We start from the raw sequence: 227882 nt of genomic DNA on the forward strand, positions 1-227882 counted from the left end.
ACTGCCGCAAAGGCTATGGCGCTTAACGGAAAGAAGATGGTAGAAGAGTCGTTCACAACAGATATAATGTGCGGAAAGATGTTCGAACTTTATTCTTCACTTCTTAAGGAGAAGATATGATACGCCCTGTTCCTGTGCTCATGTACCACCACATAAACCCTCACAAGGGTGATATGGTCACTATAAGGCCTGAAGTATTTGAAGAACAGATGAAGCATTTGAAGAAACGCGGCTGCAGGACTTTAAAGGCCGGAGAACTGGGATCTTATATCAATGGGAACCTGGTACCGGACAACAAATCAGTTGTGGTCACTTTTGACGACGGCTGGCTTGATAATTACATTTACGCCTTCCCTGTCCTGAAAAAATATAAGCTCAACGCGATCGTCTTTATCATCACAGACCGGACCGAGAACGCTTCAGCAAATTCAGAAAGCATCAGCGCGGCTGTCCCGACCCATGATGGATCAAAAAAACTGATATCGAACGGAGAAGCAGGCAGGGTGGTACTTGACTGGAAGCTGATCAAAGAGATGTATGAAAGCGGTCTGATCGAGTTCTACTCCCATACAAAAAGCCACAGAAGGTGCGCCGAGCTTTCCGAAGCAGAGCTGGCAGAAGAGCTGAAAGGTTCTAAAGAGATCATGGAGAGCAGGCTGCAGATGCCGTGCCCGTACCTCTGCTGGCCTTACGGCAGTTACAATGAAACATCCGTTAAGATTGCGAAAGAAGCGGGCTACGAGGCCCTCTTTACAGTTGACCACGGCGTGGCAAGGCCCGGAGATGACCCGTTTCTGATCAAGCGGATAAATGTCAGGGATAATATACTTTGGTTCAAAAAGATGATCTTCACTTACACAAGCCCGGCCTTTTCCAAATTATATCTTAAGATCAGGAAGAGATGAGACTCAGTTTAGCCGACGGCCTGCTCTTCGTAACAATGAAACTCCTCAAGGCGCTTGACAGGAGAGAGTCCGGCATTGAAGACCTGGATACTGATGCAATAAAAAATATTCTCGTCGTCTCCTCAACCGCGATAGGCGACACTCTTCTCTCAACACCGGCGATAAAAGCGGTTAGAGCGCGCTATCCAAAAGCAAAGATCATTGCGCACCTCAACATTGCCAATATGAAGCTCTTTCAGAACAATCCGCATATCAACGGCATCATCCCGTATTACGGGGGGTATAAAAAGTTCTTCAAAACCATCAGGGCATTTCGTAAAGAGGATCTTGACCTTGCGCTTATCTTTCACGGAAATGAGCCGCAGGCTACGCCTATGGCTTATCTCTCGGGAGCAAGGTTCATCATCAAACTTCCAAACACCAGCGAATACAGATTTCTCCTCTCAAACAGCAAAGAGATCACGCGCCCGGAGGCCTTCGGCCACGGGGTAGAACAGAGGCTGAAAGTTGCAGAGCTGGCAGGCTGCGTCATCACCGATAAAAAGATGACCCTGCCGATATTAAATGACGGAGATACATTTATCAAAAAGTTTCTGCGGGACAACTCCATTAATGATGCAGATACACTGATAGGGTTCCAGCCCGGCGCCTCGACCATAAGCAGGATGTGGTTTGCAGAGAGGTTTATTGAATTGGGCAAAAGGCTTATCAAGTCACACCCTGAACTGAAGATAGCAATAACAGGTTCTCCAAAAGAATATGCCCTCTGCAGGAAGATCGCTGACGCCATAGGTGAGAATGTTGTTGTATCTTCAGGCCGAATACCTTTAAAATACCTGCCATCACTTGTTGAATGCATGAAACTGCTTGTAACGGGAGATACGGGGATAATGCACCTTGCGGCGGCAGTTGAGACCCCTGTTATCGCCCTGTTTGCCGTATCAGACCCGGAGAGGTCAGGCCCTTATTACGGCCTTGATAAACATATTGTCATCAGAAAAGAGAGGACCTGCGATCCATGTATCAGTAAAAAATGCAGGTACCAGAAGTGCATGGAGAATATCAGCGTGGATGAAGTATATGATGCCGTTTTGGGCATAGTTGACAGACACAAGGCAAAAGAGTCCTGATCATTCCGGAGAATATGGGCCTGAAGAAATATAAAAATATCAACCGCTTTTTAATTGACAACAGGATAAAACGGTTCGAAATGGATATTGAGAACGGAAAGACCGTGCTTGATGTGGGGGCGGGAAGCGGCCATTACAGAAAGTTTTTCCCGAACAACAGATATATAACCATCGATATAGGCCTTGAGCAGGAGAGCAATGAGGGGATTGATATAGTGGCTGACATACTCAATATGCCGATCGATGACTCATCTATAGATTATATGATGTGTATTGAGGTAATAGAGCATGTTAAAGACGGCAACCTTCTTCTTAAAGAGATGAACAGGGTGTTGAAGAAGAACGGGAGGCTGCTTATCACAAGCCCGCTCTGCTTTGGAGAGCACCTCGATCCTCATGACTACTACCGGTACACGCAGTACTCTATGAAAGAGCTGCTTGAGAAGAACGGATTCATCGTGCTTGAGACAGAAAAAAGAGGAGGCTGTTTCACGCTCATCGCCTACCTTCTCGGGCGTATCCCGGATCAGATAGAGAAGGGGCATGCCCTCCCTGCGCCGCTGAGAAAGCCGTTGATGCGGCTGTTAAGATGGCCTTTCACATATATGCTGGCCCCTGTATTTCTGAAGCTTGACCGGCTGGACAGCAACAAGAACTTTACGTTAGGGTACTTTTTTGAGGCTCAGAAGAACTGAATAATTATCGGAATATTAGAAAAAAGGAGAACAATTTGTCTTCAAAAATATGGCTGGACGCGCCGACCAAGGACAGTTCGGAAGAATATATCCTGAAGTATTTAAAATATAATCACAACAGGATACACATCCTGTACGCTTATAATTTATTAAAGGCAATGAAATTAGGCCCGGACAGTGTGATAGCGGAACTGGGGTGTAACGGCCATCTATCATTGAACTTATTTAAAAAACTCGGTTTAACAAAGATCATTGCCGCAGACTTTGACAAATCCGTTCTGGATGAGATAAGGCATTATACTCAATGGCCTGACAGGATATACAATATTGATTTCAACGACCCTCTCCCGTTAAAAGATGAGAGCGTGGACCTTGTAAATACGCTGGAGGTTGTTGAACATATTGTCAGGGCTGAGGCTTATTTAAAAGAGATACACCGCGCTTTAAAAAAAGGCGGGCACTTATTGATATCTACGCCCAATCACGCGTTCTATATAAGCCGCTGGAGGGCGTTAAAAGGGGACAGGCTTGGAACAGAAGGAACTCATTACCGTTTTTTCACCAAGGAGCATTTTGAGGAGATACTGAATGACAGCGGATTTGAGATCGTAAAAAGGAATTCGGAGGGACATATCCCTTTTGTCGATATAGAGCCCTGGCGCACGATCTTTAAAAGGAAGAGGATACATCACCATATCCCTGAATTCCTGGAATCGTTATTTGCAATTCATTTTGTCTGGCTGTGCAAGAAAATATAGGCTATTTATAAAGAAGAACCTCTTATGAAGATACTTGTCATCGGGCCTTATAAATGGAACAGCCTGGAATACTCCACGGGATTTAACAGCCTGGTCGCCGGGCTTCACAAAACAGGCGCGGATTTTGACTATTTCCCCGATATACTTAAACAACGCCACGACTTTACGCCTGAATATATTCACAGCTCCGGTTACGACAGGATCTCCTATCCCGAATATTCGGATATGGTAAAAAAACTGAGGTCGGGTGAATACGGCATGATCATCACAACGGTCTGTTATGTTGACTACAACGGGGGGAAGCACGGGGCCTTATCAAAGATATCAAGGAGGCTGAAATATTCACTGGCTTCAAACAAGTACAGGATGGGCGGCACAATAGTCAGCGACTGGATCCATGCCGGGATCAAACTGCCGCCGGTAATCGTCTTTGACGACAAGGACAACCAGTGCATATGGCCGGTAGATTTCGACCTGCTTGAAAATTGCAGTTTATACTTTAAAAGAGAGCTGCCGTTTGACAGATTTTTAAGTTTAATATTCTTCTTTTTAAGACTTGAGGACCGGAAGAAACTGGAGTTGGCCCGAAAACTAAGGCCCGTATGGCTCTCTTACAACAGCAGCGCTATAGCCTTATGGACCGACATTGATGACGTCAGGCCATATGAAGAGCGTGATATAGATATCTCACATTTATGCGGTTTATATTCAAGCTACAGCAGAATAAAGATATTGCCTCTCCTGGATAAGTTATCTGAAACGTATAATATTGCAACCACAAAAGATGGGAAATTGAGCAAGGCGGAATACTTTGAAAAGATAAAGAGGTCTAAGATATCATTGAGCCTTGAAGGCCGGGGATGGGACTGCAACAGGCATTACGAACTTATGTTATGCAGAACACTTCTTTTTGTGACCCGTCCCTCCATAGAGCTTGCGTTCAACCTTATAGACGGCGAGAATTGTGTCTTTATAGATAATGATCTGGGGAATTTCGAGAAGCTTGCAAAATACTACCTTGATAACCCTTTATTAAGCGCCCGGATCGCGCATAACGGATATGAACTTGCGAAGAACAGGCTTGGAAGTGAAAAGCTCGCCGAATATGTGATCAACGCATCAATGGGTTCCATTAAATAACATGCCTATAAAAAAGATCCTTATCCTCGATACAGGCAAAGAATGGGGAGGCGGGATAAACAGCCTTATCGAGCTTCTCAGGAGAGCTGACAGGGAGAAATATCATTTCACCGCACTGTTTTATTACAACTTCAACAAAGGCGGTGATTCCGATATAAAGAGAGAGATCGAAAAGCTCGGAATAGAATTCATCCTGCTGAGGCAAAAAAAACAGGCGGGTCCGGTAAAGCTTCTCAAGGAGATCATAAAGGCTCTCTTCTTTTTTAATAAAAAGCTCAGAAAAAATCTTGTCTTCCGCATTGACTACCTTTGCCGGATCAGGGAAAATGCCGGAAGGATAGCGGGTATATTAAAAGAGATGAGGGCTGACCTGCTCTATTTGAATAATCAGCCGTCATCCAACCTTGAAGGCATCATCGCCTCAAGGATCAGCGGCATACCGGCGCTGCAGCACAGCCGTATTGAAACAACATTGAATGCCTTTGAGATAAAAGCCGCAAATGAACAGCTCGCGAAAATCATATGCGTTTCCGGAGGAGTCAGGGATTCCTTCATAGAGCAGGGAGTTGCCCCTTCAAAATGTACGGTTGTATATAATGGAATAGACATTTCGTTAAGTCCCCGGGTATCGCCGGGGGAGGTCAGGAGAAGCTGTAATATCAGCGATGATGACATCCTGATAGGGACGGTCAGTTCGCTGATCAGAAGAAAGCGGCTGAACAGCCTGATAAAAGCTTTATCAATCGCGTCAGGCAAAACAGATAAGGCTGTGAAATGCATGATAGTCGGCGAGGGGCCTGAAAAAAATAATCTGCTCAAGCTTGTGAAGAAAAAAGGGATGGAAGATAAAATTATCTTTACAGGCTTCCAATCCGATGCTCTTTCTTATATTAACTCTATGGACATATTTGCCATGACCTCGGAAAAAGAAGGATTCCCGAGGGTCCTTCTTGAAGCGATGCTCATGAATAAGCCGGCCGCTGCCTTTGACGCAGCCGGAGTATCAGAGCTTGTTGTTGACGGAGAGACGGGTTATCTGATACCCTCTGGAAACATTTCATCGTTCAGCAAGTCCCTCTCCAAGCTTATAGAGGACCGCGATATGAGGATCCGGTATGGGGAAAAAGGCAGAGAGCGTATAATTGATAATTTCTCAATCGACCGCTATATAAACGGCGTAGAGAATGTATTTGATGAGATCATGAGAGCAGGAGATAACGTATAACATGCAGCCTGAAAGCCCGATCCAATGGAGTGAGATAAAGAAGAAGAGAGAAGAGATAAAAGCGCTTTACCCTTCCATTAACAGGATACCTCTCATCTACAGCACAAAAAAAGCGTTGCTTGCCGGCCTGCTTTCAGAGATCAAGGGGAAGATACTGGATATAGGCGCCGGAGACAGGTTTATAAACGATATATGTTCGAAACTGCCTGACAATATCATTTATAAGAGCATGGATACCGACAGGAGCAGGCATCACGATTATTACTCCATGAGCGATATCAGCGACAGCTTCAATGCGCTTCTTCTTCTGGACATAATAGAACATCTGCCCCTGAACGAAGGCATAAGCCTGCTTCAAAAATGTTTCAGCCTGCTCCAGCCGGAAGGCAGGATAATAATCACACTCCCGAATAATTATCACCCGACAGCATTTAACGGCGACTGCACTCACATAACATCATACAGGTGCCATGACCTTGGTGGGATCCTGTCAGCGCAGGGATTTAAAGACATCAAAATATTCAGGGTGTCTGCCAGGAAAAAGTTTAAACACAGACTGACAGCCCTGCTGTACAGCCCTGTCATGAAGCTGCTGGATATTGACTTCGCAACCGGAATATTAATTACCGGTATTAAGCCGTGATGAAGATCCTGATAGCAACTCCTGATTTTCCTTTATGGGACGGCGGAATAGCAACTGTTGCATATGAAGTCGCAAAGGGGCTGCACAATTTAGGGCACAAGGTCGATGTCATGGCCCCGCGGCAGTCTGAAGGTGATATTGATTTTGACAGCACACTCCCCTTCAGGGTTCACCGGATAAAGAACATCAAATCGCATTATCTGAAAATGTATTACCACATCTTTAAAATGGACCGGCTTGTCAAGAGATACGGATACGATATGGTCATGGCGCAGTCCTGGTATCCTTCAGGCATTGCTGCAAGCCATATTGCCGGGAAATACAAGATCAATACCACCGTGACCGTGCACGGCAATGAAATACTGGATCTGCGATATTCATCATCATTCTGGCAGAAGAGGATGAAGAAGGTTTTTGAGACTGCGAAGATCATATTCTGCGTCAGTGAATTCACCTCTCAAAAGCTGGCCGGCCGAACATGGAGTTCACCTGAGATCAGCCGGAAGGCCAGGGTCATCTATAACGGAGTTGATTTTAATTATTTCACCCCTTCAGAACCTGATACGGAACTCATTGAGAGATACAAACTGCAGGGCGCTAAAATAATCCTGACATTGGCAAGACTGGTGGAGAGAAAGGGGCATGACATGGTTATCAATGCCCTGCCGATGATAAAGAAAAGCATCCCGCAGGCCAAGTATGTCATATGCGGCAAAGGGAAGTATGAAGAGAACTTAAAGCAGCTTGCGGAGAAACTCGGGCTTGCCGATGATGTCATCTTTGCCGGATTTGTCCCCAATGAATCAAGGAATAAATATTACAATATGTGCGGCCTCTATGTAATGCCGAGCAGAGAGATATTGGAAAAAGGCGATATTGAAGGTTTTGGAATTACATATCTTGAGGCAAATGCCTGCGGGAAACCTGTAATAGGCAGCAATAAAGGCGGGGCCTCAGAGGCTATAATAGACGGCGAAACCGGTTTTCTCGTTGATGCGTCAGACAGCAATGATATTGCCCAAAAGTGCATAGCGCTTTTATCTGATGATCCTCTGTCAAAGAAGATAGGGATGAACGGCAGAAAGCGGATCATTGAGGAGTTTAACTGGGATTATATATGCCGCCGGATAGAAAGGTATTGCAATGAGCCAAATAATAAATAGAGAGAATAATAACAAACTGACCTGCCGTTTTTGCGGCAAAGAGGGGCTTTCAGGCATTTATTATCTGGATGATACTGAAATATCAAAGTGCGATCACTGCGGCTTTATTCAGATCGGCAAGACACACCTGCTCGATGACCTGAAGGTGCATTACACCGGAAACATTAATATCGCAGCCGTTTTTCAATCTGAATTCGAGCGAAGCAAAATACTGAGGGCTTCAAGGTTCAGGGCTGACTATATTCAAAAATATACCGGCCTCAGGTCAGGAAAAGTATTGGAGGTCGGGTCAGCGGAGGGAGACTTTCTGCATGAATTGAAATCCAGAAACTTCGACGTGACCGGTATCGAACCATCGTCAGGCGGCGCGATGAAGAGCAGGGAAAAAGGCGTAACGGTCATTAACGATTTACTGGAGAACAGCGACCTGCCTGATATGCACTTTGATATCGCGTGTATGTTCCAGGTGATAGAACATTTTGAGAAGCCTAAAGAAGTTTTAAGATTATTGCACTCCAAAATAAAGAAAGGCGGATACCTTGTAATGGAAACGCCTGACATATATTCCGCAGGTTCCAAATTTGAGAAGAGCCCTCATAAATTATTCAACAAGGAGCATGTCTCTTACTTTTCTCCTGAGAGTTTAAACGCCTGCCTTGAGAATTTAGGTTTCAAAAAGATAATTGTAAGGCACTATGACTATGACGGCTTCAGGATGCCCTTTATGAAGAGCATCAAGAAGATCCTGAAATCAACACTGAATCCTGACCTTGAGGGGCCGCTGCAGAAGATACTGAAGAAAGAAATTGATATTCACTATAAGTCAAAAGATAAAACCGGTAACGTCTATTCATCCGCTCACAAAAAAGATAAGTCAGATTCTTTAAAGGATTTTAAAAAGAGCCTGACCGCCCCGCTTGATATCACCTTCGGGCATCTGGCATATCAATTGGACTTGGGCGCAAGTTTCTTCTGGATCGGGCAGAAGCATTAAGATCTGAAATATGACGGCTGACATCATTAAGAAAATCCTCTTCATCAGGCGCGATAACATAGGCACGGAGCGTGTGAGAGTGAAATACTATAATCGGGAAAAAACGGCTTAGCATCATTCAGAGAAAGCCCGGATAAAATTTGAGAGTTAACCCGACTTGTTATAGAATAGGAACTATGAACTTTAATGAAATAGAAAATAATTTAATCTCAATACTCAAGAAATACGATGTCCGCAAGATTGGCATTTTCGGCTCATATGCAAGAGGCGAGGCAAAGCCAACAAGCGATATAGATGTACTCGTTGAGTTTACAACCAGAAGGTCGCTTTTGGATATGGTCGGCATTGAGCAGGAACTGACTGAGGAGCTTGGCATAAAAGTGGACATGTTGACTGAAGGGGCCATCAGCCCGTACCTGGTGGACAGGATCAAGAAAGAGCTTGTGGTGATCTACGGATGACAGCAGAAATATTGAATAATGCCAACTCATGACATCATAGACAACCGCAATGATATTCCCCTTCATCGCATCGGTCGTTGTGCTTCACAGAGAGGTTGCTAAATGAAAAGGATATAAGATGAAGAAAAAAGTAAATTATGCAACTAAACTAAATTTCCTCAAATTAGCAAGCCTTTATTCTATATTAATAGGAAGTTTAGGTGCTGGTATTGGTGGTTATATATCTGTAATAGAAGATAACTTTTTGTATGCAGGGTTAGGGAGCGCAATAGGCGGCGTTATTGGATGGACAGTTGCTTTTATCTGCTATAAACATTCCATTCTGGTTCCTAATAAGCCAGAATTGATTGAAAGTAGAATAACTTTTTTTATAGGAGTTGCAGGTATTTTTATAGCATTAATTTGTCTTGCAGGTTTTATTTTCATAAGAGATATCAGATTGCTAATTGGTATAGTTTTTTTTGGTTCAATCGGAATATATCTTTTTTATATCTCGAAAAGATTACATTCAGGAGATCATTTTAAGAAACTTGAAGAAGCAAGCAACAATGAGAAAACCAATAAAGATTATTATGCCTAACCACATTAAGAAAATCCTCTTTATCAGACGCGATAACATTGGCGATCTGATTTGCACAACACCTGCAATCCATGCCGCAAGAGAGAAGTATCCTGATGCGAAGATCGGCATACTGGTGAATACATATAACGCCGATGCGGTACGGAACAACCCTGACATTGATGAAGTCTATGTGTATGAAAAGGCAAAACACGTGCCTGACAAAAATAAACTCGCTGTATGGTGGAGCAACCTTCAGGTGATCCGCGGAATAAGGAAAGAAGGGTACGATGCCGCCATAGGCTGCGGCTCATATTCACCGAGGCTTGAGAGATACACCGGCTTTACAGGCGCAAAGACAAAGATTGGATATATAAAAGAAGGGACAAGATCTAAACGATACAACAAACCTCTTGTTGATTCAGGCGGACATCTCCATGAAGTTGAAAAAACCTTTGCTCTCCTTAAACCGATAGGCATTGATCGTGATCCTTCAAGCATGAGCATCTTCCCTGATCCGTCAGAGATCGAGAGGGCAAAGGAATTCATTGATAACTCCGCCATGATAAAAGGCGCGCCGCTCATTGCATTTCATATCAGCAGCAGAAGGCCTGAGAACCGGTGGCCTGTTGAAAAATTCATCGAGCTTGGGAATCTCATCAATCATGAATGCGGCGCAAGTGCCATGCTCCTCTGGTCGCCCGGAAGCGAAAAGAATGTCTATCACCCGGGTGATGATGAAAAGGCTGAAGAGATAATCAGGAAGATGTCTCCCGCGCCTGTCGCTTACAGAACAACAAAGCTTAAGGAACTGATAGCCGCGCTGAATTTGGCAGACATGGTCGTCTGCTGCGACGGCGGGGCTATGCATATAGCAGCTGCGTTAGGGAAGCCTGTGGTCACCATGTGGGGATCAACAAACGCGGAGAGATGGAGACCGTGGGGTGTGAAGCATGTGCTTCTCAGAGGGAGTGACAAAAAGGCGGAGAACGTCAGCGTTGAAGATGTATTTAACGGAGTTAAGGAGTTATTGGCGCAAAGTAAAACTAATGTTTAAAAAACTCTCTTGCTTTACTTTCGACAAACTCACGGTACTCATTTAAAAACCTTTCGACACTGAAGCGTTCAGAGTTTTTTCTTATCTCATCTGGATCGAATATTTTTTCATTAGCCTCAAACATTTTAACCGCATCTATCAATGCTTCGGGAGTCTGTTCATGAAAGAAGATGCCGGTGGGATGAACTCCTTTATCTGTAAGTGGACTAACCGTCTCAACAGCGCCGCCTTTGCCATACGCTATCACAGGAGTGCCGCATGCCTGCGCCTCAACCGGGACTATGCCGAAATCCTCTTCTGCTGCAAAGACAAACGCCTTAGCCTTGCGCATGTACTCATTCAAGATATCGGACCTCTGATATCCCAACAGCTTTACATTGCCCTTTGCCTTTAACCTGACCTTTTCAAAGTCAGGCCCGTCGCCTATGACAACAAGCTCTTTGCCCATCTCGGAAAATGCCTCAACTATCAGGTCCATCTTTTTATAAGGCACCATCCTTGATGCAGTCAGGTAGAAACCTTCTCTTTCATAACCGACATGAAAAGCATCAACATCAACAGGCGGATATATGACATCCGCATCTCTGCCGTAGTTCCTCTTTATTCTATCTTTGATGTAATGAGAGTTGGCGATAAAATGATCAACGTTCTTTGCAGTTGCATAATCCCATTCTCTTATGCGTTTTAAAATCTTCTTTACCAGAGCGCCCTTTATCCCCTTATCCAGCTTGGACTCTTTAAGATACTGCTCCTGCAGATCCCAGGCATATCTCATCGGTGTGTGGCAGTAACATATATGAAGCTGGTTAGGCTTTTTACGCACGCCCTTTGCAACGGCATGAGAGCTGGAGAGTATCAGCTCATACTCAGACAGGTCGAACCGTTCAATCGCACAAGGCATGAGCGGCAGGTAGTTGCGGTATTTATTCTTTGCCATCGGCAGGTGCTGGATGAATGATGTCTGCGCCTTTTTACCTGATAAAAATACTCTGTCTTCTTCAGGAAGAAAATCTACCAAACTGAAGAGGTCCGCATCAGGGTAGAGTTTCAATACCTGCTCCAGCAGCCTCTCAGAACCGGCATATGTAACAAGCCAGTCATGTATAACGGCTGTCCTGAGTTTCATAAAATCACCTCTGCGACTATCTTCTCTATATCCCTTGAAAAATTATCAAGGTTAAATCTTTCTTCAGATGCCTTTCTGCAATTCTTTTTCAGCTTACTTAGCAGAGGAGGATCATTCAAAATATGCAGTATCTTTTCAGCAAGATCTTTTTCATCATTGGCGCGGAAGACAAAACCCGTCCTGCCGTCTTCGATAAGCTCAGGAGTTCCGCCGGCATCCGAACCGATCACAGGGACACCGCAGGCAAACGCCTCAAGCGCAATCATCGGACAGGCTTCAGATTTTGATGATATGACCAGAAGGTCAAGGCTGTTCAGGATCTCCGGAATGTCGGAACGATGCCCCGTAAAAACAATATTATCATTGAGGCCGAGTTCATCAACAAGGCCTTTCAGCTTGCCGGCATATTCCCTCATATGTTCCTGATGCGACCCGACAACCATGAGCTTCACAGGAATTCTATCCTTTATCAGCGCAACCGCCCTGAATAAAGTATCATGCCCCTTTATTGGAATGAGGTCAGCTATGATACCTATCTTCTTTTCCTCACTGCTTCTACCATCGATCATGGGGAAGACATGAAACTTTGCAGTATCAACGCCGTTATAAACAACATCTGTTTTATCCATCAGAGCGCTGTATTGAGCTTTTGCTGCTTTGGATACCGCGATCATTCTTTTCACAGAGCTGAACTTCCCGAAGAACTCCACCATTGATACGGCCTTTCTGTCTGAAAGGATATTGTGTATATGCCAAATGACCGGAACCCCTGCGATATTCCCTATGATCGCGCTCCACGGGAAGAGCCTTGTGCTGTTGACATAGAGCAGGCCTGCGCCTTTGATAATTTTATAAGACCTCAATAAAGCCGCAGGAGTGTAACGGATAAATCTAAAAACATCTCCTGCCCCTTTTTTACCAAGCTGATATGTGCCAAGTTCCAAGTAATGCACCTTGATCTTCTGCTGCTCAAGTGAATCTGAGAGAGCGCCTTTTGACGGCACGATGAATTCAAGTTCGAATCTCTCTTTAAGCTGCGCGGCAATATTTAACGCGGCCCTCTGGCCTCCCGCGATATTCGGAAGGCTCTCCCAGATAATTATCTTCCTTTTCTTCATTATCAGGCCAGATCAGACAAAGGGTTTTTTTTGTAAAGCCTGTGAAGAGGTTTAAATACAATGCGGTAAGGGAAGAACATTAAAAAATATAGAACGAAACAATAGATGCTGTCAAAGATAAAATGGCTGATCCTCTTGCGCGCATTTTTATTATCGCCGTCTTCCCAGTCAAGAAGCGATGCCTGAATATGCCTTCTTCTCTCCATGAACTTCAGCGCTTCAGGATATTGCTTCTCAAAATCAGGGATACTCTTTTTCAATGATTCGATATTCAGGCCTATCTCATCAGCCGCGAGCCTCCTCCCCTTTCTGGATGTCACGCTCCCGCTGTGGACGCGGTACTTCGCAAGCGGTTTATCAATATAATCGACCTTCCATTTGTAGCTTATACGCAGGTACGCGTCATAATCACCGGATAAAGTGAGGCGGCTGTCGAAAAAGATCTCAGGGTCTTCAATGGCATCCCTCTTTATCATCACCGTCTGTGTATTGATAAAATTGCTAAAAAGCAGTTTATCGAAGATCTTTCCCCTGACAGGCGTCACAACATCAAAAAGCCTCTTTTCCCTGCCTTTTTCATTGAAGAGGATACAGTCGCTGTAGACAAGCCCTACCTCTTTATCATTTTCAAAGAGAGAGAGTTGCTCCTCAAGCTTTTCAGGCAGCCACATATCATCACAGTCAAGAAAGGCTATGTACCTTCCGCGCGCCTCTTTAAGCGCGAGATTCCTCGCGGCATAAAGCGGAACAGTTTCCTCTCCTCTAAAATATCTCAATCCTTCGCCGTAGCTTTTTGCTATATCAGCGCTGTTGTCGGTCGAGGCGTTGTCCCAGAATATTATCTCCCAGCCCTTGCAGGTCTGGGCGTAAACGCTCTCGATCGCTTCACGAAGGTATTTCGAAGAGTTATAGCAGTTCATTATTACGCTTACCGCAGGCGATGATTCAGAAGTGTCAGGAGTTGACATGGCTATGATTTTTTGTCGTCATTCCCGCTTTGTCGGGAATCTTACAGAAAATAAAGAAAGATTCCGGGCAAGCCGGAATGACAGCATTCAGTTATTTATTTACCGGGTTCAAAGTCGTAAGGAATTCTTTTATCAGTAAGCGGAATATTGACAGACTCTTCAGGGTCATGGGGCAGGTCAGTGCAGTTGGCTATAAGAGACGGAGATTCGCCCAAAGGCATAAAGGCGTACCATAGCAACGGCGGCAGGCGCAAAAGCTGATAATTGTCCACGCCTATCTCTGTCTCCTGTATGTTGCCTCTGGTAGGTGAAGCATCCCTGTCGTCATAAATAACGAACTTGACGTTTCCTGAAGGAACCGCGAAGTGCTGTGTCATCCTGAGATGCTTCTTCCATCCCTTGATATGGCCGGGATTGACGGTTGAAAAATAGACCTCTCCGAACTTTTGGAACAGGCTGTCATCAGACCTCAGCATATGCATCACGCTGCCTCTCTCATCAGAGAAGGCCTTCAGCGGTTTAATCAGCACGCCGTCGATCATGACTATTTCCTTCTTATCCACGGGGCATTCAGTTCCATGCCTTTTTTCATGTAAAAATCTATCTGCGAAGATGCGTGATCAAAGATATCATCTTTTTTGCCGTAGTAGCGTTTGTACCATTGCGCTGTTAATCCGACAACTTCATCAAAGGTGAGTATCGCATGCCAGCCGAGCCTCTTCAGCGCCTTGTCGCATGAAAGCTTCAGAAGCTGTGACTCTTTTATCTTCCCCCTGCTGCTTATGTGCTCCCATTTGGCATCTCCCCATGAATCTGCCAATGCATTGACCAGCTCGCCCACGGATTTTATGACCTTGCTTTCAGGGCCGAAGTTAAATGCTTCACCGGCAAGCTCATCAGGGCCGGTAATCAAACCTGCGCCTAACCAGAGATAGCCGCTCAAAGGCTCCAGAACATGCTGCCACGGCCTTGTCGCCTCAGGGTTTCTGCATGCCGCCTTTTCGCCGGTGCTCCATGCCCTGACGCAGTCAGGTATTATCCGGTCCTTTGCCCAGTCGCCGCCGCCAACAACATTTCCTGCCCTTGCAGTGGCGATCTTTGCCGAGCCTTTGGAATTAAAACAGGATTTAATATATGCATTGCAGGCTATCTCGGCGCATGCCTTTGACGCGCTGTAAGGGTCGTCTCCGCCGAGGATATCATTCTCGCGGTAGCCCCACTCCCACTCAAGATTTTTGTAGCACTTGTCGCTTGTGATGATCACCGATGCCTTCACGGATCCCGTGTCTCTGATGCATTCAAGCACATTGACGGTTCCGCCTAAGTTGGTGTCAAAGGTCTCCTTCGGCTCATTAAATGACTTGCGCACAATAGCCTGCGCGGCAAGGTGAAAGACTATCTGCGGTTTAAAATCTTTGAATACTTTTTTCAACTCTCCGATATTGCGGATATCGCCCTCATAGTGCCTTATCTTCCCGCGCAATCCTGTCACTTCAAAATTACACGGCTCAGACGGAAGGTATAAAGAAAATCCCGCGACATCAGCACCGAGCTTCAAAAGCCATTGGCTCAGCCATGAACCTTTGAATCCGGTGTGGCCTGTGACCAGTACCCTTTTGCCTTTGTAAACGCCGTTGAACGCCTCAATATCTTTAAGCCGTTTTTTCATGATCATCTCCAAAGCTTCCACGGCGGGCTGCCCGCATCCCATAGCCCGTTAAGGTAATCCCGCTCCCTTGCAGTGTCCATACACTGCCAGAAGCCTTCATGTTTATGCACCTTGAGCTCGCCTTCAGACGCGAGCTTCTGAAGCGGCCCGAACTCAAAGTCGCAGCCTTCATCAGGGGTCAGATAGCTGAATATCTTTTTATTGAACATGAAAAATCCGCCGTTTATGATCCCGGTGCTTAACTGCGGCTTCTCTTCAAAACGGGTCACGGTCTCTCCGTCAATCACCATCTCGCCGAAACGTGAAGGCGGGTGCACGCCTGTGACCGTGCCTGTCTTCCCGTGCTTTGAATGGAACTTCTCAAGCTTCTTTATGTCAACCGCGCTTACGCCGTCGCCGTATGTCAGATGAAAATCCCTGCTCTTTATATATTTCTCAAGCCTCTTTATTCTGCCTCCCTTTAAAGTCTCAAGCCCTGTGTCTATAAATGTGATCTCCCAGCGGGACTCGTCGCTCGCCCCGTGTATCTGAGGAGATTTTTCCGGCCTCATCTCAAGCGTAAAATCGCTTGACAGGACGCGGTAATTATAAAAATAATTTTTTATGTAATCGCCTTTATAGCCCAGCGCCAGTATGAAGCGGTTGCAGCCGTAATGAGAGTAATGCTTCATGATGTGCCACAATACAGGCTTGCCGCCGATCTCCACCATAGGCTTGGGTTTTGAAACGGTCTCCTCGCTTAAACGCGTGCCTTTGCCCCCGCATAATATCACAACATCATTCATCGTTCACCTCTGTAATATTCTATTGTTTTCTTCAGGCCGTGCTCAATGCCGGTCCGGGGCGACCAGCCCAATATCTTTTTCGCCAGGCTGATGTCAGCGTACAATTCCATATTCTCGCCTTCCCTGTACGGATAAGCTCCCCATAAGGGCTTCCCTCCGCCGGCGGATATCATCACTTTCTCCACTATCTCTCTGATCGAAACAGGCGTGCCTGAGGAGATGTTGATAATATGCCCATTTGCATCCGGAGTCAACGCCGCTGTTGTTATCGCGTCAGCCACGTCATCGATATAGCAGAAGTCCCTCAACTGCCTGCCCTCGGATGTCCTGAACTCTTCATTATTGAGGCATGCCTTTATTATCTGCGGGAGAAACCTCTTCTCATCCTGGCCCGGCCCGTACACAAGGAAAAACCTCAGAACCGCTCCGGGAAACCCTTCGGTATCAGAGAGCATCTGTATGAAATGAGACGCCGCTGTCTTTGCCGCGGAATACGGCGAGATCGGCCTTTCCCTCATCTCCTCGCGCTGAGGCGCGGGCGCGCCGCCGTATTCGTCACTGCTCCCTATCTGGACAAACCCCTTGAGGCTCTCCCTGTCAAGACAGTCGATCAGGTTCATGAGCCCTGTAAAATGCGTTTCGATCAGCCTTCTTCCGCCTTTAAAATAATGGGTATGGTCGATATAACCGCTCAGGTTAAATACATATTCGAAAGATCTGTTATCAAGAGCCCACTGCAGCTCCTTCTTGTCTGAAACATCGGCACGGATATATTCAACATTCGTGGCTGATAATTCTTTATCTCCTTCGTCAATGCATGTGACAAGAGGCGTATGCTTAAGGCATCTTTGCGCGAGATGCCCTCCTATGAAACCTGTGCCGCCTGTTATCAGAATCCTGTCAGTGCTTTTGAAGTTATTCATGTTCAAATAATCTCCTATAGGTAATAACAGGGTTGTTCAGGCCAAGCCTGTTTCTCATCTCATCAGGATCAACCTGACGCCCTGCGATCCCACCGAGGGCCTTGGACGATACATCCATGTGATCCAATTTCTGAACGCCCTCTATACCGTCGATGTCAATGTACTCAAGGTAGTCCGGATGCGTCAGCTGTATCACAGGCCGGCCCATGATAAGCGCCTCTTCCAGGACCGTTGTGCTCATGCCTATGACCGCTGAAGCATTCTCTATATCATCCCTAAGAGATGTCTCCTTTGATACGATTATAATACCTTTTTCACGGCTTGAGTGTATCCAGCTTTTTGAGCTGCGGCTCAGGTCTGCAAAAGGATGCAGCCTCAACCTGAGCGGAAGATCTTCATTGGAAGCAGCGGCAATCTTTTGAAGCGCGGCAATCAGGACATCGTTGTCAAACCTCGCAAGCGCGCCGACGAAGAGAAAGTATCCGCCTCTTTTATCACTTAGGGAAACATTTTTCCAGTGCGCATACCGCGCGCTGCATCCCAAATAAAAAGAGGTGTTTTTGTAATATTGCTTCAGGATGTCAGATACTCGTTTGCTGTATACGTACATCACATCGGGAAGCTTCAGCCCGCTTTCAAGCTCATCCGGAAGGCAGAAGTACCACCTCTTGCCCCGGCTGAAGGCAGCGTGCTGTATCGTGTACCCTTTGCAATTATATCTTGCCGCCACTCTCCACACAACCCTTGAGTAAAAATGCATCTCATGTATGCAGCCGATCTTTTTTATTTTATGCTTTTCAACTATTTTTGATAAAGCCTCTTCAAGATAGTAATCATGCAGCCACTGAAGGCTCAAGGCCCATTCAAGCCACTTCAGAAGCAGCAGGCTCTTTTCAAGCCTTCCTCCCTTGATCTCCAAAAACGCCGACATGCCGCTCTTTATCAGGATAAACGACATAGCCATCTTCTCTGTCATCGGCAATTCATTGACATCTACGGGATTCTTCCCGCAATCCTTCTTCGGCCCGAAGACGAATAACGCGTCATCTGCTTCAGTTTCAACATATGGTGTTTTATATTTACCGTCAGGAGTTTCCGAACCGCACATGGATGTGATGACCAGGATCGATTCTTCTATCGTTCCGTAGATGGCATAGCCGAATGATCTCGGGCTTATCAAAAGTTTCACAATGCCCTTTATAAAAGCCGCACCTGATGAGGCGATCGATCCGGCAAAGAGCCTGAGGCTGTGCCTTTTTCTGTAGCCCGGATGCCATAACATGCAGAGGTCAGGGCTCCGCGCGCTCAAGGGAGAGGCGAAGATAGGGGCTGCCAGTTTTTCCGGCGCTGAACGTACAGCAGCGGCAATAAACCGGGCGGAAAGTTGTTCAAAGGAGAAGTCCGGCATTTTATGTAGTTACAAATTAAGGCGAGAATGTTTCAGTTTTGGAATCTTCAACAGGCAGGCTTTTTAAAACACCTGCCGGATTCCCGCCTGCGATAACATTGGACGGCAGATCCTTCACGACCACGCTGCCTGCGGCTACTATGGAATTATCTCCTATGGTAACGCCTTTCAAGATAAGGACGTTCATTCCTATCCAGACATTTTTGCCTATCCTGACCTCTTTGTCATTCTCATAACCCATATTGAGCGCCCTGTTATGAGGCGGCCACGCGGCATGAAAATCCGAATCAACTATTATCACGTTCGGGGCGATTATCGTGCCGTCGCCTATTTCGACAAGGGTGCTCCTGCATGTTACGGATGTGCCTATCAGTGCCACATTGTTTCCTATTGCTATCCTTGAGTTTCTGTATGCCTGGAGTTTACATTTTGAATAGAGCGCTATTCCCGAGCGCACAGTGTCGGAAACTATCCACGCGTTGTCGCCGATGCTTATGATACTCTCAGGGCTCTTTGAAATAATTATACGCCCCCAGCATTTCAGATTTTCCCCGTATGTGAAGCCGCGGTAAAGCAGCCTGTAAAAAACAAAAGAAAAAAAACCTCTCCATTGAGGGATCAAATATATAAATACCTTTTCATAGAGTATCCCGGGAAGCTGCCCTTTGAAAAGATATTTTGTAAACTTATTTATAAATGCGGTCATGATCCATCCTGTTTGAGAGCGAGGATGACATTGCACGGCGCCAGGGGCTTAAAACCGGAAGGCCCTGCAAGATACCCTGCCGCATTCCTCAGCATCCTTTTTATGGTTCCTGACAGGCCATAATATCCATGGTACAGAAGCTCGGAATAAAAAGATTTGAATCCCGCCAGCTGAAGCTCCGCCTTTATCAGTTCCACTGAATAGTTCCTTACATGCCCCATCTTGTTCACAAAGCTTCCGCACTTCCCGCAGACAAAGGTATTGTTCTTAAGGTCCTCAAGAGGCACGCTGACTATCAGCACGCCGTCGTCTTTTAATAATCTCCGCGCCTCGTTAAGAAAATCAAAGACCCTGCTCGGGACAATATGCTCAAGCACTTCAAGCACAAGTATATAATCATACTTTTCATTAAGCTTATCTACGGTAACATTTAAAAACTTCTGGCCCGGATATTTAGCCGAAAGCCTTTTTATGACCTCAGCTGAAAAATCTATGCCTGTATAATCCGCAGCCTTATTCTCTTTAAGAAGCATAGGAAGAATTTCTCCCCATCCGACACCGATGTCCAGTATCTTTTTATCAGCGTCAATAAGTCTTGCCGCCTTCTCCAGCCTCTTTATGCGAACCTCGGGAACGCTCTCCATCCCGCTCAGGCTGTCCCATTTCTCAGAGGTGCTTATGTCGCCAAGTTCGGGATAATCCCCTGAGTATGTCTGCCTCAGATCTTCAAGCTTCATTGAGGCCGCAAGCTCCCGGCGGTAAATATCAGCGGCAAAGACATCTCTCTCTTTAGTTATCATATCCGGGCTATAAAACGTCAGTATAAGTTGTGGAGACCTTCTTGACCCTCTCCTTTATATCGAACTTTGAGTTATATACCATCACGTCAGACTTGTCCGCGTTCCTCTGGTCGCAGTCCTCGCAGATAAGGCCGCTATTTTTGAAATTGCCTGATGTGTGGCACTTTACAATCTTCTTAAACATCGGTGATCTGAATATATCTTTAAGTGATTGCGTCTTAAGGTCGCCCAGCAGCAGCTCGCCGTTAAAATCAAAACAGCACATATTCACGGTTCCGTCAACCTGAACCTGAAGCGGGGTATTGAACGGGCGGCCGCATGTCTTGAGCTTCTTCTTCTGCACATTCCTGTAGCCTCTTCCGCCGGCCCAATTATGCGGGCGCCATACCTCCAGCAGGTCAGCCTTACCAGACCAGTAGCCTATCCATTGCTCTGTCTCAGAATCATTGATCCCTTCAACAACATTATATGTAAGCAGAAGCTGTGTTGATCTCTTCATCTTTGAGATCTTTGTGAGGTTCTTCTTTATTTTCTCAAAAGTCCCGGCGGCAAGCACCCTGTGCACCTTTTTATATGACTCAGGCGTATCTCCGTAAAGGCTCACCCTTATGGAATCCAGGCCGTGTTCTTCAAGCTCCTTAAACTTATCGACCGTGAGAAAAAAGGCATTCGTGAGCATAAGCACGGTAAAGTTCTTGTTTTTGGCATATTCGATCTTTTTGCCGAGGGACTTATCCAGGAGAGGCTCTCCCATGCCGGGAAAGGTCAATGTGTCATACTGGCCTGACTCTTTTCTTATTTTGTCAAAGAGATCCTTAAAGAGCTTCAGGCTCATCGTCTCTTTCTTTCTCGTAAGCTTTTCTCTGGGGCAGATGATGCAGTTATAGTTGCACCTCGTTGATACTTCGACCCTTATCTCATTGCTCTTGGGTATCATTTGTTTATGTCCTTCCCTTTCTGATTTAATGCGTCGCTGAAAGCATGTATCATTCTCTCAGCATAGTCATTTATTGTAAACCCTTTTTGAACATGCAACATTGCTGCCTGTCCCATCTCTCTGCATGCTACATGATTATTATACATATATAATATCTTCTCCTTTAAAGCTTCCGCATCCCCCGCCTGTATAATAAAACCCTCCCTGCCGTGCTGAAAGATATCCTCTGCACCTGTATTTTCTGTTGCTATTACCGGCAGGCCGCACGCCATCGCCTCCACGATCACTTTGGCAAGCCCCTCCTCAAGCGACGGCATGACAAAGACAGAACCCTGAGAATAATATTTATACAGTTCATTCTTTTTAATAAATGTGATGGATTTGAAATGCCCCTCATACTGCGCCAACAGAGGTTTAATATCATTCAGCACACCGCCTATGAGGCAGAGTTCAGCATTCTTCATCTGCAACTCCCTGAATGCCTTCAGCAGATAGTGAGTCCCTTTTTTTATGCATGACAGCCCGCAGTAAACAACCCTGAAGACGTCATCCTCTTTTTTTACCTGCCTGAAATTTTCCATCCTTATACCCGAAGGAACAACAAAGAGCTTATCGGCAGAGATGCCTCTTTCTGTAAATGTCCTGCCGGCAAATGATGACCTTACTGTAATATGATCAGCCTCTTCATACTCCTTCAGCCCCTTCTCAACAATGGCGGAAGGATTAAAGCTGTATCTTATCCCGAGCCTGTCATATTCTTCTTCCAGTATCCGGCTCTGGTTCAGTATATGCGTATTCGTAGTGTCAAGCATCGTTGCCATACCCGATGCCTTTGCCTTCCTTATGGTGTGAAGGGCTATCATGCTCTCAGCCATTACGATGTCTGAAGCCCTGCCGATCTCGCCAGCAACCCACTCATCTAAATATTCATTCAGAAAAAATGATCTCGGGCTTTTAAACGCAAAACCAACGCTGCTTCTTGCCTTGCGCAAAAGAGAATAAGAGAGATTTGTCCTTACCTTCTCTATGGCAATATCCTGTTCATCCTCCTGCCTGCCGAATATATTTGCAAGATACGGATGCTTGCGGCTGTAAATAGGAATGAAGATGGTATCAAGCAGCCCTCTTGAGTCAAGCTCACCCGCGAGTTCTATGACGCGGTGCGTTCCTCCTGTGGATGATATTGTTATCTTCATTAAAAAGGCCTGATATAAATTAAAGTGCTATGCCGGTGAAGTTTTGAAGAGTATCCCTGATACCTTTGCAATCGATGCCTTTGTCAATATCTTTGCCCTCATGCCCACCAGAACGAATAGGACTATATAAATCAATTTTGCCGCGTAGAAATAAAGACGGCCATGTCCAATTTCCCTGAAATACAAAATAGTCAGCATCGCTGAGATTATAAGCGCGTACATCGATATGATCGTCTTCCATTCATATTGTATCCTGTAGAGTTTCTGCCCTATATATGTAAACATGAAATTCATTGCTGAAAGGCTTGCCATTGCTGAAAAACCTGCGCCCGCCAGGCCGTATCGTGGTATTAAAAATATATTCAGGACTATATTGATAATAGTTGAAACTACAGTCACCGGAAATATCAAAAACGGCTTTTTGCTGTACTCATACTGCACTCCGACGCTTTTGCCGAATGTCTGCGTGGCAAGCCCGGCGGCAAGAATGACTATTATGTTGATCGCCCCGTAGTAGGATGGCGGCGCGATTATGTAGATCACTTCCTCTGCAAATAATATCACCAGCAGGAGCGGCATCAGCACCATAAAGGAGAAAACAGAAAAGAGCCTGCCGACATCTGATGATGCCTTATCTCCTTTATCAAATACCTCTTTGTATATAACGGGCCGGAAGGCCATGCCTGCATTGCTCATTAAAACATCAATGGCATTTGTGATAGTCTGGCCGATGCTGTATACACCGGCCACAGACATCGAGAGCATGGCGTTAAGCATGTATTTGTCAAAGAACCTGTTTATGAAGCCTGTGAAGGATTTCGGCAGGACCTGGAGGCCGTATTTTATATTCTCAACAAGCAGCTTTCTGCTGAACCCCGGCTTCACACTTCTGTTGAAATGAAATGCCATGGCAAGGTTTGATATCAAAGAGCCGGCAAAAGAGCCGTATATCATCCCCATATAGGACATCTTGAAATACCAGACCAGAATGAGGCTCAGGAGAACACTGGTCAGTACCTGCAAAAACACGAATGCCGAATGAAGCGCAGCTTTTTCCATATTCTGATAAAGCAGGAGATAAAGCTGGTTAACCTGCCCGAGGTATGCTGTTAAGTAGGAGATGAATACGGCCGATCCGTAAACAGCAGCTCCGGTCACAAGGACTGAGATAAAGTCTTTAGCGAAATAGACCGCTGCCGTTGAAGCAACGAACATTGTGAGAAGGTAAAGCTGTGCCGAAAAATAAAGCATATTCAGTTTTACTTCATCTTTGCGATACTCAAAATAATATCTTGGAACGGAAGACGGAACCCCTGCCGTGACAACGGCAACAGCGATAGTCGGAAAGGCAAGCGCCAATACTATGACCCCGAAATCATCCGGCGACAATAGCCTTGTGAGTATCGGCAATGTCAGGAGATTCAGCCCGTATCCGACGAATTTAGGCAGAACGTAGATGAATATGTTTTTGATCTGTTTCTCTGATAATGACATGGCGCGGAGAATGGCCCGGATTACCTGTAAGCGTAAACAATAAGGCTGTAGGGTTTGTTCCTGTAAAGATGATAAGGCGGTTTTTGCGCGGCATGGATAATGTACCTGAATCCCTCTCCTTTTAATAATGCAAGCAGGCCCGCAAGGTCGTTTTCCGGATTTCCCTTGTCGTAATGATACTCGATGACCATCTCTTTGACGGATCCGATCTTTGATCTGTCCGCAAGTTCTCTGAGCGCCGCTGTCTCGGTTCCCTCTATGTCCATCTTCAGAAGATCAACCTCACCGTTTATGTATTCGGAAAGCAGAACCGAAGCAACCGTCTCCTCCTTGATCCTTTTGCCTTTTTCATGCAGCCTGGTTGTAAGGCTCATTCCTGTTGTTGTTGTCTTATCAAGGTCAGAATAAAAGACAGATTCTCCCTCTGAATTATTCAGTGCCGCATTGATCAGTGTCACATCTTCAGCCAGTCCGTTTCTTTCGACATTATCCTTAAGCAGTTCAAATGTTTCAGCATGCGGTTCGAATGCTATGATCTTAGAACCGGGATAATACTTTTTAAAGAATAGGACAGACAACCCGAAATTGCTGCCGCAGTCAATTATCAAAGGGGTTTTGTTCGACGTCTCAAACGCATACTCTTTGTGAATAAATATCTCATTGAAGAGCCCCCAGAATGTCTCGTAATCGTGAAACCTGACCGTGTAACCGTGAAATCTTTCGCTCTTTATCCTGATTCCCGGAACCACGCAAAGAATGAGCATCTTCATGGCCAGGCGTAATGATAGAAAGAACATTGTGAGCTTGTTGAGAGCGCCGCGTTCATTTCTCAGTATGGCTGTTACATTCCTGGCAGATGCGAATAATATCTCAGAGGTTCTCATCTTCTGCTCTTTATCACCCTCGCCGGCACACCGGCAGCGACAGCGTACTCAGGCACATCCCTTGTAACGACCGCGCCGCTTCCGATGACAGCTCCCTTGTGAATTGTCACGCCGTCAAGTATCCTGGCTCCTGCGCCGATCCATACATCATCTTTTATCTCGATCCCCTTGTACGTTTCGCCCTGGTCACATATAAATCTGTCTGTATGCTGATAATTATGCGTTGCCGGAATGATTACAACATGAGCGGCTATCCTGACCCCGCTGCCTATCCTCAGGCCGCCGTGGCCGTAAAGGATGCTGAAGGGATTGACAGAACAGTTGTCGCCTATGGTGATATCGCCTCCGTACGTCATTATCATTGCATAATCATGAACGGAACAGTTATCGCCTATCCTGATCGTCCCGCCATTGACAGTCCTGAGTACGCTGCGTCGGGAGATGCGGCAGCCGGAGCCTTTAATGATCTTTCCCTTTAAACGGTCTATGAGCGGTTTCAAAAGCTGCGACTCAGAAATCGGTTTTAATAAAGATTTCATGTTCAGATCCATTTCACCGTCCCGGAATATATTTTATCTGTGCAGCGGTACAACACTCTCTCCGCCCCATTCATCGGCATATTCATTATTCGCGTAAGCTATAGCTTCATCCCCTGTCTTCCCGTTATCAAACGCGTTTACAAGGCGGCCGATGTACTGCCCTATCCTGTAAGACGCGTTGCCGTCCCTGAACGGGTCTTTGTCTTTCACCCATGCTGAAAGATCGCCGAATCCCGGCATGCTCGCAGGGTCTTTGCGATACCGGCCGATAGCTGAGAAGAGTTCATCAATATCGTCAAATACTGCTTTCCCTTTACCCCAATCATAGATAGAGTTTGAATAGAGCTTTTCAAGATCAAGAATAACCGTCCTTGTGCCTGAAAGATATGATTCAAGTGCGGTTGTCCCGCCCACCAAAGACCCTACGCAGAGGTCCGCTGCCATGGCATTTTCAGCAGGATAGCTCTCTGTCTGGGGATGGCCGCTTATGAGCCTGGCCCTTCCGGTCTCAACAGCCTTATCCATTAATCCGCTTATCTCAGGCATCCTGTTAAACAGCGTATATGGAAACTTCGGCGCGCAGATCAGGCCAAGCGTCCTGTCGCCTATCACCAGTTCAAGCAGCCTCCTGTATATGTAAGCGCTCCTCTTGTTTGGAATGAGGCTCATCCTGTCATCAGAGGAGTTCTCATCAAAGAATGTGATTATGAAATCCGCGCCTTTATCAAGGAGCTTTTTACGCTGCGATAAGGCATCCTCTTTCACTTCCTTCATGGCGTAGTCGGTAACGTAACCGCTGTATACAATATTACGGATCACTGAATTGCCCTCATTATAGATCGCCCTGTATTCAGGCCCGAACAAAAAGTAGACATCTGAATATATACTCTGAAAAACAGACGGGCGGTGAAAGTTGGAGTATTGATAAGTGACGGCCACCCCTCCGCAATCTTTGAGCGCCAGCGCAGCCGGGATGCCTGACTGCGATGACACGCTGGAGTTTATATGTATCTTCACTTTGTTGGCCCTGAAGAGATCATGCCAGTATGAATATTTATAAATGAAATAGCCCATTTTATTCAGATAAAAGAGAGGAATTATTTCCATCCTTGCCAATGCATGAAGATACGAAGCGATAAGTGATCTTGTCAGATGATTTATATTTTTTTTGGCTTCGGGCGTTGAAGACCAGACTGATGCCTCTTTTGATGTTGCCGCCTCTTTTGAAAGGCTGATAAATTTCAGCCCCTCTTTCTTTAAACTGTCCACTATATCCTGCGTAGCAGGCAAATGCGTCTTCTCAAAATATGTAAGCACCCTCTCATGAGGAATATCCGATCTCAGCATCCAGAAGAACTCGCTTCTCCTTTTCAGGTCAAATACCACCTGCCTGCCTGTATATGATGAAGCTATAAGCATTGATTTTTTCTCTGCCCTCTTTATTCCCTGTCTCGCCGGCCGGGCTTTATTAGGTTTAAAGACCTTAAGTAAAACACTCAGCTTTTTTACCGCTGTATCAAGATATTTTTTTTGAAGCGGAAAACTTATTGACCTGTATGCCCCTGTATTCAGCCCGAATCCGGCAGCATAATCCTGAAGATAACCGGACCACAGGTTTTTTTTAAGCAGAAAGGTCGCTCTGCCCGCTTCGCTTAATGCGCTTCCTGAATGGCTAAGCGCCATATTTATAAATATCGCCGTCTCCATTATTTCTTCAGCTATTATTTTTTTAAAGAAGAGCGTGACCGCCTCACGGTCGAACTGCTTCTCAAATCCACTGATTATCCTGTTACTGTCAAGCTCTTTTCTGCCGATACTTTCACATATCTCAGTGATCTCGCCAAGTATGCCCATGTATCTGCTGCCGCCGTCCTCGTCCCTGACATCAGCCAGGGGAAAGTCCATCTTTTCAGGCTCTGATCTCAAGAGCCCTATCTTTGTTAATACTGAGGCGATGGCTGCCGTGCGCGGAAACGCGTTAAAATAAAATACCCTTGAATATCTTTCCTTATGCATCAGGACGGAAAGCAGAGAAAACGGGGAGAGACATTCGATATAAACGATACTCACGATATTGAAATATTATCCGGATATCACTTCTTCAGCAGGCCCATGATATCACAGTCAAGATACTCGCCGTTTAAATAAAAATACTCTTTAAATTTCCCTTCAGGCTTAAAACCCGCCTTCTCAAACGCTCGCCTTGAAGCCTCATTCCCCTCAATTACCCCGGCATACAATTTCCTGAGATTCAGCTTATTGAAGGCATGCCCGGCTACAAGATTTATGGCCTCAGTAGCATACCCTTTGCCCTGTGAGCCCTCTTCCGCAACGATGACGCCGACCTTTGCGTGCCTGCTTCTCCAGTCGATACTGTTAATTGTAATATTGCCGATATGTTTCGACCCCTTCTTCAGAAAAATACCAAGGAGCATCCCGGTCTTGCTGCTGTTATAACTGCTGATGTAGTCTTTAAGCCCTTCGGGAGTGGAAGGGAATTTCCCGCTCTCCATAAAGACGGTGTTCTTCTGGCTGTTGATCCATGAAGCATATTTGTCAAGGTTGCCTTCCTGCGACAGCGGCCCGAGATAAATACTTTTGCCCTCTAAAAATATCGAATTCATCTTCTTCAATCCTCCCTAAATGATTTGCCTGATGACCTGAAACGCTTCGGCAGAGCCAAGACCTGCAACGGTGCCCCATCTCTTTGCATACAGTTCTATCGCCTCAACAGACCTCGGGTGCGGAAACGCCCTTGATTCAGTCTCATATTCTCTGAACGCCTTTATTTTTTTGGCAAGGGCCTTTGAAATATCTACAAAATGATTCGGCATGAAATAACTGTCAGAAGATGGGGCGCTCCATTCAGTTGAAGAGGGAACCTCAAACGAATATATCGCCCTTGCGCGCTCGCCTGCCATAGGCCTGAAAGCTGTCATGACAGCCCTGAATGTTATGCAGTGGTCATAATTCAGATCGCCCTTATGGTGAGTGAATACGATATCGGGATCTGTCTCTTTCTTTATGAGTTCTATCGTCTTGACAATATCCAGAAGCGCCACAGTATCAAATCTGTTATCAGGAAGATCAAATGAGAAGGTCTTTTTGACGCCCAGGATTTTGCCTGCTTTTCTTAACTGTTTCTTCAGATCAGCAATATCTTTCTCTCTCTTAGCCCTCATCCTCCTGCTGTCCCTTGAAGTGACCCCCTCGCCGAGTATCAAAGTGTAGACGCTGTTGCCTTCCGCCGCAAGCCTTGCCATTGTGCCGCCGCACCCGAGTACCTCGTCATCAGGATGCGCCGCAACTATCAGGATATTCTTCATTTAATTATATCTCCCCTTGATAAGATCTTCTTTTGTCATGTTGCCTTCCATGAGTATCTCAAGGCTTTTTCCGCCACAGTTAAATAGCAGGTCTAAAATGGAAAGATGAGAGATGAAATCCCCGTTGACCTGCGGGTAGGAAGGGTGCTTGTATTCCTGGAATACCGGTTTTACTCCTGCAAGCTCAAAAGCCTTTTCATCGGCATAATCCCTGCCGAGCTCCCCGAAGATATAGACATCCGCATTGAGCTTCTTACACATATCAAGAACAAGGCCGCTTTTAACTCCCTCAAAATTATATTGAGAGGCATCCCGGAAATCAACCTTGATACCGAGAATGTCAAGAAAAAATTTGAGCATATATTCGTTTAAGTCAGTAAGATTCTCCCATTCGCGATTGTAGACATCTTCAAAAAAAGAAGCATACCTGTCAAAATGCGGAGCGTTAGAGTAGTTGAGTTGAATTGACTTCCAGTGTTTTCTCCGCCAGGGCTCACTATTATTTATCCTGATATCTTTTATAGTCTTCTCCCTGTGCCCTGCTTTGAGCACCGGCACGGTGAGCCAGATAGGGCCGCTCCGGGTCTTTATCCTGTTGCGGTTATTCCAATCCTTCGGAAGGTACTGGACCTGATTGAAGGACACAAAAGCGTCAGCAAGCGCGATCTTATGGAATAACCCGAGCCATGGAAGGTATACAGGCTGATGAGCGGTCAGTATCAATCTCCTACTCCAGCACGGCAAAGGAACGCGTTGTGTCAAATGTGCAGCGTTCAAGCCTCAGGTTATTGATCCCTATCCCATCCATGACAGCCTGTGTCTCGCCCGGCCAGTCAGGATGCCCCACTTCGTCAAAGGCTATGACAGCGCCCTTCGGCATCCTCGGGAGAAAATGTTTTAAGGCAACCTTTGTCGCCTCATACAGATCAAAATCCAGATAAAGAAGCGAGACGACCAGGCTCGGATCCTTCTTGATATACTTCGGTATCGTCTTCATGACATCGCCCTTAACAAGCTCGACCTTATTTATGTGCCCCAGAAACCTGTTCCTGTCATAAAGCCCGATGCATTTCTCCAGCTCCTTGTAACTGTCAACAGCCATGCCTCCGACATGCGAGTGGCCTGATGAACTCCCGCTGTCTTTTGAGGAGAGATGCGGGAAGCCTGCAAATGTGTCAAATCCTATTATCTTTCTGGTATAGTTGACCTCTTCAAAGATAGCGCTGAACTGGGCAAAGGACATCAAGCCGCCTCCGAACGCGACGCCGCATTCAACAATTGAACCATGCACATTGACCACCCTCTTGAAGAGTTCATACTTGTAGAGGAATGTCGCAAGGTCCTGACGCGGAACATACATGCTGAAGTTCATGAGCTTTTCAATATCAGTGAGGCCGCTCTCAGAATATCCTTTTTCCAGGTCATCGATAAATGACCTCTCCTTTTCATTCCTTTTCTCAAAACCCAATCTGTAGCCTTTTTTATCCTTTCCCATAAAGTCCTCCATTATTCAGATAACTTACTCTATATAAAAATATAAGACCTGCTTAACCATGCTCCAGAAATTTCCTGATCTCATCTGCGGCACGAACCGCCCCCTGTCCGTCAAACATCCTTCCTGCCCTCTGAGCCATAGTGTTTCGAAGGCTGCTGTCATCGGCCAATCTCTTGATAGATGATTCCAGCTTATTGTCAAACGAGGCATCATCACTATAGTTCAATCCAAGTATGATGCCCTTCTTATCAAGTTCGTTAACATTTCTATACTGGTTCTCCCAGAGGCTTATCCCTATGACAGGCTTTTTCAATGTCGCCAGTTCATAAAGCGTAAATCCTCCCGCTGAGATCGCCATATCACATTTTTTCATGAAGGGATAAAGGTCGTTACTGCCGCGTATAAGTTCTACATCTTTCTCTATACTGCCTGCAACATCTTCTATCTCTTTCACATTCTCATAATAAGGGCCGATTATCACTGTGATGCTGAAATCACCCGGCAGTTCATCAAGCATCCTCATGCTTCTCTCTGAAAGCCGGTAATGGTCGATACCGCCCATGGTGATAAGAACATTGCGGACATCCGTGTTTTCCTCATAAGCTGAAGGTTCCCGAAACGGCCTGCTGAGGATGCAGTAATTGATCCCGAGCAGTTTATGCGGGGCTTCATACTTCAGCTCCTCCGCGCCGAGCCCGCCGTTAATGACCATATCACATGGCAGCGGACGGTCTGCGAGGTCATCCATGCATATGACCTTAAAGTTCTTTTTTGAAAATGTATCAAGGTATTTCGCATCTACGGAATAGGAGTCAAAGATAACAGAGTCCAGATCATTTTCCCGCATGAAGCTCAGGGTCTTGTCCGCGTCATCGCCTGTATTTATCGGTGTATTAATAAAACCTGACTCAAAAGTAAAGCTGCTTAATAACTCTTTCGCGCTATTATCATCAAGCGAAAGAAAGACCGGCTCCACGCCTTTTATCCTGAGCCCCTCGGCAAGCGAGATGCAGCGTTTGAGGTGCCCAAGCGCAATATCAGGACTCGCGTCCGTCCTGATAAGTATGCGCTGCCCCACTCCTTAATAATCCCCTTTGTAAAGATAAATGGTGAAGTCGTGCGGCATATAATCATGCCTCAGCACCGCCTTTCTGCTCAGGGTCAGACAAAAATCCATCATCTCTCCTGGGTCAGCATAGTATTCTTCATCTTCAAAAAAATCTGCCTTCCTGCTCAGAATATTAAATGCAGCGCCTGTCCTACATAAAGAGAACATCGACTTAACCGTCTCTTTTACAAAAGCCTCATGGCCTTCGATCTTTCTGTTGAAGATGCCTGATGCAAATACAAAGTCATAGAGCGGTTCAGAAATACTTATCTCGTTTATGTTCTGCACCTTAAAGTTAATATCAGGATGGCTGCGTTGAGCCTCAGTTATCATTGAGGGGGTTATGTCAACTCCCGAATAATCAAGAGTCTTATACCTCGTCTTTAACCATGTATAAAGATCGCCGAGGCCGCAGCCTACATCAAGAATCTTTTTACCTTCAAGGTCAGCTATCTGTGAAAAGACAAGGAATCTCTTCTCCTGCGACTCCCTGCTTCCCCACGCGACAGAGCGTATATCATTGCCGTGCCGGGCTACATTGCCTTTATAAAAATCAATAAGATCCTTAAACATATCGCTCAGCTTTCCATCCCCGGCTCATAGCGCATTGCGATATGCCCGGAAGGAGTTTTTGTGTAATCCTTCAGTTCGGTGAAACCTGCTTTGGAAAAGGCAGATATGCTTGCTCTGTTGTTTTCCTTTATAAAAGCTATGAAGCTTCTGTGGGCATCTTCCTTAAGCATCAATTTTACGCACTCCGTTAATGAGGCCACACCAATTCCTTTTCCCGTGTACCCGTCGATTAGATAGATCGTAACAATATATGCATCTTCTTCTTTAGCGAACCTGACCTGGCCCATAGGAGTGTTGTCAGAGCTGATAATAAAAAGGCGTATCTTATCGTCCTTTAATACCCTCTCAAACCATGCGCAGTGCTCATCCCATGTCACCTCTCTGCCGCTGCTTCCCAGTTTGACAAGAGAAGGGGTATTTCTCCATTGGAATATCATGCTCCTGTCATCATCCCTGACCGGCCTTACAGACACATTGCCAACCGCATTACCCATGATCATCAGCTGTTTAATTTCCTGTAGTAGTCCATGGTTCTCTTTATGCCTTCCTCAGTCCCGATAGCCGCCTTCCATCCAAGCAGTTTCTCAGCCTTGCCCGAGTCTGTAAAAAACCTGCCGAGTTCGCCCACCCTCTCAGGCTTATTCAGGAACTCTATTTTTTTACCGAGGCAATGCTGAAAGTTATCAAAGACCGTGTTGACCGACACGCCTGCACCGCGCCCGATATTAAAGGTCTCCCTGTCTCCAGCTTCAAGCGTTTTGAGAGTGACATCCACAACATCGTCAATATAAATATAATCCCTCAGATGGTTCCCGTTGCCGAAGATCACAAGCGGCTCGCCTTTCAGAACCTTGTCTGTATAAATCGCGATAACCCCGACCTCGCCGAATATAGGCTGCCTCGGGCCGTAAACATTTGCATATCTGAGGATGGAGTAGTTCAGGCCATAGTTGTCGGAAAAGTATCTGACATAATCTTCCGCGCATTTTTTTACAATGCCGTAGGAATAAACTGGTTGAAGCTCGTCAGTTTCAGCGGCAGGAAGTTTTGAAGGTTTGCCGTATACAGCGACAGAGGATGCGTAAATAAATTTCAAGACCTTGAACTCTGCGCTGCATTTTAATAGATTGATAGTGCTTATTATGCTGCTGTGTACATCGTTATATGGGTCTTCCAGCATTACGTTCAGGTTTATCTTTGCAGCCTCGTGAATTACATGATCTATGCGGTGTTTCTCAAATACAGGCCTGAGAGCATCAAGGTCCTTGATGTCCAGATCATAAAATATCGCGGCAGGATTAAGGTTCTCTTTCTTGCCGGTGCTCAGGTCGTCCGCTACAATAACTTCATTGCCCGAAGCTATCAGCCTGTCCACGATATGAGAACCTATGAAACCCGCGCCGCCTGTTACAAGTACGCACTTACCCATTTAGTTCCATCTCCGGAAAATATCACTCAAGATGAGAATCCTTTACCGGATCCCCGCGCTTCAGGCTCACTTTAAAGGTCTTGCCGATATACTTATCAATATCCTTTGGAAGCAGGCCGAATGCCGGCTTGCGTATCGCTATGCTCTCCCTTGTCATCTTGTCGCCTATCGCAAGATCCCTGTCAGCAACGATCCCCACCCTGAACTCGTCTCTGTGCTCCATCTCGCTTTCAGAAGGAACCAGTGCGTCATTGCCCATCCTCATCTCGGCAAAACGCACCTCACGCACAAGTTCTTTAAGCTCATCAGGCGTGCTGCTGAAGCGGTGGTCAGGCCCCGGCAGTTCTCTATCAAGCGTAAAGTGTTTCTCTATTATGCAGGCACCAAGTGTGGCCGCCTGAACCGCGGCAGCCCATCCTTCAGTATGATCGGAAAAACCCACAGGCACGTTGTATGTGTCTTTAAGCGCTGCTATCTTTCTGAGGTTAACATCCTTCTCTTTTGTGGGATAGCTGCTAACGCAGTGCAAAAGAGTTGCGGGGCTCTTCCCCCCTTCCCTTACCGCGGAAAGGGCATTGGAGATATCTTCGCCGGTTGCCATGCCGGTAGAAATTATGACCATGGCTCCCGTGCTTCCCATATATCTTAAAAGCGGAAGATGAGTGATGTAATCAGAGCCGTTCTTTAACGCCTCAACGCCGTTCCTTATTAAATCATCAACCCCGTTCTCAGAGGTCGGGGTTGACATGAAGACGATGCCGAGATCATCACAAAGCCTTTTAAGCGGAGCTATCCACTCATTCCTGAATTCGCTGCGTTTGCATATCTCCCATAATGGTTCCGTTATCTCTTTGCCCCGGCTGACGTATGTGTACTGAATGCTCCTGTCCGTGAGAAAATCCTCGGTCAGAAAATTCTGGAACTTGACCGAATCAGCCCCTGATTCCGCCGCCGCCCTTATCGATCTCTCAGCAAGTTCATAAGAGCCGTTATGGTTGAGGCCTACCTCGGCAATAATGAAGGCCGGAGAACCGGCGCCTATCGTATGATCTTTCAGCTTAATGGAATTCATCATGCAAATCTTTTAAAACCTGTCTGGCAGACAGGGCCTTTAAGATATTTCCGCGGATCTCCTTCTTTTATTGCCGCGGAAATAAATTTGAAGGCTTCGCCAACAGCCTCAAGATACTTTCTGACCGACACTTCATCATGCGCATATGACGCATAAAAAGATGTCGCAGCGAGAAACCCTTTCTCAAGCATAAGCTGTGTAAAGAGAGTAGTTAAGGCCTGAGGCTCTTTATATCTGAAGGAGAAGCTGCTCAGCGGGTATATGCCGGCTATATCTATATCAAGCCCGTTCATTTCCGCGGCAAGCCTCCATCCATCCTGGATCATCCTGCCTGTATCAGATAAATGTTTCAGGACATTCTTCTCTCTTATCTTTTTAATGGTCGCAAGAGATGCCGCAGGCCCGACCCTGTCGGTCCAGTATGTGCTGCTTATAAAGGTATCCTCCGCGACATTCATAACATCTCTCCTTCCTATGACCGCTGCCATGGGAAAACCGTTGCTCATCGCCTTGCCGAATACCGCCATGTCAGGCTCTATCCCGAAGAGAAGATGCGCCCCCCCCTCTGTCAGCCTCCATCCGGCTGTTATCTCGTCAAAGATAAAGATGATCTCAAGCTCTCTTGTAATGCTTCGTATTATCTCCAGAAACCCCTTCTCAGGCTGGTAGTTCCGGATAGGCTCCATTACTACAGCCCCGATACTTTCTCTGTGCTCTTCAATTAATTTAAGAAAACCATCCCTGTCATTATAGTTGAAAGGATATGCCGTCCCCTTAAGCCCTTTTGGTACGCCCAGATGGCTGAGTCCCGGCATCAGGTGGCCTCCAAGCGAATCCATGTCAGAAAGATTTGCCGCGAGATACCAGTCATGCCATCCGTGATAGCCGCAAAACAGCACTTTGTCCCTGCCGGTCTTTGCCCTGGCTATCCTGACAGCTACAGAGACCGCCTCTCCGCCTGACCTTGTGAACCTTGCCATATCCGCCCATGGATGCAGCCCGCACAGAACCTCTGCAAGCTCCACCTCTTCAGGAGGATTTAACGAAGACATATTCCCGCGGTCCACAACATCCTTTACAGCTTTATTGACATCATCATCCGCGTATCCGAGGATGCAGGTGCCGACAGACATGTGCCCCATATCCAGATACCTGTTGCCGTCAAGGTCGATCACCTCGCAGCCTTTTGCCGAGTCAAAATAGGCGGGCCACAGTTCAGGCAGGGTCTTCTCCGGTTTTTTTGATAGAAGCTGAGACCCTCCCGGGATCAGCTTTTGAGCCTTTTTATATAAATCCTGTCCCTTACCCATCAGCTCTCCTTTTCTTTAAAAATAGGGCATCTTCCATCAGTGATTTCTGATAGCCCTCATTGCGTTGGTGTTTAGTATTCCAGGTCTTGAGCTCCGGCCTGCTCTCCAGAAGCGAAAGTATGTCATCAGTAGTGAAGGCAGGATTTCCCCTATAAAGTGCTTCATAGATCATTGCGGCCAGCTCAAAGTCGGCAGGTTCATCAACTGTCCACCGCAGCATCGAAAGGTCAACATCATTTTTTACGCTCCCGACCTTGAACCGCTGCGGCTGTTGATGTATAAAAGGGGTCACATGTTCCCTTTCCGAGGGAAGGATCGCTTCCTTCCACGCCTGGGCCATGCAGGCAAAGCGAAAGACCTCCACATCGAGCCCGTCAGGATAGGTCGGTTCCACCGCATTGCTTGTATAATCATATCCTCCGAGAAGATGAAATTCAATTACGCGGTCGATCACCTGCGGGTCGGCAAGAGGACAGTCTGCAGTAAGCCGTACGATATGTTCAGGTTGATATGGCTGAGCGGCAAAATAGAACCTGTCAAGCACATCATTGAGGCTGCCGCGAAAGCAATTGATATCATTCTCCCTGCATACCTGTTCCAGCACATCATCACTGGGGTCGGTGCTTGTTGCGACGATAAGCGTATTGATCATTGACGAGCGGTCTAACCGCTCGATCTGGCGCAGCAGCATCGGCTTGCCGAGGATAGGCATAAGCACCTTACCCGGCAGTCTTGTGGATGATACCCTCGCTTGCAGGATCGCTAAAATATCGTCCTGTTTCATGTTGTCCTCCATTTTGAAGGGTTAACGATCGATTCATCGTTTATGGCAAATCCGCTGAAGAGTGCAGGAGAAGATGGCTTCCATTGGGAGCATATCTCCTCTAACTGCCGGTGCGTGTTCACCCCGCAAAGAACGACATCCACTTCATCCAGCCCTGCCGCAAAGCCGAGAGCTCCCTGAACCGCTGTCAATCCCTGCTGCTTCAGGTGCGCGTGATATTGTGATAAATGTGTTTTGATCGAATTAAAATAAGAAGGCAGTCTTTCAGGCTCCATCAATAGCAGGCCCTGCAGAAAGACCGACCTGGCATGGATCTCGATACCTGCTTTTTTAAGCCTTGCAAGATGCCCGCTCAGCAGCAGGCGCTGATCCAGAACATTCAGCGGGACCTGGATGATATCGATATGGAATATATCCAGGATACTGTCGATCTCTTCGCTGCGATAGGCCGATACGCCTATCTTTTGAACATATCCCTGCCGTTTCAGTTCCTGCATCTTTTTGATCAGGATCATCCCTCCCGGTGACAGTATGTCACCGGCATTATGGGCGAGCAGGCCGTACACCGAGCTGACCTTCATATTTTTCAAAGAACGATAGAGTGTCTGCTCAAGAAGCAGCGCCGAATCCTGAGTTACCTCTGAACCTGAAAAGACAGGGGTCTTTGTAACGATAGAAAAATTGTAGTCCTCAGGCATCGCGTCTCCCAGAACCTCTTCGCTGTTGCCATAGAGAGCTGCTGTATCCAGGTAATGTATCCCTGCCCGTTGCGCAACAGCCAGTATCTTCCTTACCTCATCAGGATCTGTCTTTCCGGCAGGATTGGATATCCCGTAATCCATACCGAACTGAACAGTGCCCAAGCCGAGCTTCACTGGCCGGCCTTCTTGATCGTGTCGATGATACAGCCCTGAACATTCTTAACATCATCATCCGTCATCGCCGGATATATCGGGATTGAAAGGCATTTGCTGTAATATGCTTCGGCATTCGGGCAATCGCCCCATCCGGTCTTGAAATTCTTCCTGTAATAAGGCTGTGTGTGCACCGGTATATAGTGAACCTGTGTATTCATCCCTTTCTTCTTCAGTTCAGTCATAAACTTCGCCCTGTCCGTGCCGAACCTCTCCCAATCCAACAGAAGGATATAAAGATGAAAGTTGCTGTCGCAGTCAGAGGACTCATAAGGAGTTTGAATATTTTCGATCCTGCCAAAGAATTCATTGTACATGCTGACTATCTCGCGCCTGCGCTTTGCAAACCGGTTCAGCTTCTTCATCTGCGATATTCCGAGGGCGCACTGTATGTCTGTTATACGGTAGTTGTATCCGAGGTCAAGCTGCTCGTAATACCACGGGTTGGCCGCTTCGGATAATCTTCCTTCAATATGCTGAAATGCGTCTTCCCTGTTTACAAAATCTCCGGGGATATTCGTTATGCCGTGATTCCTGAGCCTTCTCAGTTTCCTGTAAAGTTCTTCATCATTTGTCAGCACAGCGCCGCCCTCGCCGGTCGTAATGTGCTTTACAGGATGAAAGCTCATCACGGTCATGTCTGAGAAGGCGCATGAGCCGGCCGCCTTGCCTTTATAATAAGAGCCCTGTGCCTGAGATGCGTCTTCGATAACAAAAATCTTCTTATTGAATTCCCTGCCCTTCTCTTTTGCCAGATCATAAACAGTCTCCATGTCAGCGCTCTGGCCCGCAAAGTCCACAGGTATTATTATCTTCGTGCGTTCCGTTATCTTCTTCTCTATCTCAGAAACAGATATATTGTATGTTTGAGGGTCGATGTCGGCAAAGACAGGCGTTGAGCCGCAGTATGCCGCGCAATTGGCTGAAGCTACAAAAGTGATTGGCGAGGTTATGACTTCATCCCCTTTGCCTGAGCCTGCTGCAAGGCAGGCGATGTGTAGCGCGGAGGTTCCTGAATTAACTGCTACTGCGTATTTTGCACCGCAGCTTTCGGTGAGCGCCTTTTCAAACTCATCTATCTTCGGCCCCTGCGTGATAAGATCTGAACGCAGGACATCGGCAACCGCCTGTATATCTTCTTCATCTATCCACTGTCTGCCGTAGGTGTAATTCATAAGAAAATTATTCTTATATCAGTTTCTTCAGGTCTTCCACGGAGAGCCACTTGTCATTGGTATTGCTTGCGTACCTGAAATTATCTTTAACAGGCTTGCCGCCGTTTGATTTATGGCTGTCGCCTGACCACCAGTTGAACTCCGGCTCGACAATATAGAAATCATCAAATTCCAGCGTATGCCTGGCATCGTCTTCAGTTATCATGACCTCGTGTATCTTTTCGCCCGGCCTTATCCCGACTATCTCGTGTTTGCATTCAGGGGCTATGGCGCCGGCAAGGTCCATTATATTCATGCTCGGTATCTTGGGGACAAAGAGCTCGCCGCCCACGGTCATTGAAAGGCATTGAAGGACAAAATCAACACCCTGCTCAAGTGTTATCCAGAAGCGTGTCATCTCAGTATCGGTGATCGGTATTAAACCTGTCTTCTTTGCATCTTTAAAGAACGGGATAACGCTTCCCCTGCTGCCCACGACATTGCCGTATCTTACGACAGAGAACCTTGTGCCGTGAGCTCCTGAATATGAATTCCCTGCGATAAAGAGTTTATCCGAGCAGAGCTTTGTCGCGCCGTAAAGATTGATCGGGTTCGCCGCCTTGTCAGTGCTCAGCGCCACAACCTTCTTCACCTCTCTGTCTATGGCTGCGTTGATGATGTTCTCCGCGCCGAGGACATTTGTCTTTATAACCTCAAAAGGATTTCTCTCCGCTGCCGGGACCTGTTTCAGCGCTGCCGCGTGAATGACATAATCCACCTTATCAAACGCCCTGTAAAGCCTGTCTTTGTCCCTTACATCTCCGAGAAAATACCTCATGCAAGGATATTCCTTCTCAGAAAAGACCTGCGCCATCTCAAACTGCTTCAGCTCATCACGGCTTAAGATAATAAGCCTGTCCGGCTTGTATCTCTTAAGTATTACCTCTGTGCACTTCTTCCCGAATGAGCCTGTTCCGCCTGTGATCAATATCGATTTTCCGTTTAACATATCATTCTCCCGTTATTATTAATATCCTTTTATACCCGTAAATATTAATTTATTTCCCTCTTTTTTACACTGCTCCGCCCTTTCAGTTACACCTGCCTGCCGTCAGGCAGGTTTCTGCAACCTAGAGGGTGAAAAAGTTAAGAATTAATAATTAAGAGTTGAGAGTTGAATTTATTAATTCTCAACTTACAACTTTCAACTCTTAACTTTACTTATATTCTCTCTACATCAGAGGCGTTTATACTGAGCGCAACGCCCTGAGTGAGTACATCAACAGAAAGAACGAGCATATGCCTGCCCGCCTTCTGGACAAGCATCCCTTCAACACCGCGCATCGGCCCGTGCATTATCCTGACCCTCTGCCCTTCCTTCAGATACGGGTAGGGGTCAAGAGGTTCATTGCTCTCCACAGCCTTTATCAGCGATGTGATCTGCTCATCAGGCACAGGCACAGGCTCTCCAGGCGCACCGCTTAAGAGATTGACTGCGCCGTTTATCTTCAGGACATTAAGTATGTCCTTCGTCCTTTTTGGTATATGGACAAAGAGATATCCCGGAAAGAGCGGAAATGAGACCATCTTCTTCCTGTCCTTCCATCTTCTTAACTTCTCAACAGTCGGAAGAAACGCCTCTACCCCTTTCATCGTAAGCCTCTCCAGCACATGAAACTCATGCCTTGACCTTACATTCACCGCAAACCACTGCGGCTCTATCGCATCTATATTTTCCATTTATACTCCGGCATTAAATATAAAGTCATCTAATCAACCACCCCAGCAACCACGACATTTCTGGGCAAGGTATCAAGGCTGTCATTCCGGCTTGTCCGGAATCCTTCTTCTTTATATCCCCTCTAAAAAGAGGGGAAGGGGTGTGTTTTATTTGAACATCCCCCTGTATCCCCCTTTTCTAAGGGGGAATAAAAACGATTCCCGACAAGCGGGAATGACGATTATTACCATCTCAACAAATATATTTATATTCAGCAAAGTATTTACAGCGTATAGACTTTGGACATATCAGCGCCAAGTGCTTTTATCTCTTTTATAGCTTCTTCACTCTTTAAAGATGTGACAAGTATGACATCATACTCGAGATTCCTGAAATCCTCATACGAATAAACATCATGTCCGAAAAAGGCCTTCTCAGCCCTTTCTTTGTCAATCACGCCAACGAGATTCAGCGGCAATCCGCGCAGAGAGATATACGCCAGCTCCGCAACCTCGCCGTCGCCCCAGATCAGGATATTCTTCACCCCGGCTGTGATCATCTGCTGATATGTCTCATCGATCTTCTTGCGCGCTGATTTGAAATAATTGACCGACTGGTGCATATAGTCATAGGTGAGGCCGACACGGAGTTTAAGTCCCGCTGGAGTCAGGACATACTTCACCCTGTTCATGGGGCCCTTTGTGATCTTGATATGCCCCTTCTTCACGAGCCGCTTTACATACGCGTTAACAAGGCCAAGCGCGATATTGAGCCTGCTTGAGAGGGTGCGCTGGGTGACAACAGATTCCTGGCTTATCTCATCCAGAATTCTTAGGGTAATCTCATTGTCCTTGCTGTTATCAAGACTGTTCACACTATGAACATACTAAGTTTGAGAAGATTTGTCAAGGGTAACGGCTTTATTTTTATGAATAATCGCTAATGAACGTTCATGGGATGAACTGTATGGGATTGTGGGGATTGCAGATGACAAGATAATAGGAAGCGATAAATCAAACGATTTATCCCTTGAAACTTCTGCTATTTTATCGTAATATTAGTTACCGTAACGATAGTTACGATAATTTGACAGTCAGGTTTGAACTATGAGATTTTATAATCGCAAACAGGAAATACAGGAGCTTACCACGCTCTACGATCAGACAAAAGACTCCGCGCGCATGGCGGTGATTACCGGCAGAAGGCGTGTCGGCAAGACCATGCTTGCTTTGGAATTTGCCGGCCAGCATAAATTTATCTACCTGTTTGTCTCCAGGAAGGCAGAACACCTGCTTTGCATGGAATACATTGATGAGATCAAGAAACATTTTACCCTTCCGGTGCTTGGTGATATAAAACATTTTAAGGATGTAGTTGCTCTGCTTCTTGAGCTTTCAAAACAGGAGCAGTTTATTGTGATCATTGATGAATTTCAGGAGTTCTATAATGTGAATCCTGCAGTATATTCCGAGATTCAGCGTCTATGGGATTTGAATAAATCAAAATGCAGAATGAATCTCATCTGTATCGGATCTGTATATTCTTTGATGCATAAAATATTTGAAGAGTCAAAAGAGCCTTTATTCGGGAGAGCGGACAGGATACTCTTCCTTAAGCCCTTTACCATAAAGGATACCTATAGAGTGCTGTCAGATCACGGCGCTGATGATATGAAGTCTTTGTTTGACTGTTATGTATTTACAGGAGGGATGCCGAAATATCTGGAGATGCTGACATCAAATTCAGCATTATCCTACGAAGATATACTTAACTTTATACTTGCCTCTAATTCTCCCTTTATAAACGAGGGTAGAAACCTGCTTATAGAAGAGTTCGGGAAGGAGTACGGGACATATTTTTCGATACTTGAACTTATATCCATAGGCAAGACGGCACGGACAGAGATAGAATCTGTATTGGAGATACACGCAGGGGCTTATCTGGCAAGACTGGAGAATGACTATGCGCTTATCTCAAGGCATAAACCTGTCGGCGCCAAGCCTGCTTCACGATTACAGAAATACAAAATAACTGACAATTTTCTTAACTTCTGGTTCCGGTTTATTTTTCGCAACCGGTCTGCGGCTGAGACAGAAAACTTTTCTTATATCAAAGAAATCATCAACAGGGATTATTCGAGTTATTCCGGACGGATGCTTGAAAATTTTTTTCATCAGCTTTTTGCCGAGACAGGAAACTATAATGTGATAGGCTCATATTGGGAGAAGGGAAATCAAAATGAAATCGATCTTGTTGCGATCAATGACCTGAAGAAGGAGATCACCTTGGCCGATATCAAGCTCGACAGAAAAAGGATAAATCTTAACGCGCTGAAAGAAAGAGCGCAAGGATTGCTCAACACGTATCCCGAATACAAAGTTAAATGGCTTGGACTGAGCTTGGGAGATGTTAAAGATTATCTATAGCAACTGTATACGAGGTGGTCTTGCCATAGTGTGGGGATGTTAGCAGATTTATTTGCATGGTTGCAAGCCTATCTTCTGTATGGCAGGTGCTGTTTTATTGGTGGCAACAGGTTGTCAAGTCAGCCCCCGGTTAATATCTACTGATCCCTTTTTTGAAATAAACCGTTGGCACTTCTACTGCTTCTCCATTTCTTTTTAATCCATCCAGATTCATTTCAAATTCTTCTTCAACAGAAGGGGACGGATAATCGAAGAAAAGCAGAAAACAATTATTCTCACTAATAGGTATTGATCCGCTTAAAGGTGGTGCTGAGCGAAGATATTCTAAATCCCATCTCGTATACGAGCATGTAAATCCCTTTGGTTTTAGTACCGTGCCATCGCCAAGCTTAACTATAACATCAGAATGATTGAAGCTAAACTCAGAGTTGTTTTTTGAGAAGAAATCCACTGTTACAAGAAATAAGCCTATATTTTCCATATGATTGAACGATTGGATTCTTATTTTCATGTCTTTACTTGTCAGAAAATCTACCATTGGCAAGCATCCTTCGTAACCGCATTCTTCTACCATGGTCCAATTAGGATTAAAATTAATTATTGGTCTACTAATTATATGATCCCGCCGAATACAGCCTGAAAGCATAGCAATGAAAAGCAAAACTAATATGAGACGTATAGACTTAACTATTGACATCTACCACGCCCCTTCACGCCTAAAGACAACCCTCAACGTCTTAAAGAGGATAACTATATCAAGCCAGAGGTTCCAGTTCCTTACATACCACGAATCAAGCGCGATCCTGTAATCATAGCTCGTCCCGCTCCTGCCGCTGACCTGCCAGAGCCCGGTAACCCCCGGCGGCACGCCGAAGCAGAGCTCGGCCTTATCCTTGTAATAGTCATCTATCTCAATCTTTGTCACCGGCCTCGGCCCTACAAGGCTCATGTCGCCCTTGAGAACATTGAATATCTGCGGGAGTTCATCAAGTGATGTCCTTCGCAGGAAGTCGCCGATATGAGTCACCCTCGGGTCGTTCCTGAGCTTGAAGTTCTCATCCCATTCCTTCCTTGCCTGCGGGTCTGACGCAAGCATCTTCTTGAGCCTCGCCTCCGCGTCATGATGCATGGTTCTGAACTTGTAGCACCTGAACGCCCTGCCATCCTTGCCTATCCTCTCCTGCGAGTATATCGCAGGGCCCTTTGATGTCAGCCTGATGATGATGGAGAGCATGAGCATCGGAATGGCAAGGATAATAAATGCCATGAGGCTGATAATAATATCAAAGCTCTTTTTAATGAATATGTTTGCCGGCCTCGCAAGGTTGTTCTTTACCTCAAGGCCGATGACCTGTTCCTGAAAGAAGTTCTGCAGCTCTGTTCCCAGAACCGCGACGCCGAAAAGGTCAGGGATAAGAAGAATGTTCTGCACCTTATACTGAAGGTTATTGATTATCCTGATAAGCTTCTCCCTGTGACAGCCCGGCATAGCGATCACGATATCGTGAATGTCATACCTGTCAATATATTTTTCAACATCATCTATGCTTCCGAAGACTTTAAGCCCCTCGACCATGCTCCCGATCTTTGCAGGTTCATCATCAATAAACCCGACAACCTCGACGCCGAGATTTTTATCCCTGTGTAACGCCTTCAGTATCAGCCTTCCTGTTTCACCTGCGCCCAGGATGAGCGCCCTGCTCCTGAGCAATCCGGTATTTACCAGTATCTTCTTTGCATTGAGCCTGATAAGCGGAAGAAGCGGCAGCGAGATGATTCCCATTACTACTATCACAGTTCTTGATACCGCCTCGCCGACCTTGCCTAAAAAGAGGATACTGAACACGGCTATCGTCGCAAAGAAGACCGCTTTCCAGAGTATCTTTATCTCATCCCAGAACGGAAGCCGTTTTGTGTAGAGGCCTTCATACGCAAAGAATGTCAGCCATATAGGAAATACCCACCAGAAGAAGGTGAAGTTATTTATCGGGAACTCCGGAAAGTGAAAAAAGAAAGGCAGCAGGTTCTTTCTTAATGTTATCGCTCCCTGCAGTGTAATGAATATGGAAAAGATATCAATGAGAAAAAGAAGAAGCGTTCCGGCCCTCTTGCGTTTCATTCGTATCTATCTCCATGTGAAGAAATAAAGATCATCGCGTAACCTTAGAGATATTGTATTGATTGCCTGAGAATAGGTCAATGATGTGAACGACCTGGAGTTATCTATTATTGATAAATTTGAAGCTTAATAACTTGTAGATGAGCTTGGCAGCGAGAAAGTCTGGGGCCTTGTCAACTGACGAAGGACAGAGTTCCATAATGTCAAAACCGACTATGTTCTTCTTCATTGAAACGCGCTGTAGAAGTTCAAGAACCTCATACCAACCCAGTCCGCCGGGCTCAGGCGTTCCTGTTGAAGGCATGATTGACGGGTCAAATACATCAAGGTCTATTGTGATATACACATTGCCGCTCAGCTTTTTTATGGCCTGATCCATCCAGTTCTTGTTCTTCCGTATGTCAGATGCATAAAAGATGTTCTTGGTATTGATATTGCCGAGTTCAGATGAGTCCATGCTCCTTATGCCGACTGAGACGATGGTATCAGTGACCTCTTTAGCCCTTGCCATGACGCAGGCATGGTTGTATTTGCTTCCCTCGTAAGAGTCGCGCATGTCAGAGTGAGCGTCAAGATGGAGGATGCTGATGTCTTTAAAAGATTCCGCATGTGCTTTTATCGAGCCGAATGATACAGAATGCTCGCCGCCGAGCACAACTGCGAATTTTCCGTCAGATAAATATTTAGCGGTCTTGTTATAGACGCTCTTTACCATAGCAGCGGGGGTGGATGAGATTATCGCTTTGGAAGTGTGTATGCCTTTTTTATAGACCTCGGAAGCTGTTTCAATATCATATAGCTCCATATTCTTTGAGGCCTCTATGATCGCCTTCGGCCCTTTGTCAGCGCCTTTTCCCCAGGTGCTGGTCTTGTCAAAAGGGACAGGAACGATAACTATAGCGGAGTCTTTATAGTTTGAGTGGTTTTGCGGAAGGCCGCAGAAATTGTTCGGGGTCTTTTGCTTCAATTAATCGATCAACATGACTGCAGCCGCGACAACAGTCGTCCACTTTCCGGATTTATCGCCCTCTGCAGACTGACAGACATTCATGGATTTAAAGATATACTCGCTCGCCTTATACACCTGTTTTCTGGAGTCCCACGCCTCATCAGGGTCAAATGATATACCGAGTGTAGTGGCTAACATAGATGCAGCCAGGTCCTCTGCGTAGTCACCGGCCTTTTTTGCTGTCTCTCCAAAAGAATGGTGCTCGGAAAGATACCCGTAATTCTTTCTATCTTTGGGCACGGCAAGCCCGATCGCGGATGAGACAAGCCTGTTAGGCTCATTTGTTGAATTTCTCGCCATTACACAGAAGGTGATCTGTCCGGGTTTGATCAGGTCCAGGCCTTTGCGTCTGGGAATTATTGTGCATTCCGGAGGAAAGATACTCGATACATAAACAAGGTTGCACTTCTCGATCCCGGCCTTTCTCAAAGCCATCTCAAAAGATGCCAGACTGTCCTTGTGAACCCCTACGCCTTTAGTGAAGAATATCTTTTTAGGTATCATGTCAGTTATAAATATACATCTTTTTCAAAAAATAATATATACGGTAACTCAACTCTGCATGTTTTTTCAAGTGAGCGCTTAAATACTTCGATTGAATTTACTTTCTCAATCCCATAATATAAAAACATGATAGCGATCATTGATTACGGAATGGGAAATCTCAGGAGCGTTGAAAAGGGATTTCAAAAGGCAGGCGTTGAGGTCATGGTGACGAACAGGCCTGAGGACGTTAAGAATGCAGACGGCGTGGTTCTTCCCGGCGTAGGCGCATTCAAGGACTGCATGAGGGAGCTGACAAATCTCGACCTGACAACGGCCATTGTCGAATCCATAAAAAGCGGCAAGCCCTTTCTCGGCATATGCCTCGGCCTTCAGGTGCTCTTCAGCGAATCAGAAGAGTTCGGAAGGTGCATGGGGCTCGATATCTTTAAAGGAAAGGTCCCGAGATTTCCCAAAAGCAGCCTCAAGGTCCCTCATATGGGATGGAATGAGATAAAGATACGGAAAGAGAATCCTCTTTTAAAGGGTATCCCGGATAAAAGTTATTTCTACTTTGTGCATTCTTACTATGTTGTGCCTGAAGACAGTTCCATCATCTCAACAACTACTGATTATGGAATCGAGTTCACATCGTCAATATGGAAAGACAATGTCTATGCCGTTCAGTTCCACCCGGAAAAGAGCCAGGCCCTCGGACTGCGGCTGCTCAGGAATTTCGGGGATATTGTGAAAAAAGCTCGCTGATACTCTTCTTCAAAACAGGATGAATTTTCTCAGGCGCTATCTCTGAAAGAGGCTTCAAGACAAATTCTCTCCCTGCGATATGAGGATGCGGTATCTCCAGTTCAGGAGTTTTTAAAACAAGGTCACCATAAAGCAGGATATCAAGGTCAATAACTCTCGGCCCCCAGCGTACAGACTCTTCACGCCCTATTTCAGACTCGATATTTTTAAGAAGTTTTAAAAGCGCATCAGGGGATAAAGCGGTCTCAGCCTCAACCGCCATATTGATGAACTTCGGCTGGCCTTCCAAACCCCACGGCTCTGTCTCTATCATAGAGGAAGGTTTTGTAACTTTGATGCCGTTGTCTCTGAGAAGAGAGACCGCCTTCATGCAGTTCTCTTCCCTGTCGCCGAGGTTTGAGCCGATGCCGATGTAAGCTGTAGGCATGTTTTTCAGAGCGCCTTCTTTATCCTTGCGACAGCTTCTTTCATCCTCTTCTCATCCACGGTAAGCGCGAATCTTATATATCCCTCGCCCGGCGCGCCGAAGCCGTTGCCCGGAGTTGCAAGGACACCTGCTTTATCCAACAGGAGCGCTGCGAATTTTGAAGAAGAATATCCTGCCGGAACCTTTGCCCAGAGATAGAAAGTGGCCTCAGGTTTTATAGCCTTAATGCCGATCTCTTTTAATCCTTTATAAAGGACATCCCTTCTGCCCTGATAGGTCTTCCTTATCTTTTCAAGAACAGCATCTTCCGTCTCGAGCGCGGCTATTCCCGCCTCCTGTATCGCCTGGAATATGCCTGAGTCCAGATTCGACTTTATCTTTCCGAGCCCTGCTATCACATCCTTATTGCCTGCTGCAAAACCTATCCTCCATCCGGTCATGTTGCATGTCTTTGAGAGTGAGTGAAATTCAATCCCAACTTCTTTGGCTCCCGGAATCTGAAGAAAGCTCAAAGGTTTCTTTCCGTCGTAGTAGATCTCTGAATAAGCGGCGTCATGACATACGATGATATTGTTCTTTGCTGCAAAGTCGATCACCTCTTTATAAAAGCCTCTTCCTGCACATGCCGATGTTGGGTTGTTCGGATAATTGATGAAGATGAGCTTCGCTTTTTTAAGGACATCTTTTGGTATCGCCTTCAGGTCAGGCAGATATTTGTTCTTCTCTATGAGCGGCATGATGTGGCTCTTCCCGCCTGCAAAGAGCGTGGCAACAGGATAAACAGGATATCCCGGCGAAGGCACAAGCACAACATCTCCGGGATTTATGAATGCAAGAGGAATATGGCCGATACCCTCTTTTGAACCTATGAGAGAGACTACTTCTGTTTTGGGGTCGAGCTTAACATTGAACCTTTTCTTGTACCAATCAGCAACCGCCTGCCTGAACGAGAGCATCCCGGCATATGACGGATAGCGGTGATGTTCAGGATTCTCAACAGCCTTCTTTATCCTCTGGACAATATGCCTCGGCGTAGGAATGTCAGGATCGCCTATGCTCAGGTCTATAAGGTCAACGCCTTTTTTCAGCGCGTCCTGTTTCATATCATCTATGGCTGCAAAGAGATACGGCGGCAGTTTTTTTACTCTGTCGGCAAGTTCTGCGGAAACCTTTTTACTCAATTTATTCCTCCTCTATAACTTAAACAAAACCTATTTATAAACTCTGTTCGGCTGTCATTCCGGCGGCTCCGTCCAGCCTACTGTTGGCTTGTCCGGAATCTTCCCCTCTAAAAAGAGGGGTTAGGGGTGTGTTTTATCTCAACATCCCCCTGTATCCACCTTTTTCAGGGGGAATTCAAAGACTGGATTCCCGACAAGCGGAAATGACGCTGCTTCGGACGTTTATTATAAGGAGATTGAATATGATATTGCAAAAAAGATTGATTCTACTCTCTTAATTAAGAGCCTTCATTCAATCAAGAACCATACTTGTTCCTATACAGGATGTCCAGCGGGCTTTGAGGAGCTTTTGTTATATCTCGGACCACAAACTGAAAAGGCTATTTTTTGCTTGATTTATAAATTATTACTCTCTAAAATGATTAATGATTGAGGAAATACGAGTGGTAACATACTAATTGTTAGGTTTCAATAATAATGACAATTAAAGACAAAAGAAATATATGCGGCCATTGTAATTCATCGGCTTTGGAATATTTCGGCATGACTCCCGGCGGATTTCATTATTATTTCCAATGCTCAAATTGTCAGAAATATACAGAGTATTATTATTCTTTAAAGACACAAATAATCATTGGCCTTGTTACAGCAATAGTATTTTTTGTTTTGGCCTTTCTTGCAGTTCTTTCAAACTCTCCACGAACCGGCATATTGTATTGTTTCTCCTTTGCGGCTCTATCAGTCGCAATCTGTTATAAATACAAATGGACTTACATCAAAATAATTCCGATCGAAAACTTACCCAATGATCGCTGGATAATACTCGCTCCACATAAGAGGCTCCGGCTAATCCTTGCTCTAATTTTCGGCATTGCGTTTATTGCATATCTCGGAATATTCTTTCTTAATTTGTCACGGCAACAATGAAAAATAAACCTAACAATCGGCTCGACAACCGACCGGGATTAAAGCTGGTTTGGTTTTGCCTCTGGCTAGTTGCCCCAGCGGGTCAGCCGCAGCGTTATCTGAAATACTGAACAATATATTTCAATGCAAGGAAGGTGATTATCGTAGTGAGCATCAATTTGATAAATTTCTGCGGCATGAATTTCTGACATCTTGCACCTAAATACATTCCCGCAAATCCGCCGACTCCGAAGCGAATTCCGAGCATCCAGTCCGGCGATGTGGAAAGGCCTGCTTTTGCTGGCATGACGCTGTAGAGAGCGACATGCGCAATCAACGCGATTGACAGGATACGCTCACCCTGTTGTATACTTGTAGACAAGTATATGGAGGCCATATGGAAACTACGACTGTAAGGGTTCATAAGACAACACGGGAAAAACTTAAAAAGATATCATCGTCTGAACATGTATCTATTACTGACTTGATCGACCGGCTTGTCGCAGAACACGAGCGTTCTTTCTGGAGAGGGTTTGAGGATGAGGCGGTGACATTCCTGGACAAGGAGGAAAAAAGATCACGAAAATCTTTTGAAGGGGTTCTGGGAGATGGTCTTGCAAAATAAGCCTATTCCGCAACGGGGCGACATATGGTTAGTAAATTTCAGCCCTGCTGTAGGCTCTGAGATAAGGGAACCACACCCCGCCCTTGTAGTATCTGTTGACGACTTGAACAAGAGCGCATGGGGTCTCATTGTAGTTTGCCCCATATCAACATTCAGAAAGGAAAGGCCTTTCAGGCTTCATGTCCCTCTCTCACCGCCGGAAGGAGGTATTCAGCATCTCTCCATTATCAGATGCGATCAGGTCAAGTCCCTATCTATCCAAAGGTTTTCAGAAAAATGGGGAACGATAAGCGCCGACACAATGCAGAATGTGAATTACATCTTGCGAAGATTATTGGGCTTGTGATTTCCAACCAGATGGGAACCCGCTGAACTCGTTAACCGAAATATTGAACAATATATTTCAATGCCAGGAAGATGATTATCGTAGCGAGCATTAATTTGATGAATTTCTGCGGCATGAACTTCTGACATCGCGCGCCTAAATACATCCCTGCAAATCCTCCGATGCCGAAAAGAATTCCGAGCATCCAGTCCGGCGATGTGGAAAGGCCTGCTTTTGCAGGCATGATGCTGTAGAGGGCGACACCTGCAATAGATGTTAAGAATGTCCCCATCAGCGCGGCTCCTGCCACTGTATAAACAGGCAGGTGAAAGACCGCCACGCAGAACGGCGCAATGATCGCGCCTCCGCCGATGCCGTATGTCCCGCCTATGATACCGACAATAAATGCAAGCAGGAACATCGCAGGAGTGCTGTATGAAAACCTCTCTCCCCAGAATTCATATTCCACTCTTGAGAGAGTGAATGATATCGTCTTTACGACCGCCTCTTTTGGAAGCCCTGCCGCAACTTTGGCATTCTGTTCTTTCTTTATCTCTGCCGCCCTCTGTTTGAACTTCTCATCAAGCGCCTTTATCTTGTCTTTTCCCGCAGATGCCCTGCCGGTCATTTCATAGAAGAGCCTGCCTCCAAGATACAGAAGGACACAGCCCACAAAGAGCTTGAAGGCGCGCGGGTCGGGCAGATACTGCACTCTAAGGTAATAACCCATGAAGACGCCGGGCAATGTGCCGACTATCACAACCCATGTCAAAGGCCATGCCATGCGGCCTTCTTTTATATAACGGTAGACGCCGCTTGGGATAGCTACGATATTAAATACAAAGTTGGTAGCACTGACCGAGGGGCTTGTGTAATTAAGAACGCTCATCTGAAACGGCAGTAGAAGGAATGCGCCTGAGACACCGCCCATGGATGTAAAGAAAGAGACCACAAAAGCCACCAGCGGCGGTAAGAATATATATGTCTCAACGCCTGATACAGGGAATAGTATCTTAAATATGTCCAATTAGTCTTCCCTCCACTTCGGAACTGAACCGCGCTCTTTCTTCTTCTGCGACTGCATATGCTTATCCTCCAGCATCTTCTCTTTCGCGCGTTTGGAACGCTTGCGTTTCTGCCGCCTTATCTTTTCAGCGCGCTGCTCCTCTTCAGACTCATCCTTTTTAATAAGCCGCTCTATCTTATTAAATAGAAGTTCGCGTGCGCGGTAGCGGTTCAGCCCCTGTGTACGTTCCTTCTGGCATTTGACTTCAATGCCTGTCGGGATGTGCTTGAGATAGACACAGGTCGAAACCTTGTTGACGTTCTGCCCGCCTTTGCCGCCGGAACGGATAAACTTCTCATCAATATCCTTTTCAAAGATGGCAAGGCTTTTAAGCTTCTCTCTGAGAGCCTTCTCTTTTTCAGCGCTGACTGAAAGCATTGGTCTCCAACTCGTTGAACTATTTGAATTTAATAATTATAGCACCAAAGTGGCGGTTCTCGGCTTATCGCCTGACCAGCCTCTGTTATTATTGACAAGATAAGGCGATTTCATTAAAATACAATACTTTTTTTTGAGGGGGAGATAATATTATGAGTCATGCCTGGAGACCGTTATTCGTTGTTATTGGCCTTCTTGCAACCATACTTATTGCAAGGGCCATACTCATTCCCTCCGACTTCGTTGCAAAGAACGGTGATTACAAGTATCAGTGGCACCGTGTAGGCAATGAAGAGGAATGGAAGAACTTCACAGTAAAGTACAAAGGCGGTAAAGAGTACTGTGGCGAATGCCACGATGATGAGTTCACCTGGATATCCGCATCAAAGCATGCAAATGTGCAGTGTGAAAACTGCCACGGGCCTGCCTTGGGCCACCCTGAGGAAGCGCCTGAGAAGCTCGCTATCGACAGGAGCAGGGAGCTTTGCCTGAGATGCCACGCGAAACTGCCTTACAGACCAAAAACCTATAATGAACTGCCTCAAGGACCGATCGCACTTGCTATGCAAGACCCGGAAGAGCACAACACCGGTGTTGAATGTGTAGAATGCCATGATGTCCATAAAGCAGATTTCACGGAATAAGGGAGGGTACGGCGTGAAACAATCAAGAAGAGACATATTAAAATTAGGCGCTATCACAATCGCCGGCGTCACGATCCCTTTGACAGCATTTGAGCTTCTCACCCCTGAGGCGCTTGCTTCCACAAAGAAGGAGCACGGCACAGGCAAGAGATGGGGGTTTGTTGTTAATGCGACAAAGTGTGTCGGCTGCGGCATGTGTGTTAAGGCATGCAAAACTGAGAACGAAGTTCCTATGGATATAAAGGTATCAAGGACCTGGGTCGAGAGATACATCCAGCTCAAGGACGGAGAGGTCATCATTGATTCTCCTGAAGAAGCAAGGAACGGATTCATAAAGAACGACCCGCGCGGCAGGACGATAAAGGAAGAGGATATTTCCAAGGGCTTCTTCGTTCCAAAGCTCTGCAACCAGTGCGAGAAACCTTCATGCGTTCAGGTCTGCCCGGTCGGAGCCACATACAAGACCGAGGACGGCGTTGTGCTTGTCGACAGGACATGGTGCATCGGCTGCGCGTACTGCGTTCAGAACTGCCCGTACGGCGCAAGGTTCATCCATCCCGTGCATATGGTCGCTGAGAAGTGCACCTTCTGCTACCACAGGATAACAAAGGGCATGAACTCCGCGTGTATGGACGCATGCGCATTCGGAGCAAGGAAGATCGGCGACATTAATGACCCCAACAGCGAAGTCTACAAGCTGATAAACAGCAACAGGGTCATGGTACTAAAACCAGAATACGGCAACGAGCCTATGGTATTTTACATCGGCCTTGACCATATAGTGAGGTGATCGGAAAATGGTAGAACATACAATGGCACACGGAGAGATCTGGACAATAAAAGAGCTGTTCACTTACCCGAATGAGTACATCTACTGGACCATTCACATCGCTATCTATCCTTATATAACAGGGCTTGTCGCAGGCGCGTTCGTTCTCTCATCCTTCTATCATGTCTTCGGGATGAGCGAGCTTAAGCCGGTAGCCAGGTTCTCGCTCGTATTTTCATTAGCTCTGCTGATAATAGCGCCCACACCGCTGCTCTTTCACCTGACGCAGCCGCAGAGAAACCATGAGATGATACTTACGCCTCATTTCTACTCTGCCATCGCTTCATTCACAGTTGTTTATATGACATACATGTTCATCGTTCTCGCTGAGATATGGTTTGCCTACAGGGCGTTCATAGTCGCACAGGCAAAGACATGCAAGGGGCTTATGGGAACTCTCTACAAAATGATGACTCTCGGGGCTTATGATGTGAGCAAAGAAGCGCTGCACACAGACCACAGGATGATAACGATACTTGCCGCAGCCGGTATTCCTGCCGCAGGCCTGCTTCACGGTTATGTCGGATTCATCTTCGGCTCTGTCAAAGCTGTTCCTTACTGGAAGACACCTCTTATGCCTTTCGTCTTCCTCATGTCAGCCGTTATCTCAGGCGTCGCGCTCTGCATCGCGACATATATAATAATCTCCAAATTAACCAAGAGAGAGATCAAGCTTGATGCTGTCAAGGCAATGAGCGGCCTTCTCGGCTGGTTTCTTATCGTTGCCTTCCTGCTTGAAGGCGTAGACCTTATATTCCACGGTTATCTGGCTGAAGAGTTCTGGCCGATGCTCAGCATAGTCATCTTTGACAAACTCTTCGTCAAGATGTTCGTCATGCAGTGGGGACTGGGAATGATCCTTCCGTTCATTATGCTCAAACTGCCGAGGCTCACATCTACAAGAGCTTTTATAGCATCAGTGCTTGTTATAATCGGCGTCTTCATGATGAGGATGAATGTTATCCAGGGCGGCGGACAGGGACTCTCAAAGAGCCTCTCAGGCTTCATGACATACACTTTGCCGATAATACCTACTAACCTTGAGACATTCAAAGAGGGACTCGCGGCAGTGATAATCCTTCTCTCAGCGCCGTTCATACTCCTTTACATATTCAACAAGATACTGCCGATATTCCAGTCAGACGATCACTAAGATTTTTAATTGAATGTAATCAGAAGGCGTCCTCCCGATACATCGGGAGGACGCCTTTTTTATTCCATTTCCTATTCCCCTCTTTAGCAAAGAGGGGTTAGGGGAGATTTTATAATATTATTGTGCTTGTATTTACTGACTCATACAACTATAATTTTCTTGTTCCAAAATATATATGAATTGTTATGACTAAGAAATTATGGCACTAAAGGTATCAAGCGATTTCAAGAACTGGAAACATGCAAGATTATTATTAGATACATCTGCTTTGTTGAAGCTGATTGCCCCCGATTTAAATGAACCTGGCACTCAAAACCTGAGAGCTTACATTGAAGCTGGGATAGCTGTTCATACCTGTGATTATTGTATTGGTGAATTTCTTGGTATTATGAAAAGGAAATGGCTATCAAAGAATGATCCGAAGAAAGTTTCCATAGACGGATACTTGTTGTCAATCAATAGACTACAAAATAAGATAGCAAAAAATAGATTACATGTTCATCAACTCTCTCTGCCCAAGTATTATGACAAATCTCTTGCGATAGTGAAAAAATATAACATAGATATGATTGATTCGATGTTATTATTGTATTTCCAAGACTCTCAAGATCTCGATTTATTTGTAACTGCTGATGGAGAACTCACGAAGGCGGCACATGATTTCAAGTTATTATGCTGGAACTTAATAGATGCCCCAGAACCGCCAAACTAACATGAAAACAGAGCCGGTTCCGGCTTGACTCTCGGCATTTAGCTGAAAAAGTAAGATAAATTTGTCATAGCAAATCTTCAGAGAGGTTACATGAAAGTCACATTTGAATGGGATGATATTAAAGCAAAAGCCAATTTCAAGAAGCATAAAGTAAACTTTGATGAAGGCAAAACTATCTTTAATGACCCATTCCTATTTACGTTTCCGGATAATGAGCATTCCACAAAAGAAGAACGTCATATAAACATTGGACTTTCTGCACATGGGCGTATTTTAATTTTGACTCATACTGAACGGCAAGGTAAAATACGTATTATCAGTTGCAGGAAAGCAACAACGTGTGAAAGGAGATTTTATGAAGAAGGCAGTTTCTAAAGAGATACCGGAAAAAGAAGACATGAAATCTGAATATGATTTTTCAAAGATGAAGGGCGCAGTGCGGGGAAAATACTATAAGGCCTATCGTGCTGGTCATAAAGTGGAGGTTCTTAAAGCAGACGGGAGTACTTCGGTAGAATATTTTAAGCTTAAAGAAGGCGCCGTTATGTTGGAACCGGACGTTAGAAAATATTTTTCAAACTCGGAGTCAGTCAATAAGGCGCTTAGGTCATTGATTGCGATTATTCCATCAAAAAGGCGGTCTGCTGCTCACTCAAAAGGGTAATCTACTTACAGCCAACCACCCTTCTCGGAAGCACATTCCCTTTATTCGCCTCTTCAAACGCCTTCCGATACATCTCAATCGCCCTGTCCTGCTCGCCTTTGAGTTCATACGCCTTCCCAAGTTCGTAACTGGTCCTTTGCGGGTTAGGACTCCCCTGAGTAGTATCTGACAGGATCTTTATAGCTTTATCAAGATCTCCTTTTACGATGAGCGCCTCTCCAAGTCCTGTCTTTGCGTCATGCGACAAGGGGTCGATCTCAAGCGCCTTATTGAATTCCTGTACAGCGCTATCCGCATCATTTGTCCGAAGAGAGAGAAAACCGATAAGTATATTTGACTTCAAAAAATCCGGTTTGGCATCCAAAGATTTTTTTGCAGTTGAGATTGCCAGGTCAATAAGCCCTGCCTCTGCGAAATTAAGGGCAAGGTTATAATTTCTTTCAGCTGCGACAGCCGATTCATCTATGCCTTCTTTTAAGGGGTTAAGCATATCGCTTAAACCCTCTTCCCTGATCTCGCCGAGCATGAATTTGAGATATCCCTCAGTTGTAAATTTATAAGAGAGCGAGTGCCCCGGAATGTTATATGCAACCTTGCCGTCCTTGTTAATGATCAGCGTTGAGGGATAGACCCTGACCTCGTATATCCCGAATACCTTTCTATCCTTATCTATCAGCACAGGAAACTCAATTCCATTATCCGCAAGTATCTTGCGGGCATCTGTATAATCCTCAGATTCAGGGATTATGCTCAGGACCTGCACGCCCTTCTGCTTGTAGTTGCTGAAAAGGTACTGGCCGTCTTTAAGCGCCAGAAAGGAACGTTTCTGCTCCGGGTTCCAGTAAACAAGCACCACTATCTTCCCGCGGTATTCATTCAGCGAAACAAACTCCCCGGTCAAAGACTTTAATATAAAATCAGGGGCCTCTTCTCCTACGGCTATATTGATAGCGTAGGCTGGTGTGTTTAATAATAAGAACGACAGCAGCAGGATTAAAATGAGCGGCTTAGCTTTTTTCATAAATATATTATACTCCCTTTTTATTTAAACAACGAAATGCAAAAAGGGCACATCCCATTTTTGCGGGATATGCCCTTTTAATAAATCTTTCCAATAAAAATTAATGTGCGTTTTTAAGCGGTGAATGCTCGTGAGTCTTTTCCAGTCTCTCCTTGAAATTAAACTTATACTTTGGATCGACCTTGTCAGTGAACGGGCTGTCGCCGCCGTGGCATACCATACAGCCTTTTTCATCTTCTGAAGGAAGAATGAGCCCTGCTGCTTTAACCTCAGCAAGTTTGTACTCTTTGTTAGCCTTCATTATGTCCTTGTACGCGCCTCCGGGTCCGTGGCATCCTTCACACTGTACTCCGGCAAGATCCGGTGTCTCCTCGATGCTCGTAAAACCACCCGGTTTCCCGTAACCTGTTGTGTGGCACTTGAGGCACCCCTTATCATGGGTATAATCCTTTGCGCCATCCAGGCCTGCTTTCTTCTTTTCGTCTGCCTTCACGCCAGCCTTGAGGTTCTCAAAACTGCCTGACATGCTTGTCTTTTCCCATGCCTTAAACTGAGCTATATGGCACATCTTGCATTTTTTAGCGCCTACATAATCAGCTGCACCGGCAGTCGCAACGCCAAATACTGAAGCAACAAAAAGAACTGCAAAAACAACGGTCATGATTTTTTTCATTTGTTTCACCTCCTCTCTATTTAATTTTATATCCATCAGCTCTAAAATAGAGCGTTTACAAACCATACATAATTCAGTGGCGGAGGAGGTAGGATTCGAACCCACGGGACTTTCGCCCTACGGTTTTCAAGACCGTCGCCTTCGACCACTCGGCCACTCCTCCACTAAAACATATATGATACTTATGAAAAAGAAATGAATAAAAAAAGTTATATATATTAATCCGTTATCTACTGCTGATCGTATCGGTTCCCATATAATGCCTGAGGACGTCGGGTATTATAACAGAACCGTCCTCTTGTTGGAAGTTCTCCAGTATCGCTGCAAAAGTTCGGCCAACGGCAAGGCCTGAGCCGTTCAATGTATGGACAAACTCTGTTCCCTTTTTACCCTCTGTCTTGAACCTGATATCAGCCCTTCTCGCCTGAAAGTCCTCAAAGTTCGAGCACGATGATATCTCCCTGTACTTCTGCTGTGCGGGAAACCAGACCTCTATGTCATATGTCTTTGCAGCGGAAAAACCCATATCGCCTGTGCATAATGAGATGACACGATACGGCAGCCCGAGCCTCTTCAGAACCTCTTCAGCATTATTTGTAAGGGTTTCAAGTTCATCATAAGAGCCTTCGGGTTTTACAAATTTGACAAGCTCGACCTTGTTGAACTGGTGCTGCCTTATGAGCCCTCTCGTGTCCTTGCCGTATGAACCTGCCTCGCGCCTGAAGCATGGCGTATATGCGGTGTAATAAACAGGAAGGCCGTCTTCCATCAGTATCTCCTCCCTGTGAATATTTGTGAGAGGAACCTCTGCAGTAGGGATAAGCAAAAGTGCTTTTGCGTCGCTCTCTTCAAGCTTGAAGAGGTCATTTTCAAACTTCGGAAGCTGACCCGTTCCGGTCATTGATTCACGATTCACAAGAAAAGGCGGCATGACCTCTGTGTAGCCGTGCTCTTTCGTGTGGAGGTCAAGCATAAAGTTTATCAAGGCCCTCTCAAGGCGTGCGCCCGCGCCTTTATAAAGAACAAAGCGTGCGCCTGTTATCTTGCCGGCCCTGTCAAAATCAAGTATCCCGAGCTCCTCGCCGATATCCCAGTGGTTCTTTGGTTCAAAAGAGAACTCCGGTATCACGCCCCATCTCCGCAGTTCAACATTCCCGGTTTCATCTTTGCCGACAGGGACAGATTCATGGGGGATGTTCGGTATCAATAAAAGCTCATCTTTGGCAAGCGTCTCAAGCTCCCGCAGCTCTGTCTCCCTTGCCGCTGTCAGCTCAGATACCTTCTTTGCCTTCTCAAGAAGTTCAGAAGCATCCTTGCCCTCTTTCTTGAGCCTGCCTATCTCCTGCGACAAAGTGTTCCTCAGCTGCCTGTCATCTTCAACAGCCTTGAGCAGTTCTCTCCTCTTGGACTCAATCTGGAGGAATTTATCAAGGATAGCGGTATGTTCCGAACGCTTCTTAAGCGCCTCTATGACCTTGTCTGTATTTTCCCGTACTAATTTAACGTCAAGCATAAATAGTGTCCGTAAAAAACAATTTAATATTATTAGTTGTCATTCCGGCTTGTCCGGAATCTTCCCCTCTAAAAAGAGGGGTTAGGGGTGTGTTTTATCTCAACATCCCCCTGTATCCCCCTTTATTAAGGGGGAATAAAAAAGCTGTTTTTTCATCAAAAGCAATCTGTTATAATACAACACCTTGCTAAGAAAGTTCATTCACATATCGCTCATCCAGCTTTTTCTCTTTATCCTTATTATGCCGGGCTGCTCCCATGCTTTTAACATTAAAATTCAGCCCAAAGAAACATTCCCGGGCGATGTACTGTTCCTGAAGCTTATATCAGAGGCCCCTGTTCTCCCTGAAGCAGCCTTTCTCGGGAAGAAGATAACCTTTTATAAACTTCAGGGCAATGAATACGGGGCGCTTGTGCCTCTTGATATTGAGACCGCTCCGGGTGATTACAGCATAAGCGTAAAGGCAGAGAGCGTAAGCATCAGCCTGAAGGTCAAGATATCGCCCTATGATTTTCCGACAAAGAAGATGACACTGCCTGAAGAAAAGGTCACGTTAAGCCCTGAAGACAGCCTGCGGGTGGAGAAGGAGTTCCTCATGCAGGAAGAGATATGGAAATCAGCTAATGAAAAGATATGGGACGGCGGATTCGTTTCACCGACAGATACGGCGGTCTCTGAAAAGTTCGGGGTAACGCGAATAATGAATGAGAAGAAGGCGAGCGTGCACAAGGGGATCGACCTTAAGGCAGGCAGCGGAGCGTCTGTCAAAGCCATAAATTCAGGAAAGGTCGTATTAAATGAAGACCTCTTTTACGGCGGGAACACACTGATAATAGACCACGGCATGGGGCTCTTTTCAGTATACATGCATCTCTCAAAATTCAATGTCAAAAACGGTGATGAAGTTGCAAAGGGAGATGTCATAGGATTCGCCGGCATGACAGGCAGGGCAACAGGCCCGCACCTTCACATGAGCGTAAAACTGCAGGGCGTGAGCGTAAATCCGGAAGCGCTTATGAAGCTGGCGTTTTGATTTCAATTCAACCACAAACCAGACAAAAACAAGGACATTTTTATTGACAAGATAATAGCATTTTATTAATTTGTCTGTATATATCAAGGAGATTTACTGACATAACATTGGACATTTATGAAGACATTTAAAAATACACATCCCTAGTTATCATTTCAGTAGAAAAATATAATGATAGCTATCAAATAGCCTTCAAAAGTTATTGGCCGAATCACAACTTTATGCTATGTTCCATAACTACATAATAACTGGTTAGATTGCCCTGATTGAGTCAGATATGGATAGAGACGGATATAAATTCGATTTAGTGACCCAACGATTTATTATAAACAGATGGGAAACAGAAACGGGACAAAAGGTAAGAGAAGATGTTATCCAAGGTCTCAAAAATTCGGTGGAAGTAAGAGCAATTTTAGATTCCTATGTATTAGCTCATCCAGAAAACGTTGAACCATATGGGTATCCACATTATCCAAAAAATGCAATGACAGAAGGTGGTTTCTGGGTTTTAACAAACGATGATTTGCGAGGTATAAACTTTTTCAGTGAAGATTTTTCAGGAAGCCCTTCCTTTGAGAAGAAAAGTCTTACATATAGTTCGTTCTTTGACTGCAATTTGACGGATGCAAACTTTGAAATGACCGACTTATCATATGCTCGTTTTGATAACTGCAAGATGGATAAGATTATATTGGCCGGTTCGGGGGGCTTTTCTACAAAAATACTAAATAGTTCTGTGCGTAATGCCTGTATTTGGAAATGTGGATTTAGAGACTGTGATTTCTCGGGGTCAGATTTTTTTGGAGCTTATTTAGAAGATATTGTGTTGGAAGATATAACTGTGAACTATTTGACCCGTTTTGACATTAAATTAAGCCGCTCTTGGAAAAAGCGAGCCAGGCCAATGGAACAAGACCCTGACATATTCCGAGCGATAAGATTAGCATATGGCCGAGCAGAACTTTGGTCATTGATGGATCAATACCTTGTTAAGGAAAAACGCGGACAAAGAAAACATATTCTATGGCCTCAATTCCGAAAAGAGAAAACCATCCAAACATTTATAATTTGGGTTTACAATCTGACATACGACTTGGTCTCAGTTTATTCCACCATGCCTAGGCGAATACTCTCTATCGGCTTTGCAGTAGCCATACTTTTTTCGACAATATATCGTTTGGCAGGCACAGCGAATGAACTACCTCGCAGCAGAGCTGAACGAGGTATCAAAAACTTACTGCTCAAACAAGACTAACTGCTTATTATTATAAATTCTCTCATACTCTTTTGGATTTCGCCCTTGGTTCTTCACATAGTTCATTATTGTCTCTTCGTTACCATGCTTACCAACTGTAGATATGAAATATCCTGATGTCCAGAAGTCACCACCCCAAAGAATTCTTTTCACCTCAGGTCGCCTTAAGAAAATCTCTTTTGCTATTATACACAACCTTTGCGACATTGGGATATGGTGATTTACATTATGGAGCTGAACATCCTTTATTAAGAATTACAAGTACGCTTGAAGCTTTTATAGGTGCCGTTATTATTTCACTATTTGTTGTTGTGTTATCAAAAAAGATTCTTAGATGAACAATCTAACCAAATGCACGTGAACAAGTGCCACAGGACGCTTTTTCAGATGATCGACGGTTTGAGGTTTGCAAATCGGTTATTTTGCTCTGTGAGGTCATTCATTGGTACTCGTCAGTGAACTCCTCGTTCCCCTTCGCTCCACTCAATGTCTCTGTCACCAGAAACATACCAACAGTTGAAGATATCGCGTATTTAATGCAAGAATTAACAGACACAAAAGCTGTGAATGCTATAATAAGTCATAAATATTTTATAAAATGATTAAGGAGGTCTTAGATGCCGAAGATTGTTGCGCAAATCCCTGAAGATATTTATCGAAATATCAACGAAGAAGTGAAGCTCGGGATTTTTTCTGATGCGTCGGAAGCGGTCAGTTCCGCGCTCAAAAAATCTTACGCAGGAAAAAGCAGGGCTTTTCTCCAGTGGCTTCTTAAAAAAGAAGGCATATCAGAATCTGAAATGCTTAAAGAACTTGAGAAGCTCCGCAAATGAGATATAAGGTCTTTCTGGATACAAACATACTTCTGTCAGGTATCTTCTTTAAAGGTAATGAATCCACAGTTCTTGATTTAGTAGAGGTGGAGCTTGTCACAAGCGAGGATGCAGTTGCTGAATTACACAAGGTAGTTAACAAAAAACTTAAATATCTCAAAGACAGAACTCTCGAAATCGCACTCCTTGAAACTCAACGGGCTTTAAGTGATATTACCATTCTGAAACGGTCAAAATATAATCAGAGGGTCAAAGAAGCTGAAACCCTGATAACACATAAAAAAGATGCCCTTATTCTTGCGTCAGTACTCTATGCAAAGCCGGATTATTTCTTGACCGGTGATGCACATTTCTTTTCTGACAAGATCAAAAACATTATCCCCGTGCTAACTGCGAAAGAATTTCTTGCCAAGATTAAGAAGAGATGAACACATATCTTGTGTTAATTCTCATCACATATCTTCTCATAACCACCTTCGGCTACTGGCTCGATTATCTCAATCTCTCTAATTTAAAAAAATACGGCTCTGTAATCCCGCCGGAGTTTGAGGGGAAGATAGACGGCGAGTTATTAACAAAGACAAAGAACTACACGGTTGAGAAGACGCAGTTCGGTTTCATCTCTTCAGGCTTTGATAACATCATCCTTCTGCTATTTCTCTTTGGCGGAATATTGAACATCTATAACTCATGGATCGCTTCAATGCAGATGAACTTCATCCTCTCCGGCCTCGCCTTCTTTCTGCTGCTTACATATGCGCAGACAATCATCTCAACGCCCTTCAGTCTCTACAGCACATTCAGGATCGAGAAGAAGTACGGCTTCAATACAATGACTATGAAGCTGTGGGTAGTAGACTTTATAAAATCACTGCTGCTCTCAACTGTGCTGATGGGGATACTTCTGTCAGTCGGGCTGCTCCTAATACAGAAGAGCCCTGACCTCTGGTGGTTCTATCTCTGGTGCTTCTTCTTCGCCTTTACCATCTTTATGATGTATATTTCGCCATATGTGCTGGAGCCGCTATTCAATAAGTTCACGCCGATTGAAGACGAGGAGTTTGTTGATGACATAAAGAACCTGATGCAGAAGGCAGGTATAAAGGTGAGCAGGGTCTTTAAGATGGACGCGTCAAAAAGGTCAAAACATACCAACGCCTATTTCTCAGGGATCGGAAAGGTGAAGAGGATCGTGCTCTTTGATACACTTTTGGAAAAACTCGATAAGGATGAGATAATAGCGGTGCTTGCGCATGAGGCAGGGCACTGGAAGAAGAAGCATCTTTTAAAGATGTTAGCTGTCACCGAACTGATAGCGTTGATAGTTATGTTCATCGCTTACAAAGCCACGCAAAGCGATTTTCTGATAGAGCTTTTCAATATCAATGATAGCACCTTCTTTGCAAAGATCATTTTGCTCTCATTTATATTTTCAATAGCAAGTTTCCCGTTTTCACCTTTGTTCAATCAGTTATCAAAAAGGCATGAGAAAGAGGCTGACCGTTTTTCATATGAGCTGACAGGAAAAACAGACGGCATGATCGGCGCGCTTGTAAAGCTCTCAAAAGACAACCTCTCAAACCTGCATCCTCATCCGCTGTACGCTTTGTTCCATTACTCCCATCCGCCTGTGTTGGAGAGGATCAGGCAGATAAAGGGATTGAAGAAGTAAACTTGTTTCTTCACACTTTTCATATATAATTATTTTAGACTTTATAATTAAACTGATCTTTTGAATAACTTGAATACATCTGCTAAAAAGATAATTGCAGCATTTATGATAATGTTTGGCTTGTCAGGGTGCGTCACTGTCGGGCCGGATTATGTCTCTCCAAAAATATCCGCGCCTGATAAGTGGAATGCCGGCACAGATGTCAGGAGTGATGATGCCGCAACCCTTGAGAAGTGGTGGTCAACGCTCAATGATCCGGAGTTAACGAGCCTGATAGAACGTGCTGTGAACAGCAGCCTTGGCATACGCGAGGCCAAGGCGAGAGTGCGTGAAGCAAGGGCGCGCAGAGGCATAAGCAGTGCTGAACTTTTTCCGACTGTTGATGCCTCAGGTTCAGCGCAGCGCAGCCGGAGCAGCAGCGGCACTGAGAATGACTTCTACTCTATCGGCTTTGACGCGGGGTGGGAGATAGACCTCTTCGGCGGTGTCCGGCGATCAGTGGAGGCGGCCGATGCAGACCTTGAAGCGAGTGAGGAGGAACTGCATGATGTGCTCGTTTCGCTCCTCGCAGAGGTATCTCTGAACTATGTTGATGTACGGCTCTATCAGGCAAGGATAGCGATAGCAGAGTCAAATCTTGCGGCACAGACAGAGACATATCAGATCGCAGGGTGGCGTAATGAAGCAGGCCTTGTGAGCGGGCTTGATGTGGAAGAAGCGATGTACAACCTGGAAAAGACGCGGTCGCAGATACCTGCCTTAAGAAGCGGGCTTGAACAGGCCATGAACAATATTGCAGTATTGCTTGGTAAAGATCCAGGGGCATTGTATGCTGAACTTTCTGAACAAAGAGCCATTCCTGTTACGCCTGTTGAGATAGCTGTGGGGCTTCCCGCTGACCTGCTCAGGCGCAGGCCTGATGTGCGGCAGGCAGAGCGCAGGCTTGCGGCTCAGACAGCCCGCATCGGAGTTGCAACTGCCGGGCTTTATCCCCAATTCAGCCTCTCAGGATCGATCGGACTTGAAGCCCTGGAGCTTGATGATCTCTTCTCTTATGGGAACCGGACGTTCGGGATCGGGCCTGGTTTTAGATGGAATATATTTGACGCGGGAAGCATCAGAAAGAATATCGAGGTTCAGAATGCGCTTCAGGAACAGGCTTTGATACAGTATGAAACCGCAGTGCTTGAGGCGCTTCATGATGTGAAAAACGCGCTAACAGCTTATGCCGGAGAGCAGGTTCGCAGGCAGTCGCTTTTAAACGGCTCCAATGCTGCTGAACGCGCTGTCAAACTTGCGCAGGAACAGTATTCATCAGGGCTGATAGATTTTCAGGCCCTGCTGACAGCACAGCAGTCACTGCTCTCGCTTCAGGATCAACTGGCAGGCAGCGACGCAGAGGTGACATCTAATTTGATAAGGCTATACAAGGCGCTCGGAGGCGGATGGACATCCTTGACACCCGCAGCTGAAGATCAGGGGGAATTAATAAAATGAAGACAGATACGGAATCAGACATAATCAAAACATTGGGCGTTGAGCATTCTTCAGGACACGGCAAACGATGGATTGTCATAATTATATTTCTGCTGATCTTAGGGTCTGCTCTGATGATCTGGTGGAAAAGGTCTGAAAATACTAACGCCCCGCAGTATAAGACCAAGCAGGCTGCCCGCGGAAATATCATCGTCACGGTTACCGCTACAGGAACGCTGAAACCGGTCAATCAGGTAGATGTGAGCAGCGAGCTGTCAGGCATAATCAAGACCGTTGAGGCGGATTACAACGATCAGGTAAAGGCCGGCCGGATATTGGCAAAACTCGATACAGAGATACTGGAGGCAAAGGTCGTGCAGTCAAAGGCTGCGCTCGATGCGGCAGAGGCAAAGCTTTTGGAGACAAAGGCGACTGTAGAGGAATCACGCAATCAGCTTGCGCGCCTGAAAAAGGTCTGGGATATCAGCAATAAGAAAGTACCGTCTCAGCAGGAGATGGATACGGCAGAAGCTGCATTGAAACGCGCAGAGGCTATGGAGACCAGCGCAAAGGCGCAGGTATCTGAAGCAAAAGCAGCTCTTAATACGAACAAGACAAATCTTACTAAAGCGATAATACGCTCACCTATAAACGGCATTGTTATTTCACGATCTGTTGAGCCGGGGCAGACGGTTGCGGCATCTTTCCAGGCGCCGGTGCTCTTTACAATGGCTGAGAACCTCACACAGATGGAGCTGTACGTTGATGTTGACGAGGCGGATGTCGGCCAGGTAAAAGAGGGGCAGGCAGCAACCTTTACGGTAGACGCCTTCCCCGACAGGATATTTGAAGCACTTATCACGCAGGTGCGTTACGGCTCAAAAACAGTGGGCGGGGTAGTTACATATGAAACGGTCTTAAGCATGGACAATTCAGATCTTTCATTACGGCCCGGCATGACAGCTTCGGCAGATATTATTGTCAAAAAGATCGAAGACGTGATCCTTGTGCCTAATACAGCGCTGCGTTTTCTGCCTGTGATCCAGGAAGAGGCGGCTCCCTCTTCAAGCGGCGGCAGCCTTATCAGTAAACTCATACGTCCGCCAAGACATTCAACAAGACAGCCTGAGGAGAAGTCCTCGGATAAAAACTCACAGCGCGTCTGGATATTAAAGGAAGGCAAGCCTTTTGCCATATCAATTGTTGTAGGCTCATCCGATGGGATAATGACAGAGGTTTTGTCCGGTGAGATTGAACCAGGAATGGAATTGCTGATCGATGTGAATAACATAAAGAAATAACGATGCTGGACAAATCCCGAAATACTGAAAGCCTGAAGCTGATCCAGCTTAGCGGCGTAAATAAAGTATACGGCATCGGTGAGGCTGCGATGCAGGCACTGCGCGGCATCGACCTCTCTATTGATGCCGGTGAATTTGTGGCTGTGATGGGGCCGAGCGGCTCAGGTAAATCAACCTGCATGAATATACTGGGTTGTCTTGACACTCCTACTTCCGGGAAATATCTCTTCCGGGACGTTGATGCCGGAAGGCTGCATCGCGACCAGCGCGCCCTCCTGCGGCGCAACTATCTCGGGTTTGTCTTTCAGGGCTACAACCTTCTGAACCGCACCACAGCTTTGGAGAATGTCGAACTGCCTCTTGTATACCGCGGGATCTCTGCGAGAGAGCGGCGCACCCAGGCGCTTGAGGCGCTTGAATCTGTCGGGCTTAACGGATGGGAAAATCATACACCTAACATGCTCTCAGGCGGGCAGCAGCAGCGTGTGGCTATAGCCAGGGCTATAGTCACGAAACCGGCACTGCTGCTGGCTGATGAACCAACCGGAAATCTGGATACTGCCAGGAGCCGTGAGATCATGGAACTCCTGACCAGGTTTAACAGCGAGCGGGGCATTACCATAGTGATGGTGACGCATGAAGCAGACATGGCAGCCTATGCAAAACGTATCGTCCGTTTCCGCGACGGCTCTATAGAAACAGACCAGCATAACGGGAGCAAGCCGTAATGATATTCAATACTATTCTTCTTGCCCTAAGAGAGATCAGGCGAAATGTCCTGCGCTCGTCACTGACCATTCTCGGCATCGTGATAGGCGTTGCAGCCGTAATTACCATGGTCACCCTCGGCAGCGGGGCTACACAGCAGGTCACCGCAGATATAACCAAGCTTGGAAGCAATATGCTGCAGGTGAGGCCGGGCCAGGGATTTCACGGCCCGGGCGGCGGCGCAAGTGCAACCGCTTCGATGCTCGGCCTTGATGATGCCGCAGCTATCTCACGGGAAGTCTCCGGGCTGGCTGCTGTTGCGCCTTTTGCTTCTAAGTCGATTCAGGCGATCTACGGGAGCGAGAACTGGTCTACTTCAGTCACAGGCACGAGCAATGAATATCTGGATGTGAGAAACTGGCCTCTGCTGGAAGGCCGGGAATTCACCGACGGAGAACTGCGGGCCGGAAAGTCTGTCTGCATCATAGGCACAACTGTGCGCGACAAACTCTTCGGCGGCATCAGCCCGGTCGGGAATACGATCCGCCTTGGTAAACTCTCATGCCAGGTAATAGGGGTACTCGTATCAAAGGGACAGTCCAGCTTCGGCAGCGATCAGGATGACTTTGTGCTCGTTCCGATCCATATGTTTCAGAGAAGAATAGCCGGGAATACTGACATCAGCACCATACTGGTCTCGGCGCAGGACGGCATTTCAACTGAAAAGGTCCAAAGAGATATCGAACTGCTGATGCGCGAACGCAGGCGCATCCTGCCGGGGAAAGAGGATGATTTCAATGTAAGGGATATGAAAGAGATCGTGAGCACGCTCACAGGCACGACACGTGTGCTTACCGCTCTTTTGAGCGCTGTTGCAGCTGTCAGCCTTCTGGTCGGAGGGATTGGTATCATGAACATAATGCTCGTCTCCGTCACAGAGCGCACAAGGGAGATCGGCATCCGTCTTGCCATAGGCGCAATGGAGCGTGAGGTGCTGATGCAGTTTCTCATAGAGGCGGTTGTGCTCTCATCATTGGGCGGTATAGTCGGCATCCTGCTGGGACTCTCGGCTTCAGCTGCCGGCGCATCCCTGCTATCTGTCCCGCTCGTGCTTAACCCATGGGTCGTGCTCATAGCCTTTACATTTTCAGCGGCAGTAGGCGTTATCTTCGGATACTTCCCAGCGCAGAAGGCTGCGAGGCTCGATCCTATAGATGCGCTTCGGCATGAATAAAGATATGCAAAGAGAACTATAACTGGTTATTTAATATCCCCTCTTTGACAAAGAGGGGGCAGGGGAGATTTTATAATTATGCTTTTAAATTTCATACTCAGTTCAATTGGCTAAAACCTACGGTGAAAATACAACTACTAACGGTTCATAGTTATTGTTCTCAACGATTACTTCATCTCCAGCTTCAATGGTAACCCCTTCACTATGGCCAAGTTCACTTGTGGCAACATAAGATAATCTGAGTTTGAATTTTTGGCTTATGCCTAATGCCTTGCTTTTGACTGTCACAAGAACAGGAAAGTCTTGTTTTATAGTAGTGTTAAAAACAGCAACAAATCCTGGTCCAAGCAATGCCTGCCGGAACGTAACCTTTACAGGCATTGCCGGCTTACGCTCAAGCTCGGACTTTGCCTCACTTAGCTTGCTTTGAAGCTCTGCTATTTGAGCACGTAGGTTGCTGTTTTCCGCTTGTGCCTTTTCAAATTCTGACTTTGAGACACACGCTACAAACAACAGTGACGAAAGTAAAACTAGTAGAACTTTTTTCATAAGTTTATCTCCCTCTATTCTTCAGATAACTGAACATATATCGGTCGAATTGAAACACTATCATATTGAATTTGTTTAAGTACAATACCAAATTGTTTCTTTTCATGAGGAATCATAGCAGACCAAGGAAGCTTTTCTGAAAGGACTACCAGACCACCAGATTTATACTCTACTAATACAAATGCCTGTTTGATTTCATGCATAGATGGGTTTATAGCTAAACCAAATAATCCTTTTCCACCACCTTGAGCATAATCAATTTTTAAATCTCGGAAAAATAGACGGGATGCTGCCAGCTTCTCCTGCTCCAGTTGTTTGTTTTGTCGGTTAATCTCTTCCAGTTTTGCTTCCAGTACCTCATTAGCAGTATTAACTGTTGTTTCGAGTAAGGCAAGAACTCCCCCACCTTTTCCAGCCTCCGGGTTTTCTGAAGTTCTGTATGAGAAGACAGCGTTATTAATTAGCAATGACTCATGGTCTGGATTAATCTTCCCACTAATATAATACTGTTGTGCTTCTTTGGCATAACCTTCCATGTTATGTGTTCGGTCGTCATTCAATGGATGGTCATATAACATATCTCCAGCATAGCTTCCTAAAGCATTATGTAATCTCTTCCATATCATTATGCCAGCCGTAGGGTCATATCCCGCCAACGCCGAGTATATTACAGAATATTTATCAGCTTCATCTTCCTGAATAGTTGTAAAACTTGCATCAAACATGGCATCTTTTCTCAAATCCTTATCTGCTAGTTTCGCGATAGCTCTTTTACCTGTACCCTCACTTGTATGCCGCGCTGCAACATGTGCCATTTCATGCGATATGACTGCTGCCAGCTCATCATCGGTTTTAAGTCCAATATCTGACCCAAACATTCCAGTGGATAAAAATACCTTCCCCCCTCCAATTGTGAAAGCGTTCTGAACTTCACTTGCGATAACATGAATTTCCCAAGGAAGATGCTTCCTATGCACAACTTTTTGAAGTTGGTTGAATACAGTTACAACTCTATCGTAGTATTCTGTATCGCCATCAATTTTAATTCCTTTATTGCGAGCCTCGGTCAATATCTGTTTAGTTATTTCTTCAGCCTTGTTTATTTCCTCTTGTTCTGAAACAAGGTTGATTTGGCGCTCTCCGGTTACAGGGTCAGGAGAGCTAATAGCGTTGCTGACCGACATCATTCCTTTATCAACAGAAGCACATGCAGATAGCATCAGCAAGACTACAGCCATAATTAAACCGATGATTGATAGCCAAACTGTTTGTGAACGTTTCATTTGATCATCTCCAGTATTTGATTGTGAATGAATATGGAAGTCCGACTTCCATAATTCTGCTTTCATAAAAGCAATTATAGCAGAACTGCTTGCTTTTGCAGGATATTATTTTGACAACACTTGTATAATTATAGTTAAATAAATTTCCAATAAATATGAAACTGGATTCCCCGGTCAAGCCGGAGAATGACAAAAACAAAAGGAGTCTATCATGGCACTGAATCACAAAAAATCCAAAGAACTCTTTAATAAAGCAAAACGCCTGATCCCGGGCGGAGTGAACAGTCCTGTCCGCGCATTCAACGCAGTCGGAGGCAATCCTATCTTCATTGATTCCGCAAAGGGGTCAAAGATATATGACGTTGACGGCAATGAATATATTGATTACGTGCTCTCATGGGGGCCGATGATACTCGGACATGCGAATCCAACTATCATAAAGGCGCTTCAGAAGGCTGCTGAAAAGGGAACAAGCTTTGGAGCCCCAACACCTCTTGAGGTGGAGCTTGCAGGCATGGTGCGCAAGGTATACCCCTCAATGGAAGTGATGAGGATGGTCAGCTCAGGAACTGAGGCGACGATGAGCGCCATCAGGGCTGCGCGCGGTTTTACAGGAAGGGACAAGATAGTAAAATTTGAGGGATGTTACCACGGGCATGCTGACGGCCTTCTGGTCAAGGCTGGCTCAGGCATGGCTACATTCGGAGTGCCTACAAGTCCGGGCGTGCCGAAGGATTACGCGAGGAATACCATCACGCTTCCTTACAACGACCTTAGTGCGTTTAAGAAGATATGTGAAAAGGCGGGCAAAGATATCGCATGTGTAATAATCGAGCCTGTTGTCGGCAACAGCGGCTGCATACTTCCGAAGCCGGGATATCTTGAAGGGCTGAGAAGCGTTACAAAAAAACACGGCATCGTGCTTATATTCGATGAAGTGATGACAGGATTCAGGGTTTCATACGGCGGAGCGCAGAAGGCGTTCGGCATAAAGCCTGACATGACATGCCTTGGAAAGGTTATTGGCGGCGGACTTCCTGTCGGAGCATATGGAGGCAGGGAAGATATAATGAGAAAGATAGCTCCTGACGGGCCTGTGTATCAGGCAGGTACGCTCTCAGGAAACCCGCTTGCAATGACAGCAGGAATTGAGACATTGAAGATACTCTCAAAGCCTGAGACATACAAAACTCTCATGGCTAAATCAAAGGCGCTTGAAGAGGCGTTCAAAGATGCTGCAAAGCGCGCAGGCATAAAGACAAAGTTCTACAGGGCGGGCACAATGTTCTGCACATACTTCACTGACAAAGAGGTCTACAACTTCACTGACGCTGCAAAGACAGACACCGCGAAGTTCTCCTTATACTTCAGAAAGATGCTTGACAGGGGCATAAACCTTGCGCCGTCAGCATACGAGGCGGGCTTCATGTCGCTTGCTCATACAAGCGCTGATATAAATAAGACCGCAAGGGCAGCGTACGAGACATTTAAAGAGATCAAGTGAAGCTCATAATCACAGGTTTTTCAAATTCTGGAAAGACAACGGTCTTTAACGCTCTCACAGGCCAGAACCTTGAGACTACCGCGTACTCAACCTCAATATCCGCTGACATCGAGCCGCAGCACGGCATTGTAAAGGTGCCTGACGCGCGGATAGACAAGCTCGTAGAGATATACGAACCAAAGAAGACTACCTATGCGACTGTAGAGTATCTTGATTACCTCGGAATAACATCAGGCGATACCGCGCAGAATGCGAAAGTATTTAAGCTTCTGAAGGATGCCGATGCGATTGTCCATGTTGTCCGCGCATTTGAAGATACATCTGTTATACACCCGATGAAGAGCATTGACCCTCTACGGGATGTGTCATCATTTGAAGCTGAACTTATCCTCGGAGACCTCGAGTTTATAGAGAAACGGCTTGAGAAGATAGAGGCGCAGGAAAAGAAGGGCAAGAAGCCTGAGACAGGTGATAAAGGCCTTCTGCTTAAATGCAAGGCAGCGCTTGAGGATGAGATATCCCTGAGGGATATTGAGTTCAATGATGAAGAGAAGAGGCAGATGCTCCCGTATCAGTTACTGACCACCATGCATGAGATAATCGTTCTCAATATCAATGAGAGCGATATCAACTCTGATAAGGCAAAAGAGCTTCAGAATAAAGTTGAGACGTTTTTCAAGGAGAAGGGCAAAGGCATAGCGCCTCAGATCCTGACCCTCTGCGGAAAGATAGAGATGGAGATAGCGCAGCTTCCTCATGATGAAGCAAAAGAATTTCTGGATGAACTCGGCATTGAGGAACCCGCCATGAAGAAGCTCTGCCATGTATCATACGATGCGCTCGGGCTTATCTCATTCCTGACATCAGGCACAGATGAAGTGAGGGCGTGGACGATAAGAAAAGGGCTGCGCGCCCAGCAGGCGGCAGGAAAGATACATTCAGATATAGAGAGAGGTTTCATCAGGGCAGAGACCGTCAGCTATGAAGACTTCATCGCTTCAGGCGGAGACATGGCCAAGGCAAAAGAGAAAGGCTTATTCAGGCAGGAAGGCAAGGCCTATGAAGTAAAAGACGGGGATATAATTAATTTTAAGTTTAATGTGTAGAGTTTTTGCCGCTGTAATACAATAACTGCCTCTTTTCTTTGTCTGTTCAAAATTCTTCTTAATATGGTATAGTGTAGATAATCATATAAACCATATTAAGAAGAAGGCATGAATTTGTGCGATATTTAGACCAAAAGACAAGCAGACGCCTGGATGAAAAATTGTCGTTGCTGAATTCCTGTCGTCCGCTTCCAAAGACGGCAGTCCGAAAACTGAAGGAGCAGTTTGGGATTGAGATGACGTACAATTCAAACGCAATAGAGGGAAACAGCCTGACGCTTAAAGAGACCTTCCTCGTCATCAATGAAGGCCTGACTATCAAGGGCAAGCCTCTTAAAGACCATCTTGAGGCGAAGAGCCACACAGAGGCGCTGGAGTATCTATATGAATTAGTGGACAAGGACAGGCGAAGCACGCTCTCTGAACGATTGATCAGGGAATTGAATCAGATCGTGATGCGGGACATTGATAAGGAATGGGCCGGAAGATACCGAAACAGCAATGTGATAATTGGCGGGGCGGATCATACGCCGCCTGACGCAGTTGAAGTGCCTCAACTGATACACGAGCTTATTGACCGGGTACGGCAGGACAGAAAAATTTTGCATCCCGTTGAATTGGCTGCTCTTCTGCATCACAGGCTTGTCCATATTCACCCCTTTTTTGACGGTAACGGGAGAACTGCGCGGCTTGTGATGAATGTTATTTTAATGCAGGCAGGATTTCCGCTGGTAGTTATTCTGAAAAATGACCGGAAAAAGTATTACAGGACACTTGGAGAGTCTGATAAGGGGAACTATGGCCCGTTCGTGAATTTTATCGCACAGGCGGTTCAGAGATCGCTTGACATTTACCTTAAAGTGCTGACCCCGGCACGAAAGACCAAAGAACGTTTTATTTCGCTTGCGGAGCTTGCAAAAGGATCAAAGTTTACGGATAAGTATCTCAATCTTCTGGCACGCAGCGGAAAGCTGGAGGCTCATAAAGAAGGGCGCAACTGGCTCTCGTCGAAAGAGGCGCTGGAGAGATATCTGGATGGAAGGGAAAGAAAAAGGAAGTGAGGTCAAAGACGGGGATATAATTAATTTTAAGTTTAATGTGTAGCTGATTCCTATATAACCACGCCTTCCTCTCAAAAAACAATTAAAACGGCACCAGGTCGATGCCGTCGGCTGCGGTATCAATAACACCGTCTGCTGCGTTTCCAACTCCGGGGACGACCGAAACTACAGCCCCGCCGACACGCAATGGAACGGTCACTACCTTTGTAAAGAAGCAGCCGCTTAACTGGATGATAAAAAATAATACGATCAAAAGTTTGAATAATTTCATTATGGCCTCCTAATGTGTAGAGTTGATGGTCACCTTGTTCTTTCCGGTCTGCTTGGATGTATAGAGGCAGGCGGTTGCCCTTTTAATGAGCATCATTGCATCCTCTTCGCTCTTGCGGCCCAGGGCTCCGCATGAGGCCCCGATACTGATCGTTACCGGTATATTATCTATTGTCTCCATGCCGGTTATGGCCCTTAGATTTTCCGCAACGGTTTTTATGGAATCCCTGAGCACGTCCGGCAGGAAGATTATAAAGTCCTCATAGCCGTATCTTCCGGCAACATCCGATATCCTGATATTCGCCCTCAGGATATGCGCGACTTTTTTAAGCGTCTCATCAGCCTTTTCTTTTCCGTGATCTTCAGATATCTTCCTGAGGTTGTCTATATCAATAACCAGAAACCCGACATTGTATTTATTCCTTTGCGCAAGATAGAGCAGCGGTTTGATAACATTAAAGAAGCCCTGCCTGTTGAGAATGCCGGTCAGCCCGTCAACTGAAGGCTGCGAGACAAGCTGGCGGTTTCTCCTCCATAAACGCCTCAGGGTCTTGCCGATAAGTTCAAGTTCAGGAGTGGATCCCTCATACCTGCTGAATATGGTGACAAACTTATCAATGTGAAGCTGATATCTGTCCCCTGCATCCTTTTTGCCGGAGAGCCGGTTCATGAAATAAAAGAGCGACTCAAATGCCGGGTGCAGCATATATGACTCCATCTTTGAAGCCAGGAGAAATGAGGCAGCCGCATTCTGCGAACTGTCATACTGCGTTAACATGCCGTCGACCTTTCCGCTTATCTCATCAAGCTCTATCTTTATCCTTTCCGGATGATCAAAGATCTGCGGCAGCAGGCGGTTTTCCGCGATCGGCAACAGTTTTTCCCAGAACTCCACATGTTCCTTCTCATCTTCCGACATCTCCATCCAGAAGGCCTTAAGCTCCGCAGCTTTTGAGTCTGATGAGAGCCTTGAATATATTCCGGCAGCCCTCTGGTCAATTGACATGCAGAGTTTTATTATATTGATCAATATTTTTTCCATATGCCTGTTTTAATTATTTATCTTTGTTATATAAGATGTTATCTTGTCTTTATTCACCTGCCTTGATTAATTGTAACGCACTATCAGATTTTATTAAAGCCTGTTCCCTTAACGTAACGGATTGAATTGACTTTATATTCATTATTATGTTAAAAAATATACCTACATAAAATCTGGAGAAAAACAATGTACGCGATAATAGAGACAGGCGGCAAGCAGTATAAGGTATCTGAAGGCGATACCATAAAGATCGAAAAGATCGAAAATAAAGACAGCGTCATATTCGAAAATGTCCTGATGCTCTCTGACGGCGAGAATGTCACTTACGGCAAACCACTCATATCGGCGGCAAAAGTAACCGCCAATGTTGTTGGTAGTGCAAAAGACAGGAAGGTCCTTATCTTTAAGCAGAAGACGAGAAAGGATCACAGAAAGCTCAGAGGACACAGGCAGATCTTGACCACTGTTAAGATAACGGGTATTGTTTCAAATTAATAACGGAGAATATAGAAATGGCTCATAAAAAAGGTGTTGGAAGTACAAGGAACGGACGCGAAAGCCACTCAAAACGTTTAGGCGTAAAGAAATACGGCGGTGAGCTGGTCAAGGCAGGCAGCGTCCTTGTAAGGCAGAGAGGCACCAAGATACATCCCGGCTTAAATGTAGGCAAGGGAGGAGACGATACCCTCTTTGCAACGGCTGCCGGATACGTAAAGTTCGAACATAAGGGCAGAGAGAGAAAGCTGGTCAGTATCTATCCTGAAGCACAGGTATAAGAAGTTATTTAACAATTAATATTTCAATCTCAAAGGCGGGTTTCTACCCGCCTTTTTTTATTGCCATCGCGCGGCAATCTTTCTCCTCGAAGGCAAAAACTCCTGAAACCTTTGTGCTTGTATTTTTAAATTCATACCACTATGATATTCATATTCCAGCAAATACGGCTGGCAGCACTAATTGTTACCCAGGAAAAGCAAGAAATGAAAAAACTATTTTTCTGTCTGATCTTAAGCGTTTTGCTTACATCCTCATGTTCCACGCGAGGCCCCTTCAGTGTTGGCAATCCTCATGGCGGTTTTGCAGCATTTGGCGAAAGGCGGCATCCAGGAATTGATTTCCGTATCAGCAGCGGGACTCCACTGATCGCTCCGTCTGATGGAGTGGTTATTTACATCGGAGAGCCCTTTGCTAACGAGCTGTGGGGCGGCGGTTTTTTCGTTGGAATCTCGCACGGCGAACAGTTCTATACACTTTATGGCCATCTAAGCAAAGTTTTTGTTGAGAAAGGCCAGTCACTCAAGAGGGGTGAATTAATCGGCCTGTCGGGTTCATCCAATTTAAGGTATGCTCACCTTCATTTTGGTGTGTGTAAAATTACAGAAGACCTGATGGACTGTCAGAACTATTCAAAAACCTACGATCCGGACGATTTCTGGTTAGAAGGCAAGGCCCGGTGTTTTGATCCGAAAACAGATTATTCGGGATACTCTCAGAAAGATATAACGCTTCCTATTGAATGCGGGGAGACTGCAAAAGAGCTGATGGCCCGGACCAAAAGCAAGGATCAGAACTAAACTTTCATCCCCGCATCCCTTGTAACGCACAACGCCTTTCATGTATTGTTAAAACAATGAAATTCATAGATAGAGCTGAGATACATGTAGTTGCGGGGCACGGCGGAAAGGGATGCGTAAGCTTCCGAAGGGAGAAGTACGTGCCGAACGGCGGGCCGAACGGCGGCGACGGCGGAAGGGGCGGGCATATCATATTTATAGCCTCGACCAGCCACAGCACCCTTCTTGACTTTAAATACAGGCGGCAATATATAGCCCAAAAAGGAGAGAACGGCATGGGACAGGAGATGCACGGCAAGAATGCCGAAGACTTTATCCTGCCTGTACCGCTCGGGACTATAATTAAAGACGCTGAGACAGGCGAGATACTTGCAGACCTCACCATGGACGGCGAAGAGTTCATGGCTGCCAAAGGCGGCAGGGGAGGCCTGGGCAATACCCACTTCAAGGGGCCGACAAGGCAGGAGCCGAGATACGCCCAGCCGGGAGAGGAAGGCGAAGAGAGAAGGCTGGTGCTTGAACTCAAGCTTCTTGCTGATGTGGGGCTTATAGGGCTTCCGAACGCGGGCAAGTCCACTCTGATATCCGCGCTTTCCGCGGCAAGGCCGAAGATAGCTGATTATCCATTTACTACGCTGAAACCTGCCCTCGGCGTTGTGCAGCACGGAGAATACGGCAGCTTTGTGATAGCTGATATCCCCGGACTGATAGAAGGCGCTCATAAGGGCACGGGGCTGGGATTTCAGTTCCTCCGCCACGTCGAAAGGACTTCAATACTTCTCCACCTCGTGGATATATCAGAAATGGCAGAGGGCGACCCTGTTGAGAACTTTGAAATAATAAACAGGGAGCTTGAACTTTACAGTAAAGGGCTCACGGATAAAACACAGGCGGTTGTGGGAACAAAGCTGGACATCAAAGGCGACGGGAGCAGGCTTGACAAGCTCGCTCAATATTGCAAAGATAAGAACTATGATTTCTTCCCGATATGCGCTGTTACAAAGACAGGATTGAAAGAGCTGACCGAATATCTCGGAGAAAAAGTGGAGAAATATAAAAATCCATGAAGAGGGTAGTAATAAAGATCGGAAGCAATATCATCGCTTCTGCCGAACAGGGCCTTAATACGAGAAGGCTGAAGGGGATAGTCAGCGACATATCGGAAATAATTGATATGGGCGCTGAAGCGGTCATCGTATCTTCAGGCGCAATTGCGGCAGGGCTGAAAAAGCTCGGCCTGAAAGAAAAGCCGAAAGATATAAAACTGAAGCAGGCTGCTGCTGCCATAGGCCAGTCAAGCCTGATGTGGGCGTATGAAAAAAGTTTCGCGGAATTTGACAAAAAGGTGGCGCAGGTTCTTCTGACAAGGGATGTGATCACTGAAAGGACAAGATACATTAACGCAAAGAACACTCTGCTGACGCTTATTCAACACGATGTCATCCCTGTTATTAATGAGAATGACGCTGTTGCTGTTGACGAGATAAAGTTCGGCGACAACGACCAGCTTGCCGCGCTTACATCAGGGCTTGTAGAGGCGGAGATGCTCATTATACTTTCTGACGTTGACGGGCTGTATTCAAAAGACCCTAAATACAAGAGCGCAGAGATAATAACCAGTGTAGGCCGCATCACCCCTGAGATCGAGAAACTGGCAGGCAAAGAGGGAAGCGCGGTCGGGACTGGCGGCATGTATTCCAAGCTGCTCGCGGCAAAACAGGCGAATAACCACGGCATCCCTGTCGTGATAATGAGCGGCAAAAAGAGAGGGCTTCTCAAGCGCCTGTTCGAAGGTAAAAGCGCAGGCACATACTTTAAGGCTAATGAGACTAAACTCTCATCCAGGGATGGATGGATAGCCTACGGCATAAGATCAAAAGGCACACTCGTTCTTGATGAAGGGGCTGTTACGGCACTACTTAAAAAGAAGAAGAGCCTGCTGCCTTCAGGCATTGTGAGGATCGACGGTGAGTTTAAAAAAGGCGACGCGGTCAACTGCATCGACAGAAAAGGGCATAATATAGCCAAGGGGCTGACCAACTATTCATCAAAAGACCTCAATAAGATAATCGGCAAAAAAACCTCTGAGATAGAAAATATCCTGGGATATAAACATTCAGACGAGGTTCTTCACAAGGACAATCTGGTTCTGGCCTAAGAACCCTTTCTCAATATTTTAAACTCGTTGATAAGCCCGTTCGTGGATGAGTCATGTGAAGTTATTTGATTATCGCCGGCAAGTTCAGGGAGTATCTTGTTTGCAAGCTGCTTCCCAAGCTCAACTCCCCACTGGTCAAAACTGAATATGTTCCAGATAACGCCCTGAGTGAATATTTTGTGCTCATACATCGCTGTCAAACTGCCAAGCGTCCTCGGCGTAAGTTTCTTAAATAGTATGGAGTTCGTCGGCTTGTTTCCGCTGAATACCTTAAATGGCGCGAGCCTTTCAATCTCCTCATCGCTCTTGCCCGATGCCTTAAGCTCTGCAAGAACTTCCTCTTTTGTCTTTCCTTTCATAAGCGCCTCGGCCTGCGCGAAGAAGTTTGAGAGTAAAATATTATGGTGCCCGCCGACAGGGTTGTGGCTTATTGCAGGGGCAAGAAAATCACACGGGATGAGCCTTGTGCCCTGATGGATTAACTGGTAGAAAGAGTGCTGTCCGTTTGTGCCGGGCTCGCCCCATATCACCTGTCCTGTCTGATATGCAACTTCATTGCCGTCCCTGCCAATGCTCTTGCCGTTGCTCTCCATACACGCCTGCTGGAGATAGGCAGGAAGCCTGTGCATATACTGGTCATAAGGCAGAACAGCCTCTGTCTCTGCGCCGAAGAAGTTGATGTACCAGATGCCGAGCAGGCCGAGGATCACCGGGATGTTCCTGTCAAACGGCGTTTCTCTGAAATGAATATCCATCTCCTGCGCGCCTTCAAGGAGTTCAGTGAAGTTCTCAAAGCCTATTGAGCATGATATTGAGAGGCCGATCGCAGACCAGAGAGAATACCTGCCGCCGACCCAGTCCCAAAATATAAACATATTCTCCGGGTCTATACCGAACTTTATTACTTCTTCTTTATTAGTGGATATCGCGACAAAGTGTTTTTTGATGGCTACTTCATCTTTCGCAGCCGATAGCAACCATCTTCTCGCTGTATCCGCGTTCGTCATCGTCTCCTGGGTAGTGAAGGTCTTTGAGGCGATTATAAAGAGCGTTGTCTCAGGAGAGAGTTTTCTTAAAGTTTCCGTTATGTGCGCAGCATCAATGTTTGAAACAAAGTGAGGCATTATATTTGGTTTGCGATACGGCTTAAGCGCCTCCGTCACCATTACCGGCCCGAGGTCAGAACCGCCGATGCCGATGTTTACGATATCGGTTATCGCCTTGCCTGTATAACCTCTCCACTTGCCGGAGATAATCTTCCCTGAGAAATCCTCCACTTGTTTAAGAACGGCATTTACCTCAGGCATGACATCTTTCCCGTCAACCCTGACAGGCCTGTTTGAACGGTTCCTTAGTGCGGTATGAAGCACAGCTCGGCCTTCGGTCTCATTTATCTTCTCACCGGAGAACATATCTTCAATTGCATTCTTCAGCCCCGCCTCTTCAGCAAGTTCGATGAGCAGCGCGACGGTCTCCTTATTGATTATGTTCTTGGAGTAATCAATGAGGATATCCTCAAACCGGAGCGAAAAAGCATTGAACCGTTCCGGGTCATCAGCAAACATATCCTTCATATGCCTGCCCTTCATGGACTGATAATGACCGGCAAGCTTCTTCCATGCGGCTGTCTGCGGCAGGTCTATTTTTTTAAGCATGATGTCAATATTATATCCAATTGCAGATTTATAATATTCTTTTTTTGTGCTCTCATTTTCTTATGTATAGTTTTCTGTATTCCGTCTCTTCATATAATACCTCAAAGTCCGGGCATCCTCCCTCCGGGATCCCGAAAGAAGTTAGCACGAATTTTGGTTCTTTGGACTCAATAAGCCTGCAAATATCATAATCACTGTATCTGGATGTGAGCCTTTTATAATCGTCAAGCGCCTCATCTTTATCAACTGAATACCAGAAGTAGTGCAGGTCGCCCCGAAAAAGGTTAAACTTGGCTCCCCCGTCATAAACAAGATCCGAAGCGTCAGTATTTTCAATGACAAATTTTACCCTTTCAAGTGAATCACGATTACTCTCCGCCCCCATATTGAACAAATATTCAAAAGGAGAGATTATGATCAGGGCCAATATTATCACTCTGTAAATATCTTTAAGCTTAAACCTGGCAAAGGCCAAAAAAATAAAATACCCTGCTGAGATGCTCAATAAAGGAATCGCGGGAAGCAGGTACTGCTCGTATGGCATCATTACCAGTAACAGTGAAAACAAAGAGAATACTCCTAAAAAGGCGGCTGTTTTAATCTCATCGCCTGTTTCCTTATTCAGAAAAATATAGCTGACTGAAACAGATGACACGAACCAGAACAGGGGGTTCTGAATGACAGTATTTTTAATAGTATCAAAGGCCGGGAAGCCGGGCTTGCCGACCAGGTGCCGAACCCAGTTGCCCATAATATAATCGTTGTAAGACCCTGATGCCAGCAGGTACACAAAAAAACAGGCTATGGGCAGAAAGCAAGAGCCTGCAAAATAAATGAGGGCTCTCGCCCTGATCTTCCTGTCAAGTAATTTATATATAAAGATCAAAGAAAATGCCGCCAGTAGGACAGCGGCCTTCTGCAAAAAGAGGAAAGAGAGGGCGGCGGCAATGCCTGAGCAGATCATGGACCTGTCTTTATCCCTCTGAAAGAAGTCCAGCAGAAAGCAGATCGAGATCAGGCCAAAAAATACCTGCGGGACATCAGGCCTAATCTCAACGCTCTTATTCACAAAGAGCGCCATTGATAATAACAACGCGGCGGAGAGAAGGCCTGTCTCCTTTGAGCCAGACGCTTTTTTAGATATCAGATAAGTAAGAAAAGTTATCCCCATGGTAAACATGAACATCAGGGCCCTGAGTTTTATGACCGTCTCCATTGACTCTCCGAAAACATGGAGCAAAGGGGCTATCAAGTACCAGAAGAAGGGGTTATGGCACTGGTAAAAGTCCAGGTACGGGATGTATCCGTTCTTTACATACCAGGCGCTGTGAATATGCTCAAACTCATCCGGGTCAATGCGCTTGTTTATTGAAATGAAGAAAACCGATATGGCAAGCAGGGCGACAGCGCATATCAGAAAGATGGGTATCGTTTTTTTATTCTCACCTGCGGATTTCATTGTTTTTTAATCAGCTCCCTTCCTCACGGAGGCAAAATATAGAAGCAGGCACAATAAAGAGAAATACACTGTATCAAGAAAGTGCTCAAAGTAATGCGACGCCAGAAGGTACGGCACTGACAGCTTTCCGCCTGCCGCAAAAGCAGGCTTCTGCGCAAGGCTGCCTATGCCGATCGCCAGGGGCACATATGCCTGATAAAGCATGGCTAATAAAAATACAACAGCCAGCAGTCCAATAAAATAATTTAACCCGGCGGAAGTATCAGCCCGTTCCAGCCTGCTGCCGCTCTTCTCATATAAAAGCATGATGGACAGCGGTATCGGGAAATATGTAATAGGAAAAGTGGCAACCTCCCTGACGCTATGCGCAAGATATCTCGGGTCAGTCCAAACTTTGTAAAAGGCCTCTGAAATATCTTTGTTGATAATGTACGTAAATATAAAAAACGAGATAACTCCGGCGATGATATAAAAATAACCTCCGCCATAAATAGATATATCACTCTTAAATACCCTCTTTATAAAAAAGATATAAACCGGGATAAAGAGAAAAAGGGCCATCGTGCTTGGAAGGTGCAGATTCCACGAACCGCCGTCCTCATAGATATTAACAGCCTGCTTCTGCTGGGCTACGAAAGAAAGCGTATCCTCATAACCGAATGCCTTATAACTGAGATAACATGCTGACGCTGTGAATATGAGCAGGAGAATGGATATTATCAGCATCTTATTTCCTGCCCTGCCCTTTGCGGGAGAACCGCCAAGAGAGAGATAAACTCCGGCAAATACAAAGGCAAGCACTGTATGCACCGGTATATGCCCTAAAAAATGTGAGGAATAAAAGGCCGTCTCCAGCAGCGTATACACGCCTCCCTCATGTATCACAGTATTAAAAATAAAGAGCTGCCGGTGGTAAAGAGAAAGGTAAATATAAGAGAGAAGATAGGTAAATCCGGGAAGCAAAAGAAGCAGGCACGGATTAAGCCAGGCCATGTTCATCAACTATCTCCCTGCCGGACCTCATCATGCCGTGTATCCATGCGTACTCGAACTTGCCGCTTCTTCCTGAAAGCCGCAGATTTTCAAACCGTTTCAGATAGCCGTTCACTTCCTGCACCTTTGCCTCAAACCCGGTCTCAAGCACCGGATAGGCATGGCTGAGCCTTTTAACTGAAGTGGAAATAATATCGCCGGCCTTAAGAATGCCGATGTCCGCAAGGTTTGAATACGCTGTCTCAACAAGTTTCTCATCACTGCTGTGCCAGAGCAGTTCATCCGGGGCGCACGGGATCTCAACAACCAGTGAGGTCCTGCCTGCCGGAGACATCCGGATGCTTCTGTTCCTTGGTTCGTACATCCTCGTGATCGGGGTATCGCTGTCTGGAAAATAGATAGTCCCGGCGTCTGTCAGCGACTCTTTTGCAAGAAAGAACGCGACAAGCACCACATTGCGGTAGCGCAGTTTTTTTGCGATCTCCAGAATGCCCTCTTCAGGCTGAGGGTCCATCATCCTGAGAAAATTATAGAGCGGAAGCGTGCTGACCAGCTTGTCAACCTCAACGATCTCTTCCCCGTTGATCTCAACGCATTCAATTTTATTGTCACCGCAGATGATCCTGGTTATCTCCGACCTTCTCCTGATATTTTCTTCACCGCAGTATTCTGCCAGCTTGTCGGTAATGGCCCCGATGCCGAGGTCAGGATAGTAGAACGACCCGTCAACATGTTCTGTCTTTGCCCGCTGCCCCATGAACGCCTCGACAACAAAAGTCCTGAGGTCCAGCCCCTTCATCCTCTTGCCTGCTATCTGCGGCGACAGTTCGCCGCAGTCCCTGCCCCACAGCTTTTCAGAGTAGTTCAGGAGAAAACTGCGGGCGAGCGTCTTCCCGTAGGTATTGACCGCGAAATCCTTAAAACTGCCCTTATCTTTTTCAGGCGCAATGCGTGAAGCAAGTATCTCAACGGCGACTTTAAAAAAGGTAAAAGGGCCTAAGTTCTTAAACATGTTAAGAGGCGCAAGAGGAAAGAAGACGAGCTTCCCATTGTGATAGATATAACTGGGAACCTTTATCTTCCTGAACCCGTCTCCAAGCAGTTGCCTGAACTCTTCAGTGATCTCATCGTCTTTGTCATGAAAACGGTGCGCGCCCGAATCAAAACGGAAATCTCCCTCCGTGAATGTGACACAGTTCCCGCCTATTCGGCCGCCGGCCTCATGAATTGTGAACGGGACTTTCTTCTTCTTTGAATAATAACCGACAGCGAGGCCTGCCGCGCCGCCGCCGAGAATGGTTATCCTGGGATGTGGTGTCATATTATCATGCGCCTTAAAGTAAAAAAAGTAAGAACCGATTTTACATATAGACGTTATTATATCTTTTTCGTAAAACCTATTCTAATTAATTTTTTGATCTCTCAATTATGAAAATGATTTATATGGTTTAACGCTCTTGAGTCACGCATAAATAATGTCCGTATTTTTGTCATTCCCGAATGCCTTAATCGGGAATCTATATTTTAAGTTTTCACCTCTGGATTTCCCGATCAAGTCGGGGAATGACAGCTCTATCAATAAAATTTAGATAGCTTGAATACAGTCAAAAAAGTATAATAGCGAAGAGAGATATGCCGTTATCACTGAATGAAATCAAAGACCGTGCGCTCGCTTTCTCCCGTGAGTGGGAAGGCGCGAATGCGGAGCGTGCAGAGGCGCAGACCTTCTGGAACGAGTTCTTTAACGTCTTTGGCATAAACCGCAGACGGCTGGCGAGCTTTGAGGAGCCTGTTCGCAGGGCGCGGACGCGGTTTGAACAGAGCGGCAGCAAGGGCGGGTTCATCGACCTCTTCTGGCGCGGCACTCTTATTGCCGAACATAAATCTCTCGGCAAGGATCTTGACTCCGCATACAAACAGGCGCTGGAATATTTTGAAGGACTTGCCGAACGCGATCTTCCGCGCTATGTCATCGTATCGGACTTTGCCCGCATTCGTCTCTACGATCTCGATTCCAAAACGCAGAATGAATTTCTGCTCAAAGAACTTTACAAGCATATAAAGCTTTTCGGTTTCATAGCAGGATATACAACTCAGCGCATAACAGCGCAAGACCCGGTCAATATCAAAGCAGCCGAACGCATGGGCAAACTGCATGACCGCCTGCGCGCCTCAGGTTATGAAGGCCATACACTTGAAGTTCTTTTAGTGCGTCTGCTCTTCTGTCTCTTTGCTGAAGACACCACGCTCTTTGAGCCTCGCGGTTCTTTCCGTGATTTCCTTGAAAACTGCACCCGTGAGGATGGCTCTGATCTCGGTTCACAGTTGGCGCATCTTTTTCAGGTGCTTAATACGCTTGAAAGTAAACGGCAAAGAAATCTCGATGAGACGCTTGCCGCTTTTCCCTATGTAAATGGACGGCTCTTTGAAGAGACATTATCGATCCCGACATGTGACCGGACGATGCGTGAGATGCTTCTTGACTGCTGCGCTCTTGATTGGGGACGCATATCTCCGGCAGTCTTCGGCGCGCTCTTTCAGTGCGTCATGGATGAAGAAGGCACAGCACGCCGCCGCAATATCGGCGCTCACTACACCAGTGAAGAGAATATCCTTAAGCTCATCAAGCCGCTTTTCCTTGATGACCTATGGGCGGAGTTTCATTCAGCAAAGAAGAGCACGAACAAACTTTTTGAGCTGCATAAGAAAATTGCTCACCTAAAGTTCTTTGACCCTGCCTGCGGCTGCGGCAACTTTCTTGTCATTGCATATCGGGAATTGAGGCTGCTTGAACTTGAGATACTTCGTACTGTCCGCGCGTCAGGTCAGATGCATCTTAATATCTTTCAGCTTGTGCAGGTTGATGTTCATCAATTCTATGGTATCGAGATAGAAGAATTTCCATCTCAGATCGCACAGGTTGCACTATGGCTCACTGACCATCAGATGAATATGCTTGTGTCCGAGGAGTTCGGACAATACTTCCGCCGTCTTCCGCTGACACATTCTGCAAAGATACATTGCGGCAATGCACTTCAAATGAACTGGAACGATGTTGTCTCTGTTTATGATGTGGATTATATCCTCGGCAATCCGCCGTTTGTGGGTTCAAAGTTTTTGAATGACTCTCAGCGCGCGGATATGGCGACTGTTTTCACAACTGCTGCTAACTATGGTGCGCTTGATTATGTGACGGCATGGTATATGAAGGCTGTCCGTTACGTGCAAGGTGACGAAAAGGTTTCCGCTTTCTTCGACAATATTACTGGCACGCAAAAAATACCACGAGAACGAGTGAAGATCGCCTTTGTTTCCACCAACTCAATCACACAAGGTGAGCAGGTCGGAGCTCTCTGGTCAGATCTTCTTCGTAATGGGGTAAAGATACACTTTGCACATCGAACCTTTAGCTGGAGCAACGAAGCGCGAGGCAAAGCTGCGGTACATTGCGTTATCATCGGTTTCGCCCTGCACGATACTGCCCGAAAGATCGTTTATGATTATGAACATATCAAGGGTGAGGCACACGCGACGGTGGCGAAAAACATTAATCCTTATCTTGTGGATGCTCACGACCTTGTGTTGCTTCGCCGCGATCAGCCACTGTGCAACGTGCCGAAAATCGGAATTGGAAACAAGCCCATCGATGGCGGCAATTACCTGTTCACCACAGAAGAAAAGGCAGAGTTTCTAAAACAGGAGCCGAAGGCAAAGCAATGGCTTCGCCGTTGGATCGGGTCTGACGAATTTATCAATGGCTATGAACGCTGGTGTTTATGGCTGGGTGATTGTCCTCCCAATGAACTACGGCAGATGCCGGAGGCGATGAAACGTGTGGAGGCAGTACGTGAATTTCGTCTGGCAAGCAAGAGCGCTCCTACCAGAAAGATTGCTGACAAGCCTACGCGTTTTCATGTTGAGAACATACCTGACAAGCCATATCTCCTTGTCCCTAAAGTTTCATCTGAGCGTCGTAGCTATATCCCCATTGGTTTCATGGATGCAAGAACATTATCCAGTGATCTGGTTTTCATTATTCAGCACGCAACCCTTTATCACTTCGGTGTTCTCACTTCTTCTATGCACATGTCTTGGGTTAAATATGTTTGTGGTCGATTGAAAAGTGACTATCGTTATTCAAAAGATATCGTTTACAACAACTTCCCGTGGCCTGAAATACCGACAGCCGGTAACTCCCCCCAACCCCCTCTTAAGTTAAGAGGGGGAGCCGAAGGCGGGGGCGATATGTCCAAAATCGAACAGGCAGCGCAGTCAGTCCTCGATGCCCGTGCCGCGCATCCTGAATCATCATTAGCCGATCTCTATGATCCAGTTGCCATGCCGCCTGACCTGCGAAAAGCGCATCAGGTATTGGACAAGGCCGTAGATGCCGCTTATGGAAAAAAGAGTTTTGCATCCGATGCCGAACGGGTTGCGTTTCTGTTTGAACTATACCATAAATACACAAGCCTGCTGCCCACTCCGGAGACGGATAAAAAACGCAGGAGAAAAAAGGTAAATTAAAAGGAGGCGTTGTTACATGAAAAAACTGAAGATATATCTTGATACATCGGTCATCAATTTCCTTTTTGCCGACGATGTTCCTGAATTCAGAAAGATCACGGAGGACTTCTTTGAACACTATGTTAAGACGGCCAAATACATCGTTTATATTTCAGATATTGTTATCGCAGAAATCGAAAAAACAAAAAGCGCAGACAAGAGGAAGCAGCTTCTTGAAGTAGTCGAGCGGTATTCTCTGAGAATACTTACTCTCGATGAAGCTTCGGACGCCCTTGCCGCTGTTTATATCAGGGAGAAAATCATCCCGAAGAAAAAGCTGGAGGACGCTCAGCATATAGCCATTGCTGCATGCAATCAGATAGATATTCTCTTGTCGTGGAACTTTAAACACCTTTCAAACATACAGAAGCAATTCGGTGTTAAAATAGTTAATGAGAAGGAAGGTTATTTCTATCCGTTACTTCTCACAAATCCTATGGAGGTAGTTTATGAAAACGATTGAGAAACCGGTTCCTGTTTCAAAGGCGCTTGCCGAGGTCTGGGAATTGAAGGAGAAAACATATGCCGATGTAAAAGATATGTGTTTTGAGGAAAAGCGGGAATACTATTCCAACGGCTTAAAAAAGGCTGTTAAGACACTAAAAGGCAAACTAAAAACAAATACTGACGGCAGTTACTCAATTGTCAGATAAAACTCATATGGCGATATCAAACATGGCAACAGGTTCGGCAAAAGAAATTCTCTCGATCCTTAAAAGCCTGAAATCCGAGATCAGCGAAAGATACAGGGCTGAGGTGAAAGGTATCTTCGGCTCTTATGTCAGGGGCGATCAAAAGGCTGGAAGCGACATTGATGTTTTGGTTGAATTCGACGAGGGGGCAAATCTTCTGGATCTGACCGGCCTTTCAATATTCCTTGAAGAAAGATTGCATTGCAGCGTCGATGTGGTTCCTGAGAGCGCTATAAGAAGCGAGCTTAAAGACAGTATTTTAAAGGAAGCCTCATACATATGAGAGATTACGACCTTTATCTGAAGGATATCATAAATGCGTCAGAGATCCGAAAGATATTAAACGCGGGTTGATGTTTTCGTTGACAAGGGAGGCTGGCATACCTTGACGCAGAGCCCGCATATATACTGCCCGATATTATGGTCCTTTGCAAAGTACTTAAGCTTCTCAAGGCAGGCGATCCTGTCCCAATATTTATAAGACTCGTCTATCGCGGATACAGGGCAGGCAGATATGCACTTCCTGCATTCCCCGCATCCATTCTCAACAGGTTTATCTGTCTCTAAAGGCATGTCAGTAAGGATGGTCGCTATCCTTATCCTGGCGCCGTATTCAGGATGCACCAGCAGGTTGCTCCTGCCTATCCATCCTATCCCGGCTCTCAGCGCGATCATCTTATGCGAGAGATGCGCTGTCTGCGCCTTCCAGTCAACGATATGGCTTGCGGGTATCGGCATGGCGTTATAGCCTTTGTCCTGAATGGCGAAAGTTATTTTCAGGGCTGCCTGGTCAAGCATATCGTTCAGCATCTTATAGTGATGAAGGTAGTGGCGGGTCGGCCAGTTAATGATCCCCTTCAGTATAGGGTCAGATACCCTTACCGCTATGGATATGCCGTACCTGAGCCCTTCTGTCTGCTCCAGCGGAATGGCCTCAAAGTGCTGCCTCAATTCATCTATATCACCTACTCCAAAAGCAGACGCTCCTGAAGCAAATGCTATCTCTTTTAAACGGTTATACATCAGTCTACAGCCACTTTTCTATAGCGGCTAATGTCTCTTTATTGCCCCATTCCTGAGGGCCGACAAACCGCTCTCTGAGAATTCCTTCTTTGTCTATGAGAAAGGTCTCCGGAACGCCGGTGATGCCGTACAGCTTTGCCATGGAATTGGACGGATCTATCAGTGTAGTAAAGGTTACCTTGTTTCTTGAATAATAAGATTCCAGATTGGCCGGGTCATCCCTGAAAAGCACCCCGAACATCTGTATGGGCCTGCCATTCATGATCTCTGAAAGCATCGCCTTATGTGTCATCTCAGCCTTGCATGTTACGCACCACGTCGCCCAGAAATTAATAAGCACCGCCCTGCCTTTGAGGTCCGAAAGCCTCCACATCCTTCCGGATGAATCCATAAGCTCGAACTGCGGGGCAGGCTTGCCGACAGCCACGATCGAATCGAACTTCTTATTCTCCGGGCTCATGAAGAGCGCGGCAGCCGCGATTATCAATACAGCCGCTAAAATCAATCCTTTATATTTCATATATCCTCCTGTGTTTTTTAAAATTGATACCGAACCTGCTTAAGCAGGCAGGCCGCCTGCGCAACAACCCCTTCGCCTTTTCCGATAAAACCCATGCCTTCATTTGTCTTTGCCTTGATATTGATCGCTCCCGCTGAAATGCCTGCGCCGGAGATATTATTCTTCATGGCATCAATGAACGGTCCTATCTTCGGCTCCTGTATTATAACCGTAGAATCTATCCATGCCACCTCAAACCCGCCGTGCCTGACCATCTTAACGGCCTCTGAGAGCAGGTCAATGCTTGAGGCGCCCTTCCATTTATCATCTGTATCAGGAAAATGCCTGCCTATATCACCCATGCCTAAAGCTCCTATGAGAGCATCTATTATCGCATGGCACAGCACGTCAGCGTCCGAGTGTCCCTGAAGCCCTTTTTCAAAAGGTATCTCAACGCCTCCTATGATAAGCCGCCTTCCCTCAACAAGCCTGTGCGAATCATAACCTATTCCGATACGCATAAATGACTCCGCCTTTCTATCAGCATCTTCGCAAGCTCAAGGTCTTCCTGTGTTGTTATCTTTATATTAAATGGATCGCCCGGAATTATCTTCACCCTGCCGCCGGCCCTCTCAACAAGCGATGCATCATCTGTTCCGTAAAACCCGTCTGCATATGCCATCTTATAAGCCCTTTTGATCACGCCGGATGTAAAGGCCTGAGGGGTCTGTATGGAGCGGAACTTCTCACGGTCAACCGTGGAGACCACCATGCCGTTGCCGTCAACCTGTTTAAGGGTCTCTTTTACCGGAAGTCCGGGTATCACCCCGTCAACACCTTCAAGGTTTCTTAGAAGGCCTGCTATAAGCTTCTCTGAAATTATCGGCCTTGCGCCGTCATGGATCAGGACTATACACTCGCCTTCAATAAGTTTGACGGCATTGTTGATCGAGTCCTGCCTCTCCGCGCCTCCCGCAACTATCTGCCTCACCTTGTCTATCCTGTATTGCGCAAAGAGCTTGCGCCCTGTTTCAATATCATCAGCCCTGAGCACAGGTATTATATCTGATATGGATGCAACTTCACTAAGCCTGCCCAGCGTATGCACCAGAAGCGGCATGCCTTTAAGCCCGACAAAAGTCTTCCTGACCGACCCGCCGAACCTCCTGCCTATACCGGCGGCCGGAACAATTGCCACGACCTTCTGCTTCATCAGGAACGCGCCGCCTTAAGCTCTTCCCTGTCCATCTCCTCTTTGAGCCTTGCAAAGATCATCCTGCCTGTTGTTGTCTGCAGGACACTTGTCACAACGACATTGGCCTTGTTATTTATGATCTTTCTGGCGTTATCAACTACAACCATTGTGCCGTCATCCAGATAACCCACGCCCTGGTTATGCTCTTTGCCCTCTTTCACGATAAATATATTCATGTTCTCTCCGGGCAGGACAACCGGCCTGAGGGCGCTTGCGAGTTCGTTGAGGTTCAAAGCGCTGACCCCCTGAAGCTGCGCTATCTTGCAGAGGTTTATGTCATTGGTTATTATCTTTGCGTCAAGCTGCCGCGCAAGGGCCACAAGCTTGGAGTCCACTTCTTTAATTTCAGGAAAGTCCTCGCTGACTATCTTCACCGTGACATTGCCCATCTTCTGTATCCTGTCCACAACTTCAAGCCCCCTCCTGCCGCGCGCCTTTCTCAAGGCATCCGATGAGTCCGCAATGTTCTGAAGCTCGCGCAGCACGAATTGAGGGAGTATGAATATGCCCTCTGCAAAGCCTGCCTCGCATACATCTGCCAGCCTGCCGTCGATTATAACGCTGGTATCAATGATCTTGGGGCTCTCTCCGACAACCCTTCCCCTGAAAACATTAACTATATCTGACAGGGTAAAGCCCTTCCCCTTTCTAAGGCCGAAAAAGAGGCCGCTGTAGCCGAACAGGGCGTTTAAAGATAATAAGATATAAACGCCTTCTGTTTCGCCTAATACCGCCTTGACTGGAAAATATAATAGCTTTGCAAACAAGAGGCCTGCGGAAAGCCCGATGACACCTCCTATCAGCATGCCGATGCCGAGCTTTGCATTGACATAGTCAAGGGCAAGCGCCAAAAGGCCGATGCCGGCGCCCCAGTATATTCCTTCGACGGAGAACCCTTCCTTGAGCCCGAAGGCATAACCGCCTGCGACAAATACGAGAAAGTAAATAATCCGATAGATCATAATGAGTTCACCCCCGTTTTAAGAAAACATTTTTAACGTAATATAAAATTTATTTCCGCCCCTGTTAATGAACAGGAGAACCGTGTCGCCTCCGCGTATATGAGATACCGCCTTATTGAAATCATTTACATTATTTATCCTGGCCTTATTGACCTCCTGTATAAGGTCTCCTTTCTTAAGCCCTGACTCTTCAGCCGCGCTCTCAGGCTCCACAGATACTATAACTACCCCGTATTCATCTCTCTGAAGCCCCAACTGTTTGGCAATATCACTATTGATATCCATAACAGATAACCCTGCAAGGGCATTCCCCTCTGCGCCGCGCCTCTCCTGCCTGCCGCTGTTCCCTGACTCGGCCTTTTCCTGCGCAAGCTCAGCAACTGTCAGATTAAGTTCTATGGTCTTTGTGTCGCGCAATACGTTTAATGCTATCCTGCTTCCCACCCTGCTCTGCGCGATAAAATTCCTAAGCGTCTCCACATCATCAACGCCCTTATTATTAACCTCAAGAATTATATCTCCCCTCCTGAGGCCGGCCTTTTCAGCCGGGCTGTTATCAATAACCTCCGTTACAAGAGCCCCTTCAGGCTTCTTTAAGCCGAACGTCCTTGCAAGCTCCGGAGTTACCTGCTGTATAGCTACCCCGGCCCATCCCCTTGTGACCTTCCCCTCTTTTACGAGCTGGGTCATGACAGACTTTACCATGTTGCTCGGGACTGCGAAGCCGATCCCCTCATAACCGCCTGTCCTTGAAATGATCGCAGTATTCACGCCAATAAATTCACCTTTGACATTTACAAGAGGGCCGCCGGAATTGCCCGGGTTGATAGCGGCGTCTGTCTGGATAAAGTCCTCATAATCGGCAATGCCGACGCTCGCCCTGCCTAACGCGCTTACTATGCCCATTGTCACAGTATGGCTCAGGCCGAAAGGGTTGCCGAAGGCAAGCACGAATTCACCCACATCAAGCCTGTCTGAGTCACCCCAGTTGACGGCCGGCAGGTCTTTTGCCTTGATCTTGATAATGGCGATATCGGTCTTTGGATCCGAACCTATGAGCTTGCCTTTGTACTCCTGCTTGTCAAATAGAGTGACCTTGATCTCCTCAGCCTTCTCAATGACATGATTATTGGTGATGATATAGCCGTCAGCGGATACTATAACTCCTGAACCAAGGCTCTCCTCTTTCCATTTTCTCGGGTTGCGGAACTGTTTAAACAAGTCATCAAAAGGGCTGTCGAATAAACGCGGAAAAGGCAGGATATCCTTGCTGATGATCTTTGTTGTCGATATGTTCACAACCGTGGGGCTTACCATTCTTGCTACATCTGAAAAAGCCGAGCCTTCACCCTTCAGTCCCTGCGGCGCCTGAAAATTATATGAGTACGGGGATTGCGCCTTCTCTTTTGTGAAGAGATCAAGCCTGCTGCCTGCTAAATAACCAACTGCCAATGCTATAATAAAAATCATTACGGTTTTCTTATTCATATTCTCAGATCATACTCCTGTTCTTTCGAATTTACAGTAATAATTATAACAGATGGCCATAAGATAATGAGTATAAGCTCAACTAAAAGACGCCTTGAGAGGCTTGATAAAAAGCGCCTCTGGCATCCCTTCACCCAGATGAAGGAGTGGAATGATGAAGAGCCTTTGATCATAACAGAAGGAAGGGGTTCGTTCCTCAAAGACATCAATGGCAGATGGTTTCTCGACGGGGTTTCCTCGATCTGGGTCACAGTACACGGACATGGGAAGAAAGAGATAAACGATGCGATCAAGGCGCAGGCTGATAAGATAAGCCACTCAACCCTCCTCGGCCTCACACACCCGCCTGCCATAGAGCTTGCTGAAAAACTTGTAAAGATAGCGCCGAAAGGACTGACAAGGGTCTTTTATTCGGACAGCGGTTCTACGGCCGTAGAGATCGGGCTGAAGATGGCATACCAGTACTGGCAGCTCAAAGGCGTTAAAGAGAAGAATAGATTTCTCTCTCTGAAAAATTCATATCACGGCGATACAGTAGGCGCGGTGAGCGTAGGCGGCATTGATATATTTCATAAAATATTTGCTCCGCTGCTCTTTAGATCATTCAAAGCCCCTTCGCCTTACTGTTACAGATGCGAGCTTAAAAAAGAATATCCGTCATGCAAGCTTCAGTGCCTGAAAGAGATGGAGAAGGTCTTAAGCAAGAATCATAAAAAGATAGCCGGCCTGATAATCGAGCCGCTTGTCCAGGGCGCAGGAGGCATGGTCGTATCGCCTCCGGGATACCTGAAAGGCGTCAGAAGACTTTGCACTAAATATAATGTCTTAATGATAGCCGATGAGGTGGCGACAGGATTTGGAAGAACAGGAAAGATGTTCGCCTGTGAACATGAGAATGTTGCACCTGACATCCTATGTGTTGCAAAAGGCATAACAGGAGGATATCTTCCGCTTGCGGCAACTTTGACGACTGAAAAAATATACAAAGCATTCCTGGGCGAGTACAAAGATCTTAAGACCTTCTTTCACGGACACACATATACCGGAAACCAGTTAGCCTCTGCCGCCGCGATCGCAAACATAGGCCTCTTCAAAAAAGAGAAGACGCTTCAGAAGATGCAGGGCAAGATAGCGTTATTAAAAAAGGAACTCGCCAAGATCACTGAACTTCCGCATGTGGGTGAAGTCAGGCAGGTGGGCTTTATGGTTGGGATCGAACTTGTAAAGAACAAAAAGAAGAAGACACCTTTTGCGTTGGAAGATAAGATAGGCTGGGAGGTATGCGAGAAAGCAAGAGAACAAGGCCTTATCATAAGGCCGCTTGGAAATGTCATCGTGCTGATGCCGCACCTGAGTGTTTCGAAAGAAGAGCTGATGCAGATAACCGGTAAGACTGCTGAGGCTATAAAGGAAGTGACTGGATGAACAGGGATTATGGAAGTCCGACTTCAATAGTTAGAAACGTCTCCGGTTGTTTTGAAGAGTATACAAAAAGCCTTAAGGCGACACATTAGTATTTTAAACGACCTATCAGTCAAGGGTTCTTTACATACAAAACGTGAAACAGTTGCAGAAGTGATATAATATTTCTATAATAGTGCCATGATAATTAAGGAAAAAGAAAGAAAACTTCTTGTAAGTTCCGCACAGGGGGAGCAGATTGTAGAAAAGTTGAAACAGCTTAATACAACAGGTGATTTTGTATTACAGGATGACAAAGCCTTATCAATCCAAGATGCCTATTTAGATGACAGAAATTTTCTTCTTGCCAAAAAAAACGGATATTTAAGGTTACGAGGCAAGCTATCCGGGCATATGATAGTGCTACGAACTATTATAAATAATGAGTTAGACGAAATTTCTCACCCTGTAAGTGATGAAGGCCTCAAGTTGGTATTATCTCTTTTGAAGGAACATTATGGTATTAATAAGGATCCAAATTTTATTCTTCCAAACATCTCTGAAATATTTCAAAGCGTTGGCTTGAATGAAGTTTTGCGAACTGCCATTGAAAGATTTGAACGAAATGTTTATATGGATAATATTCATATAGGCAAAATGAAAATAGATGCTTTTCGATATATATCCCCTAATGAGATGGGGCCTTTCTATGAAGTGGAACTTAATTCATACAATAAAGTCTTCCACAAAGAAATGGACAATTTTGCATCTGAAATTTTAAAAGAATTTCAGCATAGTATAGAACCTTCTATTCTGAGCAAATACTTAAGGGGTGTTAATATTTCTTACGGTCTTAATATTAAGTAAGACATGGAAGAGTCATTAATCGGTGCACTTCGAACATTAACAAGTCTTCAACGTTGGAATTTTCTGCCACGTGTTGATTTCTGGACAGAGGCCGAGAATGTTGCGTATGTGACCCATATGGGTTATGCATTTGGGCGTGCAAATGGCTTAAATGAAGATCAATTGAGGTATTTTCTTGTTCGCTCTCTCTTAAAATCATTCAACAAACATTTCTTATCGGACATTCCCGTTCCAACCAGAGAAGCATTGAAGGATCTAAAAAAGGATGTCTGGGAGAATCTTGTCAATGAAACCGCCGATAAAACCAGCAAGTTATTCCCGAGAAAAATTGCAGAAGAAGTGGCGACATATTTAACACATGGTGGAAACTATGATGCAATGGTTCTCCCTACAGTTGAAACTTTGCTGAAATACGCTCAAAACATGGTGGCACGCGAAGAATGTAAAACAAATCAGAAAGTATATCTTTTTGAGTATAACGCAACGATAGCTAGTATAAACGACAAGATTCTTGCCATAACAAGTGAAAAAAAGTCTTGGGGTGATGAAGGAACTCAAAACGTTATTTTTAAGGAAAGACTGGCTTATTTTTCGTCCATTAAACGGCTCAAATATTTAAGACGCTGGAACATAATTAACAGAAATATTGAAAGTAGCGTTCTCAGCCACACGTTTATGGTTGCTTTCTTAGCATTCTTGTTTTCAAGAATGTGTGCTGATGAAATAGATGTTCACTATGCCTACAAAAATAAAAAAGGTTTAGATGATTTCCTTTATAAAGCAATATTAAGAGCACTTTTCCATGATGTTCCTGAGGCATTAACAGGCGATATCCCATCACCTGTTAAAATTCTGATTCAAAATGTCGATAGAACTGTCTTAAGTGACGTAGAAAAACGTCTTGTAGAAAAGGAGATAAATGCAAATGCTCCAGAAGGTGTGAGACAAGATATTGAGAGATATAATTTATTAAGCCCTTTTGAAAAAAATCCACCTAAATACTCCATTGAATCGCTTGTTAAAGAATGCGACAAATTAGCACTTGTTATGGAATGCTTATTTGAAAGACAATTTGGAACTGTGGCTGGTGAAATGATGGGCGTTTATCATAGTTATCTGAATGATCTTCTGAATTCTGAGTGGGCATATATAAGGGAGTTCTGTGCTAGGGTTCTATTGGAATTTCCGTTTAGTGACAGTGGGCGGGGGACATGAAGAATGATCATTTAGTCGAACTGGAAAAACATTATCGCCCCTGTGCCTGTCGTAGTACAACACCCTGGTTCTCTAAAAAACCCTGGGCACAAGAAGATCCCTCTGGGCATGGTATGATTGACAGCAAAGATTATAGAACATTTTATCAATGGGATAGAGACAAAATACTTTATTCTCATTATTTCAGAAGACTCCGTTTGAAGACACAGATTTTTCCGGAACATACGTCGGACAATCTCCGAACACGTTTGGATCATACATTGGAAGTTGCCCAAATTGCCCGTCATCTTGCACGACAGCTTGGCCTAAATGAAGATCTTGTAGATGCCATGTCTTTAGCCCACGACATAGGCCATACACCTTTCGCACACAGTGGAGAGAGAGCCCTGCATAAGTTTCTTCTTGATATTAGCGGGAAGTATATCAACGGGACAGAAAGGAAAAAGCCACTCAATCTCGACGGTTTCAAGCACAACTGGCAGGGGCTTAGAGTAGTAGATGAACTTGAAGAATCATATCCTGGCAGGAAGGGGCTTAATTTAACAAGGGCGACTAGGATCGGAATTCTAAAACATACAGGGCCAAGATACAAGGATAACAAGGGTAAGGAGATTGACGAATCATGCAGTTGCGACATGGAAAAAGCCCTTGGGTTTGATCACAATAAAAAAAGATGCTTTTTGTTTGAGGCGCAAGTTGTCAAGCAGGCTGATGACTTTGCACAGGTCATTCATGATCTTGAAGACGCATTCGAATCACAGCTTTTGGATATATTTGAATGCGTAAAGAATAAGAAAGATTTTCCACTGCTTTACGCATGTTATAACGGAATAAAAATAAAAGACAAAGAATTTGAGAACAAAATTAAAGATAGAAGCAAAAAGGATAAAATGTCTTTGCTACGCACAAGGATTACTAGCGAATTGATATATATGCTCACTGTGGACATTAGCATTCATGCCCGCAAAGCGCTTGATGAGTGGGAAGATGAATGCTTGAGTGCTAAGTGGGGAAACGAATGCTTGGATGATCTTGAAGATAAGCGTATCCAAGATTTTAATAACTTTGTGAATAAAGAAGGAGAATTTCCGGAAATTATCACACTCAGTAAAAGTGATGGACTACTTAAGCAATATAATTTATTAAAGGACACGATTAAGTCAATCGTTGTAAAGTCTGAACGGGTAAGCAGGATGGATGGCAAGGCGGACTATGTCATTCGACACATTTTGGATATTTATTTAACTAGTCCATTACAGGTACCTGCATTCATCGTCGATAAGTATGGGGAAGATATAAGGCAGTGGAATGATAGACGTCTCGTGCAGCTGGAATCGGATCCCAAATTTATAAGAGCATGCGTTGATTATGTTGCCGGCCTGAGTGATCGATACGCCTTACGGGAATATGATCAACTATATGCCGCGTATCCGAGGGTGGAGCTATGAACATCGCATCTTACATTCTACAGAATTCTCAGATTAATAACATTCTAAAATTATATTCCTCAATGTCACAGAGTAAGAAATATATTTCTGTAGACAATGCCAATATTGAGATGTTGCGCAGATATTTTTGTTGTGCCGCCATAGAAATTGAGCCAGAAGAACTTTATAACACCACACATTCTGATTTTTTTATGCGTTATGGGATAGCTAATTTAATAAAAAATCATTATTTATTATCTGAACTTTATCAGATAGGTCTTCAGCCAGCTATGAGAAATGTCTTGGAATTTGGTAGTGGTTCAGGAATGTTCACTTTAGCTTCTTTGTTATGGCATTCTGAAACGCGGGAAAAAGCTCCAGGCCATGAAAAAATAGTCATGGTTGATGGCGCAAGCAGGACTTTGAAGTTTTTTGAAGATATTTGGTCCAAAGTCAATGTCGCAAAGAAAAAAGATTTTGATATAGAAATTGTACCGCGTATGTCCAAAGGTGCTTTTCCAAAAAACATGCCGAATCCTGACATGATAGTTTTCAGTAATAGTCTTTCAGAGATGCTACGGGATCCCAGAGTTGATAAAGAACAACTGTTTGATAATATCGTTCAGTCACAGGCAGTTGTCTTTATCATTGATTATTTGTATGAAAATACAATGGAACATCTTCAGGAATTTACGAGGGGCTTGGAGTCCCATTATCGCAGCATTCACTTTTACAATTGGCCTACATGGAACAATTTTTTCCAAATGGTTGACTTAAATAAAATTGAATACTCATTTGAAACAAATAATGATGTTAACGAACATAGAATTACCCCGAATGTAAAATTTATAAAAGCGATTCTTGTGCCTAAGAAAACAGAAACCACCATGGCAAAGCCTTTGTCTTCTAAGTTAGTGAATAATTACAAATATGCTTGGGAACATCATGATGTTGGCGTTCTAAAAAAACTATTCGCTGAAAATGCTATCTATCATGAAAAACCCGAACGTACTCCTTTTGTGGGGATTGGAGATATTTGTAACTATTGGAATAGGAATGCACAACAGCAGGAAAAGGTATCATTTGATCCACTATTCATTAGGGATGAAGATTGTCTCATTGATTGTCTATGGGCAGCCAACTTTTACAGAATAGACTTGCATAAACAATTATCTCTTAATGGCAAGTTTTCTGCACATGCTGATGGCGACGAGAGAATTGATTATTTCCGAGAAAATTATGATAAAAATATGGAGATAGGGGATAATTTTAGAGAACAAAAGCGCAGAAGTGTGGAAGAACTCAAGTGGAGAAATGGGAAATCATTTGATCATGGAAAACTCGAGTCACTAATTGAGAAATAAATTGATCAACTCTCAGCTATTCATATTTTATATTGTATAAGCACACTGCTCAACCAACTTCCTTCTCCCTGCCAAAACCGATCTTATATTCTTACCCGCACTAAAACCGACCTACATCTTGAACCTTGCTTTTGTATTCAGATTTGAATACAATTGTATTCAGGATTGAATACAGGCATATGGACATAATAAATATCTTATTCAGGTCAAAGATACGCCAGAAGATTCTCGAAAGGTTTTTTGCTGATGAAAGCAGGAAATTCTACATCAATGAGATGGCGCGTTTTGTCGGCACAACGCAGGGGACATGCAGGCGGGAGTTGAACAGGCTTGTTGATATGGGGATGCTGTCAACTTCAAGGGAAGGCAATCTTCAATATTATCAGGTGAACAGGCAAAATCCTTTTTATAAAGAATTCTCAACGATAATACGGAAGACCATAGGAATTGAGTCATTGCTCAGAAGCGCTTTGAAAGAGGTGGAGGGAGTTACCTATGCCTTTATCTTTGGCTCATACGCAAAGAAAAAGTTCAAACCTGAATCGGATATCGATATAGCAATCATCGGAACAATAGACGAGGATCGGCTGATTAAGACCGTAAAAAATGCTGAAAAGGCAATTGGCCGTGAAATAAATTATCATATCTATGCTGAAGATGATTTCAAAAAGAAATTTAAGGCTAATTCATTTTTAAAAAATATACTGCAAGACTATATTATGGTGAGTGGCGATGAAAGAGAGTTTAGAAAATTACTTAAGAGAACTTGAATTCAAGGGCTTCATTAAGAAAGAGAAGATCGGAACTGATCTTCAGGGACAAAGGCATTCCGTGATGTAAAGTCATTGGGAGGTGCGAAATTGTGTTATAATTATGTTATAACATGAACAGGAGGCGATAATGCAAAGGAAGGTTTGTTCTATCGGAAACAGTCAGGGAGTTTCAATTCCTGCGGATATGCTTGAAAAGCTTAATCTGTCTGTCGGCTCTGAAGTGGATGTGCAATTGGACAATGAAAAGTCAAAGATAGTTATAGAGCCTGTAAAAAAGAAAAAATATCCGAAAGATATAGACAGGGAATTTGTTTCTCAGGTAAATAAGTTTATCGCAAAGTACAAACCCGCGCTTAAAGAACTCGCTAAAAAATGAAATATCCTTTGCCGGAGCAGGTCCTTTTTGTTCACAGCAGGCTTATTGATGAAACAGGCGGTTCCTACGGCATAAGGGATTTGGGGCTGCTCCAATCCGCGGCGGCAAGGCCCGGAGCAACTTTTGGAGGAAAAGAACTGTACCACGATATCTTTCAAAAGGCTGCCGCCATGATGGAATCACTCGCAAAAAACCATCCTTTCATTGACGGCAATAAAAGAACTGCGATAACATCAGCGGCGGTCTTTCTGCAAAGAAACGGTTACGTTTTGGAGACAACACAGGAAGAGTTAGAACGGATCGCGATTAAGACTGCTACGGGTGAAATCTCAGTTAACGAGCTGGCTAAGTGGTTTAAAAAGTATTCTTTTAAACGATAGTAATTTTATCAACCTTCTCCATCCTCTCTCCGAGCAGCTTCCAGTTGCATTCCTGTAAGACCCTGACCGTCCTGTTAATGTCGCCGCGCTCAACCGCCCTTATTCTCTCGGTATCTTTTTCAACCCCGTGGAATGGAAGCATGACAAAAAAAGCCTGGTCAACATATTTCTTTACAGGCGGGAGCACATCTTTGTTTCTTGTGTAGTAAGGATCTTCGCCTTCTTCGCACTGTTTTCCGAATACGGTGAACTGCCTGCATGCCATCGGCCTCATGGGATGTATCGGACATGCTCCGTTAATAAGAAATGGGCACTGGTCGCTTCTTGTATATTCTTTAAGCTGTTTTTTTAGAATATCCCGTAGATCTCCGGTCATCTTCCCGGCAACATACCATGATATGCCCATAAGCTCAAGCGGATATATGGGTATGTCCCTGAGAGTCCTGCAGCAGTTTGAGCATCCTTGCGCGCACGCCAGAACCTTCCCGTTCTTCTCCTCGGTTTCAATCGCTTTGGCAATGCCTTTATCAACTATGTAATAGGCGTCAAGAAGCATGGATAGCCATGGAAGTTTCTTCTCTTCAGGAAAAGACAGCCTTTTTATTTTTGAGACTTCTTTATTGCTTTTCTTCATATATATTACAAACCAATGTCATTCCGGCTTGTCCGGAATCGTTTGTTATTAATGCGTTCTTTGCCAGAAGATTCCGGACAAGCCGGAATGACTCGCAACACAGCATGTTATCTCCTTATTCTGTACCGATAGATCACAAAACCATAGATAATGATATTAAGAAAAACCACAAAAAGCCCAAGTCCTATCTGCAGCTCTCTCGTCATCTCACCGGGATAAACTACCGGAAGGATATAATGCGCAACGAATCCGCGGCTATATCCCGAAGCGCCCGCCTTTTCAAGAAGAAAGAGTTCAAGGCCGGTAAGCGGGCAGTACCACCCTTTAAACTCTATAAGCGCTCCCCATAACGCGGCAGGTATGTGTAACCATGCAAAACGATTCCACCTGATAAGGAGTAATCCGCCCAGTATGACAAAGACGACAAAAGCTAAATGAATAAATGCTGTAAGGTCTGCAAGAAGCTTATAAGGCATAGTTTGATTTTATAAAATTATTATGAATAATACTAATCATGAAATACCTTCTCCTCAGCGTCCTCTGGATAACCTGGTGTTTTTTGCACAGCTTCTTCACCGCAACAAAAACGGCCGCGTGGTTCAGGTTCAGGCTTGAAAAGAGGTTTATCTATTACAGGATATGCTATAACCTTTTTTCATTATTCACTGTCATACCTTTGCTTTATTGGCAAGGGAATATTCCAGGGCCTGTTATCATTCCGCTCTCGCCTCTTCTCAGGGCTGTGAAATTCGTCACTATAATCTCAGCAATAATTATAATGTCCGGTTCCTTCTTTTCATTTGATGCCGGGGAGTTTTTAGGCATTAAGCAGTTAACCGATAAAAAAGAGGCTAAAGGAATTGTTATTTCAAGACACGGCTTTTACAGCATTGTAAGACATCCGATGTATCTTGCCGGAGTTATCTTCTTTTTAGCGTTAATGACCGATGCCGTTCTTGCTCAGTTTATAGGGTATTTCATCCTCGCATTCTACATGATAATCGGTACGATTCACGAAGACAGGCGGCTGGCTGACGAATTAGGCGACGCATATAAGGAATACCAGAAAGAAGTGCCTATGCTCCTGCCGAGATTTTGATTTAATTTTTTTTATACTTAAAATATTGGAGATAATATAATTCTCTTTATTTACAGGATGTTACCTGCCTCATTTTTTTCTTGACAAGAATCATTCTTATCTGGTATTATTTCTAACATAGGGTATCGTATAATAAAAATAGTTAAGATGACATTCGGAGGGAATAAATGATGTATACAGAACATACAGTTAGATGCAGATGCGGGAAACGCGCGGTAAGTTTCCACTTTAAAGACAATATAATGCCGCCCAAGATCATTAAGATATTATATTGCCCGGACTGCGCAAGCGGCATAGCCTTTGATCCGATAAGCATGCTTGGATATAACGGCTGGATAATTTATTACAATATGGATGTTGCCAGTTTCTACAGGTCAAAGCTGCCAAGCAATGATATGGACAACCTGCTTCCTGAGATGCTGTTTGAAAAGGGATATGCGACATGGAACAGGCCGATTTCCGGAAAAGATAAAGATACAGATAAGATAAAAGAAAGATGTGAATGCGGCGCCCTGGTTCAAAACTTAAAATAAAGAAGGTCAGCCGATGAGTTTTCTCAACTCTTCGGCGTCCACCTTTATCTCCTGGGCAAGATGTTCGGGAGCGGCTCCGCTGTGGCTTATTACCTCTTTAAGGTAATCGATAAAGGATAACTGCTTTTCACAGCTTCTGAAGTAATGTTCAAGAACTGAAGCCAGGCCCTCTGAGGGGATCCTGTATCCCTTTTTTGTCGCTTCCTTTTCACCGGTGCTTTCAGGTATGCCGATCACCGACGTCTTGCCGTCAACAATAATGAAACGCATATTGTGGACCATGAGACAGTTGCTGTAAAAGACCTCAGCTCCTGCCTTTGTATAGAGATAGCCGATATGGAGCCTGTCAGGGAATTTCGGCAGGAGGTATTTCACGCGTACCCCTCTGCTCGTCAGCCTTTCAAGCAGGGCTATGATGTCCCTTGTCATCTTCTGGTCGTCACCCTGAGGGATCCTGCCTGTGATACAGCCTGTGACCTCGGCCTTTGCTTCGACCATGGCATCCATTACAGTGAGAAAATATTCCTGGCGTGAGAGAACCTTAGTGGCCTTGCTCACCTCCATAAGGAGTTTATCTCTCTGCTTGCCCTCCTTTATGCTGTATGCAAGAAGTATAACGGTAACTACAAGAAGAACGGACTCAAGAATGATCAGGCCTGTTTCAAGTTGCAAGGTTCATCCTCCAATAAAATTATTAGTGATTTTATCATTTTTCTTCATCTTTATCATCAAACATCCTGTATTTCGGCCCCTCTATATCATCATACTGCCCGCTCTTTACCGACCATATGAAGAATAACCAGGCTGCTATCCCTGTGCCGAGGCCGATTATTATAAGAAGAAAAACAGACCACATGATCAGTTCACCTTTAATCTCATCGAATTGCCCACAACGCTTAATGAGCTGAAGGTCATGGCGGCGGCAGCCATTATCGGGTGGAGCAGGCCGGCTATCGCAAGCGGGATGGCTGCCATATTATAAACAAATGCCCAGAAGAGGTTCTGTTTAATAACGCTGTAAGTCCTGCCGGATAATTTTAGAGCCTCAGGAATGAGCCTGAGGTCGTTCCTCATAAGTACCATGTCAGCGCTCTCAAGCGCGATGTCCGTGGCCCTGCCCATCGCGATCCCGACATCAGCCTGAACAAGCGCCGGGGCGTCATTTATTCCGTCGCCTGCCATTATGATTTTATTCCCTTTCTCCTGAAGCTGTTTTATGATCTCAGCCTTTTCAACCGGCGAGACCTCAGCCCTTATCATATCTGTCTTTAATCCTGTTTTAACGGCAACCGAGAGCGCGGCCTTTCTGTTATCGCCTGTCATCATCATGACGTCATACCCGCTCTCTATCAAGTTTCTTATAACTTCGCCTGCCTCCTCTCTGATACTGTCCGCGATCACGAATATGCCCGCGAGCCTTTTATCATATGAGAGATAAACAACCGTTGAACCTGACGTCTCTTCAAAATCCGCCAGCAAAAACAGCTCCGGCCCGAGTTCATCCTCAACGCCCCTGAAAATCCCTTCAGCCTCAATAAAGTTCCTGCTGCCGGCAAGCACATCCTTTCCGTCTATCTTCCCGCTTATGCCTTTGCCGGGCTCTGCCTTGAATTCAGATACTGTCAAAGACTGAACTTCCGAGGCGTCTATTATCGCTTTTGAAATGGAATGTTCTGAAAGCCTTTCAAGGGAAGACGCAAGCAGCAGGGCATCTTCATCTGAACAGCCGATCCCTTTAAATGACTTCAGAAGCGGCCTTCCCTCGGTCACCGTTCCTGTCTTGTCCAGGACAACCGTATCAATGCCCTTTGCCCTTTCAATAATATCGCCGCCCTTTATAAGTATGCCCTTTGACGCGCCGCTTGTTGTGCCGATAAGCATGGCAAGAGGCGTGGCAAGCCCGAGCGCGCACGGGCACGCGATGACAAGCACAGAGACAGAGTTCATTACAGCATTGGCCGGGCTGCCGCTGTATATCCACCATCCCAGCCCGGTCACAAAGCCCAGAAAAAGAACCGCCGGAACAAAGATCCCCACTACTTTGTCAGCCAATGCCTGTACCGGCGCGCGCCTTGCCTGCGCATCTTCAACCGTCTTTATGATCTGTGAAAAGACCGTATCCTCACCAATCCTGCTTACCTGAAAGACAAAGCTGCCGTAAAGGTTCTGCGTGCCGCAGAAGACTTCACTGCCTTCAGTTTTTGAAACAGGCCTTGACTCACCTGTAAGCATTGACTCATCAACCTCTGATGCCCCTTCAATAACAATTCCGTCAAGCGGTATCCTTTCGCCGGGAATTACCTCAAGCAGATCATCTGTTTTGATAGAGGAGATGGATATCATCTCCCTGCTTTTGACTGCTGACTGCTGACTGCTGACCACTATTCTCGCCTCTTTCGGATTAAGCGAGAGAAGCCTTGTGATCACATCAGACGCCCTGCCTTTTGCGCCTGTCTCAATGTATCTGCCGAGGAGTATCAGGGTCACTATCATTGCCGCGGTGTCAAAATATACCTCCCCGCCAGCGTATATCTGATACGCGCTGAAGAGGAATGCTGAACCTGCGCCTGTGGCTATGAGCACGTCCATGTTAAAGCTGAGGTTCCTTAATCCCCTTATGGATCCTTTAAAAATAGGCCATCCGGAATAGAAGAGGACAGGGGTTGTAAGCAGAAGGGATATTACCTGAAACGCGCCTCTCGTCCTGTCACCGATGCCCTGAAAATATCCGGCATAAAGCGCGACAGAGAACATCATCAACTGCATCGAAAAGAATGCCGCTGTGCCGAACCTCATGAGAAGATCCCTCTGTTCATTCCTGAGTTCACTCTCATATGCCTCTGCCTCAAAAGGTTTCGGTATATAGCCGACCGATATGATGCGTTGCAGTATCTCATTAATTCCCGCGGTTTCAGGGGCCCATCTTATCTTTGCCCTGTGCGTCGCGTAATTCGCCCTGCAGTATGTAACGCCCTTCTTCTTGAGCAGCGCCCTTTCGATCAGCCAGATGCAGGAGGCGCAGCGGATCCCGTCAATGACTATATCTATCTCGTCCTCATCACCCGCCTTTCTTATCCTCCCTGCAAAGGCGGAAGGCTCTATCTTTATATCTTCAGGCGGGCCGGGCACCCATGAGGAACCCCTTTTGTCATAAAAAGCGTCAAGCCCTTCATCATTTATCAGCCTGTAAACGCCCCTGCACCCGTAACAGCAGAAGGCCTTCTTCATGCCGTTCACCTCATCAAAGACAGCCTTGTTTCCCGGAAACTCAAGCAGGCAGTGGTCACATGTGAGCATGATGCCTGAACCCCTTTAGCAGAAAGAGTATCCCCATAAGTATCACTGTGACGCCAGCCGCCTTATAAAAAAGTCCCCTCAGCTTTGAACTGATGAAGGAGGCCGCTATCCCGAAGATGACAAGCGAAGGCATCGTGCCGAGGCCGAAGAGAAATGAAAGGAGCATGCCTGAGGCTGTGCTGCCCGTGCCTGCGGAAGCGGCAAACGCAGCCATGGAAAAGCCGCATGGCAGAAGGCCGAAGAGAAGGCCGAGAGGAAAGTACTTCAGAAAAGAATCTACCTTTAAAAGACGCTGCCCTTGCTTCAGTATGGAAATATTATGCTTTTCAAACCATGCCGTATTAGCCGGAAAGCCGAGAATACCGACACCCATAATGATCATGAAGAGCCCTGCCGTTACAGCTATCGCGTTCCGGATGCCTGAGAGTTGTCCGGCGATGTTAAGAAGAGAGCCTGCAAATCCCATCGCCCCGCCGATGAGCGTGTAAGTCATGATGCGCCCGGCATTATAAAGCAGATGCGGAAGGAGAAGGTTCATAAAAAAAGGTCGTTCGATATCAGTCTTGCCGCTGATGGAATAGGAAGCGACTATCGGGCCGCACATGCCTATGCAATGGCCGAAGCCTCCGAACAATCCCGTTGTAAATATCAGAAGATAATCCGCGTTCATGTCGATCATATCAGCCCTTCTCCACAAAGACTCTCTTTTGAAAGAGTATGTTATCCGGCCCTTTTATTACGTCTGCCTTTATATCCCAGTATCCGTAAAGCGGGAATTCGATATCCAGCCTGAATGTTCCTTCCCTAACCTTCACAGGCTCGTAACGCCTGTCATATGACGATGTTGACGGCCTGCTGACCATGACTGATATGGATGAGGCGTCAAGCGGGCTGCCGTCCTTCTCAACAAATGTGAGAGTGATGCTGTTTTCACCGGCTGTAAGCTTATCCCCATGCATATCAAAACCCCAGCCAAGCTCAGACTTTACCTTTCGGACCTCATCCCATCTGAGGCCTTCTTCATAAGGGCTGCCCGTTACGGTGCCGTCAAAATTTTCAATGCCTACAAAAAGAGCGCCTGCCACGGCAAGCATGGCTGATATGGCTGAAATGATTATTATCGTCTTCATCTATTCCCCTGAAAAAATAAAATTTGCCTTTCTTGTCAGTTTGAATTCATCCTCTTCCGAGGGAGCTACGGATATTTCAATCGTCTGCGAAGATCTCCCTTCCATGTCTTCGGGAGCAGAAATGTAGACCGGAACCTTTTTGATCTCCCCTGCATTGATAAAGACATCCTCATCAGGAACGATCCTGGCCCTTCCTGCTGAACCGGCCGCCATTATCTTAAATGCCTTATCAACCCTTCCCCTGTTCTTTATCGAGAGGATATAAGAGTTTGTTGTCACGCCGTCCGCTGTCACCCTGGGCTGAAAAGAGTAATTCGGCAGCACAGTGAGGTCATAAGGCAGACGCGTAAATAAAAGATAGCAAAAGAAGAGGAGAGAGATGAGCGTTGCCGCTCCAAACATGGCGGTATTCTTACGGAAAATATTCACTGTCCCGCCAGGCCGTCCCCAGAAATAATCTATCAATGTCTTCTTTTGCTTCTTCCCCATGATATCCCTGCATTCATCAATGCATTTCGCGCAATGTATGCACGCCCTGTTTTCCCCCTGTCTTATATCAATGCCGGCAGGGCAGGCCCGCAGGCATGCCTTGCAGTCAATACATTCTTCCTTTCTCCGCGGGTCAAAGGCGACTGTCAGAGTGCTCTCGTCAAAGAGCGCTCCCTGGAGCATTGAGTAAGGGCATACGGTCGCGCAGAACCTCTGCCGCAGAAAAGAAAGGTCAAGAAATATGACAGCCGTAAGTGTTATCCAGAAAGCCCATACAACGCTGCCAGGCCGCCAACCGGCCAATGCCGGAAAAAAGTCATAAGGCGATACAAAATACCAGATGAGGTTCGCGCCCGCTGCCAGGCTCAGGGCAAAGACCGCGGCATATGAAACAATTCTCTGAAAAGAACCCTTGCCTGAATATCTGTCAAGAGAAGCGGTAATGTCAGACAGCACGGTCTGCGGGCAGGCCCAACCGCACCAGATCCTGCCGAACAAGAGCGTTAAAAAGATCAGGAGGAAGCTTAGAAAGATGATTCCGATAAGCATAATGAAGAACTCCTCCATCCATATGCTTGCGCCGAAAAAATGCAGCCGAAGCGTCGGGATATCAAATCTTAACGCGCTTTCGCCATTTATTTTAAGGAAGGGGAGACTGATAATGACCGCTGCTTCAAAGAACGCCGCTAACCTGCGCCATTGCTGTAAGTTACCGGTCGTCATCAAGCATTCTGAACTTCGGCTCCTCGATCTTATGCTTCCTCTTCTTCGAATAATAATAGACGATTATCACCGCGAAGATAATGACCATTGAAAGCCCGAACAAAAAATACGCTGCAGCCTGCACGTTCATATATGCCTACCTGCCGCCTTTGCTGGCTATCATATAAAGGATCAATATCCCGATCGCGGCTACGGCTGTAAAACCGATTGTTGCCATTACCGATATATCCATTGCTTATTCCTTCAATGCCTCATGAACCCTTCCGACCATCTGCGCGGAAGGCTTCAAGGTCTTGTCGCCTTTCTCTTTCCACTTTGCCGGGCATCCCTCGGCGGAATGTTTCGCAAGGTGAAGATTTGCCTTGAACTTCCTCATCAGTTCATCAACATTTCTGCCCATATTAAAGTAATTCACTTCAGCGTTCAGGAGCTTGCCTTCAGGGCTTATGATAAAAGTGCCTCTTAAGGAAAGCCCTGATGCCTCGTCATAAACGCCGAACATCTTTGCAAGCTTTCCCGTGGTGTCGGAGCCCATCGGATATTTCACATCCTTAAGCATCTTCTCATCTCTATGCCATGCAAGGTGGACGAATTTTGTGTCCCTGCTCACAGTAATCAATTCAGCGCCCATCTTTTTAAACCTGTCATACTGCTCTGCCAGAGCAGCGAATTCCGTAGCTCAGACAAAGGTAAAGTCCGCCGGATAAAAAAAGAGTATCGTCCACTTCTTATTCTTCCTTTGTGTCTCAAGGCTGATCCCTCCAAAGTCTCCTTTTGACGGCTCAAAAGTCTCTAATGTAAAGTCCGGCACCGTTGCTCCGATATTGCATCCCAAACATGCACAAGCTTCTGACATAATTATTACCTCCTGTTTTTGCTGACAGCTATTAGTTTATCTCTCACTTCTTTACCGACTCCTCATAATCCTTTGCCTGGCTCCACCCGCTGATCTCAGGGGTATACGCTGCAAAATAAAAGATGCCCCATAATATCAGCCCCCAGAAGAGTATCAGCCAGCCGACAGGGAGCTTACGCGCGGTATCCTTTGCCTCAAAGGCTTTTATATCATCATATTCCTCTGCCATGGCTCCTCCTTTTACTTATGCTGTAAAGACCTTATGTATGAGATCACAGACCATATCTCGTCCCTGCTCATCGTATCGTTAAAAGACGGCATCCCGCCCTTTGCAGTCCTGCCTTCCTCTACCATGCCCTCTTCGGTGCCATTGGTAATGAGTTCAAAATAATCATCGTCAGCAAGGTCTCCTTCTTTATACAGGAACATATTGTCCACAAGGCTCGGCCCTATGTCTCCGCCTGCATTTTCACCGTGGCACATGGCGCAGTTATCATCAAAAAGTTTCTTGCCCGCCGCTATCGCGCCCGGGTCTCCGGCAACCGGATTTTTAAGCTCCGCTTCCGTTACCGCTGATACCGGTTTGGCAGCAGCCGGCTTCTTTGTGACAGCCGTGCCTATGACCTGCATATACGCTACAAGGGCGTCCATCTCGTTCTTGCCCTGAAGCACATAAATTTCTTCATCAGAATAACTGAATCCAAGAGCGTCCATATGGCTTTGAACATCAGACGGATCGAGCGCCCTCTCTTTTATCCATGCGTAAGAAGGCATGTTCGATTCTTTAAAAAATGCCCTTGGATCTTCAAAATGCCTGTAATGCCACGCGTCAGGATACTTTCCGCCTATTCTTGCGAGGTCAGGGCCTGTTCTCTTTGACCCCCAGAGAAACGGGTAGTCATACGCGAACTCCCCTGCCTTGGAATACTCGCCGTACCTCATCACCTCTGACTTGAGCGGCCTTACCGTCTGTGTGTGGCAGTTGTTGCAGCCCTCCCGCTGATACACATCCCTGCCCGCAAGCTGAAGAGGAGTGAACGGCTTGAGGTTCTCCAGTTTAGGGTGCATCTGGCCGGTCATCATGGGAGCGAACATTGTAACTATCGTTCCCGCAAGTATTACAAGCAGCGCTACTATCGAAAACATTATCGGTTTTTTATATATTTCTCCGGCCATCACCGCACCCCCTCTGCTTTTGCCGCGGCAAGGGCGTTGCCCTTGCGGATGGTCATCAATATGTTATAGATAAAATAAAGCATGCCTATGGTGAAGATAACTCCCGCGAAAGTCCTCATCTGCCAATATGGGTAGTTCTTCACAAGGGTCTCGACAAAGGTGTATTTAAGCGTGCCGTCAGGGTTTACAGCCTTCCATAACGCCCCCTGCTGGATGCCTGTTATCCACATTGTGACAGAGAAGAGGAGCTGCCCGACCAGGACAAAATAAAAGTGCGTATTTGCGATCTTTTCGCTGTATATCTCTGTGTTGTATATCTTGGGAATGATGTAATAAATGGAAGCCGCAACTGTCATTGTCACCCATCCCATCGTGCCCATATGAACATGCCCCGGAACCCAGTCAGTGTAGTGAATAAGCTGGCTTACTACTCTCAGCGCCTGTGTCGGCCCCTGAACGGTCTGGAGCCCGTAAAATGTAATACCGAGTATGAAGAACTTTGTGAGATAGTTCGTCCTCATCTTTGACCACTCAGGCGCCACTGTGTAAAAACCGTTCACAACAGAGCCCCATGACGGCGCGATAAGGAAGAGGCTGAACGCGATCCCGAGCGTCTGGATCCAGTCAGGAAGGGGCGTGTAAACCAGATGATGCGACCCCACCCATAAATATCCGAATACCAGCGACCAGAAGGATATGATCGAGAGCCTGTGGCTGAATATCGGCAGCCCCGTAGACTTCGGCAGAAAGTAGTAGAACATCGCCAAAATGGGAGTTGTAAATATAAAGCCAACCGCGTTATGGCCGTACCACCACTCGATATTCGCGCTGTTGACACCCGCATATAACGAGTAAGACTTGAAGGGCCCCGCAGGAACGGCAAGGTTATTCACAATATAGAGAACCGCGACCGCTATGACAGTGGCAAGTATAAACCAGAGCGATATGTACATCTGCTCCTCTTTTCTCTTGATGATGGTTCCAAAGACATTTACCGCGAAGATCACCCAGAGGATCACAACGCCTATATCAAGAGGCCACTCAAGCTCCGCGTATTCAAGGGACTGGTTCATGCCAGCGAAAAGGCTTAAAGCGGCAAGCGTTATTGCGATATTGAACAGGTGCAGATGAAACCTCGCGAGCCGGGGAAAGAGGAGAGGCCTTCGTGTAAGCCTCATAACAATATAGTAAGAAATGCCGAATATAGCCCCGATGCCGAGACCGAACGCGAGCCCGTTCGTATGCACCACCCTCAGCCTTCCGAAGGTAAAGAACGGGGCAAAGTTCCAGCCTGGCGCCCACATCTGTACCGAGATCAAAAGGCCGATCAATATCCCCACCACTCCCCAGAAGATGGAGGATAGGATAAAGCCTTTTACAGTCTGATTATCGTATTGATAATCGCTCATATTACAACCTCCTTATAATGATTCTTGCATGACCAATGCCTGTCACTCCCGCTTGTCGGGAGTCTTTCAGCTATTAAAGATTCCGGACAAGCCGGAATGACAAGGTTACCGCATTCAATAATAATTAAAAACATAGCACCCTTTAACCTGCCTGACAAGGTCGGAAGATCATTTCTTCCTGTTTGCGGCAAGCATCTCAAAGTTATAGCCTTTTAAAAGATCCTCAAGCCCGGCCCTTATTCCAACCCATACCGGATGGACAGAGCATGTCCTGCTGAGGTCACAGAACTTCCTGTCAACAACGCATTTGTTCATCGCAACCGGCCCCTCGATCGCCTCTATGACATCCAGCAGAGTGATGTCCTTCGGCCTTCTCGCAAGCTGAAAACCGCCCTTAACACCCCTGTAGGATGTGACGATGCCGGCCTTTGAGAGCTTCTGGAGTATCTTGGCAAGAAAGCTCCTTGGAACATCCCTTATCCCGGCGATCTCATCTATCACAACAACCTCATCAGGAGTTGCGGAAAGATGTATAAGGCACCTGACAGCATAATCTGTTTCGCGCGTGATCTGCATAATCAAGACTATTTTAGTCCTGTTTTAAAAAGATGTCAAGAGGCAAGTTTAATTTTTTGTATTTATCTGCTATTATCGAGTCAACTTTGCTATCAGGTAAAAGAATATGAAGACCGCTCTGGCACTTGACATTGACAGCACCCTGACACCGCCGCGCCAGCCTATCACCGCGCAGATGGCAGATGTCCTCGGGCGGCTTAATGTCCCTTTTTATGTCGCAGCAGGAAGCCACTTCTCTCTTTTGCAGGGGCAGTTCTTCACGCCTCTATATGGCCACGGATTCCGCGGGCGGTTCGACGCCTTTGTCAGCAACGGCGCGGTTCATTATCATTGTGATTATTCAAAAGAGATGTCCATCGAACTGGTCTCGGAGTTCAATATCAGGAATCATCTCGGAGAGAACGATTACCGCCGCTTGATGGATGTATTGGCCAAGACTCTTAATATGGAGGAGTTTCAGCTGCCTGCTGATCTCAATATAGTGGATAACCGGATAGTTGACAGGGTATCAATGATAAACCTCTGTCCTATCGGCAGGCTGGAGCATGAAGGCCCGGATGCCGTGCTTAACCGGGAAAGATTCGTAAGTTTCGACCAGTCCGCAGGCTACAGGGAAAAGGTAATGCAACATCTTAATCTTGCATTGTCATCACTGATAAAAGAAAAGCATCTGCATATCACTCTCGGCGGACAGACCTCGTTCGATATCGGCATATCAGGCGAGGACAAGACCAAACCTGTGCGCAAGCTTTTGGAAGAGGGATTTAATAAAGTAGTCTTCATCGGCGATGCGTTATTCAAAGGCGGCAATGATGCAGCTGTCAATGAACTTATCGACACATGGCCCGCAGGATCCGAGTGCCCGGTAGAGGCGATACAGACAGGTTCGTGGCTTGAGACGATAGAGATATTTAAAAAGAGAAGTTTTCTGGATTAATATATTTTGGGGAGGAAATTGATGAGCGCTGAGAAACTTGAAATAAAACCTTATGAAAAAAAGTGGCAAGAGATAAATCTTTCTAATGAAATTGTGGCGTCCTATAATCTTGACAAGTGGGCGGCTGAATTTTCCTTAATGACGGCTGGCTACCGGGATCAATTAAATCCTGAAGATGCTGATGATCCAAGTGTTGCATTCAATTCTCTGACAATGGCGATCTTAGGCGAAGCAAAGGCAAGGGTTTTTAAGAAGAAAGTTGCTTCCGGAGAACAGGCCCATGTTCATATCGGTGGAGAAACCCGGCCTCATACACAAGATTTCATAGCTATTCTTTCACGGGTATATGCTGCTCATAATATTCAGGTTCATCTCAGAGAAAAACCTAAGACCGCACCAATTTGGTATTCTTCTTTTGGGATTTTTCACAAGGAATATCAAAGCGGCGATAACCTGACAGCGAGCCATTCACCATATTTTAAAGGGGGATGGAAGCCTATGGATTCGGCGGGCAAGCAGCTTCTCTCAGAAGAGCCTGAAATTATCTATGAAGTGCAAAATATCGTAAAAAACCGGGAGAAGATCACCCTTGCACCATGGGGACTAGAAGGTAAGATTCTTCATGATTTTGACATTGATAATGCATACGTGAAGTACCAGCAGTCTGTTATTGTCGACAAATCCATGGATGATATCAAACACGCTATAGGAAAAGGATTCCGTTGCGTAGCCTGCACAGTCGGCGGCTCAATGAAGGCCACGACTGAAAGCCTGTTCCCATTATTAGGCATCAGCACGGGCACAAACGGGGTCATTCAATATCTTTTTGGCGAAGAGGATTCGCATTATCATGGATTAGGCGAAAAAAACGGGAAACATTTTGGCCCTGATCCCAGTAAGAAAGAAGTTTACAAGAATATAGGCGCCCAGGACATCCTACTTCAGGACAAGGCAAATATAGTCTTTATCTGGGATCCTGACGGCGACAGGTTCAATATAGTTACAACAACCCCGGCGGAGAGGGCAGAACAGGCACAGGCACTCGGCCTCGAAGTCGAACCTTGCCCAGATACCGACAAAGCCATTGTGTACTTTACCCCGAATCAGCTTTTCTTTATGCTTACCGCATATCGCATCAGTGTTCTCAAAGATACCGGTTTGCTTAATGCATATAATTGGTTCGTCACCCCTTCCATATCCACATCCCGATCAATTGGTGAGCTTGCTGCTAAGGAGAATATCCCGATCGTACAGGTACGCGTGGGTTTCAAGTATGTTGGCACTTTTTCGGAATGGCTTGAGAACCGATTCGATACAAATGAGCCATTCATAAATGCTATTGGGGACAAGATATACATAGGCAAAAAACCCCGCGCTTTGATAATGTGTGAAGAATCAGGCGGCGCAGTCTTCGGAGGTACGGAGCTCCTTATGAATGAGAGTGGAACAAAAGGCCTGATTGCGCTACGTGAGAAGGACGGCATGCAATTCGGTCTAATGATTCTGTCGCTCGCGTCCCATCTGTTCAATGAGAAGAAGTCTTTCGCGGAGTATTACTGCGGCCTGATTGAGGAGTATGATATCCTGCACAGGTTTTTCGACCGGCGTGATGTCATTCTTTACAATGAAAGGCTCACTGGCCCTGAACGCGAAACAGCCAAAGCTGAGGGAGAGAGAAAAAGAGACAGGGTAATGGATTTTTTCAAGAACTTAACCGAGCAAGCTACCTCCGGAAAATCTATGGACGAAATACTCAGCGAGATTAACTCAAGGCTGAACGATGGGGATAAGTCAATACCAAAACCAAAAAGGGTATGCATGGTCGGCGAGGGCAAACTTCTTGAAGGGACGTTAATGGAATTCGACGACTTCTGGGTTCTGATACGCGCTTCGGGAACGGATGCCCTTTTGAGGTATTATATTGAAGGAAAGGAAAAAGCTAAGATAAAGGTGTATCAGCAATCACTTATTAACTTAAAAATATAAGAGTTAAATTTGAATGTAGGCAGGGAATAAAATATTGTATCCAGAACCTTACTTTGAGAGAAGCATGTTAAGCAAACTGCATAAAGAAATAAGGAGGGACGGCTTTGCCCCTGATTTTTTTCTTCCCATTCATCCTGATATGCCGGTCTACGGGTTGAACATTGCTTTTGGTTGGCCTCTTCCTTCTCCTCTTAAAGAGTCTTATGAATATCTATATCGTGAGCTTCTGGCTCTTGGCTATGATATATACGTATATCCTTATCATCAAACACATGTAACTGTAATGACGCTTGTAAATTTTAAAAAACACCAGTATCCCGGAGAAAAAGTTGTCGAGGAAATAGAGAAGCTTGTGCCTGATATAATCGAACTTTTATCAAGAGAACTGTCCGCTGGCTCTGAAAGTGACATTAAGACATTTAAGATCGATGTGGGACCGCCTATATTATTTAAGAGTGCCTCCATTCTGCCTATCCGGAACCCCGACAAAACGGTCTATCGTTTAAGGGAAAAGATAGCTCTCCTAATGAAGGATGCGTTCTCCTTGGAAGTCGAGGTTCCCCAAGGTGTCCACTCTACTATCCTTCGATTCCTAAAAAGTCCGTCTGATGCGAATGTATTTATCCAAAAATTTGAATCCATAGCAGCTAACACTCATATGGGTGAAGTTACTATTAACGAACTATTATTAACCTCGGAAACTAAACCCTATATGCGAGGTGGAGAGATACTCCACCGTTTTCGACTTGGAGAATAATTATGACAACAAGTAAAGAGACATTATTAATTACTGGGGGGCTTGGCTTTATAGGATCAAGCCTCGCGAAAAGACTTTGCAATAAATACAATATCATAATTGTTGACTTTGATTATTCGAACAGCGCTGAAAAAATCGCCAAGGAGTTGCAAAGTCAAGGGGTCAAGGTTATACATAGCGATATTGCATCAACAGAGACTTGGAAGAAAATAGATGAATGCCAATACATTTTTCATGCGGCTGCTCAGGTTGCCGCTGAAGTCTCCTGGGTGAAACCTGATCTCGATTTCCGAACAAATGTTCATGGGACATTTCTTGTCGCCGAACATGCGCGCAAGTATAAGGCTTGCGTTATTTACTGCAATACAATTCGCGTATATGATCCGGATGCAGTTGAAGTTGCAATGGAGAAGATTGGAAAAGTATCTGAAAACTGTGCAACTATTGAAATATCTACAAAGCCGCAACCGCCCTTCGCCCTTTCGAAATATTTAGGGGAACAGTACTTGCACCACTACGCCAACATGCACAGATTGGAAGTCATCAGCCACAGGATGAGTGGGATCGTAGGCCCGGGGCAGCTAGGAAGCAAGACCCATGGCTGGATCGCAAATATTGTGCGTTGTGCTGTTAAAAAGAAGGAGTATACAATTTTCGGCGATGGTAATCAGACAAGGGATATTTTGCATATCAAAGATTTCATTGATCTAGTCGAAATAGAACTTGCAGATTTCAATACATACTCTGAAGGCGGTTTTTCCGTTTATAACGTAGGTGGTGGAGCGGCAAATAAACTCAGTATAAATCAAGTGATTAAAATGTTAGAAACAGAATTGTCGCGCGAGATGAAAACAACAAAAGATATTCCCCGCACTGGAGAACCCAAACATTATACTTCTGATATTGCCCGAATTCAGGATAAAGGTTGGCTTACTCATATTACTGACACTAAAACTATCATTAGAGAACTAATAGATTGGTATGGGAGGGGATAGTCAATGGCAAAAACAAACCAGAATCAGGGAGTGTTTATTAGTTTTCACGAGGAAAATAATAAATCAGCGTATATAGCAGATGAATTAAAGAAATTCTTCACAGACTGGAAAGTCATTCATCACATTGTGAAAGATAAAATAACAATAAAAAATCCAGGGAAAATTATCCTAGAAAGTATCAGAGCATCTGATTGTTTTTTACAGATTTTCACTGATAGCTCACGGTCCGAATGGATGAAGAAGGAGTGGGCTTGGGCAAAAGACCAAAAAATGGAAAGAGACGGCGCATTTAACATTATTGTGCTGACAACATCTTATTGCGATAAGAATGAGGATTTTACTAAAGAAATTAAAAATATAAAAAAAGCAGGGTATCGAGTTGAAAGAATTGATGAGGAAGATAAGGCTAGAAATATTTTGTCAGGTATTCTGGTTAATTATAAGAAACTGCTGAAAGATCAACATGGCAAAATTGAGTTGCCGGACTTCTGTAAAACTCAAGCAGAAAAAGAACAAATTGAACTTGGACATGTTGGTGAGTTTATAATGAATTTTATAGGAGCTTATAAACGAGGCCTAAAGAGTGTATATCCGGACAGAAAATCAATTATTAATCTGTTAGAAAAAAGATTAAGACGTCTTAGAAACGATGGGGGGGAAGTGAAGATGCTAGGCCTTGCACTTAGGAGATACACTATTCCTAGTGAAGATGAGGTTAAGGAAGATGAAGGGAACGTTGGGCAATTGTTTTGGGATGCGATTAATGATGAAAGTAATAGATCAAACGCTAGACTTCTTCTGCTAAAGCTTGAATGTGATTCTGCGAAAGAACGCATCAAGATTGAAAGTCCAGATGCTATGACTGAAGACGAATCCAGATTGTTTAAAGCTAGCAAAAAGGTTCAACAAAAATATGTCGGCCATCGAAACGTGAAAATTGGTTATTATTACACGCCTTATGTCGGTATGGTCATATTTGAAGATGAAGCTTATGTGGAATTATACCATCTTGGCACACAAATCAAAGATAAGGCCATCTGTGGTCATGTGCCGATAATGTTAATAAAAAAGAATCCAGATGAGGGCTTATACGAATTATTTGATTCCCATTTTGAAAATGTGTGGATAAACTCAAAGCAGGTTAATCTCTAGCTGAGGAATACTCATGAGTGAACGCACAGGAACAATCCTTTTCTTTGATCTTGCTGGTTTCTCTACAAATAGCAACCCAACTCAAGTGAAGATTGCAGAATCATTTTTTGCAGAGGTGAAGAGACTAACCAGTACCGTTAAATCTGGTCGCCCGGATGCAGGCAAGTACTCTGTTTTGCCGACAGGTGATGGGGCAGCTATAATCATTTGGAAAGGGAAATCTGATGCTATAAAGAGTGAGCATGCTGCTTTATCGATAGCCTCAGAAATGATGGTCTGGGCTGACAGGCATAAACCTAAAATCGGTATCCGTTGCGGAATTAATCAGGGTATTCTTGATTTGATTAAAGACCCTAATGGTCAAACAAATGTGTGCGGCGCAGCTATTAATGTTGCCCAGCGTGTAATGGATGCTGCAAATTCAGGCCAAATTTTATTACATCATGATAATTTTGCAAAGCATATAGAATCTCACTACGAAAGCTCTAATAATAATTTGAGTTATAACCTTGATTCTATGTCTTACGAGATTCTCGCCAAGCACAACGAAATCTTAAGGGTCAATACTGTAACCGGTAAGATTAAGATCAACGGTAGGAAATATCCATTTGGAAAATCTGGTGCGCCGGCAAACAAGTGGCATCTGCAAATAGAGCCGCCGATTTTGTCTCTTAACAAATACGGCATAAAAGATAAAAAAACTCCTCCTGAAAAACTTCTGAAAAAGCATAAGAAAATTGCTTGCGTGGGCGCAACGAATGACCAGCTTCCTGAAATTATTTTAAAGGTTTTGAAAAATAATCCATCTAAGATTTGGGATAGCATAATGGTCTACTTCCTTAAAGATAAGACCTTTAAATGGATGGATATGAAGTCGGATGGTAGATCTCATAGCGAACTAATCGAGGCCAAGAAAGACGCAATAAAATGTCTGGCGAGCGTGCTGAAAGGCCATGTCAAACATCTCGAATTTAGAGAATATGATCGCCCGTTTTACTTTGCCTCTTATTGGGATTGGGATGCGCCTGGAGGTCGTATTCACATAAGCCCATACATTTGGGGAGCCGACGTCCGGCATTGCCCAGCTTTTGATTATACATGGATAACAAATCAGCCAACGCCACAGTATCTGGCATATAGAAATGGTTTAGAGCAATTGAGGAGTTTATCTAAACTAATAGTACCTGAAAAACTTTAATTCACGTCAAGGTTATGGATAAAATATCTTTAGTGACCGGCGGATCCTCCGGACTTGGTTTTGAAATAGCCCGTTGTTTGTGTGAATCGGGGCAAAACGTGTGCATTGTTGCTAAAGACGAAGGCAAACTCAATACCGCAATCGACAAACTTAAAGAGATATGTAAGCAGTCCATTATCTTGGCCTGTCGCTCGAATGTCAGCCATGAAGACGATGTTAATCGTCTATTCCAATTTATCAGTACTAATAACTTTCTGCCTGATATGGTATTCAACGTGGCAGGGATTGGTCTCTTTGGAAATCCCGAGGCTGCCACAAGAGAAATGATCAATAAGGTTTTCGAAGCAAATCTCATTGGCACGATCCTTGTTTCAACCTATGCTTTAAGAGCTATGCAAGCCACCGGCGGCATCATTGTAAATATTATGTCAACCGCAGCCCAAATCGGCAAAGCGCAGGAGTCAGTTTATTGCGCAGCGAAATGGGGAGCGCGAGGCTACACGGAGTCACTCCAAGCTGCAACAAAAGGGACATCAGTTAAAGTAATCGCCGTTTATCCAGGCGGCATGAATACACCCTTCTGGAATGAAGGATGTGGATTGTCTCCGGATTTATCAAAATTTATGAGCCCCATTGACGTGGCAAAAATAATTGTTGATACAGTCACAAAAAAAGATTCCATTGTAGTTACTGGAATGATTATTCAGAGAAGCGGTTAACACACTTCAGCCTGTATGACGGTCTTCAAGTTCCGTTAAATTTTCCACACCTGCCATATCTGCCAGTGCTCTTGCATATGTCCTTAAATCAATCTGCAAAGCCGCAAGCTCTTTTCTGAATTCCATACATTTCTCGGGATAGTTGAAAGCACCAGCTACCGAGAGTCCATGCCATTTTGCGGTAAAAGGCCGGACAATTTGATTTAGCACCACCACTGCTATTTTGGCAAAATTAATGCAATCTCTCCCGTGATTTTTGATTGTTGCTCTGGTTAATCCAAAAAGATTATAAACGCTCTCAAGTGCCGTTTTTTCGTCCCCGTCTCTCATTGGCAAAGGCTGAGTAGCTATTCGCGTGAGCAATTCTATATACATTTCCCATGCAGCATCCTTATCTTTTTCTTTAGCTTCCCATTCTGCTTCGAGAAAAGGCGCTTTAATCTTCAGCTTGGTCATATCCCAGTTTTCCAACCATTTTCTTAGCTTCATGACGCTCTCCTTGAGATCAGAATTATCTTGTTGTAAATTCTTTGATTAATGAGTGACCCCGCACATGAGACATTTGCTGTTATATTTCATCATATCTGAAGTATTCTGAATCAAATGAGCACGGGTTGTCCTCGCGTAATAAGCGTCTTCAATCCAATCAGCAAGTTGACTGGCAGCTGTTGGATATGCTCTGTATCGTGCATAACAACTAGATTCCTCGCGTTCCCAATTGTCCTTAAATCTTTGGGGCAGATGAGCACTTGTGCCACAACTTGGTAAGAGTATCCCTATCAAACCGTTTGGTGTATAGTCACCCTGACGTAGGCTTGTTTTTATCTCCCAGTCCATATATCTCCGACTATGTGTACACTTACCAATTAAAATAATTGAAACCGTAGAATCGCCCAAATACTTCTCCCGAATTCTTGACATGACATATTCGGGATTAGTGCTATTGACAAAATCATCATTGTCGGAAGCTCCAAGAGCTTTAGGAATAAAAACACCTTCTCTATTAGCCCATCTTTTAATAAAATCATCGACTTCGCCACGATCTTTCTGATGGAAAGAAATAAATACCTTCCTACTTATACCATAAAGAGACATTCCTATTCCCTCCTTTGGTTCTATTTTATGAAGTATAATATATCAAAATCAATTCAAATAACAGGGTCTTTAACGTAATGTTAAAAAGTATCAAAATGGTTTTAATAGTACTGGACAGTCTAGGCATCGGCGAACTTCCTGATGCTGCTCTCTACAATGATGTTGGAAGCAACACCTTAAAGCATATTTCAGAAGCAATAGGGGGCATTGATTTGCCCAATATGGAGGCGTTAGGGTTAGGGTATCTTGGCGACTTTAAGGGTATTAAAAAGATTGCAACTCCTAATGGTGCTTTTGGAATTATGGCAGAAGCATCAGCCGGAAAAGATTCTATTACAGGACACTGGGAAATGATGGGGCTGATTCTTAAAGAATCTTTCCCAACATTTCCAGATGGTTTTCCAGAAGAAATAATGAGCGCAATTAAGGACACTATTGGCATTGAAACATTGGGGAATTATGCTGCATCTGGCACAGAAATCATCAATGACCTCGGAGAGGCACACATGTCAACAGGATATCCTATAATTTATACGTCGGTCGATAGTGTTTTCCAGATTGCTGCTCATGAAGATATTATCCCCGTGGATAGGCTTTACAGATTTTGCGAAATCTCTCGCCATCTTTTGACAGGCGTTTATGGTGTAGCCAGAGTAATAGCTCGGCCTTTTATCGGCGAGCCTGGAAATTTTCAGCGTACTTCGAGAAGAAGGGATTTTTCACTTCCTCCTCCTGAACTGACCCTTCTTGACTCATTGAAAGACAAAGGTATTCCTACCATAGGAATCGGAAAAATTGGGGATATCTTTTCAAGGCGGGGAGTAGGAGAGGTAATTCATACAACCAGTAATGAAGACGGTATAGATAAGACCATCAGAGCCATTTACAATATTGAGCGGGGATTAATCTTTACTAATTTGATCGATTTTGACATGCTTTATGGCCATCGAAATGATGTGAAAGGGTATGCTGACGCCTTGAAAGCTTTTGATCGACGGCTCCCTGAAGTTTTCAACGCGCTGAAGGAACACGATATACTGATCATAACCGCAGACCATGGATGCGATCCTACAACAGTTAGTACAGATCATTCTCGTGAATATGTCCCTCTCTTGATTTATGGAGACAATATTAAGAAAGGAATAAATGTTGGAGTGCGTAAGACTTTCGCTGATTTAGGACAGACTATCGCAGAGATATTTCAATTAAAACCTTTGAAAAATGGCAATAGTTTTTTATCAAGTCTTTAATCTCAGGGCATTTATAAGCCCGCATTATTAATGCTCTATGGTTTGACATAAGCCGGTGCAAAGTATTAAATTATACAGCTCGACCGGCAGGCAATTATGCCTGCTAATTTTTTCTCTAAAGAAGATAAAATGTGCAGATTAGCCGCGTTAACTTCAGCTAAATACTTCTCCCCGATAGAGAACGTTATCGCCCTTGAAACGATGAAAGAGGGGCATGACGGCTCAGGAATGGGCCTTATCCTCAAGGACCTCGGCGGCGATTTCAAAGACCTCAAGAACTATCCGATCCTCTCCGGCATCTGTTCAAAGAACGGCCTGAGCGCGCTTGACAGCTATATGGACAAGCTGGGCTTCCGTCTTAAACATGAATGGTCGCCAAAGATCAAACCAGTCAAAGGGATCGAGAGGAGAGACTACTACTTTTCCAGGGCATATGATTACCCGGATGAATATAAAGGCAGATCGTTATCAGAAAGGGAAGGCCTGCTCTTAAATACAAGGGTGGCGCTCAGAAAGATGGGCGGAGCTGACGAATCCATAATCGTCTTTGCCTTCTATCCGGACATAATCGCCCTGAAAGAGGTCGGCGACCCGATGCAGCTTGGGGAGTTCTTCGGTCTTGACAACTCATCTCTGAAGGCAAAGATCATCTTTGCGCAGGGAAGGCAGAACACCAATTACGCCATTGACCTGTACGCATGCCACCCCTTCTTCATCCAGGGATACGGCACAATGACAAACGGCGAGAATACGGCATTTATCCCTATCAAAGAGTTCCTTCAGGGAAGAGGGATGCCGGGTTATATAGGCTATAACAGTGACAGCGAGGTATTTGCTCATATTCTTCATTACAGCTGCAGGCATCTGGGTTACCCGCTTACATATTACAAAGATATAATAACGCCTCTCAAGGCAGAGGAGATAGCAACGAGAAAAGACAGCGAGGTCGCGAGGCTTCTCAAGATGTCCTTGAGGCCGCTATGCATTGACGGCCCTAACTGCGTTATCGGTTTTACGCCGGACGGCACCACATTCATGGTGCAGGACGCAAAGAAGTTGAGGCCCGGCATTGTAGGCGGCATCAAAGGAAAGTTCGGCCTCATGTCAGAAGAGTGCGGGCTTGACAGCGCAATATCAAAAAGAGACAGGTCGCTGGATGTATTTCCAATGAAATACGATATGGTGATAATCGAGCCTGACGCAAAAGGAGTGAAGGTATGGAACCAGCTTCAAGGTTGGACAACAATCATAAGCTGACGCTGAAAGATTTTCCATATGTCGTCCGCTGGAGAGATGACAGGTGCACGAGGTGCGGAAGATGCACCGCCGTATGCCCCATGTTGTCCATCGAGCCTTCGGTCGTTGTAAAGAGAAGCGTTCATTCCGACGGCCCGATACCGAATCCGAAGTCAGCAAGACAGACCGTCACGGTTATTAAACAGTCTACTGACGTTGACCGTTACTGCACAGGCTGCGCCACATGCTCGCTTGTATGCCCTAATGAGGCCATAGAGCCGGAGTTCAACCCTCAGCACAAGTTTGCCTTTCATAAAAACAGGGGCGGCCATCCTTACAGAAGGGGCGGCAGAAGAAATGACCCGCTTGTCTCCACACTTGACCGGCTCAAATTCACAAGGATATCGATGCTCACCGACCCTGCGCTTGACGCCGGGAGGCATGAGTTCAGGATAAGGACATACCTCGGAAGGATACTTCCCCCCGAGCAACTGCCGATAAAGATGGTGAACGGGAACCTCAGATTAGATAAAAAGACCGATACGTTCATACCTCCGGTAAGAGAGATATACCCTATCATGATAGGCAGCATGTCAATAGGCGCGCTCTCCCCGAATATGTGGGAAGGGCTTGCAATGGGAATAACATACCTTAATGAAGTGGAAGGCATGCCTGTTGTCATGTGCTCCGGCGAAGGCGGGATGCCGGCAAGGCTGCTCAGGTCAAGGTTCCTGAAATATTTCATACCGCAGATCGCATCCGGCTACTTCGGCTGGGACGAGATAGTCAGGGCCCTGCCTCATATGATAGAAGACCCGTGCGCGATCGAGATCAAGTACGGACAGGGCGCAAAGCCGGGTGACGGCGGGCTCCTGATGGCGCATAAAGTGCTTAAGCTTATTTCAGAGATACGAGGCGTTCCGATGGGTGTAGACCTTCCGTCCCCTCCAACGCATCAGACAAAATATTCTATTGAAGAAGCTGTCGCGAAGATGATCCAGTCCATGTCCATGGCATGGGGATTCAGGGTTCCGGTCTACCCGAAGATATCGGCAACACAGACGTCAAAGGCGGTTCTCAATAATCTTGTGAGAAACCCGTTTGCTGCAGCGCTTTCACTTGACGGCGAGGACGGCGGAACAGGCGCTGCCTATGATGTGTCCATGAACAGCATGGGGCATCCTATAGCATCAAACCTCAGGGAATGTTATCTCGACCTTGTCAAACAGGGCAAGCAGAATGAGATCCCGCTGATAGCTTCCGGAGGAGTCGGAAAAAAAGGAAACCTTGCCGCGAACGCCGCCGCGCTCTTTATGTTAGGCGCGTCAGCTGTTTCTATAGGAAAATATATTATGCAGGCAGCTGCAGAATGCCTTGGAGATGAACAGAACCGCTGCAACGTCTGCAACCTCGGCAGATGCCCGAGAGGGATAACAACTCAGGATCCGAAGCTGTATAGAAGGCTTGACCCTGACAAGGTTGCCGAGAGGGTAGTTGAGGTATTTAAATCCATTGATATTGAACTCAAAAAGATCCTGGCGCCTATGGGCAGAAGCACAGAGCTGCCTATCGGCATGTCTGACGGCCTGAGCGCGGACGACCCTGCGATAGCAGAGAGATTAAAGATAAATTACGCGTGCTGATAATGAAAAAGATAACTATCAAGGCAAACATAAGCGGCAAGAGAACCCCTTCGAGGATACTTGAGGAAGAGATACAGGATGCCGTAAAAGGCGGCGCCAGAAACCTCCACATAATCGCTGACGGCCAGCATGGCATCGGCGGCCGCATCTGGCCGACAGGGGATACCGTTAAGATAACTGTTGAGGGCCCGGTCGGGCAACGGCTCGGCAGCATGGGGATGTTCGGCACCGAGATCCTCGTCAAGGGCGGAGCCTCTGATGACATAGGCTGGATAAACTGCGGGGCAGAGATAACAGTTCTGGGTGATGTCACAAACGGGGCTCATAACGCCTGTGCCCAGGGCAAACTCTATGTTCAGGGCGGCGGGGGCGCGCGCTGCGACACAATGACAAAACACAACCCGAGGTTTGACCCTCCTGAGTCATGGTACTTCAGGGATGTGGGAGATACCTTTGCAGAGTTCAAGGCAGGCGGAATATCTGTCATATGCGGCGTGGAGCCCAGAAACGCGAGGAACATACTCGGCTACAGGCCCTGCGTCGGAATGGTCGGAGGAGTCGTATACTTCCACGGCCCGATCGACGACAGCTACAGCAAGTCTGATGTAAAACTTCTTGACCTCACAGATCAGGACTGGGAATGGCTGACCGGAAACATGAAGCCTTATCTCAAGGCCATCGACAGGAGCGATCATTATAAAGAGCTTACCAGTTCGAGAAAAGAGTGGAGAAAGTTCATACCTTTCACAGCGCAGGAGAAGGCAAAAAAAGGAAAACTGAAGATGTCTGTTTCAGATTTCCGTAATAAGGTCTGGGACGACGGAGTCGGCAAAGGCGGGTTATTTGCGGAATATATCACTCATCCTGTGACCATTCTCCCTTACATCACAACAGGGGATGAAAGGCGTTATAAGCCATTATGGAACAATATGAAATATTCGCCGCCCTGCGAATTCAGCTGCCCGAGCAACATTCCGACACAAAGGCGCGCGCACTTCATAAGAGAAGGAAAGCTCAAAGAGGCCATGGAGCTTGTCATGGAGTACAGCCCGCTGCCTGCAACCGTATGCGGCGAGATATGCCCGAACCTCTGCATGGGTTCATGCACAAGGGCGAGGCTTGATTCACCTGTGAGTATCAAAGAGCTGGGGAAGGCGAGCATCGGCGCCAGGGCTCCGAAGCCTAAAGCCAAGACCGGCAAAAAGATAGCTGTTATCGGCGGCGGCCCGGGCGGCCTGTCTGCGGCATGGCAGTTAAGGCTTAAAGGGCACGATGTGGAGATATTTGAGGCGGAAAACAAGTTGGGCGGAAAGCTTGAATACTGCATACCAAGAGAAAGGCTTCCGCAGAAGGTTCTAAAGAAAGAGCTTGAGAAGATCACCGAGATAGGCATCAAGTCAAACCTCGGAGTGGCCATAGACAAGAAAAAATTCATGGAGCTGTACAAGAACCATGATGCTGTCATTGTAGCCTGCGGCGCGCATAAACCGAGAAAGCTCAATGTCCCGGGCATTGAAGATATGGTAACGGCATATGATTTCCTGAAGGGAATAAATCTTGGGAACCTGCCTGACTTGAATAATAAGAAAGTGGTCATTATCGGTGCAGGCAATGTCGGCATGGATGTGGCTGCCCAGGCCTATCAATGCGGGGCAAAAGAGGTGACCGCTGTTGACGTTCAGAAGCCTGCGGCATTCGGTGAGGAGCTGAATATAGCAGAGTCTTTAGGCACCAGGATATCATGGCCGAAGTTCACTGATAAGTATGTCAAGAAAGAGAGAAATATATATTTCAAGGATGGTTCAAGCCTTGAGGCTGACCTTGTGATAGTTTCGATAGGCGATATGCCTGAGACAGGTTTTCTGCCGCCAAGCGTCCAGACTGATAAGAACGGGTGGGTAGAGGCTGACGAGGCAGGCTATACGTCAGATCCCAAGATATTTGCGATAGGCGACGTAACGAGCCTCGGGCTTGTCACGCACGCGATCGGACACGGCAAAAAGGCAGCCGAAGCTGTGCATGCCCTGATCTCCGGGCTGTCCTATAACAGGCTTCTGCCGAGGCCGGTTGTTCCCTATGAAAAGATAAAGGCGGCATATTATGACTTATGCAAGGGTGAACCTTTTACTACGAAGACCGAAGCTGCACGCTGCATGTCCTGCGCGGCATGCAGGGATTGCCATATGTGCGAAGCGACCTGCTATTACGGCGCTATCAGCAGAAAAGATTTAGGTAAAGGCTTCTATGAATACGTGGTTGACAGTGCCCTCTGCATAGGCTGCGGCTTCTGCGCAGGCATATGCCCATGCGGCGTGTGGGAGATGAAAGAGAATAATTAAGGCTGCCCTTCCGCTTAATGGCCGTTACAACCCGGCATTGACAAATAATTTCACTTTTAAGTAATATAACTTCGTTCCGCGGTTTTACCGTCCTGGCGTATTCTGCTTTCAATACCAATGGAAAAGGAAACATCGCAGGTAATTTTTGCGTCTGCGATATAAGTGCGGCAATTTGCAGTCTCATATAAAAGATAAATAAAAGGAGGAAGTGAAGATGGCTGGAAAATCAAAGACAAATGTTTCTGCGCGCGCAGGAGCAAAGAACGTTTCAAAGCTCTGCAGTTTGTGCGGCAACAAGGTAGAAGTCGTTCTGTCATACTCGGCTACAGGCAAAAAGAGCATGAAGCGCCTCTGCTGCGGAAATTAATCAACCGTCTCCTGCGGCATGGTATGCCCTGCTGCAGGAGATATTTTTTTTCCGGCCGCTGCAAAAATAATAAAACCCGATGCCGCCCCGCCAAGGTCGATAAGCCAGTCGCTGACCTGAGGTGTGCGGTCATTGACAAAATACTGCATCAGCTCCGTAGTCCCTGCAAACATAACAGCAGCTATTAGCAGCATCATGTACCTTTCCCGCGGGAAACCTGCCGCAAGGCTTAAGGCAAAAATAGAGAAGAGAATAAAGTGGCCGCTCTTGTCTGCCAGGATCCATCGTTTGGTCATCTTCAGTTTTTCACTTGCGGCGGCCTTGGCGCTAAATTTGATTTCAGGTGATTTCTGGCTGGTTACTTTTTTTATGGTAGCTGCCGCATCCTCCTGAAACTGCAGCTTGCTGGCTGCAGGGGCCAAAGCGCCGAAGAGAATTACCGCAACTGTGAATATGACCGCCCCTTTCAGCATTATGCCGTTACATTCAACAACAAGCGGCAACACCAGCCATGCAAGAAAAATAAACCAAAGTATATAGATGAACTGCCAGTATTTGTAGACCGGTTTCTCAACCGCCTCTCTGAGGCTCAGGTTTTTGACCCGCATTGACCCTGTAACTTTGATGAGTTGCGCGACAACCCTTACCTCTTCAGCTTCAGGTTTTACCTTGAAGATCATCTCATATCTCTTCCAGGGGTTGTCGCCTTTTAGCGCTGCGACAACATGCGGAGCGGAGATCCATATCCCCTTGTCATCATAATGTGCAAGAACCAGCCCGGCCCTGTACCATTCCCTGACGCCTGCACTGACCGCTTCTGTCTTTATATCACCTGAAAGTTTAAGCAGCCTGAAACGTTCCGGTTCTTTAATGCTCTGAAAAAGATTCAGATTATTCTGCGGGGCTGCCGCATACAATTTTACTGTCATGAGATCTTCAAGCACGATCAAACCATCAGGCCCCGTCCGTTTCCAGCCGGCAAAACCTTCTTTGAAGTCATTATTGGCAAGCAGTTCCGGCCCTGTCTCCTCATATAGGCCGATATAGTCCGCAATAAAGACCGTTAAAAAAGCGAGAATGAAAAAAACAGCTGTTTTTTTGAGATACGCTTTATCTTTTATAGCTCTCATCATTATTCTTGCAGGCTTTCCAGTCAGTTATATTTATGAATAAGACAACAACTGAACTAACAATAACATACTAATCCTGCTACAAGTAAAGCGTTATCTGTCATTTCTGCGGGTTCAATTTTGTAAATTGAACCCAATATTCCGGTCATTCATTAAGTCATTACATGCAGAAAGTTGCAGGGTTAGATAAAACAAAAGGTTCAGGTTTATAACCTGAACCCGCAAAGATATTGCCATTGTTGTAATTTTGTCTTTATAAATAATACAATTATGTCACAACAAGGTTATTGGGAAACAAAATTGTTATATTGGGAGAAATTAAAATAATATGTATTCAGATACTGCTCTCATAGCGCGGAAGAATGAAGAGCTCACAGCCATACTTGAGGTGAGCAGGGTATTAACCACATCGTTCGACCTTGAGAAGAACCTCTCTTCTGTAATGTCCACCCTCGGCGAGATGCTTGACCTTCAGCGCGGATGCGTCTTTCTGCTTGACCCTTTATCAAATGAATTGCGCATAGTCGCTGCGCACGGACTTACAAAACAGAATATTGAGAAAGGCAAATATAAAATAGGCGAAGGGATCGTGGGAAGGGTGCTTGAACAGAAGAGCCCGATGGTCATTTCAAACATAGGCAAAGAGCCGCTCTTTCTGAACAAGACAGGCTCAAGGCCTGAGAAGGACGGCATCTCATTTCTCTGCGTGCCGATAAAGTTCAAGAGCGAACCTCTCGGCGTTCTGAGCGTTGACAGGATCTACGCTACAGAGCACGGCAATGTAGATGACGACCTCAGAGTGCTGAATATAGTGGCGTCACTCATCGCACAATTCATCAAGCTCAGAGAGAGCTATAAAGAGGTTGAAAAAGAGAAAGAACACCTTAAGAGAGAGCTTAAAGGCAAATACAGCATAGCCAATGTCATAGGCGAATCAGACAGGATGCAGGAGGTATTTGAGGCTGTTCACCGTGTATCCCCGTCCAAGGCGACCGTACTGCTGAGAGGCGAGAGCGGAACGGGAAAAGAGCTTATCGCCAAAGCTATACATTATATGAGCTCCAGAAGCAAAGGGCCTTTCATCAAGTTCAACTGCGCCTCAATACCTGAGGGGCTTCTTGAATCAGAGCTGTTCGGCCATGAAAAAGGAGCGTTCACAGGCGCGATATCAGCAAGGAGCGGAAAGTTCGAGCTTGCGAACGGCGGCACGATATTCCTTGACGAGATAGGCGACCTGCCGATACTTCTTCAGCCCAAGATACTGCGTGTGCTTCAGGAGAGGGAGTTCGAGCGCGTAGGCGGACAGAAGACGATAAAGGTAGACATCAGGATAATTACCGCGACCAGCAGAAACCTTGAGGAGCTTGTCTCTCAGGACAGGTTCAGGGAAGACCTCTACTTCAGGTTAAATGTTATCCCCATCCTTCTTCCATCGCTTAATCATAGAGGCGAGGACATCCCGCTTCTGATAGATTATTTTTTAAAGAAGTTCAATAAAGAGAACAACAGGTCTGTATCTTTTGATAAGAACGCCCTGCAGGTATTTCTGGAATACGGCTGGCCCGGAAATGTGAGAGAGCTTGAGAACACGATTGAAAGGCTTGTTGTCATGTCGCCAAAAGACAAGATATTCGCGTCAGACCTTCCTATATCATTAAGCCTCCAGCGTCCAAAGGCCCCGAGGGGCGAGATGTCACTGACAACCGATCTGAAGGAGCTTGAGAAGGTGAATATCATGGATGCGCTTGAAAAGACCGGCTGGGTTCAGGCAAAAGCAGCCCGCCTCCTCGGCATCACTTCAAGGCAGATCGGGTATAAGATGAAGAAGTTAGGGATAGAGGTTAAGGGGTAAAAAGACTAAATACTATTTATATACTCCAGGCAAGCATTTTATTTGACAAATTCTCAAGAACCAGATCAGCCCCCGCAATACATAATACCTCTCCAAATTTTTGCAACTACTAACTTTCTACTAATTACTCTAAAATTAGTAGTTGACAGATAGTAAATAATAATCTAAACTTAATTAGTATTTAGTTTTAACACACTTATTAAATACTAAGTTTCTACTAATTAATGTCAAATTAGTATTTGGAGATAACCCATTGAAAATACCGGAAAAAGCTCCAGATTGGAAGGAGATACTAAAAGAATCCCTAAAGACTGACCTTGCAATTAAAACAATTGATTTGATCAGAAAGGCAAACAGCGAATATTTTTACTGGGGTGATTTCAAATATCAGCCGATGCCCGATGGAGTTACGCCTGAGTCAGCATGGGCTGTGCTAAAGACATCAAGACTTTTTCAGACAAAATATATATCTCTTGCTGATCCCAAGGGACGTCCATTTGGCTACTGGATGCCCGATGGTATACATAAAGAGATTCATTTTATAGACCAGAAGGCGGGCGGGTCAATTATGGTCGATGACCCATCAGTGCCTTCAGATGAAAAGCGGCGATACATGATCAGATCATTGGTTGATGAAGCAATATCATCAAGCCAGATCGAAGGTGCAGCCACCACAAGGGTCGTCGCAAAAGAGATGCTCAGGACAGGCAGAAAGCCGTTGGATCGCTCGGAACAAATGATATACAACAATTATCAGTCAATGCAGATGATAAAAAAACATCTGCGAGAGCCTCTCTCCATAGAATTGATACACAAAATTCACGCCTCCATGACGGTAAACACGTTAGAAGATCCTTCATGGGCCGGCAGGTTCAGAACGCCTGCTGATGAAGAGATCCATGTTTATGATAGCGACGGCCAGATCCTCCATGTGCCGCCCAAGGCCGCTGATGTCCTTGCCTCAATGGAGCATTTGTGCGCCTTTGCAAACAGTGACAGGGAAGACGAGTTCGCTAATCCAATCATAAAAGGGATACTCATCCATTTCTGGCTTGCATATGTTCATCCATTCATGGACGGCAACGGACGCACGGCACGGGCTCTCTTCTATTGGTATATGCTCAAACATGACTACTGGCTGTTTGAATACATGTCGGTGTCTACAGCAATACTTAGTGCGAGGGCACAGTATTACAGGGCATTTCTTTATTCTGAAATGGATGACAATGACGCCACATATTTTATCGTGTATAACCTCAAAGCGATACATAAGGCGTTAGAAACACTGAATGCGTATATTGAAAGAAAACAGAAAGAGAAAAAAAATGCATATCGCTTTACCATAGAATATCCGGCCTTAAACCTGAGACAGCGCGCCTTGCTCGCGAGCGCGCTTGAAAAACCGCAGGAGATCTATACTATTGAAACTCACTCTAATATTCATGGCGTCACGTATCAGACCGCCCGCACTGATCTGCTCGGCCTGAAAGATATGGGGCTGCTTCAGATGAGGAAGGCAGGCAAGAAATTTATATTCGCTCCTGATGCCGACATTGCGAAAAAGCTTCAAGACAGATCGGGTATAAGATGAAGAAGTTAGGGATAGAGGTTAAGGGGTAAAGCCTAAATACTATTTATATATCCCCCGGCACATCGGGTTCCAGCCCGCTGTGACACTGCCTGCATTTATTCTCTGTAGGCATCTGGTACATCGCAACCTGTGAGCGGCGGGAAGGCTGAAACTTGCCGTCAGACCAGTCGTTTAAAAGCTCAACGGTCTTTATGGTTATATCCGCCGTGAGCCTTGCGCACCTCTCCATTCTTTGAGGAGAATGGAAAGTGGCCCCTTCCTTGGCCATCCATTTGCCGACAGAGATATGGCATAGAGCGGAGCCGCTTGCATTTTTCTGCCTGATCTGAGCAATGGGATTTGCAGGTTCATAGATAGGCAATATCGTTTTTGTATACCATGTTATTACTTCATTCAGTATTAACTCCCCCTCCTGGCCTGCTATGAGAGATGTGGCTAATCCGGCCCCTGTCAGACAGCCGCACAGCGTTCCCCAGCCGACTGCCCCGCCATGGCCCCATATCATTGCCTCAAGAGGAAAGCGGGTGTAAGGGTCTCCTACATCCTGCTGAAGCGGCAAAAGTATCCCGCTGGTAGTTCCATAACAGCAGAAGTTCTTGTACCAGTTCTCATAAGCTATCTTCCCCGCCCTGGCAGGGTCTATCTTTTTGTAGCCCCACGGGAATTCGGTATTTTTAGCTTGAGCTTCGGATAAGAGGCCCAACCCTCCTGCTGATACTATGCCGATCCCTGCAGCACCGGCAGCGATCTTCCCTGCTCCCGTCAGCAGCTCTCTTCTTGACAGGCTCTCTTTTTTAATATGCTTTACAAATGACCTGATAAATTTCATAATTCTGCCTCCAACGCTGTCATTGATGAATAATAAAACAATTTTTCATTGTCGAACAGGCGGCGGGGAATATGCCGTTACTTCCGGGTCATATGTCCTGCCCTGATGTTCAAGGTGGCAATCAAAACACCTTATTTTATCTTTGTAGGCTTCTGCTATATCGTCATAATAGTGTTTGTTGTCAACATGGCATTTTATACACGAAGCGTCCTTGACCCCTTCCCATGGCACATGGCATGCGTTGCAGTCCTTCTTCAGGTATGAATGTTTGTATGATATCTCTCCGTTCATAAATACTGCGTAACTGCGCGGGTACCCGTATAAAAAAATAAAGACGATCACAAAAATAGAGAGGTACATGCCCGCGATTATCTTTATATCCATATTTTTCATTTAATAATATAGAATGACGGCTATATGAATTATGACGCAGGTGAGCAGAGCCAGGGTCAAAGGCATATGCAGTCCCAGCCAGGCCTCCTGTATCTTCATCTTGGCCAATACAAAAGAGGTTTTTTCTGATTCTATAAAAATGGTGCTTAGCGTGTTCAGGTCATGAATATCCTGGCTCAGAACACTTGCCTTAAATCCCTCGATCTCCCCCCTGCGTTTATCAAGCAGGTCCCTTTCTTCCATGAATAAATATTCCCACTTGGTCCTGTTTAGTTCTATAGACGGCCTTATTTTCTCTTCATAGATCTTCTTCAGCTCATTCGAGGTCTTTGAAACCAGAGAGTCCGCCTCTTCCAGAAAATTCTTCAGGTTGCCGATCAACTCTTCTTCAGATTTTGTTTTTCTGCCGAACTTCACCAAGGAAAGAGGGACAGACCTGTAGATCAATGCCCCCGCTATCCCGCTGATAAAGGTAAGACAATATATGATCGCAAGAAAAATACTGAAAGTCCCGGTAAGCCGGAAGCCGGAATGCATGAGCAGGAGCGACAGGCTTATGATGCCTATATAAATGTGTGACTGCAGCCATGCCTGCTGGGAACCGACCCTGTAACTGTAAATACTTTTTCTGAAGATATACAAGGTGAGCGCCAGTAACAGTAATAAGCAAAGAAAACCGTAACCCAGCACAAAATAAGACCTGTTGACCGGGTATATGACGCGAGTGTATAAATAATAACTTATGGAAAGCAATGTCATTATTATCAGGAATACAAGCGGCCATCTGCTTCTCAGATTATTTTTCATATCTTAATTCAGGGTTATGACATCCGTAAAGAAATTTAAAGTATTTATCTTCCGCGCCGCGCCGGTCGGGCAGTTGTAAACACATCCCATGAAAGGATGTTCACGGCACATGTCGCATTTAACGACCATTCTTTTTGGTTTTCGTTTCTTATCAGGTTCCTGCTCTATCTGCCCGTTGTCCCTTCTCCTGAAATAACGGCTGAGGAATCCTTCATCATGCCTGTTTCTACCGGTATCCGGCAAAGTTACGACGGATATGTTCCCGTACGGGCAGTTTCTGGCACATATCCCGCATGCGATACAGGACTTATTGTGATATATCTCACCCTCAAAACCTCTGTTGATAGCGCCTGTCGGGCATTTGATCATGCATGAGGGATTTTCACAATGCCTGCATGATGAGGCTATAAGCAGGTTGTTGTTAAGTGGTATCCCCTTTCTTACCAGCCGTGTATGGCCGTTGTGAAGCACGCCGCATGCCTTGAGGCAATTGTCACAATTAATACATTTTGTGATATCAATAACCAGTATCTCTTTCGACTGAACAATTCCCATGTCGATAACAGAGCGCAAGGTGTTCTCCATATGTTCATCCTCGCGCATCTGCACATTCTTCTGTTTTATCTTTTCAATGCTGGCTTCCAGACTTGTTTTAACCCTTGGATGCAGTTCAATTATGTGTTGAAAATCAGCCCGCGATACCTTGATAAGTTCAGTCCGGCTGATAGCAGTAATGGTAGCCATCCTCTTCTCATTCTCATTTACCAGGGCCATTTCACCGAGATAATGCCCTGCCTTGAGATAGGCCAGCACCCTTTTTCTTCCGTCAGTCCCCGTCTCCGTGATCTTGACCAATCCATACCTGACGACATAAAAGGCATCTGCTTCATCTCCCTGATGAAAAACAGCCTCACCGCTGTTATAGGTATGAAGAGTTGCTTTATCGATCAGCTCTTCAATTATGTCTTTGGGCAATCCCATAAAGATCGGAATAGAGGGAAGCTGGGAAGCAAGAACACGCTCACAATATAGAGCATCTATCCTGCTTTTGATCAGAGGGAATTTATCAAAAAGATTTAATAACGTCTCTTTAGGGATTACAAGAACCTCCGTACGTTTTAAAGGCACAACATCAGCTGTTCTGACATATCCGGAAAGTGCGGCTATCTCTCCAAAGATATCCCCTTCCTTTAATATTATTTCACCAAAAGTATTGGCAGGACTTAACTCAACCCTTACCTGGCCTGAGAGAATGACACAGCAATCTTCACCATAATCTCCGTAGTTATAGATCTTTTCTCCATGCTTGAAAACCTCTACGGTGCAGGTATTCAGTAAAGGCAGGAGTTCGTCGTTATTGACCCCTGAAAACAGAGGGGTCTCCGAGATATGCTCTTTCAGGATTATTTCCACTTGACTATGCCTCTAATGATATATTCTTCATAGATAATAAAGAATACAATTATAAATAATTAACCCCAAAAAAGTATATCCCGGCAACCATAAGATATATGTCCGGATCTCAGGATTTTCTCACATGAATATTCTGTTGCCGATATGGATTCTTCTCCCGAAGCAACAAGCGGGACGGGGGAAAAAGGACTAAATACTATTTATATACTCCAGGCAGACATCTTTATCTGCGAGATTCTCAAGAAACAGGTCAGCCCCCGCCTCTTCCAGATCAGCTTTGCTGTACGGCCCTGTAGCGACTCCGATCGAATGAGCATTGTATATCTTGGCGCACATCACATCACGCGGGGTATCGCCGATGACAACGCATTTTTCATATGTGGTATTTATCCCGATCTGTGAGAACTTTTTAACGGCTATCGGCAGGAGCATATTGCGGTCTTCATGGTCGCTGCCGAACGCGCCGTCAGAGAAATACTTCCTGAGGTCAAACGAGGCTAACTTTATATCCGCGCCTGCCTCAAGGTTTCCTGTCAGAAGCCCGATAGGAACCGCATCCCAGGTAAGCGTATCAAGTATCTCAAGCACACCGGGCTTTACATGCTTCCACGGGTTATTGATCTCAAGGGAAAGGTGATCGAGGTATTTATACATAAGCACCTCAACCTCTCCGCTGTCGCTTAAGAGCCCGTGCGTCATCAGCCCTTCTTTCATTATCTGGATATCGGTCATGCCCGCCATCTTCATATCCCTGAAGGCGTCCCTGATTCCGAAGAGCTCATGGAACGCGCTGTTAAGCGCCCTGCTCCCGGCCTTGCCGGAATCTATAAGCGTCTCGTCAATGTCAAAGAGGACAAGTTTATTGCTCATTGTTTTTTATATTAGAACAGACCTTAATTAACATGCAATTATTGAAGAATTTCAATTAGAAAGTCTATAATCAAAAAACCATTTCAAAGGAGCTATAAATGATCAAGGTCGGAATCATCGGAGGCTCGGGGCTTGATAACCCTGATATCCTCAAAGACGCAAAAGAGATAAAGGTTGCAACACCATACGGCGCGCCGACATCTCCTCTCACTATCGGCTCGATAAGCGGGATTGATGTGGCTATCATCGCAAGGCACGGCAAAGACCACTCGATATACCCGTCAAAGGTAAATTTCAGGGCGAATATCTGGGCGCTCAAAGAACAGGAATGCACGCATATACTCGCGTCCACGGCGGTCGGCTCTTTAAGAAAAGAGATCGCGCCGGGGCATCTTGTATTCCCGAGCCAGTTCATAGACCATACCAGAAAGAGAGAGGCCACATTCTTTGATGAGGATGTTGTGGTGCATACCCCGATGGCAGAGCCTTTCTGCCAAAACCTCATCAACCTGCTCTCTTCATCTGCAAAAGAGATGGGGCTTCCCTTTCATGCCAACAAGACGGTCATAACGATCGAAGGGCCGAGGTTCTCCACAAAGGCTGAAAGCCATATGTTCAGAAGCTGGAACGCTGATGTGATAAACATGAGCACAGTGCCTGAGGCCAATCTCGCGAGGGAGAAGAAGATGCATTACGCTGCCATCGCAATGTCCACCGATTATGACTGCTGGCACGAAGAAGAAGAGCCGGTCACATGGGAGATGATACTTGAAACGATGAAGAAGAACGCGGGCAATGTAATAAAACTGTTTCTTAAGGCCATACCAAAGATCACTGAATACGATGATACCTGCCATCAATAATTAAAATATAAAGGAGATCATTATGCCAATCAAATCAAAGATCAGGACCATACCGGACCATCCCAAAAAAGGAATAATGTTCAGGGACATCACCACCCTTATCAAAGATCCGGTCGGCTTCAGGCTGGTCATCGATGCCCTGACCCAGAGATACATTACAAAAGATATGGATTTCGACGTTATTGTCGGCATCGAGGCAAGGGGTTTTATTATCGGGGGGGCATTATCATATACGCTCGGGAAAGGCTTTGTGCCTGTCAGAAAGATCGGCAAGCTTCCGGCTGAAGTAGTCAGGCATGAATACGAGCTTGAGTACGGCACAGACACTGTTGAGATACATAAAGACGCAATAGTGAAAGGCGCAAAGGTGATTCTGGTCGACGACCTCCTTGCAACAGGCGGGACAGCGCTGGCTGCCGCAACCCTTATAGAAAAGCTCGGAGGCATAGTGTCTGAGATGGCGTTTATCGTGAACCTTCCTGATGTTGGCGGCGAAAAGAGGCTGACAGGCAAGGGGTATAAAGTGCACTGTCTTACTGAGTTTGAAGGGGACTAAAACACCCGTCATTCCGCGTCCGGACGGTTCATTTATTTACATATTTATCAATGTCCTATGTATAATATTGTCAAATATCATCATGGGTATCATTACTGAAAACAGGCGTTCAAAAAGAGTCAATTTAAGCCTTTTTGCCGAGCTTACACTTGCTGAAAAAAGCTTAAACGGCTTTATTGAAAACATCTCTGAGCACGGCATCATGCAAAGGGTCTTTTCCGATGTGGAAGTGCATGGGTTTACTCCGGGGAACGATGTCAATGTGAATTTCATGCTCCCGTCAGATGATACCATTGACCTGAAATGCAGCATAAAGTGGTTGAATATGAATTCTCAGCAATTTTCAGAGATCATATACAATGTAGGAATGGAGATCATTGAACCTCCGAACGCGTATCTGAAATTTGTTCATGATCTGTATAAGCATTGCTAAGGCCTGATCTCTTTATCCATTAATAATTACCACTCTTCCCATTAGTATCTGTAATTTCTCCCAAGACTTAAGACCGCAGATATCCCGTTAAATCAATACTACTATTTTGTTTTGTGACTTACAATAATGTTTGTTAATTAACATTATTGTATTCAAGCCCAAACGTCTTCCCTTTAAAATCAGTGTGTTGCAAACTGGCATACTTTTAGCATTATTCAGGGTACGAAGTATAACAGCAAGCTTCAGAAAAACACCAATACAAATAAAAAGGAGAAGAAAGATGAGACAGATTGCGATTTATGGAAAAGGCGGGATAGGCAAATCAACTACAACACAGAACCTGGTCGCGGCTCTTGCCGAGGCAGGCCGCAAATGCATGATCATAGGCTGTGACCCGAAGGCGGACTCCACGCGGCTTATTCTCAACCGCAAGGCACAGAACACTGTCATGGACATGGCTCGCGAAAAGGGTACGGTGGAAGATCTCGAACTTGAAGAGGTGCTGCTGCACGGGTTCAAGGGCATCAAGTGCGCCGAGTCCGGCGGGCCTGAACCGGGCGTGGGCTGCGCGGGCCGGGGCGTTATCACAGCCATAAATTTTCTCGAAGAGAACGGCGCGTACGGCGATGACACGGAATTTGTTTTCTACGACGTTCTCGGCGACGTTGTCTGCGGCGGGTTTGCCATGCCGATCAGAGAAGGCAAGGCGAAGGAGATATACATAGTGACCTCAGGAGAGATGATGGCTATGTACGCCGCAAACAATATTTCACGCGGAGTTCTCAAGTATGCGCAGAGCGGCGGCGTGCGGCTTGGCGGCCTTATCTGCAACAGCAGAAAGACGGATAAAGAGTTCGAGCTTATCTCGGAGCTGGCTGCGAAGCTCGGCACACAGATGATCCATTTTGTGCCGAGAGACAATGAGGTCCAGCGCGCCGAGCTCAGGAAAAAGACTGTGATAGATTATGCCCCTGACCACCCGCAGGCAGACGAGTACCGTGAGCTGGCCCGGAAGATCGCGGACAACAAGAACTTCGTTATTCCCACGCCGATCACCATGGACGAATTAGAGAGGCTCTTGATGGATTTCGGCATCATGGAGAGCGAAGAGGCAGCAGCGTAAAAGAAGCGTTCAGCGGTCAGCACTCAGAAATGAACCGCTTTTACTGATAGCTATAAAGGAGGAAACATTGAGCACAGCGATTAAAGATACACAAAAGATGATAGAGGAAGTCCTTGATGCATATCCGGAGAAATCAAAGAAGGACCGGGCAAAGCATCTCGCGGCGAACGATCCCTCGGGACAGTGCACCACTTGCCAGGTGAAGTCCAATGTTAAATCACGTCCCGGCGTCATGACCGTGCGCGGCTGTGCCTATGCAGGCGCCAAGGGCGTTGTATGGGGGCCGGTGAAAGACCAGTTAACGATCAGCCACGGCCCGGTCGGATGCGGCCAGTACTCATGGTGGTCGCGGCGCAACTACTATAACGGACAGACCGGCATCGATACCTTCGGCACCATGCATATCACCACAGACTTTCAGGAAAAGAATATCGTTTACGGCGGCGACAAAGGCCTTGACCTTGCACTGCATGAACTCAAGGGGCTCTTCCCGCTTGCAAACGGGATCGGCATACTTTCCGAATGTCCGGTCGGCCTTATCGGAGACGATATCGAGGCTGTGTCAAAGCGTGTGGAAAAGGAATTTAAATATCCGATCGTTCCGGTGCGGTGCGAGGGTTTCAGGGGAGTGAGCCAGTCCCTCGGCCATCATATCGCAAACGATACCATCAAGGATTATGTGCTTGGCAAGGGCAAGCTTGAAACCTCAACGCCCTATGATGTAGCCCTCATCGGGGACTATAACATCGGCGGCGACGCATGGGCCTCGCGCAAAATTCTCGAAGAGATGGGCCTTCGCGTGATCTCGCAGTACACGGGAGATGCAACGATCAACGAGATCGGCATCGCGACCAAGGCGAAGCTGAACCTGATCCACTGTTACCGGTCAATGAACTACATCTGCCGGCACATGGAGGAGGAGTACGGCATTCCCTGGATGGAGTTTAATTTCTTCGGCCCTACAAAGACCTATGACAGCATCAGGAAGATTGCGGCGAAGTTCGACGAAACGATACAGCAGAAGGCGGAAGCGGTCATCGCAAAGTACAAGCCGGTCATGGACAAGATCATTGAACAGTACAGGGCAAAGCTCGAAGGCAAGAAGGTGATGCTCTACGTTGGCGGCCTTCGTCCGCGCCACACTATCGGCGCTTACGAGGACCTCGGCATGGAAGTGGTTGCTTCAGGATACGAGTTCGGCCACAGCGACGATTATAAGCGCACCTATCCTGAGATGAAGGAAGGGGCTGTGATCATGGATGACGCTACTTTATATGAACTGGAAGAGTTCACTCGCAGGCTGAAGCCGGACATGGTCGGCTCGGGAATCAAGGAAAAATATTCTTACCACAAACTCGGAGTGCCGTTCCGGCAGATGCATTCATGGGACTATTCCGGCCCCTACCACGGCTTTGACGGCTTCCCGGTATTTGCTCGTGACATGGACATGACGGTAAACAGCCCCACATGGGATTTGATACGGAGGAAAAGATGAGCACGATAAAGATAAAAGACCACTGCGACCTGTTTCTTGAGCCGGAGTATCAGGCCCAGTTTGAGCGCAAGAAAGAATTCGAAAACCCATGGCCTGCGGAGAAGGTGAAAGAGGTTTCGGAATGGACCAAGACTGAAGAATATAAGGAACTTAACTTTGCAAGGCAGAACATCAAGATCAATCCTGCAAAGGCCTGTCAGCCGCTCGGCGCGGTCTTCTGCGCCTCAGGTTTTGAAGGCTCAATGCCCTTTGTGCAGGGCGCTCAGGGCTGCGTGGCGTATTTCAGAAGCCATCTAAGCAGGCACTTTAAAGAACCCTTTGCAGCGATCTCTACATCCATGACCGAGGATGCGGCGGTGTTCGGCGGACTGAACAACATGCTTGAAGGGCTGGAGAACACCTATGCCCTTTACAAGCCGAAGATGATCGCGGTCTCGACGACATGCATGGCAGAGGTTATCGGCGATGATCTGAACGCCTACATAAAGACAGCGAAAGAAAAAGGCGTAATACCCCAGGACCTGCCTGTGCCGTTTGCTCACACACCCAGCTTTGTCGGCTCGCACATCGTTGGCTATGACAATATGCTGAAGGGCATTCTGAAGACGCTTTCAGAAGGCAGGAAAGGCGAGTCGAATAATAAGGTCAATATCATTATGGGTTTCGACACCTATACCGGAAACTACCACGAGATCAAACGGCTGATGGCGATGATGGGAATTGAATTTACACTGCTGGCGGATGTGAGCGAGACCTTTGATTCGCCGAACACAGGTGAATACAAGCTATATCCCGGCGGAACTCCGATTCCCGAAGCCATGGATGCGGTGAATGCTATAGGGACTGTCGCGCTGCAGAAGTACTCGACCGTAAAGACAATCGAGTACATTCATAAGGAATGGGGACAGAAAGCCTTTACAGCCGCGCCGATAGGCATCAGGAACACAGACACATTCTTTGAAGAGCTAAGCAAGCTCACGGGCAAGCCGGTTCCGGCTGCTATCGAAGCTGAGCGCGGGCGCGCGGTAGATGCCATGGTGGATTCGCACCCTTACGTTCACGGCAAACGATTTGCCCTTGTCGGCGACCCTGACATCCTGCTTGGGATGATGAGTCTCATTATGGAGATGGGAGGCGAGCCGGTGCATATCATCTGCACCAACGGGGACAAGCACTTCGAAGCGGAGGCCAACAAACTGCTCGCGTCAAGCCCATTTGGCGTAAACGGCAAGGTATACATTGGAAAAGATATGTGGCATATGCGCTCTCTATTATTCACCGAACCGGTTGATATCCTTATCGGAAATTCCTATGCAAAGTTTCTAACACGCGACACCGGGACACCGCTTATCAGAATAGGCTTCCCGCTCTTCGACCGGCATCATCTCCACCGGTATCCGGTAATCGGCTATCAGGGAGCGCTGAACCTTGTGACCATGATCGTCAATAATGTGCTTGATGAGATGGACAGAAAGACGATGGATACAACGAGCTTTGATGTTATCAGGTAGAGGATAACTCCCCCTTCCCCCTCTTAACCTAAGAGGGGGGTAAGACTTATTCCTCCCCTTAAGATAAGGGGAGGCGAGGAGGGGTTATGAAATAAAAAAGGACCGACAATGTTAACTAACATAGACAAATTAACAGAAAGCGGCTGCTCTTCCGAAAAGCAGGACAAGGTATGCCGTTCGCGGGGCGGAGAGTCATGCGCCTTTGACGGAGCTATGATCGTACTCCAGCCTATTGCGGATACGGCGCATATCGTCCACGGGCCGATTGCGTGCTGCGGCAACACATGGGAAGGAAGAGGCACGTTATCTTTAAATGGCAACCTGCACAGAATGGGCTTCACAACCGACATGAATGAGATAGATATTGTCTATGGCTCTGAGGAAAAATTGTATGCGGCAATAATTAAGACATTTGAAGCTGTAAAACCAAAAGCTATTTTTGTCTATGCAACATGCGTAAGCGGTTTAATCGGCGAGGATATCGAGTCCGTATGCAAAAAAGCGGAAACCGAAATCGGAGTTCGTGTCATTCCGGTAAACGCACCGGGCTTTGTCGGCCCGAAGAATTTAGGGAATAGGATAGCAGGGGAAGTGCTGCTGGATCATGTGATAGGGACAGGGGAATTGCCTTCCAAAATCATAACTCCCCCTTCCCCCTCTTATCTTAAGAGGGGGGCAGACATCAATCTCATCGGAGAGTATAACATCGCAGGAGATTTGTGGCTTGTGGAGCCGGTGTTAAAAAAAGCTGGAATGCAAATCCTTTCACGCATCACAGGCGATTCGACTTTTGAGGAGATAACTTACGCGCATCATGCAAAGCTGAATGTAGTGGTTTGCAGCCGCGCATTGATAAATGTTGCGAAGGAGATGGAGAAGCGGTACGGCATTCCTTATATTGAAGTTTCGTTCTTTGGCAAGACAGAGATGACAAAGGCCTTGAGGCTGATTGCAAGCAAGCTGTCATCTAATTACAAAATCCCCCTTAATCCCCCTTTTTCAAAGGGGGAGATTGGATTCCCCTCTTTGGAAAAGAGGGGTCAGGGGAGATTTTTTCAAATAGAGTCAATAATTGCAAGAGAAGAAGAACGTCTTGAAGAAAAACTGAAAATATATTCTCACCTCAAAGGCAAAAAGGCTGTTCTCTACACCGGCGGGGTGAAGAGCTGGTCATTCATCTCCGCGCTTCTTGATCTGGGAATTGAGATAGTTGCTGTCGGAACAAAGAAGAGCACATTTGAAGATGAAGAGAAGATGAAAGAGATACTTGGAGAGAATGCTCCGCTTGTTGAAGATGTGATGCCTAAGAATCTCCTGAGGCTCATGAAAGAGAAAAACGCCGACATACTTGTTGCGGGCGGGAGAAATCAGTATCTCGCGATTAAGGAAGGCTTTCCTTTTGTTGATGTGAATCAGGAGAGGCATACGGCATACGCGGGATATGAAGGGCTGGTGAATTTGGCTGAGCAGATAAGCAACAGCATACGGTTTTATAACCCGAAGGCAAAAGTCGGAAGCCGGAAGTCTGAAGTAAGAACGAAATCCGAAATTGTTATCAATCCGTTGAAGCACTCACAGTCCATCGGGGCTGCGATCGCGTTTCAGGGGATCAATAATTCAATTCCGGTCATTCACGGGGCGCAGGGGTGTAACTTCCTTGCAAAGGTTTTATTGACAAAGCATTTCAGAGAGCCCATCGCTCTTCAAAGCACAAAGCTCTTTACCGAGGACGTGGTGATGGGAAGTGAGGATAAGTTAACCGGCACATTGGACAGCATCATAGACAAGAATGCTCCTGATGTTATCGGAGTTCTGACGTCAGGGCTGTCAGAGGCAAAGGGAGATGATCTTGAAGGGACATTGAAGGTAAGCGGTCATAGGCCAGGGGTCAGGATTATCCATGTCCCGACTCCTGATTATGAAGGCGGGCTTGAAAGCGGTTACGCAAGGGCGGTAGAGAACATCATTGAGTCTGTGGTGCCTAAAAATATTGCTGATGCCAGACCCTTGACCGATGACCGTCTTGTCAATGTCCTTGTCGGCTCGCATCTGACCCCTGCTGATTTTACAGAGTTAAGAGAGATTATTGAAGCCTTCGGCTTAAAGCCGGTCATATTTCCAGACCTTTCCTCGCTTGACGGCAGCAGGCAGGGCTTTTCACCACTTGCCGCAGGCGGGACAGATGTTAAGGACATAAAAAGAATGGCAGAGGCATCGTTCACAATTGCTATAGGAAAAAGCATGGAACCGGGCGCGAGGTTGTTGAACGAAATATGCGGCATTGAGTATACGGTGTTTGAAAGCCTTTCCGGGCTCAGGGATGTGGAAGTCTTCATGCAGATGCTTTCATTCCTGAGCGGCAATCCGGTTCCTGCCAGATACGACAGACAGAGGAGAATCCTGATCGACGGGATGAGGGACGCGCATTTTTATTTCGGAAACAAAAAGGTTTGCATCGCGCTTGAGCCTGATATGGCTGTTCAGACTTCAAGATGGATCAGTGAGATGGGCGCGGAGGCAACGCTTGCGGTCATTCCTCAGAATACGGAGAGCTCAGGAAATATTATTGCGAAAGAGGTGGTTGTCTCTGACCTGTTTTCGATAGCGGGTGATTATGACCTGCTAATTTCAAACTCACACGCTGAAGATACGGCAAAGAGGCTGGGTGTTCCATTGTATCAGGCGGGATTCCCTGTTTATAAAGTTATAGGTAACAGTTCAAGGATCACCATTGGATACAGAGGCACGCTTGCGATGATCAATGAAGCGGCAAATCTGCTGCCAAAGGAGTGAGATGTGAGAAAGTTTAAGAAAGGCATGAAACGTTTGGCTGTATTCTTGTCAGAGGTCATTTTGGAGACAGCGCGCTATTGCGAAAACAATCAAATATTTTGAGGTGACGTCATGAAAGTGGCATTTGCGACAACAGATGAAATTAATGTGGATGAACATTTCGGCAGGGCCGGGATGTTTGTCATATACGAATTAATGAAGGATGGTTACAAATTCCTTGAGACGAGAAGGTTCGCTGAAGGCAGGGATGCGGAGATAGAAGGGACAAAAGGGCTGGGACAGATCCATGATGACAGGGTTCAGGCGAAAGTCGATAAGCTTGCTGATTGCAAGATCATCTATCTCACGGAAATTGGCGGGCCTTCGGCAGCGAGGCTTGTAAAAAAGGGCATAATGCCGATAAAGATAAAAGAGGCAGCATCTATTGAGGAATCAATGAATAGACTATTTGAGACAGTAAAAGGGTCTCCGCCGCCGTGGCTGAGAAAGGCGATGAATAATCATTCGTAGAGGCAGGTTTTAAACTTGCCCCGACAATAAAAAAGGAGGATTTACAGATGAAGATGATCAGGGCGTTTATAAGGCCGGAAAAAGAGCAGGAGGTAGTTTTGGCATTGGAGGGAGCCGGATTTCCGTCACTCACAAAGATGCCGGTATTCGGAAGGGGAAAACAGAAGGGGCTTCAGGTGGGGCCGGTGCATTATGACGAACTTCCCAAAACCCTCATCATGACCGTTGTTGACACTGAAGATGTCGGGAAAGTGATCGGGATAATAGAGGGCAAGGCAAAGACCGGTTTTATCGGTGACGGGAAGATATTCGTCAGCCCGGTTGATGCTGTTTACACCGTCAGGACCGGGGAGGCTGTGCTATGAAGGAGATCACCGCGATCATCAGAAGGGACAAGCTCCCTGAGACCAAAAAGGCGCTTGATGAACTGGGTTATCCCGCGATGACAATTCAGAGCGTAGACGGGAGAGGAAAACAAAAAGGCGCGATGTGCGCGGAGATGGATTCTGAAATGCCCGAGAGCTTCTGCACGGCAGCGAAATTAAAACCGACTCCATCCACATATGCGCTTGAACATACATTGCCGAAGGCCGCCCTCTATGTGCCAAAGAGGATGCTTACTGTTGTTGTGCCTGATGATGTTGTGATCAAGCTTGTGAAATCAATTATTAAGGTCAACCAGTCAGGCAAGCGCGGAGACGGAAAGATATTTGTTTCGCCCATTGAAGGCGCTGTCAGGGTAAGGACAGGAGAGATGGACGGCGAGGCGATCTCATAAAGGAGGCATTATGTCAATTACAGGGTACACAAGAGGCGGGCAGGAATGGACGCCGAAGTTTATAGAATCCATAGATGCTGACAAGTGCATCGGCTGCGGACGCTGTTACAAGGCCTGCAGCCGGGATGTGCTTGAGCTGATCGAGAAGCCCTTTGAAGGTGAAGACGAGTACGGAGATGACATGGGCAACAAGGTGATGTCTGTCGCAAATCCAGGGAACTGCATCGGCTGCGAGGCTTGCTCAAAGATCTGCACAAAGAGATGCCATGTGCATACAGAGGTTTAAGATGAAAACAATTCTTAAGAGCAGCGACAAAAAACATATCATAAGCACGCACCCGTGTTTCTCTAAGGAGGCGCACAACAGGTTCGGAAGAATTCATCTGCCTGTAGCGCCTGCCTGCAACATTCAGTGCAAATACTGCGTAAGGAAGTATGACTGCGCCAATGAATCAAGGCCCGGCATAACAAGCAGGGTGCTGACCCCGTATGAGGCATTGGAAAGGGTCAGGTCATTGGTTGAACGGAATGAGCGCCTGACCGTTATAGGCATTGCAGGGCCGGGAGACCCGCTGGCAAATGACGCGACATTTGAGACATTCAGCGCGATCCACAGGGAATATCCCGAACTGACGCTCTGCGTCTCAACAAACGGGCTGCTGCTTTCCGACAGGCTTGATGATCTTATCGGGGCAGGAGTGAGCAGCCTGACGGTTACAATAAATGCTGTCATTCCAGAGATAGCTGAAAAGATATATTCATGGGTGTCGTACAACGGCAGGCTTTATAAAGAGAGAGAAGCCGCCGAATGCCTTCTGCTGAATCAGTGGGAAGGGCTCGGAGCGGCTGTTGAGGCTGGGCTTATCGTAAAAGTTAACACGGTTTTTATCCCGGGAGTTAATGACGAAGAGATCCCATTTATCGCCAGGTTTGCCGGCCACAAGGGTGCGGAACTGATGAATATCATGCCGTTGATCCCAAAAGGTGAGTTTGAAGATCTTCATAGGCCGTCTCGTGAAGCCGTCCATGTAATGCGCGAGAAATGCGGAAAGCACATTTCGCAAATGACTCATTGCAAACAGTGCCGGGCGGATGCCTGCGGAACTCTTGATGAAGATAAAGATATGGAACTTGAAGTTCTGCATTCGAGGATCGGGGAAGATTATTGTGAAATTATTAATTGAAAGAAGCGGTCAGCTGTCTGAAATAGAAATGGAGCGTTACCGCAGGCAACTGATGCTTCACGGGTTCACTGAAGAACATCAGCGTAAGCTGAAGGATTCAACCGCGCTGATAGCGGGCATCGGCGGCCTTGGAGGGACTGCCGCAATATATCTCGCTGTTGCCGGGATAGGAAAGATGGTCTTCGCCCATTACGGAAATCTCACGCTCTCCAACATGAACAGGCAGATTCTGATGCGGCATGACCGGATCGGGGGAAGCAGGGTTGAGCAGGCCATGAGGACAATTGAAGAGATAAATCCCGATGTGGAGGTTGAGGCCTTTAATGAAAGGACATCAGAAGGCAATGTTGGGAATCTTCTCGACGGAATTCAGATAGCGCTTTCTGCCAGGCCCAATTTCCGCGAGCGGAGAATCTTAAACAATGCCTGTGTCAGAAGAAATATTCCCATGGTTGAGGCTGCCATGAACGGCATGGAGGGGTATCTTTTTAATGTAATTCCCGGAATAACTCCCTGCCTAAATTGCCTGTATCCTGAAGATAACCCGGAGTGGGAAGAGCTTGGTTTTCCCGTGCTTGGCGCAGTCTCCGGCGTACTCGGCTGCCTGATGAGCATAGAGACGATAAAGCTCCTGACAGGTTATGGGAAACCCCTGCGTTCTCAAATGCTGGTATTCAATACTATGGATCTGGATTTCAGAAAAATGAATACGAGAAGAGATATCAAGTGCATGGTATGCGGGAATTTGAATTAACCTGACAGGGATATTAATAAAACAGCAATCACATACTACAACCCGTCATTCCGGCTTGTCCGGAATCTTTCTTTGTTTTAAGCAGGATAAGCCTTCGGATTCCCGACAAGCGGGAATGACAGCAATAATAAGGATGAAACTCATGGCAAGAAAAAATAAAATAGAAATTCTCGACACAACCCTGCGGGAGGGAGAACAATCAAGAGGCATTCTCTTTACCACAGCGCAAAAAATAAAGCTCGCTGAAAAGCTTGACTGCTTCGGAGTGGATTTTATCGAACTGGGGCATCCGGCTGCGTCACCGTCCATACGGAAGTCTGTTGCCGTAATTTCCTCACTCGGGCTAAAGGCGCAGACAGTTGCCCATGCACGGGCAAAAAAAGAAGATATAGACATTATCCGGAGCTGTAAAACAGCATGGGCCGGGATATTTTCCGGTATCAATTCGCTCAGCCTTGACTATCGGCTGCGCTCAGACAGAAAAACGGTTGCCGCCAATATCCTGAATGCCATTAAGCATGCGAAAGACTGCGGCCTCAAGGTGCGTTTCACCTGCGAGGATGCTTCAAGGACTGACAGGAAGGAATTAATTGACCTGTACGCAATGGCGGTTGATGCCGGAGCAGACAGGATATGCGTTGCCGATACTGTCGGGATACTGACTCCGTCAAAGACAAAGGCGTTGATAGCTTATATTAAGAAACACGTCACAGCAGATATGCATGTCCATCTTCACAATGATTTTGGATTAGCCTCTGCCAATGCGCTTGCAGCTTATGAAGCCGGGGCGAGCGCGATAGATGTTTCTATCAACGGCTTGGGAGAACGCTCGGGAGTGGCGGCGCTTGCCGAGGTATGTATGGCGCTCAAGCAGTTGTATACTGTGAATAACATCTGGGATCTGAAGCTGCTGCCGGAACTTTCAGCAATGGTATCAAGCTTCACAAGGTCGCCCATTGAATATTCACGGCCGATTGTAGGCAGAAATGTATTCTCCCATAAAGGCGGCATCCACAGCGCCTCTGTTATGAAAAATCCTGAAACGTATGAACCCTTCCCTCCGGAAATCCTCGGGATAGGCCGCACTATCGTCATCAGCAGATTGATCGGCAGGCAAGGACTTGAAGGCGTATTGAAACCAGCACGACAGCTCTCACATAAGGATATCGAACATATCATCGGCAGAATCAAAAACAACGGCAATATAGAATTTACAGACAAAGATGTAGCCCGTGTGATGAGAAACTTCAAAAGAGAAGACAATGCCCGCATATTGTCATAGCCCACAAAGCTGTCCTACAATTACATAATTGTAGTTTGATCTAATATGAGAACCTTTTAAATGCAAAGGGTTTGATCCTGGCATGCTTTTAGCATAATAGATAAGTTATGAATCCGCTTTCCAGTCAGGAACTTTATCATGAGATCTTCGGCTCTATCCTTGATAGAACCGAAATGACCCCTTATTTATTGCTGCAGGCAACAAATTATGAGGCCGCCCTGAGACAGGCAACCAGGATGATGGGCAACCGCGGTTTTGATACGTCAGACAGCAATGAGCTGAATGAAAGCGAGAAAAAAAGGGCGCAGCAATATATAGAGCAGGCCTATTGTTACTGTTTTGATTTTATGTTCCCGTTTTTAAAAGAACAGCTTGAAGGGCTCAAGGCTTTAAATACCAAAAATCAGTATCTGTACACTAACTCTTTGCAGGTCATAGATGAAATAGCGGCTATATTGCTTGATCCGGAGTTTAAAGAAATAGTTGCCGAAGACCCGCGGCATCTCTTTCTTCTGGCATCATCAAAAAAGTATCCTCACGTCTTCTACGGCTACAAGGGGCTAAATATGCATGTTCCGCCCGGCTGGCAGCGCATGGCATGTTCGATCCTGAAAGTGGCGCATCTGATCAAGTCAATCGAGGAGGAGAGCCAGGATGTTAACGACTTCGCCCAGTTGGGCTTGTTCTTTGAAAGTAAGGGGCAGAGCCTTCACGACATATTTAATTATGACTGGGAGAACCCCGGAGAACTTCCGGAAAGCGAGGCAGCTCAAAGGGCATTCGTAAAGATCTCTGCTTTTTTTCATAAACTGAAAGAATTTGTTCAATATAATACTGAACAAAAGCGCCTGATCTTCAATAGCGGAGACGGGGTTGAAGTCGATATCGTTGAGATAAAGGCAAGGCTGAAGAGCCCGGAAAGCATGTTTACCAAGCTGGGCAAGAATCTTGAGGGAGAGGCCTACAATATCAGAGACCTTCTGGCGATCACCTTTATACTGAAGAACAAGGATGATACTTTAAAACTCTTTCATGCGCTGCAGAAACGGGGCGTTATACTTCAGGAAAATACGATCTCACAGTCCATAACCCAGACATTATTTGATATGCCTGAAGATATGACAGACGCGGTAGGAAGCCTCATGGCATCTCTCTCTATGAGCAAAGGGAAAGATGAGCCGGATGACAAGGATGAGGTTTTGGTTAACGCAAACAATTTTTATAATGCCCTCGGGGTCAATACTGCCAATAACCCTTATTCTTCATTGGGCCATAAGAAATTCCAGTGCAAGATAAACTTCTTTGTGCCCATTCACCGGATAGCCGGAACAGGCAAGATCATTATTCCCGGCACTGCTGAATATAAAATGAGGGACCGGCTTAATTTAAAAACGGAACAGCATACACTTGCGTTAGAGCTTCGCATATCAGACGAGAAAAGCTGGCAACGGTCGGAATACAGCGGAGAGTCTCATCACAATGCCTATAAATTCCGTCAGTTGATCTCTGTAATGAACAGGGTATTCAAAAATATCTTTAATCTGCCGGAGAAGTCTTTTTCCCAGGTCAGAAGCGACCAGGATATACTCTTCTCATAACATTTTAACTTTCCCTACCAAATTGTCATATACCTTCTTTTTTTGTCAGTAAAGATACTTTATTGTAGCTTTAACGCCATAATGTTTCCTTTAAAATCAAAGTGTTATAAACTGGCACGCTTCTCGCAATAAGCTACGTATGGTTTCACTAAAAAATAAGATAGAGAGCTACGAAAAGAGTTCAATAATTCATGCGCTTGTTGAATGCGACTGGGTGATGGCAAAGGCGGCGAGACAGTTAGGCATCACTGAGAGGATGATCGGTTACAAGATTAAAAAATACGGAATAAGGAGGGAGGAAGGAAAAGACAGGGTTTCAGGCAGTACATAAGGGCACATTGTAATACGCCCGTCAAAAATAAGCGCAGGCGTTAGCCTGCGGCATAAAAATCAGGAGGATAAGATGAAAATTTTCAGAGTTGTTGCAGTAAAAATGATTTTACTTGTAATGTTTGCAGGCATCGCTTCTGCCACACCGTCAACACAGATATGGATACCATCGTCCGATATTCAGGCGTTTAAAATATCAAGACAGAAAGCCAGGACGGCGTTAACGAAGCGACCGTCACAAATTTAGGTTTGACCGTTGGCGTGCTGCCTTTTGAGAAGGTTCAGGCTGAGGTCGGGGTGGATTACAGGGATGCCAACGGTAATCATGAATACCCCCTTCTGTTCAATGTAAAGTTAGGCACACCCGAAGGCGTGTTATTTGAGGGTTCGCCTGCAATAGCGGTTGGAGGATATGATTTCGGAACAGAGAGCGATGTAAGCGACTATAACCTTGTCTACGGCATTGTGGCAAAGACCTTCGGGCCGGTTGGCAGGATCTCAGCCGGATATTACACCGGCAACAAAGACCTTTTGCTTGATATAGACGGCAATAAAGATAATACAGGCGTGCTCCTTTCATGGGACAGGACCATCTCTGAAATATCGGACAAGCTCTGGGCCGCTGTCGATTATCAGGGAGGAAAGAACGGTTACGGAGCTTTGAGCTTTGGCGCGGCATGGAAATTCGCTCCGAACGTAGGCGTGATATTCGGTTATGATATTTATAATGAGAGCGTTCTTAAACCGACTGCGACCATACAGTTGGATGTAGACTTTTAATAGAAGGAGGGAAATGAAATGAAACGATTATCAAGTATTTTATTTGCTGCGCTGACACTATTGAGCATCGCGGGTTTTGCCTTTGCAGAAGGGGCTGCGCCCACGGTTGATACCGGCGATACGTCGTGGATGCTGATCTCAACCGCGCTTGTCATGCTGATGACGCCGGGGCTCGCGTTATTTTACGGCGGCATGGTGAGGCGGAAGAACGTGCTGGGAACGATAATGCAGAGCTTTATCGCCCTCGGTGTCGTAACCATTATCTGGGTGCTTTACGGTTACAGCCTGTCGTTCGGGCCGGATGTCGGGCATGTCATAGGCAATCTCGACTGGGCCTTCTTAAACGGCGTAGGGCTTGAGCCGAATACGGATTACGCGGCAACGATACCGCATCAGACCTTTATGATATTCCAGATGATGTTCGCCGTCATCACTCCCGCGCTTATAACAGGAGCGTTTGCCGAGCGGTTCAAGTTCAGCACGTATCTCGTCTTCATTGTGGTATGGGTAACGTTTGTATACTTCCCGCTTGCTCACTGGGTATGGGGAGTCGGAGGATGGATAAGGAATCTCGGCGCGCTTGATTTCGCAGGCGGCCTGGTAGTTCATATCAGTTCAGGTGTATCGGCGCTGGCTGCGGCGATAGTTGTAGGCAAGAGAAAGGGTTACGGCAAGGAAGCGATGATGCCGCATAACGTCACAATGACGCTGCTCGGAGCCGGGTTATTGTGGTTCGGATGGTTCGGGTTTAACGGTGGAAGCGCGGTCGCGTCAGGAGCTCTTGCGACATCAGCCTTTGTTGTTACGCATATCGCAACGGCAGCGGCTGCATTATCATGGACGTTTGCTGAATGGAAGCACAGGGGCAAACCGACAGCACTCGGCGCAGCATCAGGCGCGGTTGCCGGGCTTGTCGCGATCACCCCGGCCTCAGGTTTTGTCGGGCCTATGTCATCAATAGTTATCGGCCTTGTGGCAGGCGTCTTATGTTACTGGGCGGTAAATCTCAAGACAAAATTCGGCTACGATGACTCGCTGGATGCGGTGGGAGTTCACGGTGTAGGCGGCACATGGGGCGCGATAGCTACCGGCTTATTCGCTTCAAAGGCGATTAATGCGGCAGGCAATGACGGCCTGTTTTTTGGAAATTCGTCTCTCATGATGAATCAATTGATAAGCATCGGCGCCTGCTGGGTCTATTCCTTTGTGGCCACATTGATCATATTAAAGATTCTCGATGCAATGATGGGGCTGAGGGTTGACGAAGAGAGCGAAATGGCAGGATTAGACCATGCGCAGCATGGGGAAAGCGGATACACATTATAAAAACAGGAGGGCTATACAATGAAGATGATTTCAGCCGTAATAAAACATTTCAGGCTCGATGAGGTAAGAAAGAGCCTTACAGATATGGGCGTTGAAGGCATGACGGTAACAGAGGTCAAAGGTTTCGGCAGGCAGAAAGGGCACATGGAGGTCTACAGAGGCGTTGAATATGAGGTGAAGTTCCTCCCGAAGGTCAAGATCGAAGTTGCTGTATCTCAGGAAAAGCTTGACGCCGTGCTTAAAGCTATACAGGGGAGCGCAAGGACCGGCGATACAGGCTCTATAGGCGATGGCAAGATATTTGTCTATAACCTTGAAGATGTCATCAGGATCAGGACCGGAGAAAGAGGGAAAGAAGCAATATAACAGGCGATAGCTGTCCTACATTTTTGTCGGAGCTACAAAAATGTAGGACAGCTTGATTTGTAACCCATTAACAATAAAGAGTTTTAAGCTGGTACGCTTCTTGATATATAGCATACGCTTATTGGCCTTAATTAAAGGCCAATGCATGTGCTCAAAATCAGGAGGTGTGTTTCATGAAGATGATCTCTGCTGTGATCAAGCATTTCAGGCTTGATGAGGTAAGAAAGGCGCTGGTAGACGCCGGAGTCGCAGGCATGACCGCGACTGAAGTCAAAGGCTTCGGCAGGCAGAAGGGCCATACGGAAGTCTATCGCGGCGTGGAGTACGAAGTAAGGTTCCTCCCGAAGGTCAAGATCGAAGTGGCTGTTCCTCAGGAAAGGCTTGATGATGTGCTCAAGGCTATCCAGGACGGCGCAAGGACAGGCGAGATAGGCGACGGCAAGATATTTGTCTATAACCTTGAAGATGTCATAAGGATCAGAACCGGAGAAAAAGGGAGGGAAGCGATATGATTTCAAAATTCAGAGTTGCGAGGTTATTGTCAAGTGTTTTGGCTACATTGTTCACATTTTTCATTTTTTACGGCAGCGCCTTTGCCGGCGAGGCATTACAACCCGATTCAGGCGACACATCCTGGATACTCGTCTCAACAGCGCTGGTGCTCTTTATGACGATACCGGGGCTGGCAATGTTCTACGGCGGCCTGGTGCGCACAAAGAATGTGCTTTCCGTGCTTCTTCAATGCTTTGCCATCACCGGGATAGTCTCGATCTTATGGCTCGTCGCGGGCTACAGTTTAGCATTTTCTGAAGGCAACCCGTTATTGGGCGGGCTCTCAAAGTTCCTTTTCGCAGGCGTGATGGAAGAGTCATTGACCGGCAGCATACCTGAGTCGCTCTTTGCGATATTTCAGATGACCTTTGCGATAATCACACCGGCGCTCATTATCGGCGCTTTCGCGGAAAGGATGAGGTTCTCTGCCATGCTGCTCTTTTCATCGGTCTGGCTGATCGCGGTCTACTGCCCGGTTACCCACTGGGTCTGGGGCGGCGGATGGCTTCAGCAGATGGGCCTGCTTGATTTTGCCGGCGGCACGGTCGTTCATGTCACAGCCGGTGTCGCAGCTCTTGTGGCCGCCCTTGTGATAGGCAGGCGCGACGGTTTCCCAACCGAGTTATTGCCGCCGCATAATATGACAATGACGGTTGCCGGAGCAGGAATGCTCTGGGTGGGATGGTTCGGCTTCAACGGCGGAAGCGCGCTTGCCGCAAACGGCAACGCAGCGATGGCGGTGCTGGCCACTCATATATCCGCCTCTGCCGGAGCGATGTCATGGATGTTCTTTGAGTGGAAGAAATTCGGCAAGCCGACAGCGCTCGGCACAGTGACAGGCATGGTCGCGGGGCTCGGCACGATAACCCCTGCTTCCGGATATGTCGGGCCGGCCGGCGCCCTTGTTATCGGCGTCATAGCGGGGTTTCTCTGTTTCAACGCGGTGCTCTTTATGAAGAGCGTTATGAAGATTGACGATTCGCTTGATGTCTTCCCTGTTCACGGAGTGGGCGGAATAACAGGCACTCTGCTTGCCGGTGTCTTTGCGTCAACAGGGCTCGGAATATTCAGCGGACAGGGTTTTGCTCCGGGGATCAGCACTATCTCAGGACAGCTTTTTGTGCAGTTCATCGGAGTGGCTGCGATAGGAGTATATACAGCAGTTGTGACGTATGTTATTCTAAAAGCCGTAAATGCGGTCACCCCCCTGCGCGTCTGCAGAGAGTGCGAGGTTGAAGGGCTGGATGTTTATGGCCACGGTGAGCAGGGATATATAATAAATTAATGTCAGTTCTTATCATAAAAAACATAAAGTCTGAGGGCCCCGGAACGATCGAGGGCTTTCTTAAGGCAAAAGGCATGGAATACAGCATTATTGACCTGTCCGACTGCAAGGCCGAGATCCCTGACACAAGGGATTATTCCCATCTTGTAGTTATGGGCGGGCCCATGGCTGTATATGAAATGGACGACCATTCATTTCTCAGTTATGAAGCCGCGATAATCAGGGCCTTTATTAAAAATGGAAAGCCTGTGCTGGGCATCTGCCTCGGCGCGCAGATGATAGCATACGCGCTTGGAGCAAGGGTCTACGCCGGCGCGGTAAAAGAGGTCGGATGGCATGAGGCCCGCATAACAGAAGAGGGCATGAAAGATCCCGCATTTGCAGCCCTGTCCGTAAACGGCGGGCCTTTCGCAGAGGTCTTTCAGTGGCATGGCGACACCTTCGACCTGCCGCAAAAAGCTGTGAGAACGGCCTTTTCAGACAAGTATGAAAATCAGTCGTTCAGATACGGAGATAACATCCATGCGCTTCAGTTCCATATAGAGGTCACTCCTGAGATCATCAGGGAATGGTTCGCGGATCAAAAGGGAGAAGATATCGACAATATGCTAAGGCATTCAGAGAACGTGTACCCTGAATATCACAAAAGGGCTCTGAAATTTTACGAGAAGTTTTTTGCTTAAAGCCTTGTTGTTATTCCCCCTTATAAAAGCCAACAGTAGGCGCTTTAAGCGGGGGATACAGGGGGATGTTGAGATAAAACACACCCCCTAACCCCTCTTATTAGAGGGGATGATTCCGGTCAAGCCAACAGTAGGCAAGACGAAGCCGCCGGAATGACATAAAAATATTAAACTAAAACTGTCAACTTATAGCTGACAATTAAATCCAAAGGAGGAAAAAATGACACCAAAAGACGTACTGAAAATGGCTCAGGAGAACAAGGCCGTAATGGCCAACTTCAAGTTCCTTGATTTCCCGGGAATTTGGCAGCATTTTGCCGTGCCTGTTGACGAACTCAAGGAGGAAATATTTGAGGAAGGCCTCGGATTCGACGGCTCATCCATCAGGGGATGGCAGGCGATAAACACATCGGACATGCTCATTATGCCCGATCCGAACACGGCATTCATGGATCCATTCATGAAGTACCCGACGATCAGCCTTATCTGCAACATCGTGGATCCGATTACAAAGGAGTTCTACACAAGAGACCCGAGATACATCGCGCAGAAGGCAGAGGCGTATCTTAAATCAACCGGCGTGGGAGACACCGCATACTTCGGGCCTGAGGCTGAGTTCTTCATCTTTGACGGCATAAGGTTCGATCAGAATTCCCACAGCGGCTACTACCATATCGACTCTGTAGAAGGCATCTGGAATTCCGGCAGGGAGGAGAATCCAAACCTCGGTTACAAACCCAGGCATAAAGAAGGATATTTCCCTGTCCCGCCGACAGACAGCCAGGTTGACATAAGGACAGAGATGGTCATGGAGATGATCAAGTGCGGCATCTATGTCGAAAGGGAACATCATGAGGTCGCAACAGCAGGACAGGCTGAGATTGACATGAGATTCGATTCGCTTGTCAACATGGCTGACAAGAACATGCTCTTTAAATACATAGTCAAAAACGTGGCAAAGCGTAACGGCAAGACAGCGACATTTATGCCAAAGCCATTATTCGGCGACAACGGCTCAGGCATGCACGTTCACCAGAGCATATGGAAAGGCGGAAAGCCGCTCTTCGCAGGCAATGGTTATGCCGGCTTAAGCGAGATGGCAATCTACTACATCGGCGGCGTATTGAAGCACGCAAAGTCGCTTGCAGCTCTGACCAATCCGACCACAAATTCATATAAGAGACTGACTCCGGGATTCGAAGCTCCGGTAAATCTCGCATACTCAGCGAGAAACCGTTCAGCGTCAATAAGGATACCGACCTACTCGGCAAATCCGAAGGCAAAGAGGGTTGAGGTGAGGTTCCCTGACCCGTCATGCAACACATACCTCGCCTTTGCAGCTATGCTCATGGCAGGCCTTGACGGGATCGAGAACAAGATCAATCCGGGCGAACCGCTGGATAAGGATCTTTACGATCTGCCGGCAGAGGAGCTTAAGAACATCCCGCAGATGCCGGGCAGCCTTGACGAGGCGCTTGACGCTCTTGAGAAAGACCACGCATTCCTTCTGAAAGGCAATGTCTTCACGGAAGACGCCATTTCAAAATGGATAGACTACAAGAGGACAAATGAGGTAGACGCGCTCAGGCTCAGGCCGCATCCGTACGAGTTCTTCCTGTATTACGATATTTAATAGATTCTCTTTGGATAGCAAAAAAAGGCTCAGGCTGATGATTCAGTCTGGGCCTTTCTTTTGCATTCTTACCTGTTCTTATTCTAAAGTTATGGAATCTATCTTAATCGTCCTTATATCTCCTGAAATTCTTTACCAGCTTTTCAAAGGTATCCGGCTTATACTTTTCAAAGTCTCCTTCATCCACAAAGACAAAATTAAACCTGCATTTTTTCTGTGATGCATTGATGTCCGCGCACCAGTTTTTCAGCCGTTCCATTTTCAAAGGCACATCAAGGTCTTCAAGGCCTTTCGTCTCCACAATATATGTTTCCTTTTCATTGGCCTTGACTATAAAGTCCGGGTAGTAATTTGAGATGCTGCCGTCGGCAGTCACATAGTCGAGCCTGAAATGAACGGCAAGGTAGTTCTTTGCGTAAGAAATAATATCTGGGCATTGCTCCAGGAATGATGCAAAGAGGAGTTCAAGGCGGCTGTCTCCGATGATTTTATTGAAGATGCTTTTTTGAGGAATGAGAAAGCCCTGATCCTTCACAACAAACGGCCTTGTCTGCCGCAATTTAATATAGTCCCGTATCTCGGCGCTTCCTTTATCAACCACTGTAAGCTCATTTATCTTTTTCTTGAATGTCTCAATTATAGTCTTGCTTGCCTCAAGCTCAGAGAGATTGCGGATTGTGTTCAGATCGTCAATATCCGCAATCCTGTCAAACAGATGTTCGGCTATAAAGGTTTTTACCTTTCCATAAAGCACATCATAACCGCTTATCAGGCGGAGGTCTTTCATAATGACCTGTGCAAAGTAGCCGATTACGCTCCGGCAATCGGCAGCCATTGCCGAATCAAGATATGTCGTGTGCGTAATCTCACCGGTTGTTATATCTTTAAAAACAATCTCCCTTTTCTCCTCTTCGGAAAATTGCCTGTACTCCACCTTTCTTGTGCCGAACATTGAGGGCGCAAGCTCTTCAAGATTTTTGTATTCCCTGTATATCCTTGGGGAAAGCACAGGGATTTCTATATCAAGCCCGTCAATGTCCTTTTTCCTGTTTTCATTGTCTATCTCAATAATGATCGGCGCCTTTGCAGCAGTGCCTTCACCCATCGGCTTGCGCTCAAGCTCAACGCCCTCGCTCTGGATGGACTCAACAAAATCCATAAAGGCATTGGTCCCGACAACGCTGACATACTCTGTCGTATCAGTTCCCGGATACATCCTTCTCAATCCCCGGCCGAGCGTCTGCTCCGGCAGGATATTGCTCTTTGCTGCATACGCCCTTAAGCCGACGATGGTAGTTACGTTCCTGACATCCCAGCCTTCCTTGAGCATGAGGACCGAGACAATTGCCTTATACTGGCTTTCCATTCCGTCAATCTTGTTGGACGCCTTTCTCAGCTTTTCAAGCTCATCTTTGGACTTCTTAGAATCAGCCTCGGAGATCTCACCGTTATTGTTCGTATGAATAACAAGCACGGCGTCTTTAAATTCAGGATAAGTATTCTCAAGATGTTCTGCCACATCATCACAGTTTTTTGTGTCATCCGTCATTATGAAAAGCACAGCCTTTTTACTCATCTTCTCATGTTCGGCATATGCCTTGCGCCATTCTTCCACGCCAAGCGCAATATAGTCAGCGTATTTTTCCGTATAGCGTGAGCTTTGACGCTCCTGAAGTTTTGTCCGGCTTGCCGCATCCGGCAATACGGGATGCTTGACCACGTTCTGCGTAATTGCCTCAACAAGCGGATAATCCGAGACCGTCTGCACAAAGATCGCCCCGTTATTGTGCTTGGGAGTTGCCGTTACATCTATTTGCAGAGAGAGGAAATGGTCCTTCTGCTTCAGGCGGTTGTGGATGTCTTCAATGGATTTAAACCACGCCAGACGGTTGTCATGGATGTGGTGAGCCTCATCATTAATGACAATAAGCTCGTCAATTTCACGGACAATGACACCGAGGTCAACCTTTGAGTCAGTGGTTTTACCCGTGGGCCTTTTACCGAGAAAGTAGTCCGTCAAATCATCATCGTCAAAGTTCGGCTCAATGTCATCTCCGGCATATACGCGATGGATATTTGTGAGAAAGATATTGCCGGTCTTTCGGATAATGGACACATCATCCTGAATATGCAAGGTCAGTTGAAAATCGTCCTGCCAATTCCTGCCCTCATAGCCATTATCCGGCAAGAGCGGGTCATCAAAGAAAACCCGAAGCCCGTCAAAGTCAGCACGAAGACGGTCAAGGACAATAATATTAGGCGCAATGATAAGGAAGTTTGTTGACAGCTTTGAATCAGGCTCATAGAGCTTGTGGAAATAACACCATGTAACTACGAGGCTCATAACCTTTGTCTTGCCGCTTCCGGTTGCCATTTTTATGACAAGACGAAGCCAGTCTTCATAAAACATCCCTGCGGATACCGCTCCTGATGAGTCATAACGTATCAGGTCGTATTTGTCTTTGACCTTAACAACTTCATAGAGATAAATAACCGTTTCAATAGCCTCGCGCTGGGCAAAATAATAACGAAACTCATACCCCCCTTTATTTCCCCCCTTATCAAGGGGGGATTGAGGGGGGGTAAGGAATAATGTGTTCCGTTTTGAACCACCAGTTAATCAGGGCTTTGCTTGTTTCAGTTGCGCCATCATAACCGGAATCACGCCATTGTTTAACATCCCTTCGTATTTTATTGACCAGCGGAGGCAGGAGTTTGCCATAACTTGATTCCCACAAAGCCTCATCAGCCGGAAACCAGCGGATATCGGGATGAAGTATTTCATAGGAGGAATTTGGGAATGAAGGATGAATTGCCATAGTCTTTAAATGAATTTTAGATTTAGTTTACATTTCATAACTTATTAATTTTTAAGGGCTTTCAACTTATGCTAAAGCTGTTCTAAATCAATTATAGATTTAATTAACAAGCGTCCAATACGTTACATCCCTTGTACCCACTTCAGATTTTGCGTCTAAATAGCAACCCTCTGATTCTACAAGAAAATATCAGGGATCCTGCCTTTCTAAACCCTATCGTCTAAATAACGATCAGGCCCAATATGGCACATACTTGGCATAACGTTTTGACTTGCTATCTGGATCGTCCAGCTTTACCAGACCTTCATCAACTGCATCTGAAATAATACGTGATATTGTTTCTGCCTTGATCTCTGGCAACTTGAAACGCTCTCGCAGGCTCTGGTTTGTCATTTTTTTGTTACTGACATACCGTAAACAACAGTGCTGATAACAAGCCCTGCTTCGCTCTTTTCTGTCCATCTCCTCAAATGCTTTGTGTGCAAACAAGATAACACTTGTATTACGCTCTCCAACGCGGAAATCAGGAGCTGGCAACTGCCATGCCTCAGCCAGCCCGACCACTTTGTCAATGCCGCTGCTCTTTTCTTCGCATATTCCAAAACGCCGCATTAAATCGGCCAGTCGATCATTGCGAGCTTTATACTCATCAATAAAGCGGTCAGGAGGAATTAACGGTTTGCCGGGATTAGAAATCTCAATTCGATCAGAATATATTTCTACCATAACAAACGAGCCGAAATCCTCTACATCCTGATGGATGAGAGCATTTGCAACCAGTTCCCGAATAGCGAGTTCAGGATACATCCGCACATCGCTTCGAAGTGCCTGGCCAACCACTTCATTCGCGGGCAACTGGCTATTTATAAAATCGATAAGTCCCTCGAACCCGACTGCATACCCTTTAGTGCCCGGCTGATCCCGAACAGTCTCAAGTTTGTTTGAGCCACGATAAACAATCACCCTTGGCTTTGCGTTGAAGTCCGTTGAAATCGCGCAGATCCTTGGCCAGTAAAATAGCTCCAAGATTTGTAATGTCCCAGCCATTGCTGTTTTTTATAATAAGATGTTCGCTCTCACAACGAGCTAAGACTCCATCTCGATTAGCGGGATAAGGGAGTTTGAGCAATTCGAACAGGCTTTGTGTATCAAGAAGGCGTACAACCTTGTCAGCATCAGCGCCTTTTAAGGCAGGGCGTAAAAGGAATTCGGGCTTCCCCTCATCGAAAATCCGGCGGAGAAGGTCCTCGGTCATAGGCACAAGGTCTTCACCCGCCCTCATGAGATATGCCCCTTCAAAGGCCAGAGCCGTTCCTGCCGGACGGGAAGGTACAATGAAAACGAGAACTCGCCCATCGGGATGAGAAACTTCTTCAATCTCTACCCTTATGCGCAGTGTTTCGGCAATACGTGCCTTGATGGCACCAAGGTCAGAAAAAGCAAGCGTTCCTACCACTCTCCGGGGCAGACGGTTTGACACTCCCAATACCAGTTGGCCGCCGCCTTCATTAGCAAGCGCTACGCAATAGCGCAACAGTTTCACTGTATCAAATTGCTGTTTGGCCTCTTTAAATTCCAGCCGCTCATGTTCTCGGGGAACGGTCAGTAATTGGTCAATGGCATCCGGTGTCCAGCTCACACCCCCACCTCCACAATTTTCATCGTATCATTTCCGAATATGTCCACAACCTTGACGGCAATTTTATAGCGTCCTTTCTGGCATTCATGAAACGGGGTTTTTAGTTCGAGCGTCCGGTCTTTTTTTGTGCGGAAGCTCTGCCATTCGTTTTCAAATACAAAGTCGCCTGTCCAGACTTCTTCTATTTCGTTGGTCTCATCTTTTTTTACTCTGACGATCTCGCGCCTGCTTTCAAAGTTGAAATCCACGCTCCAGTAATCTATCCAGTCTGTCCAGTTTTTGGTAAGAACTTCTTTGGTTACGATACCGTCCTTGTCCTTCATGACCTTTACGATCTTGCCCTGCTCGACAACGATTTTATTTGCGCCGTTTTTCAGGCTTGTGGCTGCATTGTCTATGCTGTCCTGTGAGTAGTAGACGGAGAAGTCGGTAAGCTCGACGGCCACCCCCCTCTTTCCCCCCTTACTAAGGGGGGATGAAAGGGGGGTCACATGCGGCTTTACCTCAATGAAAGACACATCGTGAAAAACAACCTGGTTCTTCTCTACCGCACGTTTGTCAAAGACCTCGCGGGGGATGTATTTCATGGCAAGGTCAATGCCTTTTGACTTTGCCTCTTCCTGAATATTCGGGAACAGTCCCATCTCAAACTCAAAGGCGAGGACGTCCACACGGGAAATGCGTTTTGAGCGGCACTCAAGTATGACCTCTTCTACAAAGAGCCTTGTTACGGGCAGGTTGACTGGCCCCACGGCAACCATGCGTCCCGCCTTTTTGCCCTGAAAGCATCTGAAGTTCTCAATTGTCTCCGCGCGGTAGGCATGGAGGATAAGGTTGATAAAGTCTTTTTCCTTTTGCTCAAGCTGTTTCTGTTTCTCTTCTTCCCGAAGGTTTAGATTCACGCCGATATAGTGCGCCCGCTCGTACTTGCCGAGATTGAGGATTTCAAAAGCACGGAAGTCCTTGCCCTCTTCCTTCAACTGCCGCTGAACGCCGATCATGCGCTTGCGGGTTGTGTGAATGGCGAACTTGCCGAGGTCTGAGCCGATCCACTTACGCCCCAGCTTTTCAGCAACGGCAAGCGTGGTGCCGGAGCCGCAGAAGAAGTCGGCCACGATGTCGTTTTCGTTGCTACTGGCTTTGATGATGCGATCGAGAAGTGCTTCGGGTTTTTGGGTGGGGTAGCCTGTACCTTGGGTTGAGGATGCGCCAAGCCCAGTGATATCATCCCACAAGGACTGAACAGAAACACCTAAACCATCATCCAAATATTGTTTCTTCTGAGGAACTGTTCCTGGTGAAGTCTGAACAATCAACTCGTTAGCCAGCAAGTCTTTCATAGTTGCCTCGCTGTAACGCCAGTATCGCGTAACGCCCATAATTTCATAGCTGGGGTTTCCCTTAGCCGCACCGCCCGGTCCGATCATGCTAACGAGTCTATATTTTCTTCCTGTGCCTGGATCGGTATATTTGAAGAATGAATCAATGTATTCCTGCGAGTACGGAAGAAACACATTATTGAAGACGTAGGCCTGAGATTTTGCGTAGGCAAATATAGTGTCCGTATTTGCCCCCATGTACTTGCTACCTTGTCCTATGTTGCCTTTTACTGTGTGCGCGCGTTTCCATGTAATTTCATTGATGAAGTTGTCTGTTCCGAAAACCTCATTCAACACAAGCCGAATATAAGCACTTACCCGCCAATCACAATGCACATAAATACTCCCATCCTCTGCAAGCAAATCCCGCATGAGAGAAAGCCGTTCATAAATCATTGCAATGAAGCTGTCAGCGCCTTTGCCCCATGTATCGCGGTAGGCTAATTCTTCAAGCACATTAGGTTTCTTGGTGAAGGTCTCATCGCCGATCTCTATATCCATCGAGAAGTCCGCGCCAACGTCAAACGGCGGGTCTATGTAGATCAGCTTGATGCCGCCCTGCTTTTCGACCTCATCACGGAGAGGGCCGTTCTTCAGGGAAGATAGAATGAGCTTGTTATCACCCCAGATAAGTTTGTTTGTCCAGCCGGACTTCTGCCGTCCCCTCGTATCGAAGAGCCCGAACTGAGCATTGGAATCATCCGGCTTCTCGGCACGCGGCTCATCCACCTGTTCAATCACCTGAAAGGGCAGGACGATATTACAAACCTCGCTGGTCTTCCCGTTCCAGACCAGCTCCACTTCTCGCTTGTCGTCAAACAATAGAAAACGGTACTTGTCCGGCAGAGGCTTGCCGGACTCTATCAGCTTCAGTATCTCGCGCTTTTCGTTGTCAGTGAGTTTCATGTGTTATGTTGGTGCAGATTCTTGGCATAGGTTTTTAGTATCTCCTGAATGATACTCGTTCCCCGATATTATATATAGATAAGCAGAAAGTTAGAAGCAAAAAAATGCGCGGACTTTTCAACCCGCGCACATGATATTCCAAGAACAGTAAATAAACTAAATCGCTACATCTCCCCTCTTATTTAAACAACTGCAAGTAGGCAGCGAACACATACATCTTGCCCCGCTTGCCGCCGGTGATTTCTTTAAGAATACCGAACTTTTCCAGATCAACGATCAGTTTGTACGCCGATGCCGGTGATATTTTCGTTACCTCGCCTACTTTGGCGGCATCAATCATCGGGTGTTGATACAAGTAATTGAGAATCTTCTGTGCGTTTGCCGTTCTGCTGCCCAGTGATTGTATCTGGTTATCCACCTGCTTTTGCAGCTTGAGGATGTTGTCAAAAGTGGAAATGCTGCTTTTAGCGGTTTCGATAATTCCCACCAGAAAAAACTTGAACCATTGCAGCAGGTCGTTCTTCTCTCTCACCCGCATCAGGTTATCGTAATAATGCGTGCGGTTGCGCTCGAAGAAATCCGACAAGTACAATACGGGCTGCTTCAATATTCCCTTGCTTACAAGATACAAGGTAATCATCAACCGCCCCACGCGGCCATTGCCGTCGAGGAAAGGATGAATGGTTTCAAACTGGTAATGCACCAGTGCAATTTTTAACAGTTCCGGGAAATACCGGGTATCGTTATGAACAAACTGCTCAATATCACCCATCAACTCGCCGATAGAGGTATGCACCGGCGGCACAAAAACAGCATCGTCAATGGTTGCCCCGCCTATCCAGTTCTGGCTTCGCCTGAATTCACCCGGCTGTTTATGTTTGCCGCGCACGCCCTTCATCAAGGTCTTATGTGTCTCCATAACCAGGCGAGAGGAAAAGGGAAGTTTCTGCAACTTCGCAATCGCCCCGTTCATGGCCGCTACATAGTTCTGCACCTCTTCCCAGTCGTCCCTTTTATCCGGGGCAACGTCCTCCCTTTCCAGAAGTGCCTCCTCCATATTCGTCTGCGTACCTTCGATCTTGCTGGATTGAGTGGCTTCTTTCAGCACATGCATTCTGATGAAGAGGTCAATATTGGGGATGTAGTCCGAATACATATCCAGCCGGCCCAATTCACGATCCGCCTGTCCAAGCAGCTGAATCAACTCCATGTTGTCCAGCACCCAGGCCCGGTTGATAAAGTTGGGCTGAAAGCTCTTGTAATGCCCTTGCTGCACATAACGGCCAGACTGAAACTTTTTCATCTGTGTGTCCTTACCTTATATGAAATTAAAATAACCGGCATTGTTATTTTAGATTATACGTAAAAACTAAAATAATGCAACCCTTATTTTAGTTTTCGTACAAAACGTGCAACGTATTGGTTACGGATAAAGGATTTAGGTACGATTTATGTAACGACTGCAAAAAAAAATGCGCGGACTTTTGAGCCCGCGCACATGATATTCCGGAAATAGTAATAAAACCTATATCGCCGCCTCTCCCCTCTCGCCTGTCCTGATCCTCAGCACTTCTTCAAGGTTATAGACGAATATCTTGCCGTCTCCTATCTCTCCTGCGACACCTGTTTTAGCGGCCTTCTCTATCGCAGTGACCACCTCGTCGAGCTTGTCATCAGTGACAGCGACCTCTATCTTTACCTTGGGAAGAAACTTCACTTCATACTCAACGCCCCTGTAAACCTCCATGTGCCCTTTCTGCCTGCCGAAGCCTTTGACCTCTGTGGCGGTCATGCCCACGGCGCCCATGTCTGTCAGCGCCTTTCTTACGTCATCGAGCTTAAAATGCTTTATAATTGCCACGATCATCTTCATAGTATTTTCCTCCGGTTTTGATTATTCTATTACAAATCAAGATATCGGTTATATTAGCAAAAAATCATTAATTATGCCTTTTAAACCATTAATAGAAATATCCACGGCTGCTCGCGACACTTCTGACCCGAAGAGGGCTGAAAGGAACCTCGCAAGGTTCTTTGAAGAGAATCATAAGGGCGGGCTTGCCCATGAACATTTAGAAATTACAGCCAGGCTCTTTGCGTCAAGCCAGTTTCTCGCGAATTTCTGCATCGCCAATCCTGAAGAGCTATATTCTGCAATAGATGAGAGCAATAATGAGGTTACCAAAGAGCTTCTTCAGCTAAGGGCGGTTAGAGAACTCGTCTTCAGTGAAGGAGCTGATACAAATGATGTAATAAAGGCGCTCAGGATATTCAAGAAGCGTTATCTGCTGAGGATAACCTTGAGAGACCTTTCAGGCAAAGCGGGTATCCAGGCCATAATGCATGAACTCTCCCGTCTTGCGGAGGTTGTTATTTCCGAAGCGCTCTCCTTCTCTCTAAGATCCAATCAGTCAAGGTTCGGCGCGCCTTCTGAAAGCGCTGTCACTCTTATCGCCCTTGGAAAACTTGGAGGCGAGGAACTTAATTACAGCTCGGATGTTGACCTGATAGCTGTTTATGCCAATGATGAGGGAGAGACATCAGGCGTCGCAAACCCGTCAGGTGTGATCTTCAACAGGATAAGCAACCATGAGTTCTATTGCAAGGCCGTAGAGCTCTTCAGTAAATTGCTCTCCGCGCAGACTGAAGACGGGGTTGCATACAGGGTTGACCTGAGGTTAAGGCCGCAGGGGCAAAAGGGAGACATAGCCCTGCCTGTCAAGGCATATCAGACTTATTATGAGTCATGGGGCCGGACATGGGAGAGGATGGCGCTTATAAGGGCGAGGCCTGTAGCAGGCGATACAAAGTTGGGCGCGGCGTTCATGAAGACGGCAAATTCATTCGTCTGGAGAGAGACGCTTGACTTCACTGAGATAGAGGAGATCAAGGGGCTGAAGAAGAGCATAGACTCCGCATTCTCAAGAGATGATATTAAACGCGGTTACGGCGGCATCAGGGAGGCTGAGTTCTTTGTCGAGACGTTTCAGCTTCTGTTTGCCGCAAAGAACAGCTCTTTAAAGACCTGCAGGATACTTGACGCCATCAAGGCGCTCAAGGATATGAAGATGATCCCTGAGGAAGACCTTACGATACTTTGGGAAAACTACCTTTATTTAAGGCGCGTTGAGCACTATCTTCAGATGAAGGAAGACCTTCAGACACACACTCTGCCTTCATCTGATGAAGAGATTGAAGCTCTCGCGAAGAATATGGGCTTTCCGTCCGGCGAGGACTTTCTTGCAGGCCTGCGTGTGAGGAGGATGCAGGTCAAGTCCATGTACAACGGGCTGCTCGGCACCACTGAGGATGTCCATACTGAGGCGCTGAACCTGCTGGAAGGCGAGCTGAAAGACCATGAGCTCAGAAGCTACCTTTCATTCAGAAAGGTGAGAAAGCCTGATCAAAGTTTAATGAACCTCAACAAGATAAGAGAGCACATGCGCGTCTTCCGCACGATGCAGGAGCGTTCTCTGTCAAGAAAGGTCATGCCGCAGCTTCTTGAAAGCGCCCTGACCGCTGAGGATCCTGACAGCGCTATCGCCGGCATTGAAAGCCTGCTGACATCATTCGGCATAAAGACAGCCCACCTTACAGCCCTTATGGAGCAGAAGGAACTGATGGAAGGCATTATCAAGATATTTTCATTAAGCTCTTATCTCTCAAGGATATTCCTCAGCAGCCCGTACTATTTTAATATGCTGATCGAAGACTGGTTCATATATAAGACGCTCAAGTCCATAGAGGAAAAACTCCAAAAAACAACCAGTGAAAATGAAGATTTTAATTTTCAGGCCGCAAGGTTCAGGAGGCTTGAAGAGGTCCGTCTCGGAATGCTCTTTCTTCAGAAGATACTTGATACTGAGACCCTTTTCAGGGACATGTCATATCTTGCGGAAGCGGTCATTAACGTGATAACGGATAAATATATTCAGAGCGGGCTTTCCGTTGTCGCACTCGGAAAACTCGGCGGAAGAGAGATGACCTTCGGATCCGACCTTGACATAATCTTTATTGCAGAGACATCTGAAGCAGCTTCAGCAGCTGAAAAGATCATGAAGTCGCTGACATCATATACCGACGCCGGGCTGCTCTACAGTGTTGATACAAGGCTGAGGCCCGACGGTTCAAAAGGCAGCCTTGTCAAGAATATAAAAGGATATAAAGATTACTATCTTGAGAAGGCGCATCCGTGGGAACTTCAGGCTCTGCTTCGGGCAAGGCCTGTGGCCGGCGACGCGGAGATAGGAGATGAGTTTTTGTCTATGGCTTCATATGTGATAAAAAAGAGAGGCATTGATGTGAAGAAGCAGGAGATAGCCGGCATGAGGAAGAGGATAGTGAAAGAGCTGTCGCGGGAATCCGACGGCATTGATATCAAGCTCGGCCCCGGAGGCATAGAGGAGATCGAATTTCATGTCCAGTATCTCCAGCTTCATAACGCGGAAAAGTATCCGGAGGTGCTTGTCCAGAATACGCCAGCCGCGATCAAAAGGCTTGCCAAATCCGGAATAATCTCAGAGACGGAAAAGACGATATTGCTTGATGCGTATGAATACCTGCGAAAGATCGAGACGCTTATGAAGCTGAACAGCATAAATATTATCAACTCTGACCCTGACTTCATAGTGCCTGCGGCTCTCTTTATGAAGCATAAGAACAGCGATGAGTTCCTCGCACGCCTGAGGTCTGTGAGAGAGGGCGTGACCAAAGTTATCTTTGATGTTATAGAATATAAACCATGATAATCCACAGACTGATATTCAAAGAGCTGCTCAGGAACTTTATGGTGGCGATATTCTCCCTCTCCGTGATCCTCTTCATGGAAAAGTTCGTCAGGCTCACAAAGCTTGTCATGGGCAAGGGCGCGGACCTCAAAGATATCATCAAGGTATTTCTCTACCTTCAGCCGTCGATACTCCTGCTCTCGATCCCGATGGCGATACTCATATCGATATTCCTTACATACGGAAGGATGTCCGCCGACAACGAGATAGTCATATTGAAAGGCAGCGGCATGAGCTTCGGCGGCATAGCCAGGTCATCTGTGACCATATCTATACTCGGTTTCGTCATTCTTCTCTTTGTCAGCCTTTATCTCTCACCGCTCAGTACGCGCTTATTCAAAGAGACGCTCCATGAGGCTATCACAAAAAAGGCATCCATGGCGCTTGAGGAAGAGTCCTTTTCAAAGGTATTTAAAGACACGGTGATCTATGTAAGGGATATGCCTTCAAGAAATGAATTCAACGGTATATTTTTATATAATGACTCCAAAAACCCGGTTCAAAATCCTGTAATTATCGTAGCTCAGAACGGGGCCATAAGCTCAAACATTGATGACGGCACGATAAAGCTGAGCATGAACAACGGCCTGATCCACACCTATAACAATGAGAACTCCTCAGAGATAAGGTTTTCCCAGTATGACTTTATCCTTGCCTCAGGCATTAACACTGTGAACCAGTCAAAGCCGGCGGAGATGGAGACCACGGAACTGTGGAAAGGCAGAAATAAAAATCTTCCATGGAAGATCGAGCTTAACAGGAGGCTCGCCATACCTTTCGCCTCTGTCATATTCGGCTTTCTCGGCCCTGCCCTTGCAAGCAGGATGGGCAAGATGGGCAGGATGGGCAGCTTCTCGTTCAGCCTCACGATACTTTTATTGTATTACCTCTTCCTTATAATGGGAGAAGGTTTTGCCAAGGCGGAAAAGATACCGGCATTCCTGAGCGGATGGGGGCCTAATATCTTTTTCGGGATCATTGCCGTATTCTTCTGTTATCTGGCTTATAAGGATAAACCTCTAAAAGCACACCGCCCGTTATGAGCATACTGCGCAGATATTTTTTAAAAGAGTTCTTCAAGTTCTTCCTGATATTCATATTAACCATTACCGCTATACTTGTTATCGCGGAGTTCTTTGACAAGGCCGATGAATTCTATGCAAACAAAAGCCCTGTCTATCTCACATTCCAGTATCTCATATACAACTGCCCCAAATTCATTCTCTACGCATCGCCTATGGCGTCGCTTTTCTCCATACTCATTACGATCGGCATAGCTTCAAACCTGAGAGAGACTGTGGCGATCAAGGCGGGCGGGGGAAGCCTCAGAAAACTCTTCTCATCTTTCCTTGTGCTCGGCGCTGTCATAAGCGTCTTTACATTTATTGTCGGAGAGACGGTCGTGCCGGCTGCAACAAGAAAGGCGTCCTATGTCAGAAGCGTAAAAATATTAAAAAAATCGCAGATAGTCACCTTCAGAGAAGAGGCGCTCTGGCTCAAAGGTCTGGATGGAAGCCTCATCCGCGTAAGGGACTTTGTCCAGGACAGCGACAAGATACTCCAGACGAGCATATTCAGCTTTGATCCGTCCTTTAAACTTCAGAAGAGGATCGAATCAGAAGAGGCTGAGTGGTCAGACGGGGCGTGGAAGCTGAAAAATTCAACCGTATTTGACCTTGATACCCAGGTAAGAGAGAAGCATGATTCCCTCGTCTCAAACGCCATGGACGAGCCCAAGATATTCAAGGAAGAGGTGAAGAAGCCTGATGAGATGAACTTCATCGAACTTCGCGATTATTACAACAGGCTGGAGAACGCGGGCTTCAAGAACCTCAAATACAAGGTCCAGCTATATGAAAAGCTGGCGTATCCCACGATTAATTTTGTCATGATAGTCTTTGGAGTAGCACTTGCGCTGAACACAAGATGGGGCGGAGGCGTCAGGGCTGCAGGGCTCGGCATCGTCGTGACCATCCTCTACTGGCTCGCCTACACAGTAAGCATCTCCCTCGGCAACACAGGAGCGATCGTCCCGTGGATAGCGCCATGGATAGGCCCTGTAATATTCGGCGTTTCAGGGAGTTTGATGTATGTGAATATTAAGGAGTAGGTTTGGATGCTCATTTTCGGTCGGTGTTAAACCGGTTGTTATCCTCTTTTTGCAATCAAATCACCTTCAATGTAACGATGGATTATTCCTGAAATAAGCGTTTGATAAGGCATACCCATTTCCATTGCTTTCTTCTGAATGCCTTGATAGTCGTGGTCATAAAGACGTATGGTAATTCGCTTGTCTTTTATTATTGTCTTTCTTGCCGTAGCCTTAATAGCTGCAATTTCTTTTTTAGATGGAGTGGAAAGTTTCATCTTCCCCTTCTCGTATGCCTCAACAATTGCTTTTTCTTCCTTGTCATATTTCATTTGTTACACCTCCTTTTCATCTCTATATATCTTGGTTGCTTTCCTACTTGGAATAATTGTTTTCAGGAAAATATAGTCTTTTTCAACAACGTGAGGAACAAGATAAATATAGTTGTCTACAACGACAAAGTATATTCTTTGTCCGGGGTAGCTGTCCTGGTCGGGATGGCCTGCAACTTTCCATACATCACCCCGCGCCAAATGGAAAACTATCTTCTCAAACGAAATATTCCTTTCTCTTTTTAGCCACTCGTTCTTTTGCGGCTCCCATTCGTATTTCACAATTTAATTGTACATCATATGTCTGTACAGTTCAAGTTTGGATTGTGACAGTTTGTGACCCCATAAAGAGTCTAATATATATAATAATCATTGACACCCTGCCTTAATAGTTATATATAAATATCATGGTCTACAAAAATATACTCGCGGCAGTGAATGAATTTTCAAACTCTGAGATAGCGGCGCGGTACGCGATCACACTTGCGAAGTCATCAGAGGCGAAGCTCTTCCTCGTCTTTATTGCAGATGAGAAGATCGAGAAGGAGAGGCTGCGGCATGCCGAGACTGCGCTTGAACGGCTCTTTATCGAGGCTGAAGAGACCGGCGTTGAGGTTGAGAGCATCATCAAGAGCGGGGAACCAGCGGAGCAGATACTTGAGATCGTTAATGAACATGATATAGACATCGTCTTCACAGCCACAAGGAGGCAGGATGCAAAAGCGCGTTTCTTTGTGAAGACGCTCTCAAGGCAGCTCATGATAAAACTTCCATGCGCTGTTGCGATGGTGAGGGTTGTAAAGATGGGCGGCACGCATCTGAAGAACATTCTCGTGCCTCTGAGGGGCAGAACACCGGGGCTTAAAGAAAAGGCATACTTTGCCGCAAAGCTTGCCGAAGGCATGGGCTCAGGTGTAACTCTGCTGCATACCCGCAAACCGGCTACGAAATTCTTTCACGGCGAGGTGCGCCTGAAACCGGTGCAGAGGGATGTTCAGATCCCGGAGGATATTAAAGAATTTTCAGAATATCTGCATAAACATAACATCCCTGTTGAGAAGAAGATAGAATACGGCGGGGTTGCGAGAAGCATAACGGTAGAAGCAGCCTTCAGGAAGAATGACCTGATCGTAATGGGGGCGAGTGAAAAGAGCCTGCTGAGTTCTATTGCAAGGGATAATCCTGTTGAACATGTTCTGCGGGAGACGCCTTGCAACCTGATAATATTCAGAGGAAGAAAAAGCTGACGGCTGATCATGCACATACACAACCTCTCAACAGATGCCGCGCTCAAGAGCCTTCTCACTTCTTCTAAAGGGCTCTCCGAAGCCGAGGCGTTAAAAAGGCTTAAGGAATACGGATCGAATGAGATAAAGGAAGTAAGGAGAACTCCGCTCTATAAAAAGTTCATTTCGCAGTTCACGCATTTTCTTGCCATCCTCCTCTGGATCGCTGCCGTGCTCTGCTTCTTCTCAGAATTCATGCATCCGGGCGAAGGATTGCTCTCACTCGGCATAGCGATAACAGTGGTAATAATTATCAACGCGGTCTTTACATTCATACAGGAATACCGTGCGGAAAAGGCTGTGGAGGAGCTGAAGAAGCTCCTGCCGTTCAGGGTAAAGGTATTGAGAGACGGCGCGGTAAAAGAGATAGAGTCCGGCAATGTGGTTCCCGGAGATATGATGCTCCTCAGCGAGGGCGACAAGGTGCCTGCGGACGCGAGGATAATTGAATCAAACCGCCTGACGGTAAATAACGCGCCTCTCACAGGCGAATCTGATTCAAAGCAGAGAAGGCCTGACGAATCTATTGGCGAGTTTTTTGAGAGCCCGAATATCGTATTTGCCGGAACACTTGTTGTAAGCGGCAGCGGAAGGGCTGTGGCGTTCGCAACAGGCATGTCCACTGAGTTCGGCAAGATAGCCCATCTCACCGGCGGGGTACAGGAGTTACTGAGCCCTCTTCAGAAAGAGATCACCAGAGTAACAAAGATCGTAGCGGTCATCGCGATGATCACAGGGATATCTTTTTTCACTCTGGGATTTTTTGTTGGAAAGGGGTTTTGGCAGAATTTCCTATTTGCTATCGGCATTATTATCGCGAATGTGCCTGAAGGCCTTTTGCCGACTGTCACGCTATCACTTGCAATGGGAAGCCAGAGAATGGCAAAGAAGAAGGCGTTGATAAAGACGCTCAATTCTGTTGAGACGCTCGGCTCTGTCACAGTCATCTGCACTGACAAGACAGGCACGCTCACACAGAACAAGATGGAGGTTCAGAAGATTTGGAGATTGGAAAGGCAGGGGTTAGAAGATAGACAGCCCCTCTTTGGAAAAGAGGGGGAAGGGGAGATTTTAAAAAAAGATAATTCCTTCAGCATGCTTATGACAACCGCATCCTTCTGCAACAATGCTGAATTTGACGGGGAGAGATACAAAGGCGATCCAACAGAGGTTGCGATCCTTAAAGCCGCGAGAAAGGCTATCGGCGATCTTCATTCTGAAAGGGTTTACGAGATACCTTTTGATTCAGAGAGAAAGAGGATGACGACGGTAAATAAGACAGTTGTTTCTACCAAGGGCGCCATGGAGACTGTCTTTCCGCTATGCAATGCAATTCTTATAAACGGCAAAGCTGAGGCGATGAGCGAGGATAATAAAAAGACGATCACTCAGGCTTATCATTCAATGATGGATGAAGGATTAAGAGTTATCGCATTCGCGTATAAGGAAATAGAAAATCCCCCCATCCCCCCTTTGACAAAGCCAACAGTAGGTGCCTTAAACAGGGGCGAGGGGGGATTAGCAGACTCATCACTTGAAAAAGACCTGATCTTCGCAGGCCTTATGGGGCTTCAAGACCCGCCACGATTGGAAGTGCCGGAAGCGATAAGAAAATGTAAGGCAGCAGGCATTAAGGTCATCATGATAACAGGCGATGCGGGCAGGACAGCGGCTGCGATAGGAAGGCAGATCGGGCTTATAAAAAATGAACCGGTACTTATTGAAGGGCATGAGATGAACGCCATGACTGATAATGCGTTAAGAGAGAAGCTTTCATCAGAAGAGATCATCTTCGCGCGCATGACTCCTCTTCATAAGATGAGGATAGTCTCTGTTCTGCAGGATGAGGGCGAGCGTGTTGCCGTGACCGGCGACGGGGTCAATGACGCGCCCGCGCTGAAGAAGGCGAACATCGGCATTGCGATGGGAATCACGGGAACAGATGTCGCAAGAGAGGCTTCTGACATGATCCTTCTTGACGATAATTTCGCCTCGATCGTCAACGCGGTAGAAGAGGGAAGAAGCATTTTTTCTAATATCAGAAAATTCATCAGCTACATATTTGCATCCAACATACCTGAGGCTGTTCCGTATATCGGATATATAATTTTCAATATCCCTCTTCCTCTTACGATCATGCAGATACTTGTTATCGACCTTGGGACAGACCTGTTTCCCGCTCTTGCGCTTGGCGCCGAGAGGCCGACAAAAGATGTTATGAGCCAGCCTCCGAGAAGCCCGGAAGAGAGGCTCCTGAACTTCAACACGCTCGGCAGGGCATATTTATTCCTCGGCCCTATTGAGGCGCTCGCAGGCATATTCGGATTCTTCTATGTGCTCAATGCCGGAGGATGGCAGTGGGGAACGATGCTCCCTGCGAATAATCTGCTTTATATGCAGGCAACAACAGCATGCCTTGCCGGAATTATCATCTCACAGATAGGCAATGTCTTTGCGTGCCGATCATCTAAAGAATCCGTATTCAGCATCGGGGTCTTCTCTAACAGACTCATCATGTTCGGTATAATGTTAGAGATAATTCTTTCGGCATTTATCATCTACAATCCTATTGCAAATAAAATCTTCGGGACAGCGCCTCCCGGACAAAAGATATTGCTGGCCCTTATTCCTTTCGGCATCGGCCTGTTTTTAGCAGAGGAATTGAGGAAATTTTATGTCAGGAGGCTGGATAGAAAACATCATAATTGAGATATTCACAGTCGTCAGTTAAGTATTGACAATTAATTTCGACAGGAGTAAATTAAAGTCACATAGCAGCCGAGGTTCTCTCAAAGAGAGGACGCGGGGGAACCAGTTTTTTGGGGCGTATTCCAGCAATGGATAGGGCACTTCCAGGCCCGAGCCCGTCAGCTAACCTCGCAGGCATTTGGAAGGGCAATAGCGAGAAAAACTAAACCGCTGCCCGGCGGTTTTTTTATTTCCCCTTTTAGCCCTAAGGAGGAAAGATGTCCATCAAGAATTTTCTCATCGGCAGTCCGATCGAGACCATCCGGGAAAAGCACGAACGTCTCAATAAAAAAATGGGGCTCGCGGTATTCTCATCAGACCCGCTCTCGTCAGTAGCTTACGGAACTGAAGAGATCCTCTTTGCCCTCGTGGTCGGAGGCGCCGCCTTCATGAACTATCTGATGCCCATAGCTGTCGCGATCGTCATCCTTGTTGCGATAGTGGCGACCTCATATTACCAGACCATCCACGCATATTCTTCCGGCGGCGGGGCGTATATCGTCGCGAAAGAAAATCTCGGGGATTATCCCGGCCTTGTCGCAGGAGCGGCGCTTCTTATCGATTATGTGCTTACGGTCACGGTCAGTGTTTCAGCAGGCATCGCTGCCATTACCTCTGCCTTTCCCGGAACGCGGGAATATACCGTTCTTTTCTGTCTCATGGCCATACTGTTTATCACAATGGTCAACCTGAGAGGGGTGAGAGAATCTGGCAAGGTATTTTCGTTTCCGGTCTATCTTTTTGTCGGAAGCCTGCTGCTTCTCATCGGGACGAGTTTTTGGAAATCATCTTCCCTGCCGCATCTTCCGTATAAAGACCTGAAGGATACGACATCAAGCATATTCCCCATCTTTATCATATTGAAGGCATTTGCCTCAGGGTGTGCTACGCTCACCGGGATCGAAGCTGTATCAAACGGGGTGCGCGCATTCAAGGAACCGGAAGCGAAGAACGCCGGCATCACTCTTATATGGATGGCGGTTATCCTCGGCATCCTCACAATAGGCATTGCATATTACGCGAACTATTTCGCTATCATGCCCAATGCGGATGAGACGGTCCTTTCCCAGCTTTCAAGAACGATATTTTCCAAGGGAATTATCTATTACACTATCCAGTTCGCCACAGCCCTGATCCTCATACTTGCAGCAAATACATCGTACGCTGACTTCCCAAGATTGTCTTCCATCATGGCAAATGACCGTTATCTGCCGAGGCAGTTGAGCAACCGCGGGGACAAGCTTGTATTCTCAAACGGCATCCTCATACTCGGTCTTCTTTCCGCCCTGCTGCTTGTGCTCTTCAGGGGCGACACCCACTCGCTTATCCCATTATATGCCGTAGGCGTCTTCACGGCCTTCACCTTATCACAGATCGGCATGGTCAGGCACTGGATGAAGGACAAGGGAAAGGGCTGGCTCAAAAGCGCCTTTATCAACGGCCTGGGCGGCCTTGTCACCGGCGTGGTACTGATAATAATAGCGGTAGAAAAATTCTCACACGGCGCGTGGATGGTGCTCATAGCCATCCCGGTTCTGGTTTATCTGACGCAAAAGGTGCATGAGCATTATCTTTCCGTTGCCGGCCAGCTCTCTCTTGAAAAAGTTGAGCCTGCGAAGGAATATACTCACCATTCGGTGATCATACCTGTGTCAGGCCTTCAGACAGCTGTGTTGAACGCGATCAAGTACGCAAAGGCGCTTTCAGACGATGTGGCTGCGGTCTATGTCTGCCTCGATAACGTAGAGATGGAGCAGATGCAGGCGAAATGGAAGAGTTACGGAATGGGTGTCCCGCTTCTTATCCTGCACTCCCCCTACCGTTCGATCATTGAGCCGCTCATGGATTATATAGACGGAGTACGCGAGCAATATGAAGACGGCGTTATCACGGTCGTGCTGCCGGAGTTCGTGCCTCAGAAGTGGTGGCATCATCTCCTGCATAATCAAACAGCATTGTTCATCAAAGGTATGATCCTGTTCAAGAAAGGAGTTGTGTCCACAAGCGTGCCGCTGCATCTGAAGAGCTGATCTCATTTGAATGCTCATGCAATGACTGCAAAACAAAAAGGGCCGGCAGGATAATCTGCCGGCCCCGGAAATAACAATATTGAAAACTTAATTGATCGTAATTCCCCAGGGTGATCCGGCGTAAGAGCTGTCAGTCGCGGGCGCGAGCTTGATCGTCCCGACAACTGTATTGTTTGTCGTATCAATGACCGATACTGAAACATCTCCGTGGTTTACGACATAAGCCCTGCTGCCTTCAGAATCCACCGCAACTCCTCTCGGCGCCTTGCCAACCTTGATCTCAGCCACAACCTTATCGCTGCCGGTATCAATAACAGTTACCGTGCCTTCTTCTCTTGTGACATATGCCCTGCCCTTTGCAGCGTCAACCCCAATGTACCAGGCGGTATCGCCGACCTTGATAAGGCCCTTGTCCTCCATCTTATCCGCGTCTATTACCATGACCGACCCTTTGCCGTGAATGGCTACAAAAACCTTCTTCTTCACATTATCAACAGCAAGGCCGAGCGGAGTATCAACGGTCTTTATCTTCTTGCTTACTTTATTAGTTGCAGTGTCAACGACTGCAATCTCCCAATCAGTTGAGTTGCTGGCAAATACCTTGCCGTTTAATATATCCACATCAAAAGGGCCTACACCTACATCAATAGTACCTGTAACCTTATTGGTCTTGAGGTCTATTATAGAGATGGTATGGCTGGCGTTCTTCCCGTCCACATAATTCTCGGTATCAGCTGCATACCCTATCCCGGCAGCTGTATCAAGCGCTATCGCCATCGGGCCTACACCAACTTTCACATTACCTACAACCGAATTGCTCTTAAGATCAACTACTGATACGCTGCTGTCGCCTGTGTTGGAATTAACTACATACGCCTTGCCTGAAGCAGCATCCACTTCAATGCCCGCAGGCCAGGTACCGACTCTTATTGTGTTTATGACCTCATTTTTTGCGGGATCAATGACCGATACTGTATTGTTGCCTGAGTTTGTGACATAGACAAGCTTGCCTGCCCCATTGGCCCAGACAGGGATGGCAAATACTGCAACTGCAATAATTGAAGCTAAGAATTTCCAAAAACTTTTCGATCTCATTTTCTCTCCTTTAAATTTGTTTATATTATTTCATACTGTTAAACAGCATCTTTAAACAATTCTAATCAACAGCAACATCCCACGGCGAACCCGCATACGGGCTGCCCGGGGTAAGGCTCAGTTTTATAGTCTTAACGAGGACATTGTTTTCCGTGTCTATGACTGAAACGCTGACGTCTTTGTGGTTCGTAACATAGGCCCGGTTATTTGCAGAATCAACAGCAATGCCAAGCGGGTCATTGCCGACCCTTATAGAGCCCGTGACCTTGTTTAAAGAGGCATCAATTATACTGACAGTATTAGCTGATCTGTTAGGGACATATAATCTGTTATGCACGGTATCAACCCCTATATACCACGGGTTCTTGCCGACTTTTATACTGGCAACAACCTTGTTGTTTTCAGGATCTATGGCTGAGATGCTGTTGCTGTTATGATTGGCTACATATACTCTGTCGCTTACAGAGCTGTATGCTGCGCCGAGAGGCACATTGCCGACAGGTATTGTTGCCATGACTGAATTCTTCTTCAGGTCAATTACAGAAACGCTGTCCTCGCCGGAATTAACCACAAACAGCTTGTTCCTTCCGGGGTCGAGCGCCAACCCGAAAGGCTCTTTGCCGGCCTTTATATTGCCTGTTGAAGTATTATTGCCAAGATCCACAATCGATATTGTGTTGTTGCTGTTATCCGTATTGGTGACATAGGCCTTTTTTGACGCGGTGTCCAATGCAATGTGCATCGGGCCTGTCCCGACTTTTATCTTTCCGATAATAGAGTTGCTCTTAAGGTCTATTACCGCGACATTATTGTCAGAAGGGCCGGAGTTGACAATATAGGCCTTACGGGATTCATGGTCGATCGCGATGCCTGACGGCCATACACCGACCCTGATCGTATTTACAACCTCTGCCTTTGAAGCATCAATGACCGATACGGTATTATTGCCCGCATTGGTAACATAGACCATTTTTGCCGGAGCGGTGCTCTTGGCTATCGCAAAAAAAGGCGCTGCCATCATTAAAAACAGAAAAAAAGAAAATAAAAAGATCTTAATATTCCTTAAAATCATTTCCCCTCCTGTTTTTTAAAAAATTAATAAGATACCGAGTTTATTTATATAGTTTTATGGCTTGACTTGTCAAGCGTTATGCATGCTGCCTTATATATTCAGCAACCTTTCTTTTATACTCCTGATGAATGGCCTTTGTTACTTTGCCCGGGCCGCTGCTTATCTTTATCTTGTCCACCATTGAAACAGGCATTACCTCCATCGTTGTGTTTGATATAAAGACTTCACCGGCACAATAGATATGGGACGGCCTGAACTTTCCCTCGCGAACCTTTATACCAAGCTCTTCCGCAATTCCGATAATGGCCGTGCGCGTAATGCCGTTAAGGATGCCGACACTGATTTCAGGTGTGTAAAGTGTTCCGTTCTTTACAAAGAAGATGTTGCTTATCGTTCCCTCGGCAATATAGCCGCTGTAATTCAGCATCACCGCCTCATACGCGCCTCTCTCTTTCCCCTCTATCTTTGCGAGTATGTTGTTCAGAAAGTTAAGCGACTTGATCGCAGGGTCAATAGACTTGTTGAAGTTCCGCCGGGTATTCACTATCGCAATATTGACGCCGCTCTTATAATAAGCAGAGAGGTATCCCTGAAATGGATTCGCAATAATTACGAAGGTGGGTTTCGGACAGAGCTCCGGATCCAGCCCGATAGGCCCCCTGCCCCTTGATACTGTTATTCTTATATAGGCGTCAGACAGCCTGTTCGCCTTAACGGTCTTGTTTACAGCCCTGATTATCGCTTCAGGAGTTTTGGATATATCTAATCTGATAAGAGCTGCGGAATTAAAGAGCCTTCCGATATGTTCTTCGATCTTAAAGGCCACACCATTATACGCCCTGAGAGTTTCATAAATGCCGTCGCCGTAGAGAAACCCGTGGTCAAAGACAGAGACAACCGCCTTACTGTCGGGAACAAGCCTGTTATTCAGGTAGATCATATGTTCCTGTTTACGTTCCGATCAGCTGTTCAAGTTCCTTAAGCTGTTTCTTTTCACCCATGGCAATCAGCGTGTCACCTGTCTTTATAATGCTTGATGATGTGGGGTTGAACTCCATCTCTCCGGTCTCTCTCTTTATCGCCACAATGATGACCCTCAATGCCTTGCGCAGCCCGCATTCATCAAGCGTCCTGCCGGTAAAGTTTGATTCCTTCTTCACCTTTACCTCTTCTATCTGAAGCTCAAGGTTTCCGCTTCGTGTTGCAAACTCTAAAAAGTCTACAACTGACGGCTTGAGAAGCGTGTGCGCTATCCTGAGCCCGCCGATCTGATAAGGCGAGATGACGTTGTCAGCCCCTGCCCTGAGAAGTTTCTTGTCAGACCCTTCCTCGCCTGCCCTTGCAACTATCCTGAGTTTAGGGTTCAGGCCTCTGGCGGAAAGGACAACATACAGGTTGTCGGCATCTGACGGCAGCACCGATATCAGCCCCCTTGCCCTCTCAATACCAGCCTCCTTAAGGTCCGCATCCTGTGTCGCATCCCCTTTCAGCATGAGCACGCCGGGGCTTGCAAGCGCAGGGTTTTCGACTGAATTCTCAATCACTACAAATGGCGCCCCGTGCTGGAGCATCTCCTTGCAGATGATCTTTCCCATCCTCCCGTGTCCGCAGATAATATAGTGGTCTTTTATGCTCTGAATTTTCTTGTCCAATTTGCTCCTCCCGAAAACCTCTCTGATTTCTCCTTCAAAGATCAACCTGGCGCCGACGCCAAGCGCGTAGAGCATCGCTCCCACGCCAAACATTATAAGAATGATGGTAAAAGACCTGCCTGCCTGTGAAAGCGGGTGGATCTCCCCGTACCCTACAGTTGTCAGGGTTATGATCGTCATGTAAAGGGAATCGAACAGATTCCATCCCTCTACAAAAAAATAGCCTGCTGTGCCAAACGATATAACCCCGGCAATGACTAATATCGGGCTTATTATCCTTTCCCTTACATTCATGGTCATTAATTATAAAGAATTACAAATAGTTTTTTCGGTTTATTTTCTCTCAACAATAGCAAAACCAGGCATCACCGCGTTACAGACCAAATCTTCCAGCTGGCTATAATCATATTTCAATTGCGCCGCCCTTAAGCAAGCATAATATATGTTTTTTTCTTCTTGCATGATCACCGCAGGCGCGATACTTTTTTTCAAAAGCATAGCTGTTAAAATCAACCTCCCGATGCGGCCATTGCCATCGGAAAATGGATGTATCTGCTCAAATCTTGCGTGGATATTTGAAACATGCGCAATATTATCCTTTTGCCCTCTGCTTATGTCCTCGATAATACCCTGCATTAACGCCGGAACTTTGATATAGTTTGCCGTAGGCACATTAGAACCGACAATGCGCACGCCATGCCTGCGATAAAAACCGGCATCATCTTTGATCCCATTCATCAAAATACTATGCAATTTTAATATTAAATCTTCGTTGATTTTATTTTTGCCTTCAAGATACCCAAAAAGATATTGCAAAGCTGTTTGATGATTTTTAACCTCAAGCTGTTCGATCAGGCTTTTATCGGGTATTGATCTGTTATTGAAAATAATATCAGCCGTTTCATCTTCCGATAAGGTTGAACCCTCTATCTTGTTGGAATTATATGTAAGAGAAAGTAAAAACTGATCATAAATATCTGGGTTTTTTAAAATTATATTCAGGATATTCCGATTCTCATCGGATTTTTTTGCGATCAACTCTTTTTTTGCCGCCAAAACAGTTTCGGGTATTATTGTCTGCCCGGTATATGCTTTATATAACGCATCAATTGCATCTTCCTGTTTTTTTCTCGGTTTAGCTTTCTCATTCCACCAATTATTAAGCGCGACAAAAGAGACGCCGATTTTGGCGGCCATTTCAGTCTGCGTCAGTCCTGATATCTTCTGAATGATCTTAAGCTTCTCTTTGGTATTCATAAAGCCATATTATCAAACTTTATAAAGTTTGTCTATATTTATGGATTTTATAAAGTTTCACTATTTACAAAATCAATTTTTGATAGCAAGTCGCGGAGAATTGAATGGGAGTGAGAAATTATGCCCCAATAATTATATTGCAGAAAATAAAAGAGGGATGAGCCTGTTTGTATTGCACATGCAGGCTCATCCCTCTTGAAAATTTATTCTTGTTCTTCAGTGCTGATAAAAGTATCCCTGTATCTCGGCATGCCCGTGCCGGCAGGAATAAGCCTTCCCATGATCACATTCTCTTTAAGCCCTCTCAGTTCATCGGTCGCGCCGCCTATTGCCGCTTCTGTGAGCACCCTTGTGGTCTCCTGGAAAGAGGCTGCGGAGATAAAGCTGTATGTGCTCAAAGATGCCTTGGTGATACCAAGAAGTATAGGCTTCGCCTTTGCAGGCTGCCCCTTCTGCTTCAGGGCCTTCAGGTTCTCGGCCTCAAAGTCCGCCTTGTCAACCTGCTCGCCTTCGAGAAATCCTGTATCGCCTGAATCCTCGATCTTCACCTTCTTCATCATCTGCCTGGCAATGACTTCTATGTGCTTGTCGTTAATGGAGACGCCCTGAAGCCTGTAGACCTTCTGCACCTCTCCGACAAGATAACGCTGAAGCTCTTTGGGCCCGAGGATCTCCAATATGCTGTGCGGGTTCACAGAGCCGTCCATGAGCGGTTCGCCGGCCTTCACAAACTCGCCTTCGTTGACACTCAGGTGTTTACCCTTTGGTATGTTGTACTCCCTCGTATCCGTGCCGCCTCTTACGTTTACTACTCTCATACCCTTGTGAAAGCCCTTGAATTCCACGATACCGTCGATCTCGCTGACGACAGCATGCTCTTTCGGCTTCCTTGCCTCAAAGAGTTCTGCAACACGCGGAAGTCCTCCGGTGATGTCCTTTGTCTTTGAGGTCTCTCTCGGGATCTTGGCTATTATGTCGCCGGGATGAACGATATCACCCCTGTCAACAAGAAGATGAGAACCAAGTGAAAGCAGGTACCGCGCAATATTGTTCGTGCCCGGGATCTTTTGTGTGGCCCTTCCCTGTTCGTCCTTAATGGAAAGCCTCGGCCTTCTGTCAGGCGGGTACTCGATGACAACTTTATGCGAAAGCCCTGTAACTTCATCAACCTCTTCCTTGACCGTTACGCCTTCTATGATATCTCCAAGCGCTATCTTGCCGCCGACCTGCGTGACGATCGGTATTGAGTACGGATCCCATTCCACGAGCAGGTCTCCCGCGTTTATCTTCTCATTGTCCTTGACCTTTATCTTTGCTCCATAAACTACGGAATATTTCTCCTTCTCTCTTCCTTTTGAATCCACGATCGCGATGCTTCCATTGCGGGTAAGCGCGACAAGAGAACCTTCCCTGTCCTTGACCGTTGAGAGGTCAATGAACTGGACTGATCCGTTATTCTTGGCCTTAAGCACACTCTGCTCGACCATCCTTGTTGCGGTACCGCCGATATGGAAGGTTCTCATCGTAAGCTGTGTTCCGGGCTCACCTATGGACTGCGCGGCCACGATTCCAACTGCTGCGCCTATCTCTACAGGCTCGCCTTTCCCAAGATCCCTGCCGTAACACTGCCTGCAGACACCGTGTTTTGACTCACATGTAAGAACAGACCTGATCTTGACGTTGCTTATGCCCGCCCCGACTATATCCTGTGAAAGCTGGCTGTTTATCTCAACGCCTCTCTTTGCGATCACCTTCCCGGTTATCGGGTCCTTGACCTCTTCCGCTGATACTCTTCCGAATATCCTCTCTTCAAGCGGTTCAATGATCTCGCCGCTCTCTACGAGGCTTGCGACCTCGATCCCGTCACGGGTGCCGCAGTCATCTTCTGAAATTACAACATCCTGGGTGACATCAACCAGCCTTCTTGTCAGGTAACCTGAGTTAGCTGTCTTTAATGCCGTGTCTGCAAGTCCCTTTCTCGCGCCGTGTGTCGAGATGAAATATTGAAGCGGCGCCAGCCCTTCCCTGAAGTTAGCGGTTATCGGGGTCTCGATGATCTCACCCGAAGGCTTGGCCATAAGTCCTCTCATTCCTGCCAGCTGCCTTATCTGTGCGGCAGAGCCCCTTGCGCCGGAATCCGCCATCATGAAGATATTATTAAATGAACGGAGCTCTTTAAGTTCGTCGTCAGTAAGCTTTTCAACATGCTTTACGCCTTCAGCTCCCAGTTCCTTCATCATCGCCTCGGCGACCTTCTCTGTGACCTGCGCCCATATGTCCACAACCTTGTTATACCGCTCGCCGTTTGTGATAAGGCCGTCAGAATACTGGTTTTCCACATCAAGGACCTCATGTTCCGCCTTCTTTATGAACTCGGTCTTCTGGTGCGGGATATGCATGTCATCTATGCAGATCGAGGAGCCTGACCTGGTCGCGTATTTGAACCCTATCTTCTCGATATTATCAAGGAAAGCGACCGTCTCTTTTCTTCCAACCCTCTTGTAATAATAGCTGATGAGCTTTCCGACCTCTTTCTTGGTCATTACCTTGTTCACCATCTCATATGGTATCGCATCAATTACTATCTCATTAAGGATGATACGGCCGACTGTAGTGTCGACAAAAGAACCGTTCATCCTCACCTTGACAGCCGCATGCTCGCTCACTACTCCCGCGTCATAAGCAATCCTCACTTCTTCAGGGCCGTAGAAGACCTTGCCTTCCCCTTTTGCCCCTGTCTTCTTCTTTGTGAGGTAATAAATACCAAGTACCATGTCCTGAGAAGGTATCGTTATCGGCTCGCCGTTGGAAGGGTTGAGTATATTGTTAACAGACATCATAAGCACCCTTGCCTCTATCTGCGCCTCTATGGAAAGAGGAATATGTATAGCCATCTGGTCGCCGTCAAAGTCAGCGTTAAATGCCGTACATACGAGCGGGTGAAGTTTTATGGCCTTGCCCTCTACAAGCACAGGGTCAAATGCCTGAATACCGAGCCTGTGAAGCGTCGGCGCCCTGTTAAGAAGGACCGGATGCTCCCTGATGACCTCGTCAAGACAGTCCCAGATGGCCTCATCTCCCCTCTCAACCATCTTCTTTGCGGCCTTTATCGTAGTGACGTATCCCTTCTCTTCAAGCTTGCTGAATACAAAAGGGGTGAAGAGCTCAAGCGCCATGCTCTTTGGAACACCGCATTGATGAAGTTTAAGGTCAGGCCCGACAACGATAACCGAACGGCCTGAATAGTCAACCCTCTTTCCAAGAAGGTTCTGCCTGAAACGCCCCTGCTTGCCCTTGAGCATATCACTGAGTGATTTGAGAGGCCTCTTTGTTGCTGCCTTCAGAACCTTGCTTCTCCTGCCGTTATCAAACAGCGCGTCAACAGCCTCCTGGAGCATCCTCTTTTCATTACGTATGATAACGCTTGGAGCCTTAAGCTCCATAAGCCTCTTGAGCCTGTTGTTTCTGTTAATGACCCTTCTGTAAAGGTCGTTAAGGTCAGATGTTGCGAATCTGCCGCCTTCAAGCGGAACCAGCGGGCGAAGGTCCGGCGGAAGCACCGGGATGACATCCATTATCATCCAGTCAGGCTTGTTGCCTGATTTCCTGAACGCCTCTACAACCCTCAGCCTCTTGGTAAGTTTTCTCTTGACCCCCAAAGAGGAGGATGCCTGGATCTTTTTCCTTAATTCCTTGCTAAGGGCGTCAAGGTCTATGGTCCTGAGCAGTTCCCTTACAGCCTCTGCGCCTATACCAGCCTTGAAAGTGTCGCCTAATTCCTGTGTCTTTTTTCTAAACTCCTCATCTGTCAGAAGGTCTTTCTCCTTCAGCTTCGTATCGCCGGGGTCAACAACAACATAGCTCTCAAAATAGAGCACCCTCTCAAGCTGCCTCATTGTCATATCAAGAAGAGTGCCTATCCTTGAAGGGATACCCTTTAAAAACCATATATGGGCAACAGGTGTCGCGAGTTCTATGTGGCCGAGCCTTTCCCGTCTTGCCTTTGCCTGAATGACCTCAACTCCGCACTTATCACAGACAACTCCCCTGTGTTTCATCCTCTTGTACTTGCCGCATATGCACTCCCAGTCCTTGACAGGGCCGAATATCTTGGCGCAGAAAAGGCCGTCCCTTTCAGGTTTAAAGGTACGGTAGTTTATCGTCTCAGGCTTTGTCACCTCTCCATATGACCATGCCCTTATCTTTTCAGGAGAGGCAAGCTTTATCTTTATCACCTCAAACTCTGTCGGGTTCTTCGGCTTTTCAAAAATCGAATATATATCTTCCACGTATTAATTACCCCCCTTTCCCTTATCCGAGGCTGTATGTTTGAGCTTCTCAGAACCCTGATCTCCGCCGTTTGACAGCTTATCCTCCAGCAGTTCCACATCAAGGCCAAGGCTCTGAAGCTCCTTGATAAGAACATGGAATGATTCAGGAACTCCGGGCTCAAGATTCGCATCGCCTTTGACTATCGCCTCATAAACGCGAGACCTTCCTGCCACATCGTCACTCTTTACGGTAAGAAACTCCTGAAGTGTGGATGCAGCGCCGTATGCCTCAAGCGCCCAGACCTCCATCTCGCCGAGCCTCTGTCCGCCGAACTGTGCCTTGCCTCCGAGCGGCTGCTGCGTTACAAGTGAATAAGGCCCTATGGAACGCGCGTGCATCTTGTTCTCAACAAGGTGATGGAGCTTCATCATATACATGCAGCCTACCGTGACCGGGTTGCTGAAAGGCTCGCCGGTCTTTCCGTCATGCAGGATTATCTGTCCGCTTGCGGGCAGATTTGCCGATCTTAAAAGCTCCTTTATCTCTGTCTCTTTAATGCTTTCAAAAACAGGAGTAGCAACAAAGAGCCCCAGCTCCTTTGCCGCCCAGCCCAGGTGGATCTCCAGGATCTGGCCCACATTCATACGGGAAGGAACGCCGAGAGGATTAAGGACTATGTCAATTGGCGTCCCGTCAGGCATATAAGGCATATCCTCTTCAGGAACTATGATAGAGATAACTCCTTTATTGCCGTGCCTTCCGGCCATCTTGTCGCCGACCTGGATTTTCCTCTTCATGGCTATATATACCTTTACGGTTTTAAGCACCCCGGGAGGAAGCACATCGCCTTTCTTAAAGTTCTCCTTCTTCTCTTCGTAATAGCTTTCAAGCTTCTTTAGACCAGAGAGGATATCCTTTGCAATTGATACAACCTCTTCCATGATGTTCTCGTTTGCAATACCTATCTTTGAAAGGAGCCTGTCAGGAACCTCTTCAAGTATCTTTGCCGTAAGCTGTTTCCCTTTCGCACAAAGGATACTGCTTGTCTTTTGAGACTTTATCCCTTCAGTAAGCGTCTGATTCAGCAGAAGCTTTCTCATCCTGGCATAGTTGTTCTCTTTTAATACGGCCTCTTCATCTTCGTGGTCGCGTTCAAGGCGGGCTATCTCATCTTCTTCAATGCTCTTTGCCCTCTTGTCCTTCTGTGCGCTCTTTCTTGTGAATATCTTTACATCCAGCACAGTACCGTTGATCCCGGGCGGAACATAAAGGCAGTCCTCTCTGACCTCTTCAGCCTTTTCACCGAAGATAGCCCTGAGCAATTTTTCTTCAGGTGTAAGCTGTGTCTCGCTCTTTGGAGTGACCTTGCCGACAAGTATATCTCCGGGTTTGATCTTCGCCCCTATTCTGATTATCCCGCTCTCATCAAGGTTCCTGAGGGCCTCTTCTCCGATATTCGGTATATCCCTTGTTATCTCTTCAGGCCCCAGCTTTGTCTCCCTGGCCTCTATAGAGAACTCTTCGATATGTACTGATGTATAAACATCCTCTTTTACGAGGCGTTTGCTGATAATAATGGCATCCTCAAAGTTGTACCCTCCCCAAGGCATGAAAGCAAGCATGACATTCTTGCCGAGAGCCAGTTCGCCCATATCGGTAGCAGGCCCGTCAGCTATTACCTGGCCTTTTTTTACATGATCCCCCAGCTTCACGATAGGCTTCTGATTAACGCTCGTAGCCTGATTGGATCTGTAGAATTTTACGAGGGTATAAATATCCACCCCTCCGTCATCAGCCTTGATTATGATCCTTGAACAATCAACAGACGCTATCTCTCCCGGCCGTTTTGCAGTTATAACAACTCCCGAACCCTTGGCTGCGACCACTTCCATTCCGGTTCCAACCCTCGGGGCTTCCGTATGGAGCAGCGGGACAGCCTGCCTCTGCATGTTTGAGCCCATGAGCGCCCTGTTTGCGTCATCATTTTCAAGAAAAGGAATGAGCGCGGTTGCAACACTGACGATCTGTTTTGGAGAAACATCCATATACTGAATATCATTGGGGTTCAGCATCTTGAAGTCCCCGCCTGACCGGCCTGCGACAGTCTCGCCTATGAGATTGCCGTCCTTATCCAGAGGAGTCGTTGACTGCGCAATGATATGCTTTTCACCGTCTATGGCAGACAGGTACTCGATCTCTTTTGCCGCGGTGCCGTCTTTCACTTTTCTGTAAGGCGTTTCTATAAAACCAAAATCATTGACCCTTGCATAAGTGGCCAGCGATGTTATCAGTCCTATGTTTGGCCCTTCAGGAGTTTCAACAGGACATATACGGCCGTAATGCGTCGGGTGAACGTCCCTGACCTCAAAACCTGCCCTCTCCCGTGTAAGGCCTCCGGGCCCGAGGGCGCTGAGCCTTCTCTTATGCGTTATCTCTGACAAGGGATTCGTCTGATCCATGAACTGGCTCAGCTGGCTCGATCCGAAGAACTCCTTGATCACGGCGATAACCGTCTTTGCGTTTATAAGGTCATGCGGCATTGCAGTCTCAAGTTCCGCAAGTATCATCTTTTCCTTGATAGCCCTCTCCATCCTCACAAGGCCTATCCTGAACTGATTTTCCAGAAGCTCGCCGACAGCTCTTATCCTTCTGTTCCCCAGATGGTCGATATCATCGATCTCGCCCCGTCCGGCCCTCAGCTCCAACAGATATTTGAATATTTCGATAATATCTTCATTCGTCAGGATCCTCGTCTCAAGAGGAATGTTAAGACGCAGGCGCTTGTTAAGCTTCAGCCTTCCTACAGTTGAAAGATCGTATCTCTTGGGGTCAAAGAAGAGCCCGTTAAAGAGCGCTTCAGCATCGGCAATAGAAGGCGGATCACCGGGCCTCAGTTTTTTATATATCTGCGTGAGAGCCTCTTCCTTGGTCTTTACCTTGTCCATGATCAATGTGTTTCTCAGGGAAGGAAGATACCTGATGCCGTCAATGAACAACAGCTGAAGTTCAACTTCTTTAAAAGAAGATATCTTGTTAAATATATCCTCGCTTATCTCTTCATTGCTTTCCAGGATGACCTCTCCGGTCTCAGGGTCAATGATGTCCTTCAGCGTAACCCTGCCTATCAGGTCTTCTTTTAATAGAGGAATGCTCTCTATCCCCGCAGCCTGGATCTTCTTGTATATGGATTCGGAGATCTTGCCGTTCTCTTTTACGATGACCTCTTTTGTCTTTGGAGCAATTATCTCGATAGCTGCCCTTAACCCCACCAGCACATCGCTTACCTTACGGGTAGCTGCGCCTTTTTTGATAGTTACGATTTCAGTGGGATAATATTTTTTAAGGATATCTTCTTCTGAATGGTCAAGGGCCTTGAGTATTATCGTGGCAGGGAGTTTCTTCCTTCTGTCGATCCTTACATAAAGGATATCTTTTGAATCGAACTCAAAGTCAAACCATGACCCTCTTGCCGGAATTATCCGGGCAGAAAAAAGCGTTTTACCGCCTAAGCTCGTCTTTACCTTATCCGGGCTGAAAAAGACTCCGGGAGACCTGTGCAGCTGGCTTACAATGACCCTTTCGATGCCGTTAATAATAAAAGTGCCTGTATCCGTCATCAACGGGAGCTCCCCTAAATAGACTTCCTGCTCCCTTGATTCTTTTATTATCTTTTTGCCGGAATCATCTTTTTCCCAGAGATTCAGCCTGACCTTTATCTTTAAAGGGGTCGCGTAGTTCACGCCCCTCTCCAGGCATTCCCGTGCATCAAATTTAGGCTTGCCGACTATATATTCGACAAACTCCATGGATGCTGTTTCATTATAATCAAATATAGGGAACACGCTGCTGAAAGCCGCCTGTAAACCTATATCCTCTTTTTTGGAAGGCGGGATGTCCTGCTGTAAGAAACGGTAATAAGATCGCTTTTGTATCTCAAGAAGATCAGGAATGGCAAGCACCTCTTCTGACGACTTCCCAAGATTTTTTCTAACCCTCGAACTACTGGCCATATTTCTCCTTTGGTAAACAGAAGTTTATCCATCGGGCACAGTCCGGCATCTAAACCGTCTGTGCCCGAAACTCGTATATCAATTATTTACTTAACTTCTACAGATGCGCCCTGCTCCACAAGCTTTGCCTTGATAGCCTCTGCTTCGTCCTTTGTCACACCGGTCTTAACGGGATTCGGCGCGCCGTCAACAAGGTCTTTTGCCTCTTTAAGTCCGAGGCTGGTTATCTCCCTGACAACCTTGATCACCTGTATCTTCTTGTCACCTGCGGCAGTAAGAACTACATCAAAGCTTGTCTTCTCTTCCACAGCCGCTGCTGCCGGAGCTGCCCCTGCTGCTGCTACCGCGACAGGCGCTGCCGCGCTGACGCCGTATCTTGTCTCAAACTCCTTAATGAACTCTGATATCTCCAGAATCGTCATCTTGTCAATAAATCCAAATACATCTTCCTTTGTTGCAGACATGTTCCCTCCTGATTTTTTTTAATATAAATTATAAATTTAGTTTATGAATCACGCTTAGTCTTAAGCGCTTCCATTGCGTAAATGATCTGAGCGACTGACGCATTCAGCAGCCTTGCAAGCTTGCTGACAGGCGACTGCATGGCTCCGATAAGCATTGACAGCTGGACTTCTCTTGACGGAAGCTCTGAGATGGTCTTGATCTGCGCGGCATTGCAGACCCCGCCTTCGACCATTCCTCCCTTGATCTGGAGCTTTTCATTCGCCTTGCTGAATTCAAGCATCTGCTTGGCAAGCATAACAGGATCACCATAGCCGAACGCTACCCCTACAGGGCCTTTGAACATCTCTTTTGCGGCATTAACAGGCGTCTCAACTGCGGCTCTCTTGGCAAGCGTGTTCTTGACTACCCTGTATTCGAAGGAATGTTCCCTCAGCTTCTTCCTGAGATCGGATATTTCCTCAACAGTGAGTCCCCTATAATCGGTAAAGATAAGACCTGTTGCCTTGCTGAACTTTTCCTGGAGCTCTGTTATTACACGGACTTTCTCTTCTTTTTTCAGCTTCTTTCCCCCCTTTCCATATAATCAGAGACCCCGGTTTGAGAGTTGAAAATTAAGAGTTGAGAGTTTAACGTTATTTAAAATAACTAACCTTAAACCTTTCACTTTCAGTTTTTAACTTTTTTCCGATCTGCGCAGGTCGATACGGCCCGTTTCCGGTCTCGTGTCTCTCTTGTTTAAGCCGCCCGTAAAAAGGGGCAGCGCCTGCGGTCTCCGACCTTTATATTTATCAGCCTTATAATGGCTGATTCCTGCAATCTATGCCGGTACTGCCGTCTGGGTATCCACGGGCACACCCGCTCCCATTGTTGATGAAACAGATATCTTCTTTAAAAATTTCCCTTTGCTGGTAGAAGGCTTTGCCCTGACAATGGATTTAATTACCGACTGGGCGTTATCAAAAAGCTTTTCGCTCTCAAATGAGACCTTCCCTATCGGGACATGGATAATAGCTCCCTTTTCTGTCTTGTACTCTACCTTTCCGGCCTTTGCCTCTTTAACGGCATTTGCCACGTCAAAAGTTACAGTGCCTGTCTTCGGGTTGGGCATAAGGCCTCTGGGGCCCAGCAGCTTGCCGATCTTGCCGACAACACCCATGATGTCAGGAGTTGCAATTACCCGGTCAAACTCAAACCAGCCCTTGCTTATCTTATCGGCAAGGTCCTCGGCGCCCACCTCATCAGCTCCGGCATCCATGGCCTCTTTGCCCTTATCGCCTTTTGCAAAAACCACGACCCGCACTTCCTTCCCAAGCCCGTGCGGCAGAACAACACTGCCCCTTACAAGCTGGTCGGATTTCTTGGCGTCAATGCCGATATTAACGGCAAGGTCAACGGTTTCATCAAACTTCGTATGCGCAAGCCCCTTGACAAGGTCAATTGCCTCTTTCAGGTTATACTGATTTTCCCTGTTTATCTTTCCTTTTGCTTCATCATGTTTCTTGCTCATTGTTCCCCCAATAAAAAATCAAAATTGATATTGAATTTTTAACCTGTTATCTCTACGCCCATGCTCCTGGCAGTTCCTTTTATGGTCTGCATAGCCTTTTCAAGATCGAATGCATTTAAATCCGGCATCTTGGTCTTGGCTATCTCTTCCACCTGTGCCATGGATATCTTCCCGACTTTATCTTTGTTGGGAACACTGGAGCCTTTGATTATACCGGCTGCCTTCTTTATAAGCTGAGAGGCGGGCGGCGTCTTTAAGATAAAAGTAAATGACCTGTCCTTGTATATGGTAAGAAGAACCGGAACGATGGTATCTCCCATAGCCTTTGTCTGAGCATTAAAGGAGTTGCAGAAATCCATAATATTGATGCCGTGAGGCCCGAGCGCAGGCCCTATCGGCGGAGCCGGATTAGCCTTCCCTGCAGTTACCTGAAGTTTTACCATTGCTGTTACTTCTTTTTGTGGTGCCATTTATTCCTCCAACAAATCCGATTTATTTTTATGTCTTTTCAACCTGTAAGAAATCCAGCTCAACAGATGTCTGCCTGCCGAACACGCTGACCATGATCTTCAGCTTATTGTGAATGTCATCTATCTCATCAACAAAACCGTTGAAATTGGCAAAGGCGCCGTCAGTTATCCGTACATCATCACCCTTGTTGAACTGGGTCTTGACCCTTGATGAAGATCCGTCTTCCATCTGCCGTATAATAACGTCCACTTCATCCTGCTGAAGCGGGGCAGGTATTTCGCCGCCTACGAACCCTGTGACCCTCGGGGTGCTGCTGACAAGGTGCCACGTCTCGTTATTAAGTTCCATCTTTATCAGGATATATCCCGGATAGAACTTCCTTTCCAACTGCTTCTTTTTCCCGGCCTTCAACTCTACCACCTTTTCGGTAGGTATCATGATCTGCTCGATCTTTTCGGTCAGCCCCCGCCTGCGCGCGCCGTCCTCAATAGTTGCCTTTACCTTATCCTCAAAGCCGGAGTAAATATGCACAACATACCATTCCATAGTTATAATCCTTTTACTTGATAACTAATTCTATTAGTTTGGAAAGCACCAGATCTATCACTCCAAGGAAAAATGCCGTAATAAATACCAGCACAAGCACGACCTTGGTCGAACCTATCACTTCCTCCTTACCTGGGAAAACAACCTTCTTTAATTCTGTCTTTACTTCCGTAAAAAATAATTTTATCTTTTCGAACACTTTTTCCGCCTTCCCTTTAAAATAAAGTTAAATGGCAGGCCAGGAGGGATTTGAACCCCCAGCCCTCGGATTTGGAGTCCGGCGCTCTACCGTTAGAGCTACTGGCCTATACCAAAATCAAAATAATAATTTTAAATTTAAATTAAGGTTATAAAAAATTACCTGCTTAATTTTGATCTTTAATCTTTGGGTTTTCTCTATGCCTTTGTCTCTTTATGAATTACGTGCTGCCTGCAATGCTTGCAGTATTTCTTGAGATTAAGCTTCTCTTTTGTGTTCTTCTTGTTCTTTGTAGTGGAGTAGTTCTTATTCTTGCAGCTTGTACACTGTAAAAGTATTATATCCTGCATTTATCCCGTTTCCTTTTAGTGTTTTAGAATATGTTCGGTTCTATTCAATGACCTTTGCGACAACACCTGCTCCCACTGTCCTTCCGCCCTCTCTCACCGCAAACCTCAATCCCTCTTCCATCGCTATGTTGCTTATGAGCTCAACTTCTATATTGACGTTGTCTCCGGGCATTACCATCTCTACTCCCTCAGGCAGCTGCGCTATTCCCGTTACGTCCGTCGTCCTGAAGTAAAACTGCGGCCTGTATCCTTTAAAGAACGGCGTATGCCTTCCGCCCTCTTCTTTTGTAAGTATGTATACTTCCGCATTGAACTTCTTGTGCGGGGTTATGCTCCCTGGCTTTGCCAATACCATGCCTCTTTCAACTTCGTCTTTGGCCGTTCCCCTGAGAAGCCTACGTTCTCTCCTACTTTCAATATTCCTCTTTCTACTCTGCCTGTACAGACTGTCCCTCTTCCTGAGATGCTGAATACGTCTTCTATCGGCATAAGGAACGGCTTGTCTGTGTCTCTTACAGGTGTCGGTATGTAACTGTCCAAAGCGTCCATCAGCTCTTTCAGGCTCTTGTATTCTTCTGCGTTAGGGTCTGTGCTGGTGCTCTCTATTGCTTTGAGCGCGGATCCCTTGATTATTGGAACATCATCCCCAGGAAAGTCATATTTGCTTAAGAGCTCTCTTATCTCCATCTCTACAAGCTCTAACAGTTCAGGGTCATCTACCTGGTCTGTCTTGTTCATGTATACGATTATGTACGGAACTCCTACCTGTCTTGCAAGAAGGATATGCTCTCTCGTCTGCGGCATCGGCCCGTCTGCTGCCGACACTACAAGCACTGCTCCGTCCATCTGCGCCGCTCCTGTTATCATGTTCTTTACGTAATCAGCATGCCCCGGACAGTCTACATGCGCGTAGTGCCTTGCCGCTGTCTGGTATTCTACATGCGCTGTTGCTATGGTTATTCCCCTTGCCTTCTCTTCAGGGGCATTGTCTATGGAATCATATGCGCGGTATGTCGCTCCGCCGCCAAATGCCAAATATTTAGTTATAGCTGCCGTTAATGTCGTCTTCCCATGGTCAACATGCCCTATTGTTCCTACGTTAACGTGCGGCTTCCCTCTGTCAAATTTCGCCTTTGCCATTACTCCCCTCCTTTATTCCCCTTTGCCAACTGAGCTACATGGGCGTCTCCTTTATAATGGAGCGGGAAACGGGACTCGAACCCGCGACCCTCAGCTTGGAAGGCTGACGCTCTACCACTGAGCTACTCCCGCACACAATAAAGTTAAAAGTGAAAAATTAAAAAACCTTTTGATCCTTTAACTCTTAACTTTTAATTCTCAACTTTCAAATACAAAGTCTGCAAAGCAAACTTTGCATGGTGGAGAGGGGAGGATTCGAACCTCCGAAGGCGGAGCCGTCAGATTTACAGTCTGATCCCTTTGGCCACTCGGGAACCTCTCCTGATCCAAAGTCAAGAGTAAAAAGTGAAGGACTTTATGTCTTCAACTTATAACTCTCAACCACTCTGTTTCAATGGAGCCGATGAGAGGATTTGAACCCCCGACCAGCTGATTACAAATCAGCTGCTCTACCAACTGAGCTACATCGGCAATCACAATATCTTAAGAAAAAAACAACAGTCCAGCCTTTGCACAAAGATTCACTGTACGTTCCCGCAAACGCTTAAAGCAAACCATTAAGTACAAACCGCATGGGATAGATAATATAATAAAAACAGTCCGTTTTGGTCAACTTGCATTATAGCACGGACATTTTTTCTTTTACAAGTACTGGAATAATATTTGCTAAATAATAAAAATTATATTTCACAACCCCTAATATATCACCATATAACTTTAAAGAGCCTATTTAAGAAAAGCCCTCTTGCATGTGAAAAGATTTTCTGTTAAAACTATAAATACCTCGATTAATTATCAACATCTACAAATAACAATAGTTAAAAGGAGGATCAGATGAAAAATCTTAAGTTATTGCTTGTTGTTGCAGTTATTGCAGGGTTAGTGTTTATCTATGAGACATCCAGAGCCGAGGATGTGCCGGGCTACGGAACTTCCGGACATGTTGAAAAAATTGGAGATGCCGCAAAGGGCAAGGTATTATTTAATGATCCAAAATTAGGCAACGGCACAACTGGTAAATCATGCAACTCATGCCATCCAAATGGAAGAAACCTTGAACATGCAGGTGAAAAAACAGCATTTAACATTATGGGCAAAAAACAGGGCAGCCTTGAGGAAGCTGTGAATATCTGTATCGAAATGCCTCTCAAGGGGAAAGCTATTGATCCCAAGGGACAGGATATGAAGGATATTGTTTCCTATATAAAATCGCTGAAGAAATAAAGCCTCATGCTTCACTCATCTCTGAAAATTGACTTAATAAAATTGGTGAGCTATCCTTTCTGCAAATGGATACAAAAGTCGTTGCCACCAACAAAAAAGCGTATCATGACTACACAATACTGGAGACCTATGAGGCCGGGATATCGCTCGTGGGGACTGAGGTCAAGTCATTAAGGGAGGGAAAGGCAAACCTGAAAGAGAGCTATGTCCTTGTTAAGGAAGGCGAGGCTGTTCTTCTTAACTGTCATATCAGCCCGTACAGCCACGGCAATATCAACAACCATGACCCGTTAAGAACGAGAAAGCTGCTTCTTCACAAGAAAGAGATAGAAAGGCTGTGGGGCAGGATCAGGGAGGCGGGGCTGACGGTCGTACCGCTTAAGCTCTATTTCAGCAAAGGTAAAGCTAAATTAGAGATCGGACTTGCAAAAGGCAAGAGACAGTATGAAAAGAGAGATACGATAAAGAAGAAAGAGGCAGACAGGGAGATTCAGCGCCATTTAAAAAGGGATAAGTAGTTGAACGAAAAACACTAAACTGAAACTTATTTGTCCGTCAGCGCCTCAAGGCCCGGCAGCCCCTTGCCTTCAAGAAGTTCAAGAGATGCGCCTCCTCCGGTCGAGATAAATGACATGCTTTCAGAAACTCCCGCCCTGTTAACGGCAAGCGCGGTATCTCCTCCACCAACTATGGTCAAAGCATAAGCGTCTGCAACAGAACGTGCAACCGCAAATGTGCCGCGGGAGAATGCATCCACCTCAAAAACGCCCATAGGGCCGTTCCACAGGATGGTCTTTGCGTTTCCAAGCGCCTCTGAAAAGAGCTTTGCGGAAGCAGGGCCTATATCAAGCCCCTTCCATCCGTCCGGTATCTCCTGAGTGGTGACAACCTTTGCCTCTGCGCCGGGCTCCATGCTCTGAGCGATGACACAGTCTACCGGTATATAAAACTTAATGCCTTTTGACAGGCAATTTCTCCTGATATCTTTGGCAAGGTCAAGCATATCATTCTCAACAAGCGAATCTCCGACAGGATGCCCTAACGCCTTTAAAAATGTATACGCCATCCCGCCGCCTACGATAACTTTATCAACCTTGTCCGCAAGATTTTCTATGACGCCGATCTTTCCTGAAACCTTTGCCCCGCCAAGGATGGCCACAAAAGGCCTTACCGGACGGTTAATGACGCCCTGAAGATACTCTATCTCTTTCTGAAGAAGGAAGCCTGCTGCAGAAGGAAGATGTTTTGCGATACCTGTTATAGAACCATGCGCCCTGTGGGCAGCGCCGAATGCGTCATTAACAAAATAATCCGCGAGCCTTGCAAGGGCGCTGCCGAACTCATCATCATTATCCTCCTCCCCTTTATGAAACCTCAGGTTCTCAAGAAGGATAATATCGCCCTCAGCCATCTTCCCGACAGCAGCTTCGACTTCCGGCCCCACGCATTCCTCTATAAATGTCACCTCTTTCTTTATCAGGCGCTGGAGCCTTCTGGCAACAGAGGCAAGGCTGTAGCGTTTATCCTCGCTTCCTTTAGGCCTTCCGAGATGCGATGCAAGGATTATCTTTGCCCCTTCGTCAATAGCATAATTTATCGTCGGGAGCGCGGAACGTATCCTCGTGTCGTCTGTAATGTTGAGATCCTTATCCAGAGGCACGTTAAAATCAACGCGTATGAAGACCCTCTTCCCCTTTATATTGAGGTCCCTGATGGAAAGTTTATTTAAAACTCCTTTAATAGGTGAATAAGGATTATCTTTCATGGCCGTAATTATTTTTTACCTGCTATATATGAGATCAGGTCAACCACCTTGTTGGAATAGCCCCATTCATTGTCATACCACGAGACCAGCTTAACAAAGTTATTATTAAGGGCTATGCCTGCGTTTGCGTCAAATACGGATGTGCATGTTTCACCAAGAAAATCGGTTGAAACAACCGCATCCTCTGTATAGCCGAGAATTCCCTTCAGTTCATTTTCCGATGCGCTCTTGAGAGCAGCCTTTATCTCATCATAGGTTGCGCCTTTCTCAATGCGGCATGTCAGGTCAACAACAGAAACATTCGGGGTCGGAACCCTGAACGCCATACCTGTCAGCTTGCCGTTAAGAGACGGGATGACCTTGCCGACAGCCTTGGCAGCCCCTGTGCCTGAGGGGATGATGTTCTGGCCTGCTCCGCGGCCTCCGCGCCAGTCTTTGGCGGATGGCCCGTCAACTGTTTTTTGAGTCGCTGTAACAGCATGAACAGTGGTCATAAGCCCTTCGATGATCCCGAACTTGTCATGTATGACCTTGGCGAGCGGGGCGAGGCAGTTTGTTGTGCATGACGCATTTGAAACTATATCCTGTCCTGCGTATGTTTCATTATTGACACCCATGACAAACATTGGGGTATTATCCTTTGAAGGGGCTGACATTACAACTTTTTTGGCGCCTGCCTGAATGTGCTTCCTCGCTGTTTCATCTGAAAGGAAGAGGCCTGTTGATTCAACAACAAATTCCGCTCCAACAGCATCCCATTTCAGGTTAGCGGGATCTTTTTCCGCGGTAACGCGTATCTCTTTGCCGTTCACAACCAGATTCCCGCCTTTGACCTCTACCTTCCCCTTGAACCTGCCGTGAGTGGAATCATACTTGAGCATATATGCCATATATTCAACATCAATAAGATCATTGATCCCGACCACCTCAATATCCGGACGGTCAACCGCGACACGAAAAACAAGCCTGCCTATCCTTCCAAATCCGTTGATACCTACACGTATAGCCATTCCTTCCTCCTGGTGTTTTTATTTATATAATAATAGCTGATATTTTAAGTGCCTGTTAATAAATCTTACAATATAACAATGCTGATTTAAAGGGATATATCAAAAAATTCTGAAAGAGTTTTTGGGGAGAATTATACTTCCATTATCTCCGCCTCTTTGTGTTTGATGATCTCGTCAACCCTCTTAATAAAAGAATCCGTGACCTTCTGCACATCCTCAATGGAGCGTTTGGTATCGTCTTCGCTCAGGTGCTTATCTTTTTCCAGCTTCTTCATCTCATCATTGCCGTCACGGCGTATATTCCTGAGCGCGACCTTTGCCTCTTCTCCCTTTTTATGGGCATTCTTGACGATCTCTTTCCTCCGCTCCTCTGTAAGCTGGGGAACTGACAGCCTTATTATCTTTCCATCGTTGGAAGGATTGAGCCCGAGATCAGACTTCTGAATAGCCTTCTCTATCTCAGGGATCATCTTGACATCCCAGGGCTGGATCGTGATCGTCCTGCTTTCAGGAACGCTTAATGTAGCAACGTGGCTTAAGGGAGCCGGTGTTCCGTATGAATTAACAAGTACACCGTCAAGTACAGATATGGACGCCCTGCCGGTCCTGATACTGGCCAGATCCTTTTTTAAGGCATCCAGAGTCTTCTCCATCCTCTCAGTTATTATTTTTTTTGCCTTTTGTTCCATAAGCCTCTCCCCCCCTGACCAAGGTGCCGATTTTTTTGCCTTCAAGGATCTTTTTTATGTTGCCTCTCTTTAGCAGGCTGAACACAATTATTGGAAGATTATTATCTTTACATAGAGATATGGCTGTGGAGTCCATCACTTTGAGCTCTTTATTAAGCACATCTCTGTATGATATCTCTGAGAATTTTTTCGCCGAGGGGTTCTTCACCGGATCACTGCTGTAAACACCGTCTACCTTTGTCGCCTTCATGATCACATCCGCATCTATCTCAACCGCCCTCAAAGCAGCTGCGGTGTCGGTTGTGAAATAAGGATTGCCGGTGCCGGCGGCAAAGATCACACACCTCCCTTTTTCAAGGTGCCTGACCGCTTTTCTCCTGATGTAAGGCTCTGCAAGCTCATGCATCTCTATCGCGGTCTGAAGCCTTGTGGGCACGCCGGACTTTTCAAGCGCGTTCTGAAGGGCCAGCGAGTTGAGCACGGTAGCGAGCATCCCCATGTAATCCGCAGTGGTCCTCTCCATCCCCTCTGAACTGGCCTCAAGCCCCCTGAATATGTTGCCGCCTCCGATAACTATGGCAAGTTCGACTCCGGAGGCTGAGATATCCTTCAGCTCCTTTGCTATGGAAAGGAGCATCTTCTGGTCTATTCCAAAAGCCTTGCTGCCCATAAGGGCCTCGCCGCTTAATTTCAACAATACACGCTTGTACAGTACTCGTGCCATATTAGAATTAACACACTACCTGAGCTGAGAGGCTACCTCTTCAGCGAAATTTTCCTTCTTCTTCTCGATACCTTCACCTACCTGAAACTTGGCAAATCTGTTGATGGCGGCTCCGTTGAGAATATCTTTGACCTTCTGTTTGCCGTCAGGATCCTTGATAAAGAGCTGTTCAAGAAGGCATGTCTCTCCGAAAAATTTCTCCAGCTTGCCCTCAACTATTTTGCCGACAACATTGGCAGGCTTGCCGGATTCCTTCACCTGAGCTTCAAAAATAGCGCGCTCCCTGTCAAGATCCTCGGCAGGCACTGTCTCACGGCTCAGATAAAGCGGGTTAGCGGCCGCTATCTGCATTGCGATGTCTCTGCCCATCTGTTCGTCTCCCCCTGAATAATCAACTATGACGCCGATACGCGTGCCGTGCAGGTATGAGGCGATCTTGCCGTTTGTTTCAAATCGGACAAACCTGCGGACAGAGAGATTCTCGCCTATCTTCTGAATAAGCTCCTGCCGCCTCGCCTCTACAGTTATGTTTCCCAGCGGCGAGTTCGAAAGACTTTCAATGTCAGCCGGATTCTGCGTTGAGACAAGCCCGGCGATCTCTCCGGCGAATTTCTGGAACTCCTCATTTTTCGAGACAAAATCAGTCTCGCTATTGACTTCGACAAGAACACCGGTTGTGCCGGTGACATTGAGTGCGATTATTCCTTCTGCCGTGATGCGCCCTGCTTTTTTGGCTGCAGCGGCGAGCCCTTTTTGACGGAGAAGGTCTATTGCCTTTTTAAGATCACCGCCGCTTTCAGTAAGCGCTTTTTTGCACTCCATCATGCCCGCGCCGGTCTGCTCTCTAAGTTCCTTAACATCACTCGCGCTTATGCTCATTCTGATACTTCCTCCTTCTCTGCCTCTTCTACTTCTATCTCTGAGTCCTTTTCCCTCGCAGCCTTTTTCTCTGATAATTCTTTTTCCGCAGCAGCTTTTGAAGCAGCCATCTTTTCTTTGGCCTCGTTTGCGGCTTTATTGTATATTTCCCTGCCCTCAATAACCGCGTCAGCCATTCTGGCAGTTATCAGCTTGATCGCCCTTATGGCATCATCATTCCCCGGAATGACAAGATCGATTTCATCAGGGTCACAGTTAGTATCCACAACAGCGATTATCGGAATTGAAAGTTTTTTCGCCTCTGCAACAGCTATCCTCTCCTTTTTGGGATCAATGATAAACATTGCGCCGGGGAGTGTGTGCATGTCCTTAACCCCTATAAGGTTCTTCTCAAGGCGGATCCTCTCTTTTTCATACTTGGCGACCTCTTTCTTGGTAAGGAGGCTGTATGTCCCGTCTTCCTTCATCTTCTCTATCTTCTTCAGTTTCTCGATGCTCTGCTTGATGGTCTTGAAGTTGGTCAGAACGCCGCCGAGCCAGCGCTGGTTTATATAGTAGCATCCGGCCCTTTGAGACTCTTCCGTGACCACATCCTGCGCCTGCTTCTTTGTCCCTACAAAAATGATGGATTCGCCGGCGCTGGAAAGCTCCTTGATAAAGTTGTACGCGTCATCCAGCATCTTGATCGTCTTCTGAAGATCAATGATGTAAATCCCGTTGCGGGCCCCGAAAATATACTTCTTCATCTTCGGGTTCCACCTTTTTACCTGATGCCCGAAATGGACACCTGACTCCAACAGCTCTTTCATTGTTACTACCATGTGTGTGCCTCCTTAGTTTTTTTCCTCCGTCCTTTCCCTCTTCATTCCGATTTATCGGAACACTAAAAGAGAGAATATTGGGTGGACGTGTGTATTTGCCGGGAAAGACCGGCTTATCCCGAACTTGTAGTAGCCTATCATATATAAGCCTTTTATATCAATAGGTTATTAGAGCAGGGCAATCGTTTTTAAAAAAAACAGCCATTACCCGGAAGGCAAAATGAATTTAAAAACATACGGGGATTTGGGAGTTCCTATTACAACAATGCTCCCGTTTTTAAGAGGATAATATTCTGCTTCGTGAGGTTTGCCGATATTATGACCGTCGACAGTTGTGCCGCACGAACTGTTGAGATCCATAATTTCATAAGTATCATCTTCTTTTTTTTCGATCTGAATATGCTCCCTTGAAATATTCAGATGCTTGCCGTTATCGATCAGATAACAGTCATTATTCGGAGAGTTCCCGGGATTTCGGCGGTCGAATGCAAGCCCATTGCCGCTGTTTATTATCCCGCTCCTGGATTGGCGCCCGATGCGGAAAGGAAATTTATTTATTTGTATCTCACTTTCCGTGATAGAATTCCGGGCTTCTTCTGTTAATGGATGTAAAACAGGTACCGGCTTGTTCAATTAATTTTCTCCCAATGTGTTTAAATGGTTTAGTAATGTTTAAAAATCAACTATAAGCCTTATCAGTTCTTGCTAATGCCGATCATCTGAAGCAGTTCCTGATAGGATATTATCTTTATGCCAAGCTTTTCAGCTTTGGCAAGCTTTGACCCGGCATTTTCACCTGCAACGAGAAAGTCCGTACTTTTTGAGACAGAGCCGGAAGCATGTCCTCCCATCTTGTCTATCTGCTCTTCGATCTCATCACGGGGAATAGGCATGGTGCCGGTAATTACAAATGTGAGTCCGCTCAGCGGCAGATCTTTCACATCTCCGCTGCCGAAATCAGGGTTTGAAATAATTAGAGGCAGGGATTTAAGGGTTTTCAGATTTTCAGGGTCATCAAAGAATGCCGAAACAGAGGCTGCTGTTTTTTCACCCATCTGTTTTATAGCAATGATAGTTTCAGTATCCACATTGTAAAGATCATTTATAGTTCTGAAGTTTTTTGCAAGCAGCTTTGCGGCGTACTCTCCGACATGGGTTATGCCGAGAGAATATATGAACTTTGCAAGCGTGGTCTTTTTGCTCTTCTCGATCGCATCTATAAGATTCTGAGCTGACTTTTCGGCAAACCTCGGAAGCTCAAGCAGGTCTTCTTTTTTTAATCTGTAAATATCAACAAAGTGTTTTATCAGCCCTTGAGAATACAGGAGTTCCACATTCTTCTCGCCAAGCCCTTCAATATCCATCGCAGCCCTTGAGACATAATGCCCGATGCGCTGCTGTACCTGCGCTGTGCAGTTCAAACCTATACAGCGGAATGCCACACCGCCTTCATCCCTTTCAACCGCTGAACCGCATATTGGACATTTTTCCGGCGGGCTGAAATGCCTCTCTTTGCCTGTCCGCTTCTCCTTTATTGCTTCAACAACATGAGGTATGACATCGCCGGCACGTTCAACTATAACCGTGTCGCCGATGCGAATATCCTTTCGCTCTATCTCATCCCAGTTATGAAGCGTGGAACGTGAGACAGTGACCCCGCCTATTCTGACAGGTTCAAGAAAGGCAACAGGAGTGATCGTCCCTGTCCTTCCCACGCTTGCGATTATATCGATTATCTTTGTGATACCCTGATGCGCCTTGAATTTGTATGCAGTCGCCCAGCGGGGTTCTCTTGTCTTAATGCCGAGGGCTTTCTGCAATTCTAAGTCATTGACCTTTATTACCGCTCCGTCCGTTTCAAAAGGGAATGAGCTTCTCTTTTGCTCTATCTCTTTGATGACATCAATGACTTCATCGATCCCTCTGACAAGTTTAATAAGTGCGGGAACAGGGAAATGCGCTTTTTTAAGCCACTGGATAAACTCCCACTGGCTTTTGAAATCAACCCCTTTCACAAAACCTATTCCGTAACATGCGAGATGGAGTTTCCTTTTTGCCGTTATAGATGAATCAAGCTGTCTTATTGAACCGGCGGCAGCGTTTCTCGGATTTGCAAATGGAGGCTCGCCTTCTTTTCCCCTCTCCCTGTTAAGCGCCTCAAACTCCTTGATGTCTATATAAACTTCCCCGCGAATATCAATTTCTCCCGGCACTTCTCTGCCTTCTATCTTCAGCGGCACAGCCTTTATGGTCTTGATATTAACGGTTACATCTTCTCCTTCATAACCGTCGCCCCTTGTTGATGCCTTATATAAGATCCCGTTCCTGTAAGTAAGTTCCATTGCCAGCCCGTCATACTTCGGCTCAACAGTGTATTCAATCTCTTCGTCCGATTTAAGAAACCTCTTTACCCTCTCGTCAAACTCCCTCACCTCATCATGAGAGAATGCGTTATCGAGCGAAAGCATCGGTTCTGTATGTTTTACTTTTTCAAACTTATCAAGCGGAGGAGCGCCTACACGCTGCGTCGGGGAGTCAGGAAGGACGTAATGATATTCTTCTTCAAGCTCTTTAAGATGCCTGTAAAGACGGTCGTATTCTTCATCAGAGATTTCAGGGGAGTCAATTACGTGGTAACGGTAGCAATGATAATTAAGGTCTTTGACGAGTTCTTCTATCTCTTTTTTTGTTCTTTCAGAAATATCAGCCATCGTTCTCCACTATCTCCGCAAGAAACCTTAGCGATGAAAGGGCGGCTTCCTCTTTGTTCTCCTCCCTGTCTCCTTTCAGAAGCAGTTGCAGTGTGACAGCCTTATCTTTTCTGCAGACAGCGATAAAGACAAGTCCCTTAGCTTTGCCCTCAAGCACATCAGGGCCGAGGTTGCCGGTTGTGGAGAGGGCGTAGTCTGAGCCTGATATTGAACGGATCCCGTCAGCCATGACAACCGCTGTCTCCTCACTGACCATGCCGAACTTCCTTATGGTTTCGGGTGATACATGCAGTATATCCTTCTTTGCTTCTTCAGAATATGAGACAACCCCTGCCTTAAAAAACAGGCTTGCACCGGAGAGCGAGGTGATAAGGTGGCTGATAAGCCCGCCTGTGCATGATTCAGCTACGGCAAGGCTCAATCCTTTATCCCTGAAAAGCTTGTGAACCCTCTGCGCAACATCTAAAAGATCCTGTTTCATAAGTGCCATTTTAACATTTTATCATGCAAGAACATAGCAACAAAAAAAGGACTCACGGAAAACCGTAAGTCCTTGATTGTTATTGGTAGCGGGGGCCGGATTTGAACCGACGGCCTTCGGGTTATGAGCCCGACGAGCTACCAGACTGCTCCACCCCGCGACATACTTAAATTACTTTAATGCCTCTGAAAAGTCAAACAGGCTATTCTTTTTCCTCGTTGTAACAAAAGACAGGCATGTGCAGGACATTGCTCATAAACGTCTTTGTCCTTTCGTGCTGCGGATCAACAAAAATATTAGGCGGTACGCCGATCTCGACTATCTCGCCATTGTCCATGAAGACAACCCTGTTGGCAACCTGCTGCGCAAAGGCCATCTCATGGCTTACAACAACCATCGTCATTCCCTCTTCCGCAAGCGAGACCATGACGTCCAGAACCTCGTTTATCAGCTCAGGGTCAAGCGCGGAAGTCGGTTCATCAAAGAGCATTATCTTGGGCTCCATTGCCAGGCTTCTTGCAATGGCAACTCTCTGCTGCTCCCCGCCTGAAAGCTGAACAGGATAGCTGTCGCGCTTATGAGCCAGCCCCACCTTTTCGAGCAGCTGCATGCCCCTCTCCTCAGCTTCTTTTTTACTGATCTTCCTGACCTTGGTAGGAGCCAGCATAATGTTTTTTATCACCGTCATGTGAGGATAAAGATTGAAGCTCTGAAATACCATGCCGACTTCAGCCCTTAGGGCGGTAATATTTGTAGCAGGGTCGGACATATGAAAACCGTCAACAACGATATCGCCTTTATTGATAGGCTCAAGTTTATTAATGGTTCTGAGAAGGGTGCTCTTTCCTGCGCCGCTGGGCCCGCATATAACAACAACCTCGCCTCTCGATATCTCAAGATTGACATTTTTTATAACATGGTGGTCCTTGAACCACTTGTTTACATTAATGAATTTGATCAATCCTCAGGCCCCCTGATTATTAAAAATAAATAATTTGCGAGGTGCAGCAACTATTAAGTATTTCAAAGAAAAAGCTGTTTTGTCAAGGAGAAGCGCATGATCGCAAGACACTGTAAGATATTTAACAAAAACTTTAAAGCTCTGCTTTCAGCACCTTCACCATAATATCGCCAAACCCGGGCATCCCGGTATAAGCGCTTATATTCTTCGGGTCTGTCAGATCATTTATGTTAAGAGTGTAATCAGAAACATTGCTGAAAAAACCTATGCCTGAAGCCTTCTGTCCTCCGGGGCCAAAGGCGGTCTTGATGACTCCGGGCATGATCTCATCTGTTAAGAAGACCTTACCCTTAACCCTTTTGCCGAGAGGGTTTTCAAGGCTCACAATATCCCCGGTTCTTACATTCAGGCCTTTCCCGTCAGATGTGTTAATGGCAAGCACGGGAATCGATACTGCGCCTTTCTTAAAAGACAGCTCCTTATCATTGGGTAAACCGTAAAAAGTTGAAGAGCTGCCGATATCAGGCATATAATATTGCAATTTATCATTCAGAGGCTGCATGCACTCTGTCTCTGTCTCTGCAAGATATGGGCAGATAGTTGTCATGGTCATTGAATGATGCACCCTGCCGCTTATTAACTGGAAGGGATATCCTTTGTTAATTTCTTTGCATGACGAACTCTTCGGATTCCATTGAGGCTCTGACCAATAGAAGGTCGTCGGCAGGACGGTCCCAAAACGCCTGTTGATATTTTCGGTGTACCCGAATTTAAACTCAAAGCGTTTTGACGGCGTTGCCGGATAAATCCCTGACGGAGAGCCGTCAGCCCTTTTATACCTGTAATAAGATGAAGGCCATACAGCCACCCCGTTATTGTTTCTGAGCCATTTCACAGTAAGAAGCTCCCCATCCTTTATTACCTTGCTGCCCCATACAGCCATTGGGTTATCGGGCGTGCCCAATATCTGACATCCTTCGGGCAGGTCAGGGTATGGGAGAGGATCGCCTATATTGAAAAAACCCGGAGCCTCGCTGAGTATCTCGTTTATGAAACCTTCCTCATTCTCGTAATGACTGCCGAAATCTTCTGCCCGGATATCAGGGTCGCCATTTTTTATAAGCGCCCCGGATAATGCGGTCATTATCTCAAAATCTGTTTTTGAATCATGAAGCGGTTTGATAACCTGATCCCTTAATGCAACCTCCGGGCTCATTGTATAGACATCGCTTACTCCCATCCTTTCAAGATAACCTGCCTCCGGAAGTACGATATCAGCATACTTGCCGGTAACATTTATATGGGTATCAATATATACCATCAGCTCAAGCCTGTATTCACCGTCTTGGCCTTTTGAAGTTAAAGCATCTATCCAGTCCGGGGTGTTCCCTGCGCTGATTACAGGATTGCCAGCCCTTGTTACAAATGCCTTGACAGGATATTCATAGCCCTTGAAAGGGCCGTGCTTAAGCCTGACGCCATCTCTCATCTTTTGCGGCAGGTCGGTCACAACGCCCTTCCATGCAGCAGGATAGTCGCCGTACATATCTTTGTTCAATTCTGAGAGCATGCCTGCGACATCTTTGCCGTTAATATTCCTTACCGCTTCTTTTTTTAAAAATGCCTTGCCTGAAGCCTTATTTCCTTTCTTTGCCTTCTGCGAGTCTATGAAGACAACCCCTCCTGGAACGTCGATGTTTCCTGTTATAAGGCACAGGGCAGACATAATGATTGAAGTAACATCCCCGTTTGTATGATGGGCGGTTCCGTGCATGCCTATCTCAATAGCCGCTGGTTTGGTAATACCCAAAAGGTGAGATACCCGCTCTATTTTTTCCTTTGTAATGCCTGTCTTCTCTTCTGTCCATTCCAAAGAAAAGAATTTGTATCCGTTGGAAGTGTCGATCTTTTCAGACTGAAGGAGAAAGGCGTATCTGAAATCATTCCATCCAACTGTATATTTTTCAATGAACTCATGGTCCATGTACCTTCTGTCCTTATCAGAAGGGTCGTCCTGCTTTATTATGAAGTAAAGCATGCCTGCAAGCAGCGCGGCGTCTGCTCCGGGAAGGATAGGAAGCCAGATGTCAGCCTTTGAAGCAGAGCTTGTATGGGCAGGGTCGATAACAATATATTTACAGCCATTTCCCTCTTTGGCTCCGGGAATGCCGTTTGACATATAGTTGAACCTTGTAGCGACAAAAGGGTTGGAGCCGATGCTCAGCATAAGCTTTGTATCATGTTCATGCTTGAGGCAGGTTTTATTATCATCACCCCGGATCAGAAAAGGCCTTTGAAGGTCAGGCAGAGGCCGCTCATCGCCAAGCATAATGTTCTGTCCCCATTTGCGGTTGGGGTCACATACGCTTCCGTGGTTGAAAGTGTTTGGAGTGCCGAACGCATGAAACAGCCGGTAAAATGCTTCCCGGTCGGTCACATCGCCGACATCCAGAAAGACAGATTCAGGCCCGTGCTCCTTTTTAATGCTGATCAGTTTTTTCGCTATACGATCGCATGCCTCATCCCAGGAGATCTCTTCCCACTTATCTTCGCCTCTCTCTCCTGTTCGCATAAGAGGGGCCTTTATCCTGTGAGGAGAGTATGTAAGCTGCAGGCCGGAAGCCCCTTTTGCGCAGAGTGTTCCGTTATTAATGAGTGAATGGGGATTGCCGTATATCTTCTTCGCGACACCGCCCTGCACCTCGACAGATATGCCGCATTCTGAAGGGCACATGGCGTCAGCGGTGTTGATAAGATTGGCAGATGGTCTGGCTTGAGCTGGAGCCTGTTTTGCTGCCGCATTGGAAGAAATGGTTTTTTCGTCCAACTCATAATGTGTTAACGGCGTAAAGCCTGTCTCACCTTTATACAGATAAAAGACCGAAGGCCCTGTGTTCTCCTCAGTTTTGATAACAAAGAGGCTCTCTTCTTTAAGGGCTTTGGCTATCTCGCTTCTGCCGTCTTTCAGGTCGCCGAATATTATTGCCTTGCCCATACAGCTTTTTACGCACGCGGGCACTTCTCCGGACTTCACCCTTTCATGACAGAAGTCGCATTTCTGAGGCTCTCCTGAGTTTGTATCGATCGCATTGTAAGGGCATTTATCATAGCATTGCAGGCAGTTAACGCAGAGCTCTTTATTAAATACCACTATGCCGTCACTATTTTTTTTAAGCGCCTTTTCTTTACACGCATTTATGCATGGCGGGTTATTGCAATGGTTGCAAAGCCGGGGGATAAAGATTTTCTTTAGATCCGGAAAGTTGCCGGTTTTATACGTCTCAACCCTGCAGCGGAATGCTCCGAATGGCACATTATGTTCCAGTTTGCAGGCAGCCTGGCATGCGTAGCACCCGATGCATTTATTCAGGTTTATCAACATGCCGTATCTTCTTCTCAATCTTGCCATAGACCTAATTTAACTTAACGCCCTTCAAAAGACAAATTGTCCTTCAGAAGGCATATGCGCTACTGAAAGTGATATATTTACAGCAGGTAAAAAGGGTGCGATTAAAAGAAAACCGAAGTTACTTCTTTAAGCCTGTGAATATAAACTTACAGCAGCCGAGGTCAAGGACCTGTTTATCTTCAGACAGGTGGCTCATCAACCTGTTTGTGATCCCATATATTCTCTGTGTTCCTTCTTTTCGTTTCTTCACCAGGCCGCATGATTCAAGGATCTTCAAATGTTTGGAAACATTATAAACCTTGATATCCAGAGTCGTTGCTATGTCCTGGACAGACGCCTCGCCGTTTAAGAGCACATGAATGATCTGAAGCCTTGTTTCATCTGCAAGCGTCTTCAGAATAACTGTCCACTTTATCGAAGATTTTAAATAAGAATCATCATCTGTTTCCATTTTTATAACTATAATGGTCTTTGAAAACAAAATCAAGCATATTTGCACAAATAAACACATATGGAGGGCCATTAATAATAAAGATCGCTGTTAAATTGATTAGAAAAAATCCTCTGTGTTATAATTGCGACAATTATTTATTTCTAATATTTTGATACTATAAATTAATATCATTTAAAAAATGCTTATCTATCTATTCTTAACAATATACTTTTTTATACTGATGACGGTATTCATTTATGCGTCGCACCGTTATTATATGATCTATTTATATTACAGGCACAAGAAAAACCAGCCTGTTCTGAAAAGTAAATTAGACAGCCTTCCGAAAGTGACTATCCAGCTTCCTATATATAATGAAATGTACGTTGTCAGGCGCCTTATCACCGCTTCATGCGGCATGGATTACCCGAGAGAACTTCTGGATATCCAGGTCCTTGATGATTCAACTGACGAGACAAGAGAGATAGCAGAGAAATGTGTCAATGATTTCAAGGAAAAAGGTTATGACATCAGCTATATTCATCGAGAGAACAGAAACGGGTATAAAGCCGGAGCATTGGCTGAGGGCTTAAAGGCTGCAAAGGGAGAATACATCGCAGTATATGACGCTGATTTTGTCCCGCAAAGCGACATGCTGATGAAGACCATCCATTATTTTTCCGACAAATCTGTTGGAATGGTGCAGACCAGATGGACTTACCTGAACAGGAAATATTCTTTTCTTTCACGTATCGAGGCCATGATGCTTGACGGCCACTTTGTTATTGAACATGCCGCAAGGAACTGGTCCGGCAGGTTCTTCAATTTTAACGGTACCGGAGGAATATGGAGAAAAGAGGCCATAGCTTCTGCCGGCGGATGGCAGCATGATACCCTTACCGAAGACCTGGATTTGAGCTATAGAGCTCAATTAAATGGCTGGAAATTCATATTCCTGAAAGATGAAGTTTCTCCTTCAGAGATCCCTGTTGAGATAAACGGCTTTAAAAGCCAGCAGCATAGATGGGCCAAGGGCTCTATTCAAACCGCAAAAAAACTGCTGCCGCAGATATTAAAAAGCAACCTGCCTTTAAAGGTAAAGGTTGAAGCATTTTTTCATCTTACAAACAATTTCTCTTATCTGCTTATGCTTGTGCTTTCTATATTGATGTATCCATCCATGGTTGCAAGAATAAATTTAGGGTGGTTCAAGATGCTTGTAACCGATGTCCCTTTTCTATTTGTAGCAACAGTCGGCATATCCTTTTTCTACATATGTTCACAAAGAGAAGCATATAATGACTGGAGGTCGAGATTGGTCTACCTCCCCATGTTAATGTCACTTGGGATCGGGCTTTCCGTCAATAACTCAAAAGCTGTATTAGAGGCCATCTTTAATAAAGAGACGGAATTTAAAAGAACTCCCAAATATATGATAGAAGATAACAACGACCGGTGGGCCAATAAAAAATACAGGGTCAATTTAAGCCTGCTTTTCATATTTGAACTGCTTCTCGGGATCTATTTCACATTTAATATATATTTTGCTTATATCAACAAGATCTATATTTCCATCCCTTTTCTTATGATCTTTCAGATGGGATATCTTTATGTTGCCTTTTTATCTGTTTTACAGGTAGTATGGAGTCGTTTGCCGCTTCAACGCCTTATTCAAGATACTAAAAAAGAGAGAAAAGAAGCGGTAGCAGCATGACTTCATACAGTTGTAATAAAAATAAATTTTATTTTATAATTCTTAATTCTTGATTAATAGGGGGGTATCTTAATGAAAGATAAAAAAATTCTGGTTTTATTCTTCATCTTTTTCACAGGCTGTTTCCTGATCTCCAACGAAGCACTGGCTGCCTGGACACAGGCAAAAGGCCATTCGTATAATCAGTTATCTTATAGCTATTACGTATCTCAAAATAAATACTCTACGTCTACGCAGGGTGGCGGCGGCGCTGTTTACAGGGTTCCATCCTCCAAGTTCACCTCTACAGACGTATCTTTTTATACTGAATACGGTGTAGTCGACACGGTAACGATCTTTACATCCTTTGCATATAAACAACCCAAGTCTGATGATACCCTTAAATATTCCGGGGAGAAAGGCCCAAGCGGAATCGGTGATGTTGATTTTGGATTAAGATACAATATCGTCCCTAATCTTTTCACTGTTTTTGGCGGTAAGGGACTGTTTTCACTGCAAGGAACCGTTACTACCCCTGAGTTTTATGATTTCGGATTTCCCCTCTCTCATTTAAGCAACGGAGACGGCCACTACAGCTCAAAATTAGAACTTTTATCCGGCTGGGCATTGGGTAAAGGCTATCTGCTTTGCAATTTAGGCTATAAATATATGTGGGAAAATAACAATATCGATATTTGGGATACCAATAATCCTACGCTTGATAGAAGCCAACCTTACGATTATAGATATTCGGATCAGGTGAAATTCTTTCTTGGCGGCGGTTATGCCGTACACCCGAAAGTAGAAGTGAGAGGAAGCCTTGAATATACGAAATCAATTGGTAATTCATATGTCTCTGAAAACTTACTCAATGCTTACCGTACTGATTACGGCGGTCAGGCAGAAGCTACAGAAAAGGGCATTGAACCAAGAAACCTCCTTATAAAAGACACCCTTGGCCTTGAACCTGAGGTAATAACCCTTGGCGTAGGGTTAGCAATCACGACTTCTCCACAAACACAGCTTGTCTTATCACTGAACCAGGATGTCGGCGGCTTTGAGACCTTTTTCAGAACCAGAAACGCCGGGGAAGGAACAACATATGGTGCAGCATTTGTATATATGCACTAATTGAACTTCTATATATTAAAGAAACGAACATTTAAGGCCGTGTCTCTGTTCCAATGAGATACGGCCTTAAATGTTTTATGCAGGATTATCATCTTACTGTTGAAAATATTAAACATTAAAGAAAACAAAACAAAAACTTTTCTTCTATTATCAGCAGGCGCGCTCCTGCTGGTCTTTGCTCTGTATATCTTTCAAAACAGATATGCCTTAACCGGGATCTTCTTCCAGACCTTCTCTGCTAATAGTTTAGCGATAAGCAATTATACAAAAGCGATAGAAACGAACAAAGGGGACGCTTATTCCTATTACCAGTTAGGACTGATCTACAAAGAAACCGGCAACTATGATATGGCGGGAAAAGTTTACAAAGAACTGCTTCAGATCTTTCCCAATCATCCTGATGCCAATTATGACCTGGGATATATTTATAAAGAGAAAGGGCTGTCAGATCATGCAATTAAACAATATCAAAAAGCATTAGCAGTCGATCCCAAGAATGCTTATGCCCAATATGATATTGCATCTATCTACAGGCAACGAGGGGAACTTGATACAGCTCTCAAAGAATACGAAAAGGTTATAAAAATCGATCCGAACCATCCTTATGCCCAATATGATATCGCATCTATCTACAGGCAACGAGGGGAACTTGATACAGCTCTCAAAGAATACGAAAAGGTTATAAAAATCGATCCGAACCATCCTTATGCCTATTATGACATAGGTCAGATCTATGAAGAATTAGGGATGAAGGGCGAGGCGGATGAAGCGTTCAAGACACATCATGATAGAACCGACCCCAACTTCATCGATAGATTCCTGAATAAACTGACCGGAAAAGGCAATGGTTGAGCAGAAAGAGTTATATAATACTTTGAATCATGAATATCCATGTCATTAAATATATATCTATTAATCTCCTGCTCTTCTCTTCATGGTATCTCTTTCTCTTTAACAAAAGAGAAGCTCTCTTATTTATTGACAGGCTTATTGGAACATTCATACTCGGCCTTGCGCAGATAATTGCAACTGAACTTGTGCTTGGCATCATCTTTAAGAAACTTTACTCTGATCCGCTTTTTATAGTAAATATCGCCATATCTTCAGCAGTGCTATTACTGTCATTTTTTAGAAATAAAAACGGTTCTTATATAAAAAGTGCGGCAAGAGAACTAAAAGAAAAGATTTTCGGTTTTTTCAGAACGATCCGATCCGATTTTGTCTTGTTTCTTTTGTTCACCCTTGTCATAATACAGGCCTGCTGGCTGCTATTTCTCGGATACATCTTCCCTTCGTATACATGGGACGCGCTATGGTACCATCTGCCAATAGTAGGCCATATCATGCAGCGCGGTGCTATCATGGAATACCCTGCCAACTTCATGATAGACACATTCATAAATATTTTCCCGAAAAATATAGAGCTCTTTTTTCTCTGGAATGTCATATTCCTGAAAAGCGATGTTATCACGGACCTAAGCCAGCTGCCGTTTACTTTGGCCGGGCTCATGACAACTTACAGTATCGCCGTGAAGCTGAGTATAAATAAAAGATACTCGCTCTATTCATCATTCCTCTTCTTCTTCACACCCATTATAATTCTTCAATCTACAACTAATTATATTGATGTGGCCGTGTCTGTCCTTCTGCTGGTCACCATAAATTTTCTGCTGTATGAAAACAATAATTTCCATACCAGCTTGCTGAATAGCGAAAGGCAGCCTGGCAGGAAGGCTCCCATCCTGCTGGCCGGGATTTCCGCGGGAATCCTGCTCGGCTCGAAAGGTTCAGGCCCTTTATTTGCAATTCTGTTGTCATTGGTGATAATCACGCAGGAACTTATAAAACACCGGGGCAAGGTTTATGAAGCGGGTCCTTCGCTGCATAAGAATATATTAAGACACAGCCTTATCCCCTACATTCTCTGCTTCTTCATGCCGCTTCTTTTGCTGGGGAGCTACTGGTACATCAAGAACTGGCTGCTTTACAGCAACCCTGTATATCCCATGGAGATAGCGGTCTTCGGCAAAACGATCTTTAAGGGGCTTTATAAAGGAATGATAGACCCTGCCCCGGCCATGATAGAGAATTCCTCCTCTTTAGCAGGGTTGTTTTATGTATGGATGGAAAAGGTCGAATACTACCTTTATGATTCCAGGACGAGCGGGTTCGGCCCGATATGGTTCATACTCTTTCTGCCCGGCATAGCCTTTACATTCATCAACTCCATAATAAAAAAGCGGTACAACTGGCTTTTTATCATCATGCTGCTTATCATGGCCTTTGTGGCTCATCCGAGAAACTGGAATACAAGATATGTGATCTTCATCGTTGCGCTCGGAGCCTTATCATACGGTTTTGTCCTCGGCTACTTCAGCAAGAGGGAAAGGCTGCTAAGTATTATCGCGTTAATTCTTGCCGTATATACATCACTTACATCTAACTCACCCTGCATTATGCCGATAAAGATAAAGGAGTTCTTAAGCCTTCCGGCAAATGAAAGAACTATAGCCCGTCTCGCGCCGTTCAATATCGATCTGAACGCAAAGCAGGAGTACGGCAACTGGATATGGATAAGCAATAATATTGCGGAGGGCGACACGCTTGCGTACACGTTTGAGCCTCTATTTCTCTCTCCGCTATGGAACAGCGGATTTTCGAGCAGGACAGCATACATCAAATCTGAAAACTACAGCGAATGGCTGAAGATGCTGAAAGAAAATAACGCGACCTATGCACTGCTGCGGCAGTACTCTAAGGAAGATAATTGGATCGAAGATGAAAGAAAAGCTCTCTCAAGCATAGGCGGATGGTTCGGCAGGCCAAAGGAAAAATTTAAGGTTGTTTACTCTGATGAAAACTATAAGATAATGCAATTTTTAAAGGCTGAGAAATGACGGCTGACGAACGCAAAAAAGATATTCTCTTCATGGTCTTTATTATTGTGGTGATGACCCTTGCCGTCATATATTTCCTTGTGCCTGAAAGGGCGTTATTCATGGAGAACCAGTTAAAGTGGTGGGCGGAGTTCAGGAAAGCTTTTTAGGCTGCGGAATATAGTACAATTAATAATGATTGACAGATACTAACTTATATAAACAAGAAGCATATTCACAAGGAGGAGAAGATGAAACGTCTTTTACTGGCAGGATTATTGATCGCGGGATTATCAGCTGCAAACTCTTACGCCCAGATGGGCCAAGACATGAGGAAAGAGATTGACAATGAAGTACAGCGCAGCCATATGACGGAAGATAAAGAGCTTATAAATAAAACAGGGATTCAGGAAGAAGGAAAGATGTCTAATGAAGGAGATGTCACAAAACATCAGGAGATGATGATGGGGCATGGCGAGATGATGAATAACATGAAGGATATGGCCTATGACATGTCTAATATGATGAACGACATCTCCCGCATGATAGGCAGGCTGTCAGCAGAAGAAAGAGAAGCTTCAAAAGAGAATATCAGCGATATGGCAAACATGATGAGGCAGATATGCTCTGAAATGACCAACATGTCCGACTCAATGGAAAGCGGAATGATGACAGACTCCGAGATGGCCATGATGAAGGGCAGGGTGATGGAGATGCAGGAGAACATTTCAGGACTGAAAAATAAATAGGTTATAATGGCTGACAAAGCCTGTCCTCTTCCCGATTCAGGGGAACATAAAGATGCTTCTTCCTTATCAAGAAGGATAGACCTTCCGGTAACCGGCATGTCATGCGCGGCATGTTCTGCCAGGGTTGAATCCGGCCTCGCAAAAATAAAAGGCGTAGAAAAAGCATCGGTCAATCTCGCGGCTGAAAAGGCCACGCTCATTTACAACCCTTCTGAAGTTTCATCAGATGAGTTCATTAAAACTATAAAAGGCCTCGGATACGGTGTCTCCTTCTCAAAGATCACCATACCTATAAAAGGCATGACATGCGCCTCCTGCGTTGAGAAGGTTCAAAAGGCGCTCGCATTTTTAAACGGAGTTATCTCAGCATCTGTAAATTTCGCCTCTGAAAAAGCCACACTGGAATACAATCCCGCGCAGGTTGGCATGAGGGATTTTAAAAAGGCTGTACGTGATATCGGCTACGATATTATTGAGGCTGAAAAGGGCGAGGACATTGTTGAAAAAGAAAAGCTGGAGAGGGGAAAAGAGCTGAACCGCCTGAAGGTAAAGCTCGTTGCCGGTGCAGCTCTCACAATCCCCATATTGGCGCTCATGCTTTGGGATAATATCGGAATGTCGTCAGCCGCTGCGATACCGATGCAGTTGAATTATCTAATACAGTTCATTGCCGCGACACCTGTCCAGTTCTGGGTAGGCTGGCAGTTCTATCGCGGCGCCATATCAGCCGCGCGCCATAGGACAACGAACATGAATACGCTCATTGCTGTCGGCACTTCCGCCGCATATATCTACAGCGTCACCGCGACATTCTTTCCGTCAATATTTGAGATCAAGGGATATTCAGCACATGTATATTTTGACACTGCGGCGACAATTATCGTACTTATCCTCCTTGGTAGATTTTTTGAAGCGCGGGCAAAGGGGAAGACCTCCGAGGCGATAAAGAAACTTATAGGCATGCAAGCAAAGACCGCGAGGGTAATAATTAACGGAGTGGAAAAGGATGTGCCTGTTGAAGATGTCGAGCCGGGGGATATCATCCTCGTGAGACCGGGTGAAAAGATACCTGTTGACGGAATTGTAACGGAAGGCTATTCATCGGTTGATGAAGCAATGATATCAGGCGAGTCCATTCCTGTCGAGAAGAAGAAGGGCGATAAGGTCATAGGCTCAACTATTAACAAGACCGGTTCATTCAGGTTCGAGGCGGAACGGGTCGGAAGAGAGACGATGCTCTCGCAGATAATAAATATGGTTCAGGAGGCGCAGGGGTCAAAGCCTCCTATCGCAAGGCTCGCGGACAAGATCGCATCCATATTTGTCCCGGCGGTCATGGTTATTGCATCGCTCACATTTCTCATATGGTTCTTCTTCGGCCCTGACCCTGCCTTCACATACGCATTCCTCAATTGCATCGCTGTTCTTATAATTGCCTGCCCGTGCGCGTTGGGTCTTGCGACCCCGACCTCTATAATGGTCGGCACAGGCAAGGGCGCGGAGAACGGCATACTCATAAGAGGCGCTGAGGCTCTTGAGACAGCGCATAAGATAACTGCCATAGTCTTTGACAAGACAGGCACGCTTACAAAAGGCGCGCCGATTGTAACAGACATAATAACAAGTGAAAAGTTAATAGTTAGGAGTGACGAGATACTGCGGTTAGCAGCTTCCGCTGAAAGAGGTTCAGAGCATCCGCTTGGAGAGTCTATAGTAAAAAAGGCAAAAGAAGAAAACCTGAGTCTTTCTGAAGTCTCAGATTTCAAGGCTATACCCGGACACGGCATCATGGCGGTCATTGACGGGAAGGCCGTTCTTCTCGGCAATGAAGACTTCATGGGAGATGAGAAAATTGATATCAACGATCTCAAAGATATCTCAATAAAACTTTCTGAAGAAGGCAAGACGCCCATGTATGTTGCCGTAGATGGAAAGGCAGGCGGTATCATCGCTGTTGCCGATACACTGAAAGAGAACTCTTCTGACGCGGTAAAGACCTTGCGCAGGCTCGGCGTCCAGACTATCATGATAACCGGCGATAACAGAAGAACCGCTGAGGCGATTGCAAAACAGGTTGGCATAGAGAGGGTGCTTGCCGAGGTGCTCCCTGAAGACAAGGCGAGCGAGGTAAAGAAGCTTCAGGCAGAAGGCAGGATAACGGCGATGGTCGGTGACGGGATAAATGACGCGCCTGCGCTTGCACAGGCTGATGTCGGCATCGCTATCGGCACAGGAACAGATGTGGCGATGGAGGCATCTGACATAACGCTCATAAGCGGAGATATAAGAGGGGTCGCAACAGCCATCGCACTTTCAAAAGCCACCATCAGGAATATAAAGCAGAACCTCTTCTGGGCATTTGCCTATAACATCATCCTCATCCCTGTAGCCGCAGGAGCGCTCTTTCCGTTCTTCGGAATACTGCTGAATCCGATGCTTGCCGCCGGCGCTATGGGCATGTCATCCGTGACCGTCGTAACAAACGCGTTAAGGCTGAGAAAGTTTAAGGTGAAGCAGCTCTGAATCGCATTGACTAATTTCCCCTGAAAAGTTACGTTAGATATCTCAAATCATTGGAGGTAACAAATGAACAAATTTCCTAACAAGATAGATATTAAATTAGACAACCCGATATATAAAGGTTCTGTGCAAAATCTCTATGATGTGCCAGGGCATCCTGACCTTATCATAAGTGAAACAACAGCCGGCGGGTCGGTCTTTGATGTCGGGACGATATTTGAGATCGAGGGCAGCGACCTCGGCAGGGCTGGATTCAGGCATCTTGTTTTCCAGGAGCTTCGGAACCATGAAGCATGGAAGACGGTCTCAGCATCTGTAAAGGATGAAACCGGACTGCTCGAAAAAATGCTTGCAGAATTTCAAGAACACGGTGCGTTTACACATCATGCAGGCATGGTGGAGCGTGAGACCGGCAAAGTATTTTCCAAAGGGTTCCCATCAGAGTTAAGCAATCTAACCCTTATAAAAAAGTATACTGCTGAAAGGCCTGACCTGAAGAAGGTGATGGGATGGCATTTTTATGATTACAAGAAATACCACTCAAAAGACCGTTATGTCGTTCCTCTTGAGTATATCGTCAGGCTCGGCATAACAAGCGGCTCTTCGATCTTAAAAAAGTTCAGCGCGTTGAGCGATTCAGACAAGAAGACTTATCTTAATGAACTCGGGCTCGATAAACCGCTGGCTCCCTGGACACGTTTTGACCGTCCTCTGGTTGACCTTACAACAAAGTACGAACCTGAGGACAGGAATATCAGCCGTCAGGAGGCGTCACTCATCTCAGGCCTTGACGGTGACACATTCTCCAATTCTCTGGTGATGGCAATTCTCGGCGCGCTTCTGCTTCAGCAGATATTTTCAAAGATGGGACTCAACTTGTGGGATCTTAAATGGGAGATAGCAAAAGACGGGGATGATCTTGTCTTTGTCGATACGATAGATACAGACTCGGTGCGTGTGACATTTAATCTTCAGCGCAATAATAAGACATATTTTGTGCACTTTAACAAACAGGCGATGAGGGATTACTACAGGATAATGCATCCTGACTGGATATCCGCTGTGAATGAATCTAAAAAACTTGCATCTGTGTCAGGCAGGCCATTTACTGAAATATTATCTGCCGGACAGAAGAGCGGCCCATATCCGGCCAATCCTGCTATTGATAAACCTTTCCTCAACATCCAGAAGGCGAAGTTTGAGATGATCCAGAGCTTTATTAAAAATCAGGGTCAGGATCTTTCTAAAGAAGCCGAGAAGATAGCCCTTTCAGAGATTGAGTATTATTCGTCTTTCGGCAAGCTTGATGAGTATGAGAAGCTGAACGCGGTTTCTTAAAATTATGGGAGTCGAACTTCCATAATTCTTTACAATCCCGCAAAAATGCCATATAGTTACTTCATCGGCAGTTGATAACAAACCGCGGTATAATTACTTTTGTTCATTAGATAACTGGATTAATCTATGCCTGAGAAACCGCAGTCCACGGATACAAGAACCGACCTCAGTGTCGAAGCGATAAAGAAGGCTTTTTTAGACAACCTCTTTTACCTTCAGGGAAAGTTTGCAAAGGTCGCGACCAGAAACGACTATTACCTCTCACTTGCCTACACCGTCCGCGACCGCATGCTTCATAAGTGGATACATACGGCTGAGACATATTTTGAGAACCGCTCACGCACGGTCTGCTATCTCTCGGCAGAATATCTTCTCGGCCCGCATCTCGGCAACAACCTGATAAATCTCGGAATATATGAGCAGGCAAAGCAGGCGTTAGATGAGTTGGGGCTTGATATGAACGCGCTGCTTGAGCAGGAGGAAGAACCCGGGCTCGGCAACGGAGGGCTCGGCAGGCTTGCCGCCTGCTACATGGAATCAATGGCAACACTTGAGATACCGGCGATCAATTACGGCATCAGGTATGAGTTCGGCATCTTCAATCAGGAGATACGGGACGGGTGGCAGGTCGAGGTGACAGACAAATGGCTCCGCTTCGGCAACCCGTGGGAGATACCGAGAACTGAAGTCTTTTATCATATAAAATTCGGCGGCAGGACAGAATCGTATTGCGATGAAAAAGGATGTTACCGCGTCAACTGGATATCTGACAGGGTTATCAAAGGAGTTGCTTTTGATACGCCAATACTCGGATACAAGGTTAATACCGTAAACCTCCTGCGTTTGTGGAAGGCTGAGGCATGCGAATCATTTGATTTTCAGGCGTTCAATATCGGTGATTATTACGGCGCTGTTGAAGAGAATGTGGCGTCTGAGAATATCACCAAGGTGCTCTATCCGAATGACGAGCCGAGCGTTGGTAAAAAATTGCGGCTTGAGCAGCAGTACTTTTTCGTCTCATGCTCGCTTCAGGATATGATAAGGATCTATCTTCAGAGGGAAAAAGATCTTGACGGATTCCATAAGAAATTTATCATCCAGCTTAATGACACCCATCCTGCTGTCGGCATCACCGAACTCATGCGCCTGCTTGTGGATGAGCATGGTATGGACTGGGACAAGGCATGGGATATAACAAGCCGTGCGTTTGCATATACAAACCATACATTGCTCCCTGAAGCGCTTGAGACATGGCCGCTCAGACTATTCGCAGGGACTTTGCCGAGGCATCTTGAGATCATCTATGAGATAAACAGCCGCTTTCTCAAACAGGTGCGCCAGATCTATCCGGGAGATTACGAGAAGTTACGGAAAATGTCCATTATAGATGAGTGCGGTGAACGGTATGTGAGGATGGCGAACCTCTCGTGTATCGGAAGCAGCGCCATCAACGGCGTGGCAAAGCTCCATACTGATCTGTTGAAGCGTGATGTGCTTCATGACTTCCATGAGTTATGGCCTGAGAAATTCCTTAATGTGACAAATGGAGTAACGCCCCGCAGGTTCATGGTTCTTTCCAATCCGAGGCTCAGTAAACTTATCTCCGAGAGGATAGGAGAAGGCTGGATAAAGGATCTGAGGGAACTGAGAAAGCTGGAAGATGCTGCAAACGATGCATCGTTTCAGGAGAAATGGCGAGCAGTTAAGAAAGAGGTTAAGAAAGAACTCGCTTCTGTCATAATGCAAAGAACAGGTGTTTCCATTGATCCTGATTCTCTCTATGACATACAGGTAAAACGCATTCACGAATACAAACGCCAGCACCTGAATGTCCTTCATATAATCACTCTCTACAATCGTATTAAACGTGACCCTTCAATTGATCTTCCTCCGAGGACATTCATATTCGGCGGCAAGTCCGCTCCCGGCTATCATACCGCAAAGCTCATCATCAAGCTTATCAACTCTGTCGCCAATGTCATCAACAACGACCCTGACATCAAGGGCCGCATCAAGGTCGTCTTCTTCCCGAACTTTGATGTGAAGAGCGCGCAGCACGTCTATCCCGCTGCTGACATATCAGAGCAGATCTCAACCGCAGGGAAAGAGGCGTCAGGCACAGGCAATATGAAGTTCGCCATGAACGGCGCGCTGACCGTCGGGACACTGGACGGAGCGAATATCGAGATACGCGAAGAGACCGGCAAGGACAATTTCTTCCTCTTCGGTCTGGACACGCAGGAGGTTCATGACCTTTGGGCAAAGGGTTATGATCCGATAAAATATTATGAGGCAAATCCGGAATTGAAGGAAGCCATTGACCAGATCGGTTCAGGTTACTTCTCGCCTGAGGTTCCGGGACTCTTCAGGCCTCTTGTTCAGTCATTGCTCTATCGCGATGAGTATATGCTCTTTGCAGATTATCAATCATACATCGAATGTCAGGAGAGGGCGGGCAAACTATTTCAGGATCAAAAAGAGTGGACAAAAAGATCCATCCTCACCACCGCACGAATGGGGTCATTCTCTTCAGACAGGTCTATACATGAGTATTGCAAGTACATCTGGGATGTGAAACCGGTTCATATAAGTTTTTGAACTCTTTTGAATAACGCCCCCATCAATTAAATAGACAACTTCCTGATTGTTGTCATATAATCTGATATGCCGTCAGTAAAAAATATTCCTGGGCCTTATCGCTTTTTCTTTTACAGTTTCGACTGTAATGAGCAGATGCATGTACATGTCCAGAGAGAGAATATGAGTTGCAAATTCTGGCTGGAACCTGTCGTATTGACGAGGAATCAAGGTTTTGCGCCAAAAGAACTTAACAAAATACGGGAGATAATTAAAAATAAGAAGAACAAAATAATGGAGGCATGGTATGAACACTGCGGTGAAATTGCAAGAAGTAAGAATTAAAGATGTAACCATTTCTAAAGACACTATTACAGCGCAATTGGTTGACGGCCGTATTATCAGCGTTCCGCTTGCATGGTCATGGCGTTTATCCGATGCAACACCTAAACAGCGGGCTCATTACAGGATCATAGGAGACGGGCAAGGCGTGCATTGGCCTGATGTAGATGAAGATATCAGTGCTGAAGGAATGCTGTATGGCGTTCCGGCTCCACGCCCGCTGAAGCGCAACTTAATACCTAAACATAACAAAAAAATGGCTACCAAATAGTTACAGCAGATGTGGTAAAAGCTGCGCCGCTGAGAAGGACTGAGCCTGTCGAAGTGCGAAAATCAGACAAGCCTTTTAGTCGTCATTCTCCACTTTAGCAAATAGGCCTACCGGCTAGTAGGCAGGGACAAGGGTGAAATGAAGCAGCATCTTCGAAAACAAGCACTCATAAAGAAAACGGAAACTTTCATTCCAGAGCCAACTGACATTTTCTCTGAGGAAGCAATTCGGCATGCTTTTGAAGAAAAAGAACGTTCAAGCGAACATCGTTTTGACTTACTTGCTTCTCCTGTAGCGGTTCAAACAGTCTTCAAAGCAACGCAAGACTTCAAGTCTCGGCGAAGTTTAGAAGTCACTGCAACAAAAAGACCTGAAGAAATACCAGATATCCCTCAAGGCACTCGCTTTCAGTTCAGTCGCCTTTGTGGGCACTACGGTAGCCTCAAAGCAAGTTCGAACCGAATAAAGAACAGGGAAGACTTAATTGTGGTGTTAGTATGGGAGGAAGGGCTGTTAGTAGGCTATGGCATAGCTGCCTCAAAGAATGACGAATGTGAAATCGAGATAGTCGATGTCGACTACTACTCTCGCCGGAAAGCTGACTTAGTAGACACGCTCCAGCTTTCTGACCAGTCTTTTCAAGTCGGAGTTGGTCACGTTGTGGTTAATGCATTAATAAAAGAGTGCCCTCGGCCTATCCACGTGGATGCAACTAATAGCAGTGCAAGATACATATTCAAGTCTCTTGGGTTCGTTAATGAGGATAAATCAAGCAATTTGTTCATACTGAAGATAGACTAAAAAAAGTATAACATGGAACCCAGCCGACCTCGTACCTCGGCGGTTGACCTCCATGTTATACGAATAATAAAATGATAATTAAGAAAAAAACGTGATTGTCGTCCATGCCTGCGTTTATTGAATTTAAATGAGTTTATGAATGAAAATTGAACCAACTATATTTCATTTTAATTGCCCTCTTTGTGGGGCTCATCCGAAGGAGCAACCCCTCATATCATATTTGGGGTTATGGGCTGTATATCAGAAAAACAAAATAGACAATCTTATCAATATATTTTTCCAATCATTGAAAGAGGTGTCAGGCGCAGAACCGCGATGGAAAACAAAAACGATGTACAGTACGCTCAATAACGAACTAGAATTGTTGAATCTTCTCACGACAAGCTCTGGTGAAATAAACCAAAATAACAGTCTTATTATAAAAAATGGTGATTGAAGTTCCCCTGCTTCAACGGACACAAAGTTTAGTTAGGCTGCTATATCCTCCAGTTCAAATGATACCGGAGATTTATATCCCAGAGCTGAATGCCTTCTAATTCGATTATAGAACATTTCAATATATTCGAATATAC

Annotated in this window: 224 protein-coding genes, 6 tRNA genes and 4 pseudogenes (1 of these 234 running past the window's edge); 112 read left to right on the top strand and 122 right to left on the bottom strand. The window is 46.1% G+C overall.

The features are described 5' to 3' along the window. The 13 genes from HY807_01450 to HY807_01510 all read left to right on the top strand — a co-directional run. Window positions 1-120 carry the 3' portion of a glycosyltransferase family 4 protein gene (locus tag HY807_01450; GenBank protein MBI4825076.1) on the top strand. Its footprint begins 972 nt before the window's first position, so only the last 120 of its 1092 coding nucleotides appear in the window; its start codon lies beyond the left edge, outside the window; it ends in the stop codon at window positions 118-120. After that, window positions 117-905, top strand: coding sequence for a polysaccharide deacetylase family protein (locus HY807_01455; protein MBI4825077.1), 789 nt, complete (start codon window positions 117-119; stop codon window positions 903-905). Before HY807_01450 ends, HY807_01455 begins: the two co-directional genes overlap by 4 nt. Then, window positions 902-2035 carry a glycosyltransferase family 9 protein gene (locus HY807_01460; GenBank protein MBI4825078.1) on the top strand — a complete coding sequence of 378 codons (1134 nt, stop codon included), beginning with the start codon at window positions 902-904 and terminating at the stop codon, window positions 2033-2035. Before HY807_01455 ends, HY807_01460 begins: the two co-directional genes overlap by 4 nt. 14 nt (window positions 2036-2049) lie before the next feature. Then, window positions 2050-2730, top strand: coding sequence for a class I SAM-dependent methyltransferase (locus HY807_01465; protein ID MBI4825079.1), 681 nt, complete (start codon window positions 2050-2052; stop codon window positions 2728-2730). 35 nt (window positions 2731-2765) lie between these two features. After that, complete coding sequence (locus tag HY807_01470) at window positions 2766-3488, top strand: class I SAM-dependent methyltransferase (GenBank protein MBI4825080.1); 723 nt, start codon at window positions 2766-2768, stop codon at window positions 3486-3488. 24 nt (window positions 3489-3512) lie between these two features. Further along, entirely contained in the window at window positions 3513-4628 is a 1116-nt protein-coding gene (locus tag HY807_01475) for a glycosyltransferase family 1 protein (protein MBI4825081.1), read from the top strand. Between the two features lies 1 nt (window position 4629). After that, complete coding sequence (locus tag HY807_01480; GenBank protein MBI4825082.1) at window positions 4630-5853, top strand: glycosyltransferase; 1224 nt, start codon at window positions 4630-4632, stop codon at window positions 5851-5853. A 1-nt stretch (window position 5854) separates the two neighbouring features. Then, window positions 5855-6496 (top strand): hypothetical protein, encoded by a 642-nt coding sequence (locus tag HY807_01485; GenBank protein ID MBI4825083.1) that lies wholly within the window; start codon window positions 5855-5857, stop codon window positions 6494-6496. Continuing rightward, window positions 6496-7659, top strand: coding sequence for a glycosyltransferase family 4 protein (locus HY807_01490; GenBank protein MBI4825084.1), 1164 nt, complete (start codon window positions 6496-6498; stop codon window positions 7657-7659). The genes HY807_01485 and HY807_01490 overlap by 1 nt, the downstream gene beginning before the upstream one ends. Then, window positions 7640-8653, top strand: coding sequence for a class I SAM-dependent methyltransferase (locus HY807_01495; protein ID MBI4825085.1), 1014 nt, complete (start codon window positions 7640-7642; stop codon window positions 8651-8653). Before HY807_01490 ends, HY807_01495 begins: the two co-directional genes overlap by 20 nt. A gap of 176 nt (window positions 8654-8829) precedes the next feature. Then, entirely contained in the window at window positions 8830-9114 is a 285-nt protein-coding gene (locus HY807_01500; protein MBI4825086.1) for a nucleotidyltransferase family protein, read from the top strand. A gap of 118 nt (window positions 9115-9232) precedes the next feature. Next, window positions 9233-9694, top strand: coding sequence for a hypothetical protein (locus HY807_01505; GenBank protein ID MBI4825087.1), 462 nt, complete (start codon window positions 9233-9235; stop codon window positions 9692-9694). After that, window positions 9663-10730, top strand: coding sequence for a glycosyltransferase family 9 protein (locus tag HY807_01510; protein ID MBI4825088.1), 1068 nt, complete (start codon window positions 9663-9665; stop codon window positions 10728-10730). Before HY807_01505 ends, HY807_01510 begins: the two co-directional genes overlap by 32 nt. On the opposite strand, the gene HY807_01515 is transcribed toward HY807_01510, so the two are convergent. The 32 genes from HY807_01515 to HY807_01670 all read right to left on the bottom strand — a co-directional run bounded on the left by HY807_01515 (window position 10720) and on the right by HY807_01670 (window position 41042). Beyond that, window positions 10720-11856, bottom strand: a complete 1137-nt coding sequence (locus tag HY807_01515) for a glycosyltransferase family 4 protein (GenBank protein MBI4825089.1) — start codon at window positions 11854-11856, stop codon at window positions 10720-10722. The two genes, HY807_01510 and HY807_01515, sit on opposite strands and share 11 nt — an antisense overlap. Further along, the gene (locus HY807_01520) at window positions 11853-12974 is read right to left on the bottom strand and encodes a glycosyltransferase family 4 protein (GenBank protein MBI4825090.1); all 1122 of its coding nucleotides are present in this window, start codon (window positions 12972-12974) and stop codon (window positions 11853-11855) included. Before HY807_01520 ends, HY807_01515 begins: the two co-directional genes overlap by 4 nt. 2 nt (window positions 12975-12976) lie before the next feature. Then, window positions 12977-13942, bottom strand: coding sequence for a glycosyltransferase (locus tag HY807_01525; GenBank protein MBI4825091.1), 966 nt, complete (start codon window positions 13940-13942; stop codon window positions 12977-12979). Between the two features lie 95 nt (window positions 13943-14037). Beyond that, complete coding sequence (locus HY807_01530) at window positions 14038-14484, bottom strand: dTDP-4-dehydrorhamnose 3,5-epimerase family protein (protein ID MBI4825092.1); 447 nt, start codon at window positions 14482-14484, stop codon at window positions 14038-14040. Between the two features lie 2 nt (window positions 14485-14486). After that, window positions 14487-15611: a CDP-glucose 4,6-dehydratase gene (gene rfbG, locus HY807_01535; GenBank protein ID MBI4825093.1), complete on the bottom strand. Its 1125-nt coding sequence runs from the start codon at window positions 15609-15611 to the stop codon at window positions 14487-14489. A gap of 2 nt (window positions 15612-15613) precedes the next feature. Beyond that, window positions 15614-16396 (bottom strand): glucose-1-phosphate cytidylyltransferase, encoded by a 783-nt coding sequence (gene rfbF, locus HY807_01540; GenBank protein MBI4825094.1) that lies wholly within the window; start codon window positions 16394-16396, stop codon window positions 15614-15616. Further along, window positions 16393-17319 carry an NAD-dependent epimerase/dehydratase family protein gene (locus tag HY807_01545; GenBank protein MBI4825095.1) on the bottom strand — a complete coding sequence of 309 codons (927 nt, stop codon included), beginning with the start codon at window positions 17317-17319 and terminating at the stop codon, window positions 16393-16395. The genes rfbF and HY807_01545 overlap by 4 nt, the downstream gene beginning before the upstream one ends. Next, window positions 17312-18727 carry a hypothetical protein gene (locus HY807_01550; GenBank protein MBI4825096.1) on the bottom strand — a complete coding sequence of 472 codons (1416 nt, stop codon included), beginning with the start codon at window positions 18725-18727 and terminating at the stop codon, window positions 17312-17314. Before HY807_01550 ends, HY807_01545 begins: the two co-directional genes overlap by 8 nt. Window positions 18728-18743: 16 nt before the next feature. Continuing rightward, window positions 18744-19433: an acyltransferase gene (locus tag HY807_01555; protein MBI4825097.1), complete on the bottom strand. Its 690-nt coding sequence runs from the start codon at window positions 19431-19433 to the stop codon at window positions 18744-18746. Beyond that, entirely contained in the window at window positions 19430-20233 is an 804-nt protein-coding gene (locus HY807_01560; protein MBI4825098.1) for a class I SAM-dependent methyltransferase, read from the bottom strand. The genes HY807_01555 and HY807_01560 overlap by 4 nt, the downstream gene beginning before the upstream one ends. Before the next feature lie 7 nt (window positions 20234-20240). Continuing rightward, on the bottom strand, window positions 20241-21170 hold the full coding sequence (locus HY807_01565) for a radical SAM protein (protein ID MBI4825099.1): 930 nt from the start codon (window positions 21168-21170) through the stop codon (window positions 20241-20243). Next, entirely contained in the window at window positions 21167-22366 is a 1200-nt protein-coding gene (locus HY807_01570; GenBank protein MBI4825100.1) for a glycosyltransferase family 4 protein, read from the bottom strand. Before HY807_01570 ends, HY807_01565 begins: the two co-directional genes overlap by 4 nt. 27 nt (window positions 22367-22393) lie before the next feature. Beyond that, entirely contained in the window at window positions 22394-23860 is a 1467-nt protein-coding gene (locus HY807_01575) for a polysaccharide biosynthesis protein (GenBank protein MBI4825101.1), read from the bottom strand. Window positions 23861-23880: 20 nt separating this feature from the next. Beyond that, window positions 23881-24744 (bottom strand): FkbM family methyltransferase, encoded by an 864-nt coding sequence (locus HY807_01580; protein ID MBI4825102.1) that lies wholly within the window; start codon window positions 24742-24744, stop codon window positions 23881-23883. After that, the gene (locus HY807_01585) at window positions 24741-25283 is read right to left on the bottom strand and encodes an acyltransferase (protein MBI4825103.1); all 543 of its coding nucleotides are present in this window, start codon (window positions 25281-25283) and stop codon (window positions 24741-24743) included. Before HY807_01585 ends, HY807_01580 begins: the two co-directional genes overlap by 4 nt. A 33-nt stretch (window positions 25284-25316) precedes the next feature. Further along, window positions 25317-27353, bottom strand: a complete 2037-nt coding sequence (locus tag HY807_01590) for a hypothetical protein (GenBank protein ID MBI4825104.1) — start codon at window positions 27351-27353, stop codon at window positions 25317-25319. 23 nt (window positions 27354-27376) lie between these two features. Then, window positions 27377-27907, bottom strand: a complete 531-nt coding sequence (locus HY807_01595) for a GNAT family N-acetyltransferase (protein ID MBI4825105.1) — start codon at window positions 27905-27907, stop codon at window positions 27377-27379. A 15-nt stretch (window positions 27908-27922) separates the two neighbouring features. After that, entirely contained in the window at window positions 27923-28609 is a 687-nt protein-coding gene (locus HY807_01600; GenBank protein MBI4825106.1) for a PIG-L family deacetylase, read from the bottom strand. Next, the gene (locus HY807_01605; protein ID MBI4825107.1) at window positions 28610-29332 is read right to left on the bottom strand and encodes a WbqC family protein; all 723 of its coding nucleotides are present in this window, start codon (window positions 29330-29332) and stop codon (window positions 28610-28612) included. It lies immediately after the preceding gene. 4 nt (window positions 29333-29336) lie between these two features. Continuing rightward, window positions 29337-30104, bottom strand: a complete 768-nt coding sequence (locus tag HY807_01610; protein ID MBI4825108.1) for a class I SAM-dependent methyltransferase — start codon at window positions 30102-30104, stop codon at window positions 29337-29339. Window positions 30105-30156: 52 nt separating this feature from the next. Further along, the gene (gene pseG, locus HY807_01615) at window positions 30157-31182 is read right to left on the bottom strand and encodes a UDP-2,4-diacetamido-2,4,6-trideoxy-beta-L-altropyranose hydrolase (GenBank protein ID MBI4825109.1); all 1026 of its coding nucleotides are present in this window, start codon (window positions 31180-31182) and stop codon (window positions 30157-30159) included. A 3-nt stretch (window positions 31183-31185) separates the two neighbouring features. Next, window positions 31186-31785, bottom strand: a complete 600-nt coding sequence (locus tag HY807_01620; protein MBI4825110.1) for a class I SAM-dependent methyltransferase — start codon at window positions 31783-31785, stop codon at window positions 31186-31188. Between the two features lie 5 nt (window positions 31786-31790). Continuing rightward, window positions 31791-32285, bottom strand: a complete 495-nt coding sequence (locus tag HY807_01625; protein MBI4825111.1) for a GNAT family N-acetyltransferase — start codon at window positions 32283-32285, stop codon at window positions 31791-31793. Continuing rightward, window positions 32285-33214 (bottom strand): NAD-dependent epimerase/dehydratase family protein, encoded by a 930-nt coding sequence (locus HY807_01630; GenBank protein MBI4825112.1) that lies wholly within the window; start codon window positions 33212-33214, stop codon window positions 32285-32287. The genes HY807_01625 and HY807_01630 overlap by 1 nt, the downstream gene beginning before the upstream one ends. 22 nt (window positions 33215-33236) lie before the next feature. After that, a complete protein-coding gene (locus tag HY807_01635; protein ID MBI4825113.1) occupies window positions 33237-34289 on the bottom strand; it encodes an N-acetylneuraminate synthase family protein in 1053 nt (350 codons plus the stop codon). Then, complete coding sequence (locus tag HY807_01640; protein ID MBI4825114.1) at window positions 34286-35596, bottom strand: aminotransferase class III-fold pyridoxal phosphate-dependent enzyme; 1311 nt, start codon at window positions 35594-35596, stop codon at window positions 34286-34288. The genes HY807_01635 and HY807_01640 overlap by 4 nt, the downstream gene beginning before the upstream one ends. Continuing rightward, complete coding sequence (locus HY807_01645; GenBank protein MBI4825115.1) at window positions 35589-36287, bottom strand: glycosyltransferase family protein; 699 nt, start codon at window positions 36285-36287, stop codon at window positions 35589-35591. Before HY807_01645 ends, HY807_01640 begins: the two co-directional genes overlap by 8 nt. An 89-nt stretch (window positions 36288-36376) precedes the next feature. Further along, window positions 36377-37255, bottom strand: a complete 879-nt coding sequence (locus HY807_01650) for an aldo/keto reductase (GenBank protein ID MBI4825116.1) — start codon at window positions 37253-37255, stop codon at window positions 36377-36379. Further along, window positions 37252-38469 carry a UDP-4-amino-4,6-dideoxy-N-acetyl-beta-L-altrosamine transaminase gene (pseC, locus tag HY807_01655; protein MBI4825117.1) on the bottom strand — a complete coding sequence of 406 codons (1218 nt, stop codon included), beginning with the start codon at window positions 38467-38469 and terminating at the stop codon, window positions 37252-37254. Before pseC ends, HY807_01650 begins: the two co-directional genes overlap by 4 nt. A 13-nt stretch (window positions 38470-38482) precedes the next feature. Beyond that, complete coding sequence (gene pseB / locus HY807_01660; protein MBI4825118.1) at window positions 38483-39457, bottom strand: UDP-N-acetylglucosamine 4,6-dehydratase (inverting); 975 nt, start codon at window positions 39455-39457, stop codon at window positions 38483-38485. A 212-nt stretch (window positions 39458-39669) separates the two neighbouring features. After that, window positions 39670-40188 (bottom strand): UpxY family transcription antiterminator, encoded by a 519-nt coding sequence (locus HY807_01665; protein ID MBI4825119.1) that lies wholly within the window; start codon window positions 40186-40188, stop codon window positions 39670-39672. 263 nt (window positions 40189-40451) lie between these two features. Further along, window positions 40452-41042: a winged helix-turn-helix transcriptional regulator gene (locus HY807_01670; GenBank protein MBI4825120.1), complete on the bottom strand. Its 591-nt coding sequence runs from the start codon at window positions 41040-41042 to the stop codon at window positions 40452-40454. 232 nt (window positions 41043-41274) lie between these two features. Between HY807_01670 and HY807_01675 the strand changes: the two genes are divergently transcribed. Beyond that, entirely contained in the window at window positions 41275-42594 is a 1320-nt protein-coding gene (locus tag HY807_01675) for an ATP-binding protein (GenBank protein MBI4825121.1), read from the top strand. A 130-nt stretch (window positions 42595-42724) separates the two neighbouring features. On the opposite strand, the gene HY807_01680 is transcribed toward HY807_01675, so the two are convergent. The 4 genes from HY807_01680 to HY807_01695 form a co-directional block, all read right to left on the bottom strand. Further along, a complete protein-coding gene (locus HY807_01680) occupies window positions 42725-43291 on the bottom strand; it encodes a hypothetical protein (protein MBI4825122.1) in 567 nt (188 codons plus the stop codon). Further along, the gene (wbaP, locus tag HY807_01685) at window positions 43292-44713 is read right to left on the bottom strand and encodes an undecaprenyl-phosphate galactose phosphotransferase WbaP (GenBank protein ID MBI4825123.1); all 1422 of its coding nucleotides are present in this window, start codon (window positions 44711-44713) and stop codon (window positions 43292-43294) included. Between the two features lie 100 nt (window positions 44714-44813). Then, window positions 44814-45680 (bottom strand): agmatinase, encoded by an 867-nt coding sequence (speB, locus tag HY807_01690; GenBank protein MBI4825124.1) that lies wholly within the window; start codon window positions 45678-45680, stop codon window positions 44814-44816. Continuing rightward, a complete protein-coding gene (locus HY807_01695; protein ID MBI4825125.1) occupies window positions 45681-46226 on the bottom strand; it encodes an arginine decarboxylase, pyruvoyl-dependent in 546 nt (181 codons plus the stop codon). 126 nt (window positions 46227-46352) lie between these two features. On the opposite strand from HY807_01695, the gene hisH reads away from it, so the two are divergent. Further along, on the top strand, window positions 46353-46970 hold the full coding sequence (hisH, locus tag HY807_01700; protein ID MBI4825126.1) for an imidazole glycerol phosphate synthase subunit HisH: 618 nt from the start codon (window positions 46353-46355) through the stop codon (window positions 46968-46970). Here the strand turns inward: hisH and folK are convergent. The 3 genes from folK to HY807_01715 all read right to left on the bottom strand — a co-directional run bounded on the left by folK (window position 46933) and on the right by HY807_01715 (window position 49866). Next, window positions 46933-47397: a 2-amino-4-hydroxy-6-hydroxymethyldihydropteridine diphosphokinase gene (folK, locus tag HY807_01705; protein ID MBI4825127.1), complete on the bottom strand. Its 465-nt coding sequence runs from the start codon at window positions 47395-47397 to the stop codon at window positions 46933-46935. The genes hisH and folK overlap by 38 nt on opposite strands. Window positions 47398-47402: 5 nt before the next feature. Further along, window positions 47403-48578, bottom strand: a complete 1176-nt coding sequence (locus HY807_01710; GenBank protein ID MBI4825128.1) for an LL-diaminopimelate aminotransferase — start codon at window positions 48576-48578, stop codon at window positions 47403-47405. Between the two features lie 1021 nt (window positions 48579-49599). Beyond that, window positions 49600-49866 carry a sulfite exporter TauE/SafE family protein gene (locus tag HY807_01715; GenBank protein ID MBI4825129.1) on the bottom strand — a complete coding sequence of 89 codons (267 nt, stop codon included), beginning with the start codon at window positions 49864-49866 and terminating at the stop codon, window positions 49600-49602. 15 nt (window positions 49867-49881) lie between these two features. Here HY807_01715 and HY807_01720 point away from each other — a divergent pair, with 15 nt between their 5' ends. Then, window positions 49882-50109 carry a hypothetical protein gene (locus HY807_01720; GenBank protein ID MBI4825130.1) on the top strand — a complete coding sequence of 76 codons (228 nt, stop codon included), beginning with the start codon at window positions 49882-49884 and terminating at the stop codon, window positions 50107-50109. Beyond that, the gene (locus HY807_01725) at window positions 50099-50455 is read left to right on the top strand and encodes a type II toxin-antitoxin system PemK/MazF family toxin (GenBank protein MBI4825131.1); all 357 of its coding nucleotides are present in this window, start codon (window positions 50099-50101) and stop codon (window positions 50453-50455) included. Before HY807_01720 ends, HY807_01725 begins: the two co-directional genes overlap by 11 nt. Window positions 50456-50486: 31 nt before the next feature. Here the strand turns inward: HY807_01725 and HY807_01730 are convergent, their stop codons facing one another. Beyond that, the gene (locus HY807_01730; protein ID MBI4825132.1) at window positions 50487-51446 is read right to left on the bottom strand and encodes a sulfite exporter TauE/SafE family protein; all 960 of its coding nucleotides are present in this window, start codon (window positions 51444-51446) and stop codon (window positions 50487-50489) included. Between the two features lie 15 nt (window positions 51447-51461). Next, window positions 51462-51878, bottom strand: a complete 417-nt coding sequence (locus tag HY807_01735) for a peptide chain release factor-like protein (GenBank protein ID MBI4825133.1) — start codon at window positions 51876-51878, stop codon at window positions 51462-51464. Window positions 51879-52027: 149 nt separating this feature from the next. Between HY807_01735 and HY807_01740 the strand changes: the two genes are divergently transcribed. From HY807_01740 to HY807_01765, 6 genes are all read left to right on the top strand, one after another. Continuing rightward, a complete protein-coding gene (locus tag HY807_01740; GenBank protein ID MBI4825134.1) occupies window positions 52028-52522 on the top strand; it encodes a cytochrome c3 family protein in 495 nt (164 codons plus the stop codon). Next, entirely contained in the window at window positions 52494-53312 is an 819-nt protein-coding gene (locus HY807_01745; GenBank protein MBI4825135.1) for a 4Fe-4S dicluster domain-containing protein, read from the top strand. The genes HY807_01740 and HY807_01745 overlap by 29 nt, the downstream gene beginning before the upstream one ends. A 22-nt stretch (window positions 53313-53334) precedes the next feature. Then, on the top strand, window positions 53335-54504 hold the full coding sequence (gene nrfD, locus HY807_01750; GenBank protein ID MBI4825136.1) for a polysulfide reductase NrfD: 1170 nt from the start codon (window positions 53335-53337) through the stop codon (window positions 54502-54504). A 199-nt stretch (window positions 54505-54703) separates the two neighbouring features. Continuing rightward, the gene (locus HY807_01755) at window positions 54704-55216 is read left to right on the top strand and encodes a PIN domain-containing protein (GenBank protein ID MBI4825137.1); all 513 of its coding nucleotides are present in this window, start codon (window positions 54704-54706) and stop codon (window positions 55214-55216) included. A 90-nt stretch (window positions 55217-55306) separates the two neighbouring features. Beyond that, window positions 55307-55591 carry a BrnT family toxin gene (locus HY807_01760; protein MBI4825138.1) on the top strand — a complete coding sequence of 95 codons (285 nt, stop codon included), beginning with the start codon at window positions 55307-55309 and terminating at the stop codon, window positions 55589-55591. Continuing rightward, the gene (locus HY807_01765; GenBank protein ID MBI4825139.1) at window positions 55572-55880 is read left to right on the top strand and encodes a hypothetical protein; all 309 of its coding nucleotides are present in this window, start codon (window positions 55572-55574) and stop codon (window positions 55878-55880) included. The genes HY807_01760 and HY807_01765 overlap by 20 nt, the downstream gene beginning before the upstream one ends. A 1-nt stretch (window position 55881) precedes the next feature. On the opposite strand, the gene HY807_01770 is transcribed toward HY807_01765, so the two are convergent. The 4 genes from HY807_01770 to serS form a co-directional block, all read right to left on the bottom strand. After that, window positions 55882-56901 carry a redoxin domain-containing protein gene (locus HY807_01770; GenBank protein ID MBI4825140.1) on the bottom strand — a complete coding sequence of 340 codons (1020 nt, stop codon included), beginning with the start codon at window positions 56899-56901 and terminating at the stop codon, window positions 55882-55884. A 100-nt stretch (window positions 56902-57001) separates the two neighbouring features. After that, the gene (locus HY807_01775; GenBank protein MBI4825141.1) at window positions 57002-57574 is read right to left on the bottom strand and encodes a hypothetical protein; all 573 of its coding nucleotides are present in this window, start codon (window positions 57572-57574) and stop codon (window positions 57002-57004) included. A 77-nt stretch (window positions 57575-57651) separates the two neighbouring features. Continuing rightward, window positions 57652-57737, bottom strand: a tRNA-Ser gene (locus HY807_01780). Window positions 57738-57800: 63 nt separating this feature from the next. Further along, the gene (serS, locus tag HY807_01785) at window positions 57801-59087 is read right to left on the bottom strand and encodes a serine--tRNA ligase (GenBank protein MBI4825142.1); all 1287 of its coding nucleotides are present in this window, start codon (window positions 59085-59087) and stop codon (window positions 57801-57803) included. A 526-nt stretch (window positions 59088-59613) separates the two neighbouring features. Here serS and HY807_01790 point away from each other — a divergent pair. Next, complete coding sequence (locus HY807_01790; GenBank protein MBI4825143.1) at window positions 59614-60120, top strand: M23 family metallopeptidase; 507 nt, start codon at window positions 59614-59616, stop codon at window positions 60118-60120. A gap of 277 nt (window positions 60121-60397) precedes the next feature. Next, the gene (locus HY807_01795) at window positions 60398-61375 is read left to right on the top strand and encodes a pentapeptide repeat-containing protein (protein MBI4825144.1); all 978 of its coding nucleotides are present in this window, start codon (window positions 60398-60400) and stop codon (window positions 61373-61375) included. Here HY807_01795 and HY807_01800 read toward each other — a convergent pair. Beyond that, entirely contained in the window at window positions 61355-61528 is a 174-nt protein-coding gene (locus tag HY807_01800; GenBank protein ID MBI4825145.1) for a transposase, read from the bottom strand. The two genes, HY807_01795 and HY807_01800, sit on opposite strands and share 21 nt — an antisense overlap. Between HY807_01800 and HY807_01805 the strand changes: the two genes are divergently transcribed. The 8 genes from HY807_01805 to HY807_01840 all read left to right on the top strand — a co-directional run bounded on the left by HY807_01805 (window position 61492) and on the right by HY807_01840 (window position 68599). After that, a complete protein-coding gene (locus HY807_01805) occupies window positions 61492-61713 on the top strand; it encodes a two pore domain potassium channel family protein (protein MBI4825146.1) in 222 nt (73 codons plus the stop codon). The genes HY807_01800 and HY807_01805 overlap by 37 nt on opposite strands. A gap of 279 nt (window positions 61714-61992) precedes the next feature. Next, window positions 61993-62208: a hypothetical protein gene (locus tag HY807_01810; protein ID MBI4825147.1), complete on the top strand. Its 216-nt coding sequence runs from the start codon at window positions 61993-61995 to the stop codon at window positions 62206-62208. Further along, entirely contained in the window at window positions 62205-62636 is a 432-nt protein-coding gene (locus HY807_01815; protein MBI4825148.1) for a PIN domain-containing protein, read from the top strand. Before HY807_01810 ends, HY807_01815 begins: the two co-directional genes overlap by 4 nt. After that, window positions 62633-63880 carry a M48 family metallopeptidase gene (locus HY807_01820; GenBank protein ID MBI4825149.1) on the top strand — a complete coding sequence of 416 codons (1248 nt, stop codon included), beginning with the start codon at window positions 62633-62635 and terminating at the stop codon, window positions 63878-63880. Before HY807_01815 ends, HY807_01820 begins: the two co-directional genes overlap by 4 nt. 105 nt (window positions 63881-63985) lie before the next feature. Beyond that, a complete protein-coding gene (locus HY807_01825; GenBank protein MBI4825150.1) occupies window positions 63986-65377 on the top strand; it encodes an efflux transporter outer membrane subunit in 1392 nt (463 codons plus the stop codon). Beyond that, complete coding sequence (locus HY807_01830; protein ID MBI4825151.1) at window positions 65374-66657, top strand: efflux RND transporter periplasmic adaptor subunit; 1284 nt, start codon at window positions 65374-65376, stop codon at window positions 66655-66657. Before HY807_01825 ends, HY807_01830 begins: the two co-directional genes overlap by 4 nt. Window positions 66658-66695: 38 nt before the next feature. After that, window positions 66696-67385 carry an ABC transporter ATP-binding protein gene (locus tag HY807_01835; protein MBI4825152.1) on the top strand — a complete coding sequence of 230 codons (690 nt, stop codon included), beginning with the start codon at window positions 66696-66698 and terminating at the stop codon, window positions 67383-67385. Next, window positions 67385-68599, top strand: a complete 1215-nt coding sequence (locus HY807_01840; GenBank protein ID MBI4825153.1) for an ABC transporter permease — start codon at window positions 67385-67387, stop codon at window positions 68597-68599. Before HY807_01835 ends, HY807_01840 begins: the two co-directional genes overlap by 1 nt. 117 nt (window positions 68600-68716) lie before the next feature. Here HY807_01840 and HY807_01845 read toward each other — a convergent pair whose 3' ends face one another. After that, window positions 68717-69148 carry a hypothetical protein gene (locus HY807_01845; protein MBI4825154.1) on the bottom strand — a complete coding sequence of 144 codons (432 nt, stop codon included), beginning with the start codon at window positions 69146-69148 and terminating at the stop codon, window positions 68717-68719. Between the two features lie 14 nt (window positions 69149-69162). Next, window positions 69163-70497, bottom strand: a complete 1335-nt coding sequence (locus HY807_01850) for a M48 family metalloprotease (GenBank protein MBI4825155.1) — start codon at window positions 70495-70497, stop codon at window positions 69163-69165. Window positions 70498-70648: 151 nt separating this feature from the next. Here HY807_01850 and hemL point away from each other — a divergent pair, with 151 nt between their 5' ends. From hemL to HY807_01865, 3 genes are all read left to right on the top strand, one after another. Then, window positions 70649-71935 (top strand): glutamate-1-semialdehyde 2,1-aminomutase, encoded by a 1287-nt coding sequence (hemL, locus tag HY807_01855; GenBank protein ID MBI4825156.1) that lies wholly within the window; start codon window positions 70649-70651, stop codon window positions 71933-71935. Beyond that, window positions 71932-73041 carry a redox-regulated ATPase YchF gene (gene ychF, locus HY807_01860; protein MBI4825157.1) on the top strand — a complete coding sequence of 370 codons (1110 nt, stop codon included), beginning with the start codon at window positions 71932-71934 and terminating at the stop codon, window positions 73039-73041. Before hemL ends, ychF begins: the two co-directional genes overlap by 4 nt. A gap of 116 nt (window positions 73042-73157) precedes the next feature. After that, window positions 73158-74102: a Fic family protein gene (locus HY807_01865; protein ID MBI4825158.1), complete on the top strand. Its 945-nt coding sequence runs from the start codon at window positions 73158-73160 to the stop codon at window positions 74100-74102. 82 nt (window positions 74103-74184) lie between these two features. Here HY807_01865 and HY807_01870 read toward each other — a convergent pair whose 3' ends face one another. Both HY807_01870 and HY807_01875 read right to left on the bottom strand, forming a co-directional pair. Next, window positions 74185-74373, bottom strand: coding sequence for a hypothetical protein (locus HY807_01870; protein MBI4825159.1), 189 nt, complete (start codon window positions 74371-74373; stop codon window positions 74185-74187). Between the two features lie 9 nt (window positions 74374-74382). Then, on the bottom strand, window positions 74383-75414 hold the full coding sequence (locus tag HY807_01875) for a diguanylate cyclase (protein MBI4825160.1): 1032 nt from the start codon (window positions 75412-75414) through the stop codon (window positions 74383-74385). A gap of 186 nt (window positions 75415-75600) precedes the next feature. Here HY807_01875 and rplU point away from each other — a divergent pair, with 186 nt between their 5' ends. The 5 genes from rplU to proB all read left to right on the top strand — a co-directional run bounded on the left by rplU (window position 75601) and on the right by proB (window position 79146). Then, window positions 75601-75909: a 50S ribosomal protein L21 gene (gene rplU / locus HY807_01880; protein ID MBI4825161.1), complete on the top strand. Its 309-nt coding sequence runs from the start codon at window positions 75601-75603 to the stop codon at window positions 75907-75909. A gap of 17 nt (window positions 75910-75926) precedes the next feature. Further along, complete coding sequence (gene rpmA / locus HY807_01885; protein MBI4825162.1) at window positions 75927-76190, top strand: 50S ribosomal protein L27; 264 nt, start codon at window positions 75927-75929, stop codon at window positions 76188-76190. A gap of 204 nt (window positions 76191-76394) precedes the next feature. Next, the gene (locus HY807_01890; protein ID MBI4825163.1) at window positions 76395-76988 is read left to right on the top strand and encodes a M23 family metallopeptidase; all 594 of its coding nucleotides are present in this window, start codon (window positions 76395-76397) and stop codon (window positions 76986-76988) included. 56 nt (window positions 76989-77044) lie between these two features. Then, window positions 77045-78055: a GTPase ObgE gene (gene obgE / locus HY807_01895; GenBank protein MBI4825164.1), complete on the top strand. Its 1011-nt coding sequence runs from the start codon at window positions 77045-77047 to the stop codon at window positions 78053-78055. Beyond that, the gene (gene proB, locus HY807_01900; GenBank protein MBI4825165.1) at window positions 78052-79146 is read left to right on the top strand and encodes a glutamate 5-kinase; all 1095 of its coding nucleotides are present in this window, start codon (window positions 78052-78054) and stop codon (window positions 79144-79146) included. Before obgE ends, proB begins: the two co-directional genes overlap by 4 nt. Here proB and pgi read toward each other — a convergent pair. Genes pgi through HY807_01920 form a run of 4 tightly spaced genes read right to left on the bottom strand, consistent with a single transcriptional unit; the run spans window position 79143 to window position 84574 of the window. Further along, a complete protein-coding gene (gene pgi, locus HY807_01905; GenBank protein ID MBI4825166.1) occupies window positions 79143-80801 on the bottom strand; it encodes a glucose-6-phosphate isomerase in 1659 nt (552 codons plus the stop codon). The genes proB and pgi overlap by 4 nt on opposite strands. Before the next feature lie 52 nt (window positions 80802-80853). Further along, the gene (locus HY807_01910; GenBank protein MBI4825167.1) at window positions 80854-82260 is read right to left on the bottom strand and encodes a glycosyltransferase family 39 protein; all 1407 of its coding nucleotides are present in this window, start codon (window positions 82258-82260) and stop codon (window positions 80854-80856) included. Between the two features lie 6 nt (window positions 82261-82266). Next, on the bottom strand, window positions 82267-83259 hold the full coding sequence (locus tag HY807_01915) for a hypothetical protein (protein ID MBI4825168.1): 993 nt from the start codon (window positions 83257-83259) through the stop codon (window positions 82267-82269). Then, window positions 83240-84574 (bottom strand): FAD-dependent oxidoreductase, encoded by a 1335-nt coding sequence (locus HY807_01920; GenBank protein MBI4825169.1) that lies wholly within the window; start codon window positions 84572-84574, stop codon window positions 83240-83242. The genes HY807_01915 and HY807_01920 overlap by 20 nt, the downstream gene beginning before the upstream one ends. A 311-nt stretch (window positions 84575-84885) precedes the next feature. Between HY807_01920 and HY807_01925 the strand changes: the two genes are divergently transcribed. Genes HY807_01925 through HY807_01940 form a run of 4 tightly spaced genes read left to right on the top strand, consistent with a single transcriptional unit; the run spans window position 84886 to window position 88791 of the window. Then, window positions 84886-87777, top strand: coding sequence for a class I SAM-dependent DNA methyltransferase (locus tag HY807_01925; GenBank protein ID MBI4825170.1), 2892 nt, complete (start codon window positions 84886-84888; stop codon window positions 87775-87777). 16 nt (window positions 87778-87793) lie between these two features. Further along, window positions 87794-88279: a PIN domain-containing protein gene (locus tag HY807_01930; protein MBI4825171.1), complete on the top strand. Its 486-nt coding sequence runs from the start codon at window positions 87794-87796 to the stop codon at window positions 88277-88279. Further along, window positions 88266-88469 (top strand): hypothetical protein, encoded by a 204-nt coding sequence (locus HY807_01935; protein ID MBI4825172.1) that lies wholly within the window; start codon window positions 88266-88268, stop codon window positions 88467-88469. The genes HY807_01930 and HY807_01935 overlap by 14 nt, the downstream gene beginning before the upstream one ends. A gap of 22 nt (window positions 88470-88491) precedes the next feature. Next, window positions 88492-88791: a nucleotidyltransferase family protein gene (locus HY807_01940; GenBank protein MBI4825173.1), complete on the top strand. Its 300-nt coding sequence runs from the start codon at window positions 88492-88494 to the stop codon at window positions 88789-88791. Between the two features lie 56 nt (window positions 88792-88847). On the opposite strand, the gene HY807_01945 is transcribed toward HY807_01940, so the two are convergent. From HY807_01945 to HY807_01970, 6 genes are read right to left on the bottom strand one after another with little or no spacing between them, the layout of a single operon-like run. Next, the gene (locus HY807_01945) at window positions 88848-89531 is read right to left on the bottom strand and encodes an epoxyqueuosine reductase (protein ID MBI4825174.1); all 684 of its coding nucleotides are present in this window, start codon (window positions 89529-89531) and stop codon (window positions 88848-88850) included. Between the two features lie 4 nt (window positions 89532-89535). After that, window positions 89536-90051 carry a TlpA family protein disulfide reductase gene (locus HY807_01950; protein ID MBI4825175.1) on the bottom strand — a complete coding sequence of 172 codons (516 nt, stop codon included), beginning with the start codon at window positions 90049-90051 and terminating at the stop codon, window positions 89536-89538. Window positions 90052-90068: 17 nt separating this feature from the next. Then, on the bottom strand, window positions 90069-90551 hold the full coding sequence (locus tag HY807_01955; GenBank protein ID MBI4825176.1) for a 2-C-methyl-D-erythritol 2,4-cyclodiphosphate synthase: 483 nt from the start codon (window positions 90549-90551) through the stop codon (window positions 90069-90071). Then, window positions 90536-91243, bottom strand: coding sequence for a 2-C-methyl-D-erythritol 4-phosphate cytidylyltransferase (gene ispD / locus HY807_01960; protein MBI4825177.1), 708 nt, complete (start codon window positions 91241-91243; stop codon window positions 90536-90538). Before ispD ends, HY807_01955 begins: the two co-directional genes overlap by 16 nt. After that, the gene (locus HY807_01965) at window positions 91243-92247 is read right to left on the bottom strand and encodes a PIN domain nuclease (GenBank protein MBI4825178.1); all 1005 of its coding nucleotides are present in this window, start codon (window positions 92245-92247) and stop codon (window positions 91243-91245) included. Before HY807_01965 ends, ispD begins: the two co-directional genes overlap by 1 nt. Before the next feature lie 18 nt (window positions 92248-92265). Beyond that, a complete protein-coding gene (locus HY807_01970; protein ID MBI4825179.1) occupies window positions 92266-93735 on the bottom strand; it encodes a DegQ family serine endoprotease in 1470 nt (489 codons plus the stop codon). 66 nt (window positions 93736-93801) lie between these two features. Here HY807_01970 and bioA point away from each other — a divergent pair, with 66 nt between their 5' ends. The 8 genes from bioA to HY807_02010 all read left to right on the top strand — a co-directional run bounded on the left by bioA (window position 93802) and on the right by HY807_02010 (window position 101538). After that, the gene (bioA, locus tag HY807_01975; protein ID MBI4825180.1) at window positions 93802-95160 is read left to right on the top strand and encodes an adenosylmethionine--8-amino-7-oxononanoate transaminase; all 1359 of its coding nucleotides are present in this window, start codon (window positions 93802-93804) and stop codon (window positions 95158-95160) included. 177 nt (window positions 95161-95337) lie between these two features. Beyond that, a complete protein-coding gene (locus HY807_01980) occupies window positions 95338-96003 on the top strand; it encodes a CYTH domain-containing protein (GenBank protein MBI4825181.1) in 666 nt (221 codons plus the stop codon). 3 nt (window positions 96004-96006) lie between these two features. After that, entirely contained in the window at window positions 96007-97218 is a 1212-nt protein-coding gene (locus tag HY807_01985) for an HD domain-containing protein (protein ID MBI4825182.1), read from the top strand. Further along, window positions 97215-98666, top strand: coding sequence for a dNTP triphosphohydrolase (gene dgt, locus HY807_01990; protein ID MBI4825183.1), 1452 nt, complete (start codon window positions 97215-97217; stop codon window positions 98664-98666). Before HY807_01985 ends, dgt begins: the two co-directional genes overlap by 4 nt. Further along, a complete protein-coding gene (locus HY807_01995) occupies window positions 98663-100009 on the top strand; it encodes a hypothetical protein (protein ID MBI4825184.1) in 1347 nt (448 codons plus the stop codon). The genes dgt and HY807_01995 overlap by 4 nt, the downstream gene beginning before the upstream one ends. Before the next feature lie 179 nt (window positions 100010-100188). After that, window positions 100189-100779: a nucleotidyltransferase domain-containing protein gene (locus tag HY807_02000; protein MBI4825185.1), complete on the top strand. Its 591-nt coding sequence runs from the start codon at window positions 100189-100191 to the stop codon at window positions 100777-100779. A gap of 130 nt (window positions 100780-100909) precedes the next feature. Beyond that, window positions 100910-101158, top strand: coding sequence for an AbrB/MazE/SpoVT family DNA-binding domain-containing protein (locus HY807_02005; GenBank protein ID MBI4825186.1), 249 nt, complete (start codon window positions 100910-100912; stop codon window positions 101156-101158). 8 nt (window positions 101159-101166) lie between these two features. Beyond that, window positions 101167-101538 (top strand): type II toxin-antitoxin system death-on-curing family toxin, encoded by a 372-nt coding sequence (locus tag HY807_02010; GenBank protein MBI4825187.1) that lies wholly within the window; start codon window positions 101167-101169, stop codon window positions 101536-101538. Here HY807_02010 and HY807_02015 read toward each other — a convergent pair. Both HY807_02015 and HY807_02020 read right to left on the bottom strand, forming a co-directional pair. Further along, window positions 101528-102094: a YkgJ family cysteine cluster protein gene (locus HY807_02015; GenBank protein MBI4825188.1), complete on the bottom strand. Its 567-nt coding sequence runs from the start codon at window positions 102092-102094 to the stop codon at window positions 101528-101530. The genes HY807_02010 and HY807_02015 overlap by 11 nt on opposite strands. A 185-nt stretch (window positions 102095-102279) precedes the next feature. After that, on the bottom strand, window positions 102280-102648 hold the full coding sequence (locus HY807_02020; GenBank protein ID MBI4825189.1) for a DUF2784 domain-containing protein: 369 nt from the start codon (window positions 102646-102648) through the stop codon (window positions 102280-102282). 38 nt (window positions 102649-102686) lie between these two features. On the opposite strand from HY807_02020, the gene HY807_02025 reads away from it, so the two are divergent. Beyond that, entirely contained in the window at window positions 102687-103271 is a 585-nt protein-coding gene (locus HY807_02025; protein ID MBI4825190.1) for an isoprenylcysteine carboxylmethyltransferase family protein, read from the top strand. 167 nt (window positions 103272-103438) lie between these two features. After that, the gene (locus HY807_02030; protein MBI4825191.1) at window positions 103439-103804 is read left to right on the top strand and encodes a hypothetical protein; all 366 of its coding nucleotides are present in this window, start codon (window positions 103439-103441) and stop codon (window positions 103802-103804) included. 6 nt (window positions 103805-103810) lie between these two features. Here the strand turns inward: HY807_02030 and HY807_02035 are convergent, their stop codons facing one another. The 12 genes from HY807_02035 to HY807_02090 form a co-directional block, all read right to left on the bottom strand. Continuing rightward, window positions 103811-104476: a hypothetical protein gene (locus HY807_02035; protein MBI4825192.1), complete on the bottom strand. Its 666-nt coding sequence runs from the start codon at window positions 104474-104476 to the stop codon at window positions 103811-103813. A gap of 34 nt (window positions 104477-104510) precedes the next feature. Beyond that, a complete protein-coding gene (ccoS, locus tag HY807_02040) occupies window positions 104511-104660 on the bottom strand; it encodes a cbb3-type cytochrome oxidase assembly protein CcoS (GenBank protein MBI4825193.1) in 150 nt (49 codons plus the stop codon). A gap of 2 nt (window positions 104661-104662) precedes the next feature. Continuing rightward, a complete protein-coding gene (locus HY807_02045) occupies window positions 104663-107101 on the bottom strand; it encodes a heavy metal translocating P-type ATPase (protein MBI4825194.1) in 2439 nt (812 codons plus the stop codon). Then, on the bottom strand, window positions 107088-107780 hold the full coding sequence (locus HY807_02050) for a sulfite exporter TauE/SafE family protein (GenBank protein MBI4825195.1): 693 nt from the start codon (window positions 107778-107780) through the stop codon (window positions 107088-107090). Before HY807_02050 ends, HY807_02045 begins: the two co-directional genes overlap by 14 nt. Before the next feature lies 1 nt (window position 107781). Further along, window positions 107782-108231, bottom strand: a complete 450-nt coding sequence (locus tag HY807_02055; protein ID MBI4825196.1) for a FixH family protein — start codon at window positions 108229-108231, stop codon at window positions 107782-107784. Continuing rightward, window positions 108232-109443, bottom strand: a complete 1212-nt coding sequence (locus tag HY807_02060; GenBank protein MBI4825197.1) for a 4Fe-4S binding protein — start codon at window positions 109441-109443, stop codon at window positions 108232-108234. Then, the gene (locus HY807_02065; protein ID MBI4825198.1) at window positions 109430-109573 is read right to left on the bottom strand and encodes a cbb3-type cytochrome c oxidase subunit 3; all 144 of its coding nucleotides are present in this window, start codon (window positions 109571-109573) and stop codon (window positions 109430-109432) included. Before HY807_02065 ends, HY807_02060 begins: the two co-directional genes overlap by 14 nt. A gap of 105 nt (window positions 109574-109678) precedes the next feature. Next, the gene (locus HY807_02070) at window positions 109679-110299 is read right to left on the bottom strand and encodes a peroxiredoxin (GenBank protein ID MBI4825199.1); all 621 of its coding nucleotides are present in this window, start codon (window positions 110297-110299) and stop codon (window positions 109679-109681) included. Between the two features lie 43 nt (window positions 110300-110342). Then, a complete protein-coding gene (locus tag HY807_02075) occupies window positions 110343-110528 on the bottom strand; it encodes a hypothetical protein (GenBank protein ID MBI4825200.1) in 186 nt (61 codons plus the stop codon). Between the two features lie 11 nt (window positions 110529-110539). Continuing rightward, window positions 110540-111475, bottom strand: a complete 936-nt coding sequence (locus HY807_02080; GenBank protein MBI4825201.1) for a cbb3-type cytochrome c oxidase subunit II — start codon at window positions 111473-111475, stop codon at window positions 110540-110542. Continuing rightward, window positions 111475-112884, bottom strand: coding sequence for a cbb3-type cytochrome c oxidase subunit I (locus tag HY807_02085; protein ID MBI4825202.1), 1410 nt, complete (start codon window positions 112882-112884; stop codon window positions 111475-111477). Before HY807_02085 ends, HY807_02080 begins: the two co-directional genes overlap by 1 nt. 168 nt (window positions 112885-113052) lie before the next feature. Next, entirely contained in the window at window positions 113053-113460 is a 408-nt protein-coding gene (locus HY807_02090; GenBank protein ID MBI4825203.1) for an Rrf2 family transcriptional regulator, read from the bottom strand. Between the two features lie 106 nt (window positions 113461-113566). Between HY807_02090 and HY807_02095 the strand changes: the two genes are divergently transcribed. From HY807_02095 to HY807_02125, 7 genes are all read left to right on the top strand, one after another. Beyond that, on the top strand, window positions 113567-114397 hold the full coding sequence (locus HY807_02095; GenBank protein MBI4825204.1) for a hypothetical protein: 831 nt from the start codon (window positions 113567-113569) through the stop codon (window positions 114395-114397). A gap of 21 nt (window positions 114398-114418) precedes the next feature. Then, the gene (locus tag HY807_02100) at window positions 114419-116383 is read left to right on the top strand and encodes a hypothetical protein (protein ID MBI4825205.1); all 1965 of its coding nucleotides are present in this window, start codon (window positions 114419-114421) and stop codon (window positions 116381-116383) included. 64 nt (window positions 116384-116447) lie between these two features. Next, window positions 116448-117140, top strand: coding sequence for a hypothetical protein (locus HY807_02105; protein ID MBI4825206.1), 693 nt, complete (start codon window positions 116448-116450; stop codon window positions 117138-117140). Between the two features lie 2 nt (window positions 117141-117142). Next, window positions 117143-118135: an NAD-dependent epimerase/dehydratase family protein gene (locus HY807_02110; GenBank protein MBI4825207.1), complete on the top strand. Its 993-nt coding sequence runs from the start codon at window positions 117143-117145 to the stop codon at window positions 118133-118135. A gap of 3 nt (window positions 118136-118138) precedes the next feature. Further along, the gene (locus HY807_02115) at window positions 118139-119287 is read left to right on the top strand and encodes a toll/interleukin-1 receptor domain-containing protein (protein MBI4825208.1); all 1149 of its coding nucleotides are present in this window, start codon (window positions 118139-118141) and stop codon (window positions 119285-119287) included. Window positions 119288-119300: 13 nt separating this feature from the next. After that, complete coding sequence (locus HY807_02120; GenBank protein ID MBI4825209.1) at window positions 119301-120485, top strand: adenylate/guanylate cyclase domain-containing protein; 1185 nt, start codon at window positions 119301-119303, stop codon at window positions 120483-120485. A 14-nt stretch (window positions 120486-120499) separates the two neighbouring features. Further along, the gene (locus HY807_02125) at window positions 120500-121204 is read left to right on the top strand and encodes an SDR family NAD(P)-dependent oxidoreductase (GenBank protein ID MBI4825210.1); all 705 of its coding nucleotides are present in this window, start codon (window positions 120500-120502) and stop codon (window positions 121202-121204) included. Window positions 121205-121210: 6 nt separating this feature from the next. Here the strand turns inward: HY807_02125 and HY807_02130 are convergent, their stop codons facing one another. Together HY807_02130 and HY807_02135 are read right to left on the bottom strand one after the other, a co-directional pair. Then, entirely contained in the window at window positions 121211-121693 is a 483-nt protein-coding gene (locus HY807_02130) for a hypothetical protein (protein MBI4825211.1), read from the bottom strand. A 45-nt stretch (window positions 121694-121738) separates the two neighbouring features. After that, window positions 121739-122299: a TIR domain-containing protein gene (locus HY807_02135; protein MBI4825212.1), complete on the bottom strand. Its 561-nt coding sequence runs from the start codon at window positions 122297-122299 to the stop codon at window positions 121739-121741. An 89-nt stretch (window positions 122300-122388) separates the two neighbouring features. On the opposite strand from HY807_02135, the gene HY807_02140 reads away from it, so the two are divergent. The 5 genes from HY807_02140 (at window position 122389) to HY807_02160 (ending at window position 129134) form a co-directional block, all read left to right on the top strand. After that, entirely contained in the window at window positions 122389-123549 is a 1161-nt protein-coding gene (locus HY807_02140; protein MBI4825213.1) for a phosphopentomutase, read from the top strand. A 129-nt stretch (window positions 123550-123678) separates the two neighbouring features. Next, window positions 123679-124806 (top strand): glutamate synthase, encoded by a 1128-nt coding sequence (locus HY807_02145; GenBank protein MBI4825214.1) that lies wholly within the window; start codon window positions 123679-123681, stop codon window positions 124804-124806. Continuing rightward, window positions 124767-126428: a 4Fe-4S binding protein gene (locus HY807_02150; GenBank protein ID MBI4825215.1), complete on the top strand. Its 1662-nt coding sequence runs from the start codon at window positions 124767-124769 to the stop codon at window positions 126426-126428. The genes HY807_02145 and HY807_02150 overlap by 40 nt, the downstream gene beginning before the upstream one ends. Before the next feature lie 2 nt (window positions 126429-126430). Further along, a complete protein-coding gene (locus HY807_02155; GenBank protein MBI4825216.1) occupies window positions 126431-128767 on the top strand; it encodes an FAD-dependent oxidoreductase in 2337 nt (778 codons plus the stop codon). A 214-nt stretch (window positions 128768-128981) separates the two neighbouring features. Further along, a complete protein-coding gene (locus tag HY807_02160; protein ID MBI4825217.1) occupies window positions 128982-129134 on the top strand; it encodes a hypothetical protein in 153 nt (50 codons plus the stop codon). Here HY807_02160 and HY807_02165 read toward each other — a convergent pair. Then, the gene (locus HY807_02165) at window positions 129131-130267 is read right to left on the bottom strand and encodes a VanZ family protein (GenBank protein MBI4825218.1); all 1137 of its coding nucleotides are present in this window, start codon (window positions 130265-130267) and stop codon (window positions 129131-129133) included. The two genes, HY807_02160 and HY807_02165, sit on opposite strands and share 4 nt — an antisense overlap. A gap of 325 nt (window positions 130268-130592) precedes the next feature. Between HY807_02165 and HY807_02170 the strand changes: the two genes are divergently transcribed. Beyond that, window positions 130593-132116 (top strand): sigma 54-interacting transcriptional regulator, encoded by a 1524-nt coding sequence (locus HY807_02170; protein ID MBI4825219.1) that lies wholly within the window; start codon window positions 130593-130595, stop codon window positions 132114-132116. 253 nt (window positions 132117-132369) lie between these two features. Then, the gene (locus tag HY807_02175; protein MBI4825220.1) at window positions 132370-133707 is read left to right on the top strand and encodes a Fic family protein; all 1338 of its coding nucleotides are present in this window, start codon (window positions 132370-132372) and stop codon (window positions 133705-133707) included. Between the two features lie 43 nt (window positions 133708-133750). Here HY807_02175 and HY807_02180 read toward each other — a convergent pair whose 3' ends face one another. From HY807_02180 to HY807_02200, 5 genes are all read right to left on the bottom strand, one after another. Continuing rightward, on the bottom strand, window positions 133751-134536 hold the full coding sequence (locus HY807_02180) for a C_GCAxxG_C_C family protein (protein ID MBI4825221.1): 786 nt from the start codon (window positions 134534-134536) through the stop codon (window positions 133751-133753). A gap of 45 nt (window positions 134537-134581) precedes the next feature. Beyond that, window positions 134582-134920, bottom strand: coding sequence for a hypothetical protein (locus tag HY807_02185; GenBank protein MBI4825222.1), 339 nt, complete (start codon window positions 134918-134920; stop codon window positions 134582-134584). 9 nt (window positions 134921-134929) lie between these two features. Further along, window positions 134930-135736 (bottom strand): hypothetical protein, encoded by an 807-nt coding sequence (locus HY807_02190; GenBank protein ID MBI4825223.1) that lies wholly within the window; start codon window positions 135734-135736, stop codon window positions 134930-134932. Window positions 135737-135739: 3 nt separating this feature from the next. Beyond that, window positions 135740-137149 carry a cyclic nucleotide-binding domain-containing protein gene (locus HY807_02195; protein ID MBI4825224.1) on the bottom strand — a complete coding sequence of 470 codons (1410 nt, stop codon included), beginning with the start codon at window positions 137147-137149 and terminating at the stop codon, window positions 135740-135742. Window positions 137150-137338: 189 nt separating this feature from the next. Further along, the gene (locus HY807_02200) at window positions 137339-138019 is read right to left on the bottom strand and encodes an HAD family hydrolase (protein ID MBI4825225.1); all 681 of its coding nucleotides are present in this window, start codon (window positions 138017-138019) and stop codon (window positions 137339-137341) included. 98 nt (window positions 138020-138117) lie between these two features. On the opposite strand from HY807_02200, the gene mtnP reads away from it, so the two are divergent. The 23 genes and pseudogenes from mtnP to glnA all read left to right on the top strand — a co-directional run bounded on the left by mtnP (window position 138118) and on the right by glnA (window position 159854). After that, window positions 138118-138882, top strand: coding sequence for an S-methyl-5'-thioadenosine phosphorylase (gene mtnP / locus HY807_02205; GenBank protein MBI4825226.1), 765 nt, complete (start codon window positions 138118-138120; stop codon window positions 138880-138882). A 22-nt stretch (window positions 138883-138904) separates the two neighbouring features. Then, window positions 138905-139438: an adenine phosphoribosyltransferase gene (locus tag HY807_02210; protein MBI4825227.1), complete on the top strand. Its 534-nt coding sequence runs from the start codon at window positions 138905-138907 to the stop codon at window positions 139436-139438. Window positions 139439-139520: 82 nt separating this feature from the next. Continuing rightward, complete coding sequence (locus HY807_02215; GenBank protein ID MBI4825228.1) at window positions 139521-139871, top strand: PilZ domain-containing protein; 351 nt, start codon at window positions 139521-139523, stop codon at window positions 139869-139871. 280 nt (window positions 139872-140151) lie between these two features. Continuing rightward, complete coding sequence (nifH, locus tag HY807_02220) at window positions 140152-140994, top strand: nitrogenase iron protein (protein MBI4825229.1); 843 nt, start codon at window positions 140152-140154, stop codon at window positions 140992-140994. Window positions 140995-141091: 97 nt separating this feature from the next. Continuing rightward, the gene (nifD, locus tag HY807_02225; protein ID MBI4825230.1) at window positions 141092-142489 is read left to right on the top strand and encodes a nitrogenase molybdenum-iron protein alpha chain; all 1398 of its coding nucleotides are present in this window, start codon (window positions 141092-141094) and stop codon (window positions 142487-142489) included. Next, entirely contained in the window at window positions 142486-144000 is a 1515-nt protein-coding gene (nifK, locus tag HY807_02230; protein MBI4825231.1) for a nitrogenase molybdenum-iron protein subunit beta, read from the top strand. Before nifD ends, nifK begins: the two co-directional genes overlap by 4 nt. A 108-nt stretch (window positions 144001-144108) precedes the next feature. Further along, window positions 144109-146793: a nitrogenase iron-molybdenum cofactor biosynthesis protein NifN gene (gene nifN / locus HY807_02235; protein ID MBI4825232.1), complete on the top strand. Its 2685-nt coding sequence runs from the start codon at window positions 144109-144111 to the stop codon at window positions 146791-146793. Between the two features lie 111 nt (window positions 146794-146904). Next, window positions 146905-147303: a nitrogen fixation protein NifX gene (gene nifX, locus HY807_02240; protein ID MBI4825233.1), complete on the top strand. Its 399-nt coding sequence runs from the start codon at window positions 146905-146907 to the stop codon at window positions 147301-147303. A 47-nt stretch (window positions 147304-147350) separates the two neighbouring features. Then, window positions 147351-147668 (top strand): P-II family nitrogen regulator, encoded by a 318-nt coding sequence (locus HY807_02245; protein ID MBI4825234.1) that lies wholly within the window; start codon window positions 147351-147353, stop codon window positions 147666-147668. Beyond that, entirely contained in the window at window positions 147665-148081 is a 417-nt protein-coding gene (locus tag HY807_02250; GenBank protein MBI4825235.1) for a P-II family nitrogen regulator, read from the top strand. Before HY807_02245 ends, HY807_02250 begins: the two co-directional genes overlap by 4 nt. 7 nt (window positions 148082-148088) lie before the next feature. Beyond that, on the top strand, window positions 148089-148367 hold the full coding sequence (gene fdxB, locus HY807_02255) for a ferredoxin III, nif-specific (protein ID MBI4825236.1): 279 nt from the start codon (window positions 148089-148091) through the stop codon (window positions 148365-148367). 10 nt (window positions 148368-148377) lie between these two features. Continuing rightward, complete coding sequence (nifB, locus tag HY807_02260) at window positions 148378-149265, top strand: nitrogenase cofactor biosynthesis protein NifB (protein MBI4825237.1); 888 nt, start codon at window positions 148378-148380, stop codon at window positions 149263-149265. Further along, on the top strand, window positions 149192-150019 hold the full coding sequence (locus HY807_02265; protein ID MBI4825238.1) for a HesA/MoeB/ThiF family protein: 828 nt from the start codon (window positions 149192-149194) through the stop codon (window positions 150017-150019). Before nifB ends, HY807_02265 begins: the two co-directional genes overlap by 74 nt. Window positions 150020-150161: 142 nt before the next feature. Then, entirely contained in the window at window positions 150162-151301 is a 1140-nt protein-coding gene (locus tag HY807_02270; GenBank protein MBI4825239.1) for a 2-isopropylmalate synthase, read from the top strand. A gap of 107 nt (window positions 151302-151408) precedes the next feature. Further along, window positions 151409-152899 (top strand): hypothetical protein, encoded by a 1491-nt coding sequence (locus tag HY807_02275; GenBank protein ID MBI4825240.1) that lies wholly within the window; start codon window positions 151409-151411, stop codon window positions 152897-152899. Between the two features lie 139 nt (window positions 152900-153038). Beyond that, the gene (locus HY807_02280) at window positions 153039-153230 is read left to right on the top strand and encodes a hypothetical protein (protein MBI4825241.1); all 192 of its coding nucleotides are present in this window, start codon (window positions 153039-153041) and stop codon (window positions 153228-153230) included. Between the two features lie 72 nt (window positions 153231-153302). Then, a pseudogene (locus HY807_02285) lies at window positions 153303-154009 on the top strand (hypothetical protein). An 18-nt stretch (window positions 154010-154027) separates the two neighbouring features. After that, a complete protein-coding gene (locus HY807_02290; GenBank protein MBI4825242.1) occupies window positions 154028-155335 on the top strand; it encodes an ammonium transporter in 1308 nt (435 codons plus the stop codon). Window positions 155336-155353: 18 nt separating this feature from the next. Beyond that, window positions 155354-155701 carry a P-II family nitrogen regulator gene (locus HY807_02295; GenBank protein ID MBI4825243.1) on the top strand — a complete coding sequence of 116 codons (348 nt, stop codon included), beginning with the start codon at window positions 155354-155356 and terminating at the stop codon, window positions 155699-155701. A gap of 173 nt (window positions 155702-155874) precedes the next feature. Then, a complete protein-coding gene (locus tag HY807_02300; protein ID MBI4825244.1) occupies window positions 155875-156213 on the top strand; it encodes a P-II family nitrogen regulator in 339 nt (112 codons plus the stop codon). Continuing rightward, window positions 156210-157538 carry an ammonium transporter gene (locus HY807_02305; GenBank protein MBI4825245.1) on the top strand — a complete coding sequence of 443 codons (1329 nt, stop codon included), beginning with the start codon at window positions 156210-156212 and terminating at the stop codon, window positions 157536-157538. The genes HY807_02300 and HY807_02305 overlap by 4 nt, the downstream gene beginning before the upstream one ends. Further along, the gene (locus HY807_02310; GenBank protein ID MBI4825246.1) at window positions 157538-158221 is read left to right on the top strand and encodes a gamma-glutamyl-gamma-aminobutyrate hydrolase family protein; all 684 of its coding nucleotides are present in this window, start codon (window positions 157538-157540) and stop codon (window positions 158219-158221) included. The genes HY807_02305 and HY807_02310 overlap by 1 nt, the downstream gene beginning before the upstream one ends. Window positions 158222-158441: 220 nt before the next feature. Beyond that, a complete protein-coding gene (glnA, locus tag HY807_02315) occupies window positions 158442-159854 on the top strand; it encodes a type I glutamate--ammonia ligase (protein MBI4825247.1) in 1413 nt (470 codons plus the stop codon). 103 nt (window positions 159855-159957) lie between these two features. On the opposite strand, the pseudogene HY807_02320 reads toward glnA, so the two are convergent. The 5 genes and pseudogenes from HY807_02320 to HY807_02340 all read right to left on the bottom strand — a co-directional run bounded on the left by HY807_02320 (window position 159958) and on the right by HY807_02340 (window position 168470). After that, window positions 159958-162673: pseudogene (locus HY807_02320) on the bottom strand (DEAD/DEAH box helicase family protein). A 231-nt stretch (window positions 162674-162904) separates the two neighbouring features. Then, window positions 162905-164312: pseudogene (locus HY807_02325) on the bottom strand (putative DNA binding domain-containing protein). Further along, window positions 164309-166597 (bottom strand): site-specific DNA-methyltransferase, encoded by a 2289-nt coding sequence (locus tag HY807_02330; GenBank protein MBI4825248.1) that lies wholly within the window; start codon window positions 166595-166597, stop codon window positions 164309-164311. The pseudogene HY807_02325 and the gene HY807_02330 overlap by 4 nt, the downstream one beginning before the upstream one ends. A 178-nt stretch (window positions 166598-166775) precedes the next feature. Then, entirely contained in the window at window positions 166776-167900 is a 1125-nt protein-coding gene (locus tag HY807_02335; protein MBI4825249.1) for a Fic family protein, read from the bottom strand. Window positions 167901-168122: 222 nt separating this feature from the next. Further along, window positions 168123-168470: a P-II family nitrogen regulator gene (locus HY807_02340; protein ID MBI4825250.1), complete on the bottom strand. Its 348-nt coding sequence runs from the start codon at window positions 168468-168470 to the stop codon at window positions 168123-168125. Window positions 168471-168543: 73 nt separating this feature from the next. Between HY807_02340 and glnE the strand changes: the two genes are divergently transcribed. The 3 genes from glnE to HY807_02355 are packed head-to-tail and all read left to right on the top strand — an operon-like array spanning window position 168544 to window position 173494. Then, window positions 168544-171342, top strand: a complete 2799-nt coding sequence (glnE, locus tag HY807_02345; GenBank protein MBI4825251.1) for a bifunctional [glutamate--ammonia ligase]-adenylyl-L-tyrosine phosphorylase/[glutamate--ammonia-ligase] adenylyltransferase — start codon at window positions 168544-168546, stop codon at window positions 171340-171342. Continuing rightward, a complete protein-coding gene (locus tag HY807_02350; protein ID MBI4825252.1) occupies window positions 171339-172427 on the top strand; it encodes an LptF/LptG family permease in 1089 nt (362 codons plus the stop codon). The genes glnE and HY807_02350 overlap by 4 nt, the downstream gene beginning before the upstream one ends. Continuing rightward, entirely contained in the window at window positions 172424-173494 is a 1071-nt protein-coding gene (locus tag HY807_02355) for an LptF/LptG family permease (protein MBI4825253.1), read from the top strand. The genes HY807_02350 and HY807_02355 overlap by 4 nt, the downstream gene beginning before the upstream one ends. A 38-nt stretch (window positions 173495-173532) precedes the next feature. On the opposite strand, the gene HY807_02360 is transcribed toward HY807_02355, so the two are convergent. Both HY807_02360 and HY807_02365 read right to left on the bottom strand, forming a co-directional pair. Further along, window positions 173533-173805, bottom strand: coding sequence for a hypothetical protein (locus HY807_02360; GenBank protein ID MBI4825254.1), 273 nt, complete (start codon window positions 173803-173805; stop codon window positions 173533-173535). 3 nt (window positions 173806-173808) lie between these two features. Continuing rightward, window positions 173809-174087, bottom strand: a complete 279-nt coding sequence (locus HY807_02365; protein ID MBI4825255.1) for a toxin — start codon at window positions 174085-174087, stop codon at window positions 173809-173811. A 125-nt stretch (window positions 174088-174212) separates the two neighbouring features. On the opposite strand from HY807_02365, the gene HY807_02370 reads away from it, so the two are divergent. The 3 genes from HY807_02370 (at window position 174213) to HY807_02380 (ending at window position 179869) form a co-directional block, all read left to right on the top strand. Then, the gene (locus tag HY807_02370; GenBank protein ID MBI4825256.1) at window positions 174213-175052 is read left to right on the top strand and encodes a universal stress protein; all 840 of its coding nucleotides are present in this window, start codon (window positions 174213-174215) and stop codon (window positions 175050-175052) included. A gap of 9 nt (window positions 175053-175061) precedes the next feature. Further along, window positions 175062-177800: a cation-transporting P-type ATPase gene (locus HY807_02375; GenBank protein ID MBI4825257.1), complete on the top strand. Its 2739-nt coding sequence runs from the start codon at window positions 175062-175064 to the stop codon at window positions 177798-177800. A gap of 257 nt (window positions 177801-178057) precedes the next feature. Next, window positions 178058-179869 (top strand): APC family permease, encoded by a 1812-nt coding sequence (locus tag HY807_02380; protein MBI4825258.1) that lies wholly within the window; start codon window positions 178058-178060, stop codon window positions 179867-179869. A gap of 87 nt (window positions 179870-179956) precedes the next feature. On the opposite strand, the gene HY807_02385 is transcribed toward HY807_02380, so the two are convergent. The 19 genes and pseudogenes from HY807_02385 to HY807_02475 all read right to left on the bottom strand — a co-directional run bounded on the left by HY807_02385 (window position 179957) and on the right by HY807_02475 (window position 198376). Continuing rightward, window positions 179957-180964, bottom strand: a complete 1008-nt coding sequence (locus HY807_02385) for a YncE family protein (GenBank protein ID MBI4825259.1) — start codon at window positions 180962-180964, stop codon at window positions 179957-179959. Window positions 180965-181025: 61 nt separating this feature from the next. Further along, complete coding sequence (locus HY807_02390; GenBank protein ID MBI4825260.1) at window positions 181026-182036, bottom strand: YncE family protein; 1011 nt, start codon at window positions 182034-182036, stop codon at window positions 181026-181028. Window positions 182037-182112: 76 nt separating this feature from the next. Then, the gene (gene ilvE, locus HY807_02395) at window positions 182113-182976 is read right to left on the bottom strand and encodes a branched-chain-amino-acid transaminase (GenBank protein MBI4825261.1); all 864 of its coding nucleotides are present in this window, start codon (window positions 182974-182976) and stop codon (window positions 182113-182115) included. Between the two features lie 10 nt (window positions 182977-182986). After that, window positions 182987-183982 (bottom strand): potassium channel protein, encoded by a 996-nt coding sequence (locus HY807_02400; GenBank protein MBI4825262.1) that lies wholly within the window; start codon window positions 183980-183982, stop codon window positions 182987-182989. Window positions 183983-184021: 39 nt separating this feature from the next. After that, complete coding sequence (locus tag HY807_02405) at window positions 184022-184945, bottom strand: Fic family protein (GenBank protein MBI4825263.1); 924 nt, start codon at window positions 184943-184945, stop codon at window positions 184022-184024. A gap of 203 nt (window positions 184946-185148) precedes the next feature. After that, window positions 185149-189234, bottom strand: a complete 4086-nt coding sequence (gene rpoC / locus HY807_02410; GenBank protein ID MBI4825264.1) for a DNA-directed RNA polymerase subunit beta' — start codon at window positions 189232-189234, stop codon at window positions 185149-185151. A gap of 3 nt (window positions 189235-189237) precedes the next feature. Further along, a complete protein-coding gene (gene rpoB, locus HY807_02415) occupies window positions 189238-193227 on the bottom strand; it encodes a DNA-directed RNA polymerase subunit beta (GenBank protein ID MBI4825265.1) in 3990 nt (1329 codons plus the stop codon). An 86-nt stretch (window positions 193228-193313) separates the two neighbouring features. After that, the gene (gene rplL, locus HY807_02420; GenBank protein ID MBI4825266.1) at window positions 193314-193691 is read right to left on the bottom strand and encodes a 50S ribosomal protein L7/L12; all 378 of its coding nucleotides are present in this window, start codon (window positions 193689-193691) and stop codon (window positions 193314-193316) included. A 41-nt stretch (window positions 193692-193732) separates the two neighbouring features. Then, entirely contained in the window at window positions 193733-194251 is a 519-nt protein-coding gene (gene rplJ, locus HY807_02425) for a 50S ribosomal protein L10 (GenBank protein ID MBI4825267.1), read from the bottom strand. Between the two features lie 258 nt (window positions 194252-194509). Beyond that, window positions 194510-195199, bottom strand: coding sequence for a 50S ribosomal protein L1 (locus HY807_02430; GenBank protein ID MBI4825268.1), 690 nt, complete (start codon window positions 195197-195199; stop codon window positions 194510-194512). Between the two features lie 38 nt (window positions 195200-195237). Beyond that, complete coding sequence (gene rplK, locus HY807_02435) at window positions 195238-195669, bottom strand: 50S ribosomal protein L11 (protein MBI4825269.1); 432 nt, start codon at window positions 195667-195669, stop codon at window positions 195238-195240. Between the two features lie 28 nt (window positions 195670-195697). Further along, the gene (gene nusG, locus HY807_02440) at window positions 195698-196222 is read right to left on the bottom strand and encodes a transcription termination/antitermination factor NusG (protein ID MBI4825270.1); all 525 of its coding nucleotides are present in this window, start codon (window positions 196220-196222) and stop codon (window positions 195698-195700) included. Between the two features lie 7 nt (window positions 196223-196229). Further along, window positions 196230-196415 (bottom strand): preprotein translocase subunit SecE, encoded by a 186-nt coding sequence (gene secE, locus HY807_02445; GenBank protein MBI4825271.1) that lies wholly within the window; start codon window positions 196413-196415, stop codon window positions 196230-196232. Between the two features lie 32 nt (window positions 196416-196447). Continuing rightward, window positions 196448-196523, bottom strand: a tRNA-Trp gene (locus HY807_02450). A gap of 89 nt (window positions 196524-196612) precedes the next feature. Beyond that, complete coding sequence (gene rpmG / locus HY807_02455) at window positions 196613-196765, bottom strand: 50S ribosomal protein L33 (GenBank protein ID MBI4825272.1); 153 nt, start codon at window positions 196763-196765, stop codon at window positions 196613-196615. A 40-nt stretch (window positions 196766-196805) separates the two neighbouring features. Then, window positions 196806-197905, bottom strand: a pseudogene (locus tag HY807_02460) (elongation factor Tu). 57 nt (window positions 197906-197962) lie between these two features. Then, a tRNA-Gly gene (locus tag HY807_02465) sits at window positions 197963-198037 on the bottom strand. Between the two features lie 105 nt (window positions 198038-198142). Beyond that, window positions 198143-198227, bottom strand: a tRNA-Tyr gene (locus tag HY807_02470). A 73-nt stretch (window positions 198228-198300) separates the two neighbouring features. Beyond that, window positions 198301-198376 (bottom strand) — tRNA-Thr (locus HY807_02475). 363 nt (window positions 198377-198739) lie between these two features. On the opposite strand from HY807_02475, the gene HY807_02480 reads away from it, so the two are divergent. Together HY807_02480 and smpB are read left to right on the top strand one after the other, a co-directional pair. Next, window positions 198740-199129: a hypothetical protein gene (locus HY807_02480; GenBank protein ID MBI4825273.1), complete on the top strand. Its 390-nt coding sequence runs from the start codon at window positions 198740-198742 to the stop codon at window positions 199127-199129. Window positions 199130-199194: 65 nt separating this feature from the next. Continuing rightward, window positions 199195-199647, top strand: a complete 453-nt coding sequence (smpB, locus tag HY807_02485; GenBank protein ID MBI4825274.1) for an SsrA-binding protein SmpB — start codon at window positions 199195-199197, stop codon at window positions 199645-199647. Window positions 199648-199673: 26 nt separating this feature from the next. Here the strand turns inward: smpB and HY807_02490 are convergent, their stop codons facing one another. The 13 genes from HY807_02490 to HY807_02550 form a co-directional block, all read right to left on the bottom strand. Then, a complete protein-coding gene (locus HY807_02490) occupies window positions 199674-200894 on the bottom strand; it encodes a phosphoglycerate kinase (GenBank protein MBI4825275.1) in 1221 nt (406 codons plus the stop codon). An 8-nt stretch (window positions 200895-200902) separates the two neighbouring features. Next, entirely contained in the window at window positions 200903-201904 is a 1002-nt protein-coding gene (gap, locus tag HY807_02495) for a type I glyceraldehyde-3-phosphate dehydrogenase (GenBank protein ID MBI4825276.1), read from the bottom strand. 131 nt (window positions 201905-202035) lie between these two features. Continuing rightward, window positions 202036-202593 (bottom strand): ribosome recycling factor, encoded by a 558-nt coding sequence (gene frr / locus HY807_02500; protein ID MBI4825277.1) that lies wholly within the window; start codon window positions 202591-202593, stop codon window positions 202036-202038. Next, window positions 202562-203317: a UMP kinase gene (locus tag HY807_02505; protein MBI4825278.1), complete on the bottom strand. Its 756-nt coding sequence runs from the start codon at window positions 203315-203317 to the stop codon at window positions 202562-202564. The genes frr and HY807_02505 overlap by 32 nt, the downstream gene beginning before the upstream one ends. A 15-nt stretch (window positions 203318-203332) precedes the next feature. Further along, window positions 203333-204196 (bottom strand): elongation factor Ts, encoded by an 864-nt coding sequence (locus HY807_02510; GenBank protein ID MBI4825279.1) that lies wholly within the window; start codon window positions 204194-204196, stop codon window positions 203333-203335. Then, window positions 204193-205017 (bottom strand): 30S ribosomal protein S2, encoded by an 825-nt coding sequence (gene rpsB / locus HY807_02515; protein MBI4825280.1) that lies wholly within the window; start codon window positions 205015-205017, stop codon window positions 204193-204195. Before rpsB ends, HY807_02510 begins: the two co-directional genes overlap by 4 nt. A 204-nt stretch (window positions 205018-205221) precedes the next feature. Continuing rightward, on the bottom strand, window positions 205222-205650 hold the full coding sequence (locus HY807_02520; protein ID MBI4825281.1) for an FHA domain-containing protein: 429 nt from the start codon (window positions 205648-205650) through the stop codon (window positions 205222-205224). 62 nt (window positions 205651-205712) lie between these two features. After that, a complete protein-coding gene (ligA, locus tag HY807_02525; GenBank protein MBI4825282.1) occupies window positions 205713-207728 on the bottom strand; it encodes an NAD-dependent DNA ligase LigA in 2016 nt (671 codons plus the stop codon). After that, window positions 207721-208218: a CinA family protein gene (locus HY807_02530; GenBank protein ID MBI4825283.1), complete on the bottom strand. Its 498-nt coding sequence runs from the start codon at window positions 208216-208218 to the stop codon at window positions 207721-207723. Before HY807_02530 ends, ligA begins: the two co-directional genes overlap by 8 nt. 74 nt (window positions 208219-208292) lie before the next feature. Beyond that, window positions 208293-208369, bottom strand: a tRNA-Met gene (locus tag HY807_02535). 42 nt (window positions 208370-208411) lie between these two features. Next, complete coding sequence (locus HY807_02540) at window positions 208412-209170, bottom strand: amino acid ABC transporter ATP-binding protein (GenBank protein ID MBI4825284.1); 759 nt, start codon at window positions 209168-209170, stop codon at window positions 208412-208414. 133 nt (window positions 209171-209303) lie between these two features. Beyond that, window positions 209304-212579: a molybdopterin-dependent oxidoreductase gene (locus HY807_02545; protein ID MBI4825285.1), complete on the bottom strand. Its 3276-nt coding sequence runs from the start codon at window positions 212577-212579 to the stop codon at window positions 209304-209306. A 118-nt stretch (window positions 212580-212697) separates the two neighbouring features. Beyond that, the gene (locus HY807_02550; protein MBI4825286.1) at window positions 212698-213030 is read right to left on the bottom strand and encodes a winged helix-turn-helix transcriptional regulator; all 333 of its coding nucleotides are present in this window, start codon (window positions 213028-213030) and stop codon (window positions 212698-212700) included. Window positions 213031-213211: 181 nt separating this feature from the next. Between HY807_02550 and HY807_02555 the strand changes: the two genes are divergently transcribed. From HY807_02555 to HY807_02610, 12 genes are all read left to right on the top strand, one after another. After that, complete coding sequence (locus HY807_02555; GenBank protein MBI4825287.1) at window positions 213212-214726, top strand: glycosyltransferase; 1515 nt, start codon at window positions 213212-213214, stop codon at window positions 214724-214726. Between the two features lie 72 nt (window positions 214727-214798). Next, entirely contained in the window at window positions 214799-215836 is a 1038-nt protein-coding gene (locus HY807_02560; protein ID MBI4825288.1) for a hypothetical protein, read from the top strand. Between the two features lie 99 nt (window positions 215837-215935). Beyond that, entirely contained in the window at window positions 215936-216688 is a 753-nt protein-coding gene (locus HY807_02565; protein MBI4825289.1) for a tetratricopeptide repeat protein, read from the top strand. A 29-nt stretch (window positions 216689-216717) separates the two neighbouring features. After that, complete coding sequence (locus tag HY807_02570; GenBank protein ID MBI4825290.1) at window positions 216718-218733, top strand: hypothetical protein; 2016 nt, start codon at window positions 216718-216720, stop codon at window positions 218731-218733. Further along, complete coding sequence (locus tag HY807_02575; protein MBI4825291.1) at window positions 218730-218882, top strand: hypothetical protein; 153 nt, start codon at window positions 218730-218732, stop codon at window positions 218880-218882. The genes HY807_02570 and HY807_02575 overlap by 4 nt, the downstream gene beginning before the upstream one ends. Before the next feature lie 81 nt (window positions 218883-218963). After that, entirely contained in the window at window positions 218964-219461 is a 498-nt protein-coding gene (locus HY807_02580; protein MBI4825292.1) for a hypothetical protein, read from the top strand. A 6-nt stretch (window positions 219462-219467) separates the two neighbouring features. Continuing rightward, window positions 219468-221984, top strand: coding sequence for a copper-translocating P-type ATPase (locus HY807_02585; protein MBI4825293.1), 2517 nt, complete (start codon window positions 219468-219470; stop codon window positions 221982-221984). Between the two features lie 63 nt (window positions 221985-222047). Next, the gene (locus HY807_02590) at window positions 222048-223319 is read left to right on the top strand and encodes a hypothetical protein (GenBank protein ID MBI4825294.1); all 1272 of its coding nucleotides are present in this window, start codon (window positions 222048-222050) and stop codon (window positions 223317-223319) included. 126 nt (window positions 223320-223445) lie between these two features. Next, a complete protein-coding gene (locus tag HY807_02595; GenBank protein ID MBI4825295.1) occupies window positions 223446-225917 on the top strand; it encodes a glycogen/starch/alpha-glucan phosphorylase in 2472 nt (823 codons plus the stop codon). Between the two features lie 66 nt (window positions 225918-225983). After that, window positions 225984-226241 (top strand): DUF4160 domain-containing protein, encoded by a 258-nt coding sequence (locus HY807_02600; GenBank protein ID MBI4825296.1) that lies wholly within the window; start codon window positions 225984-225986, stop codon window positions 226239-226241. Continuing rightward, window positions 226204-226509, top strand: a complete 306-nt coding sequence (locus tag HY807_02605; protein MBI4825297.1) for a DUF2442 domain-containing protein — start codon at window positions 226204-226206, stop codon at window positions 226507-226509. The genes HY807_02600 and HY807_02605 overlap by 38 nt, the downstream gene beginning before the upstream one ends. A 138-nt stretch (window positions 226510-226647) precedes the next feature. Then, a complete protein-coding gene (locus tag HY807_02610; GenBank protein ID MBI4825298.1) occupies window positions 226648-227310 on the top strand; it encodes a hypothetical protein in 663 nt (220 codons plus the stop codon). 468 nt (window positions 227311-227778) lie between these two features. Here HY807_02610 and HY807_02615 read toward each other — a convergent pair. Continuing rightward, on the bottom strand, window positions 227779-227882 hold a 104-nt coding region (locus HY807_02615), incomplete at its 5' end, for an IS3 family transposase (protein MBI4825299.1).

This window comes from Nitrospirota bacterium (genome assembly GCA_016207885.1).
In the GTDB taxonomy this organism is placed as follows: Bacteria; Nitrospirota; Thermodesulfovibrionia; order UBA6902; family UBA6902; genus JACQZG01.

What these genes read in the sequence shown, in the direction of transcription:
- HY807_01455 (MBI4825077.1), top strand. Translation starts at nt 117, where the DNA reads ATGATACGCCCTGTTCCTGTGCTCATGTACCACCACATAAACCCTCAC.
- HY807_01460 (MBI4825078.1), top strand. Translation starts at nt 902, where the DNA reads ATGAGACTCAGTTTAGCCGACGGCCTGCTCTTCGTAACAATGAAACTC.
- HY807_01465 (MBI4825079.1), top strand. Translation starts at nt 2,050, where the DNA reads ATGGGCCTGAAGAAATATAAAAATATCAACCGCTTTTTAATTGACAAC.
- HY807_01475 (MBI4825081.1), top strand. Translation starts at nt 3,513, where the DNA reads ATGAAGATACTTGTCATCGGGCCTTATAAATGGAACAGCCTGGAATAC.
- HY807_01480 (MBI4825082.1), top strand. Translation starts at nt 4,630, where the DNA reads ATGCCTATAAAAAAGATCCTTATCCTCGATACAGGCAAAGAATGGGGA.
- HY807_01485 (MBI4825083.1), top strand. Translation starts at nt 5,855, where the DNA reads ATGCAGCCTGAAAGCCCGATCCAATGGAGTGAGATAAAGAAGAAGAGA.
- HY807_01490 (MBI4825084.1), top strand. Translation starts at nt 6,496, where the DNA reads ATGAAGATCCTGATAGCAACTCCTGATTTTCCTTTATGGGACGGCGGA.
- HY807_01495 (MBI4825085.1), top strand. Translation starts at nt 7,640, where the DNA reads ATGAGCCAAATAATAAATAGAGAGAATAATAACAAACTGACCTGCCGT.
- HY807_01500 (MBI4825086.1), top strand. Translation starts at nt 8,830, where the DNA reads ATGAACTTTAATGAAATAGAAAATAATTTAATCTCAATACTCAAGAAA.
- HY807_01505 (MBI4825087.1), top strand. Translation starts at nt 9,233, where the DNA reads ATGAAGAAAAAAGTAAATTATGCAACTAAACTAAATTTCCTCAAATTA.
- HY807_01510 (MBI4825088.1), top strand. Translation starts at nt 9,663, where the DNA reads ATGAGAAAACCAATAAAGATTATTATGCCTAACCACATTAAGAAAATC.
- HY807_01515 (MBI4825089.1), bottom strand. Translation starts at nt 11,856, where the DNA reads ATGAAACTCAGGACAGCCGTTATACATGACTGGCTTGTTACATATGCC.
- HY807_01520 (MBI4825090.1), bottom strand. Translation starts at nt 12,974, where the DNA reads ATGAAGAAAAGGAAGATAATTATCTGGGAGAGCCTTCCGAATATCGCG.
- HY807_01525 (MBI4825091.1), bottom strand. Translation starts at nt 13,942, where the DNA reads ATGTCAACTCCTGACACTTCTGAATCATCGCCTGCGGTAAGCGTAATA.
- HY807_01530 (MBI4825092.1), bottom strand. Translation starts at nt 14,484, where the DNA reads ATGATCGACGGCGTGCTGATTAAACCGCTGAAGGCCTTCTCTGATGAG.
- rfbG (MBI4825093.1), bottom strand. Translation starts at nt 15,611, where the DNA reads ATGAAAAAACGGCTTAAAGATATTGAGGCGTTCAACGGCGTTTACAAA.
- rfbF (MBI4825094.1), bottom strand. Translation starts at nt 16,396, where the DNA reads ATGAATGATGTTGTGATATTATGCGGGGGCAAAGGCACGCGTTTAAGC.
- HY807_01545 (MBI4825095.1), bottom strand. Translation starts at nt 17,319, where the DNA reads ATGAATAACTTCAAAAGCACTGACAGGATTCTGATAACAGGCGGCACA.
- HY807_01550 (MBI4825096.1), bottom strand. Translation starts at nt 18,727, where the DNA reads ATGCCGGACTTCTCCTTTGAACAACTTTCCGCCCGGTTTATTGCCGCT.
- HY807_01555 (MBI4825097.1), bottom strand. Translation starts at nt 19,433, where the DNA reads ATGACCGCATTTATAAATAAGTTTACAAAATATCTTTTCAAAGGGCAG.
- HY807_01560 (MBI4825098.1), bottom strand. Translation starts at nt 20,233, where the DNA reads ATGATAACTAAAGAGAGAGATGTCTTTGCCGCTGATATTTACCGCCGG.
- HY807_01565 (MBI4825099.1), bottom strand. Translation starts at nt 21,170, where the DNA reads ATGATACCCAAGAGCAATGAGATAAGGGTCGAAGTATCAACGAGGTGC.
- HY807_01570 (MBI4825100.1), bottom strand. Translation starts at nt 22,366, where the DNA reads ATGAAGATAACAATATCATCCACAGGAGGAACGCACCGCGTCATAGAA.
- HY807_01575 (MBI4825101.1), bottom strand. Translation starts at nt 23,860, where the DNA reads ATGTCATTATCAGAGAAACAGATCAAAAACATATTCATCTACGTTCTG.
- HY807_01580 (MBI4825102.1), bottom strand. Translation starts at nt 24,744, where the DNA reads ATGAGAACCTCTGAGATATTATTCGCATCTGCCAGGAATGTAACAGCC.
- HY807_01585 (MBI4825103.1), bottom strand. Translation starts at nt 25,283, where the DNA reads ATGAAATCTTTATTAAAACCGATTTCTGAGTCGCAGCTTTTGAAACCG.
- HY807_01595 (MBI4825105.1), bottom strand. Translation starts at nt 27,907, where the DNA reads ATGAATTCGATATTTTTAGAGGGCAAAAGTATTTATCTCGGGCCGCTG.
- HY807_01600 (MBI4825106.1), bottom strand. Translation starts at nt 28,609, where the DNA reads ATGAAGAATATCCTGATAGTTGCGGCGCATCCTGATGACGAGGTACTC.
- HY807_01610 (MBI4825108.1), bottom strand. Translation starts at nt 30,104, where the DNA reads ATGGGAAAGGATAAAAAAGGCTACAGATTGGGTTTTGAGAAAAGGAAT.
- HY807_01620 (MBI4825110.1), bottom strand. Translation starts at nt 31,785, where the DNA reads ATGTTTAAGGATCTTATTGATTTTTATAAAGGCAATGTAGCCCGGCAC.
- HY807_01625 (MBI4825111.1), bottom strand. Translation starts at nt 32,285, where the DNA reads ATGATCATGGGTAATGCGGTTGGCAATGTGTCTGTAAGGCCGGTCAGG.
- HY807_01630 (MBI4825112.1), bottom strand. Translation starts at nt 33,214, where the DNA reads ATGGGTAAGTGCGTACTTGTAACAGGCGGCGCGGGTTTCATAGGTTCT.
- HY807_01635 (MBI4825113.1), bottom strand. Translation starts at nt 34,289, where the DNA reads ATGATGAATTCCATTAAGCTGAAAGATCATACGATAGGCGCCGGTTCT.
- HY807_01640 (MBI4825114.1), bottom strand. Translation starts at nt 35,596, where the DNA reads ATGGGTAAGGGACAGGATTTATATAAAAAGGCTCAAAAGCTGATCCCG.
- HY807_01645 (MBI4825115.1), bottom strand. Translation starts at nt 36,287, where the DNA reads ATGCTGCTGCGCCAGATCGAGCGGTTAGACCGCTCGTCAATGATCAAT.
- pseC (MBI4825117.1), bottom strand. Translation starts at nt 38,469, where the DNA reads ATGAATTACACCTACGGCAGACAGTGGATAGATGAAGAAGATATACAG.
- pseB (MBI4825118.1), bottom strand. Translation starts at nt 39,457, where the DNA reads ATGTTAAACGGAAAATCGATATTGATCACAGGCGGAACAGGCTCATTC.
- HY807_01665 (MBI4825119.1), bottom strand. Translation starts at nt 40,188, where the DNA reads ATGGAAAATATAGATGCGATAGAGCCGCAGTGGTTTGCGGTGAATGTA.
- HY807_01675 (MBI4825121.1), top strand. Translation starts at nt 41,275, where the DNA reads ATGAGATTTTATAATCGCAAACAGGAAATACAGGAGCTTACCACGCTC.
- HY807_01680 (MBI4825122.1), bottom strand. Translation starts at nt 43,291, where the DNA reads ATGTCAATAGTTAAGTCTATACGTCTCATATTAGTTTTGCTTTTCATT.
- wbaP (MBI4825123.1), bottom strand. Translation starts at nt 44,713, where the DNA reads ATGAAACGCAAGAGGGCCGGAACGCTTCTTCTTTTTCTCATTGATATC.
- HY807_01695 (MBI4825125.1), bottom strand. Translation starts at nt 46,226, where the DNA reads ATGATACCTAAAAAGATATTCTTCACTAAAGGCGTAGGGGTTCACAAG.
- hisH (MBI4825126.1), top strand. Translation starts at nt 46,353, where the DNA reads ATGATAGCGATCATTGATTACGGAATGGGAAATCTCAGGAGCGTTGAA.
- folK (MBI4825127.1), bottom strand. Translation starts at nt 47,397, where the DNA reads ATGCCTACAGCTTACATCGGCATCGGCTCAAACCTCGGCGACAGGGAA.
- HY807_01720 (MBI4825130.1), top strand. Translation starts at nt 49,882, where the DNA reads ATGGAAACTACGACTGTAAGGGTTCATAAGACAACACGGGAAAAACTT.
- HY807_01735 (MBI4825133.1), bottom strand. Translation starts at nt 51,878, where the DNA reads ATGCTTTCAGTCAGCGCTGAAAAAGAGAAGGCTCTCAGAGAGAAGCTT.
- HY807_01745 (MBI4825135.1), top strand. Translation starts at nt 52,494, where the DNA reads ATGTCCATAAAGCAGATTTCACGGAATAAGGGAGGGTACGGCGTGAAA.
- nrfD (MBI4825136.1), top strand. Translation starts at nt 53,335, where the DNA reads ATGGCACACGGAGAGATCTGGACAATAAAAGAGCTGTTCACTTACCCG.
- HY807_01755 (MBI4825137.1), top strand. Translation starts at nt 54,704, where the DNA reads ATGGCACTAAAGGTATCAAGCGATTTCAAGAACTGGAAACATGCAAGA.
- HY807_01760 (MBI4825138.1), top strand. Translation starts at nt 55,307, where the DNA reads ATGAAAGTCACATTTGAATGGGATGATATTAAAGCAAAAGCCAATTTC.
- HY807_01765 (MBI4825139.1), top strand. Translation starts at nt 55,572, where the DNA reads ATGAAGAAGGCAGTTTCTAAAGAGATACCGGAAAAAGAAGACATGAAA.
- HY807_01770 (MBI4825140.1), bottom strand. Translation starts at nt 56,901, where the DNA reads ATGAAAAAAGCTAAGCCGCTCATTTTAATCCTGCTGCTGTCGTTCTTA.
- HY807_01775 (MBI4825141.1), bottom strand. Translation starts at nt 57,574, where the DNA reads ATGAAAAAAATCATGACCGTTGTTTTTGCAGTTCTTTTTGTTGCTTCA.
- serS (MBI4825142.1), bottom strand. Translation starts at nt 59,087, where the DNA reads ATGCTTGACGTTAAATTAGTACGGGAAAATACAGACAAGGTCATAGAG.
- HY807_01790 (MBI4825143.1), top strand. Translation starts at nt 59,614, where the DNA reads ATGACACTGCCTGAAGAAAAGGTCACGTTAAGCCCTGAAGACAGCCTG.
- HY807_01795 (MBI4825144.1), top strand. Translation starts at nt 60,398, where the DNA reads ATGGATAGAGACGGATATAAATTCGATTTAGTGACCCAACGATTTATT.
- HY807_01805 (MBI4825146.1), top strand. Translation starts at nt 61,492, where the DNA reads ATGTCCAGAAGTCACCACCCCAAAGAATTCTTTTCACCTCAGGTCGCC.
- HY807_01810 (MBI4825147.1), top strand. Translation starts at nt 61,993, where the DNA reads ATGCCGAAGATTGTTGCGCAAATCCCTGAAGATATTTATCGAAATATC.
- HY807_01815 (MBI4825148.1), top strand. Translation starts at nt 62,205, where the DNA reads ATGAGATATAAGGTCTTTCTGGATACAAACATACTTCTGTCAGGTATC.
- HY807_01820 (MBI4825149.1), top strand. Translation starts at nt 62,633, where the DNA reads ATGAACACATATCTTGTGTTAATTCTCATCACATATCTTCTCATAACC.
- HY807_01825 (MBI4825150.1), top strand. Translation starts at nt 63,986, where the DNA reads ATGATAATGTTTGGCTTGTCAGGGTGCGTCACTGTCGGGCCGGATTAT.
- HY807_01830 (MBI4825151.1), top strand. Translation starts at nt 65,374, where the DNA reads ATGAAGACAGATACGGAATCAGACATAATCAAAACATTGGGCGTTGAG.
- HY807_01840 (MBI4825153.1), top strand. Translation starts at nt 67,385, where the DNA reads ATGATATTCAATACTATTCTTCTTGCCCTAAGAGAGATCAGGCGAAAT.
- HY807_01845 (MBI4825154.1), bottom strand. Translation starts at nt 69,148, where the DNA reads ATGAAAAAAGTTCTACTAGTTTTACTTTCGTCACTGTTGTTTGTAGCG.
- HY807_01850 (MBI4825155.1), bottom strand. Translation starts at nt 70,497, where the DNA reads ATGAAAGCAGAATTATGGAAGTCGGACTTCCATATTCATTCACAATCA.
- HY807_01870 (MBI4825159.1), bottom strand. Translation starts at nt 74,373, where the DNA reads ATGAAATTATTCAAACTTTTGATCGTATTATTTTTTATCATCCAGTTA.
- HY807_01875 (MBI4825160.1), bottom strand. Translation starts at nt 75,414, where the DNA reads ATGGAAAAAATATTGATCAATATAATAAAACTCTGCATGTCAATTGAC.
- rplU (MBI4825161.1), top strand. Translation starts at nt 75,601, where the DNA reads ATGTACGCGATAATAGAGACAGGCGGCAAGCAGTATAAGGTATCTGAA.
- rpmA (MBI4825162.1), top strand. Translation starts at nt 75,927, where the DNA reads ATGGCTCATAAAAAAGGTGTTGGAAGTACAAGGAACGGACGCGAAAGC.
- HY807_01890 (MBI4825163.1), top strand. Translation starts at nt 76,395, where the DNA reads ATGAAAAAACTATTTTTCTGTCTGATCTTAAGCGTTTTGCTTACATCC.
- obgE (MBI4825164.1), top strand. Translation starts at nt 77,045, where the DNA reads ATGAAATTCATAGATAGAGCTGAGATACATGTAGTTGCGGGGCACGGC.
- proB (MBI4825165.1), top strand. Translation starts at nt 78,052, where the DNA reads ATGAAGAGGGTAGTAATAAAGATCGGAAGCAATATCATCGCTTCTGCC.
- pgi (MBI4825166.1), bottom strand. Translation starts at nt 80,801, where the DNA reads ATGCTTAAAAAAATAGACCTGCCGCAGACAGCCGCATGGAAGAAGCTT.
- HY807_01910 (MBI4825167.1), bottom strand. Translation starts at nt 82,260, where the DNA reads ATGAAATCCGCAGGTGAGAATAAAAAAACGATACCCATCTTTCTGATA.
- HY807_01915 (MBI4825168.1), bottom strand. Translation starts at nt 83,259, where the DNA reads ATGAACATGGCCTGGCTTAATCCGTGCCTGCTTCTTTTGCTTCCCGGA.
- HY807_01920 (MBI4825169.1), bottom strand. Translation starts at nt 84,574, where the DNA reads ATGACACCACATCCCAGGATAACCATTCTCGGCGGCGGCGCGGCAGGC.
- HY807_01925 (MBI4825170.1), top strand. Translation starts at nt 84,886, where the DNA reads ATGCCGTTATCACTGAATGAAATCAAAGACCGTGCGCTCGCTTTCTCC.
- HY807_01930 (MBI4825171.1), top strand. Translation starts at nt 87,794, where the DNA reads ATGAAAAAACTGAAGATATATCTTGATACATCGGTCATCAATTTCCTT.
- HY807_01935 (MBI4825172.1), top strand. Translation starts at nt 88,266, where the DNA reads ATGAAAACGATTGAGAAACCGGTTCCTGTTTCAAAGGCGCTTGCCGAG.
- HY807_01940 (MBI4825173.1), top strand. Translation starts at nt 88,492, where the DNA reads ATGGCAACAGGTTCGGCAAAAGAAATTCTCTCGATCCTTAAAAGCCTG.
- HY807_01945 (MBI4825174.1), bottom strand. Translation starts at nt 89,531, where the DNA reads ATGTATAACCGTTTAAAAGAGATAGCATTTGCTTCAGGAGCGTCTGCT.
- HY807_01950 (MBI4825175.1), bottom strand. Translation starts at nt 90,051, where the DNA reads ATGAAATATAAAGGATTGATTTTAGCGGCTGTATTGATAATCGCGGCT.
- HY807_01955 (MBI4825176.1), bottom strand. Translation starts at nt 90,551, where the DNA reads ATGCGTATCGGAATAGGTTATGATTCGCACAGGCTTGTTGAGGGAAGG.
- ispD (MBI4825177.1), bottom strand. Translation starts at nt 91,243, where the DNA reads ATGAAGCAGAAGGTCGTGGCAATTGTTCCGGCCGCCGGTATAGGCAGG.
- HY807_01965 (MBI4825178.1), bottom strand. Translation starts at nt 92,247, where the DNA reads ATGATCTATCGGATTATTTACTTTCTCGTATTTGTCGCAGGCGGTTAT.
- HY807_01970 (MBI4825179.1), bottom strand. Translation starts at nt 93,735, where the DNA reads ATGAATAAGAAAACCGTAATGATTTTTATTATAGCATTGGCAGTTGGT.
- bioA (MBI4825180.1), top strand. Translation starts at nt 93,802, where the DNA reads ATGAGTATAAGCTCAACTAAAAGACGCCTTGAGAGGCTTGATAAAAAG.
- HY807_01980 (MBI4825181.1), top strand. Translation starts at nt 95,338, where the DNA reads ATGATAATTAAGGAAAAAGAAAGAAAACTTCTTGTAAGTTCCGCACAG.
- HY807_01985 (MBI4825182.1), top strand. Translation starts at nt 96,007, where the DNA reads ATGGAAGAGTCATTAATCGGTGCACTTCGAACATTAACAAGTCTTCAA.
- dgt (MBI4825183.1), top strand. Translation starts at nt 97,215, where the DNA reads ATGAAGAATGATCATTTAGTCGAACTGGAAAAACATTATCGCCCCTGT.
- HY807_01995 (MBI4825184.1), top strand. Translation starts at nt 98,663, where the DNA reads ATGAACATCGCATCTTACATTCTACAGAATTCTCAGATTAATAACATT.
- HY807_02000 (MBI4825185.1), top strand. Translation starts at nt 100,189, where the DNA reads ATGGACATAATAAATATCTTATTCAGGTCAAAGATACGCCAGAAGATT.
- HY807_02005 (MBI4825186.1), top strand. Translation starts at nt 100,910, where the DNA reads ATGCAAAGGAAGGTTTGTTCTATCGGAAACAGTCAGGGAGTTTCAATT.
- HY807_02015 (MBI4825188.1), bottom strand. Translation starts at nt 102,094, where the DNA reads ATGCTTCTTGACGCCTATTACATAGTTGATAAAGGCATTGCCAAAGCG.
- HY807_02020 (MBI4825189.1), bottom strand. Translation starts at nt 102,648, where the DNA reads ATGCCTTATAAGCTTCTTGCAGACCTTACAGCATTTATTCATTTAGCT.
- HY807_02025 (MBI4825190.1), top strand. Translation starts at nt 102,687, where the DNA reads ATGAAATACCTTCTCCTCAGCGTCCTCTGGATAACCTGGTGTTTTTTG.
- HY807_02030 (MBI4825191.1), top strand. Translation starts at nt 103,439, where the DNA reads ATGATGTATACAGAACATACAGTTAGATGCAGATGCGGGAAACGCGCG.
- ccoS (MBI4825193.1), bottom strand. Translation starts at nt 104,660, where the DNA reads ATGTGGTCTGTTTTTCTTCTTATAATAATCGGCCTCGGCACAGGGATA.
- HY807_02045 (MBI4825194.1), bottom strand. Translation starts at nt 107,101, where the DNA reads ATGCTCACATGTGACCACTGCCTGCTTGAGTTTCCGGGAAACAAGGCT.
- HY807_02050 (MBI4825195.1), bottom strand. Translation starts at nt 107,780, where the DNA reads ATGATCGACATGAACGCGGATTATCTTCTGATATTTACAACGGGATTG.
- HY807_02055 (MBI4825196.1), bottom strand. Translation starts at nt 108,231, where the DNA reads ATGAAGACGATAATAATCATTTCAGCCATATCAGCCATGCTTGCCGTG.
- HY807_02060 (MBI4825197.1), bottom strand. Translation starts at nt 109,443, where the DNA reads ATGACGACCGGTAACTTACAGCAATGGCGCAGGTTAGCGGCGTTCTTT.
- HY807_02065 (MBI4825198.1), bottom strand. Translation starts at nt 109,573, where the DNA reads ATGAACGTGCAGGCTGCAGCGTATTTTTTGTTCGGGCTTTCAATGGTC.
- HY807_02075 (MBI4825200.1), bottom strand. Translation starts at nt 110,528, where the DNA reads ATGGCAGAGGAATATGATGATATAAAAGCCTTTGAGGCAAAGGATACC.
- HY807_02080 (MBI4825201.1), bottom strand. Translation starts at nt 111,475, where the DNA reads ATGGCCGGAGAAATATATAAAAAACCGATAATGTTTTCGATAGTAGCG.
- HY807_02085 (MBI4825202.1), bottom strand. Translation starts at nt 112,884, where the DNA reads ATGAGCGATTATCAATACGATAATCAGACTGTAAAAGGCTTTATCCTA.
- HY807_02090 (MBI4825203.1), bottom strand. Translation starts at nt 113,460, where the DNA reads ATGCAGATCACGCGCGAAACAGATTATGCTGTCAGGTGCCTTATACAT.
- HY807_02095 (MBI4825204.1), top strand. Translation starts at nt 113,567, where the DNA reads ATGAAGACCGCTCTGGCACTTGACATTGACAGCACCCTGACACCGCCG.
- HY807_02100 (MBI4825205.1), top strand. Translation starts at nt 114,419, where the DNA reads ATGAGCGCTGAGAAACTTGAAATAAAACCTTATGAAAAAAAGTGGCAA.
- HY807_02105 (MBI4825206.1), top strand. Translation starts at nt 116,448, where the DNA reads ATGTTAAGCAAACTGCATAAAGAAATAAGGAGGGACGGCTTTGCCCCT.
- HY807_02110 (MBI4825207.1), top strand. Translation starts at nt 117,143, where the DNA reads ATGACAACAAGTAAAGAGACATTATTAATTACTGGGGGGCTTGGCTTT.
- HY807_02115 (MBI4825208.1), top strand. Translation starts at nt 118,139, where the DNA reads ATGGCAAAAACAAACCAGAATCAGGGAGTGTTTATTAGTTTTCACGAG.
- HY807_02120 (MBI4825209.1), top strand. Translation starts at nt 119,301, where the DNA reads ATGAGTGAACGCACAGGAACAATCCTTTTCTTTGATCTTGCTGGTTTC.
- HY807_02125 (MBI4825210.1), top strand. Translation starts at nt 120,500, where the DNA reads ATGGATAAAATATCTTTAGTGACCGGCGGATCCTCCGGACTTGGTTTT.
- HY807_02130 (MBI4825211.1), bottom strand. Translation starts at nt 121,693, where the DNA reads ATGAAGCTAAGAAAATGGTTGGAAAACTGGGATATGACCAAGCTGAAG.
- HY807_02135 (MBI4825212.1), bottom strand. Translation starts at nt 122,299, where the DNA reads ATGTCTCTTTATGGTATAAGTAGGAAGGTATTTATTTCTTTCCATCAG.
- HY807_02145 (MBI4825214.1), top strand. Translation starts at nt 123,679, where the DNA reads ATGTGCAGATTAGCCGCGTTAACTTCAGCTAAATACTTCTCCCCGATA.
- HY807_02150 (MBI4825215.1), top strand. Translation starts at nt 124,767, where the DNA reads ATGGAACCAGCTTCAAGGTTGGACAACAATCATAAGCTGACGCTGAAA.
- HY807_02155 (MBI4825216.1), top strand. Translation starts at nt 126,431, where the DNA reads ATGAAAAAGATAACTATCAAGGCAAACATAAGCGGCAAGAGAACCCCT.
- HY807_02160 (MBI4825217.1), top strand. Translation starts at nt 128,982, where the DNA reads ATGGCTGGAAAATCAAAGACAAATGTTTCTGCGCGCGCAGGAGCAAAG.
- HY807_02165 (MBI4825218.1), bottom strand. Translation starts at nt 130,267, where the DNA reads ATGATGAGAGCTATAAAAGATAAAGCGTATCTCAAAAAAACAGCTGTT.
- HY807_02170 (MBI4825219.1), top strand. Translation starts at nt 130,593, where the DNA reads ATGTATTCAGATACTGCTCTCATAGCGCGGAAGAATGAAGAGCTCACA.
- HY807_02180 (MBI4825221.1), bottom strand. Translation starts at nt 134,536, where the DNA reads ATGAAATTTATCAGGTCATTTGTAAAGCATATTAAAAAAGAGAGCCTG.
- HY807_02185 (MBI4825222.1), bottom strand. Translation starts at nt 134,920, where the DNA reads ATGGATATAAAGATAATCGCGGGCATGTACCTCTCTATTTTTGTGATC.
- HY807_02190 (MBI4825223.1), bottom strand. Translation starts at nt 135,736, where the DNA reads ATGAAAAATAATCTGAGAAGCAGATGGCCGCTTGTATTCCTGATAATA.
- HY807_02200 (MBI4825225.1), bottom strand. Translation starts at nt 138,019, where the DNA reads ATGAGCAATAAACTTGTCCTCTTTGACATTGACGAGACGCTTATAGAT.
- mtnP (MBI4825226.1), top strand. Translation starts at nt 138,118, where the DNA reads ATGATCAAGGTCGGAATCATCGGAGGCTCGGGGCTTGATAACCCTGAT.
- HY807_02210 (MBI4825227.1), top strand. Translation starts at nt 138,905, where the DNA reads ATGCCAATCAAATCAAAGATCAGGACCATACCGGACCATCCCAAAAAA.
- HY807_02215 (MBI4825228.1), top strand. Translation starts at nt 139,521, where the DNA reads ATGGGTATCATTACTGAAAACAGGCGTTCAAAAAGAGTCAATTTAAGC.
- nifH (MBI4825229.1), top strand. Translation starts at nt 140,152, where the DNA reads ATGAGACAGATTGCGATTTATGGAAAAGGCGGGATAGGCAAATCAACT.
- nifD (MBI4825230.1), top strand. Translation starts at nt 141,092, where the DNA reads ATGATAGAGGAAGTCCTTGATGCATATCCGGAGAAATCAAAGAAGGAC.
- nifK (MBI4825231.1), top strand. Translation starts at nt 142,486, where the DNA reads ATGAGCACGATAAAGATAAAAGACCACTGCGACCTGTTTCTTGAGCCG.
- nifN (MBI4825232.1), top strand. Translation starts at nt 144,109, where the DNA reads ATGTTAACTAACATAGACAAATTAACAGAAAGCGGCTGCTCTTCCGAA.
- nifX (MBI4825233.1), top strand. Translation starts at nt 146,905, where the DNA reads ATGAAAGTGGCATTTGCGACAACAGATGAAATTAATGTGGATGAACAT.
- HY807_02245 (MBI4825234.1), top strand. Translation starts at nt 147,351, where the DNA reads ATGAAGATGATCAGGGCGTTTATAAGGCCGGAAAAAGAGCAGGAGGTA.
- HY807_02250 (MBI4825235.1), top strand. Translation starts at nt 147,665, where the DNA reads ATGAAGGAGATCACCGCGATCATCAGAAGGGACAAGCTCCCTGAGACC.
- HY807_02265 (MBI4825238.1), top strand. Translation starts at nt 149,192, where the DNA reads ATGAAGATAAAGATATGGAACTTGAAGTTCTGCATTCGAGGATCGGGG.
- HY807_02270 (MBI4825239.1), top strand. Translation starts at nt 150,162, where the DNA reads ATGGCAAGAAAAAATAAAATAGAAATTCTCGACACAACCCTGCGGGAG.
- HY807_02275 (MBI4825240.1), top strand. Translation starts at nt 151,409, where the DNA reads ATGAATCCGCTTTCCAGTCAGGAACTTTATCATGAGATCTTCGGCTCT.
- HY807_02280 (MBI4825241.1), top strand. Translation starts at nt 153,039, where the DNA reads ATGGTTTCACTAAAAAATAAGATAGAGAGCTACGAAAAGAGTTCAATA.
- HY807_02290 (MBI4825242.1), top strand. Translation starts at nt 154,028, where the DNA reads ATGAAACGATTATCAAGTATTTTATTTGCTGCGCTGACACTATTGAGC.
- HY807_02295 (MBI4825243.1), top strand. Translation starts at nt 155,354, where the DNA reads ATGAAGATGATTTCAGCCGTAATAAAACATTTCAGGCTCGATGAGGTA.
- HY807_02300 (MBI4825244.1), top strand. Translation starts at nt 155,875, where the DNA reads ATGAAGATGATCTCTGCTGTGATCAAGCATTTCAGGCTTGATGAGGTA.
- HY807_02305 (MBI4825245.1), top strand. Translation starts at nt 156,210, where the DNA reads ATGATTTCAAAATTCAGAGTTGCGAGGTTATTGTCAAGTGTTTTGGCT.
- HY807_02310 (MBI4825246.1), top strand. Translation starts at nt 157,538, where the DNA reads ATGTCAGTTCTTATCATAAAAAACATAAAGTCTGAGGGCCCCGGAACG.
- glnA (MBI4825247.1), top strand. Translation starts at nt 158,442, where the DNA reads ATGACACCAAAAGACGTACTGAAAATGGCTCAGGAGAACAAGGCCGTA.
- HY807_02330 (MBI4825248.1), bottom strand. Translation starts at nt 166,597, where the DNA reads ATGAAACTCACTGACAACGAAAAGCGCGAGATACTGAAGCTGATAGAG.
- HY807_02335 (MBI4825249.1), bottom strand. Translation starts at nt 167,900, where the DNA reads ATGAAAAAGTTTCAGTCTGGCCGTTATGTGCAGCAAGGGCATTACAAG.
- HY807_02340 (MBI4825250.1), bottom strand. Translation starts at nt 168,470, where the DNA reads ATGAAGATGATCGTGGCAATTATAAAGCATTTTAAGCTCGATGACGTA.
- glnE (MBI4825251.1), top strand. Translation starts at nt 168,544, where the DNA reads ATGCCTTTTAAACCATTAATAGAAATATCCACGGCTGCTCGCGACACT.
- HY807_02350 (MBI4825252.1), top strand. Translation starts at nt 171,339, where the DNA reads ATGATAATCCACAGACTGATATTCAAAGAGCTGCTCAGGAACTTTATG.
- HY807_02355 (MBI4825253.1), top strand. Translation starts at nt 172,424, where the DNA reads ATGAGCATACTGCGCAGATATTTTTTAAAAGAGTTCTTCAAGTTCTTC.
- HY807_02360 (MBI4825254.1), bottom strand. Translation starts at nt 173,805, where the DNA reads ATGAAATATGACAAGGAAGAAAAAGCAATTGTTGAGGCATACGAGAAG.
- HY807_02370 (MBI4825256.1), top strand. Translation starts at nt 174,213, where the DNA reads ATGGTCTACAAAAATATACTCGCGGCAGTGAATGAATTTTCAAACTCT.
- HY807_02375 (MBI4825257.1), top strand. Translation starts at nt 175,062, where the DNA reads ATGCACATACACAACCTCTCAACAGATGCCGCGCTCAAGAGCCTTCTC.
- HY807_02380 (MBI4825258.1), top strand. Translation starts at nt 178,058, where the DNA reads ATGTCCATCAAGAATTTTCTCATCGGCAGTCCGATCGAGACCATCCGG.
- HY807_02385 (MBI4825259.1), bottom strand. Translation starts at nt 180,964, where the DNA reads ATGAGATCGAAAAGTTTTTGGAAATTCTTAGCTTCAATTATTGCAGTT.
- HY807_02390 (MBI4825260.1), bottom strand. Translation starts at nt 182,036, where the DNA reads ATGATTTTAAGGAATATTAAGATCTTTTTATTTTCTTTTTTTCTGTTT.
- ilvE (MBI4825261.1), bottom strand. Translation starts at nt 182,976, where the DNA reads ATGATCTACCTGAATAACAGGCTTGTTCCCGACAGTAAGGCGGTTGTC.
- HY807_02400 (MBI4825262.1), bottom strand. Translation starts at nt 183,982, where the DNA reads ATGAATGTAAGGGAAAGGATAATAAGCCCGATATTAGTCATTGCCGGG.
- HY807_02405 (MBI4825263.1), bottom strand. Translation starts at nt 184,945, where the DNA reads ATGAATACCAAAGAGAAGCTTAAGATCATTCAGAAGATATCAGGACTG.
- rpoB (MBI4825265.1), bottom strand. Translation starts at nt 193,227, where the DNA reads ATGGCCAGTAGTTCGAGGGTTAGAAAAAATCTTGGGAAGTCGTCAGAA.
- rplL (MBI4825266.1), bottom strand. Translation starts at nt 193,691, where the DNA reads ATGTCTGCAACAAAGGAAGATGTATTTGGATTTATTGACAAGATGACG.
- HY807_02430 (MBI4825268.1), bottom strand. Translation starts at nt 195,199, where the DNA reads ATGAGCAAGAAACATGATGAAGCAAAAGGAAAGATAAACAGGGAAAAT.
- rplK (MBI4825269.1), bottom strand. Translation starts at nt 195,669, where the DNA reads ATGGCACCACAAAAAGAAGTAACAGCAATGGTAAAACTTCAGGTAACT.
- rpmG (MBI4825272.1), bottom strand. Translation starts at nt 196,765, where the DNA reads ATGCAGGATATAATACTTTTACAGTGTACAAGCTGCAAGAATAAGAAC.
- HY807_02480 (MBI4825273.1), top strand. Translation starts at nt 198,740, where the DNA reads ATGAAAAATCTTAAGTTATTGCTTGTTGTTGCAGTTATTGCAGGGTTA.
- smpB (MBI4825274.1), top strand. Translation starts at nt 199,195, where the DNA reads ATGGATACAAAAGTCGTTGCCACCAACAAAAAAGCGTATCATGACTAC.
- HY807_02490 (MBI4825275.1), bottom strand. Translation starts at nt 200,894, where the DNA reads ATGAAAGATAATCCTTATTCACCTATTAAAGGAGTTTTAAATAAACTT.
- gap (MBI4825276.1), bottom strand. Translation starts at nt 201,904, where the DNA reads ATGGCTATACGTGTAGGTATCAACGGATTTGGAAGGATAGGCAGGCTT.
- frr (MBI4825277.1), bottom strand. Translation starts at nt 202,593, where the DNA reads ATGGAACAAAAGGCAAAAAAAATAATAACTGAGAGGATGGAGAAGACT.
- HY807_02505 (MBI4825278.1), bottom strand. Translation starts at nt 203,317, where the DNA reads ATGGCACGAGTACTGTACAAGCGTGTATTGTTGAAATTAAGCGGCGAG.
- HY807_02510 (MBI4825279.1), bottom strand. Translation starts at nt 204,196, where the DNA reads ATGAGCATAAGCGCGAGTGATGTTAAGGAACTTAGAGAGCAGACCGGC.
- rpsB (MBI4825280.1), bottom strand. Translation starts at nt 205,017, where the DNA reads ATGGTAGTAACAATGAAAGAGCTGTTGGAGTCAGGTGTCCATTTCGGG.
- ligA (MBI4825282.1), bottom strand. Translation starts at nt 207,728, where the DNA reads ATGGCTGATATTTCTGAAAGAACAAAAAAAGAGATAGAAGAACTCGTC.
- HY807_02530 (MBI4825283.1), bottom strand. Translation starts at nt 208,218, where the DNA reads ATGGCACTTATGAAACAGGATCTTTTAGATGTTGCGCAGAGGGTTCAC.
- HY807_02545 (MBI4825285.1), bottom strand. Translation starts at nt 212,579, where the DNA reads ATGGCAAGATTGAGAAGAAGATACGGCATGTTGATAAACCTGAATAAA.
- HY807_02550 (MBI4825286.1), bottom strand. Translation starts at nt 213,030, where the DNA reads ATGGAAACAGATGATGATTCTTATTTAAAATCTTCGATAAAGTGGACA.
- HY807_02555 (MBI4825287.1), top strand. Translation starts at nt 213,212, where the DNA reads ATGCTTATCTATCTATTCTTAACAATATACTTTTTTATACTGATGACG.
- HY807_02560 (MBI4825288.1), top strand. Translation starts at nt 214,799, where the DNA reads ATGAAAGATAAAAAAATTCTGGTTTTATTCTTCATCTTTTTCACAGGC.
- HY807_02570 (MBI4825290.1), top strand. Translation starts at nt 216,718, where the DNA reads ATGAATATCCATGTCATTAAATATATATCTATTAATCTCCTGCTCTTC.
- HY807_02575 (MBI4825291.1), top strand. Translation starts at nt 218,730, where the DNA reads ATGACGGCTGACGAACGCAAAAAAGATATTCTCTTCATGGTCTTTATT.
- HY807_02580 (MBI4825292.1), top strand. Translation starts at nt 218,964, where the DNA reads ATGAAACGTCTTTTACTGGCAGGATTATTGATCGCGGGATTATCAGCT.
- HY807_02585 (MBI4825293.1), top strand. Translation starts at nt 219,468, where the DNA reads ATGGCTGACAAAGCCTGTCCTCTTCCCGATTCAGGGGAACATAAAGAT.
- HY807_02590 (MBI4825294.1), top strand. Translation starts at nt 222,048, where the DNA reads ATGAACAAATTTCCTAACAAGATAGATATTAAATTAGACAACCCGATA.
- HY807_02595 (MBI4825295.1), top strand. Translation starts at nt 223,446, where the DNA reads ATGCCTGAGAAACCGCAGTCCACGGATACAAGAACCGACCTCAGTGTC.
- HY807_02600 (MBI4825296.1), top strand. Translation starts at nt 225,984, where the DNA reads ATGCCGTCAGTAAAAAATATTCCTGGGCCTTATCGCTTTTTCTTTTAC.
- HY807_02605 (MBI4825297.1), top strand. Translation starts at nt 226,204, where the DNA reads ATGAACACTGCGGTGAAATTGCAAGAAGTAAGAATTAAAGATGTAACC.
- HY807_02610 (MBI4825298.1), top strand. Translation starts at nt 226,648, where the DNA reads ATGAAGCAGCATCTTCGAAAACAAGCACTCATAAAGAAAACGGAAACT.